The sequence below is a fragment of the Paenibacillus sp. J22P90 genome, from assembly GCF_059692195.1.
This window is the reverse complement of sequence record NZ_JCAUAY010000003.1, coordinates 692,056-912,361: the sequence shown is the minus strand read 5'-3', so window position 1 is coordinate 912,361 and position 220,306 is coordinate 692,056. Positions and strand designations below refer to the sequence as shown.

183 protein-coding genes, 12 tRNA genes, 2 rRNA genes and 2 riboswitches (1 of these 199 cut by a window edge) are annotated in these 220,306 nt (G+C 47.2%); of the genes, 145 read left to right on the top strand and 52 right to left on the bottom strand.

The features are described from left to right. The 22 genes from AC58UX_RS14225 to glmS form a co-directional block, all read left to right on the top strand. Window positions 1–102 (top strand): 23S ribosomal RNA (locus tag AC58UX_RS14225); the annotation flags it as partial. A gap of 67 nt (window positions 103–169) precedes the next feature. Beyond that, window positions 170–286: ribosomal RNA gene (gene rrf / locus AC58UX_RS14220) — 5S ribosomal RNA — on the top strand. Between the two features lie 5 nt (window positions 287–291). Beyond that, window positions 292–367, top strand: a tRNA-Asn gene (locus tag AC58UX_RS14215). A gap of 2 nt (window positions 368–369) precedes the next feature. Continuing rightward, a tRNA-Thr gene (locus tag AC58UX_RS14210) sits at window positions 370–445 on the top strand. Window positions 446–458: 13 nt separating this feature from the next. Next, window positions 459–533 (top strand) — tRNA-Glu (locus AC58UX_RS14205). 14 nt (window positions 534–547) lie between these two features. Continuing rightward, window positions 548–623, top strand: a tRNA-Val gene (locus AC58UX_RS14200). Between the two features lie 12 nt (window positions 624–635). Further along, a tRNA-Thr gene (locus AC58UX_RS14195) sits at window positions 636–708 on the top strand. A gap of 9 nt (window positions 709–717) precedes the next feature. Then, window positions 718–792, top strand: a tRNA-Gln gene (locus AC58UX_RS14190). A 10-nt stretch (window positions 793–802) separates the two neighbouring features. Further along, window positions 803–878 (top strand) — tRNA-Lys (locus AC58UX_RS14185). 19 nt (window positions 879–897) lie between these two features. Then, a tRNA-Leu gene (locus AC58UX_RS14180) sits at window positions 898–977 on the top strand. 38 nt (window positions 978–1,015) lie between these two features. Continuing rightward, window positions 1,016–1,090 (top strand) — tRNA-Gly (locus tag AC58UX_RS14175). Window positions 1,091–1,100: 10 nt separating this feature from the next. Continuing rightward, window positions 1,101–1,177 (top strand) — tRNA-Arg (locus AC58UX_RS14170). A gap of 26 nt (window positions 1,178–1,203) precedes the next feature. Beyond that, window positions 1,204–1,277: transfer RNA gene (locus tag AC58UX_RS14165), tRNA-Pro, on the top strand. Between the two features lie 21 nt (window positions 1,278–1,298). After that, window positions 1,299–1,369 (top strand) — tRNA-Gly (locus AC58UX_RS14160). A gap of 279 nt (window positions 1,370–1,648) precedes the next feature. Then, on the top strand, window positions 1,649–4,435 hold the full coding sequence (ppc, locus tag AC58UX_RS14155) for a phosphoenolpyruvate carboxylase (RefSeq protein ID WP_497253613.1): 2,787 nt from the start codon (window positions 1,649–1,651) through the stop codon (window positions 4,433–4,435). A 120-nt stretch (window positions 4,436–4,555) separates the two neighbouring features. Next, a complete protein-coding gene (locus tag AC58UX_RS14150; RefSeq protein ID WP_497253611.1) occupies window positions 4,556–5,425 on the top strand; it encodes a DMT family transporter in 870 nt (289 codons plus the stop codon). Between the two features lie 69 nt (window positions 5,426–5,494). Next, window positions 5,495–6,091, top strand: coding sequence for an RNA polymerase sigma factor SigW (gene sigW / locus AC58UX_RS14145; protein ID WP_497253609.1), 597 nt, complete (start codon window positions 5,495–5,497; stop codon window positions 6,089–6,091). Window positions 6,092–6,160: 69 nt separating this feature from the next. Further along, window positions 6,161–6,766: a zf-HC2 domain-containing protein gene (locus AC58UX_RS14140; RefSeq protein ID WP_497253607.1), complete on the top strand. Its 606-nt coding sequence runs from the start codon at window positions 6,161–6,163 to the stop codon at window positions 6,764–6,766. Between the two features lie 168 nt (window positions 6,767–6,934). Next, the gene (gene cdaA / locus AC58UX_RS14135; RefSeq protein ID WP_497253605.1) at window positions 6,935–7,756 is read left to right on the top strand and encodes a diadenylate cyclase CdaA; all 822 of its coding nucleotides are present in this window, start codon (window positions 6,935–6,937) and stop codon (window positions 7,754–7,756) included. Then, window positions 7,749–8,990 carry a CdaR family protein gene (locus tag AC58UX_RS14130; RefSeq protein ID WP_497253603.1) on the top strand — a complete coding sequence of 414 codons (1,242 nt, stop codon included), beginning with the start codon at window positions 7,749–7,751 and terminating at the stop codon, window positions 8,988–8,990. The genes cdaA and AC58UX_RS14130 overlap by 8 nt, the downstream gene beginning before the upstream one ends. A gap of 33 nt (window positions 8,991–9,023) precedes the next feature. Further along, complete coding sequence (gene glmM, locus AC58UX_RS14125) at window positions 9,024–10,364, top strand: phosphoglucosamine mutase (RefSeq protein WP_497253601.1); 1,341 nt, start codon at window positions 9,024–9,026, stop codon at window positions 10,362–10,364. Window positions 10,365–10,825: 461 nt separating this feature from the next. Beyond that, the gene (gene glmS, locus AC58UX_RS14120) at window positions 10,826–12,655 is read left to right on the top strand and encodes a glutamine--fructose-6-phosphate transaminase (isomerizing) (RefSeq protein ID WP_497253599.1); all 1,830 of its coding nucleotides are present in this window, start codon (window positions 10,826–10,828) and stop codon (window positions 12,653–12,655) included. A 110-nt stretch (window positions 12,656–12,765) separates the two neighbouring features. On the opposite strand, the gene AC58UX_RS14115 is transcribed toward glmS, so the two are convergent. The 5 genes from AC58UX_RS14115 to AC58UX_RS14095 all read right to left on the bottom strand — a co-directional run bounded on the left by AC58UX_RS14115 (window position 12,766) and on the right by AC58UX_RS14095 (window position 24,368). Further along, entirely contained in the window at window positions 12,766–15,897 is a 3,132-nt protein-coding gene (locus AC58UX_RS14115) for an Ig-like domain-containing protein (RefSeq protein ID WP_497253597.1), read from the bottom strand. Between the two features lie 413 nt (window positions 15,898–16,310). Beyond that, window positions 16,311–17,873, bottom strand: a complete 1,563-nt coding sequence (locus AC58UX_RS14110; RefSeq protein ID WP_497253595.1) for an S-layer homology domain-containing protein — start codon at window positions 17,871–17,873, stop codon at window positions 16,311–16,313. Window positions 17,874–17,969: 96 nt separating this feature from the next. Next, on the bottom strand, window positions 17,970–22,469 hold the full coding sequence (locus tag AC58UX_RS14105) for an InlB B-repeat-containing protein (protein ID WP_497253593.1): 4,500 nt from the start codon (window positions 22,467–22,469) through the stop codon (window positions 17,970–17,972). Between the two features lie 405 nt (window positions 22,470–22,874). Beyond that, window positions 22,875–23,237, bottom strand: coding sequence for a cupin domain-containing protein (locus tag AC58UX_RS14100; protein WP_497253591.1), 363 nt, complete (start codon window positions 23,235–23,237; stop codon window positions 22,875–22,877). A 36-nt stretch (window positions 23,238–23,273) separates the two neighbouring features. After that, a complete protein-coding gene (locus tag AC58UX_RS14095) occupies window positions 23,274–24,368 on the bottom strand; it encodes a Gfo/Idh/MocA family protein (protein ID WP_497253589.1) in 1,095 nt (364 codons plus the stop codon). Between the two features lie 271 nt (window positions 24,369–24,639). On the opposite strand from AC58UX_RS14095, the gene AC58UX_RS14090 reads away from it, so the two are divergent. The 17 genes from AC58UX_RS14090 to AC58UX_RS14010 all read left to right on the top strand — a co-directional run bounded on the left by AC58UX_RS14090 (window position 24,640) and on the right by AC58UX_RS14010 (window position 46,524). Beyond that, window positions 24,640–26,709 (top strand): beta-galactosidase, encoded by a 2,070-nt coding sequence (locus AC58UX_RS14090; RefSeq protein WP_497253587.1) that lies wholly within the window; start codon window positions 24,640–24,642, stop codon window positions 26,707–26,709. Between the two features lie 13 nt (window positions 26,710–26,722). Further along, a complete protein-coding gene (locus AC58UX_RS14085; RefSeq protein WP_497253585.1) occupies window positions 26,723–27,805 on the top strand; it encodes a glycoside hydrolase family 172 protein in 1,083 nt (360 codons plus the stop codon). Window positions 27,806–27,895: 90 nt separating this feature from the next. After that, on the top strand, window positions 27,896–30,385 hold the full coding sequence (locus AC58UX_RS14080; protein WP_497253583.1) for a beta-mannosidase: 2,490 nt from the start codon (window positions 27,896–27,898) through the stop codon (window positions 30,383–30,385). A 264-nt stretch (window positions 30,386–30,649) separates the two neighbouring features. Beyond that, window positions 30,650–31,759 carry a glycoside hydrolase family 172 protein gene (locus tag AC58UX_RS14075; RefSeq protein WP_497253581.1) on the top strand — a complete coding sequence of 370 codons (1,110 nt, stop codon included), beginning with the start codon at window positions 30,650–30,652 and terminating at the stop codon, window positions 31,757–31,759. Window positions 31,760–31,777: 18 nt separating this feature from the next. Continuing rightward, window positions 31,778–33,787 carry a beta-galactosidase gene (locus tag AC58UX_RS14070; protein ID WP_497253579.1) on the top strand — a complete coding sequence of 670 codons (2,010 nt, stop codon included), beginning with the start codon at window positions 31,778–31,780 and terminating at the stop codon, window positions 33,785–33,787. Between the two features lie 128 nt (window positions 33,788–33,915). Continuing rightward, complete coding sequence (locus AC58UX_RS14065) at window positions 33,916–34,884, top strand: ABC transporter permease (protein ID WP_497253577.1); 969 nt, start codon at window positions 33,916–33,918, stop codon at window positions 34,882–34,884. Window positions 34,885–34,902: 18 nt separating this feature from the next. Beyond that, window positions 34,903–35,781, top strand: a complete 879-nt coding sequence (locus tag AC58UX_RS14060; RefSeq protein WP_497253575.1) for a carbohydrate ABC transporter permease — start codon at window positions 34,903–34,905, stop codon at window positions 35,779–35,781. Between the two features lie 38 nt (window positions 35,782–35,819). Then, complete coding sequence (locus AC58UX_RS14055) at window positions 35,820–37,355, top strand: extracellular solute-binding protein (protein ID WP_497253573.1); 1,536 nt, start codon at window positions 35,820–35,822, stop codon at window positions 37,353–37,355. A 99-nt stretch (window positions 37,356–37,454) separates the two neighbouring features. Further along, entirely contained in the window at window positions 37,455–39,239 is a 1,785-nt protein-coding gene (locus tag AC58UX_RS14050) for a cache domain-containing sensor histidine kinase (RefSeq protein WP_497253571.1), read from the top strand. A gap of 17 nt (window positions 39,240–39,256) precedes the next feature. Then, the gene (locus AC58UX_RS14045) at window positions 39,257–40,345 is read left to right on the top strand and encodes a response regulator transcription factor (RefSeq protein WP_497253569.1); all 1,089 of its coding nucleotides are present in this window, start codon (window positions 39,257–39,259) and stop codon (window positions 40,343–40,345) included. A gap of 208 nt (window positions 40,346–40,553) precedes the next feature. Further along, window positions 40,554–41,567, top strand: a complete 1,014-nt coding sequence (locus tag AC58UX_RS14040; RefSeq protein WP_497253568.1) for a peptidylprolyl isomerase — start codon at window positions 40,554–40,556, stop codon at window positions 41,565–41,567. 80 nt (window positions 41,568–41,647) lie between these two features. Further along, complete coding sequence (locus tag AC58UX_RS14035; protein WP_497253566.1) at window positions 41,648–41,992, top strand: hypothetical protein; 345 nt, start codon at window positions 41,648–41,650, stop codon at window positions 41,990–41,992. Beyond that, on the top strand, window positions 41,958–42,269 hold the full coding sequence (locus tag AC58UX_RS14030; RefSeq protein WP_497253564.1) for a CBM96 family carbohydrate-binding protein: 312 nt from the start codon (window positions 41,958–41,960) through the stop codon (window positions 42,267–42,269). The genes AC58UX_RS14035 and AC58UX_RS14030 overlap by 35 nt, the downstream gene beginning before the upstream one ends. Window positions 42,270–42,423: 154 nt before the next feature. Further along, a complete protein-coding gene (locus AC58UX_RS14025; protein ID WP_497253562.1) occupies window positions 42,424–44,037 on the top strand; it encodes a DHA2 family efflux MFS transporter permease subunit in 1,614 nt (537 codons plus the stop codon). Between the two features lie 6 nt (window positions 44,038–44,043). Continuing rightward, window positions 44,044–44,652 (top strand): PadR family transcriptional regulator, encoded by a 609-nt coding sequence (locus AC58UX_RS14020; RefSeq protein ID WP_497253560.1) that lies wholly within the window; start codon window positions 44,044–44,046, stop codon window positions 44,650–44,652. Window positions 44,653–44,920: 268 nt separating this feature from the next. Continuing rightward, window positions 44,921–45,646, top strand: a complete 726-nt coding sequence (locus AC58UX_RS14015; RefSeq protein WP_497253558.1) for an MgtC/SapB family protein — start codon at window positions 44,921–44,923, stop codon at window positions 45,644–45,646. 83 nt (window positions 45,647–45,729) lie between these two features. Further along, window positions 45,730–46,524 (top strand): DeoR/GlpR family DNA-binding transcription regulator, encoded by a 795-nt coding sequence (locus AC58UX_RS14010; protein WP_497253678.1) that lies wholly within the window; start codon window positions 45,730–45,732, stop codon window positions 46,522–46,524. Window positions 46,525–46,570: 46 nt separating this feature from the next. On the opposite strand, the gene AC58UX_RS14005 is transcribed toward AC58UX_RS14010, so the two are convergent. Then, a complete protein-coding gene (locus tag AC58UX_RS14005) occupies window positions 46,571–47,377 on the bottom strand; it encodes an HAD family hydrolase (protein WP_497253556.1) in 807 nt (268 codons plus the stop codon). Between the two features lie 203 nt (window positions 47,378–47,580). Here AC58UX_RS14005 and AC58UX_RS14000 point away from each other — a divergent pair, with 203 nt between their 5' ends. The 12 genes from AC58UX_RS14000 (at window position 47,581) to AC58UX_RS13945 (ending at window position 60,415) form a co-directional block, all read left to right on the top strand. Then, window positions 47,581–49,062: an ethanolamine ammonia-lyase reactivating factor EutA gene (locus AC58UX_RS14000; protein ID WP_497253554.1), complete on the top strand. Its 1,482-nt coding sequence runs from the start codon at window positions 47,581–47,583 to the stop codon at window positions 49,060–49,062. Continuing rightward, window positions 49,059–50,417, top strand: a complete 1,359-nt coding sequence (locus tag AC58UX_RS13995) for an ethanolamine ammonia-lyase subunit EutB (RefSeq protein ID WP_497253552.1) — start codon at window positions 49,059–49,061, stop codon at window positions 50,415–50,417. The genes AC58UX_RS14000 and AC58UX_RS13995 overlap by 4 nt, the downstream gene beginning before the upstream one ends. A 14-nt stretch (window positions 50,418–50,431) precedes the next feature. Then, the gene (gene eutC / locus AC58UX_RS13990; protein ID WP_497253550.1) at window positions 50,432–51,190 is read left to right on the top strand and encodes an ethanolamine ammonia-lyase subunit EutC; all 759 of its coding nucleotides are present in this window, start codon (window positions 50,432–50,434) and stop codon (window positions 51,188–51,190) included. Window positions 51,191–51,228: 38 nt separating this feature from the next. Further along, entirely contained in the window at window positions 51,229–52,170 is a 942-nt protein-coding gene (locus AC58UX_RS13985) for a metallophosphoesterase family protein (protein WP_497253548.1), read from the top strand. A gap of 172 nt (window positions 52,171–52,342) precedes the next feature. Beyond that, window positions 52,343–53,944 carry an ABC transporter substrate-binding protein gene (locus AC58UX_RS13980; RefSeq protein ID WP_497253546.1) on the top strand — a complete coding sequence of 534 codons (1,602 nt, stop codon included), beginning with the start codon at window positions 52,343–52,345 and terminating at the stop codon, window positions 53,942–53,944. Further along, the gene (locus AC58UX_RS13975; protein WP_497253544.1) at window positions 53,932–54,960 is read left to right on the top strand and encodes an ABC transporter permease; all 1,029 of its coding nucleotides are present in this window, start codon (window positions 53,932–53,934) and stop codon (window positions 54,958–54,960) included. The genes AC58UX_RS13980 and AC58UX_RS13975 overlap by 13 nt, the downstream gene beginning before the upstream one ends. Beyond that, complete coding sequence (locus AC58UX_RS13970; RefSeq protein WP_497253542.1) at window positions 54,957–55,814, top strand: ABC transporter permease; 858 nt, start codon at window positions 54,957–54,959, stop codon at window positions 55,812–55,814. The genes AC58UX_RS13975 and AC58UX_RS13970 overlap by 4 nt, the downstream gene beginning before the upstream one ends. A 20-nt stretch (window positions 55,815–55,834) precedes the next feature. Next, window positions 55,835–56,752 (top strand): ABC transporter ATP-binding protein, encoded by a 918-nt coding sequence (locus AC58UX_RS13965; protein ID WP_497253540.1) that lies wholly within the window; start codon window positions 55,835–55,837, stop codon window positions 56,750–56,752. Beyond that, a complete protein-coding gene (locus AC58UX_RS13960) occupies window positions 56,742–57,344 on the top strand; it encodes an ABC transporter ATP-binding protein (RefSeq protein ID WP_497253538.1) in 603 nt (200 codons plus the stop codon). Before AC58UX_RS13965 ends, AC58UX_RS13960 begins: the two co-directional genes overlap by 11 nt. Before the next feature lie 67 nt (window positions 57,345–57,411). Beyond that, window positions 57,412–57,735 carry a metal-sensitive transcriptional regulator gene (locus tag AC58UX_RS13955; protein ID WP_497253536.1) on the top strand — a complete coding sequence of 108 codons (324 nt, stop codon included), beginning with the start codon at window positions 57,412–57,414 and terminating at the stop codon, window positions 57,733–57,735. A 212-nt stretch (window positions 57,736–57,947) separates the two neighbouring features. Beyond that, window positions 57,948–58,145 (top strand): copper ion binding protein, encoded by a 198-nt coding sequence (locus tag AC58UX_RS13950; RefSeq protein WP_497253534.1) that lies wholly within the window; start codon window positions 57,948–57,950, stop codon window positions 58,143–58,145. A gap of 17 nt (window positions 58,146–58,162) precedes the next feature. Continuing rightward, on the top strand, window positions 58,163–60,415 hold the full coding sequence (locus AC58UX_RS13945) for a heavy metal translocating P-type ATPase (RefSeq protein ID WP_497253533.1): 2,253 nt from the start codon (window positions 58,163–58,165) through the stop codon (window positions 60,413–60,415). A 59-nt stretch (window positions 60,416–60,474) separates the two neighbouring features. Here AC58UX_RS13945 and AC58UX_RS13940 read toward each other — a convergent pair whose 3' ends face one another. Then, window positions 60,475–61,068, bottom strand: coding sequence for a TetR/AcrR family transcriptional regulator (locus AC58UX_RS13940; protein ID WP_497253531.1), 594 nt, complete (start codon window positions 61,066–61,068; stop codon window positions 60,475–60,477). 228 nt (window positions 61,069–61,296) lie between these two features. Between AC58UX_RS13940 and AC58UX_RS13935 the strand changes: the two genes are divergently transcribed. From AC58UX_RS13935 to AC58UX_RS13920, 4 genes are all read left to right on the top strand, one after another. Then, complete coding sequence (locus AC58UX_RS13935) at window positions 61,297–62,790, top strand: DHA2 family efflux MFS transporter permease subunit (protein ID WP_497253529.1); 1,494 nt, start codon at window positions 61,297–61,299, stop codon at window positions 62,788–62,790. A 171-nt stretch (window positions 62,791–62,961) separates the two neighbouring features. Then, window positions 62,962–64,404 (top strand): SulP family inorganic anion transporter, encoded by a 1,443-nt coding sequence (locus AC58UX_RS13930; protein ID WP_497253676.1) that lies wholly within the window; start codon window positions 62,962–62,964, stop codon window positions 64,402–64,404. A gap of 27 nt (window positions 64,405–64,431) precedes the next feature. Beyond that, window positions 64,432–65,679 (top strand): voltage-gated chloride channel family protein, encoded by a 1,248-nt coding sequence (locus AC58UX_RS13925; RefSeq protein WP_497253527.1) that lies wholly within the window; start codon window positions 64,432–64,434, stop codon window positions 65,677–65,679. Between the two features lie 84 nt (window positions 65,680–65,763). Continuing rightward, window positions 65,764–66,213 carry an Rrf2 family transcriptional regulator gene (locus tag AC58UX_RS13920; protein WP_497253525.1) on the top strand — a complete coding sequence of 150 codons (450 nt, stop codon included), beginning with the start codon at window positions 65,764–65,766 and terminating at the stop codon, window positions 66,211–66,213. A gap of 58 nt (window positions 66,214–66,271) precedes the next feature. Here AC58UX_RS13920 and AC58UX_RS13915 read toward each other — a convergent pair whose 3' ends face one another. After that, on the bottom strand, window positions 66,272–66,985 hold the full coding sequence (locus AC58UX_RS13915) for a response regulator transcription factor (RefSeq protein ID WP_497253523.1): 714 nt from the start codon (window positions 66,983–66,985) through the stop codon (window positions 66,272–66,274). Window positions 66,986–67,250: 265 nt separating this feature from the next. Here AC58UX_RS13915 and AC58UX_RS13910 point away from each other — a divergent pair, with 265 nt between their 5' ends. Both AC58UX_RS13910 and AC58UX_RS13905 read left to right on the top strand, forming a co-directional pair. Next, on the top strand, window positions 67,251–68,522 hold the full coding sequence (locus tag AC58UX_RS13910; protein WP_497253521.1) for an EAL domain-containing protein: 1,272 nt from the start codon (window positions 67,251–67,253) through the stop codon (window positions 68,520–68,522). Between the two features lie 127 nt (window positions 68,523–68,649). Next, on the top strand, window positions 68,650–71,892 hold the full coding sequence (locus AC58UX_RS13905; RefSeq protein ID WP_497253519.1) for a response regulator: 3,243 nt from the start codon (window positions 68,650–68,652) through the stop codon (window positions 71,890–71,892). Between the two features lie 144 nt (window positions 71,893–72,036). Here AC58UX_RS13905 and AC58UX_RS13900 read toward each other — a convergent pair whose 3' ends face one another. Together AC58UX_RS13900 and AC58UX_RS13895 are read right to left on the bottom strand one after the other, a co-directional pair. Further along, window positions 72,037–72,354, bottom strand: a complete 318-nt coding sequence (locus tag AC58UX_RS13900) for a DUF5658 family protein (RefSeq protein ID WP_497253517.1) — start codon at window positions 72,352–72,354, stop codon at window positions 72,037–72,039. Between the two features lie 225 nt (window positions 72,355–72,579). Then, the gene (locus AC58UX_RS13895) at window positions 72,580–74,136 is read right to left on the bottom strand and encodes an ABC-F family ATP-binding cassette domain-containing protein (RefSeq protein WP_497253515.1); all 1,557 of its coding nucleotides are present in this window, start codon (window positions 74,134–74,136) and stop codon (window positions 72,580–72,582) included. A 242-nt stretch (window positions 74,137–74,378) separates the two neighbouring features. On the opposite strand from AC58UX_RS13895, the gene AC58UX_RS13890 reads away from it, so the two are divergent. From AC58UX_RS13890 to AC58UX_RS13865, 6 genes are all read left to right on the top strand, one after another. After that, entirely contained in the window at window positions 74,379–75,338 is a 960-nt protein-coding gene (locus tag AC58UX_RS13890) for a carbohydrate ABC transporter permease (protein WP_497253513.1), read from the top strand. Continuing rightward, on the top strand, window positions 75,335–76,180 hold the full coding sequence (locus AC58UX_RS13885; RefSeq protein WP_497253511.1) for a carbohydrate ABC transporter permease: 846 nt from the start codon (window positions 75,335–75,337) through the stop codon (window positions 76,178–76,180). The genes AC58UX_RS13890 and AC58UX_RS13885 overlap by 4 nt, the downstream gene beginning before the upstream one ends. A gap of 80 nt (window positions 76,181–76,260) precedes the next feature. Then, entirely contained in the window at window positions 76,261–78,024 is a 1,764-nt protein-coding gene (locus AC58UX_RS13880; RefSeq protein ID WP_497253509.1) for a sensor histidine kinase, read from the top strand. After that, the gene (locus tag AC58UX_RS13875) at window positions 78,002–79,612 is read left to right on the top strand and encodes a response regulator transcription factor (RefSeq protein WP_497253507.1); all 1,611 of its coding nucleotides are present in this window, start codon (window positions 78,002–78,004) and stop codon (window positions 79,610–79,612) included. The genes AC58UX_RS13880 and AC58UX_RS13875 overlap by 23 nt, the downstream gene beginning before the upstream one ends. Window positions 79,613–79,795: 183 nt before the next feature. Then, window positions 79,796–81,103, top strand: a complete 1,308-nt coding sequence (locus AC58UX_RS13870) for an ABC transporter substrate-binding protein (protein WP_497253505.1) — start codon at window positions 79,796–79,798, stop codon at window positions 81,101–81,103. Window positions 81,104–81,197: 94 nt separating this feature from the next. After that, window positions 81,198–82,220 carry an aldo/keto reductase gene (locus AC58UX_RS13865; protein WP_497253503.1) on the top strand — a complete coding sequence of 341 codons (1,023 nt, stop codon included), beginning with the start codon at window positions 81,198–81,200 and terminating at the stop codon, window positions 82,218–82,220. 147 nt (window positions 82,221–82,367) lie between these two features. On the opposite strand, the gene AC58UX_RS13860 is transcribed toward AC58UX_RS13865, so the two are convergent. After that, a complete protein-coding gene (locus tag AC58UX_RS13860; protein ID WP_497253501.1) occupies window positions 82,368–83,258 on the bottom strand; it encodes a helix-turn-helix domain-containing protein in 891 nt (296 codons plus the stop codon). 122 nt (window positions 83,259–83,380) lie between these two features. On the opposite strand from AC58UX_RS13860, the gene AC58UX_RS13855 reads away from it, so the two are divergent. From AC58UX_RS13855 to AC58UX_RS13845, 3 genes are all read left to right on the top strand, one after another. Then, a complete protein-coding gene (locus AC58UX_RS13855; RefSeq protein WP_497253499.1) occupies window positions 83,381–84,454 on the top strand; it encodes a Gfo/Idh/MocA family protein in 1,074 nt (357 codons plus the stop codon). A 41-nt stretch (window positions 84,455–84,495) separates the two neighbouring features. Beyond that, window positions 84,496–85,332: a sugar phosphate isomerase/epimerase family protein gene (locus AC58UX_RS13850; RefSeq protein WP_497253497.1), complete on the top strand. Its 837-nt coding sequence runs from the start codon at window positions 84,496–84,498 to the stop codon at window positions 85,330–85,332. 993 nt (window positions 85,333–86,325) lie between these two features. Further along, a complete protein-coding gene (locus AC58UX_RS13845) occupies window positions 86,326–86,622 on the top strand; it encodes a hypothetical protein (RefSeq protein WP_497253495.1) in 297 nt (98 codons plus the stop codon). A 179-nt stretch (window positions 86,623–86,801) separates the two neighbouring features. Here the strand turns inward: AC58UX_RS13845 and AC58UX_RS13840 are convergent, their stop codons facing one another. Continuing rightward, window positions 86,802–89,156, bottom strand: coding sequence for a helix-turn-helix domain-containing protein (locus AC58UX_RS13840; protein WP_497253493.1), 2,355 nt, complete (start codon window positions 89,154–89,156; stop codon window positions 86,802–86,804). Window positions 89,157–89,279: 123 nt separating this feature from the next. Here AC58UX_RS13840 and AC58UX_RS13835 point away from each other — a divergent pair, with 123 nt between their 5' ends. From AC58UX_RS13835 to AC58UX_RS13780, 12 genes are all read left to right on the top strand, one after another. Then, complete coding sequence (locus tag AC58UX_RS13835) at window positions 89,280–90,797, top strand: extracellular solute-binding protein (protein ID WP_497253491.1); 1,518 nt, start codon at window positions 89,280–89,282, stop codon at window positions 90,795–90,797. 311 nt (window positions 90,798–91,108) lie between these two features. Continuing rightward, window positions 91,109–92,650 (top strand): extracellular solute-binding protein, encoded by a 1,542-nt coding sequence (locus AC58UX_RS13830; protein WP_497253489.1) that lies wholly within the window; start codon window positions 91,109–91,111, stop codon window positions 92,648–92,650. Window positions 92,651–92,736: 86 nt separating this feature from the next. After that, window positions 92,737–93,687 carry an ABC transporter permease gene (locus AC58UX_RS13825; protein ID WP_497253487.1) on the top strand — a complete coding sequence of 317 codons (951 nt, stop codon included), beginning with the start codon at window positions 92,737–92,739 and terminating at the stop codon, window positions 93,685–93,687. 35 nt (window positions 93,688–93,722) lie between these two features. Beyond that, window positions 93,723–94,598, top strand: a complete 876-nt coding sequence (locus AC58UX_RS13820; protein ID WP_497253485.1) for a carbohydrate ABC transporter permease — start codon at window positions 93,723–93,725, stop codon at window positions 94,596–94,598. Between the two features lie 23 nt (window positions 94,599–94,621). After that, on the top strand, window positions 94,622–95,743 hold the full coding sequence (locus AC58UX_RS13815) for a hypothetical protein (RefSeq protein ID WP_497253483.1): 1,122 nt from the start codon (window positions 94,622–94,624) through the stop codon (window positions 95,741–95,743). 46 nt (window positions 95,744–95,789) lie between these two features. Then, the gene (locus tag AC58UX_RS13810) at window positions 95,790–96,884 is read left to right on the top strand and encodes a glycoside hydrolase family 88/105 protein (RefSeq protein ID WP_497253481.1); all 1,095 of its coding nucleotides are present in this window, start codon (window positions 95,790–95,792) and stop codon (window positions 96,882–96,884) included. A gap of 22 nt (window positions 96,885–96,906) precedes the next feature. Continuing rightward, window positions 96,907–98,418, top strand: a complete 1,512-nt coding sequence (locus AC58UX_RS13805; RefSeq protein WP_497253479.1) for a glycoside hydrolase family 28 protein — start codon at window positions 96,907–96,909, stop codon at window positions 98,416–98,418. 134 nt (window positions 98,419–98,552) lie between these two features. Further along, window positions 98,553–103,940, top strand: coding sequence for a right-handed parallel beta-helix repeat-containing protein (locus AC58UX_RS13800; RefSeq protein ID WP_497253477.1), 5,388 nt, complete (start codon window positions 98,553–98,555; stop codon window positions 103,938–103,940). 155 nt (window positions 103,941–104,095) lie between these two features. Further along, window positions 104,096–104,806, top strand: coding sequence for a metallophosphoesterase family protein (locus tag AC58UX_RS13795; protein WP_497253475.1), 711 nt, complete (start codon window positions 104,096–104,098; stop codon window positions 104,804–104,806). 71 nt (window positions 104,807–104,877) lie between these two features. Next, window positions 104,878–105,783: a GyrI-like domain-containing protein gene (locus AC58UX_RS13790; protein ID WP_497253473.1), complete on the top strand. Its 906-nt coding sequence runs from the start codon at window positions 104,878–104,880 to the stop codon at window positions 105,781–105,783. Between the two features lie 229 nt (window positions 105,784–106,012). Then, on the top strand, window positions 106,013–106,216 hold the full coding sequence (locus AC58UX_RS13785) for a type II toxin-antitoxin system Phd/YefM family antitoxin (RefSeq protein WP_497253471.1): 204 nt from the start codon (window positions 106,013–106,015) through the stop codon (window positions 106,214–106,216). Between the two features lie 426 nt (window positions 106,217–106,642). Beyond that, the gene (locus tag AC58UX_RS13780; protein ID WP_497253469.1) at window positions 106,643–107,098 is read left to right on the top strand and encodes an SRPBCC family protein; all 456 of its coding nucleotides are present in this window, start codon (window positions 106,643–106,645) and stop codon (window positions 107,096–107,098) included. 56 nt (window positions 107,099–107,154) lie between these two features. Here AC58UX_RS13780 and AC58UX_RS13775 read toward each other — a convergent pair whose 3' ends face one another. From AC58UX_RS13775 to AC58UX_RS13755, 5 genes are all read right to left on the bottom strand, one after another. Next, window positions 107,155–107,526 (bottom strand): DoxX family protein, encoded by a 372-nt coding sequence (locus AC58UX_RS13775; RefSeq protein WP_497253467.1) that lies wholly within the window; start codon window positions 107,524–107,526, stop codon window positions 107,155–107,157. Between the two features lie 65 nt (window positions 107,527–107,591). Continuing rightward, window positions 107,592–108,359 carry a DODA-type extradiol aromatic ring-opening family dioxygenase gene (locus tag AC58UX_RS13770; protein ID WP_497253465.1) on the bottom strand — a complete coding sequence of 256 codons (768 nt, stop codon included), beginning with the start codon at window positions 108,357–108,359 and terminating at the stop codon, window positions 107,592–107,594. 424 nt (window positions 108,360–108,783) lie between these two features. Continuing rightward, entirely contained in the window at window positions 108,784–109,158 is a 375-nt protein-coding gene (locus AC58UX_RS13765) for an ArsR/SmtB family transcription factor (RefSeq protein ID WP_497253674.1), read from the bottom strand. Between the two features lies 1 nt (window position 109,159). Beyond that, window positions 109,160–109,582, bottom strand: a complete 423-nt coding sequence (locus tag AC58UX_RS13760; protein WP_497253463.1) for an SRPBCC family protein — start codon at window positions 109,580–109,582, stop codon at window positions 109,160–109,162. A gap of 31 nt (window positions 109,583–109,613) precedes the next feature. Continuing rightward, window positions 109,614–109,991 carry a hypothetical protein gene (locus AC58UX_RS13755; RefSeq protein ID WP_497253461.1) on the bottom strand — a complete coding sequence of 126 codons (378 nt, stop codon included), beginning with the start codon at window positions 109,989–109,991 and terminating at the stop codon, window positions 109,614–109,616. Between the two features lie 223 nt (window positions 109,992–110,214). On the opposite strand from AC58UX_RS13755, the gene AC58UX_RS13750 reads away from it, so the two are divergent. The 4 genes from AC58UX_RS13750 to AC58UX_RS13735 all read left to right on the top strand — a co-directional run bounded on the left by AC58UX_RS13750 (window position 110,215) and on the right by AC58UX_RS13735 (window position 115,001). After that, window positions 110,215–111,720, top strand: coding sequence for a spore germination protein (locus tag AC58UX_RS13750; RefSeq protein ID WP_497253459.1), 1,506 nt, complete (start codon window positions 110,215–110,217; stop codon window positions 111,718–111,720). A 13-nt stretch (window positions 111,721–111,733) separates the two neighbouring features. Then, on the top strand, window positions 111,734–112,813 hold the full coding sequence (locus AC58UX_RS13745) for a GerAB/ArcD/ProY family transporter (RefSeq protein ID WP_497253457.1): 1,080 nt from the start codon (window positions 111,734–111,736) through the stop codon (window positions 112,811–112,813). After that, the gene (locus AC58UX_RS13740; protein ID WP_497253455.1) at window positions 112,806–113,915 is read left to right on the top strand and encodes a Ger(x)C family spore germination protein; all 1,110 of its coding nucleotides are present in this window, start codon (window positions 112,806–112,808) and stop codon (window positions 113,913–113,915) included. The genes AC58UX_RS13745 and AC58UX_RS13740 overlap by 8 nt, the downstream gene beginning before the upstream one ends. Before the next feature lie 99 nt (window positions 113,916–114,014). Next, on the top strand, window positions 114,015–115,001 hold the full coding sequence (locus AC58UX_RS13735; protein ID WP_497253453.1) for a Gfo/Idh/MocA family protein: 987 nt from the start codon (window positions 114,015–114,017) through the stop codon (window positions 114,999–115,001). 54 nt (window positions 115,002–115,055) lie between these two features. On the opposite strand, the gene AC58UX_RS13730 is transcribed toward AC58UX_RS13735, so the two are convergent. The 5 genes from AC58UX_RS13730 to AC58UX_RS13710 all read right to left on the bottom strand — a co-directional run bounded on the left by AC58UX_RS13730 (window position 115,056) and on the right by AC58UX_RS13710 (window position 120,283). Next, the gene (locus AC58UX_RS13730; protein ID WP_497253451.1) at window positions 115,056–115,949 is read right to left on the bottom strand and encodes a metal ABC transporter permease; all 894 of its coding nucleotides are present in this window, start codon (window positions 115,947–115,949) and stop codon (window positions 115,056–115,058) included. Next, window positions 115,942–116,883, bottom strand: coding sequence for a metal ABC transporter permease (locus tag AC58UX_RS13725; protein WP_497253449.1), 942 nt, complete (start codon window positions 116,881–116,883; stop codon window positions 115,942–115,944). Before AC58UX_RS13725 ends, AC58UX_RS13730 begins: the two co-directional genes overlap by 8 nt. 13 nt (window positions 116,884–116,896) lie before the next feature. Continuing rightward, complete coding sequence (locus AC58UX_RS13720) at window positions 116,897–117,652, bottom strand: metal ABC transporter ATP-binding protein (RefSeq protein WP_497253447.1); 756 nt, start codon at window positions 117,650–117,652, stop codon at window positions 116,897–116,899. Window positions 117,653–117,702: 50 nt separating this feature from the next. Continuing rightward, complete coding sequence (locus AC58UX_RS13715) at window positions 117,703–118,656, bottom strand: metal ABC transporter solute-binding protein, Zn/Mn family (RefSeq protein WP_497253445.1); 954 nt, start codon at window positions 118,654–118,656, stop codon at window positions 117,703–117,705. 268 nt (window positions 118,657–118,924) lie between these two features. Further along, complete coding sequence (locus tag AC58UX_RS13710; RefSeq protein ID WP_497253443.1) at window positions 118,925–120,283, bottom strand: APC family permease; 1,359 nt, start codon at window positions 120,281–120,283, stop codon at window positions 118,925–118,927. An 88-nt stretch (window positions 120,284–120,371) separates the two neighbouring features. Then, a riboswitch (guanidine-I (ykkC/yxkD leader) is annotated at window positions 120,372–120,475 on the bottom strand. Window positions 120,476–120,665: 190 nt separating this feature from the next. Next, window positions 120,666–120,764, top strand: a riboswitch (guanidine-I (ykkC/yxkD leader). A 69-nt stretch (window positions 120,765–120,833) separates the two neighbouring features. On the opposite strand from AC58UX_RS13710, the gene AC58UX_RS13705 reads away from it, so the two are divergent. From AC58UX_RS13705 to atzF, 4 genes are read left to right on the top strand one after another with little or no spacing between them, the layout of a single operon-like run. After that, the gene (locus AC58UX_RS13705; RefSeq protein ID WP_497253441.1) at window positions 120,834–121,553 is read left to right on the top strand and encodes an urea amidolyase associated protein UAAP1; all 720 of its coding nucleotides are present in this window, start codon (window positions 120,834–120,836) and stop codon (window positions 121,551–121,553) included. Window positions 121,554–121,584: 31 nt separating this feature from the next. After that, window positions 121,585–122,235 (top strand): urea amidolyase associated protein UAAP2, encoded by a 651-nt coding sequence (locus tag AC58UX_RS13700; RefSeq protein ID WP_497253439.1) that lies wholly within the window; start codon window positions 121,585–121,587, stop codon window positions 122,233–122,235. 28 nt (window positions 122,236–122,263) lie between these two features. Continuing rightward, entirely contained in the window at window positions 122,264–125,887 is a 3,624-nt protein-coding gene (gene uca, locus AC58UX_RS13695; protein ID WP_497253437.1) for an urea carboxylase, read from the top strand. Between the two features lie 18 nt (window positions 125,888–125,905). After that, complete coding sequence (atzF, locus tag AC58UX_RS13690) at window positions 125,906–127,744, top strand: allophanate hydrolase (RefSeq protein ID WP_497253435.1); 1,839 nt, start codon at window positions 125,906–125,908, stop codon at window positions 127,742–127,744. A gap of 50 nt (window positions 127,745–127,794) precedes the next feature. Here the strand turns inward: atzF and AC58UX_RS13685 are convergent, their stop codons facing one another. Then, window positions 127,795–128,196, bottom strand: a complete 402-nt coding sequence (locus tag AC58UX_RS13685; RefSeq protein ID WP_497253433.1) for a MarR family winged helix-turn-helix transcriptional regulator — start codon at window positions 128,194–128,196, stop codon at window positions 127,795–127,797. Window positions 128,197–128,397: 201 nt separating this feature from the next. Here AC58UX_RS13685 and AC58UX_RS13680 point away from each other — a divergent pair, with 201 nt between their 5' ends. Genes AC58UX_RS13680 through AC58UX_RS13670 form a run of 3 tightly spaced genes read left to right on the top strand, consistent with a single transcriptional unit; the run spans window position 128,398 to window position 130,249 of the window. Then, a complete protein-coding gene (locus AC58UX_RS13680) occupies window positions 128,398–129,054 on the top strand; it encodes a hypothetical protein (RefSeq protein WP_497253431.1) in 657 nt (218 codons plus the stop codon). Continuing rightward, window positions 129,020–129,595, top strand: a complete 576-nt coding sequence (locus AC58UX_RS13675) for a cupin domain-containing protein (RefSeq protein WP_497253429.1) — start codon at window positions 129,020–129,022, stop codon at window positions 129,593–129,595. Before AC58UX_RS13680 ends, AC58UX_RS13675 begins: the two co-directional genes overlap by 35 nt. Before the next feature lie 33 nt (window positions 129,596–129,628). Further along, complete coding sequence (locus tag AC58UX_RS13670) at window positions 129,629–130,249, top strand: NADPH-dependent FMN reductase (protein WP_497253427.1); 621 nt, start codon at window positions 129,629–129,631, stop codon at window positions 130,247–130,249. 17 nt (window positions 130,250–130,266) lie between these two features. Here the strand turns inward: AC58UX_RS13670 and AC58UX_RS13665 are convergent, their stop codons facing one another. After that, window positions 130,267–131,646: an aminotransferase-like domain-containing protein gene (locus AC58UX_RS13665; protein WP_497253425.1), complete on the bottom strand. Its 1,380-nt coding sequence runs from the start codon at window positions 131,644–131,646 to the stop codon at window positions 130,267–130,269. Between the two features lie 114 nt (window positions 131,647–131,760). Here AC58UX_RS13665 and AC58UX_RS13660 point away from each other — a divergent pair, with 114 nt between their 5' ends. The 3 genes from AC58UX_RS13660 (at window position 131,761) to AC58UX_RS13650 (ending at window position 133,566) form a co-directional block, all read left to right on the top strand. Further along, window positions 131,761–132,177 carry a GNAT family N-acetyltransferase gene (locus AC58UX_RS13660; RefSeq protein WP_497253423.1) on the top strand — a complete coding sequence of 139 codons (417 nt, stop codon included), beginning with the start codon at window positions 131,761–131,763 and terminating at the stop codon, window positions 132,175–132,177. A 235-nt stretch (window positions 132,178–132,412) separates the two neighbouring features. Continuing rightward, entirely contained in the window at window positions 132,413–133,393 is a 981-nt protein-coding gene (locus tag AC58UX_RS13655; protein WP_497253421.1) for a nucleotide-binding protein, read from the top strand. Beyond that, window positions 133,390–133,566 (top strand): hypothetical protein, encoded by a 177-nt coding sequence (locus AC58UX_RS13650; RefSeq protein ID WP_497253419.1) that lies wholly within the window; start codon window positions 133,390–133,392, stop codon window positions 133,564–133,566. The genes AC58UX_RS13655 and AC58UX_RS13650 overlap by 4 nt, the downstream gene beginning before the upstream one ends. A gap of 90 nt (window positions 133,567–133,656) precedes the next feature. On the opposite strand, the gene AC58UX_RS13645 is transcribed toward AC58UX_RS13650, so the two are convergent. The 5 genes from AC58UX_RS13645 to AC58UX_RS13625 all read right to left on the bottom strand — a co-directional run bounded on the left by AC58UX_RS13645 (window position 133,657) and on the right by AC58UX_RS13625 (window position 138,042). After that, entirely contained in the window at window positions 133,657–134,100 is a 444-nt protein-coding gene (locus AC58UX_RS13645) for a VOC family protein (protein ID WP_497253417.1), read from the bottom strand. A gap of 79 nt (window positions 134,101–134,179) precedes the next feature. Next, window positions 134,180–134,344 (bottom strand): VOC family protein, encoded by a 165-nt coding sequence (locus AC58UX_RS13640; RefSeq protein ID WP_497253415.1) that lies wholly within the window; start codon window positions 134,342–134,344, stop codon window positions 134,180–134,182. A 76-nt stretch (window positions 134,345–134,420) separates the two neighbouring features. Further along, window positions 134,421–135,113, bottom strand: coding sequence for an RNA polymerase sigma factor (locus AC58UX_RS13635; RefSeq protein WP_497253413.1), 693 nt, complete (start codon window positions 135,111–135,113; stop codon window positions 134,421–134,423). A gap of 28 nt (window positions 135,114–135,141) precedes the next feature. Beyond that, window positions 135,142–135,957: a glycoside hydrolase family 16 protein gene (locus AC58UX_RS13630; RefSeq protein ID WP_497253411.1), complete on the bottom strand. Its 816-nt coding sequence runs from the start codon at window positions 135,955–135,957 to the stop codon at window positions 135,142–135,144. Between the two features lie 21 nt (window positions 135,958–135,978). Continuing rightward, on the bottom strand, window positions 135,979–138,042 hold the full coding sequence (locus tag AC58UX_RS13625) for an ATP-binding protein (protein ID WP_497253409.1): 2,064 nt from the start codon (window positions 138,040–138,042) through the stop codon (window positions 135,979–135,981). Between the two features lie 165 nt (window positions 138,043–138,207). On the opposite strand from AC58UX_RS13625, the gene AC58UX_RS13620 reads away from it, so the two are divergent. From AC58UX_RS13620 to AC58UX_RS13595, 6 genes are all read left to right on the top strand, one after another. Further along, window positions 138,208–138,393 carry a hypothetical protein gene (locus tag AC58UX_RS13620; RefSeq protein WP_497253407.1) on the top strand — a complete coding sequence of 62 codons (186 nt, stop codon included), beginning with the start codon at window positions 138,208–138,210 and terminating at the stop codon, window positions 138,391–138,393. A 294-nt stretch (window positions 138,394–138,687) separates the two neighbouring features. After that, on the top strand, window positions 138,688–139,650 hold the full coding sequence (locus tag AC58UX_RS13615; RefSeq protein WP_497253405.1) for an MBL fold metallo-hydrolase: 963 nt from the start codon (window positions 138,688–138,690) through the stop codon (window positions 139,648–139,650). Window positions 139,651–139,889: 239 nt separating this feature from the next. Continuing rightward, window positions 139,890–140,633 carry an SDR family oxidoreductase gene (locus tag AC58UX_RS13610; protein WP_497253403.1) on the top strand — a complete coding sequence of 248 codons (744 nt, stop codon included), beginning with the start codon at window positions 139,890–139,892 and terminating at the stop codon, window positions 140,631–140,633. Window position 140,634: 1 nt separating this feature from the next. Continuing rightward, window positions 140,635–141,228, top strand: coding sequence for a TetR/AcrR family transcriptional regulator (locus AC58UX_RS13605; RefSeq protein ID WP_497253401.1), 594 nt, complete (start codon window positions 140,635–140,637; stop codon window positions 141,226–141,228). Continuing rightward, window positions 141,212–141,358 (top strand): hypothetical protein, encoded by a 147-nt coding sequence (locus AC58UX_RS13600; protein WP_497253399.1) that lies wholly within the window; start codon window positions 141,212–141,214, stop codon window positions 141,356–141,358. Before AC58UX_RS13605 ends, AC58UX_RS13600 begins: the two co-directional genes overlap by 17 nt. A 53-nt stretch (window positions 141,359–141,411) precedes the next feature. Next, a complete protein-coding gene (locus AC58UX_RS13595; protein WP_497253672.1) occupies window positions 141,412–141,864 on the top strand; it encodes an NUDIX domain-containing protein in 453 nt (150 codons plus the stop codon). A 456-nt stretch (window positions 141,865–142,320) separates the two neighbouring features. On the opposite strand, the gene AC58UX_RS13590 is transcribed toward AC58UX_RS13595, so the two are convergent. Further along, a complete protein-coding gene (locus AC58UX_RS13590; protein ID WP_497253397.1) occupies window positions 142,321–143,223 on the bottom strand; it encodes a manganese catalase family protein in 903 nt (300 codons plus the stop codon). 362 nt (window positions 143,224–143,585) lie between these two features. On the opposite strand from AC58UX_RS13590, the gene AC58UX_RS13585 reads away from it, so the two are divergent. Continuing rightward, window positions 143,586–144,365 (top strand): squalene/phytoene synthase family protein, encoded by a 780-nt coding sequence (locus tag AC58UX_RS13585; protein ID WP_497253395.1) that lies wholly within the window; start codon window positions 143,586–143,588, stop codon window positions 144,363–144,365. A gap of 159 nt (window positions 144,366–144,524) precedes the next feature. After that, a complete protein-coding gene (locus AC58UX_RS13580) occupies window positions 144,525–144,740 on the top strand; it encodes a hypothetical protein (RefSeq protein WP_497253393.1) in 216 nt (71 codons plus the stop codon). 38 nt (window positions 144,741–144,778) lie between these two features. On the opposite strand, the gene AC58UX_RS13575 is transcribed toward AC58UX_RS13580, so the two are convergent. From AC58UX_RS13575 to AC58UX_RS13560, 4 genes are all read right to left on the bottom strand, one after another. Continuing rightward, the gene (locus AC58UX_RS13575; protein WP_497253391.1) at window positions 144,779–146,722 is read right to left on the bottom strand and encodes an FtsX-like permease family protein; all 1,944 of its coding nucleotides are present in this window, start codon (window positions 146,720–146,722) and stop codon (window positions 144,779–144,781) included. Beyond that, window positions 146,712–147,473 (bottom strand): ABC transporter ATP-binding protein, encoded by a 762-nt coding sequence (locus AC58UX_RS13570; protein ID WP_497253389.1) that lies wholly within the window; start codon window positions 147,471–147,473, stop codon window positions 146,712–146,714. The genes AC58UX_RS13575 and AC58UX_RS13570 overlap by 11 nt, the downstream gene beginning before the upstream one ends. A gap of 100 nt (window positions 147,474–147,573) precedes the next feature. Next, complete coding sequence (locus AC58UX_RS13565) at window positions 147,574–148,584, bottom strand: sensor histidine kinase (RefSeq protein WP_497253387.1); 1,011 nt, start codon at window positions 148,582–148,584, stop codon at window positions 147,574–147,576. After that, the gene (locus AC58UX_RS13560) at window positions 148,577–149,272 is read right to left on the bottom strand and encodes a response regulator transcription factor (RefSeq protein ID WP_497253385.1); all 696 of its coding nucleotides are present in this window, start codon (window positions 149,270–149,272) and stop codon (window positions 148,577–148,579) included. The genes AC58UX_RS13565 and AC58UX_RS13560 overlap by 8 nt, the downstream gene beginning before the upstream one ends. 158 nt (window positions 149,273–149,430) lie before the next feature. Here AC58UX_RS13560 and AC58UX_RS13555 point away from each other — a divergent pair, with 158 nt between their 5' ends. Together AC58UX_RS13555 and rpmF are read left to right on the top strand one after the other, a co-directional pair. After that, the gene (locus tag AC58UX_RS13555; RefSeq protein ID WP_497253383.1) at window positions 149,431–150,057 is read left to right on the top strand and encodes a hypothetical protein; all 627 of its coding nucleotides are present in this window, start codon (window positions 149,431–149,433) and stop codon (window positions 150,055–150,057) included. Between the two features lie 110 nt (window positions 150,058–150,167). Next, window positions 150,168–150,344, top strand: a complete 177-nt coding sequence (gene rpmF / locus AC58UX_RS13550; RefSeq protein ID WP_497253381.1) for a 50S ribosomal protein L32 — start codon at window positions 150,168–150,170, stop codon at window positions 150,342–150,344. Between the two features lie 282 nt (window positions 150,345–150,626). On the opposite strand, the gene AC58UX_RS13545 is transcribed toward rpmF, so the two are convergent. The 3 genes from AC58UX_RS13545 to AC58UX_RS13535 all read right to left on the bottom strand — a co-directional run bounded on the left by AC58UX_RS13545 (window position 150,627) and on the right by AC58UX_RS13535 (window position 152,364). Further along, the gene (locus tag AC58UX_RS13545) at window positions 150,627–151,106 is read right to left on the bottom strand and encodes a pentapeptide repeat-containing protein (RefSeq protein ID WP_497253379.1); all 480 of its coding nucleotides are present in this window, start codon (window positions 151,104–151,106) and stop codon (window positions 150,627–150,629) included. A gap of 91 nt (window positions 151,107–151,197) precedes the next feature. Beyond that, window positions 151,198–151,965 (bottom strand): DODA-type extradiol aromatic ring-opening family dioxygenase, encoded by a 768-nt coding sequence (locus tag AC58UX_RS13540; RefSeq protein WP_497253377.1) that lies wholly within the window; start codon window positions 151,963–151,965, stop codon window positions 151,198–151,200. A gap of 45 nt (window positions 151,966–152,010) precedes the next feature. Next, the gene (locus tag AC58UX_RS13535) at window positions 152,011–152,364 is read right to left on the bottom strand and encodes a DoxX family protein (protein ID WP_497253375.1); all 354 of its coding nucleotides are present in this window, start codon (window positions 152,362–152,364) and stop codon (window positions 152,011–152,013) included. 129 nt (window positions 152,365–152,493) lie between these two features. Here AC58UX_RS13535 and AC58UX_RS13530 point away from each other — a divergent pair, with 129 nt between their 5' ends. From AC58UX_RS13530 to AC58UX_RS13515, 4 genes are all read left to right on the top strand, one after another. Further along, window positions 152,494–152,880: a winged helix-turn-helix transcriptional regulator gene (locus tag AC58UX_RS13530; RefSeq protein ID WP_497253373.1), complete on the top strand. Its 387-nt coding sequence runs from the start codon at window positions 152,494–152,496 to the stop codon at window positions 152,878–152,880. A 127-nt stretch (window positions 152,881–153,007) separates the two neighbouring features. Next, complete coding sequence (locus AC58UX_RS13525; protein ID WP_497253371.1) at window positions 153,008–153,706, top strand: FHA domain-containing protein; 699 nt, start codon at window positions 153,008–153,010, stop codon at window positions 153,704–153,706. Window positions 153,707–153,725: 19 nt separating this feature from the next. Continuing rightward, a complete protein-coding gene (gene murA, locus AC58UX_RS13520; protein ID WP_497253670.1) occupies window positions 153,726–155,018 on the top strand; it encodes a UDP-N-acetylglucosamine 1-carboxyvinyltransferase in 1,293 nt (430 codons plus the stop codon). Between the two features lie 27 nt (window positions 155,019–155,045). Next, window positions 155,046–155,666 carry a zinc dependent phospholipase C family protein gene (locus AC58UX_RS13515; RefSeq protein WP_497253369.1) on the top strand — a complete coding sequence of 207 codons (621 nt, stop codon included), beginning with the start codon at window positions 155,046–155,048 and terminating at the stop codon, window positions 155,664–155,666. Window positions 155,667–155,739: 73 nt separating this feature from the next. Here AC58UX_RS13515 and AC58UX_RS13510 read toward each other — a convergent pair whose 3' ends face one another. Beyond that, window positions 155,740–157,698 (bottom strand): GW dipeptide domain-containing protein, encoded by a 1,959-nt coding sequence (locus AC58UX_RS13510; RefSeq protein WP_497253367.1) that lies wholly within the window; start codon window positions 157,696–157,698, stop codon window positions 155,740–155,742. Window positions 157,699–157,832: 134 nt separating this feature from the next. Here AC58UX_RS13510 and AC58UX_RS13505 point away from each other — a divergent pair, with 134 nt between their 5' ends. The 5 genes from AC58UX_RS13505 (at window position 157,833) to AC58UX_RS13485 (ending at window position 162,313) form a co-directional block, all read left to right on the top strand. Further along, entirely contained in the window at window positions 157,833–158,690 is an 858-nt protein-coding gene (locus AC58UX_RS13505) for a hypothetical protein (RefSeq protein ID WP_497253365.1), read from the top strand. A gap of 27 nt (window positions 158,691–158,717) precedes the next feature. After that, window positions 158,718–159,458 carry a hypothetical protein gene (locus AC58UX_RS13500; protein WP_497253363.1) on the top strand — a complete coding sequence of 247 codons (741 nt, stop codon included), beginning with the start codon at window positions 158,718–158,720 and terminating at the stop codon, window positions 159,456–159,458. Window positions 159,459–159,461: 3 nt separating this feature from the next. Further along, window positions 159,462–159,659 (top strand): hypothetical protein, encoded by a 198-nt coding sequence (locus AC58UX_RS13495; protein ID WP_497253361.1) that lies wholly within the window; start codon window positions 159,462–159,464, stop codon window positions 159,657–159,659. Window positions 159,660–160,460: 801 nt separating this feature from the next. Beyond that, complete coding sequence (locus tag AC58UX_RS13490) at window positions 160,461–161,135, top strand: phosphatase PAP2 family protein (protein WP_497253359.1); 675 nt, start codon at window positions 160,461–160,463, stop codon at window positions 161,133–161,135. Then, entirely contained in the window at window positions 161,132–162,313 is a 1,182-nt protein-coding gene (locus AC58UX_RS13485; RefSeq protein ID WP_497253357.1) for an MGDG synthase family glycosyltransferase, read from the top strand. The genes AC58UX_RS13490 and AC58UX_RS13485 overlap by 4 nt, the downstream gene beginning before the upstream one ends. Before the next feature lie 64 nt (window positions 162,314–162,377). Here the strand turns inward: AC58UX_RS13485 and AC58UX_RS13480 are convergent, their stop codons facing one another. Beyond that, a complete protein-coding gene (locus tag AC58UX_RS13480) occupies window positions 162,378–163,286 on the bottom strand; it encodes an ArsR/SmtB family transcription factor (protein ID WP_497253355.1) in 909 nt (302 codons plus the stop codon). A gap of 143 nt (window positions 163,287–163,429) precedes the next feature. Continuing rightward, window positions 163,430–164,209: a sporulation protein gene (locus AC58UX_RS13475; protein WP_497253353.1), complete on the bottom strand. Its 780-nt coding sequence runs from the start codon at window positions 164,207–164,209 to the stop codon at window positions 163,430–163,432. A 172-nt stretch (window positions 164,210–164,381) separates the two neighbouring features. Here AC58UX_RS13475 and AC58UX_RS13470 point away from each other — a divergent pair, with 172 nt between their 5' ends. Genes AC58UX_RS13470 through AC58UX_RS13460 form a run of 3 tightly spaced genes read left to right on the top strand, consistent with a single transcriptional unit; the run spans window position 164,382 to window position 166,371 of the window. Then, on the top strand, window positions 164,382–164,864 hold the full coding sequence (locus AC58UX_RS13470; protein ID WP_497253351.1) for a DUF2975 domain-containing protein: 483 nt from the start codon (window positions 164,382–164,384) through the stop codon (window positions 164,862–164,864). Between the two features lie 10 nt (window positions 164,865–164,874). Beyond that, window positions 164,875–165,096 (top strand): helix-turn-helix domain-containing protein, encoded by a 222-nt coding sequence (locus AC58UX_RS13465; RefSeq protein WP_497253349.1) that lies wholly within the window; start codon window positions 164,875–164,877, stop codon window positions 165,094–165,096. Window positions 165,097–165,123: 27 nt separating this feature from the next. Continuing rightward, window positions 165,124–166,371, top strand: coding sequence for a DUF4153 domain-containing protein (locus tag AC58UX_RS13460; protein WP_497253347.1), 1,248 nt, complete (start codon window positions 165,124–165,126; stop codon window positions 166,369–166,371). A gap of 39 nt (window positions 166,372–166,410) precedes the next feature. Here AC58UX_RS13460 and AC58UX_RS13455 read toward each other — a convergent pair whose 3' ends face one another. Beyond that, window positions 166,411–166,866: a hypothetical protein gene (locus AC58UX_RS13455; RefSeq protein WP_497253345.1), complete on the bottom strand. Its 456-nt coding sequence runs from the start codon at window positions 166,864–166,866 to the stop codon at window positions 166,411–166,413. A gap of 102 nt (window positions 166,867–166,968) precedes the next feature. On the opposite strand from AC58UX_RS13455, the gene AC58UX_RS13450 reads away from it, so the two are divergent. The 4 genes from AC58UX_RS13450 (at window position 166,969) to AC58UX_RS13435 (ending at window position 169,949) form a co-directional block, all read left to right on the top strand. Continuing rightward, window positions 166,969–167,463, top strand: a complete 495-nt coding sequence (locus AC58UX_RS13450; protein ID WP_497253343.1) for a GNAT family N-acetyltransferase — start codon at window positions 166,969–166,971, stop codon at window positions 167,461–167,463. A gap of 133 nt (window positions 167,464–167,596) precedes the next feature. Then, window positions 167,597–168,463, top strand: a complete 867-nt coding sequence (locus AC58UX_RS13445; protein ID WP_497253341.1) for an MBL fold metallo-hydrolase — start codon at window positions 167,597–167,599, stop codon at window positions 168,461–168,463. Between the two features lie 82 nt (window positions 168,464–168,545). Then, a complete protein-coding gene (locus AC58UX_RS13440) occupies window positions 168,546–168,698 on the top strand; it encodes a hypothetical protein (RefSeq protein WP_497253339.1) in 153 nt (50 codons plus the stop codon). A gap of 165 nt (window positions 168,699–168,863) precedes the next feature. After that, a complete protein-coding gene (locus tag AC58UX_RS13435; RefSeq protein ID WP_497253337.1) occupies window positions 168,864–169,949 on the top strand; it encodes an acyltransferase domain-containing protein in 1,086 nt (361 codons plus the stop codon). A 31-nt stretch (window positions 169,950–169,980) separates the two neighbouring features. On the opposite strand, the gene AC58UX_RS13430 is transcribed toward AC58UX_RS13435, so the two are convergent. Further along, a complete protein-coding gene (locus AC58UX_RS13430) occupies window positions 169,981–170,580 on the bottom strand; it encodes a P-loop nucleotide/nucleoside kinase family protein (RefSeq protein WP_497253335.1) in 600 nt (199 codons plus the stop codon). A 119-nt stretch (window positions 170,581–170,699) separates the two neighbouring features. On the opposite strand from AC58UX_RS13430, the gene AC58UX_RS13425 reads away from it, so the two are divergent. The 13 genes from AC58UX_RS13425 (at window position 170,700) to AC58UX_RS13365 (ending at window position 191,334) form a co-directional block, all read left to right on the top strand. After that, window positions 170,700–171,473, top strand: coding sequence for a 4'-phosphopantetheinyl transferase family protein (locus AC58UX_RS13425; protein ID WP_497253333.1), 774 nt, complete (start codon window positions 170,700–170,702; stop codon window positions 171,471–171,473). Between the two features lie 76 nt (window positions 171,474–171,549). Then, window positions 171,550–173,157 carry an ABC transporter substrate-binding protein gene (locus AC58UX_RS13420; protein ID WP_497253331.1) on the top strand — a complete coding sequence of 536 codons (1,608 nt, stop codon included), beginning with the start codon at window positions 171,550–171,552 and terminating at the stop codon, window positions 173,155–173,157. A gap of 100 nt (window positions 173,158–173,257) precedes the next feature. Beyond that, entirely contained in the window at window positions 173,258–174,265 is a 1,008-nt protein-coding gene (locus AC58UX_RS13415; protein WP_497253329.1) for an ABC transporter substrate-binding protein, read from the top strand. Between the two features lie 10 nt (window positions 174,266–174,275). Continuing rightward, on the top strand, window positions 174,276–175,283 hold the full coding sequence (locus tag AC58UX_RS13410) for a FecCD family ABC transporter permease (RefSeq protein ID WP_497253327.1): 1,008 nt from the start codon (window positions 174,276–174,278) through the stop codon (window positions 175,281–175,283). Further along, a complete protein-coding gene (locus AC58UX_RS13405; RefSeq protein WP_497253668.1) occupies window positions 175,276–176,304 on the top strand; it encodes a FecCD family ABC transporter permease in 1,029 nt (342 codons plus the stop codon). Before AC58UX_RS13410 ends, AC58UX_RS13405 begins: the two co-directional genes overlap by 8 nt. 648 nt (window positions 176,305–176,952) lie before the next feature. After that, the gene (locus AC58UX_RS13400) at window positions 176,953–177,825 is read left to right on the top strand and encodes an alpha/beta hydrolase (RefSeq protein WP_497253325.1); all 873 of its coding nucleotides are present in this window, start codon (window positions 176,953–176,955) and stop codon (window positions 177,823–177,825) included. An 8-nt stretch (window positions 177,826–177,833) separates the two neighbouring features. Further along, window positions 177,834–178,619, top strand: a complete 786-nt coding sequence (locus tag AC58UX_RS13395) for a 2,3-dihydro-2,3-dihydroxybenzoate dehydrogenase (protein ID WP_497253323.1) — start codon at window positions 177,834–177,836, stop codon at window positions 178,617–178,619. Window positions 178,620–178,661: 42 nt separating this feature from the next. Beyond that, the gene (gene dhbC, locus AC58UX_RS13390; protein ID WP_497253321.1) at window positions 178,662–179,867 is read left to right on the top strand and encodes an isochorismate synthase DhbC; all 1,206 of its coding nucleotides are present in this window, start codon (window positions 178,662–178,664) and stop codon (window positions 179,865–179,867) included. A gap of 17 nt (window positions 179,868–179,884) precedes the next feature. Further along, on the top strand, window positions 179,885–181,504 hold the full coding sequence (locus tag AC58UX_RS13385; RefSeq protein ID WP_497253319.1) for a (2,3-dihydroxybenzoyl)adenylate synthase: 1,620 nt from the start codon (window positions 179,885–179,887) through the stop codon (window positions 181,502–181,504). Between the two features lie 18 nt (window positions 181,505–181,522). Next, window positions 181,523–182,443: an isochorismatase family protein gene (locus AC58UX_RS13380; RefSeq protein WP_497253317.1), complete on the top strand. Its 921-nt coding sequence runs from the start codon at window positions 181,523–181,525 to the stop codon at window positions 182,441–182,443. 12 nt (window positions 182,444–182,455) lie between these two features. Further along, a complete protein-coding gene (locus tag AC58UX_RS13375) occupies window positions 182,456–189,631 on the top strand; it encodes an amino acid adenylation domain-containing protein (RefSeq protein WP_497253315.1) in 7,176 nt (2,391 codons plus the stop codon). A gap of 39 nt (window positions 189,632–189,670) precedes the next feature. After that, complete coding sequence (locus AC58UX_RS13370) at window positions 189,671–189,877, top strand: MbtH family protein (protein ID WP_497253313.1); 207 nt, start codon at window positions 189,671–189,673, stop codon at window positions 189,875–189,877. Beyond that, window positions 189,874–191,334, top strand: a complete 1,461-nt coding sequence (locus tag AC58UX_RS13365; protein ID WP_497253311.1) for a DHA2 family efflux MFS transporter permease subunit — start codon at window positions 189,874–189,876, stop codon at window positions 191,332–191,334. Before AC58UX_RS13370 ends, AC58UX_RS13365 begins: the two co-directional genes overlap by 4 nt. A gap of 156 nt (window positions 191,335–191,490) precedes the next feature. Here AC58UX_RS13365 and AC58UX_RS13360 read toward each other — a convergent pair whose 3' ends face one another. Beyond that, entirely contained in the window at window positions 191,491–192,363 is an 873-nt protein-coding gene (locus tag AC58UX_RS13360) for an AraC family transcriptional regulator (RefSeq protein ID WP_497253309.1), read from the bottom strand. A 172-nt stretch (window positions 192,364–192,535) separates the two neighbouring features. Here AC58UX_RS13360 and AC58UX_RS13355 point away from each other — a divergent pair, with 172 nt between their 5' ends. Genes AC58UX_RS13355 through AC58UX_RS13345 form a run of 3 tightly spaced genes read left to right on the top strand, consistent with a single transcriptional unit; the run spans window position 192,536 to window position 194,718 of the window. Then, complete coding sequence (locus AC58UX_RS13355) at window positions 192,536–193,003, top strand: GNAT family N-acetyltransferase (protein ID WP_497253307.1); 468 nt, start codon at window positions 192,536–192,538, stop codon at window positions 193,001–193,003. A 51-nt stretch (window positions 193,004–193,054) separates the two neighbouring features. Further along, window positions 193,055–193,729 carry a response regulator transcription factor gene (locus AC58UX_RS13350; protein ID WP_497253305.1) on the top strand — a complete coding sequence of 225 codons (675 nt, stop codon included), beginning with the start codon at window positions 193,055–193,057 and terminating at the stop codon, window positions 193,727–193,729. Then, on the top strand, window positions 193,726–194,718 hold the full coding sequence (locus AC58UX_RS13345; RefSeq protein ID WP_497253303.1) for a sensor histidine kinase: 993 nt from the start codon (window positions 193,726–193,728) through the stop codon (window positions 194,716–194,718). Before AC58UX_RS13350 ends, AC58UX_RS13345 begins: the two co-directional genes overlap by 4 nt. Here the strand turns inward: AC58UX_RS13345 and AC58UX_RS13340 are convergent, their stop codons facing one another. Beyond that, window positions 194,719–196,695, bottom strand: a complete 1,977-nt coding sequence (locus AC58UX_RS13340) for an ABC transporter permease (protein WP_497253301.1) — start codon at window positions 196,693–196,695, stop codon at window positions 194,719–194,721. Beyond that, window positions 196,692–197,438 (bottom strand): ABC transporter ATP-binding protein, encoded by a 747-nt coding sequence (locus tag AC58UX_RS13335; RefSeq protein ID WP_497253299.1) that lies wholly within the window; start codon window positions 197,436–197,438, stop codon window positions 196,692–196,694. The genes AC58UX_RS13340 and AC58UX_RS13335 overlap by 4 nt, the downstream gene beginning before the upstream one ends. A gap of 192 nt (window positions 197,439–197,630) precedes the next feature. Here AC58UX_RS13335 and AC58UX_RS13330 point away from each other — a divergent pair, with 192 nt between their 5' ends. From AC58UX_RS13330 to AC58UX_RS13305, 6 genes are all read left to right on the top strand, one after another. After that, window positions 197,631–199,082, top strand: coding sequence for a DEAD/DEAH box helicase (locus AC58UX_RS13330; RefSeq protein ID WP_497253297.1), 1,452 nt, complete (start codon window positions 197,631–197,633; stop codon window positions 199,080–199,082). A 252-nt stretch (window positions 199,083–199,334) separates the two neighbouring features. Beyond that, entirely contained in the window at window positions 199,335–200,279 is a 945-nt protein-coding gene (locus tag AC58UX_RS13325; protein WP_497253295.1) for a carbohydrate ABC transporter permease, read from the top strand. Between the two features lie 17 nt (window positions 200,280–200,296). After that, entirely contained in the window at window positions 200,297–201,127 is an 831-nt protein-coding gene (locus tag AC58UX_RS13320) for a carbohydrate ABC transporter permease (RefSeq protein ID WP_497253293.1), read from the top strand. A 145-nt stretch (window positions 201,128–201,272) separates the two neighbouring features. After that, entirely contained in the window at window positions 201,273–202,619 is a 1,347-nt protein-coding gene (locus AC58UX_RS13315; protein ID WP_497253291.1) for an ABC transporter substrate-binding protein, read from the top strand. 134 nt (window positions 202,620–202,753) lie between these two features. Continuing rightward, entirely contained in the window at window positions 202,754–204,517 is a 1,764-nt protein-coding gene (locus AC58UX_RS13310; RefSeq protein ID WP_497253289.1) for a cache domain-containing sensor histidine kinase, read from the top strand. Window positions 204,518–204,520: 3 nt separating this feature from the next. After that, window positions 204,521–206,143, top strand: a complete 1,623-nt coding sequence (locus tag AC58UX_RS13305) for a response regulator transcription factor (protein ID WP_497253287.1) — start codon at window positions 204,521–204,523, stop codon at window positions 206,141–206,143. Window positions 206,144–206,372: 229 nt separating this feature from the next. Here AC58UX_RS13305 and AC58UX_RS13300 read toward each other — a convergent pair whose 3' ends face one another. Further along, window positions 206,373–206,981 carry a hypothetical protein gene (locus AC58UX_RS13300; protein WP_497253285.1) on the bottom strand — a complete coding sequence of 203 codons (609 nt, stop codon included), beginning with the start codon at window positions 206,979–206,981 and terminating at the stop codon, window positions 206,373–206,375. A 264-nt stretch (window positions 206,982–207,245) separates the two neighbouring features. Then, window positions 207,246–207,575 (bottom strand): ArsR/SmtB family transcription factor, encoded by a 330-nt coding sequence (locus AC58UX_RS13295; protein WP_497253283.1) that lies wholly within the window; start codon window positions 207,573–207,575, stop codon window positions 207,246–207,248. Between the two features lie 125 nt (window positions 207,576–207,700). Between AC58UX_RS13295 and AC58UX_RS13290 the strand changes: the two genes are divergently transcribed. Beyond that, window positions 207,701–208,828 (top strand): NADH:flavin oxidoreductase, encoded by a 1,128-nt coding sequence (locus AC58UX_RS13290; RefSeq protein WP_497253281.1) that lies wholly within the window; start codon window positions 207,701–207,703, stop codon window positions 208,826–208,828. Window positions 208,829–208,884: 56 nt separating this feature from the next. On the opposite strand, the gene AC58UX_RS13285 is transcribed toward AC58UX_RS13290, so the two are convergent. Further along, a complete protein-coding gene (locus tag AC58UX_RS13285; protein WP_497253666.1) occupies window positions 208,885–210,726 on the bottom strand; it encodes an AbfB domain-containing protein in 1,842 nt (613 codons plus the stop codon). A 234-nt stretch (window positions 210,727–210,960) separates the two neighbouring features. Between AC58UX_RS13285 and AC58UX_RS13280 the strand changes: the two genes are divergently transcribed. After that, complete coding sequence (locus tag AC58UX_RS13280) at window positions 210,961–211,812, top strand: SPL family radical SAM protein (RefSeq protein WP_497253279.1); 852 nt, start codon at window positions 210,961–210,963, stop codon at window positions 211,810–211,812. A gap of 4 nt (window positions 211,813–211,816) precedes the next feature. Here the strand turns inward: AC58UX_RS13280 and AC58UX_RS13275 are convergent, their stop codons facing one another. Continuing rightward, window positions 211,817–212,731 carry a helix-turn-helix domain-containing protein gene (locus AC58UX_RS13275; protein WP_497253277.1) on the bottom strand — a complete coding sequence of 305 codons (915 nt, stop codon included), beginning with the start codon at window positions 212,729–212,731 and terminating at the stop codon, window positions 211,817–211,819. A 205-nt stretch (window positions 212,732–212,936) separates the two neighbouring features. Between AC58UX_RS13275 and AC58UX_RS13270 the strand changes: the two genes are divergently transcribed. Continuing rightward, complete coding sequence (locus tag AC58UX_RS13270; protein ID WP_497253275.1) at window positions 212,937–213,674, top strand: ThuA domain-containing protein; 738 nt, start codon at window positions 212,937–212,939, stop codon at window positions 213,672–213,674. A gap of 676 nt (window positions 213,675–214,350) precedes the next feature. On the opposite strand, the gene AC58UX_RS13265 is transcribed toward AC58UX_RS13270, so the two are convergent. Continuing rightward, window positions 214,351–215,097, bottom strand: a complete 747-nt coding sequence (locus AC58UX_RS13265) for an HAD family hydrolase (protein WP_497253273.1) — start codon at window positions 215,095–215,097, stop codon at window positions 214,351–214,353. A gap of 255 nt (window positions 215,098–215,352) precedes the next feature. Here AC58UX_RS13265 and AC58UX_RS13260 point away from each other — a divergent pair, with 255 nt between their 5' ends. Together AC58UX_RS13260 and AC58UX_RS13255 are read left to right on the top strand one after the other, a co-directional pair. Next, window positions 215,353–216,150 carry a DeoR/GlpR family DNA-binding transcription regulator gene (locus AC58UX_RS13260; RefSeq protein WP_497253271.1) on the top strand — a complete coding sequence of 266 codons (798 nt, stop codon included), beginning with the start codon at window positions 215,353–215,355 and terminating at the stop codon, window positions 216,148–216,150. Between the two features lie 110 nt (window positions 216,151–216,260). After that, on the top strand, window positions 216,261–216,896 hold the full coding sequence (locus AC58UX_RS13255; RefSeq protein ID WP_497253269.1) for a YdcF family protein: 636 nt from the start codon (window positions 216,261–216,263) through the stop codon (window positions 216,894–216,896). Window positions 216,897–216,973: 77 nt separating this feature from the next. Here AC58UX_RS13255 and AC58UX_RS13250 read toward each other — a convergent pair whose 3' ends face one another. Together AC58UX_RS13250 and AC58UX_RS13245 are read right to left on the bottom strand one after the other, a co-directional pair. Then, window positions 216,974–219,064 (bottom strand): ComEC/Rec2 family competence protein, encoded by a 2,091-nt coding sequence (locus tag AC58UX_RS13250; RefSeq protein WP_497253267.1) that lies wholly within the window; start codon window positions 219,062–219,064, stop codon window positions 216,974–216,976. Between the two features lie 176 nt (window positions 219,065–219,240). Continuing rightward, a protein-coding gene (locus tag AC58UX_RS13245) for an extracellular solute-binding protein (RefSeq protein ID WP_497253265.1) crosses the window boundary here: on the bottom strand, window positions 219,241–220,306 show its 3' portion. 551 nt of this gene lie beyond the right edge of the window; the window shows 1,066 of its 1,617 coding nt (coding positions 552–1,617); its start codon lies beyond the right edge, outside the window; it ends in the stop codon at window positions 219,241–219,243.

The window sequence follows — 220,306 nt, the reverse complement described above, 5'->3', positions numbered from 1 at the left end:
AGTATGTAAGACCCCTTGTAGACGACGAGGTTGATAGGTTCGAGGTGGAAGTGCGGTAACGTATGCAGCTGACGAATACTAATCGGTCGAGGGCTTAACCAAATTCCTAAGAAATACTTACGTTGAGTTTCGTATCTAGTTTTCAAGGCGCAAACAAACGCTTTGACTGTTTGGTGATGATGGCGGAGGGGACCCACGCGTTCCCATCTCGAACACGACCGTTAAGCCCTCCAGCGTCGATGGTACTTGAACCGCAGGGTTCTGGGAGAGTAGAACGTTGCCAAGCATTGTTCCCTGATAGCTCAGTTGGTAGAGCACTCGACTGTTAATCGAGTTGTCACAGGTTCGAGTCCTGTTCGGGGAGCCATTGCTTCCATAGCTCAGTCGGTAGAGTGCATCCATGGTAAGGATGAGGTCACCGGTTCGATTCCGGTTGGAAGCTCCAGTAATTTCATTAAGGCCCGTTGGTCAAGTGGTTAAGACACCTCCCTTTCACGGAGGTAACAGGGGTTCGAGTCCCCTACGGGTCACCATTTTTTATTCCCATGGAGGCTTAGCTCAGCTGGGAGAGCATCTGCCTTACAAGCAGAGGGTCGGCGGTTCGATCCCGTCAGCCTCCACCATTAATTTTATATGCCGTTGTAGCTCAACTGGTAGAGCAACTGACTTGTAATCAGTAGGTTGGGGGTTCAAGTCCTCTCGACGGCATGTTTTTATTGGGGATTAGCCAAGCGGTAAGGCAACGGACTTTGACTCCGTCATGCCAAGGTTCAAATCCTTGATCCCCAGCCATTTTTAACATGAGTCATTAGCTCAGTTGGTAGAGCACCTGACTTTTAATCAGGGTGTCGTAGGTTCGAATCCTACATGACTCACCATTTGCCTTATTTATAGCATGCGCGTATGGCGGAATTGGCAGACGCACTAGACTTAGGATCTAGCGGGCGACCGTGGGGGTTCAAGTCCCTCTACGCGCATTAAATCCTCAAGTATATTCATATACCTGAGGTACCCTGCGGAAGTGGCTCAGCGGTAGAGCATCGCCTTGCCAAGGCGAGGGTCGCGGGTTCGATCCCCGTCTTCCGCTCCAATTTTATAATGCGCCCTTAGCTCAGCTGGATAGAGTATTTGACTACGAATCAAAAGGTCGGGAGTTCGAATCTCTCAGGGCGCGCCATTCTTCATTATAGGTTATAAACGTATCGGGACGTAGCTCAGCTTGGTAGAGCACCTGCTTTGGGAGCAGGGGGTCGCATGTTCAAATCGTGTCGTCCCGATCATCATTTTTTCTAAAGTACGCGGGCGTAGTTTAATGGTAGAACTTCAGCCTTCCAAGCTGATCGCGCGGGTTCGATTCCCGCCGCCCGCTTAAAAGAATGAGCCACCTTCGGGTGGTTTTTTCTTTTGTATAGGGAATTGAATCAAAGGTCGCCGTCCGTGCATTTCGGGTGGCTTTTTCTTTTATCTAGAGAAGCTAGAAACTTACCAATACATTAATTACCACAGTGAAATGTACGGATTTTTTTAATTTAATACTATGTGTTGCGGATAGATTGTGGTAAAATATTCTGAAATGAGTTTTTATAGCGACTAGCTTTTGCAGAGAGAAGCATTAATGCATCATAGTGAATAGATGAGGTGGAGAGTCATGGTAGAGAGTGAGATCGTCTTACAAAAACAAAGTACGAATAACCTGCTGCGCAGAGATGTTCGGTTTCTTGGGCACATACTGGGCGAAGTTCTTGTACATCAGGGCGGAAATGATCTGCTGGATGTTGTTGAGAAAATTCGTGAAATGAGCAAGTCGTTAAGAGCACACTATGTCATTGAGATCTATGATGAATTTAAGAAAACGATATCTTCACTAGATCCAGAAATTCGCCATCAAGTGATACGCGCTTTCGCTATATATTTCCAACTAGTTAATATTGCTGAGCAAAATCACCGTATTCGCCGTAAGCGTGACTATGAGCGTTCCTCTGGTGAATCTGTACAACCAGGTTCGATCGAGAGCATCGTACAAGAGCTGAAGAATACGAACATTCCTTACTCCGAGGTGCAAGAAATTCTTAAAGCGATCTCTCTAGAGCTCGTGATGACTGCACATCCAACGGAAGCTATGCGCCGTGCTGTACTTGATATAAACCTTCGTATCTCTGAAGATATGATGACGCTAGATAACCCTAACCTGACGTACCGTGAGCGCGAGCAATTACGTGAAAAGTTGTTGGGTGAAGTGCTTAATTTGTGGCAAACGGATGAGCTGCGTGATCGTAAACCTACGGTTATCGACGAAGTGCGTAACGGTCTTTACTATTTTGATGAGACCTTGTTCGATGTTCTTCCAGAGGTTTATCATGAGCTTGAGCGTTGTTTAAATAAATACTATCCAGAAGACAAATGGCATGTGCCTTCCTTCTTGAAATTCGGTTCTTGGATTGGTGGAGACCGTGACGGTAATCCATCGGTTAGAGCGAATGTAACGTGGGAAACGCTAGGTTTGCACCGTCAATTGGCTTTGCAAAAATATGAGGAAATTCTGAAAGAATCCCTGGCTCATATGAGCTTCAGCAAGAACATTGTGAATGTGAGCGATGAATTGATCGCTTCGATCCAATGTGATCGTGAGGCGCTAGGGAATGTTCAGGATGTTTGGCGTAATGAGAAAGAGCCATACCGAATCAAAACGACTTATATGATCGAGAAGATTCATAATACGGGCAACGCTAGTGTACCTGTTGCACAGAAGTACAATAGTCCTGAAGAGTTTATTCAAGATTTGCAAGTAATGGAGACTAGTTTGCGTGCGCACTTTGCAGATTATGTTGCTGATAAATATATTAAGAAGCTGATTCGTCAGGTTGAGCTTTTTGGCTTCCATTTAGCTGCTCTGGACATCAGACAGCATAGTAAAGAGCATGAGAATGCGATGACGGAAATTTTGTCTAAAATGGGCATTACACCGGATTATAGCAAGCTATCGGAAGATGAGAAGATTTCATTGCTTACCAACGTGCTGAATGATCCACGTCCGATCACATCAACATATTTGGACTATACAGATAGTACGAAAGAATGTTTGGATGTTTACCGTACTGTAGGTAAAGCACAGAAAGAATTCGGACGTAACTGTATCAACAGTTACCTGATTTCGATGACGCAAGGCGCAAGTGACATGCTTGAGGTTGTTGTATTTGCCAAAGAGGCGGGCCTATACCGCAGAGAGAGCGACGGTACGATAACAAGTACGGTTCAGTCTGTTCCGCTTTTTGAAACGATTGACGACTTGCATGCGGCGCCTGGTATCATGAGTACGTTATTAGCGATTCCTGCTTACAGAGATAGCCTTGATCCTGAAACACAGCTGCACGAAATTATGTTGGGCTACTCCGACAGTAATAAAGACGGCGGTGTGATTACAGCGAACTGGGAGCTTCGTATGGCCCTTCAAGATATCACAGAAGCTGCTAAGAAATTCGGCGTGAAGTTGAAGTTCTTCCATGGACGCGGCGGTGCGTTGGGACGTGGCGGTATGCCACTGAACCGAAGCATTCTAGCACAACCAGTGGAGACGCTGGGTGGCGGCATTAAGATTACGGAGCAAGGTGAAGTCTTGTCTTCCCGTTACTCCCTACAAGGGATTGCTTACCGCAGCTTGGAGCAAGCAACGTTTGCGTTGATCACAGCTTCGAAGCTGTCCCGTTCCCCGCAAAGACACCCGCTGGAAGACAAGTGGGAGAACATTATGCGTGGTATTTCGGAGCAAGCGCAGACGAAGTATCAAGATCTTATTTTCAGAGATGAGGACTTCTTAACGTTCTTCAAAGAATCCACACCGCTTCCGGAGATTGGTGAGCTGAATATCGGTTCCCGTCCATCCAAGCGTAAAAATAGCGATAAGTTCGAAGATTTACGTGCGATTCCATGGGTATTCTCTTGGACGCAAACAAGATACTTGCTGCCGGCATGGTATGCGGCGGGCACGGGCTTGCAAAGCTTCGCACAAGGTAATGAGAATAACCTAGCAGTACTAAAAGAAATGTATGAGGACTGGTCATTCTTCCGCACAATGATTGATAATCTGCAAATGGCTTTAGCGAAAGCAGATCTTCTCATTGCGAAGGAATATGGCAGCTTGGTAAAAGAATCTAAGATTGCTGATCGAATCTTTAACCTCATTAAAGATGAGTATGAATTAACGTCATCAATTATTTTACAGATTACGGGTCAGCAAGAGATTCTGGATAATGTTCCTGTTATTCAAGAGTCCATCAAATTGCGTAACCCATACGTGGATCCGCTAAGCTACATGCAGGTTGAATTGCTTACTGAACTGCGTGCCCTTAGAGAAAATAATGAAGATGATGCGATTCTGCTTCGTGAAGTACTCCTTACAATCAATGGGATTGCCGCGGGACTTCGGAATACGGGCTGATCCTTTACGACAACATAAGAATACCAACAGGATGACAAAGTCGGGGGCTTGCAGCAATGCAGGCAGCTCGGCTTTTCCTGTAAGTACGGGAATTGCCCAAGTCAGGAGGTGCGCGGCAGCATGGGGCGATGGTTGGCTATAATTCTTGTTCTAGTTGGAGCTTCAAGCTACGGCTTGCTCTCCTCGTATATTAAAATGGCCTATGATCAGGGCTTCACGGACGGACAAATTACACCTGCTCAAATAACGATGGGCGCTTTATTCGTGTGGCTATTGATACTTTTTCACAAAAAATCATGGGTCAATCCCTTTAAAGGGCCGTGGATTAAGCTTGGGTTGATCGGGATTTTTGGCCTATCGTTAACGACGGTCGTTTACAATATTGCGCTGCAAGAGCTTGATGCCTCCCTTTGTATTATTCTCCTCTTTCAATTCACGTGGATGACGATTGCCATGGATTGTATCGTGAAACGCAGATGGCCTAAACGAAATGAAGGGCTTGCGATTGCACTTATATTGGCTGGGACGATACTTGCCGTGAATGTGCTGGAGACAGACTGGGGAGAGCTCAGTATTCTGGGCATACTATATGGACTTCTATCCGCGTTAGCCTATAGTATTTTTCTGTTTTTTACGGGACAGGTGGTAAGCACACTCCCTCCGCTCATGAACTCTGCCATTATGCTTACGGCTGCGTTGCCGGTGATGTATGTTTTGTATCCGCCGACGGTTTTTGTTGGTGAAAATGGGGGTACGCTGATCCTATGGGGATTGCTTTTAGGCTTCTTAGGACAGGCCGTACCAACCGTTTCATTCAACATGGGCATACCCAAGATTGGTAGTGCACTTGCGGCAATGCTGGGCTCTGTAGAGCTTCCTGTCGCTATTCTCGCCGCGTATCTGCTGATTGGTGAACCGATTAGCGGGTTACAGTGGGCTGGGATGGCCCTAATTCTTGGTGGCATTATAATTTCTGAAAACAAATCGTAATTTCTGCGTATATATTTAGTGAGGAACATGTTTTGAGTTTGAACTGTCGAGAAGCCGGAGGAAAAACAATTGAACTTTGTTGAAGCACGACTGGCTAAGCTGGCCAGTAATGGGGATCGCAATGCTTTTGCGGAGCTCGTGGAGCTCTATAAAGACAAGATCTTTCATTTGGCTTACCGCATGCTGAATAACAAGCAAGAAGCCGAGGATGCTGTGCAGGAAACGTTCCTGCGCGTGTATACGAATTTGCATCGCTATGATGAGAATCAGAAGTTTTCTACGTGGATTTTTAGGATTGGGACAAACTTATGCATTGATAAGCTGCGTCGAAGAAAGCCAACGTACTCGCTGGATGCTGAAATGTCAGATGGCGAAGGAAATGACTATTATGCGATGCTCCCTAGTGATGAGGACACACCAGAGAAGCAGTTGATTGTCTCGGAAACACAGGCGCAGATTCACCGAGCCATTGAGACGCTGCCAGCGAAATATAAATCGGTTGTCATTCTTAGGTATATGCATGATATGTCCCTGCAGGAGATCAGCGATGTGCTCGACATGCCTGTGACGACGATCAAGACGCGTGTACACAGAGGTCGGGAGTACTTAAGAAAAATTTTAGAGCAGGAGGAACAAGTTGTTAGTACAAATCCTGTTCAAATTTGAAACATCTTTGAAATTGAAACGTATGGTATATCACAACATGCATAAGTCCAAGAAAGGGGTGGCGATAACGTGAATTGTAAAGAAGCCCTCCCGCTCATACACGAATATCTCGACGGTGATTTACCAAAGTCTGAAGCTCTACCTTTGAAAGAGCACTTGATAGCCTGTCAGGCGTGTCATAACACTTTCAAGCAATTAGAGAAAACGGATGCTTTGGTTAGAATGCTGCCCTCCATCAAAGTACCTGATTCCTTAACTGCACAAATCATGAGCGGATTACCACCAGTGAAAAAGAAGAATACATGGACAGATTGGATTCGTAGACATCCAGCTGTATCGGTAGCTGTTGTTTTCGGAACGGTCATGTTCGGAAGCTTCGTATCGATGTGGGACGACGATCAGAATCTCATGGTACAGGGAAGTAATCTACAGGATGTCGTTATTCAAGGGGATACGGTCATTGTGCCGCAAGGTCATACTGTAAATGGTGATCTTGTGGTGAAACGCGGTGAACTGAAGGTGGAAGGCGATGTAACGGGGAATGTCGTCGTCATCGATGGTTCGGTCAACCTGGCCTCAACGGCGCATATTTCTGGAGAAGTCAAACAAGTCGATGAAGCATTGAGCTGGGTCTGGTATAAATTAGGTGAATTCGTAGGTAAAATAACGCCTTAAGTGCACGCCTCCTAATAGCTGAGACTATGGGGGGCTTTTTTCATTTAATATATAGGAAAATTGAACCAATTTCCGCGCGGCGAGTCTAGATAAATAGAAGTATACCTAGGTTTATGTTATGATTCCTATATAGAGAGAACTTTGTTTAGTCGCCTGGGGGAGAATACAATGGATTTGCTCACGAGCATTTCGGCTAAGGATATTGTCGATATACTCATCGTTAGCTACGTGATTTATAAATTGATTCTAGTAGTGCGTGGGACAAGGGCCATTCAATTGATGAAGGGTATCCTCGTGGTTGTCATTACCTGGGTCATTAGTATTTGGTTTCAGTTAAGTACGCTTCAATGGATGGTGAATCAAGCGTTCACGTTCGGGGTGCTTGGGGTTATCATTATTTTCCAACCGGAGCTAAGACGAGCCTTGGAGCAATTAGGTCGAGGGAAGCTGTTCGGCAGCCGATCTTCGTCTGAAGAAGATCAAGATGTGAACAAACGGATCAGCGAAGTGATCAGGGCTGCTAATTATTTGGCCAAACGTAAAATAGGGGCTTTGATTGTTTTTGAGAAGGATACTGGACTTACCGACTATGTCGAGTCTGGCATTGCGATAGAGAGCAAGATCAGCGGAGAGCTGTTAATTAATATTTTTATCCCTAATACGCCTCTTCACGATGGTGCTGTCATTATTCGGCAGGGTCAACTGATGGCGGCGGGTTGCTATCTGCCTCTTTCTGAAAATCCTTTCATTTCGAAGGAGCTTGGAACTCGGCATCGAGCCGCGATTGGTATGAGTGAGGTTTCGGATGCGATGTGTGTCATTGTCTCGGAGGAGACAGGGCAAATTTCATTGACGATGAACGGGCATATTGTGCGGGATATTAAAGAGGAATCGTTGATATCTAAGCTTTTTGAAGAGCTGAAGCCTAAAGCGAAAACAAATGAGAAGAACCCTTTCTTGAAATGGTGGGGAGGGCGCTCGAATGGATAAATGGTTACGCAATACGAATGTGGTACGGATCGTTGCTCTTGTAGTCGGGATTCTGTTATGGGTAGTCGTACATATGGAAGAAACGAACTTATCCGGGAATACACCGCTGCGCGAGCGCGTAGAAACGATTAATAACGTCTCGATCACGACGAAATATGATGAAACGCATTACTACATCTCGTCGATGAATCCTGCGAACGTTCAAGTGATTCTGAAAGGGAAGGAATCTTCCGTTAAAAAAGTGACGGCAAGCAATTCGTATCAGATTCAGCTCGATTTGACGCAGGTCGGTAAAGGCGACCATCAGGTTACCCTTACACCCGTAGGCATACCGTCTGATGTGGATGTGGAGATTGTTCCTAGAACAGTTCACGTTATGATTGAAGAGCTGCAGATGAAAGAAGTACCTGTCGTTATTAATGTCAAAGGCACTCCTGCAGCAGGTCTCAAAGCGGGACAACCTATCGTGAAGCCAGGCAAGGTGTATATTACGGCGCAAACGAGTAAGCTCGATCAAATTGAGAACGTCCGCGGCGAGGTTTCCGTGGATAAAGCACAATCGGCAGTGACGAAGCAGGTTCGATTGCAGGCTTTTGATAAGGAAGGCAAAGAAGTTACCCTGAACATTAACCCTTCGGTTGTAGATGTTGAGGTGCCAATTACAAGTCCGTTCCAAACGATCCCGTTGCAGCTGAAAATAAGCGGTGAGCCGCCGAAAGGCTATGCCATCGCCATGGTTACGCAAACCCCAGATAAGGTGACGGTATACGGAGCACAAGATGTCGTCGATCGTCTAGAATTCTATCAAGGGCCGCAGCTGAGTCTGCAGGATTTGAAGGAAACGAAAGACTTTGCACTGGACATTCCTCTGAGGAATAAAGTAACTCAATTGGATCCTGCGAAGGTAACTGTCCATGTTGAGGTTGTCCCTTCGATTACGAAAGCTGTAGAAAATGTACCGATTACGATTATTGGTCAAAATGAGAACTATATAACGAAGGTTACACAACCTGCGTCGGCTAGTTTGAATATTACGGTGGAAGGCGCTCCTGCCATCATTGACCAATTGAAAGTTCAAGATATTCAAGCGATACTAGATGTTAGTAATTTACCTCCCGGCAAGCATGAATTGAGTATTGTTTTAAATATGCCTACCTTTGTGAAGCTAGGGCTTCCGCAAGAAGTGAAGGCGCTCGTTGAAATCAGTGAGAAAACCGTAAAAGCCACAAATTAATATTGGGGAATAGAAAAAGAGGAGAATACAAAAATGGGGAAATATTTTGGTACAGATGGTGTGCGCGGCGTCGCGAATGGCGAGCTTACGCCAGAATTAGCTTATAAGGTTGGCCGTTGCGGCGGGTATGTGCTAACAAGACAGGCAAAGCATCCGAAAGTCGTGATCGGGAGAGATACACGTATTTCGGGGCCGATGCTGGAAGCATCCCTTGTAGCCGGATTGTTATCGATTGGTGTAGAGGTTATCCGTATTGGTGTGGTGAGCACGCCTGCGGTTGCTTATTTGACGAAAAAGCTAGGCGCTGACGCGGGTGTTATGATCTCCGCTTCACATAATCCAGTTGAGGATAACGGGATTAAGTTCTTTGGAGGCGACGGGTTCAAGCTATTGGATGAGACGGAGCTTGAGATTGAACAGCTGCTGGACGCAGCTGTGGATGAACTGCCTCGCCCAGTTGGCGGCGAGATTGGTACGGTTTCGGATCAGCCGGATGCGAAGCACTTATATCTGGCGTTCCTGAAGGAGACGGTGTCGAAGTCCTTCGACGGCGTGAAGGTTGTTCTTGATTGTGCGCATGGCTCAGCCTATGAGCTGGCGCCTTTGATCTTCCGCGAGCTAGGAGCGGAAGTGATCACCATCGGCGCAGAGCCGAATGGGCGCAACATCAACGATGACTGCGGGTCAACCCATCCAGAGAAGCTTCGCGCCGAGGTGGTTAAGCATGGCGCAGCCATCGGGCTTGCTTTTGACGGTGACGCGGATCGTCTGATCGCGATCGATGAGAAAGGCGATGAAGTCGACGGCGACTTCATCTTGAGCATTCTTGGCGATGCGTTGAATCGCCAAGGCAAGCTGAACCACGGCACCATTGTGACGACGGTGATGGCGAATATTGGCTTTTTCAAAGGGATCGAAAAAGCGGGCTTGAAGGCTCTGCAAACAGCTGTAGGCGATCGCTACGTGATGGAAGAGATGCGTAAAGGCGGCTACAACCTAGGCGGGGAGCAGTCGGGTCATGTTATTTTCCTAGATTACATCTCAACTGGAGATGGGATTCTAACAGCTCTGCAATTGGTGAATACGCTAGTTGAATCCGGGCGTAAGCTGAGTGATTTGAAAGGCATTATGCGCAAATTCCCACAATTGCTCGTTAACATTCGTGTTGCTGATAAGAGCAAGCTGAAGGATAACCCTGCGATCGAAGAAGCGATCCGCAAGGTAGAGAGTGAACTAGGCGATAACGGCCGCGTGCTGGTTCGTCCATCGGGTACGGAGTCTTTGATTCGTGTTATGGCCGAAGGTCCAGATAAGGAACAAGTGGAAGCGTACGTGCACGATATTGCAAAAGTCATTCAAGAACAACTAGTATAGCAGTGAAGTTGGCGGGTTTGTCCCTCATTTTGCTAGTAAAAGCGGGTGGGGGATGAGTCATGCTAAAAATAAGTTGCATGGCTCCAAGAAAATGCATATGATGTAGTTACTCAAGAAGGAAAGGCAGGGCAGAGGTTATTCGCAATAAATAGCGCCAGAACTCGCAAGCGGGACGGAAATGTAAGCTTTTATAGGCTTACTACTACGCGGTGAGTTGACGAGGTGAAGGTGTTCGAAACATTCGGCGGGGACCTTCCGGCACGAGGAGTGCCGTTAAGTTGGAGAGCAAAATCGTTCGGGCGACCGAGCAGACAAGGATCCAACATCTATTAGTTTTTTTGACATGTACACGTAATGAACGCCCTTATAGATGGTTTATTTAGTTATGTTTGAAAGTGAATTTAGATCCTTGACAAACAGCCCTTGTAGAAGAGGCTTATACAAATTTGGAGGTTGTAACTATGTGCGGTATTGTTGGTTATATTGGAAAGCGTAATTCTCAGGAGATTTTATTGGAGGGGCTTAAAAAGCTCGAGTACAGAGGCTATGATTCTGCTGGAGTTGCTGTGTATACGGCGGATGGATTGCAAATTAAGAAGGCCAAAGGCCGTATTGCGAACCTGGAGTCGAAGCTTGATGAAACGCCTTTGAACGGCAGCGTAGGCATTGGGCATACACGTTGGGCGACACATGGTAAGCCATCTGATGTGAATTCACATCCTCACACCGATAATTCTCTGAAATTTTCCGTTGTGCATAACGGCATTATTGAGAATTATATCGCACTGAAAGAAGAGTTGATTGCGAAGGGCCATGTTTTCGTATCGGAGACGGATACAGAGGTCATTTCGCATTTGATCGCGAGCTTGTACGAGGGAGACATCCTCAAGGCTGTTCAAAAAGCTGTTAAGCATATGACGGGTGCGTTTGCGCTTGGTGTTTTGACAGAGTTTGAACCAGACCGTCTCGTTGCTGTGCGTCAAGCTAGCCCGTTGATTATCGGTATTGGCGAAGGCGAGAACTTCATTGGTTCAGATATTCCAGCGATTCTAGAGTATACACGCAATGTGTTCATTCTGAATGATGGCGAAATGGCGCTATTGACGCGGGATGCTGTCGAATTAATGACTCTAGAGGGGAATTTTATTTCCAGGGAAATGTTCCATGTCGATTGGGACATTGTTACGGCGGAAAAAGCCGGATTTGATCACTTTATGTTGAAAGAAATCTATGACCAACCGAAGGCGTACCGCGATACGATGGGAAGTCGTATTTCACCAGATGGTAAGAGCGTTACGCTAAATGAGCTAACGATTACGCCAGAGGCGATTCGCAACATTAGCCGTGTGCATATCGTGGCTTGCGGGACGGCGTTCCATGCCGGTATGGTTGGGAAGTATGTCATTGAGAAAATGGCGCGTATTCCGGTTGAGACGGATGTAGCGTCTGAATATCGTTATCGTTCCCCGATTATCACAAAGGATACGCTTGTGATTGTTGTGAGCCAATCCGGTGAAACTGCGGATACGTTGGCAGCACTGCGTGAGGCGAAACGTTGTGGAGCTCACGTGTTGGCGATAACGAATGTTGTAGGAAGCTCTGTTGCGCGTGAAGCGAACGATATTATTACAACATGGGCTGGACCGGAAATTGCGGTAGCTTCGACGAAAGCGTACACTTCGCAATTGATCGGGTTTTATCTTTTGGGCTTGCACCTGGCGCAAACACTCGGCACGCAAACGCCTGAGGAAATCGCGGAAGTGATTACAGCGATGAAGGAGTTGCCTGGGCAGGTTAGCGAGATTTTGGAGCAAGCGGAAGCATTGAAGGTTGTTGCTGAAGAGATGGCGAAGCATGATAATCTCTTCTTTATCGGAAGAGGCTTGGATTATGCGGTAGCGTTGGAAGGCTCTTTGAAGTTGAAAGAGATCTCTTATATTCACTCCGAAGCTTATGCTGCGGGTGAGTTGAAGCACGGCACGCTTGCGTTAATCGAGGATGATATTCCGGTGATCGCGCTAGCGACACAGCATGAGTTGCTCGAGAAAACCGTGAGCAACATTAAAGAAGTGAAGGCGCGCGGCGCGAACGTTTTGGGTATTGCCGTGGAAGGCGAGACAGAGCTGCAGAAGTCTGTTGACAGCACGTTCATTATTCCGAAAACGTTGGATGTGTTGACGCCTGCGTTGTCTGTGATTCCTTTGCAGTTGTTGTCTTACTACGCGTCGTTGGCGCGTGGGAATGACGTGGATAAGCCAAGGAATTTGGCGAAGAGTGTGACGGTGGAGTAGAATAAAATCTGAGAGGCGCCAATTAATGGCGCCTCTTTATTTATGTCTTAATTCATTGCGCAATTTTGTTATTTTTTACAGATAATGTTTAATTCATGGATTATACTCGTCTATTTATCCAGAAGACCCATGGTCTGATACGGAGATGAGGAGTGTAGCCTAAAATCATCTGTCATCGGTGTTTGTAGTTGCCAAGTACTTGGTGACGTTGATGGGTTTATTCCAGTATGTGTTCCTGCTTGGATGCATTTATACAGATTACCGTTCTGATAGACATAATCACCGTATTGATAATAGATAGCGATGTTCCACCATTGTGAATAATCATCCCACAATTCAACCGTACTCCAGTCAAAATTAGCTGGGAAATTCGAATCTTTAAATTGGACAGGAGAAATATTGGCGACAGTGGTATTGCCTGATGCGCTTATATGGCTGTTTGTACCATTGTTTCCTCCAAGTACATCAATGAATGCCTGGCTGCCGTCCCTAGTATTATTGTTGAAGATAAGAGGATTAGCCGTGTTGTAGCTGGTATAAAATAAGATGTTTCGGTCTACTTCAGAGGGATGTACTTCATTCCAGGTGAAAACAATGGATCTGACAACATTGTTTTCAAATTTCAGTTTGGTAACCTGATTTGAAGCATCCTCATTAATAAATCCAAAATAACTTCTTCCGTGTGCAAAATAGTTATTATACACATACACTTGGTCATTCGCATTAAGAACATCTGTGGGAGCTGCGTAAGTTTTATAGTTGAACATCACTTCGCCGCCGCCGATAAAGATGTTGTCATGTATCGAAGCACTACCGTCTCTTTGGTAATATTGCAAGTTCCCCTCTTGATTCGTACCAAAAGGATCTTTCCAATCAATCGCTGTCATTACAACAACATTATGATGAATATTGACGCCATTACCCATATTGACGAATTGTAAACCCTCAGCACCTGTACGTAAAACTCTGTTATTGTACACTTCGAGGTTAGTAAACTTATGCTGGGTCGCAACTCCCTGCGTATTGCCGACATACATGCCTTCCGCATCCGTGTCATGGATATACAAATCATGAACTTTTACTCCATCCATGATAGCAGTTGGTGTATTATCTGTTTTTAGGACAAGACCTGCAAATCCGGTAAAAGAAATCTCCATGAATGAAAGTTCAAACTTCGTTGCCCCGCCTTCAACAGAAATTCCATTATTAGGGGCATTTTTGATATCAAAACCGTAGTCGTCAGAAGAGTTTGTATAATTTCCATTCAAATGACCGGGATAGTTCACGTTTCCTGTCTGAAGTAAAGGATCATATTTTCCTGTAAAAATCCAATTCGAACCGCCCTGAAGTTTTACTGTATAATTGCCTGAACCTCCAACCTGTACTTGGCCTCCATAATTTGTAATGATTAAAGGATCACTGGCACTTCTTTGCGGCAGATTTCCAAGCTGTAGTTGTTGATAATTACCTGCAGGTATATAAAGACGGTCAACGTTCTGCCAGTCTACCTGAGGAAAAGACGCTTGAACATCCGCATAATAAATTAAACTAGCGCCTTGGACAGGCAGTATGAATTGGGTGTAACTTGAAATATTGACCACCAATGATCCTATGACGCCTGATCCATCCTGGGCTGTTGCCCTGACTGTTACAAGACCGTCAGATACGGCAGTTAAAAGACCGCTTGCATTTATCGTTGCACTGCCTGTTCCATTTACAACAGACCATGTAACTGATTTATTCGTTGCGACATAAGGCACAACGGCAGCAGACATTTGCAGTGTGTTGCCTGTTAATACAAAGGATGCGCCGCCTGCGCCTGTTACGGTAATGCCTGATACAGGTTTGTAGGACCCATTCTGAACACCGTTGCCGTTTTCATCGATCCATCCTAGTATTGCATATTCTTTGGCTCTGGTCGTCATTGTAGCTGGAGCACGTAAAATCATATATCTCGCACTTGGTGTAACCGGACTACTCATAACATCATTGTCTCGTATCCAAGGTTCAATAGTTCCTGTTGAAGCCAGATTCTGGGCACTATTGAAGTTAATACGTGTTTCGTTCAATCCGCTATCATTTACTGTGTCTGTATCATCGTCCCACCAAATTTGTGCATAAGGGGTCTGGTTTCCGCTCGTATATTGCTTATATTTGGTCCATGTTGAAGTTATTTTTACTTTATTCCAATTGGCTCCAAAATCAATATAACCATAATTATTTGCATAATAAGGCGCATCATTCGTGCCAGTGCCTCCGGTAGGAGCTCCGGTCATCTCATCCAGTACCGGTGCGGGAGTTTCAAAAGCATTTTGCAGTGGAAACCATGCAGTACCTGCCTGGCCTGCTGCAGTAGGATTAATTACCTTCAAATCCTCATTCCCTAGAGCGACTTGACCACTGATTGTAACTGTCTGAGAACCTATCACACCAGAACCATCTTGAGCTGTTGCCCTTGCAGTAACAGTTCCGTTGGAAACGGCTGTGAGTAGTCCGCCTGGACTTATTGTTGCACTTCCAGTCCCGTTGATAACAGACCATGTGACTGCATTATTAGAAGCGTTTGCAGGTGTTACATTTGCATTCATTTGCAAAGTGCCACCCAGTGTACTTATCGTTGTAGCACCACCTGCCCCAGTAACTGCTATTCCTGTCACGGGTACGTTAATCCATCCAACCATGGTATATTCCTTTGCCTGTCTTGTCATCGTTGCCGGAGCATGGAGAAGCAGATACCTTCCCAGAGGAATAACAGGGGTACTGCTAACATCGTTATCCTTAATCCAAGGCTCTGTGGTTCCTACTGATGCAAGATTCTGAGCACTGTTGAAGTTGATACGGGTTTCGTTCAAACCGCTATCATTAACAGTGTCAATATCATCGTCCCACCAAAGCTCAGCATAAGGAGTCTGGTTACCACTGGTATATTGCCTGTATCGCGTCCATGTTGATGTTATTCTTGTATTAGCCCAATTAGGTCCAAAATCAATATAACCATAGCCGTTTACATAATAGGGGGCATCCGTCGTGCTTGTGCCACCTACAGGATTTCCACCTCCATCCAAAGTAGGTTGACCTTCAAAAGCGTTTTGCATAGGAAACCATGAAGTGCCTGCCTGACCTGATGCATTAGGAGTAATGATCTGCATGGTAACAGTTGCCGATGCTGTAAAGGTAAATCCCTGTGTCAAAGCTAAAAATGTCATTACGAGACAGAGTAGTGTACGATTGATTCTTCTCATTATTTACCTCCCTAAAATAATTTTCTTTCCATTTGAATCAGTTTCATAAATGGATCTCTTAGTAACCAGAATCACTAGATGTTAACGCTTTCATTTTGAAGACCTACAAATCAATATGATATTGACAGTGCTAGAGCGACAATACCTCCTTATTACTTACATCGCAATTCACCCCCTTTCTCGTTGATCTCTGAAATGGCAGGATTTCATTCCTAGACGGCAGGGTCCCAATGGGTCAATTCCTTTTCGAACTATACGCCTCCATCATAGCAAGTTGCTTAGTAGCTACCAATATGGAGATCGAACGATTTGCATTGTTATCGTCAGGTTAAACGAATCAATAGTCAATAATTAAAAAAAAGAAGAACGCTTGAACTCGAAGCGTCCTTCTTTCTGGTTATTTTGTTAGCATTTTATCTTTGCTTCTGCATCTGCAACAAGCGATTAATCACCGTAATCGCCTCTGCACGGGTTACCGTATGCAGCGGACCGAATCGGTTCGCTTCGTACCCTTTCATCAACCCTGCTTTCGCCACGATGCCTATAGCATCCAAAGCCCAAGCAGGAATGTCGTAAGCATCAGCGAATGCCGATGAACTGCTTGATTTTACCGCCGCAGCGCCAAGCGCATTAGCTAGCACAACGGCCAGTTGTGCACGCGTTAATTGCTCAGCAGGACGGAAGCTGCCATCCTCGTAGCCTTGCACAAGGTTTCCTTTAGCGGCTAGCGCAATCGCTTGTTTCGCCCAATCGCCGATTGCGGCGGCATCCGTGTAATTCGGCAGTTTCTCTGGCCCTGCGTTCGGGTGCAGTGCGTTCGTTAACATGACAACGAATTCCGCACGGGACACGAACTGGTTGGGCCTAAATATACCATCCTCATAGCCATGCACAATGCCTGATTTTAGCGTAGCTCGGATATCAACTTCTGCCCAATGCCCCGTAATGTCACTAAGATTCGATATGGTATCTACGAGTGGCTTATCAGGTACTACTGCGTTTGGATTTACTGCAAATACCGCATACTTGGTAAAATGGTTCACTTCTACGGTGATTTGATCCCCGTTCACCTTACCGCCAGGGACCTCCACCCAAACCTTTTTCACTTCGTCAAAGTAGAAAACTGCTGCTTTCTGGTCAGCTTTCAAACTAGTTTTGTCAAAAGCAAATGTTAATGTAATGGGTTTACTGAAGTTTTCTGAGAAACTTTTCAAAATCTCAAAAATCGGACTCGCTAGGACCTCACTACCTGTTATCAACTTTTGAGTATCTAACACTTTGTCGATCGTGACCTTAACATCCTTGGCTGAAGCATCCGCCGGAATTGCAATCGTCACCTCATTATTTAAACTAACCTCGCCCGCTTTACCTAACGGCAATGTCAAATCACCATTTTTAGAGATGATAGGGAGGCTCACTGCAGGTGGCGCTGATGCTGGTGCTGGTGCAGGTGTTGGCGTTGGCGTTGGTGTTGGTGTTGGCTCGCTACCCCCATTGCCCACTGTGACCACTACCTGTGTTCCTTCACTCCATTTGTTCATAACACCTTCAACAGCGGAATTCATCATAGAGACTTCATTCAGCTTCACATTTGCCTGACCGTTGGCCCGCGCTTTAAACGTAATTCGGTGAAGTACGGCATCCCCATTCGACCCAGGCTTATTGCCAACAAACGTGTTCGCGACAATGACTTCTCCGCTCTTGAGAATGGGCGCGCCCGACAGCCCTTGTCTTAGACTGGCTTCGCTCACATATTCAAGCTTATCCGCATCGAATTCCACTTTTGCTTCATAGGCGTACAAATCTGTCAGTTGTCGACCCTGGATATCGATAGAGATCACGTCACCAATCTTGATATCTGGATTGGAGACGGATAGTAGAAACCGCGTGCCAGATGCACTTTCCGCTGTCTGGACAAGCCATCCCCCAGAAATCAGCAGTAGAGTTGCCAGTGAAAGGAACATGATTTTGCTCATAAGCTGTCTCATTGTATCTTTCCTTTCTAATAATGCCAGAGAAGGGAGCCTCTCATGCGCCTCTTCTCTGACAGAGAATCACTTACTAATTTGATTCTACTCTAGAACCTTACGTGCAACGGTCGCTAAATCAAAAAGACCGATTGTATCGTCGCCATTCATATCTGCGTTCTTAACTAAATTCCAGTTCGCATGACCTTTGGATATGCCATAGTTAGCTGCTACTAAGCCAAGATCCCCGATACTGATTTTTCCGTCACCGTTTGCGTCGCCTTTAATAAAGGTAACCACACCTGCTAAGAACGTTTGATGTGCGCTGCTAAGTGCTGTGGTTGTAGCATCTACTACTTGCTGGGTTGCTGCTCCGTTTGCTGCAACTAACTCAGCCGCCTGAATGGCGGTCAGTAGAGTAGCTCTGCTTCCGCTCGGATATTGTCCGAGCCCTGCACCTTCCACTGCATTATTGTAAGACGTGCGTGCCTGACTGATTATTGCATTCAGCGAGGTCTTATTCACAACTACAATGGATGGGGAGAAGAATGATAATGTCGCTTCAGATTCACGACCCAGACCGTCTGACATTGTAGCTCTCGTTAAGGCAATCGTTGTGGATTGAGTTGCGGCGATTGTCTTCGCTCTCCAATTTAGCTCGAACAACGCTCCATCATTCGTAATCGCAACACCAGGGGAACTTGCGACAAGCTTAACTAGCCCAGGTGTGTCCGTATTTGTGACCAGCGATAATCCCGATTTGATCGGAGTGGCAGAGACGAACTCAACCAAATTCGGATCGAAAGTTAACGCAACCTGCTGCGCATACACATTGCCATATACGCTGCCTGCTACATTGGACAAGCTGTAAGTCGTTGTAAACTCTTGGGTGGCAAGTACACTAACTGGACCACTCAATGATGTGTTAATTTGCGCAGCTTCTTGACCAGCGAAAAGTCCCATGCTCTGATACGGAGATGAAGGGTCAAGCCTGAAATCATCTGTCATCGGTGTTTGTAGTTGCCAAGTACTTGGTGATGTTAATGGGTCTTTTCCAGTATGCGATCCTGCTTGGATGTTTTTATACAGATTACCGTTCCGATAGACATAATCTCCGTATTGAAAATACATAGCAATATTAGGCCACGGCGATTTCGGGTCATCCGTAATATTCCCCCACCGTTCAACCAAGAGCCAGTCAAAGTCAGCCGGGAAATTCGGATCTCTAAATTGGACAGGAGCAATATTGGCGACAGTGTTATTTCCTGAAGCGCTTACGTGGCTGGTCGCACCATTATTTCCTGTAAGTACATCGATGAATTTCTGACTGCCATCCCTGGTATTATTGTTGAAGATAAGAGGATTAGCCGTGTTGGCGCTGGTATAAAATAAGATGTTTCGGTCTGTTACATTGGGATGTATTTCTTCATTCCAGGTAAAAGAAATCTTTCTGATCACATTGTTTTCAAATCTCAGTTTTGTAGATTTATTCGAGGCATCCTCGTTAATAAATCCAAAATAACTTCTTGCATGTGCGAAATAGTTATTATACACATGCACTTCGTCATTCGGATTAAGCACATCTGTGGTAGCTGCGTATGTTTTATAGTTGAACATAATTTCGCCGCCGCCGATAAATATGTTGTCATGTATGGAAGCGCTACCATCTCTTTGGTAATATTGCAAGTTCCCTTCTTGATTCGCTTGAAAAGGATTTTTCCAATCAGTCGCGGTCATGACAACTACATTGTGATGAACATTGACGCCATTACCCATATTGGATAATTGTATGCCCTCAGCACCTGTACGTAAAACTCTGTTGTTGTAAATTTCGAGGTTGGTAAACTTATTCTGGCCAGTAGTTGCCAACGTATAACCAATATACATGCCTTCCGCTTCCGTATCATGGATATACATATCATGAACTTTGACGCCATCCACGATATTAGACGCACTATCTGTTTTAAGGGCAAGTCCAGCAAATCCGACCCAACCAATATCAATGTATGAAATCTCATAATTCGTTACATTATTTTGAACTGCGTACATTGGGGTTGCAGCATTAATAACTTCGATTCCATTACCACCGGCATTTTTAATTTCAATACCGTAATCGCCTGAAGAGTTTGTATAATTTCCGTTCAAATGACCAGGATAGTTAACGTCTCCTGTCCGAAGGACTGGATCATATTTCCCTGTGAAAATCCAATTCGAACCGCCCCGAATTTTTACTCCATAAGGAGAGGCTGTATTACCTCCAATCTTTACTTGTCCGCCATAATTTGTAATGATCAAAGGCTCACTCGCACTTTTTTGCGGCAGATTTCCAACCTGGAATTGTGTATAATTGCCTGCAGGTATATAAAGGCGGTCAAGGGTCTGCCAGTTTACCAGAGGAAAAGAGGTTTGAACATCCAGATAAACTAAAATCGTGGTGCCTGGGGCAGGCACAGGCAGTGTAAATGTTTCTAAGGCTGCAATCGTAACGGCCAATGATCCTACGACGCCTGATCCATCCTGAGCCGTTGCCCTGACGGTTACAGAACCTACAGAACCTCCAGTTAAAAGACCGTTTGCATCTATCGTTGCGCTGCCTGTTCCATTTACAACAGACCATGTAACTGATTTATTCGTTGCAGCATTTGGCACAATTGCAGATGACATTTGCAGTGTATTTCCTGTTTTAACAGAGGATTTGCCGCCTGCACCTGATACAGTAATGCCTGTTACAGGTTCCTTCTGACCTCGATAGAGGAAGAAGTTATCATAGTACGCTTTGCCACCTGCAACGCTTCTGGTACCGGTCTTTAGCATCACGGACTGGTTCCCAAGAGATGTAACGGAATAGACAGCACCATTTGCTCTAAGGACGTTGTCGATGTAGATATTGAAGTACCATTTCACGCCATCGTGCTTAAACTGCAATTTGAAACGGTGCCACTCGTTTTGGGTATAAGTCCTTTTGGTCCAAGTGTTATACGGATAGAGAGTCATGCTGCCTGCCGCAGAACTATAGTCATCGAAAACCATTTGGCTGTCGTTAAAATATAAACTGTTTCCACTGATACTGCTGTCACCCCTGAAGTCATATTCAAAGGTATAGTCGACACCCGCCTCATAGGAAATCTGAGGTAATTGAAATAAATTTTTGCCTGTGCCGTAAGTAATTTCAACGACATTGTTGCCTACAGTTCCCCCTGGACGTGCAACAATTGAGGCTCTGTCGCCGGCCCAAGCACCTCCACCAACATTGGTACTGGCGTCGAAGTTTTCATCATAAAAGACTTGATAGATGATCTCAAACACAGCTGTTATGTTGACATTTCCGGCGGGCATTTTAAATGTAAATTGGTTACTGCCAGCAGGCGTTAATGCAACCTTCATGCTTTGTCCGTTCAGCGAGACTGTGAGTGTTTTAAGTTTGTAGTTAGTTGCCGAGTAGACTGTCAGGGTAACCGTGTCGTCGGTCTGGGCCGTGGTTTTGTTCGTTACGACACTGCCGTTTGCAAAAGGACCGGCCACGTTCACAGTGTACTGGACTGAAGAACTGGCGGGCTCAAACGCAGCTGCCACAGTAACATTCTCGGCGGGCATTACAAACGTGAAAACATTGTTGCCGATGGATTTCAGCTCAATAGCGCCGCCGCCCACCTTAAGCGAAGGGAGATTCAGCTTGTAGCCGTTCGAAGGGCTGACCGTGAGGGTAATTGTTTCCCCGGCGATACTGCTGTAAGTATTTGCCGTAACTGTTCCATAAACCGACGACGTAGTCGTGGTGACATTGTATGTCGGTTTTGACTGCGCGAACAACCAATCTACTAAGTTTTTACCATCGTTTGGATCCGTATACGCATAGGCGTTAACCCAGCTGCTATGCCCGACACCTGGAAACTCGGTGTACTTGACTTTCGTGTTCCCGACTGCTGACAGCTCGGCGTACACGTTCCTCGAGTGGGCTGGTACGACTGTGGTGTCAGTGCTTCCGTGGAATATCCAAATGGGTATGTCTTTATTGACGGAAGCCTGTGTCTTGGGATCATTGCTCCAGCCAGCGAACGTTGCTGCAGCAGCTATTTTATCGGGATAGTGCTCAAGCATCCCCCAAGTTCCCCAACCTCCCATAGACAGACCCATAACATACAGCCTGCTCAAATCCGTGTGGAATTCCTGCTGTACGCTATCGATCAGGGCCCACAGGGATTTGGTCATCTGATCAGTTCCCCATCCTAAGGTGCCGGCAGTGGGAGACTGCGGCGCTATGATGATAGCGGGGTGGTCTTGATAATAGGTGTCGGTCAGTCGATACAGGAATTCAGCATTCGAATTGACTTGACTTTCGTTATTCGTGCCAGTTTCTGTGGTACCGTGCAGGAACACAACGACGGGAAGGGGGCCCATGCTCGCTGCTCCCTCCGGGACATACAGTCTGTATGGCAGATTAGTCAGCCCTGGTTCCGTTTGTGTGAAGGTTCTCTTCACTGCTTTCTCCAGGAAATTAGAAGGACCACTAGTTGGTGGTTGATCAGCTAAAACGCTTGGGGAGAAAGATGAAAGCAGGATAAAAATTGTGAGAATAATGGATAGAACTCTTGAAAATTTTCTCATTAAGCAATCCTCCATATACATTTTCCATTGGCTATTTGAGAGACAAGGTGCTCCTTTTTCAGCCTCACTGAGTGTACAGCGTGGTCAAACGTCTATTTTGTTGAACACATCTTTCTTACTTACTTTGGAATTCACCTCTATTCTCTTTGATCTCTAAAATGGAAAGATCTTCAATCGTATGCGCTTACATCATAGCAAGTTGCTCCGTATCTACCTATATGGAGATCGAACGATTTGCATTGTTATGGTCTGGGTTTAGCACAAACCATCTGTCTGACAGGAAGATAATTAGTCCGTTTCCTGAGTCTGATTCTTCAAAATAAAAAAACGAAGCACATACGAAAAAATGTGCTTCGTTATTAATTCCGGGCAAATTTTCAATTGTAATGCACGGGAAATTGGTCGTCATTCCCCAATCGTCTGACGATTCGGTGCGGAATAAGTGATGATCATACGGCATGGTTCCCAACTTGTCGTCGTTGCATTGTGAGGCACATTACGCGGAATACGCAGCAGCATACCTGGTTCCAGGTGAATCACTTCATCGCCTAAGCTATGATCACATTCACCAGACAGCACGAAGATATACTCCTCGCAATTCGGGTGAATGTGCCGAGGGTTCGATTGACCTGCGTGAATGTAGACCATACCGAATGTCATTTCGCATTCTGGGTCAATTTCTTGACCGCAAAGCCACTGGATTTTTCCCCAGTTTTCATTGATTAAGCGCTCAGGGTCTTGTTTTCGTAAGTCGATCACGGTTGCCATTCGATCCATCTCCTTAAAATGAGTTTATCCAATAAATTATGATTCATTAATTGTTGCAACAGTGTCCTCCGGTGTTGAACAGTAAGCTTCAAATAGCTTCGCAATTTCCAGGGAATCTTCCAATGTTCCTTTCTGAGGCGGCTGTCCAGATAGAATGCTTTCACAAAAATGGAGCACTTCCGGAACATAACCAAGCATGAATATGTTCTTGTTATATAATTGCCCTAATGAAAATTCAGGCTCCCAATAAAGCGGTGCCTCATTGTCCTCAACCAGGTAGGAAGCGGTTCTTCCATACGGTCTAGCGCTTTTCGTTTTGCGATAATAGGTCAATTTTATGCCATTCTCCAGAACCACGTTGGCTCCTTGGCCGATGACCTCAAGCCGTTCGAGCGGACTGCTGCGAGCAATGCCGGGATCCATATGCAACGTGCCGATCGCACCAGATAAGAAGCGCAGATTCGTCACTGAGCTGCCATTTACAGGCTCCCATTGATAAGATAGTGTTCCAATTTTGCCCATTAAATAATGAAGGATAGAACCGGGATGATAGATGTGATCCAGGAAACTAGTTACGTTTTTGAGGTCGGAGCGCATGGAAAAAGGCGGCATCGATTGCGGATATTTGACGGAAATCGATGTCGGTGTACCGAATTCAGGAGAGCTGATGATTTGTTTAACTTTCTCGACGCCTGGGAAAAACTGTTTCTTTAGTCCCGTCATCACGAAATATCCACTATCCCGGCTTGCTCGGATCAGCTGATGCACTTCGTCACTACTAGCAGCTGTAGGCTTTTCCATCCACACGTGAATGCCTGCGCGCAAGGCGTCCATTGCAATATCGGTCGCTTGCACACGTCCATCTGGCGTATAGCTTGTAACGATAAAGACGGCGTCCGGTTTCTCCTTTGCGAACATTAGCTTATAGTCCGTGTAAGTAGCATTCGCACCAAACTGACGCGCATAAGCCATTGCCCGATCCCCTTTAGTGTCACAAATAGCGACCAGATCCACCGGAGCGTATTGCAGCGTAGGGTAAATGTTCCGGAACGAGTGTCCTCCTGCCCCAATAAAACAAATGCGCAGTTTTTGCTCGAATTCGAAGTTATATTGCACGGGTGAAAAATTCATTGCATTCTCTCCAATCCTTCAATTCATATTTGTACGCTATATCATCATTGTAAATGAAGCGTTTTCGTCGGGAAATGAGGCCAGCCACTGAAAAGCATAGGAATCGTCTGCTCTTCATGCTTGGTGGGGATTGCATAACTCTCGATTAGCAATGGTGACGAATTGTGTCGTGCTAAACCTGACGATAACAATGCAAATCGTTCGATCTCCATATTGGTAGCTCCTGAGCAACTTGTTATGATTGAAGAGAATAGTTCGATAAGTTAAGACTATGACCAAGCTGATTGACTGGGAAGGAGCTTTACCGATGACGTGGAGAAGAGAGAAGCTAGGACAAATTTTGTACGGCGCGGATTATTATCCCGAACAATGGCCAGAAGAGGTATGGCTTGAAGATATGAAGCTAATGAAAGAAGCGGGGGTAAACATCGTACGACTCGGCATATTTGCTTGGGCGTCGATTCAGCCAGAAGAACACCGTTTTGAGTTCGGATGGCTGGATCGGATCATGGATCTGCTCGCAGAGAACGGAATCGCCGTGCATTTGGCTACGGCTACTGCATCGCCTCCGGCCTGGTTGACCCACCGCTATCCTGAGACCATGAACGTGGATGCCAACGGCCATCCGTTTCGTCACGGTTCGAGGCAGCATTACAGTCCGGCTAGTAAGGTGTTCAGACAGTACTGCGCCGATCTTGTACGCAGGATCGCCGAACGGTACAAGAACCACCCGGCGCTGTTTATGTGGCATATCAATAATGAGCACGGCGGCCATTTGCAGAAAGACTACACACCGGATGCAATCGAAGGTTTTCGCGAGTGGCTGCAGCAGCGTTACGTTACGCTGGATGAATTGAACGATCGTTGGGGAACGGCGTTCTGGAGCCAGAAGTATTCCGAGTGGGAGGAGATCGGGCCGCCAAGCACGACGCCTATCGCCTTCTGCAATCCTGGCCAGGAGCTGGACTTTACGCGTTACATGAACGATTGCCTGCTGGAGCTGTACTTGAATGAATACCGAATACTCCGCGAAGTGACGCCAGACGTGCCGATTCTCGCCAGCTTCATGATGGAGTTCAAATGGTTGAACTATTATGAGTGGGCCAAGTATATGGACGTCGTAGGCCTGGATACGTACCCCGATCCGAGACTTGGTATTCCGATTAGCCAGGCGATGGATTTCGACATGCTGCGCAGCATGAAGGACGGTCAGCCGTACCTGCTGATGGAACAGGTGACGACCCAAGTGAACTGGAGGCGGAACAACGCCCAGAAAAAACCGGGGCAGATGCGTCTGTGGAGCTATCAGTCCATCGCCCGGGGCGGCGACGGAATTCTGTTTTTTCAGTGGAGGCAGTCAAAAGCTGGCGCAGAAAAATTCCACGGTGCGCTGGTTCCCCATTCCAGCGATGTCAACAGCCGCGTTTACCGCGAGGTGAGGCAGCTAGGGGAAGAATTAAAACGTCTTGAAGTGGTCGTCGGCTCCCGAATTAAGGCCCGAACGGCAATCCTGTTCGATTATGAGAACTGGTGGGCGGTGGAAATGGCAGGCAAACCGAGCGCCGACATCCGCTACCGCGAGCAGGTCATGAAGTATTATACGGCGCTGCACGAATTGAACGTTGCCGTAGACATCGTGCAGCCGCAGTCGGATTTAAGTGGATATGACCTGGTGCTTGCGCCGGCGCTCTATATGATCGATTCTGAAGCGGCGGATCGGTTGGAGCGTTTCGTCGACGGCGGCGGGACGCTGCTGACGACCTTCTGGAGCGGTATTGTTGACCGGAACGATCGGGTTCATCTCGGCGGATATCCAGCTCCTCTTCGCAAGCTGCTTGGCATCCACGTGGAAGAGTTCGATCCATTCACACCGGAGCAAACTTCAAGTCTTCAAATGGTGGATCCCGACTGTTCGGGAGATTATTCGTGCAGCTTGTGGGCTGATATCATCCGGTTGGAAGGTGCGAAAGCGCTCGGCGTGTTTACCACGGATTATTACAACGGATATCCTGCGGTCACTGAAAACGCTTACGGTAAGGGAAGCGCGCTCTATGTCGGCATGTTTCCGGAGCAGAAGCTCGCGGATCAGTTGATTCGCGTTCTTGCTGAGAGGCTGAATTTGCTCCCGGACATCCAGGTGCCTTCCGGCGTGGAGACCACGGTCCGCGAGCATGACGGCCAATCTTTTCGTTTTTTGCTCAATCACCTCGAGCACCCGGTCGTAATTGATTTGAAAGGCAGATCTTGCGTCGATCTCGTCACCGGACGTTCTTTTGAGGAACGGATCGAGTTGGAATCGAATGGTGTTGCAGTTTTGGAGTGGAAAATAGATTACATCTAAGGAGCTAGAAGACATGAACTCATTTAACGGATTGGATATGGGATTGGGCAATCTGTCGCGCTTGTCGAACGCTGTGACGAGATCGATCAGCCCCGAGAACTTCACGGGAGCCAAAGGCCAAGGAGCCATGGCGACGGAAGGGACCGGAGCTGCTGGCGCGCGCGATCTCGGTATTGGTTGGAAGGTTTCCCCTTCCGTGGAAATCGAACCAGGTGTGGAATTCACGATGGGAGAAATCCAAGGTCCCGGTTCCATTCAGCATATTTGGCTGACCAGTCATCCCAATGGATGGCGGAACCTGATTTTCCGGTTTTACTGGGATGGCGAGGAGCACCCTTCGGTTGAAGTGCCCGTGTGTGACTTCTTCTGCAACGGCTGGGTGGAGAGGGCGAACGTGAATTCCCTTCCGATAGCCGTCAATCCGGCTGGCGGCTTTAACAGCTATTGGCAAATGCCTTTCCGTAAGAGCGCCAGGATCACAATGGAAAACAAGAACGACAACAAAGCGGTCTTGTATTACCAAATCGATTATACGCTGACGGACGTGCCAGAGGATGCGGCATACTTTCATGCACAATGGCGCCGAAGCCACCCGGTGGCATACAAGGACGTACACACGATTATTGACGGCATCCAAGGCAAAGGTCATTACGTGGGCACCTATCTAGCTTGGCAGGTCAACAACTGTGGATGGTGGGGAGAAGGAGAAATCAAGTTTTACATGGACGGCGATCAAGAATTTCCAACGATCTGCGGAACGGGGACGGAAGATTATTTCGGCGGTGCTTGGAACTGGGAGCAACCAGCTGGGACATACTGTACGTATTCGACGGCATATCTGGGCATGCATCAAGCGATTAAGCCAGACGGCTTGTATCGCAGTCAACAGCGATTTGGGATGTATCGTTGGCATGTTTTGGACCCGATTCGCTTTGAAAAAGACCTGAAAGTGACGATCCAAGATCTCGGCTGGCGTGCGGACCGCCGGTATCTGCCGCAGCAAAGCGACATTGCGTCGACAGCATTCTGGTATCAAGCCGAGCCGCATGCTCCGTTCCCTACTCTTCCGGACAATGATGAGCGAGAAGTCAAGTAATAGGATAATTTTCCAAGAGAGGGCGTCAATTTCATGACGCTCCCTTTTTTTGGTGTAAATATGCAACTGAAGCGAGGAGTGTAACAAAACATGCAGATCTTTAACTTAAACGGTACTTGGCAAATGCGGAATAGTTCCTCGGATACGATGGAAAAATCGTACTCGGCTGCGATCCCGGGATCGGTGCTTCGTACTCTTTTGGATAATGGGGCCATAGAAGATCCTTATTACCGAGACAACGTGGATCCTACTTTGGAGCTATTGAGACATGATTATGAGTTCTCTCGCTTCTTCTCGGCAAATCAGGAATTATTAAACGCTAACATGGTGGAGTTAGTCTGCGAAGGGCTGGACACCTTGGCTGAAATTTACATAAACGGCTGTCGATTAGCTGAGACGGATAATATGCATCGAACTTATATGTTCGACGTTAAGTCTTTGCTGAGAGAAGGCGAAAACGAGCTGAGAATTATTTTTCGATCTTCCATTGAATACGCGGAGCGCCGTGCCGTGGAAAATCCCGTCTGGGCGACGACGACAGGACCAGCGCCAGGATTCAATCAGATTCGTAAAGCCCATTACATGTTCGGTTGGGACTGGGGACCGATTCTGCCGGATTCGGGGATTTGGAGGTCCATCTATCTTCGAAGCTATGAAGTGGGCTTCGTTCAGGACATTTACGTAACGCAGAAACACGATCCCGGTATTGTAAGGTTGGAAATAGACGTTACAAGCCAAATACAATCCACCGTTACAGAGGATCTGGGCATCGAAGTGGAAGTCATCGGACCGAACGGAGAAGTCGTTGCACGGAAAACCAGCGATGGGATTTCGGAAACGAAGGTATTCATCGAAATCCAAAAGCCGGAGTTATGGTGGCCAAACGGCTATGGAGCGCAACCTTTGTATACCGTATCGGCAAAGCTGACCCGAAAGGCTGTTGTCATCCATGAAAAACGACAGACTTTAGGGCTTCGCACAATCACTTGGCGTGTAGAACCCGACGCGTACGGTAAATCTTTTGAAGTCGTCGTCAACGGGGAAGCCTTATTTGCCATGGGTGCCAATTATATCCCTGAACATAACATATTGAGCCTTCGTAACCGTCATCGTTCAGAAAAGTTGATACAAGATTGCGTAGAAGCAAATTTCAATATGCTCCGTGTTTGGGGCGGCGGATTTTTTGAGGATGATTACTTCTACGATTTATGCGATGAAAAAGGGATTTTGATTTGGCAAGACCTGCTGTTCGCTTGCGCTGCCTACGAGATGACAGAGGCGTTCGAAACCAATATCGTTCTTGAAACGATTGATAACGTTAAGAGATTGCGACACCATGCTTCATTAGCAATGTGGTGCGGAAATAACGAGATGGAATGGGCATGGGCGGAATGGAATATTCCAAGCACAGATGCCTTGCGAGCAGATTATGTGAAACAGTTTGAGGTCGTTTTACCTGGGGTGGTGCGCGAGCATGATCCGAATACGTTCTACTGGCTTGCGTCTCCGTCGTCGGGAGGCGGATTCGATAAGCCGAACGAACCGACGCAAGGAGACGTCCATTATTGGGACGTATGGCACGGCACAAAGCCGTTTACAGATTATCGCAAATATGATTTTAGATTTTGCTCGGAGTTTGGATTCCAATCCCTTCCGAGTATGAAAACAATCGAGTCCTTTACTTTGTCGGAAGATCGCAACATGCTGAGTTACGTCATGGAGAAACATCAGAACCATTTTGAAGCGAATGGAAAAATTTTAAATTATTTGGCTCAAATGTTTCAATATCCGTCGACGTTGGACGGACTCGTGTATTTGTCTCAGCTTGTGCAAGCGGACGCTATTCGCTATGGGGTAGAATTTTGGCGTCAAAACCGTGGAATTAGCATGGGGTCGCTCTACTGGCAGCTTAACGATAGTTGGCCAGTGACATCGTGGTCTAGCATCGATTTCTTCGGAAGATGGAAGGCGCTGCATTATTATGCGAAGCGGTTTCATGCCCCTGTTTTGCTTTCCGCGCGAGAGGAAGGCACGTCCGTTAAGCTATACTTGACGAATGATTCGAGGGAAGAAATACAAGGCACCGTTACTTGGGACTTAAGGGATCACCGGGAGGGCATCGTGAAATCGGGTCAATTAACCGCAGCGATACCCGCGCTATCGGCAAGTTGTTTGGAAGAGCTCGATTTTGCGGAAGAGTTAAACACAGTATGGAAAAAGCGAACGCACTACTTATCGTATTCGTTTTTACGACACGATGGTTCCGAGGGCGAAGCGGTGAGCAGAGGAGTCGTGTTGTTCGTTAGGCCGAAGCATTTCGTATTTGAGGATCCTCAGCTCGAATGGACGGTTAAAGAGACGGATCGAGAGTTCATCGTTGAAATAAAAGCATCTGCATTCACCAAGGCGGTTGAATTAATACTGGCAGACTCGGATAGCCGCCCGAATGACAACTATTTCGATTTGTCGTCCGGCGAGAATAGACGCATCATTTTCTCAAAAGAGTTGATATCGGAAAAGATGGACTTAACGACGTTTCATTCTCAACTAACCATTCGAAGCCTGTTCGATATTCAGTAATGCTTTAAGGAGCCAAGGCGTGATTACCCATCGTCCCGATGGATAATCACGCCTATATAAACTTCGTGCTGATGCGGCCCCAACATATTAAACCTGACCATAACAATGCAAATCGTTCGATCTCCGTATTGGTAGATACTAAGCAACTTGTTATGATAAAAGAGTATAGTTCGAAAAGTTGAGACTATGACCAAGGGAGAGAAGCTGACGAATTCCGTTCCTTATTCCCTATTTTTCCAACCTAAATAAGAGAAGAGATGTCAAATGGGTTTGTTAGATCAGCTGTATCAATTTCGCGATTGCAAAACATTAAGAGTTTCGAGCTATGACAGGTCTGGCGGAAATAACGACATGATCTCCATACAACCGGGTGAAACAGCTGTCATAGCTGAGCTGCACCATCCGGGGATCATAAAGCATATCTGGATAACGATCAATTCCAATGATCCGATGCATAATCGCAATTTGATTCTTCGCATGTATTGGGATGGGGAGACTGAGCCGAGTGTTCAAAGCCCGATTGGAGACTTCTTCGGACAAGGCTGGGGGGAGCACTATTCATTCGCATCACTTCCAATAGCAGCGGGTCCAGCTGGAGGAAAAGCGCTTAACTGCTATTTCCCGATGCCTTTTGGTAAAAGCGCTAAAATTACCGTAGAAAACGATTCGGAGGTCGAGGTAAAAGCGTTCTACTTCTATATTGATTACGAGAAGCATGCTTCGATCCCAGCGGATGCAGGCCGTTTCCATGCTTGGTGGAATAGGGAACTGACCACCCCTGCGGAAGAACAAGAAAACGAGTGGATGCTCTTCGGTCAAACCTCTACAAATAAGTCTGATGCTGAAAATTACTTGTTTGCAGATATTGAAGGGCGAGGTCATTTTGTCGGTGTCCATTATTACGTAGATAATCCTGGCCCCATGTGGTATGGCGAGGGCGATGATATGTGGATGATCGATGGGGAGGCATGGCCAGGCTCGCTGCATGGAACGGGAACGGAGGACTTCTTCAACTCGGCTTGGTGTCCGAATGAGCTCTATGCTCATCCTTACTTCGGGTATGCCAAAATACCGAATAAGCTCGGCTTTATGGGACGCACGCATTGCTATCGCTTCTTACTAGAAGATAGCATTCACTTTCAAAAATCGCTACGATCCAGCATTGAGCATGGACATGCTAATGTGCTGACATTGGATATTGCAAGCGTAGCCTACTGGTATCAGAGCGAGCCGCATAAACCATTTCCTGTTATTCCCGACCGGGCGTCCAGACAAAATATGCCTGAGATTAGAGCGACGAATGTACACCGCTGGCGGGATGCATGGAGAAGAGAAAAGGGCGCAGGTAAGCTATGGGGACACGAAATCGACTAAGAGTTGGAGGATGAGAAGATGTATTTTGGCGCTTGTTATTATCCAGAGCATTGGCCAGAGGAAAGATGGGAAAAGGATGCTCGGCTCATGCAGGAGGCAAAATTTAATGTAGTTCGGATGGCTGAATTTGCGTGGGGTAAATTTGAGCCGTCTGAAGGGGAGTTCGATTTCTCGTGGCTCGACCGCGCGATGAGTGTGATGCGCCAATATGGGATGAAATTTATACTCGGCACGCCGACGGCAGGTCCACCAAAGTGGCTGATGGATCGCTATGATGCGTATCAGCGAGATGTATACGGGCAAGTTAGAGGCTTCGGGACAAGAAAGCATTATTGCATGAACCATCCAGATTTCCTCCGCTGTACAGAGCGCATTGTTACACAGATGGCCCAGCACTATGGCTCGTTAACGGACGTAATCGGCTGGCAGATCGACAATGAATACGGCGTATGCGATACGGCACGCTGTTACTGTGATCATTGCCTTCAGGCTTTCAAAGTTTGGCTTCAGAAAAAATATGGTACGATTGATGCGGTCAATGAAGCATGGGGGACGGTGTTCTCCAGCCAAATGTATCGCTCTTGGGATGAGTTGCATCTGCCTAAATATGCCGTGCATCAGCACCACAGCCCGGGTCTGGCGATCGACTATCGCCGTTTTGCTTCAGATTCTATTGTTGATTTCCAGCGGCTGCAACTCCAAACCATCCGGCAATACGCGCCTGCTCATCTTATAACAACGAACTTGATGGGCAAGTTTAATCAATTTGATCACTATGAGGTATCCAAAGAACTGGATTTGTGCGCGCTGGATGTGTACCCGAATATGAAATCGGACCCCAAGGCTCGTCCTTCCTATATGGCAGAGCAGCTTGATATAACTAGAGGCTTCAAAGGAAGACAGAACTTTTGGATAACAGAGCACCAAAGCGGTTCGCCAGGAGCGATTGTGTTGTATCCGACACCCGTGCCGGGTGAGATTCGTAGATGGACGTATCAATCTATAGCCCATGGTGCGGATGCGATCGTGTATTTCCGCTTTCGAACGCTTCCGTATTCCATCGAAAATCTATGGCATGGCATTTTGCAGCATCATGGCGAGCCTGGGCGGAAGTTCAACGAGGTGAAGCAGATCGGGCAGGAGCTGGAGCAATTAGCACCTCATCTTGCTGGTACTTCCCCTCAGGCTAAAGTAGCAATGATTCGCTGCTATGACAATGAGTGGTCCTTAGAGCTGCAGCCTCATATGGAAGGCTATGAATATATCAAGCATTTCGAGACGTACTATAACTACTTCTACAATCGCGGCATTACAGTGGATATCGTGTCACCAGAAGCGAGCTTTGCTAATTATGAGCTCATTGTCGCTCCTAATCTAATGATGGCTAAGGACGAAACAGTTCAAGCGCTGTACAGCTACGTGGAAGAAGGCGGCTACTTGATCATGGACTTCCGCACAGGTGCGAAGGAATTGAGCAACCAGATTATACAACAGCGTTTACCGGGCGCATTTCGAGATTTACTTGGCATCGGCATTGAGGACTATGGGATCATCGAAGCTAGTCAGCAGATCGGCATGCGGGATTTGAAAAGTGGAGAAGTAAGCGCTGCGAAGAAGTGGTATGAAGTGATTGACATCCTGGAGCTGGAGCCTGCTGCTGAGCCTATGGCGGTTTTTACCGATGGCTATTATGCTAACTCCCCTGCAGTTACTCGACGAGCACACGGTAAGGGCTGTAGTGTCTATATCGGAACGGCCCCTGATCAGGAAGGCTTATACAGGATACTCGATCAGCTTGCCCACGAGCTGCAAGTTAAACCGCTAATAGGCGAGCTGCCGGAAGGTGTCGAAGCTGTTATTCGAAAGGAAGCTGGACATGAAGGACGCGAGCTGCTCTTTGTGATCAATCACCTGTTTACAGAGGTAACAGTTACACTAAACAATACTTACCGAGATGCATGGACGAATGAGCAGGTTGGTGGATCCATCGCATTAGCAGCACAAGATGTGCGGGTTTTACTCAAGTAAAAGAGGGTGAGGGAAACATCCGACGATTCCTATGCTTTTCGGTGGATGCCCTCATTTCCCAATGGAAACGCTTCATTTACAATGATGTTATAAAGTAAACATGCATCTTAGACAAGGAGGTGAACGTCATGCGCTCAGCATCGGCCAGTAAAGGAGTAGTAGTATCTCAAACCAAATTGAATCCCAAGGCCAAGGGTGCGGGCTATCGATATGTGAAACGGTTTTGGCCCTTATACGTCATGTTGGTTCCGGGAGTTCTTTATTTTTTAGTCTTTAAGTACGTGCCTCTTTTGGGAAGTGTGATCGCATTTCAGGACTACAACGTATATGGCGGCTTCTTCAAAAGCGAATGGGTAGGCTTCAAATGGTTCCAACAGTTTTTCGAGTTTGTTAATTTCCGACGATTGTTATGGAACACCGTTGTAATCAGCTTTTATCAATTGATATTTGCCTTTCCGGCACCCATAATCCTAGCCATTCTATTGAATGAGATTGCCAGGATGGCGTTACGTCGTACGATTCAAACCATCGTATACTTGCCGCACTTTCTGTCGTGGGTCATTATTGCCGGTTTCGGCTACATGCTGCTGTCTCCTCAGATCGGGCTGATCAATCATGTGGTAAAATCCTTCGGCTATGAACCGATTTTCTTCCTGCAAGAATCGAGCTGGTTCCGCTTCATCGTGGTGGGATCAGGTATATGGAAGGAAATGGGTTGGAGCGCCATCGTATTTCTAGCCGCAATTGCGGGGATTAGCCCCGCGCTTTATGAAGCAGCACGTATTGACGGCGCAGGCCGATGGAAGCAGCTCCTGCACATTACGCTGCCTGGTATGCTGCCGACCATCATGCTCCTGCTGCTCCTGAAGATCGGACACATTCTAGATCTTGGCTTTGAGCAAATTTACGTCTTCCTTAATCCGATAACTTACGATGTTGGGGATGTCATCGATACGTATGCTTATCGCGAAGGGATCATGAAGACAAAGTATAGCTTAACAACGGCAATCGGATTGTTCAAATCAGTCGTGGGCTTCGTATTATTGATTGTCGCGAATCGGATCAGCCGAAGCACAACGGGAGAGCGGCTATTCTAGCAGAGGAGGTCCAATAAAATGCGTTACCGTACTACCATCGGAGAAAAAGTGTTCGATACGTTAAACTACACCGTTCTGCTGATAGCCTGCGCCGCCGTTTTGCTGCCTTTTCTCTATATGGCAGCAAGCTCGCTTAGTGCACCAGAGGCGATCATTCGCGGTGAAGTCACCCTATGGCCGATCGGCTTTAATACGAACAATTATGAAGTCGTCTTTAAGAACGCGGTATTCTGGCGATCCTTCGGCATTACCATGTTCGTCGTCATCGTCGGTACAGCAATCAATATGTTCTTGACGTTAATAACCGCTTACCCCTTATCTAAGCATGGATTAAAAGGTAAAAATTTAATCCTGATACTGATCGTCTTCACCATGATTTTCCAAGCACCGATGATTCCTACCTACTTAGTTGTGAAGAGCTTACACCTATTAAACAGCGTATGGGCGCTAATCATTCCGAGCGCGCTCGTTGCATTCAATATGTTCATCTGCCTGACTTTCTTTCGATCCCTACCCGAGGAGCTGTTCGAATCCGCTCGCATTGATGGCATGAAGGAATTCTCTATCCTTTGGAAAATTGCTGTACCGTTGTCGAAACCGATTATGGTGACCCTCATTTTGTTTTACGCCGTCAGCAATTGGAACAATTATTACTCAGCGTTACTGTACATCAATAAATTCGAACTTCGACCGCTGCAGCTCTATTTGTATAATTTGATTTCACAGTTCAACATGAATGAGGAGCTGGCTGCTGCTGTTGAGTCGAATGTCGTCCTTTCTCCACAAGGTCTGCAAATGGCAACCATAATCGTAGCTACTGTACCCATACTCCTGGTTTATCCATTCATTCAAAAGCACTTCATTAAGGGTGCGCTTATTGGCTCAATCAAAGAGTAACCATCTTTGATATATATTAAATGGGAAGAAGGGTTTATATGAAAAAAGGGATCAAGCAAACCGCATTACTTTTAGCTTCGAGTTCACTGCTTGTCGCAGGCTGTGGAAATGGTGACCCGAGCCCAAGTCCAAGTGCAAGTACAAGCGCGAGCGCAACTGCAAGTGCAGCCGCAGCCGCAACACCATCGGTACCCACGAAAATTCGCATGTTTGCTTCCGACAATGCGCAACCACCACTTGCAGCTAATGATCCTAATCTTCTTTATTTGGAAAAGAAAACGAACACAGATTTGGACTTAGTCTTATTGCCGCATGCACAGTACGCCGAACAGCTTACGGTTAAGTTTGCCTCTGGTGATTTTCCTGATGTATACCAGTCCTGGTCTGCACCTGACGCTGATTTGATCGCATCCGGAAAAGTACTGGAGTTAAACGCATTAATTGACAAATACGGACCGAATTTGAAGAAATATATTCCGCAGAGCTCATGGGATGCGGTAACAGTTAACGGTAAAATTTTATCAATTCCTCAACCAATTGCTTATTCAGGTGCTATAACGTATGTGCGTAAAGACTGGCTCGATAAGTTGGGATTGCAAATCCCAAAAACCTCGGATGAATTGATGACTGTTCTGAAGGCTTTCCGGGATAAAGACCCGAATGGTAATGGAAAGCCGGATGAGATTCCGTACTCCATGCGCGAGAAATTAACTTGGGGGGAAAATCTGTTCGGTATGTGGGGCGTGAACCAACAGTGGACGGAAGTGCTCTACAATAATGAAGTCATCCTCCAAAACATTCATCCGAATATGAAGACGGCGCTCTCTTATATTAAAACGATGGTCGATGAAAAAGTGATGGATTCCGAGTTCTTGACGAACTCCAGAACGGTTTGGGAGCAGAAAATTAAATCCGGCCTCGTAGGTATGTGGACACATTCCATTGGCCTAGCTTGGCAGTGGCAGGCGGACCTCGATAAGGCGCTTCCTAATGAGAAGCCGAATGTCGTTGCGATTGCGACTCCGCGCGGTACAGGGTATACGGGTCCACTCGGAACGCGCTGGAGCCCAGTAGGTAAAACCTATACCATCATGAAAAATGCGAAAAATCCAGAAGAGATTGTTAAATATTTCAACTGGCTTATGAGTGAAGAAGGGCAAACGCTTACAGATTTGGGTCAAGAAGGTGACTCCTTTAAGAAGGACGGCGGCAAAATCGTTGTAGATGCTGCAAAAATCGATAAACTACTTCCGTTCAACCTTATATTTAAAATTCATGATGTCAACGAAGCGGTCGAAGAAGCTAAGCTGAATAATCCGGTAGCTTATGGCAAATTAAAATCGGCGCGTGAGATTGCTTCCAAGGAAGGCTTCCCTACCGAAACTGTTGGTATGCCGCCTGCGAAGGAAAGCTACAACATCGCTACGATGTACCTTGAAGCAGCCAGCAAAATTTTACTGAAAAAAGAGCCGATTGACTCCTTCGACGAATTCGTCAAAACTTGGCGCAAGCAAGGTGGAGACCAGATGGTCAAGGAACGTACGGACTGGTACAATAAAAACAGAAAGAAATAATTTTAATAACTAGAAAGTATAACCTCGCCCAAGTTTGGTACTGGGCGAGGATTATGCTTTTTACGCTATATGCGAAGATAGAGAGCAAGGGGGGCTTCTATGTTCAAGAAAATAAAAACGTCCTTGAAATGGAAGCTGATTAGCTTGCTAATCGCGATTCTAGTATCGGTCGTAGCGATGATCGGATTTTTCAGCTATTACGAAACGTCGAAAACTATTCGACATGATGTCATTCACTTTAGTCAGCAAATATTGCGACAGGCCAATCTGAACCTAGACCGACAATACATGGAGTATGAGCGAGGCCTACTCGTACTTGGTACTAGTACCGAGTTTATTAAGTGGCTTCAGATTGATCCTAAGGATCAGTATGAGCTTATTTCTGGTTATCATTCTTTAGAAAGTAATTTTCTACACTACTTGCTTGTACGTCATCCTGAGATTTTGTCCGTATCGATGCGGTCGGATAAAGGCGGGGAATTCCATTACACCTCGACGGTGGGGTTATCTAAAAATTACTCGCTCAAGGATGAAGGCTGGTTAAGTGACGTTAGAAGTTGGGAGAAGGTACAGCATCGCGTGGGGCTAACTACGAACTACCTGGATGTTAAAAGCAATCCTAAGCCGCAAATTTTACTTTCATTGGCAAGTCAGTTCGGAAGGCCGGATGCAAAAGGCTTCCTCAAGATGGACATTACCCTGGAACCCGCTCAAGCGATTCTGAACCAGATGGAGCTAGGAAAACAAGGGATCAGCCTAATAGCGAAGCCGGATGGTACCATTTTAGTCCACCAATCCTCGGAGAAAGTTGGAAGTGTCCTTGAACCGGACATCATCGAACAATTCGCTGAGTCGAGCGGCAGCTTCATTCGCAATAATACGAATCAGCTTGTTATATTTGATACAATACCTTATACGGGTTGGAAGACCGTCGTCATTCTATCCATGGATGATATTACGAATAGTATTAATCGCGTTCGCAATGTAACGATTGTGGTCGCCTCTCTTGGAATGCTCATGGGGATTATTTTTGTGGCTCTCGTCGCTACGTCAGTCACTCGTCGTTTGTCTAATCTTCGTTCGAATATGAAACAAGCTCAATTCGGAAACTTCAAAAGCCGCCTTCAAATTGAAGGTGCGGATGAAGTATCGGATCTCAGCCATTCCTTTAACCGAATGCTGGAGGAGTTAGATACGTCAATCCAACAGCTGACCGATACGAAGCTCATGCAGCAGCGGGCCGCCTTCTCAGCGATGCAATCACAGATCCACTCCCATTTTTTATACAATGCGTTAGAATCTATTAATTCAATGGCCCATTTGGCCGGACACGATCGCATCGAAAGAGCTTCCATTTCACTATCTCGCATGCTCCGTTATACTTCTAATTTCAGAGATACCTATGTGAGGGTTGAGGATGAAATATCCCATGTGATTCACTACATGAATATTAGTCAGATTCGTTATGGTGAAGGGGTAAACTTTCATATCGATTTACCTGAGGACTGTCGGAACGCTTTATGCCCTAAGGTAGTGCTACAGCCGATTGCAGAAAATGCGATCAAGCATGGGATTGAATCCACGGGGGAGCCCACTCGACTAGAGGTAACCGTCCGTCGGGAGGGGAGTCTGGTCTGTGTCGTTTTCGAGGATAACGGAAAAGCGTATGATCCAGAGCGACTAGAGGCATTCCGATCACATCTGCTCGAACCTATGCGAAATCAAGAAGAATATACGACCTTAACCAACGTCGGTCTGCTGAATGTCCATTACCGGATTCGTGCCTTCTACCAAATGAACGGGATCGGTGTTGACATTCATTCAGATAGCCGTTTAGGGGGAGTAAAAGTAACTGTACGTTTCCCTTTCAATTATAACATCTAGAAGGAGCGATAACCTGTATGCTGCGTGTGCTGATTGTCGATGATGAGCCGCTAATTCGAGAAAGCCTCTCTAGTAAAGTAGAGCAATATAGCGAAGAGACGGTCGTCGCTGGAACAGCCGTTAATGGTGTAAGTGCGCTGAATTGGCTTGACGCTCATTATGCAGATATATGCTTGACCGATGTGAAGATGCCGGTTATGGGCGGGCTGGAATTGATCGGAAAAGTTAACGAACGTTATCCTTGGATGACCACGTTAGTTGTATCCAGCTACGATGAGTTTGATTTTGCTAAATCCAGCATGCGGCTAGGTGCTCTCGATTATATTATTAAGCCGGTCGATCAGCAGCAGTTGGATGGCGCACTAGAGAGGGCAGCCCAAGAAGTATCCTCCCGTAGGAGGGCAGAAGCAAGCATTCTGCTCATGCGATCCCTCCCTCACCATCAGAGCATGGTACATCGTTGGCTTAATCAGATGCAGACCGTTCAGTTTGAAACGCTGCCCTTGCTAGTCGTCGACACGCTCGATATGCTCGAGAGTTTGGCTGGTGAACGATTCTATCTGCTCAATCCTTTATCGATGGCATGGCTCGAAATGATCGTCGAGGAGCTCAAGAAGGAAAAAGTCCGGATTGAGCTGCATGAGGGTAAGGATCTTGGGCTGTGGGAAAAAACGATTCCGCAGGAGAAGGTGCGCAGTTATTTTCGCTTATGTGCGGTTCGGCGATTGGAGGAAGGGGCTTATCGCATATTTGCGGTATCGAAGGCGATGAAGGACCATCCGACACGTCGTGCTGTTGAGGAAGTGAAGGATTTCGTCGGCAAGCATTATGCGGAAAAGCTGAACCTGCAAGAAATTGCGGATCAGGTGGCCATTAGTCGTAATCACTTTGCTCAAATCTTCAAACAAGAAACTGGCACAACAGTATGGAGTTATTTGATTCAAATTCGTATGGGCAAGGCAAGGGAAATGCTGCTCGGAACCGATAAGAAAGTTTACGAGATTGCCCATGCTGTAGGCTATGACAATAGTGTTCACTTTTCTCAAGTCTTTAAGGAGCAATTCGGATTGACACCTGCCGAGTTCAAGAAACGGATGGAACGTTAGTGAAGTCGTGATCTCTTAGTTAGTCCCGTTGAGCTATTACAGTCATCGGGACTATTTTTTGTGTAAACGCAATTGGACTATGAAAGGGTAAAGATCATACACGAATTGAGTAAAAATTATAAACTTGGAATACGTGTAAATGTACTATCGTTAAACATGTATCATGGTCTTTTTTTAGCAAGTGGAGCAAGGAGGCAGAGGTACAAATTTGAAAAGCAGAAATAGTTCAATTATTATTGCTATTATTATACTATCCGTGTCTATAGGAGCAGGCCTCACTTTAGCTTGGCATCACTGGGGAGGCGACAAGCATCGTACAGTGGCCTATATCAATGAGGTTGCCATCGATGAGCGTGAATTTAGGCTGCTTTTAAACCGCGAAGCAGCGAATGTAACTGATTATTTCAAGAAGAAATACGATGTAAATGATTCTTCATCGTTCTGGACTACTGATTTTAAAGGAGAAGTGCCCATCGAAATAGCTAGGAAAGCAACATTGGAGCGAGTTAAGGAGTCGAAAGTACAGGAATTACTTGCCCAGCAGTATGGACTTCTGGATGATCTCAGTTATCAAGCATTCTTGGACAAGTTTAATAAGGAAAATGAACGGAGACTGCAGGCATCGCAGAATGGCCAGGTCATCTACGGTCCAAAGCAATACGATGAGTTGGGATATCGTACTTATTTGTTATCCAATATGATCATTCAGCTAAAGAGGACGTTAGGCGAGAAAGTGTGGCTATTGTCGGAACAGGAACTCAAAGATGAGTATGCGAAACAGAAAGAGACTCGATATAAAAAGGCTGATGAGATCAAAGTGCAGAAGATCATTGTGTCCTTTTCAAATTCTCAGGGAGAAATAGATAAGGCGGAATCCAAAGCGAAATTGGAGCAAATTAAATCGCGCCTGGATCAAGGGGAGCTTTTTGAAAATGTAAGTCAAAGCCTTCAGCAAGATCATTCGTTTAGATGGGAAATGGGTGAGCTGTTGTTTAACGAAACGAATAACCGTCAAGAACGGAATCTTCGTTATGCGAACTTGTTAGATGGAGCGGTGAAGTTGCAAGTGGGTCAAATAAGCGGTGTAATAGAAATGGATGCTACGAGTTATGGCTTAATCAAGATCATAGAGCGGAAGGCGGGGAGTTATGCCCCTTTCAGCGAAGTTATAGACAATGTAAGGCTAAATTATACACAAAGAAAGTCAAAATTTTACCCGTAGGGGATCAACGAAGGTTTTATAATCATATTTGTTGCGGTACCAATTGAGGGCTGAAATTGAATGATAAAGGGGCATGATTTATGAAAATGTTTAAAGGAATTCGCTTATCCTTGTCAATTGGATTGATTTTTTCTCTTCTAATGGCGATGGTCTGGTCGGTACCAGCTTGGACATCAACTAGCTTCGCCAATAACACGACGTACTACGTAGATGCTGCAGGTGGCAGCGATAGTAATAATGGACTAAGTACGGGTGCCGCTTGGCAAACACTAGCCAAAGTGAATAGTACAACTTTCCAGCCTGGAGACCGTATTCTATTTAAATCTGGTTCCGTCTGGACAGGACAATTACAACCGCTTGGCTCTGGAAATGCAGGATCTCCGATCATTATTGATAAGTACGGTAGCGGCAATAAACCAGAATGAAGTGGCCTTGGTTAGCGATAACACTTGGACGGAAGGTGCGATTACGTGGAATACTAAACCGGCCTCTAGTACCGTTCTTGGCACGTACACCATAACAGCGGGAACGCCAATTACGATAAATGTGACCTCACAAGTACAAGCGGCTATGTCTTCAGGCAAGAAGCTTTCCATTCGGGTGTACAGTACATCCCCTGTTAGTTCAGGCGGCAATTTATCCTATGCCTCGAGTGAGAATACGACTTCGTCGTTACGGCCTGTAATCAGTATTACGCAGTAAGCATTCAAAAAGACGACTCATTCCCATTTGGAATAGAGCCGTCTTTCCCTATATTAGAGGAGAAAAACCATCTTGCTATTACCTCAAATTTGAGTATAATTACAAATGGGTAATCAAATTTGAGTAATATTTTGAGATGAAAGGATTGAAATCTGTGGACGCTAATCGCAGTAATGTAAAACTTGTCATTGCAGGTTTGCTTCTCGGCTTGTTTATCGCCGCACTCGATCAGACGATTGTATCGACGGCTATGGGCACGATAATTAAACAACTTGGAGGGTTGGATAAATTTATATGGGTGTATTCCGCCTATATGATCGCTATGGTTGTCTCCACACCGATTTTCGGTAAGCTCTCGGATATGTTTGGGCGCAAGTCGTTCTTTATGATCGGGCTTGTTCTATTTATGCTTGGATCCATCCTTTGTGGAACCGCGCAAAATATGGAGCAGCTCATCATTTATCGTGCCATCCAAGGGATTGGCGGCGGGGCGCTGATGCCAATTGTATTTACGATCATTTTCGACTTGTTCCCAGCTGAGAAACGCGGCAAGATGATGGGGCTTTTCGGTGCTGTATTCGGTATTTCAAGTGTGTTTGGCCCTATTCTAGGCGGATTAATCACGGATAATATCAGCTGGCGCTGGATTTTTTACATCAACGTGCCACTAGGTATTCTTTCTCTGCTTTTCATAGCTAATGCGTACCACGAGAATAAAAATACACGCAAACAATTGATTGACTGGATCGGTGCGATTACGCTTACGGGCTTTGTGCTTTTCCTTATGTTCGGTCTTGAGCTTGGCGGAACAGACGGATGGGCGTGGAATTCCGTGAAAACGATATCTCTATTCATCGCTTGCGGCATATTCCTGATTGCTTTCTTACTTGCTGAACGAGTAGCGAAAGATCCTATTATTAAGCTGAGTCTTTTCAAAAATAAGGTGTTCACGAGCAGCATGGGCATCTCGGTGCTTTATGGCGGCGTGATGATCGCGGCAGCTTCCTATATTCCGCTTTTCATTCAAGGCGTATTCCACAAAACGGCTACACAAACGAGCACGGTCATGATTCCGATGATGCTTGGTGTTGTGGCGAGCAGTCAAATCGGTGGACGTGTGGTTACGAAGTTCCGTTATCGTGACGTTATGCTAGTATCCGCGCTGACACTGATTATCGGTATTTCACTTCTCGGTTTTGTGATGGATACGGCATCAAGCCGTCTTGTCATTTCTTTCTTTATGATCATCGTAGGGCTTGGAATCGGGGTTTCCTTCTCCCTGTTGAACATTTCCACACTGAACGCTGTGCCTCCGCAATATAAAGGGACATCATCGTCGCTGATTACGTTCTTCCGCACAATCGGCTCTGCACTTGGTATTACCGTATTTGGTGCCATTCAAAAATCCGTGTTCCAATCGGATATTAAACTGCTGCCGAATCTGAATCCTCAGTTGGCTGAACAGATTAAAGGCGGTCAAGCGCTTCTGGATCCTACCGTGCAAAAACAAATGGGACTTAGCGCGGATGTTGTGCAAGTGATGCTGCAACAATTTGCAAATTCGGTCATTGCTATTTTTCAATGGTCGCTCCTTCTTCCGCTGGTTGCGTTGATTTTCGTATTCATGATGGGACGCGCTCGTTTAGAGTTGAATAAAGCCGGAGCTCCTGGCGGTCCTGGTGCACAAGGTGGCCCTGGTGGTCCAGGCAAACCGGGTGCTCCCGGTGGTGGTGGCGGCAAGCCCGAGCCTTCTTATAACAAGGGGTAAGGCATCATGTCAATCAGGCTTTTAATTCTTGGCTTGCTGATGGAGTGGGATATGCATCCCTATGAGATTCGGCAAATAATCAAACAACGTAATTGGAGCGAAAGCTTCAAACTCAGAGATGGGTCACTTTATTATGCCGTGGATCAACTTCGCGAGGATGGCCAGATTGAAGCCGTCGAAGTTGTCGCGATGCAAGGAAATAACAGGCCAGATAAAACAATTTACCGAATTACGACTCGTGGACGTGAAGCCTTCTCGAAGCTGCTCGAGGAGCAGTTTAAGCTAACATCCTATCCACAGCATCCGCTCTTCCTTGCCATGCCGTTTGTTCGCCACGGTGACCCGGGAATGATTGAGGATCTTATCCTGAAGCAGTTGGATGTGTGTGAAACACGATTAGCACGCATGCAAGCGGTGTTGGAGCTGAAGGGAGATTTTCTCCCTCGCGGAAGTTCGTTAATGATCCAAGGCTTCATTCAATTTGGTGAAACGGAGAAGTTGTGGTTGTTGAGCGTGCTAAAGGAAGCGCGTTCGGGAAAATTGTTTGAGGTGCATAAATTAACAAACGAACAAAAGGAGATCCTGGAGTCCAGAGTAAAGGATTTCAAAAAGTAGGGAACGGAGAAGCCACTGAGGCTTCTCTTTTTTTTGCAAATATAAGACTTTATATGTTTCACATCATAATTTGGCTATATTTCTCCATAAACGCACCCGTCCTTGAAGGACGGCGTAGCCGGTTATTTTGGTTGGGCAGCCAATAACTATAACAATCTTATTGACATTCCCTCCATTGTTGAATATGATTTGAAATAAACAAAAAGTCACAAAAACAAATAACAATACAGAACAAACAAAGTATTCGGTTGAAAGGACGTGTTAACCAGTGTCTCTTTTTTCCAATCCAGATGTATGGCATATCAATCATTTTGAGTTGACGCTCCGATTGGTTCTTGCCCTCATTTTAGGAGGCTTGATCGGTTTTGAACGTGAGATGGGTGGGCATTCGGCAGGCTTTCGCACCCATATCCTAGTGTGCATCGGTTCAGCAGCTATTGTTCTTTTATCTATTTATGGGTTTGCGGAGTTTGCAAGTGAGCCAAGTGTGAGATTGGACCCCGCACGTTTGGCGGCTCAAGTTATTAGCGGAATTGGCTTTTTAGGTGCTGGAACGATTATGAGAACTGGATTCTCCGTGTCAGGTTTGACGACAGCCGCGTCACTCTGGGTGGTCGCCGCGATAGGGTTATCCGTTGGAGCGGGATTTTATTTTAGTGCAGCTGTGGCTACAGCACTTGTTGTCATTTGTTTATTTTTCTTAAATAAGCTTGAGACTGTTTTTTCAAAGACGAAGGCGAGTCGTGAGATTTTGTTGAAAATTGAGCAAGAATCAACCAAATTACATGCGATTATCGATCGCATGAACGGATACGGAATACGTATCCAAAAGATCATTATCGAAACCGAAGAGAACACCTCTGAGCAGCTTCATTCTGTTAAGATTCGCATGCAAATTAAAATCAAACAGCCCAAACGTTTTGAGGAAGCGCTTGTAAGTCTTGCTTCGTTTGAGGGTGTTCTAGGATTGGAAACAGTAGCAGCTGCCTCCTAACAAAGGCGGGATACAAACATCCCCTTTTTAACGGTATAATCATTGTAACGAGCGTTTAAAGAACTTTAATTTATGATGTGGTGGTGTTCGGTTTGTCGCTTTTGGCACAGGAAAGAAAAGAAATGATCCTCCAGGTCATGTATCGCGATGGTAAGGTAAAAGTGCTTCCGATGGCTGAGCAGTTAGGTGTATCCTCAGAGACGATTCGTCGTGATTTGGACGTGCTGGAATCAGAGGGTAAATTGACACGGGTGTATGGTGGTGCTGTGCGTTCGGGGTATGAGCATGGTGAACCTCCATATCATCAAAGAGCGCAAATGCATACCGATGTCAAAATGAAGATTGGGCAACGTGCTGCTGAACTGATCGAAGATGGGGATACGATTGCTTTAGACGTCGGGACGACCATTTTAGAGCTGGCCAAGGCGATTGTTGGAAAACGCAACTTAACGATCGTCACAAATTCGCTGCCCATTGCGTCTTGTTTGTCCGATTCCTTAAACAGTAAACTGTTCACGGGGAAAGTATTTTTGCTGGGAGGCGAGCTAAATCCTGAACAGCAATCGCTTACTGGCCCATTGAGTGAGGAACTGATGGCTAAATTCTTTTTAAATAAAGCTTTCTTATCCGTCGGAGGGGTATCATTGACAAGTGGGCTAACAGACTACGATCTCGATGAGGTCGTGGTTTCTAGAAAGTTTGCTATGTCCGCACAACAAGTGATTGTCCTTGCTGATCAATCCAAAATTGGTGTACAGGCATTTGCACAGATTGCGGAATTGGAACAAGTGGATATTATCGTCTCTGATCAGTCCCACCCTAAGGATTGGAAAGAACCACTCGAACAAAAAGGCGTATATTGGTTAGTCGGCGAATAAAAAAAAGGTTCAGCTAGAGGATTTTCTCCGGCTGAACCTTTTTATGCTATTTGTTCATAATCCCTTGTAAGAGAGGAATAAGTTCAGATAAGGTTGAAATTTCGAAGGTAGCGGGACTATCTGTAAGGATTTTTTTGTTGTGATGATTGATCCAGACACTAGGCATTCCGACGCCATAGGCACCTTTAATATCCGTATTGAGATTATCGCCTATCATAAGCGCTTCCAGGGCAGAGACATTGAGCAGATTCAAAGCATGTTCAAATATGGATGGCGCTGGTTTCCCCACACCGAACGTACCCGAAATGATAACATGATCAAAATAATCTTCGAGTCCTGGAATACTATCGATTTTCTCCTGCTGCAGATCTGGGGCGCCGTTCGTCATGAGGAGTAAGTGATACTGTCCTTTTAATTGATTTAACACGGATCGTGTATCTTGATACACGTAGGCGCGCTGTCTTCTTTCTTTTGCAAATTTGTCAGCTAGTTGCGCTCCGAGATCAGCATTGACGATGCCGCGCTGAAGTAAGCTTTGGGACCAAGCCTCTCTTTGGTAAATGGGAGCTAGCTCCTCTAGTTTACGTAAGGCTGGATGCTCTCCTCCTCCTATGAACTTCCCCCACAATGCTTCAAGAAAAGTAACCTCAATATTATGAGCCCATTCATAAATCTCCATCTGTTTAAATAAGTTTTCCGCTGTCTCACGAACCGTTTGTTCCAGAAGAGTAGGATTCACACCACATAATTGTTCCGCGAAGCGGCATGTTTCCACAAAAGCCTCATCGATCCCTCGTTCATCCCAAAGCAATGTATTGTCTAAATCGAAAATAATAGCATTTAAAGCGCACATATTGGTCGTCCTTTCTATGTTTGTTTCTTAAAAGATACAACAATTATAAACATTAATCAACAACATTAAAGAAAAATTAATAAAATGACAGATTAATATTGGCGAAATCATTGACATATAGCGTGTGTATCCCCTAATATAAAACCACAAAGTATAAAAAGAACGGTCAAGAAACAACAACACTTCAAGTGAGGTGACAGCTCATGATAGACGAATGGATCCTTAGCACAGGCATTGATATCGGGACGAGTACAACAAAGCTCATTGTTAGTAAATTACACGTTTGCCAGGTTTCAAAGGCTGGTGCACTCCCACGATTTGAGATAGGGAACAAGGAGCTTATCTACACAAGTCCACTTTATGAAACACCGTTACTTTCTGAGGATGAAATCGACGCGCCATCGATTCTATCGATCATACATACAGAATATGCGAAAGCAGGATTTCAAGCGGCTGACGTACAGACTGGAGCGGTGATTGTGACTGGCGAGACGGCAACGAAGCGAAATGCCTCCCAAATCATTCATTTGCTTGCCGAGCAGTCGGGCAACTTTGTAGTCGCAACAGCTGGAGCGGAATTGGAAGGTGTTTTGGCTGGGAAAGGCTCTGGGGCCGAGGAGAGGTCAAAGTCTTTACAAGGTATAGTAGCTAATATTGATATTGGTGGCGGGACAGCGAATGTTGCTTTATTTCAACTAGGAAAACTGCTCCAAACGATCACTTTTCATGTCGGTGGACGAGTAATTCTACTGGATCAGAGTGGGAACGTGAAAAGAATTTCGCCCTTTATTGTACCTTGGCTGGAAGCTAATCAATTTAAGATTGTCCCTAGCATAATGATAGATTATGAGATGCTGCAAAGGTTATGTACGCAATTAAGCTGGGATATGCTGACCTACTTGTCAGGCAAGGAAGTGCCGCTGAATGCCCATCAACTGCTCCTGGGTCATGGCATGCCAAGTGCGATGACCATCGACTATTGGATGTTTTCCGGTGGTGTAGGGGAGCTCATGGATAAGCCGTTTAAAGAAACGCTGGAAGACACCACGCGATATGGTGATTTTGGTCCGCTGCTGGCGCGATCTTTGGTTGAAGTTAGTGAACAACTAGGGCTGACACGCTTACATGCTGATCAAACCACTCGAGCCACTGTGATCGGAGCAGGCATGCAAAGCACAGAACTGAGCGGAGCTACAGTATATGTGGATAAGTCTATCCTTCCATTACGTAACTTGCCTGTCATTCATCTTGATTTATATGCAAGTGAATTGCTTTCTCCGACTTTGTTAAAAGAAAAAATCGCGTCTACGCTGCGCCAATGCAAACAATATTATGGTTTACCTGAAGAGGATGAGATCCTCTTTGCAATTGCCATTAAAAGCAATGACATCTTCTCATATCGGAATATCCAAAAAATAGCACAATTATTGTTGCAGGCGTACACGGATATATTACCTGCAGTACGTTGTGTCATCCTTATCTGTGATCAGGATATGGCCAAGGCTTTGGGGCAGAGTTTGCACCTACAGAGTGACAAGGGATGGCATTTCGTGTGTATTGATCAAATTCAAGTTCAGCATGGCGACTATATCGATATTGGTTGTTCTACGACAGGGACATGGGTGCCAGTAACCGTAAAGACATTGGCTTTTCATTCAATTGACAAAAGGCGGGGGTCCATTTGAGAAAAACCAAGCTGCTGGGTACCATATATACGTTTACAAACTTAAAAGAGGTGCTGGCTAAGGCTAACGAGGAAAAATCGGGAGATCAACTGGCGGGCATCGCCGCTGCAGATGCGAAGGAGCGGATGGCTGCAAAGCTCGTCTTGGCGGATATGACACTGTCCGAAATACGAAATGAGCCGTTGCTTTCTCCAGAAAAGGATATCGTATCCAAAATCATTGAAGAGGCCGTCGATGAATCTGTCTACGCGAAGATTAAGAACTGGTCCGTTGCTGAATTGAGAGAGTATATTCTTCAACAAGGCACCAAGAACCAGCACCTTCACCATCTCTCACGGGGATTAACGAGTGAAATGATCGCAGCTGTTACCAAGCTAATGAGCAATTTAGATCTTATACAAGCTGCTTCTAAAATACAGGTGTTAACAACTTGTCATACCACAATTGGTCAAAGGAACGTGCTGGCAAGCCGAGCACAGCCTAATCATCCGTCAGATTCCGTCGAAGGCATGTTGGCATCCCTTTATGAAGCATTAAGTTATGGAATCGGGGACGCAGTCCTTGGCATTAATCCCGTCATTGACTCTCCTGAAAGTGTGAAGCGATTGCTGAATGCAACGAAGGAAGTGATTACGAAATGGCAAATACCTACACAGAACTGCGTGCTAGCGCATATTCAAACGCAAATGCAAGCCATTCGACAAGGTGCACCTGCGGATATGGTGTTTCAGAGTTTAGCAGGAACGGAAGCTGGTAATCAGGCTTTTGGGATCAGCTTAGACATGCTGGATGAAGCGGATGAACTTATCCGATCGAAAGGATCAGCGAAAGGTCCCAATCGATGGTATTTTGAAACCGGACAGGGTTCCGAGCTATCTTCCGAATCGCACAGCGGGATTGATCAATTAACGCTGGAATCACGGTGCTATGCGTTGGCGAGAAAATATAATCCTTTTATCGTGAATACCGTTGTTGGATTCATTGGACCCGAGTATTTATACGATAGCAAACAGGTGATTCGAGCGGGTCTGGAAGATCATTTCATGGGCAAAATGCATCTACTGCCAATGGGTTGCGATGTCTGCTACACCAATCATATGAAAGCAGATCAGAATGATATGGATAATCTGGGGCTGCTTCTAAGTATGGCTGGGCTGAATTTTTTGATTGGTGTACCGATGGCGGATGATTGCATGTTAAATTACCAATCCACCAGCTTTCATGATATTGCTACACTGCGTGATATTACAGGCCGCAGGCCGGCTCCTGATTTTGCCCTGTGGCTTGAAAAGATGGGGATTATGGACAAAGACGGACTGACGTCGATAGCGGGAGATGCGACCTTGTTTTTTTAAGGAGGTAAGGGGAGATGGCGGATATGAATGAGAAGCTTAAGTTGCCGACCTTATGGCAGCCGAAATCAGCCGAAATGCTTCAGCTGCAACAATCCAGCACGCCGGCACGAATTGGGGTATGGAGAGCGGGTACGCGTCCGACCACGAGTCAAATGCTGAAATTTCGTTGTGATCACGCCGCTGCCGTAGATGCGGTTTACAGTACAGTTAGTGAAGAAATCTTGCAAGAACATGGGCTATTTACGGTAGAGACGCAGTTTGAGCATAAAGAAGAGTATTTGAAGCGGCCAGATAAAGGTAGAAAATTGACGGATAAGGCAGTTGAATTGCTCAAGCTGAACTGTATCGTAAATCCTCAAGTTCAAATTGTCGTGTCCGACGGCTTAAGCGGAACTGCCATTAATACGAATCTGACGGATTGCTATCTATCCCTTCTCGATTCACTGGCCGTGTATAACATGTCGATCGGAACCCCCTTTTTCGTAAAAGGAGGCAGAGTCGCTTGTATGGATCAAATCGGGGAAGTTTTGAAAGCAGAGGTTTTGGTGCTGTTTATTGGAGAAAGGCCAGGACTTGTTTCTTCTAGTTCCATGAGTGCCTATATGTGCTATCGGCCGAGGTTAGGTACAGTGGAAAGCGATCGAACCGTCATCTCCAACATTCATCCTCAAGGTACGCCTCCCGCGGAAGCAGGTGCTTATATTGGTGAATTGCTGCATACGATGTATGCGAATAAGGCAAGCGGAGTGAAATTGGATAGCAGACGCACTTAAATCATTCAAACATTCTAACAAACAGAAGGAGAATTATGATGCAGAATCAACTTCGATTTCGTGAAAATCAAACATTTACAATTGCGCAATTTACAGATATTCATTGGAAAAATGGTGAAGAGGAGGATCTGCAGTCGAGGAGGCTAATGGAAGAAGTGCTCGATGCTGAACGTCCTGATCTTGTTGTGCTCACTGGCGATGTCATCTACACAGGTCCAGTATCAGCTGGGACGTTAAAATGTCAGGATCCTGCGCAAGCATTCAGGGACGCTGTTCATGCCGTGGAATCCCGTGGTATTCCATGGGCTGTCGTCTTCGGTAATCATGATACGGAGGAAGATATCACAAGGGAAGAATTAATGCGTGTCGTGCTGGAACATCCACATAGCGTTGCGCAATCTGGACCTGCCGAGATTCAAGGCGTAGGCAATTATTCGGTACAAGTAACGAACAGCGATGGGCAGATGGGAGCTGTGTTGTACTTTTTGGATTCCGGGAGCAAGTCGACGCTGGAAAATGTAGATGGTTACGATTGGATTAAGCAAGATCAGATCGAATGGTATGTGAATGAATCTAAAAATTTGATTCCACAAAATAGTGTTGATGACGTTCCGGCGCTTGCCTTCTTCCACATTCCACTTCCTGAGTACATGGAGGTCTGGGAAAAAGGGAACTGCTATGGCAATAAATTTGAGGATGTATGCTGCGCTAAAATAAATTCGGGATTGTTTGCCGCCATGCTGGAAAGAGGCGATGTTGTCGGTACCTTCGTTGGACACGATCATATCAACGATTACTGTGGAAATTTGCATGGTATTGGGCTTTGCTATGGTCGAGCTTCGGGTTACAACACGTATGGCAAAGAGGGGTTTGAAAGAGGTGCTAGACTCATTCGCTTGACGCAAGGAAAGCGTGAATTCGAAACTTGGCTGCGATTAGCCGACGGGTCTGTGATCGAGCAGTTGCCTCAGCAACGCTAACGAAAAAAGCGCGTATCAAAGACTTTCGGGTCTTGATCGCGCTTTTTTTATTAGTACCCACAATGTTAGTTGTCGCCCCTCTAAGTTTGGAAAAATAAGTTCATTTCCCATCCATTTTGTGTTACTATTTTAACGAATCGTGTTACTGCACACGTGAACATTGAAGGATGTGATGGATTTGAAGCATCGTTTATCTTTGATTTTGATTGTATTGATAGTCGTAACTACTATAACAGCATGTCAGGCAGAGAAGCCGCAGCCAGTTGCTGAATCGTCTAAAAAAGAGATCATTCTAGCCATTGGCGGTGAACCAGAAGCGGGCTTTGATCCGACAACGGGCTGGGGGCGTTACGGTTCACCCTTATTTCAAAGCACACTGCTCAAACGAGATAAAGATTTGAATATTGTTAATGATTTGGCTACAGGATATGAGGTCAGTCAAGATGGAACGACTTGGACCGTTAAAATACGCAAAGACGCCAAGTTCAGCGATGGAAAACTAGTAACTGCGGCAGACGTGCAATATACCTATCAAGCTGCTTCAGCGAGCGGCTCGTCGATCGATCTGAGCAATTTGAAAAGTGTGGAAATCTCAGATGACACGACGATCAAGTTTACACTGAAGGAACCGCAATCAACGTTTGCGCAGATGCTGGTGTCAACTGGCATTGTTCCCAAGCATGCTCATGGCAAGGATTATGCACTGAAACCGATTGGCTCAGGACCGTTCAAATTAGTTCAATGGGACAAAGGGCAGCAATTGATCGTTGAGGCGAATCAGGATTACTACGGAAGTAAGCCATTTTTTCAAAAAATCACGTTCCTTTTCCTAGGTGAGGATGCTGCATTTGCGGCGGCTAAGGCGGGAACGGTTGACATGGCTGCGATTCCTGCCGCATTTAGCAAGCAGGCTGTGAACGGGATGGAATTGACGGCCGCTAGGACAGTCGATAATCGTGGCATTATGTTTCCTTACGTGAAATCAGGAGAGAAAACGAAGGAAGGATATCCGATCGGTAACGATGTAACAGCCGATGCAGCGATTCGTAAGGCAATAAATGTCGCGCTAGATAGAAAGGCATTGGTGCAAGGTGTTCTAGAAGGTCATGGTACACCTGCTTATACCTTGAATGACGGTCTTCCTTGGTTTAACTCAGAGGCCGTTATTGCGGATGCGGACTTGAATGCAGCGAAGAAACTGCTTGCAGATAACGGATGGAAAGATACAGATAACGATGGCAGTGTTGAAAAAGGGGCTTTAAAAGCAGAGTTTAATCTCCTCTACCCATCTAGTGATGTTACACGTCAATCGCTTGCCATTGCGGCTGCGGATATGTTGAAGCCTTTAGGGATGAAGGTGAAAGCTGAGGGGAAAAGCTGGGACGAGATTGAGAAGCAAATGCATGCTACTCCTGTGCTTTTTGGCTGGGGAAGTCATGATCCGCTTGAAATGTACAATGTATACAGCAATCAATTTGGTGGAGTGGAATACTACAATCCTGGATACTACAACAATCCGAAGGTTGAAAGCTATATGACGCAAGCCTTACGGGCGACAAACGAAAAGGATGCTTGGGCATTTTGGAAAAAGGCACAATGGGATGGAGAAACAGGGCTAAGCGCGAAGGGGGATGCCCCATGGGCGTGGTTGGTCAATCTAGATCACCTCTATTTGGTGAAATCTGGTCTGGATATCGGTAAGCAAAAGATTCATCCGCATGGTCATGGTTGGCCAGTCACCGATAACATTGAGGAATGGCGATGGAAATCATAAAACGGGAATCCACTTTCCTAGGAAGCCTGCGCGGGATTCTTCTCCCTTTTATCCTTCGCAAAGGACTAGGGTTAGCTCTGCTGCTGCTGGCCGTGAGCGCTATTTCATTTATGCTCGTTCATTTCTCTCCGATTGATCCCATTCAGGCTTATGTCGGTGCAGATATGATGAGAGTTAGTGCGGAACAGCGTGAGGCTATCGTGCAATATTGGGGGTTAAATGACCCGCCACTGTTACGGTACTGGCATTGGTTGAGCGCGCTGGCGAGCGGCGATTTAGGAACATCCATGATATACCGCCGACCTGTGTTAGAGGTGATCGGTGAGCGTTTCGCTGCCTCTCTGACTCTTATGGGAGCCGCCTGGCTGTTGTCCGGTCTGATCGGATTCGTTGCTGGCGTGTTGGCTGCGATGAATCGGAATCGATGGGTCGATAAATTAGTCCGTTGGTATTGCTATACTCTCTCCTCCACACCGACGTTTTGGGTTGGTTTGCTTTTCATGCTTGTTTTTGCAGTGTGGATGGGCATTCTGCCAGTTGGGCTTGCCGTTCCTGCGGGCATTACATCAGATCAAGTTCAATGGATAGATCGTATTCGGCATATGGTGCTGCCTGTGCTAACGCTGAGTGTGACGGGGATCGCAGCGATCGCTCTGCATACGAGAGAAAAGCTGATCGATGTGACGAATAGGGACTACTGGTTGTTTGCAAGAGCTCGCGGCGAGGGAGGGTTCATCCTTTTTTGGCGACATGGGCTGCGGAATGTGGCTTTGCCAGCGATTACACTGCAATTCGCGTCATTCAGCGAGCTGTTCGGCGGAGCGGTATTGGCGGAACAAGTATTTTCATATCCAGGATTGGGGCAGGCGGCTGTAGAAGCGGGACTTCGCGGTGACGTTCCCTTGTTAATGGGCGTTGTGTTGTTTAGTGCTGTATTTGTGTATTCAGGGAATGCGATGGCTGATCTCAGTTATCGTCTTATCGATCCGAGAATGAAAGAGGGCAGGCGGTCATGAAGCAACTTTTGCGCGTCAGAGTGACGCTTCCCAAGCTTCATTATCGACAGCGATTATGGATGTCATCTATGGTCGCTTTATTTCTATTACTAACTATTATCGTGATGTCCATTGGGCTGGACACCTCGGGGTTAGCCACGAACTTGGCCCAGCGTAATTTGGGACCTTCCGCTCAGCATCTCTTCGGGACAGACTGGCTAGGCAGAGATATGTTGACCCGTACGATAAAAGGACTCATTCTCAGCCTTCAAGTCGGGCTAACCGCGGGGGTTTCCAGTGTCGTGATCGCCAGTATAATGGGACTTACAGCTGCCGTCTCAGGTACTGTAGTGAATCGTTTCATTAGCTGGCTGACGGATTTATTTCTAAGTGTGCCTCATTTGGTGACACTGCTTTTAATTGCCTTTGTGCTGGGCGGAGGGGCCAAAGGGATTATCATTGGCGTCGCGCTGACACATTGGCCAAGCTTATCGAGGGTTATTCGCGCAGAGGTTATGCAAATTCAAACGGCACCGTATGTCGTGATCTCCCGCAATTTCGGTAAATCCAGTTGGTGGATCGCGACTAGGCACATCATTCCTCATCTGATTCCACAACTAGTGGTGGGACTTATTCTCATCGTGCCGCATGCAATCTTGCATGAAGCCTCGATTACTTTCATCGGCATGGGGCTATCGCCACATGAGCCTGCGATTGGTATCATTTTATCCGAATCGATGCGGTATTTGTCTTCAGGGCTGTGGTGGTTAGCATTGTTTCCTGGCTTTTGCTTGTTATTATTGGTACGGACCTTTGCGCTATTAGGCGAAAACTTAAAACAATGGGTTGATCCACGAGATGCTCATGATAAATAAGGATGGGGAGGGGCTCGCTTATGCTGGAAATTAGCAAGCTTTCTATCCGGTTTAATCGATATGACCGCCGCATGCGACAGGTGCAGACAGATACGATTCATAACCTTCATCTGTCTATCGCGGAAGAAGAGATTGTAGCGGTTGTAGGCTCCAGCGGTTCAGGCAAAAGTCTGCTCGCGCATGCCATTCTAGGCATTCTCCCAAGTAACGCGGAGGTCAGCGGTCGCATCGACTTTAAAGGGGAAGCATTAACCCCTGCGAGGCAGAAACGGATACGTGGCAAAGAAATCGCGCTTATCCCGCAATCTGTGCAGTATTTGGACCCATTGATGCGGGTCGGCGAGCAAGTGCAGCAGTCTGTTCGTCAGGGTGATCCGGTGGAGCTTCAGCGGAAAGCTTTTAAGAAGTATAACCTTGCTGATTATGTGGCAAAATGGTTCCCATTTCAGTTATCCGGCGGCATGGCCCGTAAAATTCTTGTCTCAACCGCAACGGTTAGCGGTGCTAGGTTGTTAATCGCGGATGAGCCAACGCCTGGCTTGGATAGCGAAGCCATGACCGAAACGTTGACGCGCTTCCGAGAGCTGGCGGAGGGAGGCTGCGCGGTGATGCTGATCACGCATGATATCGAGGCAGCTTTAACGGTCGCAGACAGAATTGCTGTCCTCTACGCGGGAACCGTTGTGGAAATTGCGCAGCGCAGCGACTTTACGGATGACGGGGAGAGGCTGAGACACCCCTACACGAAGGCGTTGTGGAGGGCGCTTCCAGGTCAACAATTCACGGCGATTCAAGGCACGCAGCCTTTGCCGGATGCGTTGCCCAAGGGCTGCGTGTTTGCTCCACGTTGTTCGTTGGCGACAGCGGAATGTGAAGAGATGCCGCCGGAGCCGCGCAAACTGAGAAACGGCGAAGTGAGGTGCTGGCATGCCACTTGAGGGGAAGTCGCTAGGATTTCGATATCCTAAAGGAGAATGGATTTTTCAACATATAAATATTGGCCTTGAAGCCGGAGAGGTCGTCGGACTTGTTGGACCTAGCGGTTGCGGCAAATCTACGCTAGGAAAATTGCTCGCAGGTCATTTAAAACCGCTTGAGGGAGAAGTGATTCAAGATGGTCGTTCGCAAGCCGTCTCGGGTGAGCGCAATCCGGTACAGTTAGTGCTTCAACACCCTGAACAAGCGGTGAACCCGAAATGGAAGCTGCGGCGTACGCTTGCGGAGGCTGGGAGCATAGACAGCAAGCTGCTAACGGAGCTCGCCATTGAGGATGAGTGGTTAAACCGTTATCCGAGCGAACTCTCGGGGGGAGAATTGCAGAGAATCTGCCTAGCTAGGGCGCTGGGAGCTGGCACGCGTTATTTGATTGCAGATGAAATGACCACCATGCTCGACGCCATTACGCAAGCACAGATTTGGCAGACGGTGCTGAAATGGGTGGAACGCCATCACGCCGGTATACTGGTCATCAGTCATGAGCATCAGCTGGTGAACAGAGTATGCAGCAGGGTAGTGGAGTGGCGGAAGTAAGGACGCCATTCTCCTTTGCATAGGGTGGGGGGCTATGATATGATGCAATCATGAAGGAGTGATTGTGATGACAGAAGAGAGCAGCGCACACGACACGTGTGCAACTTCAAGTGAACGCAAGAGCCACCATTCCGACAAAGCCAAGAGCAACCTGATCACTCGTCTTAACCGCATCGAGGGACAGATACGAGGGGTTAAAGGGCTCATTGAAAAGGATACGTATTGTGACGATGTGCTGAATCAGATATCATCCATCCAGTCTGCGCTGAATGGGGTGAGCAAGCAATTGCTTGAGCATCATATGAAGAGCTGCGTCATCGATCGCATTCAAGAAGGCGATGAAGAAGTGATTACAGAATTATTAACAACGATAAATAAGCTTATGAAATGACGAATCTGGAGGGCGATAAGAGCTCCGGATTCTTGTTCGTTTTAAATAGGTCATGCGTGTGGAGTCTTGAAGTATCCCTTGACTTTATATAGGGTAGGGGGGTATACTAAAAACGAGAAGCCGAGGTTGTTGAACACAGTCAAGATGGGAATACTGAAGCTATCGAATTACTTAGGATCATTTAAAATTAATCATATAAAGGAGAATGAACGATGCAAAATGTAACGCTAAAAGTAGCAGGCATGTCATGTAATCACTGTGTGAATTCCGTTGAAGGAGCTTTGAAAACGTTAGGTGCGGCAGGGAAGGTTGATTTAGCGAGTGGCACGGTGACTGTAGAATTTGATGAAAGCAAACTAACGATTGAAGCGATTAAAGATGCGATTGAAGAGCAAGGGTACGACGTGTAAGAAATGAGGTGTAGCTGATGGATATTGCGAATGTGAATGAGGTAACTGAAACAAAGCAAACATCCCTGCAGATAACCGGAATGACATGCGCCGCTTGTGCTAATCGAATTGAAAAGGGCTTAAACAAGCTTGAAGGTATCACAGAAGCCAATGTCAACTTCGCGATGGAACGGGCAACGGTAACGTATGATCCCCGCCATATTGATGTGGCGAAGATGGAAGAGCGTATTCAGAAGCTGGGCTATGATACGGTGAAGGAAGCTCTCCTTCTACAGGAGGAAGGTGACTCCGCGGAACTTCGCCAACAAGAGGCTACACATCAAAAACGTAAACTGCTGGTATCTGCCCTGTTATCACTGCCTTTGTTATGGGCGATGGTTGGCCACTTTTCGTTTACATCTTGGATATGGAGCCCTGAATTGTTCATGAATCCGTGGTTTCAATTCATATTGGCCACGCCGGTACAATTTTATATGGGAAAACAGTTCTATGAAGGTGCTTATAAAGCGCTGCGAAATGGCTCGGCGAACATGGATGTATTGGTTGCACTGGGGACCTCGGCGGCTTACTTCTATAGTGTGTACTTGATGATCGATTGGTCGCTGGATGGCGCCAACATGCATCATGCACCGTCTATGTATTATGAAACAAGTGCGGTACTTATTACCCTCGTTATTATGGGGAAATGGCTGGAAACTCTCGCTAAGGGTCGGACATCGGAAGCGATTAAGTCGTTGATGGGGCTGCAGGCGAAGACGGCTTTCGTTATCCGGGAAGGCATCGAGGTAAGTATACCTGTTGATGAAGTAATCGTAGGAGATCTTGTGCTGGTCCGCCCGGGAGATAAAGTGCCCGTTGATGGGGAAGTGCTCGAAGGATTATCCGCGGTGGATGAATCGATGCTAACGGGAGAGAGCCTTCCTGTAGAGAAGAAGCCCGGTGATACTGTCATAGGTGCAACCATCAACAAAAACGGCATGCTTCGCATTCAAGCGAAGAAGGTTGGGAAAGAAACCGCGTTGGCCCAAATTATTAAAGTAGTCGAAGACGCGCAGGGCTCTAAAGCACCGATCCAACGGGTGGCCGACGTCATTTCAGGAATTTTCGTTCCCATCGTCGTGGGCATCGCGCTAATCGCGTTCCTTGTCTGGTACTTCTTTGTGACACCAGGCGATTTTGCTGGGGCGTTGGAGAAAGCTATCGCGATTTTGGTCATTGCCTGCCCTTGTGCGTTGGGTCTAGCGACACCAACTTCAATTATGGCAGGATCAGGGCGTGCAGCCGAGCTGGGGATTTTGTTCAAAGGCGGCGAGCACTTGGAGCAAACCCATCATATTGATGTGATCCTTTTAGATAAGACAGGTACGGTGACTAAAGGGAAGCCCGAGCTTACGGATGTCTATGCAGCAGGAGACGAAGTGGAATTCCTGAGACTTGTAGGCGCCGCGGAGAAAAGTTCGGAGCATCCGCTTGCGGAAGCGATCGTTGCAGGTATTATAGCGAGAAACATTGTATTGCCAGAAATAGAAGCGTTTGAAGCGATCCCGGGCTATGGCATTCGAGCTGTCGTAGAAGGGAAAGAGATAGTCATCGGTACGCGTCGTCTCATGGAGAGATTCGAAGTCGATGCGCATGACGCTTATGATACGATGTCGAAGCTGGAGGAGTCCGGTAAAACAGCTATGCTTGTCGCCATCGATAAAGGGTACGGGGGTATCGTAGCAGTTGCGGACACGATTAAAGAATCCTCACAAGCCGCGGTTAGCCGACTGAAGGATATGGGCATACAGGTCATGATGATCACGGGCGATAACGAACGGACAGCAAAGGCGATCGCTGCTCAAGCGGGGATCGACCATGTGCGTGCCGAGGTTTTGCCAGAAGGCAAAGCAGACGAAGTAAAGAAGCTGCAAGCACAAGGTAAAAAAGTAGCGATGGTTGGCGATGGCATTAACGATGCCCCAGCGCTTGCGATGGCCGATATCGGGATGGCGATTGGCACGGGGACGGACGTGGCGATGGAAGCCGCTGATGTGACGTTGATGCGGGGGGACCTATCGAGTATTCCGGATGCGATCTACATGAGCCGTAAAACGATGAGCAACATCAGACAAAACTTGGTCTGGGCACTCGGATATAACACGCTAGGAATCCCGATTGCTGCCATTGGCTTATTAGCCCCTTGGGTAGCAGGCGCGGCCATGGCGCTAAGCTCGGTCTCCGTCGTTCTTAATGCACTTCGTCTGCAACGTGTGAAAATGAAGCGCTGAATTTATATAGGAAGCCCTTGATACCTCCGAGAAGAGGATCGAGGGCTTTTTCCTATTCATTATGACTTGGGGTTTGCCGCAGCTTCTGGTCTTGGAAGACGATGTAACTCGCCAAGCTGGGAGGCCAGATACGCAGGTGTGTAAGGTAAATCGTTGCGAAGCCAGCAGACAATTGTACCGATGATGGCGGAGGAGCCGTACCAGATCGCGATGTCTTTTTGTATACCCTTCGTTGAGGAAGAACCGAGCTGCTCCATTCGAGTAGTGATGTAGTCGGAGATCAGCTGCATGAGTCGTTCTGTAAATACAGGTATCCGCTTAGAAGCGAGCAGAACCTTGTAAAAATCTGAATTCGCTGCGATATGCTCAAGGACATGAAGCAGGACCTGCTTTTTATCACTTGGAAGTTCGGAAGCTTTATGTAAAATGGCATGGATTTCGTTAATCATGTCCTCGGCCAATTTATCGAGCATATCCGGGATATCTTGATAATGAAGATAAAAGGTAACCCGATTAATCGTCGCTCGCTCTGCAATGCGATTCACCGTTATTTTCTCTAACTCAAGCTCCTGAAGTAACTCGATAAAGGCATCTCGAATCAATTGACGTGTCCGGAGTACACGCGGGTCTACACGTTGTGGTTTTGTTGACATGAGCGATCCTTCCTTCCCCCTTATAGGATATACGACAATTTCTGCAATCTGTGTAGATAATGTAATAGATAAACGACGAATCTACTGGAAGTGTAAACTAATAAACATTTATAAAAAAGCTGTTGCTTGTGAACTTTAGGAGAGATGACTATAATACTATTTACATCAAGTTTATTATACAACACATTGTCAATTAGTTAGAAGTCGAATTTGAAAGGAATATGTGAGATGAGTAAACCTACTGCTTTTGATCCTAGTTCTATTAAGAAAGGTCCACTTCTGTTTGTTATGATTCTTGGGGCGTTCATTGCCGTTCTGAATCAGACGATTATGAGTGTTGCCTTGCCGCCGCTTATGACCGAATTCAGCATTGCCGCTTCAACTGCCCAGTGGCTGACTACTGGTTACATGTTGGTTAACGGCGTTTTAATTCCGATAACAGCGTTCCTGATGCAACGCTTTACGACGCGTGAGCTTTTCCAAGCTTCGATGATTATTTTCCTCATCGGTACCGTTGTATCGGCCGTAGCACCTGGCTTTGAGGTATTGCTCACGGGTCGCTTGATTCAAGCAGCTGGGGCTGGTATTATCATGCCGCTTCTTATGAATGTTATTTTGACGATCTTCCCGCCAGATAAGCGCGGTGCAGCGATGGGGATGGTTGGTCTGTCTATCATTTTCGCGCCTGCTGTCGGTCCTGCAATTGCTGGTTATATCTTAGAGCATTATTCATGGCGTGTACTTTTCTATGGCATTATCCCATTTGTTGTTATCGTGATCGGTGTCGCATTTATGTATTTGAAAAATGTATCTGAACGTCAGTATCCTAAAATTGATACATGGGGAGCTATTCTTTCAACGATCGGATTCGGTTTCCTTCTTTACGGCTTCAGTAGTGCTGGCGGCAAAGGCTGGTCAAGCGCAGAAGTTATCGTATCGATTATCGTCGGTGTAGTTGCACTAATCCTATTCACATGGCGCCAACTGGTTATCAAAGATCCACTCTTAGATCTTAGAGCTTTCAAGCACAACATGTTTACATTAACGACGTTAATTAACATTGCAGTTACGATGGTCATGTATGCGGATATGATGCTGCTTCCGTTGTATTTGCAAAATGCTCGCGGCTATACCGCGTTAGAGTCTGGTATTCTAATGCTTCCTGGGGCGCTGCTCATGGGTGTCATGATGCCAGTGGCCGGTAAGTTGTTTGATAAGTTCGGAGCAAAATGGTTGTCCATTATCGGTATGATCATTACGATCGTAACCACACTTGGATTCATTAATTTAACGGATTCTACAAGTTATACGTATTTAGTTCTCATGTCCACAGGACGACGCTTAGGGATGGCGCTATTCTTAATGCCAATCACTACGGCGGGCCTCAACCAATTGCCAGCAAGACTGAATGCGCATGGTACAGCGATTTCCAATACCATCAAGCAAGTGGCGGGCGGCGTTGGTACGGCTCTGCTGGTCACAGTTATGACGACAAGAACCAAATCGCATGTTATCGAGTTAATGACTGCAGGTAAAACAGCAACTGCTACGAAGGAAATGATTAAAGAGGCATCGATTCAGGGTATTAACGATTCTTACCTCGTTATTATTGGAATTGCAGTTGTTGGCTTGGTGCTTTCCTTCTTTATTAAACGTGTAGGTCAAGCAGAGGAAGAAGTAACAGAAGTTGTTACCAACCGCAAGTCTGTAAGTGCAACTTAAGAATGCAAACAATATGAGTACAGTATGCTCCTTAATTTGGAGTGTGCTGTACTTTTCTTTTTGGTCTAGAGGGTTGCCGACGATTTGTGTATAATGAGACAAGTTGACGAGCGGACGTGACTTTTCAGAGACTTGAAAGGTAATAAAGCAGTAAGGAGTGGGGTTAAGGTGTTGTTTCAAAAGTTTAAAATGGCGTGGTTCTCGAACGTCCGTAAGGATGTTCTAGCGGGGATAACAGTGGCATTGGCACTCATTCCTGAGGCAATCGCCTTTTCCATCTTAGCGGGCGTAGATCCGATGGTGGGGTTATATGCGTCATTTTGTATCGCGGTGACAATATCTATCGTAGGTGGGCGCAGAGGGATGATTTCGGCCGCTACTGGGGCTATGGCTTCCTTGATGGGGCCGATCGTTGCGAAATACGGGATCGAATATTTATTCGCCGCGACGATCCTGACAGGCGTTCTCCAGTATGTGATGGGGGCTTTGAAGTTCGGCAGGTTCATTACCTTTATCCCGCATTCGGTGATGACGGGATTCGTGAATGCTCTGGCGATTATCATTTTTATGGCGCAGTTCCCAAGCTTTAAGGGAGCGAATTGGCAGATGCTGCTGATGATTGCGGGAACGCTCGTTATCATCTATGTGCTACCGAGGTTTACGCAGGCGGTACCTTCACCGCTGGTAGCTATTATTGTGATGACGGTCCTCTCCATGAGCTTGCATCTGGATCTTCGGACGGTAGGGGATATGGGCAAAATCACGCAAGAGCTGCCTTTTTTCCATATTCCACAAATGGATTGGTCATTCGAACTGATTTGGCGCATGCTGCCGTTCTCCTTAGCACTTGCGGTTGTCGGTATGACGGAATCACTGATGACAGCCACGATCGTCGATGAGATGACAGAGACCAAAAGCGATAAAAATAAAGAGGTAAAAGGCCAAGGGATCGCGAATGTGGTCTCAGGGTTATTCGGCGGAATGGCAGGCTGTGCCATGATCGGACAAACCGTCATCAATGTGAAATCCGGAGGGAGAGCTCGGTTGTCGACGTTCGTTTCCGGTGTGTTTTTGCTCTTCCTTATTCTTGTTCTCGGCGATGTTGTAAAGCAAATTCCCATGGGCGCGCTGGTTGGCGTAATGTTCATGGTGTCGATCGGGACCTTCGATTGGAACTCGATACGAACGTTGGCTAGAATTCCACGGAGCGATGCGTTAGTGATGATCGTGACCGTTGCCATCGTATTGGCTACATCTGATTTGGCGATAGGTGTGGTAGCTGGTGTTGCGTTAAGCACATTGGTGTATGGCTGGCGATCAGCTAGAATCAAGGCGCATGCAACGATAGAGAAGAATGGGACGAAAGTGTATCGGATAACGGGACAGCTGTTTTTTGGGACGATGGCGCATTTCGTAGAGCTTTTTGATTATAAAAATGACCCAGACAACATCGCAATCGATTTCAGCGCTTCCCACGTATGGGATCATTCGGCCGTTACGGCGATTGCCAAAACCATGCAAAAATACGAACAAATCAACAAATCCGTCACGATCATTGGCTTGAACGCGGAAAGCAAGCATCTGATGGATCGCGTCGGTCCTCTGCAGAGCTAAGCCTTTCCATGAGGGGTGAGATGTACGATGAAATTTCGTAAGGCATTCGAGCATGCCGCTACATTCATGCATGTTGCACTTATTGGTTCATTTCTAAAATGGATTTTCTACGGGAGCCTCGTAGGCATCATAACGGGGTCAGCTTCCGCACTGTTTCTAGCCAGCTTAGATATTGTTACGGAGAAGCGAATGAGCCATCCGTGGTTGTTGTTTCTTTTACCCTTAGGCGGGGCGCTGATGGCTTATGTCTATCTGAAAATCGGTAAAAACGCGGGCAGGGGCAATAACCTGATCCTCGAACAGCTGCATGAAGGCAAGGAGACGATTCCGTTACGTATGGCGCCGCTGGTGCTCATCGGTACTTTAGTCACGCATCTATTTGGGGGATCAGCGGGCCGCGAAGGAACGGCTGTTCAAATGGGGGGAAGCTTTGCCGAATGGATTGGACGATTATTTAAGGTAGACGAAAATGATCGAAAAATCCTGCTCATGTGCGGCATCAGCAGCGGGTTTGGCTCAGTGTTTGGCACGCCGCTTGCCGGTACCATCTTCGGCTTGGAAGTGGCTGCGATGGGGATGATGCGGTATCAAGCGCTTATTCCTTGCTTTATCGCTAGTTTCGTAGCAAATCTGGTCACCACTGCGTGGGGGATTCAGCATATTCACTATGCCATGGGGGCTGTGCCTGGGTTATCCACAGGGGTCGTGCTTAAGGTGGTGTTGGCCTCCATCCTATTTGGTCTAGCCAGCATCCTGTTTAGCGAGCTGACCCATGGGATGAAAAAGCTATACACGCGGCTTATCACCAATCCTGTGTGGAGAGCCTTCGTCGGCGGTCTCGTTATCATTGCATTGGTCGCGGTGTTCAGAACGAGGGATTACCTTGGGCTAGGCATACCGCTATTACAGCAATCGTTTGAAGGGCCAGTGGCCCATTTGGCTTTCTTATGGAAAACCATCTTTACCGCGTTAACTCTCGGAGCTGGTTTTCTCGGCGGGGAAGTGACCCCTTTGTTCGTTGTTGGCGCCACAATGGGCAATTCGCTTGCCGATCTGTTGGGGTTATCCGCGCCATTCTTGGCTGCGCTTGGGCTTATCGCGGTATTCAGCGGGGCTACGAATACGCCTCTTGCTTGCTTCATCATGGGCATCGAGCTGTTCGGCTCGGAAGGTATCATCTATATGTTCATGGCCTGTATATTGAGTTATCTGTTCTCCGGGCATTCAGGGATTTACACGTTACAGCGAATTGGCTTGTCTAAGTCGAACAAGTGACTTTATCGCGCTTTATGGTGATGCTATAATGGGGGTATTAAACGGGGCATTGACGAGTGCTGCTGATCAATAGGAGTGTGTTGTGTGAGTACTGCCAATCGCGGAGTGAACATTGGTCCTCCACGTTTTAAAATTGCCGTTCATGCTATTGTCTGGTTAGCCAATAGTGGTTGCCTTCTTTCTAGTGCGAATATCGCGAGTATGGTGGATTCACACGCTACCTTCATGCGCAGAGTGATGCAGTCACTCGCTGATGCAGGGATTGTTGAATCCAAAGGCGGGCGTGAAGGCGGATATAAGCTGCGAAAGCGGGCCGAAGACATTACGCTCGGCGACGTATACTCGTCAGTTAGTATTTGTTGTGTTGAGACTGAGGGAGACTCTGAATGCGGTGAAGCAGGCGTACAGCTGGACGCAGAGCTGGAGAAAATATTAGTGGAAGCCGAACAGCGAACCATTGATTACCTTGGGCAGTTTACCATTGCTCAGGTGATGGATCGTGTGGAGTTCTTTAAGAAACCGTGCAGTGAATAAAAGCGTATAGCAAAAAAAAGACCCTTCCATCATTGGATTGGGTCTATATGAAGTTGGGTTAGATTACAAATTTGTAGCCTACGCCCCATACGGTTTTTATGTATTTGGGTTCTTTGGGATTGACTTCAATTTTTCGGCGCAAATTGGTGATGTGAACATCAATCGCACGTTCATTTATGTAGGAATCGAATCCGCGTAAAGCATTGATCAGGTCTTCGCGACGGTATACCCGTTCAGGGTGCTCAACTAGCAATCGAATGAGTTCGAACTCAGAGAAGGTCATTTCGATCGATTCACCTCGTACGTGCAAGGTGCGTTTTTCTAAATTAATTTGGAGCTCCATAGCGGGAACGGTAATCCGTTGGCGAATCGGGGTAGATTGAACAGGCTGCTGCTCGGCGGGTAGTTCCTTCTTGAAGCGACGTAATAAGACTTGGATGCGGGCCTTCATTTCATGCATACTGAATGGTTTGCATAAATAATCATCGGCACCAACGGTAAAAGCTTCGATTTTTTCACTGACTTTGGAATTTGAAGAGATGATAATAATCGGAACGGATGTCAGTCCTCGCAGGGAGTTACATAGCTCTGTACCTTCGAAGTCTGGAAGAATTAAATCTAGTAAAATCAGATCTGGCTGGAATTCGTGCAGGGCTGCTAGGCCCTCCTGTCCATTGTGGCACCTGAGAACTAAGAAGTCTTCCTCTTTAAGATACATGCAGATCATCTCACCGATAATATCATCGTCCTCAATTAATAGAACTCTGTCCATTAGAAGTCCCCCCTAACGCATAGTTTCTAATTGAAATTCGTAAAAAGTGAAGAGGTGAGTGATGTTGCTAATATTTAGCTAATAATTCTATTATACGCTGTCGAATTTTAAGAGTAAACCGTTTTCAATTAAGAAAACATAAAAATTATTAGTAAATTATTAGCAAAATATAGTTAATAAATTCATAGAGGATAAGCAATTAACCTAATAAGTGGAAAGTAAAATGAGCCTATAAGTATGATAGGTTTAAAGAGGTGGTGAGACAATGGGTCTTACAGGCAGGTGCGGAGTACTGTTGGTGAGTATATCCGAGCACACTCAGGAGGTCATTAAGACTATATTGGAGCAGGATGAACAGCTTGAACTGGTAGGAGTTGTAGCCCATAGCAGTGCTGCATTGGCATCTATGTTGCGTGTGAAGCCAGATCTGGTTCTTATTGATATGGACTTACCTGATTTAATGGGACTTACGACACTCCAACTCATCATGGACCATAGTCCTATTCCAGTGATGATGCTGAGTAGACATACATCAGAAGGTTCAATTCAAACGATCCAAGCGATGCGTTTTGGTGCAGTCGATTATTTTCATAAAGAGATGTTAGTTAAAGATTTGGAGGGTGAGGGAGTTACCGACTATTTCCTGGAGCGGTGTAAAGTAGCCGTTCAGAATGGTATCAAAGGCGTGTATCCCGCCGCAGAACATTCAGAAGAACATACCGACAACTCGCAGGTTAGCATTCCAGTAACGAATGGAGCTATGCTGCAGCGACGGATGGATATTGAGTTTCATTTACGCAAAGCGATCGTTAAGCAGGAGTTTAAACTTGTCTATCAGCCTGTTGTTGATATCGATACGAACTGTGTTGTTGGATTGGAGTGTCTGCTTCGTTGGGACAATCCTTATCTAGGCAATGTACCGCCAGCTGAGTTTATTGCGATTGCAGAAGAAAGTGGACTCATTCACAAGGTCGGCGAGTGGGTACTGCGAGAAGCTTGTACTCAAAATCAGAAATGGCAGTTGGCAGGTCTTCCTCCCATGTTCGTAGCCGTTAATTTATCTAGAAAACAGTTCAATGACTGCCATCTGAGCAAGACCGTTGCAGGGATTCTAAAAGAAACCGGCTTGGATCCGAAGTATTTGGAACTCGAAATTACGGAGAGCTTAAGTGTAGATGCTAGACTTGCCGCGGATTCGCTTGGGAAGCTGAAGCAGCTGGGTCTCCGCATTGCTATGGACGATTTTGGTACAGGCTACAGCTCACTAGGCTATCTACGTGATTTTCCAGTAGATAAAATGAAAATTGATAAATCTTTTATTAAAGGGTTACAGCACGGAGAAGTGAATGCGGTTATCGTGAATACCATTCTGACAATGGCCAAGCATCTGGAACTCGTCGTTGTTGCGGAAGGTGTCGAAACGGAAGAAGAGCTGCAAGTGTTACGCGAGTACGGCTGCCGCTTCGTTCAAGGGTATTATTATAGTAAACCAGTAGAAGTTGGATATATTGAAGAAATGTTGTTTCAACTAGCCTAGATAAAATGGTAGAATAATGAAGTGTTTACTAAAACACATCGAATCGAGGTTCTTATACTTGGATGGCCTCGATAGAGATTCTCTCAATAGAGTCAGAAACGGGTTGGTGATTCCTCTGTTACGTGATTTGATTATCAATTTTGCGTTAATAACCGTCTTTGTCGTATTTGTAGAACACTTCTTTCTTCTTATGAAGCTAGATCAGCGGCCAACCTGGATGAATAAAATGTATATAGGTGTGGCGCATGGAGCGCTTGTTGTCCTTCTGATGAATTTCAGTATTCAGATGGCTCCGCAGGTCAGTCTTAACTTTCGCGGTGTCGGGTTGTTGTTAGCTGCCTATATGGGGGGCATGGTCTCTTTATTCATTACCTTTATTTGTTTATGGGTAGGGAGATTCATTGTTGAAGGTACGATTGATGTACCGCTGCTCTTGATTGGTTTCGCAGCCGTTACAGGGACTGGCCTCATATTCGCTAAACTAAGGTCTTATTGGATGAAATGGTTGTGTGGATCGACATTCTTTTTTACTTTTTATTATGCGCTGATTTGGTTTGTATATGGGACGTCGCTGAGCGTCATTTGGAAATATATTAGCTACCAATTAATCTGCGTTTTTGTCATTGCTTGCTTCATGCGGTATATGGTTCGCAGTCGGGAATATAAGCAGCAGATTCGACAAGTGGAGGAAGAGCTGATCGATATGATGCGCTCTCAGCCCGGATTTACGTTTAAGGTCCATAAGCATCGAGATGAATACGTTTACATCGTAATCGAAGGTCAACTGTTGCACATGCTAGGTTTACGTCCCAGTCAATTTGTTGGCAAAAAACTTGAAGAGGTCACTATTTTTAAAGAACCCTTCTTGGCTCGAATCAAGCAATACTACGAGAAAGCATGGCAGGGGGAACGCGTTAACTACGAGTATGAACATAATGGGTTTACGATTCTAGTGAGCCTCCAGCCAATTTATAAATTCGGGTATGTGACAGAGTTAATTGGATCTGCTTGTGATGTTACAGAGCACCGTGCCGCTTTAATTAAAGCAAAGGCCAGGGATGAGCAGTATCGGACTTTGGTCGAGAATTCTGAGGATTTCATTTTCCGGTTTCGTCTGGATGGTACAATAGCTTCGTCCAATAGTAAAATGTATGTTACGTACGACATGGATGCCGAGCAGGTGAAAGGGAAGCTGTTAACGGATTTGGTCCAAATGGACGAGCCTGAGAAGTGGGAGACGAGTTTCGAACAAGCGATTGTGGAGCGGAAAACGCAGCAGTTCGGTATTCACCTCCAGCATCCGGATGGATCGGAGCATGCATATAATGTCACGTTGTCCCCCCTGTTCACAGATGGGGAAACGGAAGTCGATGGTGTAACGGGAACGGTTCACGATATTACGGATTTGAAGAAGCGGGAAGAAGCGGATCAATCCAATAGAGCCAAGAGTCAATTCTTAGCTAGGATGAGTCATGAAATACGCACGCCGCTGAACGGGATCATCGGGTTGTCACTGCTTTTACAACGCACAGAGCTATCGACGATCCAACAGGATTATTTGAGCAAAATAGATGCCTCTTCGAATGTTCTACTCGCTACGATTAACGACATTCTCGATTTCTCGAAGCTAGAAGCAGGCAAAATGTCGCTAGAAACCGTAGATTTTTCTCTAACGTCATCGCTCCAAAAGGTAGCGGATCTAGCGAGTGTTTCGCTCGGAAAAAAACGAATTGAGATTATGCTTGATACGTCAGAGAAACTCCCTGATTTGGTCAATGGCGATCCATTCCGATTAGAACAAGTGCTCATCAATTTGACGAATAATGCGATTAAGTTCACGAAGAGAGGTTATTTGAGGCTGCAGGTCTCTCTGGAGGAAACGTCCGAGGAGGGTTACTTGCTCTCATTTGCCATGGAGGATACGGGCATTGGGATCTCCAAGGAGCAGCTCTCGAAGCTGTTCGTCCCTTTCTCACAAGCAGATACGTCGATGAGTCGGCGATATGGCGGGACAGGATTAGGGCTTGTGATTTGCCAACATTTGGTGCAGTCCATGGGTGGTGTTTTGCAGGTAGACTCGGTTCTCGGTCAAGGCAGCCGATTCTACTTCAGCTTGATGCTAGGCAAGGGAATTGCAATAGAGGAAACGCAGCCAGCTAATTTGCACAAGAATGGTACGACTATTCAGGGTCAACGAATTCGAATTGCGGAGGATCATCCCCTTGTGGCGGGACATATCGCTGAATTGTTGGGAGATCTGCACTTGCAGACAGATATTGTGACGACAGCGACAGATTTAGTTACTGCTTTGGAACGGGATGCTTGGAACGCGGTGCCAGTTGACTATGTGCTTCTGGATATGCAGATGGAGGAGCTCCAATATCAAGATGGCTTAGAGCGAGTTATGGCGCCGATTGACCGCTCACACACGAGGATAATTGCCTATACGACACTCGACGGCAGGGAACAAATGTCGGAGCTGCCACAAGCGCTGCAGGCTGATGCCGTACTTGTGAAGCCAGTGAGCAGAGCTAATCTGAAGCTGGTTATCGAAGGATTAGCGCGGAGGGAGACACGCTCTATGGCAAGGGAGTCTATGTCGATGAATGACCGGGTGGAGAGCGAGGTCGCTGCATCCAAAGGGAGCATACTCGTCGTAGAGGATAATGAAATCAATCAACTTGTCATTTCGGAGCAATTAAAGCAATTAGGCTATCACGCGGTAATGGCGCACAATGGCCTAGAAGCATTAGAAATGGCTGATAAGCAAGCGTGGAAGCTGATTCTCATGGATATTCATATGCCTGAGATGGATGGTTACGAAGCTACACAGAAGTTGAGACAGCGTAAGAGCTTGAACCTTGTGCCGATCGTAGCGCTCACCGCGAATATGCTCATGCAGGATCGTATGCAGCTGCTCAAGCTGGGCATGAATGATCTGCTCATTAAGCCTATCACGGAGCGTCAGCTGACCGACATGCTGGAGAAATGGGTGCAGACGAGCTGGTTACATCAGTATCAAGGTGTTGGTACGGAGCAATTGATGAGGAATATTGATCATAAGCTGCATATCTTCCAGTATATGATGGAGAAATTCAAGCAAGATTACAGCGGCTTCAGTGTGCAGCTCGCACCGTTTATTGTCGGCGGGGAGCTGACCGCAGTGAAAAGGAAGATCCATACGCTGAAAGGGATTGCCGTGAATTTCTATGCGGAAGCGCTAGTGAATGAGGTGCTCGCCATGGAGAAAGAACTGGAGAATGGCCTAGAATCGCAGGAGATCTTCCCTATTTTGAAACGGATACAGCATGAGATCGACGGCATTGTGGGGAAGTGCAGCGAGGTTGAGGCGTTAAGCGAGATCCATTGAGATTGATGTAGCGAGAGTTGCTGGATGCTAAGCAGACTGAGAGGCCTGATGTTGACGTTAAACCGAGAGAGTCGGTTGGCGGACATCAGGCCTCTATGTTTTTGTTGCGATTTGTATCAATGCGGGTGAGATGTTGCTGGTGAGTTAAGTTAGTCGATAGGATAGCCAAACGATATGATACAGATTAACAGCGGCATAAACCATGACGGCAAGGGTTAAACAGGGGTGTACCCAGAGCTTCTGACGGATATAGGGATACATGAACATTAAAACAACGGGGAGAATGAGCTTCACGAGATAGTAAGCGATGACATGCCATTCGTAGAGCTTGCGGATAAACGGATTAGCTTCTTTTATGAAAGCTAGCTGCAGGCCGATATCGGTAAATAGCGCATCAAAAAAGCAGAGAATGAGCAATGATACCAGCAGTTTACTCTGAAATAAGGTTCGCAAAACAAGCATACAGTTCCTCGCTTTCCGTGGTCGATTCGGATGCGTACTGCTTTAGGGCAGGGGATATGTTGAGTTTTTTAGTTTTGATACATAATGTATCATTTTTGGAGAAGTTTGTCCAGTTTGGAGGCGACAGGTGGTCCCTGCGCAGTGTAACTTGCCGCTAATGAAAAATCCCCCTGCGATCCTAGGAGATCGAGGGGGATTTAAGATTCAAGATTCTCGCTTAATAGCCTAGAATACTTTCGTCGTCCAATTCTCACAGTTCCAAGTATCTGTCACGACATCGCGATAGAAATCCGGTTCATGGGAGATGAGCAGGATACTGCCTTTGTACGCTTGAAGCGCACGTTTCAGTTCATCCTTCGCGTCGACATCCAAATGGTTCGTCGGCTCGTCGAGTACGAGCAGGTTTGTTTCACGGTTGATCAGCTTGCACAGGCGGACCTTGGCTTTCTCGCCACCGCTGAGTACGACGATCTTGCTCTCGATATGCTTGGTTGTTAGTCCACAACGAGCAAGCGCCGCGCGTACTTCAAATTGATTCAACGAAGGGAACTCATTCCACACCTCGTCGATACATGTGTTGTTATTGGACTCTTTAATTTCTTGTTGGAAATAACCAACCTGTTGGTTTTCACCCTTCTGCACGGAGCCAGACAACGCAGGGATTTCGCCTAAAATGCTGCGCAGCAACGTCGTTTTACCGATCCCGTTGGCACCGACAAGCGCGATCTTCTGGCCGCGCTCCATGCGGAGGTTCAACGGACGGGATAGCGGTGAGTCATAACCGATGACGAGGTCAGTCGTTTCGAAAATGAGCTTACCAGACGTGCGGCCTTCCTTGAAGTTGAACTGCGGTTTTGGCTTTTCCTTCGCAAGCTCGATAACGTCCATCTTGTCGAGCTTCTTCTGTCTGGACATCGCCATGTTACGCGTGGCAACACTCGCTTTGTTACGTGCGACGAAGTCCTTCAGCTCGGAAATTTCCTGCTGCTGGCGCTTATACGCGGACTCCAGCTGCGATTTTCTCATTTCGTGAACTTCTAGGAAATGATCGTAGTCGCCGACGTAGCGGTTCAACGCTTGATTTTCCATGTGGTAAATCAAGTTGATTACGCTGTTCAGGAACGGAATGTCATGGGAAATGAGGATGAACGCATTCTCATAGTCATTCAGATAGCGCTTCAACCACTCGATATGCTGCTCATCCAAATAGTTCGTCGGCTCATCGAGGAGCAGAATGTCTGGCTTTTCCAAAAGCAGCTTCGCAAGCAATACCTTCGTACGCTGCCCACCGCTCAAATCATTCACGTCTTTATCTAAGCCGATATCTGTCAGACCCAGACCGCGGGCCGTTTCTTCGATTTTGGCATCGATCATGTAAAAATCTTGATTGGTTAATGTATCCTGAATCGTTCCTACATCCTCAAGCAGGCGTTCGAGCTCTTCAGGAGAAACGTCGCCCATGCGACCGTACATATCGTTCATTTCCTGCTCCATATCGAACAGGTATTGGAATGCTCCCTTGAGAACATCGCGCATCGTCATTCCTTTGCTTAGCACCGCGTGCTGATCCAGGTAACCAACGCGCATGCGCTTGGACCATTCGACTTTCCCGTCGTCCGGCTGAAGCTTCCCGGTGATGATGTTCATGAAGGTGGATTTTCCTTCACCATTTGCGCCAATGAGTCCGATGTGCTCGCCTTTCAACAGGCGGAAGGATACATCGTTGAAGATCGCGCGATCTCCAAAGCCGTGACTAAGTCGTTCTACATTTAATATGCTCATGAATGACACCTTTTCTATTGAACTTTTTTTGTTGATATGAATTTGGCTTCTTACATTTTATTATAAACGATAGGAAGCAAACAACTCCCCAAGGTGAATAAAAAAAGGAAATTAAGCTGTACGTGAACGGTGATTGTGTTCGATTGTGTTGAAGTTGTGTTCAATCCTCTCATTTTCGCGGCGGATAGGCTCTTTTATACTGAAGGTAGACGAAATTACTTTTAGAAAAGGGTGAGCCCGATATGCGTACACAACCTAAGACACATTCCAGTAAACAGGCTCAACAGCGGGTCTCTGCCTTCCGATGGAAGGGTCGCTGGGAATCGCCTTTTGCAGGTTATTTATTTATTTCCCCATGGCTGCTTGGTTTTTTACTCTTAACCTTATGGCCGATGATCCGCTCACTCTACTATTCCTTTACGAAGTTTACATTATTGGACGCTCCAGATTGGGTGGGCATGCGCAACTACGAGCGTATCTTTACGGATGATGAAACGTTCAGACAGTCCCTCTATGTCACGTTAATGTTCGTTGTCATCTCGGTGCCGCTAAAGCTGATAAGCGCCTTGTTGGTTGCGATGCTGCTTAACAAAAACATTAAGGGTATCTCTGTCTATCGTACATTGATTTACTTGCCATCTCTGATCGGAAGCAGTATTGCTGTCGCTGTACTATGGAAAAACATTTTCGGAATCGATGGCTTTATCAATAAGTTTCTGAGTATTTTTGGCGTGGAAGGGATCAGTTGGATCAGCAGTCCTGGTACGGCTCTCGGTACTTTAATTATTTTGGTGGCGTGGCAGTTCGGCTCCTCCATGGTCATCTTTCTTGCAGGACTGAAGCAAATTCCAGCGGAGCTATATGAGGCCTCATCGGTCGATGGCGCGTCGAAGCTCAGACAATTTTTCAACATTACGCTGCCAATGCTGTCTCCAGTGTTGCTGTTCAATCTAGTGCTGCAGACGATTGGTTCGTTCCAAATGTTCACGCAGGCCTTCATCATTACAAAAGGCGGACCAATCAACTCTACGTACATGTATGCCCTGTATTTGTATGAAAGAGCCTTCGCTCGCTACGATATGGGTTACGCCTCTGCATTAGCTTGGATTTTGCTTGTTATTATCGGCATCGCGACAGCCCTAATTTTCGCATCTTCCCGTTATTGGGTATTTTACGAGACAGAAGGAGGCCGTAAGAAATGACTACATTGCAACGACGGACATTCGGCTCTCATCTCTTTTTGGCGATATTCAGTATTCTTATGGTCTATCCAATCCTGTGGTGGGTGGGCGCTGCATTCAAATCCAATGACGAGATGAGCTCGCCAACCCTATTTCCGAAAGAGTGGCTGTGGAGCAACTTCACGGAAGGCTGGGTCGCTCTCCCGAAATACACGTTCACGCACTTCTACATCAACACCTTCGAGCTTATCATTGGCGTGCTAATTACATCCGTGCTTTCTTGCAGTATCGTTGCTTTCGGTTTTGCCCGTCTAGACTTTCCGCTTAAAAATTTTTGGTTCTCCATCCTCATGGTCACGTTAATGCTGCCTAGTCAGGTGACGTTGGTGCCGCAGTACATTATGTTTAATACGTTCGGTTGGATTAATACGTACCTGCCGTTCTATGTCCCCCACGCATTAGCGGGAGGCATTGGCGGACCGTTCTTTATTTTCCTGCTGATTCAGTTCATTCGAGGCCTTCCGAAGGACCTAGATGAATCGGCCAAAATAGATGGCTGCAGCTGGTTCGGCATTTATTGGCGCATCGTGCTGCCGCTAACCAAGCCTGCACTTGTCACGGTGGCGATCTACTGCTTCCTGTGGAATTGGGACGATTTCTTCGGTCACCTGTTGTATATCAACTCCGTGGACAAATACACAGTTGGCCTTGCGCTCAAATTGTTTGTAGATAGTCAGTCTGCATTGCCTTGGGGTCAACTGCTGGCGATGTCACTCGTATCGGTTATTCCTTCGTTAATTATCTTCTTTATGGCTCAACGCCATTTCGTAGACGGCATTGCTTCCGGTGCAGTGAAGGGTTAAAATTTGTGAAGTAAGCTAAGAAGCTGCGGTGTTGTGCAGCTTTTTTGCTATATGCATGGCCGTCTGAAGGGAGAGCCTTAATGAACTTATTCAAACGCGTGCGGATTGACCGCTTGTTTTTCGGGAGCTTCGCTTCTTTTATATCGATTCTATTGCTTATCTTTACATGGATTAGTTACAGCATGACGTCCCGCGAGCTGGCGGACACGTCGTCTTACTACCAGCAGGATATCCTTAATGAGCTAAATAAACAGATTGATATTCAGCTGAAATCGATTGAGCAAATGTCACTTGCGGCATCCCGCAATCTGAATACGATCGGCTATGATCCATTGGAAAAGGATTTATTCGAGCGGTTTCGTCGAAGGGACGATATGCTGCGGATGCTGGCTAGTATTACCTACAGCACGACCATGGTGCAGTCCATCTATTTATATATGGACAATCCGACCATGACGGATCCCCAGGCTCCTGTGCAAATTCTCGATATGGCGCATGTACGAGATGAGCCTTGGTATTCGGAGATTGAAAAATCCGACTTCACCTGGATTGGCGAGCGAATGCTCCCGACCAACAAGGGGCAGGAACGATTCATCAGCTTCGTTCGCAAGCTATATAATAATTCCGATAAGTACTATGGGCTATTGATGCTAAATGTGAAAGCGACTGCGATTGAAGGACTAGTTCGTGGAGAAGCCAACGGCAAAGAGAAGAACCGATTGCTGTTAGGTGCCGGCAACAGGATGATCGCGACGATTGGCAAGCCGACATTAAGTGAAGAGGAACTGCAACTGGTCGGCAGTAAGGAGAGCACGTCGAATTACATCCATTTGCCAGACAATCAAGGTGAAGGGGCGCTGCTCGTATGGAGCAAGGTACGCTCGGACTGGATGCTGATTGAAATCACGCCATGGAAAGATATCGTGCACGGTAGTATCCGTTTGGCCTATATATTAGTATCCGTCGGTCTAACAGCCATATGCATCACTGCCTTCTTCACGCTGTTTCTATCCAAACAATTTACGAAGCCGATTCGTCTATTACTTGCGCGAATGGGACGTGTGCCTGCGACAGGGGCGGCAATGGATTTGCCTACCGACTATATGAACGAGTTCGGGAGCTTATTTAACGGCTACCGCCGACAGATGGAGCGAATCGATGAACTGCTGCAATCGCTGCAATCGCAGCATAAGCGTCAGCGGGAAGCGGAAATCTTGGCGCTGCAGGCGATGATTAATCCCCATTTTTTATATAATACGTTGGATCAGTTGAACTGGATTGCGATCGATTCCGGACAAGAGAAAATCAGTACAATCGTCTCGCTCATGGGCAAAATGTTTCGTATCGGCCTCTCCAATGGAGAGACGGTCATTCCGATTCGGGATGAGCTGACGCATGTGGACTGCTACCTGCAAATTCAACAAATTCGCTGGGGAGAACGTCTCCATTACACCATAGATGTAGAAGAAGAGCTGAAGGATTTATATATTCCGCGTTTAACGATACAGCCTTTTGTGGAGAATGCGTTCATTCATGGGTTTCATGGCAGGAGGACTGGCGAAGTTCACATCGCCCTTAGACGTAAGGAAAATGATGTGGAAATTATCATTGCCGATAATGGCGTAGGGCTGCAGTCAGGCTGGGATGTGCCAAAGCCGCGCAAAACCGGAGGCTATGGCGTCAGAAATGTCATGGAGCGGATCGCCGCCTACTTCGGACAGCCTTACGGTGTCACAATGCGAGACAGGCTGGAGGGTGGAACAGAAGTAGTTCTGCTGCTGCCGGTTCTGCGTAATAAATCAGAGGTGGAGGAGACATTTCATGTGGAGAGTACTCATCATTGACGATGATTTTCAAGTGCTGGAAGGGATGAAGAAATCCATTCCATGGGAGCGCCTAGAGGCAGAATGGGCTGGAGAGGCGATGGATGGCCAAGAGGGGCTCCTCAAGGTCAAGGAAACGAGCCCTGATATTATTATTACGGATATTTACATGCCGGTGATGAACGGACTTGAGATGATCGAGCAGCTGAAGCAGGATGGGTTCTCGGGGGAAATCATCATTCTCAGCGGATATTCCGATTTTCAATACGCGCGTCAGGCGCTGCGATTGCAAGTAAGTGATTATTTGTCGAAGCCGGTCACGATGGATGAGCTTGGCGGTGTGCTGGAGCGGGTCATCCGTGAGCTGGAGAACAAGGAACTGGAGAAGCTGGAGCAGGAAGAGACGCGGCGCAGGTTACTAATGTACGAGCCCTTCGTGCAGAAGGAGTGGCTGAAGTCGGTCGTCACAGGCACGTTGGGGCGGTCTATAGGTGAGGAAAGCATGGAGTCGATGGACGAGAAAGTGTGGCTCAGGCAGAAGCACCTGATTATGGGCATCGAACTGATGGGAACGAACCGTGTTTCGAATTTGACGTTAACGGACTGGAGCCTGTTCCGATTTGCCCTAGCGAACATCATCTGTGAAGTGCTGGAGCGGGATTGGCCGCAATCCGAGTTCATCGAGCTGCATAGTCATCATGCTGCCATCGTTTTTCACATCCCTTTAGATCAATCGGACGCTGAGGCGCGAGAGCGTATAAGGCAAATTGGAGCGTACATCACGGAGTGTACTCAGACCTATTTGAAGCTGAGCATCCGTATCGGAATAGGCAGTGTCCAGGCGGACTGGAGGCAACTCTCCGACTCCACGGAGGAGGCCTTTCTGGATCTGCTGCAGCAAACGTTGACCGAAGGGCAGGGCACTCCGCCTTCCGATTTCGATACAGATGAGCCCGATGTTAAGATACGGCCTATTAAATTTTACCAGGAGCTGGCTGAGGCGATCGTATACGCCAAAGAGGAGGAGACGCTTGCAATCGCCCATGCCTACTTAGAGCAGCTACGCCAAATGCCTTTGGTTACGCCAGCATATCTGCAATACTTATGCTCGGAATTGTGGACTATTTTAGCCTATTCATTATATAGCACGGGAGTAGTACTTGACGATCTGTTCCCAGGTCTGCCAGCCAGCCAGGAAATTGCGAAGATTCTCACGATCGAGGAGCTCCGCACATGGCTTGAGAACAAAATCTCCGGCATCTCTTCACAACGCGGGTGGAGCGAGCATTCCAAGCATAAGGAAGCTATCGACTTCATGATTCAATTTGCACATGAGCATTATGCCGAGGAAATCGCGCTGGAGGATTTATCCAAGCAGCTATATTTATCACGCAATTATTTAAACCGTATGTTCAAGAAAGCAACGGGAGAAACGTTCACCAATTATTTGATCCGCTTAAGGCTGGAGAAAGCCAAGGTATTGCTGGCGGAAGGCAAATATATGATTTACGAGATCTCAGAAAAAGTAGGATACAAAAATGTGGCATATTTCAGTTCCATTTTCAAAAAGCATTACGGTATGAATCCTAGCGAGCTCGGCAAGAAATGAGAGATAAGTTGTGCTCGATTGTGATAGAAATGTGTTCATTACTCTTATTTTGATTGTGCCCTTCGGTTTATATAATGAAGCTATAAGCGCTGCTGATGAATGGAGTTGTTCGTTACCTTCGTTCCTATCGTCGGAAAGGCTTTGACCACATGGACCTGAATACAGGAAGGGGTTAACAGAATGATGAACAAGCAGATAAAAAGATGGGGTTTACTCACAATTACAGCTCTTACTGCTGTAAGCTTGGCCGCTTGCGGCAGCACTACTAATTCTAGCGAATCTGCAAAACCTAGCAGCGGTGCTGCAGCAGTTAGCGATAAGCCAGTAAAGCTGCGTATTGTATGGTGGGGCTCACAAGCCAGACACGATGCTACCTTGAAGGCTCTTGAGGCTTATACGAAGAAACATCCGAACGTCACCTTTGAACCGGAATTCTCTGGGTTTGATGGCTATGCAGATAAGCTGGCTACGCAAGCTGCGGCGAAGAATGCGCCTGATATCATCCAGATGGACCCGGCTTGGTTAGCTGAATATAGCGGCAGAAACCAGCTCGTGGATTTAGCCTCAGGCATCAATACGGCGGATATCGATAAGTCGTTGGTTGACTCCGGTAAATATAAAGACAAGCTGTATGCGATTCCGCTAGGAAATAATGCTACGGGCATGCTATTTAACAAGAATGCAGTAGATAAGCTTGGCATCACAGCTCCGGCCAATGGTTGGACATGGGATCAATACTTCCAATTCGGCAGGGATGCAAAAGCGAAGCTGGAGAAAGATAAATATGCGTTAATGGATGCGTCGAATGATTACACAGTCTATGCTTCCTACCAGACAAGCCAAGGCAAGGGCTACCCGGTGACTGTAGATGGCAAGTTCAACTTGGACAAAGATACGTACATTTCGTACCTGAAAAAATATGCTGACCTTCGCAAAGAAGGCGTTGTGCCTCCTCCAGATGTTGCAACAACGGATAAAGAATCCGATGCGAAGATGGATTTGATGAACAACGATACGGTTTTGATGAAGCGCAGCTTCGCAGCTCTGTTGCCTGGCTTTGATGGCGTGAAACCAGGCGCATATAAATTTGTTACACAGCCTAAAGGTGCTCAGGCAAGTGGCTTTCTGAAGCCTTCCATGTTCTGGTCCATCAGTGCGGATTCCAAGAATATCGAGGCGTCCAAGGCGTTTATCAACTGGTTTGTGAACGATACGGAAGCAGCGGATATTTTGACGACAACGCGTGGTGTGCCCGTTTCCAAAAAGGTTCTCGACTATTTGACACCGAAGCTAACGCCTGCGGATAAACAGCAAATCGAGCTGATCAAGAGTGTAGCTCCGGATGCGCAGCCATTTAATCCTGGTGCTAAGGGATGGAGCAACTACACGGCTAAGGACTTTAAAGATATTGGTGAGAAAGTGATGTTTGGTAAAATTACACCGGAAGCGGCGTATGATGAATTAGTGAAAAAAGCGAAGGATTACCAATAGGATGATAAAGCTCAGGCTGTCGAGATGTTTTCGATAGCCTGAGTTTTTTTAGGTTTGTAAGGAAGGTGATTACCCGTAATATTGTGTATAATCAATGCAAGACTTACAAGCTATCAAGGAATGGGTGAAAAGTATGGTGGGGGAAGCATTACGCAGGCAGCTAGGCAGCTCAACGCTGGCCTTGTCGCCACTTGGCCTAGGCTGCTGGCAATTCAGCAATGGTCAAGGCATGGTTGGGAAGTTCTGGCCGGTGCTGAAGAAAGAAGATGTGCGCAGCATCGTTCAGACGAGTCTCAAAGGCGGGATCAACTGGTTTGATACAGCGGAAGTTTACGGAAAAGGGCAATCGGAGCAAATGCTAGCGGAAGCGCTGCGCGAAGCGGGGCCTTTAGCTGACGGCGCGCACATTGCTACCAAGTGGTGGCCTTTGCTTCGCACAGCGAGCAGCATCACAAACACGATTGACGAGCGTATTCGCTTGCTGGAGAATCGCACGATTGAGCTGCATCAGGTGCATCAGCCTTTTTCATTCTCGTCTGTTCGCGAGGAAATGAACGCAATGGCGGAACTGGTGAAGCGGGGGAAAATCAAGAACGTAGGTGTCAGTAATTTTTCAGCGGACAAAATGCGTGAAGCTGACCGCGTCCTGCGGGAGCACGGACTTCGTCTCGTATCCAACCAAGTGAAATATAGCTTGCTGGACCGCCGCATCGAGCACAATGGCATCATGGCAACCGCGCAGGAGCTGGGAATCGCCATCATTGCGTATTCGCCGCTTGAGCAAGGTATTCTGAGCGGAAAATTCCACAAGAATCCGGCGCTCGTGAAAGCGATCAAGGGTCCGCGTAAATTCACTGCGGCATTCCGTACCTCGGGGCTGCAGAAATCGAAGCCGCTGATCGACAAGCTGGACGAGCTTGCTCAACTATATGATGCGTCTCCAACACAGATTGCACTGAATTGGTTGATCCATGCACATGGGGAGACGGTTTTTGCGATCCCTGGAGCGTCGAAGACGCACCATGCGGAGGAGAATGTGAAGGCCATGCAGTTCAAGCTGACGGATGGGGAATTAAAGCAGATTAGCGATGTTTCGAGCCGTGTGCTGAAGTCCTAATCGATCGGCAATATGCCGTCATGTAAATGTAATACGGCTGCAATCTGAATTTCAGGTAGATTTAAGGTTACAAGCCTATACTAAATCTCGACCCCCTTTTAATATATAAACCTTAGACCCGCAGCCCGTTGCTGTGGGTCACTTTTTTTACCTCACCGCACGCCCATGCTCGACCTTCCGATATTCCTTCGGCACGATGCCCTTACTTTCCCTGAAAATCCGCGAAAACGTCTTGTACGAGCCATACCCAACCTCCAGCGCGATCTCCGTGACACTCATGTCAGTGGAGACCAGCAGACTGCAAGCGTGGCGTAAGCGCAGATCATGCAAAAAATGGACAAAGGTTTGTCCTGTCGTTTGCTTAATCACCTCGCTAATGCGGGAGACGCTCATCTTGAAGCGTACAGCAAGATCGGACAAGGCAAGATCCTCTTGATAATTCCGATGGATATAATGAATGATCGGCCACACGGCTTGGCTGGCTTTGGAGGAAGCTTTGGCTGAAGTGCTCACAGCCTCTTCTTGTCCAATGTGCTGGAATCGGTGCCGATCGAAGCGGATCAGAATCTCCTTCAATTTGGCCTTCAGCAGGGTCTGCCTGTAACGCTCGTCGCCGTGATACTCCTTAAACATATCTTCGATGAGAGCCGTCATCTTCGTCTGCTCGGCCTCTTCAAATTGTACATAAGCTGGTAAATCATTAGCGTCATTAAATAAATCAGATAAGCCCTGATCATTCCCCGGCTCCATGAGCAGATCCATACTGAACATGCCGTTAAAGAGAACTAGCTTTTGACCCGGATCCGTAAAAATCTCATGCACTTGATAGGGCAGCACAAAGGTAAACGTGCCAGGTGCCATGATGTGTTTCACATCATTAATCATCTCTGCGCCTCGGCCTTCCACCACATAAGAGAACTCAAGGTAATCATGGCGATGTGCACGAAAACCATGCTCTAATGTATTTCGACTGAGATGAAACGGGAATGGCGAGTGCATGTTGGGGTATGTTTTTAAGTAATCTGGAAAATACGTCATGGTCAGTCAAGGCTCCTTCGAAAAAATGGGACGTTTTCCGAATATACGGTACGACTTCTTCATGAACTTATTTTATCATAAAAACAGGTTCAACAGCGTTTACTAATGAGGAGGAACGAATCGTGGAAAGCGTTAACAAAATTAGAATTGGCATTATCGGTGCAGGAAATATTGGCGGCGTTCATATTCGGGAGTTTTCGAAGCTGGCGGGACTCTGTGAAATTACAGCGATTACGGATGCCTACTTGCCTTTAGCTGAAGCGAAAGCGCAAGAGCATGGCATTGCTTATGTGGCAGCCACACCGGAGGAGCTTATCCAAAACGCAAATGTCGACGCAGTCATTATTGGCGTGCCGAATCAATACCATGCTTCCCTTGCTGTGCAAGCGATTGAAGCAGGCAAACATGTACTGATCGAGAAGCCAATGGGCATTAATGCTGCAGCGGCCAAACAAATATATGAAGCAAGCAAAGCGTCAAATAAGATTGTCATGATCGGTCACCAAATGCGCTGGGAGTCCGTTCCTATGCAAATTAAGGAGCAGGTCGAAGCGGGTGAGCTAGGCAAGATTTACACGGCTAAAACGGGCTGGTTCCGCCGCAAAGGAATCCCAGGCTGGGGAACTTGGTTCACGAAAATGGACGAGTCCGGCGGTGGTCCTTTGATCGATATCGGTGTTCATATGTTGGATCTTGCCCTCTACTTGATGGGGAATCCGAAGCCTGTATCGGTCGTTGGGGCAACGTATGCAGAATTTGGGCCGCGCCGCAAAGGGATTGGTACATGGGGCAAGCCGAACTGGAATGGTTACTATGATGTTGAGGATTTGGCGACAGCGCTTATTCGCATGGAAGATGGCAGCACGTTGACGCTGGAAGTAAGCTGGGCGGTTCACATGGATACGGATAACACACCTTTCGTACACCTCATGGGCTCAGATGGCGGAGCTAGCTACAAGGGACCTTCGGGTAAACTGCTGACAGAGAAGTTCAACCGTGCCATCGAAACCGAGCTGAAAAAGCCTGAAAATGATGAAGGTGAGCGCCTGCGTCTCAGCCAGCATTTCCTAGACTGTATTCGTGAAGGGAAGCAGCCGATCACTTCCGCGCTTTCTGGTTATACGAACAATTTGATTCTTGATGCGATCTACGAGTCTTCGCGGACTGGCAGTGAAGTGAAGTTGAACTGGGATTAAAAGAACAGGCGAATAACAGAAACTATTTGGAGGATGATTCGATGCTTAGAGGATTAACGAGAGCAGGGCTTGGCAAGATTGAGAGCAACGAGCAATTCATTGATTTAGCTGCAAAATATGGTTTCCAAGCGGTCGATATCGACGTTGTGAGCCTCGTAGAAACGCACACCGTCGCGGGTGCGCGGGAATTGTTAGAGAGCCGTGGCCTCGTGGTCGGCTCGATCGGTCTGCCCGTGGAATGGCGTTCCACGGAAGAGGTGTTCCGCGAGGGGCTGCCGAAGCTAGCCCAAGCGGCGGAAGCGGCAGCAGCGCTCGGCTGCACGAGCTGCTGCACGTATGTGCTGCCCTCCACGGACTTGGGGGCAGCGCACTTCATGGCGCTCGCGACGCGCAGATTGCGCACGTGCGCCCAAATCCTAGGCGCCTACGGCATCCGCCTAGGGCTGGAGTTCGTCGGTCCGCATCATTTGCGGACGCGGTGGAAGCATCCGTTCATCTGGACGATGGATGAAACGTTAGATTGGATCGATGCGATCGGTGAGCCGGGCGTGGGCTTGTTGTTCGACGCGTACCACTGGTACACGACGGGGGGCACTGTCGCGGATATCGAGAGGCTTCGCGTCGATCAGATCGTGCACGTCCACATCAACGATGCGCCGGACGTGCCGGTAGAGGCAGTGCTCGACAACGGGCGCGTCTACCCGGGGGAAGGCGTCATCGACCTGGCCGGCTTCCTGCAAGGCCTTAAGCGCATTGGCTACACCGGCGCTGTGGCGCAGGAGATCCTGACGGCGGAAGCGCCGACGGATTCGCCAGAGCTCTTGGCGGAGCGGTCTAAGGCTGGCTTCGACAAGGTTTATGCGGCGGCGGGATTGTAGTAGTTTGTGGAGTGGGCGAATTCCTTTGGGGATTCGCTCTTTTTGCTGCTTGCGGTGTCGCGGTGGGAGTGGTTCCTCGGGGGATTTAGAAGTTCTGAGATATATACAAGAAATGAAATTTGAAGTGGTGCCAGCACTTTGGCACCTTGTATGATTAACATTCCAAATAGACAGCACCCTGCTTCTAAAGAACTATTCTACTCAACACCCAGCCGCTACTCCCAATTGAACTAATCTACACTCTACTCACCAACAAGCTACTTTCAATTGAACCAAATCTACACTCCACGCACCAACAAGCTACTTTCAATTGAACTAAATCTACACTCCACGCACCAACAAGCTACTTTCAATTGAACTAAATCTACACTCCACGCACCAACAAGCTACTTCAATTGAACTAATCTACACTCCACTCGCCAACATGCCGCTCCCCCTGAACTATCCCTATCCCCCTCTAGCACACCGCTCCATTGGACAATTCCAATGGATGAGTCATTAAACTAACCAAATACCCAATTTGAGTGGACAAATCCACTCAAATCAGTCAAATGGGGCCTTTTTGGCCCGATTTGGGGCAGCTCCAGTGGACAAATCCAATATAGAAGGATATTTTGGTCTACAATTATGAAAAGCACTGTATTAATCCAATGGACAGACATCCTTCAACACAGCTGTACAACTAACTGGATTTTCTCCATCTAATTTCCAGAAAATCTACGGTATGAGAGGAATAACTGGATTTCCTCCAGCTATTTTCCGTGGTTTTCAGCGTTTTGGCCAAATCGGCAGGAAATAACTACAGGAAATCCATCTAATCGGCGATTTCAGCTCAAACCGCCGATATTAGGTGTAGTTTTTCCATCTAAATGCTGGCTCCCCCGCCAAGCCCAGCGCCTTCGACAAAAATTCCTACATTTCGTCCCTAAAGTGTGACAAACTTCTCATGAAATCTCGGGTACGCTTTAAAAAAAGCGAAAAGGAGATAAGATCATGCAAATTAAGAATAAACAGGACATCAGCTTGATTTTGGACAACTTTTCAAACTTCGCAGAGTGGGATGCAGCAGGGAAGAAGCTTTACCTCGTATTTGCCGATAAAAAACGTGGAGGTCAATGGACCTTAATGAACTACGAAGACGAGCGCTTTAGTGTTCATGGCGTGGGGAAAGATTACGAAGATGTAGGCGAGTCGTTTTTCGAGGAGCGCAATCTGCTTCTATCCTTCTTGTGGGACAACCGTGCTGCGCTGAAAGCAGCGGTTGAAGCCAGCCAAGTCGTTTCCGCATAGGGCAGTCCGGTATAACGGAACAACAGCCTGCGAAACCACCAACATTCAAGTGGTGGCTTCGCAGGCTGTTTGCTTTTCCGCTAGCAGGTGGTGGGCTGCATCGGCTGTTTGCTTTTCCGCTAGCAGGTGGTGGCTGCATCGACCGATTGCTTTTCGGCCTTGCACGTGGTGGCCTCGTCCTACGGACTAGGCGTCGTACCCTCTTTCTGTTTATCCCGGTACTGACCGGGCGTAAGCCCTTCCTGTTTGCGGAAGGAGCGGATGAAATTCTGCGAGTTGTTGTAGCGCAGCTTCGAGGAGATATCCTTGATCGGCATATCGGTCTCGGAGAGCCACTTTTTTGCCATATTGAAGCGGTAGTTCGATAAATAGTCACTGAAGGAGCAGTTCGTCTCTTTGCGGAAAATACTGCTTAAATAATTCGCATTGTAATGCAGACGAGAAGCGCATTCCTCGAGTGTTAGATCTGTGTCGTAATAATGCTGCACGAGATCGATGATTTTCTCGGAAATGTTGTGGTACTGCGCATCCTGACGATCTCGGTAAATCCGGATCAGCGGATGGATGACCTCGGTCCAGAACCAGTCCTCGATCTCCGCTGTCGTATGCAGGCTGAGCACCTCTTCGAACAAAGAGCCTTTGTTCGGATGAATCTGATTTAAGGCGATGCCGGATTCCTGCATCATCATCAGCAGGTTGTTCAGCAACCGCGCCAGCGGGATCTGATACTCCTGTGGCGACAGGGGAGCCGCAAATACTGCCTGAAGCAGCTGCTTCAGCAGCTCGCGGGATTTATCTTTTTCGGCTAGCTTAATGCTGTCGATCAGATCGTTTTCCAGCGGCTTCGGATAGTTCAAATTCAAGTAATGCTTCCCGGAGTTGATATTCTCATATTGAATAATGATGCCCTCTCCGAGCTTAATCCGGTGCTTCAACGCCTCAAGTCCCTCTTTGTACGCCAGCGCCATCTGTGTAAAAGCATGGATCGGCAGCGAAATCCCGATGGAAATGTGCAGCCTCAAGAAGTTGTAAATATGCTGCTGAACCTGCTCTGTTAAGCTGTACACCATGGTGCGGAAGTCGCTGTCCACCGTGTCTGCGCTGCCAATCAGCGTAACGATGGTTTGATCAATTAGGATCGGCGCTAAGCGCTGTTCCGAAGGGATGAGCTCTTCCAGCATATTGTGCACAGCAAAAAGCAGCAGCTCCATATCCTTTTTCTCATAACGGGTATGGTCGATAGCATCAATCTGGATCGTGATGACAGACATCGTCTTCCAAGAGGCAATATGTTCGGTGTAACCGAATTGTGCGAGCTTTTCGAGCAATTCCGCCGATTTAATATGTCCCTGAAAAGCCTTGATGAGGAAGAAAGTCCGCACTTGGCCGATGTGTTGGTGAACTTCTTTTTCGAGCTGCGACTTCGATTGGAACAAAGTATGCACATGCTCGCTGATCATCTGAAATTCGTTGGCCTTGCGCTGCTGATTACCACTCACCAAACCTCCGATTTGATTCAAGAGCAGCTGGATCGGTGAGTACATTTTACGCGAAACGAGCCATGCGAGCAGCAAAGCAAGCAACAGCATCAAAACGCAGATGTAGATTGTGTAGGTTCCGATTTTGCTGGATTCCTTGGTCAAGCTGTCGATTGATGTGAAGGATAAGTAAGTCCAGTTGTTCAGATTCGAACGCAAGAAAGTAACGGAATAAGGTTTATCGTGAATGCTGGCGCGGAATTGTCCGCTTCCATCTTCAAGTGGTTTAAGGTCAGTCAGACCGGCCGCAGTAATGGATTTTCCGATCAGACCCGGATCACGATTCATCACAATCCGCTGCTGTTCATCGATGATGACAATGTCATCAGGGTGTTCGGAGTCACTTTGAATCATATCCTGCAAGGAGCAGGCGGGAATATTCGCTAAGGCTAAGCCGTATTTGTCGAGGCCGGTAGTCGGCAGCTTTTTGACAAGCGAAATACTGTAGTCACAGCTCACGCTGCGAGCGTTTTCCTCGGTGTAGAACCACTCCGAAGGATTCAAGGTCCATGTGCTGTTATCTTGCGCGTTCATCAGCGAAATCAGTTTATCGGCGAACGGATAGTTGTCAAAACGGTACAGCCCTGAATTTTTGATCATCCAATTCTGCTTCGCGTTAATCAAGAGCACATCTTCGAGCCTCGTGTCAAAAGATTGCATATACCGAATCTCACTGCGCAGGTCATCATACATCATGAAATCGGTTACAGTTAGCGGCATTTCCATCGCCTTTTTGAGTACAGTGGAATTGATGACCTGATTTAGTGTATGGTTGACAGTGGTTAATTTCTGCTCTACATTGGAATTGATTTGGGTGATTAACTGCATTTTACCTTCGTTGACATTTTTTTGGATCTCACTTGAGGATGTCACAAAGGCAAAAGCACCGATAAAAATCACAGGCAGCGTGCTGAGCAGGAAGCTGAATATCGTCATTTTGCTAAGAAAACTTAAAGAGCGCATCGCATCCAACACCTTATCTATTCGAAGAATCATACGTCAGACTATCTATGTATTGTAGTCAAGAGTCCAGTTCAGATCAATAATCATCTGCAATGGGGATAATCATTATCTCATATTTACTGTTAAAAAACACTTGTATTGCAAGGAGGAGTTAGTGTGAGAAGTAGTTTGTTTGGCGGGCGACTCAAATGGACAGGACGAATAATCATAGCTGTAATCATCCTTATGTTAATAAGCGCTTGTCAGAAGGAGAGCACACCAAAAGCAAAAGAAGAGAAGAATGATCGGCCAGTGATTTCGATTATGGCACCTCTTCATTTTCCGCATCCGCCAATACCAGAGCTTATACAAGCGATTGAGGATAAGACGCAAACTAAGCTGGATTTGAACTGGGTACCAGATGGGATTTATACAGACAAAATGAATACAGCCCTGACGACGAACTCATTGAAGAAAGCGACCTACGTGAAATATACGGACTATATGCTGATGAAAAATTCGATCCGTTCCGGTGCATTCTGGGATATTGGACCTTATTTGGCTGCGTATCCGAATTTGAAAAAGCTGAATAAAGAGATTTTGGGTCAAGCGGCCGTTGACGGCAAAATTTATGGCTTATACACCGAGCGTCCGTCCTCTCGGCAGGGAATTATTATTCGCGAAGATTGGTTGAATAATCTTAAATTGAAGAAGCCAACGAATCTCAATGAATTGTATGAAGTGCTCAAAGCATTCACATATGGGGACCCTGATCGTGATGGGAATGATGATACGATTGGGTTAACGGATCGTAATGATTTGGTATTCGGCTCATTTAAGACACTCAGCTCCTACTTTGGAACACCGAATACTTGGGGAGTTTCCGCTGGAAAGCTCGTACCAGAATTCGAAACACAAGCGTATATAGACACGATGAATTTTATGAAAAAGCTGTATGACGAGAAGTTGATTAATTCGGATTTCGCCGTGACCAGCAAAGAAGTACAGCGGGATAAGTTGATTCGCGGCACGGCGGGCGTGTACATCGGCAGTATGCAGGATGTACAACGTCTTTCGGATGAGGCACAGTTGGTGAATCCAGAGGCAAGGTTCACGCTCGTGAATCATATTGAAGGACCGCAGGGATTTCATATTTGGTCTATCCCTAATTATAGTGCCTTATATCTGTTCTCCAAAAAGGCGATTAGAACGGAAGCGGAACTGAAGCAAGTGCTGCAGTTTTTTGATCGGACGATGGATAAAGATATCGCTAATCTGATGAAGTACGGCTTAGAGGGACGGCATTACACGGCCAAGAATGGACAAATTCAGCTCTCCGAAGAGACATCGAAAATCCGTGTTAATGAGGTCAACGCACTATATGCGCTGATGATCGCGGATTTGAACAATCCGAATATCATTCCTGTTGTAGAAAGCGAATCATTGTCACAAATGGCGGATACGCTTAGCTTGGATAATGAGAACTATGCGATCAAGGATCCGACATTGGGTATAGAATCGAAGACCTATGACGAGCGCGGTGTCGAATTGTACAAAATTATCTCGGATGCGACATATAACTACATTTTAGGCAAGTTAGATAAATCGGCTTTCCAGCAAGAGATCGAGCGTTGGAAGCGCGGCGGCGGGAATCAAATGATCCAGGAGTATAATGAGGCGTATGCGAAGAAGTAGTGGTTGAAGGTGTAACCCACTAATTAGGCCTTCAACCTGAGTGGGTTACTTTCGTTTTTCGATATATGTCAGAAGAAGTTCAGAAGGAGTCTACCAACTGGTAGGCTCTTTCTTTTGTCTTTTTAGGCCCAAAGCCTCAGCCCCGTCACTAAAAGCTTCCCCACTAATAATCATCTGCACACCCGATAATCATCATCTCACATCCCGCGCCAGACGCAGCCGATATGAGTAAATGATTGTTTCGGTACCCTTTCCAAGCCGTGTAATGTATGAGTTGTAGCACACAACATTTTCACGGAGGTCAACCCGATATGAAGAGAAAATTAGTCACGATTCCAATGAGCGTACTACTCGTTTCCAGCTTTGCTTTGGCAGCATGCGGAGATAAAGAAACGCCTGCATCAACAACAGCAGCAACGACAACAACAGCACCTGCAGCGGCAACACCGAAACCGACAGACAATACACCTACAGCGATTACAATCATGGCACCACTTAATACGGCGCAAACCCCACCAGATACCATTATTAAAGAACTTGAGAAGCTGACGAACACGAAGCTGACGTATCAATTCTTCCCGGCAGACACGTATGAAGAGAAGTTGAATACGACTTTCGCAACTGGCGCTCTTCCGCAAGCGACGTACTTGAAAAACCAAGCGACGTTCATCCAAATGAAATCAGCGATCCGTGACGGACAGTTCTGGGAGATCGGGCCTTTACTGAAAGACTTCCCGAACCTGAGCAAGCTGAAATCCACAACAAATGATAATACAAAAGTGGATGGCAAATTGTACTCCCTGTACCGTGGTGTCGACATTGCCCGTCAAGGTCTTATCTATCGTAAGGATTGGGCAGATAAGTTGGGTCTGAAGCCTCCAGCTAATCTAGATGAATTGTTTGCAATGGCAAAAGCGTTTACGGAAAACGATCCTGATGGCAATGGTAAAAAAGATACAATCGGTCTTACTGACCGTAATGATCTTATTTACGGGGCATTCAAAACTATCGCAGCTTGGCAAGGCACACCGAATAACTGGGGCGTGAAAGACGGTAAGCTAGCTCCTGAATTCATGTTCCCGCAATATGTAGCGACCATGGATTATTTCAAAAAAATGCGAGATGGCGGCTACATCAACAAGGATTTCGCAGCGACAAGTAAAACGGATCAACAAAAGTTGTTCACCGCGGGTACAGCAGGTATGTACATCGGAGCGATGACGGACGTTTCCACGTTGAACAAAGACTTGGTTAAGAACGTACCGTCCGCTGTAGTTGATGTGCACAGCATGGTTGCTGGACCTGATGGCAAATTCGCACATTGGGCATTGCCTGGATTCGCTAACGTAGTTCTGTTCCCGAAATCTGCGAATAAAACAGAAGCTGATCTTCGTAAAGTATTAGCTTACTTCGACAAAATGATGACACCAGAAGTAGCAAACATGGCTAACTGGGGCATTAAAGATGTGAACTACAGCGTAACAGATAACAAAGCGAAGAAGCTGGATGAAGAAAAATGGACACGCGAAGTGAAACCATTCACAGATGCAGCAATTGGTGATGAAGATACGTCCGGCAGATATTTGGGTATTCCTACGATCCCAGCACAAGGTAAAGCAGATGAGTTGAAAATTGCGAACCTGAAGTTCGCTGTTCAAGACCCAGTAGCTGCACTTGATTCCAAAACAAACCTTGAAAAAGGTGTTCAAGCGCAAGCCGTTATCATTGATGCAACGAACAAATACATTTACGGAACAATCGATAAAGCAGGCTTTGATAAAGCGATTGAAGATTGGAAAGCTCGTGGCGGCAGCAAAATCATCGAAGAATACAACGCTGTTTACAAAAAGTAATTCTGCAACAAGTGTCTGACAAGTCAAGGTGAGAGGGCTGCTGAAACCGCGGCGGCCTTCTCCTTTTAAGGAAAGGAAGAAGTCCTATGCAAGAAGTGAAGGTTGCACAAAACATAGTAGCTAGGAAGTCAAGCAGCGAGCTGAGCAGACGTCTTTGGAAAAACAAATGGATTTATGTCATGTTGCTGCCGGGTATTTTGTACTTTATCGTTTTCAAATACATTCCGATGTACGGACTAATCATCTCCTTCCAGAACTACAAGCCTTTCAAAGGTGTTACTGGAAGTGAATGGGTCGGATTGGAGCATTTTAAGCGTTTGTTTACAGAGCCGGATTTTCTGAATATTTTGAGCAATACGTTAATCTTGTTCGTCATGAATCTCTTGTTCTACTTCCCAATTCCGATCATCTTGGCACTCATGCTGAATGAAGTCAGAGGGGATCTGTTTAAGAAAGTGTTTCAAACGATTGTGTATCTGCCTCACTTTATGTCTTGGGTAATTATCGTCTCTATCAGCTTCGTTATGTTGACTATGGATGGCGGGATTATTAATGAACTCATATCGTATTTCGGCCTTGAAAAGATTAACTTTTTACTAGCTCCAGAATGGTTCAGACCGATTTATATTCTGCAAGTCATTTGGCGTGAAGCAGGTTGGGGAACGATCATTTATTTGGCAGCGATTGCTTCTATCGATCCTGGTTTATATGAAGCTGCTCGTATGGATGGGGCGGGACGTCTTAGACAAGTGTGGCACATTACGCTGCCCGCGATCCGAAGTGTCATTATTGTTTTATTAATTTTGAAAATTGGTGCGGTTCTCGAGCTCGGTTTTGAACATGTGTATTTGCTTCTTAACTCCATGAACCGAGAAGTTGCTGAGATCATTGATACTTATGTATATACAGCAGGTTTGAAACAAGGGCAATTCAGCTACAGCGCAGCGATTGGTTTGTTCAAATCATTCATTGGACTTGTTCTGGTGATGATCGTGAATCGAATCGCGAAGAAATTGGGCGAAGAAGGCGTTTACTAGGCTTGGTAAGCGGAAGCAGCTAGGAGGTTGAAATCATGGTAGAAGATAAAACAATTGCCGGCCGAATGTTCGGTATCATCAACTATTTGTTATTAACGATCATTGGATTAATTACGATCATCCCCTTCGTACACGTGGTAGCAGGTTCCTTCACGACAAGTGCGGAAATGGCAACTAAGAAATTCGTCCTCATTCCGACGGATTGGAGTATCGAGGCCTATCGCTTTATTTTTTCAACGAATACCATATTTAAAGCCATGGCGGTCTCGATTGGGTCGACGGCTGTCGGCACGGTGATCAGTATGTTCATCACAGCGTTGATGGCATACGGCTTGGCACGCAGAGATGTGGATGGACGTAAAGTGATCATGTTCCTCGTTGTTTTTACAATGTTGTTTCATGGCGGCTTGATCCCGACGTTTCTCGTAGTAAAAGAGCTTGGTATGATCGACACCTACGCGGCATTGATTCTTCCAACAGCAGTCAGTGCATTTAACTTAATTATTTTGAAAAACTTCTTCCAAAACATCCCGGAAGGGCTTGAAGAGTCAGCGAAAATCGACGGCTGCAGCGACTTCGGTATCTTATTCCGTATCGTTCTGCCATTATCGATGCCTGCGATTGCAACGATCTCGTTGTTCTACGCGGTAACCTATTGGAACACGTACTTGAGTGCAATTCTTTACATCAATGAAAGTGCCAAATGGCCGATTCAAGTCTTGCTGCGCCAAATTGTCGTACTTGCCAGCGGTTTGGACGTGAGCTCTGACTTGGACAGTGCGACACCGCCGCCAGCGCAGTCAATCAAAATGGCTGTTATCGTCGTAGCTACGATTCCGATTCTAATTGTGTATCCGTTCTTGCAAAAGCATTTTGCTAAGGGCGCGATGATTGGATCTATTAAGGGTTAATCTGTAAAGGGACAAGACAACTTATGACACAAGATCAAAGTGTAGAGATCAGCAAGCTGCTTGGCGAAATGGATCAATTGTTTGATGGTTTTGGAACGTGGCTTGGTAGGCAAAAGGATGCGGAAAGCGGCGGGTTTTATTACGCCGCAAGCTCCAGACGATTGCTGGGCGGCGCTCCAGACATTGAATCTACGGCGCAAGCACTGAACATTCTGGAACGCTGCGATTGGCTAGATGCGCTGTCGATGGACATGAGGCGCGGGTGTATCCGATTCTTTCAAAGCAAGCAAGAGGCATCGTCAGGTTACTTCTATGACGAGAACCCGCTGATGCGTGAAGATGAAGTGATGGTTGCCCGCGCCATTTCTTATAGCTTGAATGCGTTGCGCAAGCTTGGCGGGCAGCCGCTTCATGCACTGCCTTACGAAGCACAGCAAGCGCCGTCATATATGTCGTCACCGGATGACTATCTCACCTGGCTGAAGTCGGTTGAGCTAACGAATAGTTGGCGAGGCTGTGATCGCCTTTCGACCTCCAGCGTGTATGTGAAACAAGTAGAGCCAGAGAGCCGTAGAGCCGAGTTTGCACAAACAGCATTCGACTTCTTTGCCAATAAACAGGATTCTTGTACCGGTTTATGGGGGGAAGGATCTTATTATGTGCGGATTTCAGGGACGTTTAAGCTGCACATTTTCTATGACCACTTCAACGTTCCGCTGCCGGAAGAAGAACGAATTTATGAAAGCATCCTGTATGCCTTACGGCATGAGGAAGCGGTTGATATGTGCTATATTCGCAATCCGATTCACTTATTGTCCTATATGAAGTTATCCATTCCGCCTGAAGATTTGCGAGAAATCATCGCCATTACATTGGCCAATATGAAGCGTCTGCTTCGTGCAGACGGGGGCTTCTCCAGAGAGCTTGCCCATTCGCCAACAGCGCCTAACGTGGCGCAGGTGAAGGAAGGCGAATACTACCCTGGCATGCCGAAGGCTGTCCAGATCGGGGGAGGCGACGTGGAGGGCGATATGAACGCCGGCACACAGGCTTTGTTAATCCGTTCGGTTTGTTATCAGTTAGCAGGCAAGAAGGCACCTCCCCTAACCAAAGGGCCAATTTTTACCGAGCTGGAAAGAAATTGAAACGTTTAAATCCAATATTTTCTTTATAGGAAAGGGGAACCTCAACATGGCTCCTGTTCAAACGAAGACACCATTGGAGTGGGCACAAGCTGCCTGCGACTCGATCATGGACACGCATACACCGATGGAGCTGCCGCCCGCAGGACGCTGGCATTACCACCAAGGCGTATTCCTTTGCGGCATGGAAATGCTCGCGGAAGTGCAACAGGATGAACGCTACGACGCGTACATCCAAGGCTATGTCGATGGCTTAGTCGACGACAACGGCAGTCTCTATTTCGCCCGCGACGAGCTCGACGCGATGCAGGCAGGTCTGTTGCTGTTCCGCTTGGAGCAGCGCACAGGCAAGCCCAAATACCGCGTTGCGGCGGATAAGCTGCGCAACCTGCTCAAGACGCTGAACCTCACCTCCGAAGGCGGGTTCTGGCACAAAGATAAATACGCCAACCAAATGTGGTTGGACGGTCTGTACATGGCTGGCGTATTCTCGCTGAAATACGCGAACGCCTTCGGCGAGACGAGCTTGCGCCAAACCGTGCTGCACCAAGAGCAGCTCATGCGCAAGTACATGAAAGACGAGCGCACGGGTCTGCTGTACCATGCGTGGGACGAAAGCCGCCGCATGCCGTGGGCGAACCCCGAAACCGGCTGCTCGCCGGAATTCTGGGGACGTTCGCTCGGCTGGTACGGGCTAGCCGTTTCGCAATTCCTCGACGAATTGCCGGCTGACGAGCCAGGGCGCGAGGCGCTGGTGAAGTCGCTGTGCGATTTCGTATATACGATCATCCACTATCAGGATGCGGAAAGCGGTCTCTGGTATCAGGTAGTCGACAAAGGAGATCAGCCAGATAACTGGCTCGAGAGCTCCTGTACAAGTCTTTTTGTCTACACAATTGCTAAAGCCGTGAATCTCGGTGTCGTTGGCCGCGAATGCGCGAAAGCAGCCTTGAAAGGGTATGAAGGTTTGCTGCGCACGTTGAAATTCGACGAGCAGGGGAGAGTTATTTTGCCGCTGATCTGTATTGGAACGTCTGCTGGTGATTATGAGAACTACGTAACGCGTCCAACGAGTGAGAATGATCTGCATGGTGTAGGGGCTTTTGTCATGGCGTGCGTGGAAGTTCAGGCTTTGAATAAGTAAGGATCCGAAGGAGCGAGCAGCTATGGCGATCATTAACATAACAACATTCGGCGCTGTCGGAGACGGTGTAACGGATAACACACAGGCTATCGCGGCAGCGATTGAGGCCTGCTCTCTGCAAGGCGGCGGAACGGTATTCGTTCCAGCTGGTACGTATCTCACGGGCCGGATTGAGCTGCGCAGTTACATGACGTTGGAACTTGAGACGGGCTCCAAGCTGATGTTTATCAGCGAGTTCGACCAATATCCGCTCGTACAGACGCGCTGGTCGGGCTACGAGTGTTATGGCTACTCCCCGCTCATTTATGGGAGAGGCTTGAAGAAGGTGTCTATCAAGGGTGACGGGATCATCGATGGACAAGGCAGCGCTTGGTGGCAAGCGTATCGGGAGATTCGCAAAGGCGGCACATTGGACTCGGCACAGATGCGAGAGCTCAAGGTAAAGAATCAAGCCTTACGGGAAACCGTGAAGAGCAATATCGTGGAATGGCCCTCGCAATTTCTCAGACCGACTTTATTGCAGTTAATCGATTGTGAAGGTGTCAGACTCGAAGGCATCACGTTGCAGAACTCGCCATTCTGGAATACGCATCTCGTGTATTGCGATGATGTTCAGCTTCACGGCGTTTCGATTAAAAACCCGAATGATACACCGAATGGCGATGGACTGGATGTCGACTCTTGCCGGAATGTCCGTATCTCGGATTGCTTCTTCGATGTTGGGGATGATTGCTTGTGCATCAAATCCGGTATCGATGCAGATGGCCGCAGGGTAGGCAAACCTTCAGAGAATATCGTGATTACCAACTGTACGATGCTAAGAGGACATGGCGGTGTCGTGCTCGGCAGCGAGATGGCAGGCGGCATTCGCAATGTGGTCATTTCAAATTGTATTTTTACAGGGACCGATCGCGGCATACGGATGAAAACGAATCGCGCTCGCGGCGGGTATATTAAAAATGTTTTAGTAAGCAATATCTACATGGAAGATGTGTTCTGTCCGTTGACCATCAACTCGTTCTACCGGCACGGGGTTGACGAAAGTGATCCGTTGATCAGCAGCCCGGATGCGGTTCCTATTACCGAATGCACGCCGGTCATTGAACATATACGGATTCATCAAGTGACATCGAAACGGACACGCGCCGCTGCAGGTTTTCTCTACGGATTGCCGGAAATGCCGATTCGTGATGTTCAACTTGCACACGTTAACATTGAGATGACGTTAGATCCATCCGAGATGGGGGATGAACCCGACATGGTGCGCGAGAAGCTCATCATGGCTGGCGATGGCATGCTTTGTAAGCATGTGGAAGGCGTGGAATTCCATCATGTTCGGATTGAGACGCGACAAGGTCCTGCGCTGCGGCTAGAAGATGCGAGGGATGTTGACGTGAACGATTTGAAAATGAAGCAGAAGCACCCCGCAACCCCAGTTGTAACTATAACACGCGGAAACGATGTTTTCGTCACAGGTAGGCAGTCTATGGAGTCTGGTTATTTGGAAGAAGAGAAAGCAACAATTCGCTCGTAGGAGTGACTTTGGGTGAAGAAGGGCGCCGGTGGCGTCCTTCTATCCGAGTTGCTGTGGGGAGCAGTGACAAGCCAGCAATAATGTAAGCGCATTCAGTTTGATTTGATTCTTTTGATAATAAGGAGGGACGTCACTTGAAACAACAAAAACGATTGTTTGCTACCGTTTTGTCGCTTATTTTACTATTTTCAATGATTCCATTTAGTGGATCTGCTGCAGCTCTTGGGGATTGGCAATATAGCGTGTTTGGAGGGAATACGAGTTCTTCAAAAAATACCTCTATCACCAATGCCGATGGGTCAATTACTCTGAAAGCTGTTAACGGAGGGAAAATTGCGAGTTCAGATGAGGGGCTATCTTTTTACTACAAACAGTTAAGCTTACCTGCTGATGCTAACTTTGAAATGCGTGCGAAAGCAAAAGTAACTAGTTTTACTAATCCGGCAAATACCCCTAACCAAGCTTCTTTTGGGTTGATGGTCAGAGGAAACATCGGTTCAGGAACAACAGCTACCACATCCAATTATGTGGCGGTTGGTGGGGTAGGTGTTGCTGCAGTCCCAGCTACGGGTACCCCTGCTTCTACCGTTACCCAAGTCGTTTATAAAACGGGAGCTACTTCATTTACATCGGGGCAGGGTACGCAAGCGAAATCGAATGTGTTTAGTAATGTGAATGACCCCATTGAAGGTGAAGAATATGATATTTCGATTAAAAAAACAGGAAATGCCTATCAACTAACGATGAATGGGCAAAGTCAGACCGTATTCCTTGATTTATTTTCCCATTCCGTATATGCCAATAAGGCTTATGCAGGTTTTTATGTAGCGAGAGATGCGGAAGTCACGTTTAGTAATTTTGACATTAGCGTAGATGCTCATGTACCTACGAGTATTACACTAGATAAAACGGCAATGAAAACCACGTATTTGAAGGATCAAAGTTTTGATGCAACTGGATTGATCGTACAATCAGTAACTGGTTCTGTTTATGAGGTATTATCACCTAATGATTATATCATTACAGGGTTTGACAGCAGTAAGGTTGGAACCAATACGATTACAGTCAACTATAACGGTGCCGTCAAAACGATTGACCTCACGATTTCTCCTTTGACCGTTACCACATTGAATACGACATTAGTTCCTGCCAAAACGGTGTATTACACAAGTGATCAATTTGATCCAGAAGGTCTAGTCGTTACAGCAGGATATGATTCAGGCAGCAGATCGGATCTTACTAGCGATAAATACACTGTCTCGATTTCGAATGCTACAGTTACTGGAGCTACGTACACGTTCGACACCCCAGGATTGAAAACCGTTACGATCAGATCGACGGAGACTCCTGCACAAACGACAACGTTTAACGTGACGGTGAAAGATGCTTTGCTCACTGGTTTAGAAATCGCACAACCACCGCAAAAAACGCTTTATTATCTCGGTGATGCTTTCAAACCTAACGGAATGGTTGTCTATGCGAAATACAGTGATAATTCGAAAATGAGATTAATGTCTAGCGAATATGCTTCTGTACTTGATACGAGTACTGCAGGGGCAAAGCAGGTTGTAATCTCTTATAGAGGACAACAAGCTTCCTCCAATGTTACGGTTAAACAAAAAGCACTAACAGGGATCAAAGTCATCCAATATCCTAAAACGACTTATCTAATCGGTGAAGATCTAGTCACGACTGGATTAAGCGTATCCAAAGTATATGATAATTTGGTTACAGAGACTCTAACGGGCTTCTCCATCGATGCTTCCGCTTATAATAAAAATAGCGCAGGAACGTATGAGATTCGAGTTGTTCCTACAGATACAAGTATTACGCCAATTACATATAAAGTGGTCGTAAGAGCGCCTGTGCAAGCGCAATGGAACTCTATAAGATTCGGACAATCTACAACGGCTGCCAGCAATACCATAACGCCTAACGCAAATGGAACTGTAAACCTTGTAGCCTTAGAGGGTGGCGGTAAAGTTACCGGTGATCATGATGGGATCTCCTTCTACTATACGGAACTTGATGCCGTTCAAGATAACTTTGAATTATCAGCAGATGTGAAAGTTACCCTTTTTGCTAAAAACCCTTATGATGGCCAAGAATCCTTTGGAATTATGGCTAGAGATGCAATTGGAACACCTGGTGATTCCAGTGTATTCGCTTCTAATATTGCAGCGATTGGTGGGTACAGCGGAGGAACAACCAAGCCGATTGGAACTCAATTGTTTGTTAGAACCGGTGTGGAAGCTAAGGATGGCACAGGCAGTAAAGGGATTCAAAGTACTATGCTGAAAAATGAAAGACCAGCGACAGCTACTACTAGCCCTGCTGTTGCATACAAACTTACGCTCGCAAAAACAAATAGTGGTTTTACAGGGAAATTGAATACAGGTACAGAAGAGCAGTTCTTTGTTCCTGACATCATGAACGTCCAAGATTCCAAGATGTACGTTGGGTTTTATGCAGCTCGACTTGCGACGATTGATGTAAGCAACATCCAATTGAAAGTAACAGCAGCAGAAGCGGATGCACCTAAGGTGGAAGGACCCAAAACATCCGTTACACCTGATCTACAAATCTTATCCTTGGATAAAACTTCAAAGACAGACTATGATTTAACGATTAAGCCTAATGTGAACGGTACGGTTACGATTAAAAAAGGTGAAGACGTGATTGCGCTGGATAGAACTGTTGAAGCTGGCAAAACGATTACGTTGAAAACTTCAGTTGCGGTGGACGCAACTACGAATTTTAGCGCTACTTTTTTACCTGATGATACACAGCTTCTAACCTCATATGGCAGACTGGTGAAAACCTTCTCTGTCACGATGAAAACATTTGCTCAGGGCGGAGATATTTATGTCTCTCCAACGGGTACAAGTGCAGGAACAGGTACCATCTCCAGCCCGTTAGACCTTGACACAGCTATCGCTTATGTCAGTGCGGGTCAGAAGATCATTGTGCAAGATGGCAGATATGTTCGCAAGTCCAAACTAGACATTAAGAAGGGCAACGATGGTACAGCCAGTGCCAAGAAATCGCTTATTGCTGCTCTAGGCGCAAAACCTGTCATTGACTTTGCTAGAAAATCCGAGGGTGTTGTATTAAGCGGGGATTACTGGCACGTGAAAGGGATTGATTTTAAACGCTCGGCTGGCAATACGAAAGGCTTTACGGTTGGCGGGAATTATAACCTCGTTGAGAACAGCCGATTCTATTCGAATGGTGACACGGGACTACAGATCAGCAGCACAGATGGATCCACGGATAAATCGACATGGCCGTCGTACAATCTGATTTTGAACAATGAATCCTTCGATAATATAGATCCATCAAATAACAATGCCGATGGCTTTGCGGCAAAACTGACAGCGGGCGTAGGCAATGTTTTCAGAGGTGATATTGCTCACAATAACATCGATGACGGTTGGGATCTTTATACCAAAGTGGGTTCAGGTGCGATAGGCGCTGTTACGATTGAGGATAGCATCGCTTATAATAACGGTACTCTAACGAATGGCAGTAGAGGTGAAGGCGACAAGAATGGTTTCAAGCTTGGTGGAGAAGGCATTCACGTACCTCATCTCATTCGAAATAGCATCGCTTTTGGCAATGGTGCCAATGGTTTTACAAGCAATAGTAACCCAGGTGTCAGAGCTGAAAATAATATTGGCTTTAACAATGCCAAAGGCAACTTAAGCTTTACAACGTATGCAGGCATACCTACGGATTTCACGATTAATGGTTTTGTATCCTATCAAAAAACGGTATCAGTCAAAGATAGTTATCCAGCGGAATTAAAAGCTGACAATAATTTCATGTTTGACGGTTCTAAATCCGTTAACAAATCGGGTGTTCAACTGACAGATGCCAACTTTACAAGTTTAGTACCTGTTGATTCGTACACGAGAGAAGATGACGGCAGCATCATCTTGGGGACTTTCCTGCAATATATCTCACCGCTTTCTGCACCGACAAGCTTGATTGCTAGAGCAGGTGACACAAGAGCGATTCTAAGTTGGAATACCGTCACGGGTGCTGCGTATTATAACGTGTATCGTGGGATGGCTGCCGATGGCTCCTATGAAAAAATTGCAACAGACGTTACGAACGTAACGTATACCAATGGCGAATTAACGAACGGCACCACTTATTATTACAAGGTAAACGCAGCGAACGCTGTAGGAGAGGGTCAATATTCGAATGCAGTAGGTGTAGTGCCTGGCAAAGCTAGTGATAACACACCTGGATACTCCACGGCCCCTGCAGCTCCAACCAGCACCGATGATGGTGTGCAAGTGTCAATCCCACCGGTGATGCAAACGATCAACGGGAAAACCGTGGCGGTAGTTACGGTGGATAGAAGTACGCTCAGCAAAGCTTTTGATGTACTTCAAACAAAAGAATCCAAAGATCAAAAAATTATGATCGAAGTAAAAAGCAGTGAAGGAGCAGCTAAGGTTCAGATTGAGGCTGACGCGTTGTCGGCAGGTCTGGAAAACGCGCCAGATACGGTATTATCCATAAAAAGCAATGAAGTAACGTACAGTCTACCTGCCAAGTCGTTGGATCTTGCAGAGATAGCTGAAACGCTTGGTACCGACGTAAGCAAGGTGAAAATCAATATCTCGATTGAAAAAGTAACTGGCGGGGCAGCGGATCTGATAAACGCTAAAGCCAAACAAGCAGGGTTATCCCTTCTTTCCGGTGCAGTTGATTTTACCATTACCGCAGAAGGCAATGGTCAGACGACAACAGTGAACGATTTTGGAAATACATACGTGCCAAGATCGATTACGCTTGTTCAAACTACAGATTCCAATCAGCTAACAGCGGTGTTGTACGACCCGGAAACGGGGGAGATGACTTTCGTTCCTGCGATTTTTACAATCGTGAATGGCAAAACAGAAGTCACGATTAAACGTCAAGGTAATAGTATCTATGCTGTTGTTCAATCTTCCAAAACGTTCGATGACGTGAAAGGGCATTGGGCAAAAGCGGATGTGGAATTACTTGCTTCCAAATTGGTCATTCAAGGAGTAAGTGACACTCAGTTCGCACCGAATTCCAACATCACTCGCGCCGAATTCGCAACACTTCTAGTCAGAGCGCTTGGCTTAAACGAAGAGGCATCAACGCGTTTCACGGATGTACCTGCAAACAGTTGGTTTGCGGGGGCAGCAGGCGCATCGGCTAAAGCTGGTTTGATTGAGGGCTTTGAAGATGGCTCTTTCCGACCAAATGAGCGCATTACGAGAGAGCAGATGGCGGTAATGATAACGCGGGCGATAAAATTTGCTGGCAAATCAGCTGTAGTTGATCTCAAGCAATTAGAGAAATTTACGGACAGCAAGGGATTGAGCGTATGGTCTAGAGAAGCTGTTGCAGGAGCGGTAAGCACTGGGATTGTGAATGGTGTTACCGATACGACGTTTGTTCCGGCAGCATCAGCAACCCGAGCGGAAGCCGCGGTCATGCTGAAAAGATTCTTGCAATATGTTCAGTTTATCAATTAATTCATGTTTGAAGGGCGCCCGCTAAGGGCGTCCTTTTTGCTGCCTCCACGTTCATTCCCATAATTAAGGAAGCTCGAAAGTGACGATATATGCTAAAATAAGCTACATACATGGGTATTGGGAGCTAGACAAGAGAACATCAGGGGGAACTGTCTATGAAACGAGTATTAGCGGTAAGCGATATACACGGCTGTGTGCATGAATTTAAGGAATTACTAGATAAAGCAAAGTTCAATGCGGAAGAGGATCAGTTGATTTTGCTAGGGGATTATGTGGACCGAGGGCCAGCGAGTCGGGAGACCGTGGAACTGGTGATGCGTTTGGTGCGTGACAAAGGTGCGATTGCGCTTAAAGGGAACCATGATCAACGGTTTTTAGAAGTGCTGGGCGAGACGGACGCCTTGACGGAAATGAAGTTTTTTGAGCATGGCGGCATTCAGACTTTTCAAAGCTTCTGCGGCGTTAGGGATTTTGATTTGAAAACAGCCAAAGAACGCATTCGGATTACATGCGGCGAGCATATAGCCTTTTTACGGGGGTTGCCGCTGTATCACGAGACGGACACGCATATTTTTGTACATGCTGGGCTCAATCCTGCTTATGCAGACTGGAAAACACAGCCGGAGCGGGATTTTCTCTGGATTCGCGCGCCATTCGTACAGCAGAAAACGGTTGTTAAGAAGCCTGTTGTTTTCGGGCATACGACGACGAAGGAGATTCATAGCAAAGCGGAAGTGTGGTTTGATACGGATAAAATTGGGATCGATGGCGGATGTGCTTACGGTTTGCAGCTGAATCTTCTGGAGATTAAGGGGAAGAATCAGTACAAGACTTACTCCGTTGCTTCCAAAGGAAGTTGGAAATAGGAGCAAGAAATATCAAGAAGCGTAGTTCTAAATGGCGTAAACTGAGGTTACCAAGCTGAAGGGGGCAAAGGATGGACACCAATTATGAGTCGCGGATTCAGATGACGCTGGATCATATTGAGGAACATCTTTCGGGACCGCTGTCCGTAGAGTGTTTAGCCGAGGTAGCTTGCTTCTCTGCCTTTCATTTCCATCGTGTCTTTCAAACCATGGTGGGGGATGCTGTGATGGAGTATGTTCGCAAAAGAAGGTTAGCGAGAGCGGCTTATCAAATCGCACATACGGAGCAGAAATTGATCGATATTGCCTTCGATAATGGCTTTGGATCCCCAGAGAATTTCACACGGGCATTTAAAAAGGTGTTTGAACTGACGCCGCTTGCCTACCGCAAGCAAGGTATCAGGCCACCTAACTATTCCAAAGTGAATGTGCTGGATCGGAAGTTTAATCCCTATTTAGGAGGAATACGTATGAACTACGCGTTAAAAACAAAGCCGGCTTTTAAGCTCATTGGATATGAACTGAAGACCTCGTGCAAAGAGGGGCAAAATCACCGCGATATCCCGGCTTTTTGGCAGAAGTATATGCAGGAAGGGCTGGGACAACACATCCCGAACCGCGTTCACACAGGTCTGCCAGTTGAGCTTGGGATCTGTGCAGATTTTGATCTGGAGAGCGGGGAGTTGACCTACATCATTGGGATGGAGGCAACGAGCTTCGAGAATGTGCCGGCGAATCTGGTGTGCCGTGAGTTTCCAGAAGCGAATTATGCTGTATTTACAACACCGAAGGTGCCACAGGATCAGTTTGTTGCTTCAATTCAGACTACGTGGCATACGATTTTCACGGAATGGTTCCCTCATTCAGGTTATGAGCATGCGGGAGGCGCCGAGTTTGAGTACTATGATGAGCGCTGCCATGCTAACTTGCATGAGCTTCTGGAGATGGATATTTATATCCCGATCAAGGCGAAGTAGGCAGGCGAAAAGAATAAGTGCAAGCTGTAATATTGGAGGAATCATTTGTCACGGAAATGACATCTGAATTTCATCTCCCTTTAAGGTTCGGAACCTATAATGAAATTCGACCCCCTTTTAAATATATATACCTTTAGACCTGCGGCCCGTTGCTGTGGGTCTCTTTTTTTGTGAATAATGATATTTAAATATTGATAGAATAATGATGTATTGAAGGAGATTGTATGGAATGAATATTAAGCCTTCCACTTCAATTAATCAGGATTACAATGGGTTTTCAAAATACTGTCATGAACTTGATGAGCCAGTCTTAATAACACTTAACGGGGAAGCCGATTTAGTTGTTATGAGTCATGAGACATATCGACGAATGGAAGCTCGTATTAAACTGCAATCGAAACTATTGATAGCTGAGGATACAGAGGAAGATTAATCCCGCAAAAGAATAAGGAAAGTGACGATACTGTAATAATCCACCTCATTTTGCATGGGCGTAGAGATTACCTGCGCGAATTGTTGGCTCATTTGAATAGATTAAGCTGTTTGGATTCAAAAAGTCACCTAAATGGTGACTTTTTGAATTTTTAGAGAACCTACCTTTAGCCAACCCGCATCGATTGCGAATCAAAGCCTCTTTGCAAGCGGAACGTAAATATTCCAGCGAGCTAGCTAGAGAGGTTGGGTTGAGTCGGCCCTTGAATTCCACAAAAAGCAGGTACCAGTAAAGGCGATCCATTTTGAAGAATTTTCTTTTAGATGAACAGTAACCGCTATTGACCCTGTGGTGCACCCAACGGTTTATTATTTTGGTGGGAGGGAAAGATGAGTTTCTAGCATCATCGGGAAAGGAGGAACAAGTATGTTGGAATGGAAAGAAGATATCGTAATTAATACAGGACTTGAGAAGGTTTGGGCCTTATTTTCGGACAACCAGATTAAGAGAGTAATGCCGAAAGTTGAAGAGCATACGCTGATTGAGAAGAGTGAGAGAGAAGCGGGCGCTAAGCATCGGCAGTCATATCGTGAAGGGAAACGTGTGGAAACGTATATCGTCGAAACACTTGCGTATGAAGATCAGGCGAACGAGAAACGGAAGACAATTAGCTTTGTATTGGGAAAAGCGTTCGAGATCAAGCTTACTTTCAGGTTAATTAAGATTGATGATACGCATACGAAGTTTATTTATGAGGGTCATAATAAAGGCGTGAATTTTGTTGGAAGAGCGATGTTGAAGCTCGGCACCCAGAAAAGCAATAATAAAGTCGTGCGTGAGTTTATGCAAAGGGTTGAAAATGAGGCGATGAAGCCCGAGTAGGGTTCGTTCGTTTCAATGTTAAAAAAGCGTACGGGCCATTGGCTCGCACGCTTTTCTTATATCCATTCTCGCTCCCGGCCAGGCGAACTCCTCACAACGATGAATATCGCCATCGCTAGGAAGATCATCGGCAATACCGCGGTGCGCATCCCCTCATGGGAGCGGATGTGGGTCAACATGGCGCTTGCCATGATCATGGCGATAACGCCAGCGGATAAGAGCGCAATCCGCGGGTGCCACAGGCCGATGATCAGGCCGATGCCGGCGACGAGTTCGACGGCGCCGACGATGTACATAAAGCCTACACTATACCCGTAGGTCGAAGTGAAGATTTTCATCTGCAGGTCATGGGTAGACAGCTTCAAAATCCCGAACATGACATACGCTGCTGCCAATAAGATTTGAATGATGCGAGTCGTCCATGTCAAGGCCAGAGCACCTCATCTTGTTGAAAGTGGTTCTGTTAGCATGTGCAGCCAAGCCATTTTCATACTTAAAATGAAACGGCCAGATAGCTCAGGTTGCCAACCTCATAGCTGCGATGAATGATCTCGACAGGCCGCTTAGGGTCGCCGCTGCCCATCGTGATGAAAAGCGGGATGAAATGCTCAGGGCGCGGCACCGCCATCTTCGCATTGGGTGCTTCTGCGGCGTAGTTGAACAGCGCCTCTAGGTTCTGAGCTTGCATGTTCGCGGCAAGCCAATCGTCAAAAGCAACCGCCCATGCATCCGGTTCCGTGGCATTCCAGTTCAACGCGCGCAGGTTGTGCACGGTGGCACCGCTGCCGACGATCAGGATATCTTGCTGATCTAGTCCGCGCAGCGCCTCACCGATTCGGTACTGCTCCGCAGGCGGCAGATAAGGATTCACGGACACCTGGATGACAGGGCATTCAGGTGTAGGGAACATCCGCAGCAACGGCACCCATGAGCCGTGATCTAGGCCGCGCGTGCGATCGAGCTGAACCGGGATGCCTTTGGCTTGAAAACGCTCCGCGATGGATTGGGCAAGAGCGACATCACCTTTGGCTGGATATTTGATTTGAAATAGCTCATCGGGAAAGCCGCGGAAATCGTAGATCGTTTCGTATACATCATTCGTAGAAGAAATGGTGAGCACTTCTGTTTCCCAGTGTGCGGTGAAGATGACAATTGCTTTAGGGGACAGCTTTGAACCGTAATCAAGTAAAAATTGCGTACAAGCGGTATCCTGAAGAGCCATCATCGGTGAACCGTGACCTACAAAAATCGGTGAAATCATGCTACACATCTCCTTTGTTTATCACGTATATATTTATTTACTTTAATATATTTAATTACTTTATGTAACTAATAATACGCTTGGCGAGAAGTTTAGTCAAGTAAGTTAATTACTTTTTGTAAGTTTAATGAGGTTGATAAAACTAACTGGATTTTCTCCATCTAATTTCGTGAGAAATAGCCCCCATCAGACTACTACCTGCATTTCCTCCAGTTAATTTCTTCAATTCTAGCTCAAATTGCCGAATTCACCTAAATTAACTCCAGATTTTCCATCTAGTTGGCAATATAAGCCGAATTCGCCGAGATTAGCTGGAGGTTTTCCAGTTAATTCTCTTGCGCCGCGCTACGTCTTTCCACTCCCTCACCGTGCACCGCTGCGGCCATCGCGACACAAAAAAGAGCCCCTTGAGGGACTCTTCTGCCTATTTCTCCGGATCCACAATCTCTAAACCACCATACGTGAGTCCGTCTGTATCATCATCCTGCTCAACGAAACGTTTAAGCACGTTAAGTTTATTTTCCCAGTAGCGCTCATAAAAGGAGAGCCAACGCTTGAGCTCCATCAGCGGCTCGGCTTCCAAGCGGTACCGCGTTTCGCGGCCCACTTTGCGTTCTTTCACGAGGCCTGCCTCAGCCAGAATGCGAAGGTGCTTGGAAACGGCCGTGCGGCTCATAGGAAAATGACTGGAGATGACGGTGACAGGCATTTCCTCCTCGCCGAGCAGTTGAAGCACTTGGCGACGCGTAGGATCGGCGATTGCCTGGAAGACGTCGTGCTTCTGCGCAGGAATAGCCATCTTAAGCCTCGATGAAAGCAGTAAGCCTTTGGACGATGCCTGCCCAGCCTTGCGCCATAGTTTCACGAACCGTATCATGCGGTTGACCGAATTCTGTGACCTTGTCGATATCCCAGCCGCCGTGGGTGAGGGTGAATTCGGTTTTGCCTTCGAGATCGGTCAATTCAAAGGTCAGGAACCAGTCTTTCCCCCAAGAAAAAGTTAACCGGTTCGGGGGATCCAGCTCAGTGACCTTACAAGGTGATTTGCCGAAAGGTCCAGCTTCCAAGTGGAATTCATAGCCGAGCTCCGGCATGAAATTATTCGGCATGAACCATACGGCGATGCCTTCAGAAGTCGCTACTGCATTCCAAACCTTTTGAATAGGCGCATTAAAAATAAGTGTTTGTTTAATATCAGGCAGTGTTTGCATTTGATTTTCCATCGTAATAGGCCTCCAGTAATCGTGTAGTTATTTATTTGCTTTTTACCTTGCTCTTATGACGAAACCGCAACGCCGACCATTTGTCATCCACTGCGACATTGCTGACCGCTCGATAATCCGTCAGACCGCTAACCAATTCGAATAAGCTGTCTCGGTTAATATCCGTTTTGATCTTCGAGCTTTGTTTCGGATACGTGATCCAGAACAAGGCGTCCTCGTTCAAATAGGTAATTGCTTTATGGACCCAAGTTTCCACTTCACCAGCATTGCTAACAAAAAGCTGAACAAAATCATAAGGGCCACTTGGCTCCCCAATCTCCTCAATCCCCAGTGCATAGCCTTCGGGCGATTGCAGGACGAGAGCGCGTCCATTTTTGTAACGTAGTTTTTTCAGCAGTTCTTCCTGCATGAGTCAATCTCCCTTCGGCTTGAAGTACATCTACTTAGTTTTCCCGCAAAATCACCTTTCCATCGCCTCAGAATAACGCGAAACCATTTGGTTATTTGTCCATTATATGAAACCATTTGGTTTCATGTCAAGGTAGAAGCCGAAGAGCAACTTTTGGGCAAAATGGAATATTTTAAGCGGAACTGCTCAGAATAAAAGAAAGCTTTAGGTGGGGGGGCGTCGTATGGCCTTATGGGATCGTTTATTATTTTCTTTTTCGCGGAAAATGGACAAAGAGCCAACACGGTTTGAGATACCTGCCACAGATGAACCTACAGATACGAAGGAATCGTTATCACTCGCTCATATTTTGGATCAATTTAAAGATTGTGTCGATATATTTCATCGAAACATACCTAGTATTCAAGTGGACATTGTCTATATTCCTCATTTGATTGATCTCATGCTATTTTCACGGGAAATTATAGACCCTTTATCCAACGTGCAGATAGAGGATCTAAGTCGCATTTTGGAACAATCTCAATTTGAAGAAACGAATGATCCAAAAAAAATTGTCATTGCGATATTGTCTGGGCAAGCGGCTATTTTTCATCAGGAGAAGGTATATCTATTTTTTGCCTATGGTCCTGAAGCAAGGAGCGTGCAGCAGTCTGAAACGGAGACGGTTATCACAGGGCCGCATGATTCGTTTACAGAGACAGCGGGGACGAACCTTTCTTTAGTACGAAGAAGGGTGAAAAGCTCCCATTTAAAGGTGATCAAGCTGGAAGTCGGTGAAGTCACCAAAACCATCGTATTCGTCTTATATATCAAAGATATTGTAAATATGGAGCTTGTCGACGAATTCGTTCGTCGGATTCGAGGTATCGAGATTGATGCTGTCTATGACGGCAATATGTTTTCACAGTATATCGATGATTTTCCGAACTCGTTATTTCCGCAATTTTTAATCACAGAGCGTCCGGATACGGCTGTTTCCAAATTAGTCGCGGGTCGCTTGCTAGCTATCGTAGACGGCAGTCCAGCAGTGGTTATCGCTCCGACGGCTTTCTTTGATTTCTTTTCCTCCGCAGATGACTATTATCAGAGATGGTTGATCGGGACCGCTACAAGGATGCTTCGGTTTATCGCCTTTGTGATCACGATTACATTTACAGCTATTTATGTGTCGGTGACGACCTATCATTATGAGATGATTCCCGAGGCTTTGATTTTAACGTTGAGAGAATCACGCAGCAGGGTGCCCTTTCCTCCGGTTATTGAAGCCATGTTGATGGAGATTACGATAGAACTATTAAGAGAAGCTGGGGCGCGTTTGCCAACCAAAATTGGACAAACCATCGGTATCGTTGGCGGTATTGTTATCGGTCAAGCAGCTGTACAAGCGGGGCTGACCAGTAACATTCTCATCATTGCCGTGGCTTCATCAGCAATCTCGTCTTTTGTTATACCAAGTTATGTGATGAGTGCATCGATTCGACTAATTCGCTTTGGTTTAATATTGCTGGCAGGCATATGGGGGAATTTCGGTCTGATGTTGGGAATCGCCTTTATTGTAATCCATTTATGCGGGTTGACAAGCTTAGGGACATCCTATCTATCCCCGTTTGCTCCAACGAAATGGGGCGATTGGAAAGATGTTTTCATTCGTGGTCCTTTCTCTATGTTGTCAGTACGGCCGGATCAAGTGAAAACTGCCAATGCCAAGAAGAATAAAATGAGAAAATAAGGATGATCTGGGCGTGAATGAGAAGCTGAACGGTTTCCATATCTTCATTTTGATCCATATGATCCAGGTTGGTGTGGGGATCTTTGCTTTACCGCGTATTGCCGCCGAATATTTTGGCTATAACGGTTGGCTCATGCTTGTGATTATTGCGGCCATCGTCGCCTTCAATATTTATCTGATTTGGATCGTGTGGAAGATGGGAAAAGGAGCAAGTATTTTTGCCATTTTTGAAAGCTGCCTGCCCAAATGGGTTGTTTATCCCATATATGTCATTTTGGCAGTTACGTGGTCATTTACAGCCAGTCTGGTTGCTAAACAGTATGTGCTTATATTTCAAGTGACCGCATTTCCGACAGCCAACCCGATGATTTTCATGTTCTTTATCTCGCTGCTTGCGTATTTATTGATAAACAAAGGCATTTACGCGATTGGTAAGGCGGGTACCGTGTTTTTCTTTATAGTGATGTGGATGATGCCTTTGGAAGTTACGTTTTATAATGATTTGCCACTGTCACGATACACGCACTATGTGTTTAAAGAGGGCAAGGAGTACTGGCTTGGGGCTTTCAATCTATTTGGTTCTTTCTTGGGATTTGAGCTGTGTATCATGTTGTTCCCGTATGTTCAGCATAAAACGCGCTTTTTCACAAGTGTACAGCTAGCGAATGTGTTTAGCTTTCTGATTTATTTGGGTGTGACTCTGATTTGCTTTGGCTTCTATAGCTTGCAGCAGTTGAAGTTAATCATGTTTCCTTTCATTGACTTACTTGCCTATATAAAATTTCCTTTCATCGAGCGAGCGGAGAATATCCTCTTTAGCTTTCTACTTCTCAGGGTTCTTATTACGATTGTGATGTATCATTGGTCAGCAAGCTTGTGTTTGCAGCAAATATTCAAAAAAAGGAAGACGGAACGAATCACGCTATATATGATGGGGATTACGTATCTCATCTCGTTCATTCCAAGTGTGTTGGATGAGGTTGGTAGATGGTTGTTTATTGCTACTTATTTTAATACGGCTTATACCTTTGTTCTACCGCTTAGCTTAATTGGCATTCTCTCCATTCAAAGGTGGCGAAAACGTCTTGCGTAACATTCGGTTTCAATGGCTGATGATTTGTGTACTACTGATGACGATGACGGGCTGTGGAAGTGACCAGCGGATCTTAGAGAAGATCGGTTTAACCCATACGACAAGTTTTGATTTAATGCCCGGCGGGATGCTTCGGGTGACGAATAGCATTCCTCTCGCTGTAGGTGAAGGTTTAAAGCCGAGGGAAGTGTTGACGACCGTTACAGATAGCAGCAAAGGGGCTAAGGTAGATCTTGCTAGGCAGAGTCAGTTGGTTTTAGTCAGCGGCCAGATGCGCAATATTTTGTTCGGTTTGTCCCTTGCAAAGCGAGGGTTTTGGGATGATATTGATACGCTAGTGAGAGATCCTTCCGTTTCACCGCGGGTCAAAGTGACCGTTGTGGATGGCAATGCCAATGACTTATTAGTCAAAACGTACAGCAATTACCTGCGAACAGCGCAGTATATTGATCGAATGATGGAGTCAGAATCGAAATTTCAGAGCATTCCGAAGGTCAGTTTATATGAGTTCACGAGAGATTATTATGACGATGGTATTGATCCTGTTGCTCCTATCATTAAAGATATTGGCGAACATGTGAAGATAGATGGGATTGCCTTATTTCGCGATGATCGTTATCAGATGAAGATAGCGGCGAAAGATGCACTTTATTTTGCTATGCTGAGTAAAAATTTCAAATTAGGCTCTTTGCCGATGACGCTAAGTGAAGAGAATGAAAATAAAGAGCTTGTGCTGTTCGATTCGGTGATAAGTAAACGAAAGGTTCGCGTGGCACGTGAGGACTCGGGTGCGTTTAAAGTGAGTTTTCAGATTGCAGCAAGCGGTACTATTTTGGAATATAGGGGGGATTTGAAAATCAGCAAGGAAGAGGATCGGCGTAAACTTGAAGCTAAAATTGCACAGAAAATTACCGGTCGCATGGAAGCGATGGTGAAGGATATGCAGAAGCATAATGTGGATAGCCTTGGGGTGGGCAATGCTGTAAAGAATTCGATTGCTTATAAGGAATGGAAAGCGATGGACTGGCGCGAGGTGTACCCTCATGTTGAGATTCAATGTCAAGCGAAAGTGAAAATCAAGCATTATGGGAAGTTTCAGTGATTGTAGTGATTGCGGAAAAGACAAGACAATTTGAATTCGGAGGTTGAATTTGATAGGGTAAGTCATAGAATAAAGCAAGATAAAGGAGTCATGGGGAAAATGATACGATTTGCAGTTATTGGTACAAACTGGATCACAGAGGAATTCATACATGCGGCGCTCGAAACGGGAGAGTTCGCATTGACAGCGGTATACTCCCGCACGGAGGAAAAAGCTGCCGAATTCGCGGCGAAATTCGATGTAGCGCATCGATATACAGATTTGACTGAGTTTGCGCAAAGTGATGCGTTCGATGCAGTGTATATCGCGAGTCCGAACTCGCTGCATGCGGAGTATGCTGTTCACTGTATGAAGCATGGCAAGCATGTCATTTGCGAAAAGCCTGCGGCTTCCAACAGCGCTGAGCTGGCGGCAATGATTGATACCGCGCGCAGCCATCAGGTTGTGTTCATGGAGGCGTTGAAATCAACGCTGATGCCGAATTTTAAAGTCGTTCAAGAGAATTTACATAAGCTTGGTACAGTTAGACGTTATTTTGCAAGCTACTGCCAGTACTCGTCCAGATATGATGCGTACAAGCAAGGGACTGTGTTGAATGCGTTCAACCCTATCTTCTCAAATGGCTCCATGATGGATTTAGGGGTTTATTGCATCTATCCGCTGGTTGTGTTGTTCGGGGCACCGAAGAACGTGAAGGCGAATGCCGTGATGCTGGAGTCTGGCGTTGATGGCGAAGGCAGCTTGCTGCTGAGCTACGAGGGGATGGATGCGGTCATCCAGCATTCCAAAATCGCCAGCTCTTACCTGCCTGCTGAAATTCAAGGCGAGCTAGCGACCATGGTGATTGATAAAATCAATCAGCCAGAGAAGGTTCAGATCCGTTACCGTGACGGCTCTGTCGAGGATTTGACGCAGGAGCAGAGTGCTAGAACGATGCGCTACGAGGCGGAGGAATTCAGCCGACTGATTAAGGCGGGCGAGCTGGAGTCTCCGACGAACTCGCATGCGAATTCCAGCGCGGCGATGGCGATCATGGATGAGGCGCGGAAGCAAATCGGGCTGGTGTTCCCGGCGGATCGGAAGTAGGAAATAAAAGAATAAACCACTCCTAATACGACTTTGGGAGTGGTTTATTTGTTGTTATACGGATTCTGGCGTCATGCCAGATAAACCGCGTTTTTGACGGATTTTACGGATAATTAATCCGTTGGTTGGTGATAAGAGGAAAGCGAGGGCGAACATAGCGCCTGCCACACTAATCATACAGCCTGCAATGGAGGCGTCCAGTAAGTAGGCAACATAATAGCCAATTACGGAGGAAATAACCCCTACAGTCATACTCAGCATGATCATAACACTGAGTTTTTCAGTTAACAGATAGGCGGTAGCTGCAGGTACGATCAACATACCGACAACGAGAATGGCGCCAACACTTTCAAAAGAAGCCACAGTCGTGATCGAAACTAAGCCCATCAACAGATAGTGGAATAGTAAGACCGGAATGCCCACTGCCGCAGCAAGAGCCGGATCGAACGAGCAGAGTTTAAACTGTTTATAAAAGAGGCCAATGACAAGACTGCTCAGGATAAGTGCAAAGCCAACTGCCCAAACCGCTTTGGGTCCGATGCTAATACCCCCAACTTCAATCGTGTTCCACGGCACATAGGCGATTTCGCCATAGAGCACACAATCCAAATCTAGATCGATTTGTCTTGTATACAAACTGACGAGCACAACGCCAATGGAGAACATGGCCGTGAACACAACTCCGATAGAAGCATCCGACTGCACACCGCTTTGTTGGAAAAGTTGAATTAAGAACACCGTAATGAGACCGATTACCGCAGCGCCGATCAGCATGAAGATGGAACCCCTAGAACCGCTAATTAGAAAAGCGATAACGATGCCCGGAAGCACGGAATGGCTGATCGCATCACCAATCATGGCCATTTTACGCAGTACAAGGAAGCAGCCAACTAAGGAACAAGCGGCTGCGACAAGTGCAGCTGTGAGGATAATCCACAGATCATTCAACAGGACTCACCTCTTTTGCTTTGACGAAGTGCTCTGGTCCGTTCTGGATCTTTTGTTTCATGGACGATTGTCTAATCAGTTTAATGAGAAGCCCTCGTTTAGGAGCGAAAAAGAGAGAGATGACGAATACCAGCGTAGCCGCGAGCACACTGAGTGGCCCTGTAGGCAAGTTGCTGCCCATCGTACTTAAATAAGTCCCTACAAAGCCGCTAAATGCTCCGAATAAGCCAGATAGGATGACCATTAAGCCCAATTTTTCCGTCCAATATCTTGCCGCTACAGCTGGTGTAATCAACAATGCCGCCATTAAGACGACGCCTACGGCTTGAATGCCGACAACGACTGCAACAACAATGAGGAACATCATGAAATGATCCAGGATCGCTACAGGGAATCCTAAACCTCTCGCATAGCCGGGGTCAAAGCTCAATAATTTAAATTCTTTAAAAAATAATGTACACACACCAACTAATAAGAAAGAAATAATGGCCATTGTCATAACATCGGAGTGAACCATGGATGCCGCTTGACCGAATAGAAATTTATCTAATCCGCTTTGATTGCCGCTTGAACTATGCTGAATCTGCGTCAACAATACGATGCCTACCCCGAAAAAAACGGACAATACAATACCTAACGCCGAGTCATTCTTGATTTTAGAATATCGCGTAATCCATCCGATGCTTAGGGTTGCAAGTAAACCAGCTATAGCTGCTCCGATCAAGAAGAAAAGGATCGATTTGGAGCCGGTAATCATAAAGGCTACGCACACACCTGGCAGGGCCGCGTGCGATAATGCATCGCCCATTAACGATTGTTTGCGTAAATAAGCAAAACTGCCTAACACTCCGCTGCTTAGTCCCAGTAATGAGCATCCGAGTAATATCCATCGCGCATTCGGATCTAACCATAAGTGAAGCAATGAATCCAACATGTAGCTCACCTCGCTATCCTATTTGCATTCCGGTATCTTCTCGATCCCAAATCGCTAGTTTACCGCCATACGTTAATTGCAATTTATCCTTCGTAAATACTTCATTCGTCGGCCCGATATCCACAAGACCTACATTCAGCAGGATAACCCAATCGAAATACTCTTTGACAGTCGATAAATCATGATGAACAACAAGTACGGTCTTCCCTTGTTTCTTCAGCTCACCGAGCAGAGTGATGATCGCCTTTTCGGTAGCGGCATCAACACCTACGAAGGGTTCATCCATGAAATATAAGCTGGCATCCTGTGCTAGTGCTCTCGCTAAGAAAATACGCTGCTGCTGTCCGCCGGACAGCTGACTGATTTGTCGGTCTGCGAAGTCAGCCATCCCAACTTTCTCCAGACAAGACATGGCGATTTGTTTTTCTTTATTTCCCGGTCTGCGGAACCAGCCTAAGTGTCCATATCGGCCCATGGTTACGACATCAAGCGCATTCGTGGGGAAATCCCAGTCAACGGACTCTCTTTGCGGCACATAACCAACTAGCTTGCGCTGTTCCTTGTAAGGTTTACCATATATCTTCACTTCACCTGAGAGGCTCGGAATTAAACCGAGGGCTGCTTTAATTAAGGTCGACTTTCCTGCGCCATTCGGACCCACAATGCCAATTAATTTACCTTCAGGGATCGTTAAGGAGACTTGTTCCAAAACAGGTTTCTTATGATAAGCGACAGTCATGTTGTGTATCGATAGCGGAGCATGTTTCATGTGTTTTCCTCCAATACGATTCTATTTCAAACCGTTCTTTGCCTGTGTGGCTATTTTAGCGCCTTGACGATGATATCCACATTGTGACGAACCATCCCCACATAAGTGCCTTCCGGTGTTCCTGCTGCGCCCATCGCATCAGAGAATAATTCTCCTCCAATTTGAATCTGGTGCCCTTTTTCTTTCGCACCTTGGATAACCGCTTCAATGGATTTCTTAGGCACACTGGATTCAACGAATACAGCTTTAATTTTTTTCTCGACTAAGAAATCTCTTAACTGACTTACATCCTTAGATCCGTATTCCGACGCTGTACTAATCCCTTGCAGCCCCTTCACTTGAATGTGGTAAGCATCCCCGAAGTAACCGAAAGCATCATGAGCCGTTACGAGAACGCGGGATGCCTCAGGAATTAAAGCAATTTGCTCAGTCGCATAGCGATCTATTTCTTCAAGCTTCACTAAATAAGCGGCAGCATTTTTGGTGTAATCTTCTTTATGAGCAGGGTCTAACGCGATGAGGGAATCTCGGACTTGCTCGGTTGCTTTCATCCACAGCTTCACATTAAACCAGATGTGCGGATCGTACTCCGTTGCCATCTCGGCACCGGAGCGCAAAACTTTACGATCGATTTTTTCCGATACCGCAACGGTCGGTTTTTCTTTACCCATTTTCTCTAAAATCTCAACCATTTTACCTTCAAGGTGCAGACCGTTATAGAAAATAATCTGAGCATCATCTAACTTTTTAATATCGCCCTGTGAAGCTTTATACAAATGGGGATCGACACCAGCATTCATAAGTCCGGTTACTTTCACATGCGTTGAACCAACATTCTGGACGATGTCAGTAATCATACCTATCGTTGTAGTGACTTTAATCTCCTTCTCCGTCGAGGTTGATGTTTTTCCAGCGTCTCCACATGCCGATACGGTTAATAACACGCCTAATAAGGCAACAGCAGCACTCTTTTTCCAAAAACCTCTTAAAGTCATCACGTTCATTTCGTTATGTCCTCCCCGATCTTTCGCTTTTTTCTAATGCGCAATTTCAAATTTGTGCAAGCCCACAATTGTTGACTTCGGGAAACATTTATTTCTTATATTATTATCCAAATATGAAAAAGTTGCAATAGGGAAACAAATTTATGTTGATACATTTTTTTTAGTCCAAACCAAATTTCATAAACGAAGTGTTATCACAAATAAAAAAACAGTTGGAGTCATATCACTCCAACTGTTTTGCGTTGTACTGTGCAGCTGCGATAACCAACTATTTCAACGTGCCAACGTGCTGTGCACTTCCGGGCAAGCGCTCGGTCGCAACAGCGGGGCTCTTCATCAGAGCGGCACGCTTTTGAATCAGGTGATACACGATTCCCATCAGCAGCCACGTGCCGCCCATCCACAAGGCATCCTTATCCAGCAGGGACAGCAGATAGCTGATGAATCCAGCGCCAAGCAGGGGAAGCACGAGATACAGAAGCGTTTGCTTCGGCGAACGTTGGCGTTCTTTCAAATACTTCTGCGCGATGACGGACACGTTGACGAAGAAGAAGGCGGTAAGCGCGCCGAAATTCACGAATTTCACAGCATTATCTAGGGAGATCACGAGAGCGAGCAGAGAGACGGCGCTAACGATCACAATGTTGATGACGGGTGTATTGAACTTCGGATGAAGGAACGCGAATACCCGTTTAGGCAGTACGTTGTCTCGCCCTAACACGAAGAGGAGGCGCGACACGCTGGTAACCGACGATAACCCTTGTGTGAAAATCGCCAGAATCAAAACAGTGAGGAACACGGCACTCAATGCGGCTCCGCCAACCATTTTAACAAGTTCAAAGCCTGCGGCATCGATATTTACGAATGTTAGATGTGGATACACCAGTTGAGTTAGGAATGACGGTACTAAGTAGAGAACACTGGCTGTGATGATGATGATCATGATCGCTCGCGGAATGGTTTTCTCCGAGTTGACCGTTTCCTCAGCCATCGTTGTCACGGTATCAAAGCCTAAGAAAGAGAAACAGATAATCGAAGCGCCAGCGAGAATGGTAGAGAACGGTACATCCGTTTGCAGAAAAGGCTGAAGCGGGTGAATCTCACCAGCGCCAGAAAGGTTTCGGAATAGAAAGAAGCAGAATACGGCAATAAACACAATTTGAATCCAAACGAACAATTTGCTGATATTTGCAGAGAATTTGATGCCAATGATATTAATGAGGCCGAGGACGATGTTAAGCCCGATGATCCACACGTAAGCGGGAATGGACGGGAACTGAGCATGCAGGTAAATGCCGAAGGTTAGGCACGCGATGATGGGGGAAAAGAAGTAATCAAGGAGCAAAGCCCATCCGACTAGGAAGCCTAGGTAGGGATGGATGCTTTTTTTGGTATAGGTGTACGCGGAGCCGGAGGTCGGAAACACCTTGGACATCACACCATAGCTATATGCGGTGAAAAAGATGGCGATGAAAGCGAGTAGATAGGCTTGCGTTAGCATCCCATGTGCATTTTCGTACGCAATACCATAGATGGAGAAATAAATCATCGGGGTCATCCAAGCAAGCCCCATATAGACGACTTGGTATAAGCTTAGCGACTTGCGTAGTGTAACTTCTTGAGTCATAGCGGTAACACTCCCTCATCAGTGGTTGGCCGTGAACACGGGAGCAGCATATATGCAAAAAAGCCAAGGGGATATCTAACGTGCAGATATCTCCCGGGCTTTTATCCCTCCGTGAACACAGTCTTTAGCTGTGCGTCCTCTCTTGGTCCAGACCGAAACGAGGTGCTTCGCGGAACCCTAGAAGACTTTCTATGTAATGTTTCATTACTTATGAATATGATGAACAACCATTTCATTAAGGATGTTAGCTATTTCTTATTTATGTAAGTTAATATAACACATTGTATGAAACATGAGAAGTATTTTATGTTAAACAGGTAAAATTATTAGAAGTTATTGACACATATCATCGTCGATGTTATGTTTAGTAACACAAACGAATACGATTGTTTACTAGGGTTCCGCCGGTACGAATCGGGCTGGTCCGAGAGTAAACCACTCTTGAGAGAGAGTGACACGGAAGGATAAAAACCTGGGAGATATCACCAAGACAATGGGTCTTGTGATGTCTCCCTTTTTGTTTAAGCAAAAAGCGAAGGAGAGCGATAGCATGGGGAACATTTGGAGCAAGGACATAGGGCCGGGAGGCAAATGGTCAGGGGTAATTGGCAAGGGGAAATTGATTCGTTTGACTGCGCTGGAAGCGGGCGCGAATGTGTCGATCCAGTTGTACCACGCGAAGGATCTGACGGAGCGCTACAATATGCCAGATACATTGAAGGCGCAGCACACCGCTCATTTGACCCGAGGCAATGTGCTGATGAGCGATAACGGCCGGGCGATGGTAAGCATCGTGGAAGACAGCTTAGGCTGGCATGATCCACTTAGTGGATACACAAGCCGTGCGGCAACAGATGCCAAGTACGGGGCGACGAACTATCAGGAGCTGCGCAATGATTGGCTGCGGAGCGGCCAAGAGAACTTTGCCGTGGAGCTCGTTCGCAATGGTCTAAGCATGCGGGATATGATGCCGGTCGTGAATATATTTTCCAAAGTCGTCGTGGATGACAACGGGGATATGCGGCTCAGCTTAGATCACTGTCCAGCAGGGGCAACAGTCACGCTAAGGACGGAGCTAGATACATTGGTAGTCCTGTCCAACACGCCGAACCCGCTTGATCCGAGAGAGAGTTATCCTTCCGTGCCTGTCAAAATCGAAGTGCTCGCATCAGCACCTGTTAATGAAGATGATTTTTGCTTGAATTATCGCCCGGAGAATCGCCGAGCTTTTGAAAATACATGGGAATACCACATACTGTTAGGTTCTTAATAGAAAAGACAATGCGGAGGAGGCAGGAAGTATGGCTGTATTTAATCGAGTAGAAAGCCCTCGTCAAGTGGAGGATGCCATATATAGTGAAGTGATTCAGGCGGGAGATGGCTGGATGCGTGTCCTGAAGCCAGGACAAGTGATGCGGATCGTGGATTTGGAAGGCAATCAGGCGGCAGACACGTTGTTCTTTGATGCGGAGAATCCAGAGGATCACTACAGTGCAGTGGCGACAATCACGGGTCAAAGCAACATTTACTTGAGCACTGGATCCATCCTGAGAGCTGAGTCAGGCAAGGAGCTACTGAAAATCGTCGCTGACACCTGCGGGCGTCATGATACGGTCGGCGGTTCGTGCTCAGCGCAAAGCAACACAGTACGTTACTCGCACGACAAGTTGTCGATGCACAACTGTCGCGATACGTTCATGCTGCAGTTGGCTGGGCAGGACGGTGTGTATACGAAGCGGGATTTGGCGCCGAACATCAACTTTTTCATGAATGTACCCGTGACGCCGGATGGTGGTTTGAAATTCGATGATGGCGTATCCGCGCCAGGATGTTATGTCGAAATGCAGTCCATTGGCAGCACGATGGCACTGATCAGCAACTGTCCGCAGCTTAATAACCCATGTAATGCCTATAACCCGACGCCGATTCAGGTGCTCATCTGGGATAAATAAAGAACATACACATGAAGGAGTGGTTACGATGTTTACAAAAGTGCTAATTGCCAACCGTGGCGCGATTGCCGTACGTATTGAGCGTACATTACGCAAACTGGGAGTTCAATCCGTAGCTGTGTATACAGCTGCTGATCAAGATAGCTTACATGTGGATGGAGCCGATGAAGCGGTTCTGATCGGTGAGGGGCCAGCGAAGTCGAGTTATTTAAATACCGAGCTGATTCTGCAAACAGCGCTCGAAACCGGTGCCCAAGCGATCCATCCCGGTTATGGCTTCTTGAGTGAAAATGCGGATTTCGCCCGCGCTTGTCGCGAGCATGGCATTGTATTCATCGGACCGACTCCAGAGCAAATGGAGATGTTCGGACTCAAGCATTCTGCGCGTGAGATTGCCGAAAGAGCAGGCGTTCCGATGCTGCCAGGCACTCCGCTAATCACGGAGCTTGAGGAAGCTTTAACGGAAGCGAAGCGTATCGGCTATCCTGTTATTCTGAAAAGCACCGCCGGCGGCGGTGGTATCGGGATGCGCGTGTGTGCCGACGAAGCGACGCTGCGAGCGGCATATGACGGTGTACGTCATTTGGCCGAAACGAATTTCAAAAACGGGGGCATGTTCCTCGAGAAATACATTGCTCGTGCGCGTCACGTAGAGGTGCAAATTTTCGGTAACTCCTTAGGTGAGGTAGTAACGCTAGGTGAGCGCGATTGCTCCATCCAACGCCGTAATCAGAAGGTCATTGAAGAGAGCCCAGCTCCGAACCTGTCGGACGAAGTACGTGAGGCGATGTTTGCTTCGGCGAAACGTTTGGCTGCTGAGGTAGGCTACCGCAGTGCGGGTACGGTCGAGTATCTTTACGATCCAGATACGTGTGAGTTTTACTTCTTGGAAGTGAACACGCGTCTTCAAGTGGAGCATGGCGTGACGGAGGAAGTGCTGGGTGTTGACCTCGTGGAGTGGATGGTGCGTGAAGCAGCACTCGAGCTGAATGATCTGCAATCGCTGATCCGCAAGCCGCAAGGCCACAGTATCCAAGCGCGGATTTACGCAGAGGATTGCCTTCAACAGTTCCGTCCGAGTGCGGGTCAGGTGGATCGCGCTGTGTTCTCTAGCGAAGCTCGTAATGAGACGTGGGTTCGTGATGGTTTGACTGTAACGACACTCTATGACCCGATGCTGGCTAAAATCATTGTTCACGGCAAGGACCGCTTAGACGCGATCCATAAATTAGTAGAAGCGTTGGCTGAAACGCGCATGTATGGGTTAACGACGAATCTGCAGTATGTACGTGCACTTCTGCAAGAAGAGGCATGTCTGAGCGGCAATGTCTACACGCAATTGCTGAATACATTCGAGCCTACAGAGCGCGCACTTGAAGTTGTTGATGGCGGTATTCAAACGACGGTGCAGGACTTCCCAGGCCGTATTCGCCATTGGGATGTCGGTGTACCACCGTGCGGACCGATGGATCCGTTATCGTTCCGCATCGGGAATAAGCTGCTAGGCAACGCCGACGATGCGCCTGGTCTTGAAATGACGCTGCGTGGCGGCTCCTACAAGTTCCGCAGCGACATGTGGTTCTGCGTAACCGGTGCGGATATGCAAGCAGAGCTAGATGGGGAGACGGTTGCTACGTACCGTCCGGTGTTGGCTTCGAAAGGGCAAGTGCTGAGCTTCGGCGAAGCTCAAGCGGGCATGCGTACGTATTTGCTCATCGGCGGCGGACTCGATATGCCGAAGCTGCTAGGCAGCTCATCCACGTTTACGTTGGGTGGCTTCGGGGGGCATGGCGGCCGTGCGCTGCGCACGGGCGATGTATTGGGTGTCAACGAAGGCGGCGAGAACCGTGTTCAGGATGTGTTTGAATTAGCGCCAGATCATCGCCCAGGAATGACACGCGAATGGACGATTGGGGTCGTGCCTGGACCACATTGTACAGGTGAGTTTTTGCGCACAGAGTATCTAGATCAATTGACAGAAACGAGCTGGGAAGTGCATTTTAACTCCTCCAGAACTGGCGTTCGTTTGAAAGGGCCTGCTCCACTATGGACGCGCGAAGACGGTGGGGAAGCGGGACTTCACCCGTCCAACATTCACGATAATGCCTACGCGATTGGTACGCTGGATTTGACAGGCGATATGCCGATTTTGCTAGGGCCAGATGGACCGAGTCTCGGTGGGTTCGTATGTCCAGTGACGACGGCATCGGCTGAGTTCTGGAAGCTAGGTCAATTACACCCTGGTGACTCCATCCGTTTCCACCTTCTGACGCTTCCTGAAGCAGAAGCACTGCGTGATCTGCAAGAGAGCAACCTGCGCGCGATTGGCGATGGGCATTTTGACCAATTGGTACACGTGCAGTTGCCTGCTGTAAATGAGGAGATTACGCCAGAGTATCCGCGACTTTTCCATGAAGTAGAGAACCGCCGATTCCCGATCACGATTCGTTGCTGTGGGGATCAAAACTTGCTCGTCGAATACGGTGAGCTAGAGCTGGATCTGCTGCTTCGCTTCCAAGTGCAGGCTTTGATGCAGGCCATCGTGGAAAGTGGTTCCATTCCAGTACTTGATCTGACTCCGGGGATCCGCTCTTTGCAAATTCATATTGATCCGTCCCAAATTACGGTAACAGAAGCATGCCAAAAGGTAGTCGAGATCGACGCTGCTCTCCCTCCTTTGGAACAGTTCCGTGTACCATCGCGTATTGTGCGCTTGCCACTGTCATGGGATGATCCTTCAACGCAGCTTGCAATCGAGCGCTACCAACAAGGCGTGCGTCCAGATGCACCTTGGTGTCCAAGTAATATTGAGTTTATTCAACGGATTAATGGCCTAGACACCATAGATGAAGTGAAAAAAATCGTATATGAAGCGAACTACCTCGTACTAGGGTTAGGGGATGTGTATCTGGGGGCTCCAGTGGCAACGCCGGTTGATCCTCGTCATCGTCTAGTCACAACGAAATACAATCCAGCTCGTACGTGGACACCAGAAAATGCCGTCGGTATCGGCGGAGCTTACATGTGTGTGTATGGGATGGAAGGTCCTGGCGGATATCAATTCGTAGGACGCACCATTCAAATGTGGAATCGTCTGCGCTCAACGGAGAGCTTTCAGACGGGTAAGCCTTGGTTATTGAGATTTTTTGACCAAATCCAATTCTATGAAGTGAGTGCGGAAGAGCTGCTGCAGCTGCGCGAGGATTTCCCTCGTGGCCGCTATGAGGCTGACATTCAAGAGACGACTTTTGATCTAGGTGAATATCTCCAATTCCTAAGTTCTATAGAAGAAACAACGGATACGTTCCGTACCCAACAACGTGAAGCGTTCAGAGAAGAGCGCGAGAGTTGGAAAGCCAAAGGACTTGCCGAATATGTCTCCGAGCAGGAGACAGGGGATGCTGCGCCGGAAGATGAATTGCCTGTAGGGACTGTGGCTGTACGCGGTATTATGCCAGGAAGCGTGTGGAAAGTACTCGTGTCCCCAGGTGAACAAGTGAAGAAGGGTGACCAACTGGCAATTCTCGAAAGTATGAAAATGGAATTCCCGCAGCACGCGCCTTGTGATGGTTATGTGTCAATGGTTGGTGTGAAGCCAGGGGATCAGGTGCATGCCGGACAACTAATTCTTGGTATTGCACAATCTGCGTAAGGGAGAGGTGAAGAGGTCATGGGCATTACAGTGGCAAAAGAGTTAACGTTATCTTACTTGCGAGAAAAATATGAAGCGGGCACATTATCTCCACAGGAGGTCATGGCTACTATAGTAGAGCGTTCCATCGCGGATGCTGACATGAACATTTGGATTACACCACCGTCGATGGATGCGATTCAGCCGTACTTGGATCGTTTGCCATTTCTCTCGAAAGCAGATGCGCCTCTCTGGGGGATTCCGTTTGCGATCAAAGATAACATTGATCTAGCTGGTGTTGCGACGACCGCGGCCTGCGCGGAATATGCGTTTACGCCGGATAAGCATGCGGGTGTCGTAGAGAGATTAATTGCTGCAGGTGCCATTCCTGTAGGCAAAACGAACCTCGATCAGTTCGCGACGGGCTTAGTCGGCGCTCGCAGCCCTTACGGCGACGCGCATAACGCGCTGCGTCCTGAACTGATCAGCGGCGGCTCGAGCTCAGGCTCAGCCGTCAGCGTAGCCCGTGGCCAAGTGGTATTCTCACTTGGCACGGATACAGCTGGCTCCGGCCGTGTGCCGGCAGCTCTGAATCGCCTAGTCGGCTATAAGCCGAGTCTCGGCGCATGGCCGACCAAGGGGGTCGTGCCAGCCTGTGCGAGCCTCGACTGCGTCACGGTCTTCGCGCATACCTTGGCGGATGCGCTTGTCGTAGACAGCGTGGCGCGGGGCGTCCACGCGGAAGACCCTTGGTCGCGCAGCGTGGTGCGCAAGCCTGCGGGACTGCCTGCGAAGATTTGCCTGCCGAGCGGTGAGCTAGGCTTCTATGGACCTTACGCTGCGGAGTATCGTGCAGCATGGTTGCAGGCTGTTGAGCAGGTGCGTGAGGTTAGTCGGCGTGAGGGTATTGTAATTGAAGAGATAGATGTTGAGTTATTCTCGCAGGCTGCGGCGATTTTATATGAAGGTCCATGGGTGGCTGAACGTTGGGCCGATATTGGACCGTTTATCGAAGCGAATCCAGGTGTAGCTTATCCGGTGACGGAAAAGATTTTGCGTTCTGGCGCAGCTAGCGAGTACGATGCAGCATCGGTGTTTGTTGCGATGCATAAGCTGCAGCGCTATAAGTTGGAAGCTAGGAAGCTATTGCAGGATGCGGTGCTTGTGATGCCGACCTGCGGAGGCACTTGGACACGCGAGCAGGTGCTTGCGGACCCTATCAGCACGAATCGCGATATGGGTCGTTACACGAACCATTGCAACCTGCTGGATTTGTGCGCGGTTGCTGTGCCTGCGGGCGATGCGGCGCCGGAGACGCCTTTTGGGATTACACTCTTCGCGGTAGCGGAAGAGGAAGGGTTGATTTGTGGGGCTGCGGAGTTGCTGGTTGCTGGCGCTAGTGGTGGCGTGAAGGCGGAGGTTGCTGCGGCGAGTGCGGGTGTGATTGTGAGTAGCGGCGTGAATGCTAAGGCAAGTGCAAGGGCGGATAGCGCCGGTGCTGCGCAAACGACGCTGGTGGCGGTTTGCGGGCTGCACATGCGTGGCTACCCGCTGGAGAAACAGATGCAAGGCTGTGGAGCGCGGTTCATCCGGGAGGATGAATCCGCGGCGAAGTACAGCCTTGTGAAGCTGCCGACATCCCCTGCGAAGCCGGGGATGATCAAGCAACAGCAGGGTGGCGCGGCCATCCAGCTGGAAATTTGGGAGATGCCGCTCGAGGCATTCGGCGGCTTTGCAGCAGCGATCCCGGCTCCGCTCGGGATCGGCAAGGTTGAGCTCCGGGACGGCACGGAAGTCCCGGGCTTCGTTTGTGAAGCTTACGCGGCCGAAGGCGCGGAAGATATTACGGCGTTGCGCAGCTGGCGCAACGTGGTTTAACCAAAAAGAGAAGCGCATGGCGGTATCGCCTGCGCTTCTCTTTTTCTTATTTACTGTTGGCCTAAAGGGAACAACATTTTAGAAGCAAGAGCACTGAATTGTGAGCTCTCCTTTTCATTAAGGGTATCCGTTATGGCTTTAATTTGACGCCCGATCTTACTGCTTACGACCTGAATCAGTTTATGTCCCTCGGCTGTCACCTTTACATGAATGACACGACCATCGTGGGGGGAAGGACTGCGTTCAACTAACCCCCGGCGCTCCGCGCGATTGATCAATCCGGTAATGCTGGATTTGTCGAGGTCGAGGTATTGGGCTAGCTGTAACATACTTAATTCTCGATCACGTAAAATGCCGAACAACCGAATCTGAATGATGGAAACATCGTATTCAGCTCCGACTCGGGTAAGGATTCCTTGAACAAGGAAGGATAATTGTATCAAACTATCCATAATTGAGAGGTTTTCTTGAAAATTAGTGTTTTTTTCGTTCACCATGATTCACTCCAGATAAGCTCAGATATTCGTATACAGCCTATATGTATATTTCAATTTTTATTTTATCATAAAAGTCATTGACATTGTACGTGGCACAAACTATATTGTTTGTATCACGTACTAATTTGCATCTTAGGAGGTTATGACGAAATATCGATGAGTAAAAGTAAACGAGTTTGGATTCCTTCAATTATAGCTGTCGGCATTGCTGTGCTCTTTTTGGGCTATTTTTGCTACTATATTTCCCTGCACGGGAACGGAGATACTGATCTCAAACGTTTGGCAACGGAACAAATGGAAAGAGGTGTGGTCGAGCTTCCCGTTCGAATAGGGATACTTTTTAACGATTTTGGTACGTATGCGGTTTATCTTGGAGCGGTGTGTATTTCCTTGTTGTGGTTTAAGCGAGGATTGAAATCTCAATCTAAGATCGTCCGTGTCATTGGAAAGTGGATTCTTAAACTTCACGAAATTTCGGGCTGGGCAGCATTAGTCCTCGTGTTTGCGCATGGTATTTATTTTTTAATCAAAGAAATTCATGTTCAACATATTTACTCCGGCGCTGCCAGCTTTATCTTCCTGCTGACCATCGTGGGATACGGCTTTTTGATTAGGAAAGTACGGAATAAGTGGATGAGAGCCATTCATCGTTACCTGGCAATTGCCTGGATCCCCGTACTTTGGATTCATGCGGGTAAGGATGTCATATTCGTGGCGGTTGCAACCTTTGCAGTAGTGCTTTTGGTTAACATGCTCGAGAAAGCGAGTGTTCGTTCGAATGACGAAGCTCAAAAGACTGCTAAAAGTAGGTGACCAAAGGGTGCTAGAAGGAAAAGATGCAAATCAGCTTCGGTTTCCTGATGGGAAGACCGTCACTTTATTGGAACAAGGGAAGGATGAGCGGGGGGACTTTTTACGGATTGAGCATCAAATACCCAAGCAAGGAGCAATGAATTCCCCTCATTGGCATCCGATCCTTACAGAATCCTTCGAGGTGAAGCAAGGTTTAGTCAAAGGGATCGTAGATGGCGTAGAAAAAGTGCTCGGCCCTGGCGAGCGTTTAACCATTCATCCGAAACAGGTGCATCAATTTTTTAACGTTGGCCTAGAGATATTGATCGGGATCCATGAGGTTCGCCCTCCCGGATGTCATTGGGACATGTTTAAGCTGCATCACAAGCTGGAGTGCGAAGGAAAGTTGAGTAAAAGGGGAGTTCCTTATAATCCGCTTTGGCTCGGGATGTTATGGAAATATGGCGAGGGATATGATGCAGGTGCTCCAGCCGTTGTGCAAAAGGTGCTACTTGGTGGATTGGCTCGTCTCGCCAAGGCTCTCGGATATCGTGTCGATTAATGAAAACCTATTACAAGAAATGAAGGTGTAGCAATGGATCAGAAGAAGACGGTTCTCCTGGTCATGGGGAGTATACGAGCAGGCAGAAATTGCCCAAAAATCACAGCATGGGTCGAGTATATCGGTCGAGCGAATTCAAATTACGAATATGAGATCATCGATCTGGCGAAATGGCCGTTGCCGATGGACGATGAGCCGGGAATCCCCGCCTTGGGAAGCTACAGTCAGCAGCACACGCACGCGTGGAGCGAAAAGATCAAGAGTGCAAGTGGCGTGATTTTCGTCACACCGCAGTTTAACTGGGGTTATCCGGCGGCACTCAAAAACGCTATTGATCATCTTTACCACGAGTGGCGGGATAAGCCGGTCATGATCGTGACCTACGGCGGTCATGGCGGCCGCCGATGCGCCAAGCAGCTAAGGCGGGTAGCGGTTCGGCTGAGGATGCGCATCGTGCCGACGTCTCCTGCACTCCGATTATCGGATGCGGTTATTCGTGAGGGAGCCGAGCTAATACCAGATCGTGATTTTCGCGATTTCGCGCCGCGTGTTCAACGAGCATTGTCGGAATTAGCTGACCAACTCGAAGGCCAAGAAAGCGTCCTGGCACGAATACGTCGGAATTGGAAGGTAGCGTTAGCTGTGTTTTCTTGAATAAGAAATGCAGCCTTCTAAATCCAAGTAATGGCTGATCGGCTGAGTTTGTTTGTACTTCTTTGGCCGATGAGCTCGTCAGCCGTTTGGCGGATGATCTGAATGCCGTCCTCGATCTCTTTTTCATTTGTGCGAATAATGCTGAGGCGCAAGCTGTTCGCGCTTTCCACGCTTGGAAGGTAGCATTGCATCGTAGGAAAAACATGCACGTCCTTCTGACGAAGGGCCGGGACTAGCTCCTCTGCCGCCAGATGATGGGGTAGCTCAAGCCCGGCAAATATACCGCCAGTTGGTTGGCTTAGACGGAAACCCTCGTTTAAATATCTGCTGCAAGCCTTCTGCAGAGCCTTCATTCGGACGCCATAGCGTTCCCTCATCAAGGCGGCATGGCGTTGAAACAATCCGCTGCCCAGATGAATCTCCAAAGCGGCTTGTGAAAGGGCAGATGTGCTTAAATCGCTCGAAGATTTGTACATTCGGAACATAGTCATTAATGCTGCGGGAAGTACAGCGGCGCCAAGTCGCAGGCCGGGCAGCATGATTTTGGAAAAGCTTCGAATGTAGATGACGCGCCCCGAATTATCATAGCTGCAGATTGGATCGGATTTGCTGTCTGTTTCCAAGTCTGCGAGATAATCATCCTCCACGATATACACATCATATTTCTCCGCCATGGCTGCGATGGCTTCTTTCTCTCCGCGTGACAAGCTGGTTCCGAGCGGGTTGTGGTAACGGGGGACCGTATAGAAAAATTTAATGGCATTGTTCCGAAAATGCCGCTCTAGTTCATCTAAATCAAGGCCTGATTCCGTTCGAGTAATGCCGATTACAGTTACCCCGAGGAGGCTCAATAATCGCAACATTCCCGCATAGCAGGGCTGCTCGACTAAGATCGCCGATTTTCCATTTGGGAACGGCATGGAGGCAAGCAAGTGAAGCGCTTGTTGGGCGCCGGAGACGACGCAGATCCGTTCAGGTCCAGCAAAAATCTGTGAGGCTGCGAAGTGTCGGGATAAAGCTTCGCGCAGCGATGGAAATCCGAGCGGATCACCGTATGTAAAAAGCCGATCCCCGTATAGCTGTATCGCCCGGTTCAACCCGTGCTGAATTTCTTCATACGGGATAATGCCAGGATCCGGTGCAGCCACGGCGAAATCAATACGCCCTTCCGGCCGATCCTCAGACTTGGAGGAACGATCAATTACGTAGTAGCCACTCTTCGGTACCGAGTAGATGAGGTGTTCTTTTTCCATTTCCTCGATAGCTCGAATTACGGTGTTTTTGCTGCACGCCCAATGCAGACTAAGCTCTCGGATAGACGGCAATTTACCGCCAGGCTTGATCACCCCGCTGTTAATCTGTTGTTTCAGATAATCCTTCACATTTTCGTATTTCATGATCTTTACACCCCAATCTGTATGGGTATAGTTAATGGATAATTCATTTTTCACTTCTAACTGTTACCATTATACTAAACATATTACGTATCGTGAACTATGGGAGGTATACAGATGGAATGGATTCATGATTGCTTGCCTTACAGAATCAGTGACAGTGTAGAAGAACTGCAGCCGGATGTGGTTTTTGCTTTATTGAAGAGCAGCTACTGGGCGGCTGAACGGTCGGAGGAAACCATCAGGAACAGCTGGAAGGAATCACTTTGTTTTGGAGTCTATAGTGCGGACGGGCTTCAAGTAGGTTTCATGCGGGTTGTAACGGATGGCGCAACTTTTTCCTGGCTGTGTGACGTGATCGTCGATACGGAACATCGTGGCAAAGGACTCGGCAAATGGATGATGGCCGTTATGGTCGACCATCCTCGTATTCGCCAAACGAATATTTATCTGGGTACACGAGACGCTCATGGATTATATGAGAAATACGGCTTCGCGCGACGGGAAATGATGATCCGCAGAGTAGCTCAATAACTAGTGAGTAACGATGGATGAAAAAAAGTGAGAGAGAAAGAGCCATCCGTAAAGGATGGCTCTTAAATTTGCAGCTTTAGCTAACGCGGAGAAGTTCTAGTGTTTCTCCTTAAAAGGTAGAATATGTAGATTTCGTATTGTATAATTCTAGCATTACAGAGTCTTTATAGTAATCAACGAGGGACTCATAGAGTTGTCATCGGAAAAACAGATTCTTTTAAAAAGGAGTTATGGGATGGCAGATTCAAAGCCGAGGTTATTTATTGGATCATCTTCAGAAGCAAAACCTTATGCTACGGCCGTAATGCGCGAGTTACAACGCTATGCAGAGATAACTCCTTGGTTTGCTGGCGTTTTTAAAGTGAATAGTGCAACTATGGATGATTTAGAAACACAAGTGGACCATAACGATTTTGCTGTTTTTGTATTCGGACCGGATGATATCGTTGACTTTCGAGGAAAAACGGTATTAGCCCCAAGAGACAATACCATCTTTGAGATGGGCTTGTTTTGGGGACATTTACGGAGAGATCGTGTATTTTACATTGTCCCAATTCAATCGAGAAAAACGTATCAAGGTACGGAAATTACCGAATTTCATATTCCTTCTGACCTACACGGATTAACATTCATTACATATGATGCAAGTATGAGTAATAAAGATGCTGCAGTAGTAACTGCATGTGATTCTATCCGTCAAAAAATAGATGAACTAGGCTCATTTGTAAATCCAGCACATCAATCGTTAATTAGTTTTTTGACACAATTTAGTAAGGACCTTCTAACTGATCCGGGACGTAAATATGATTACGTATATGAAGCCATCAGAACTGCCTACGATACTAATACTTTTGCTAGTGCCAAAGTGTCCGGAGCTGCGGTTTGGGCAGTAGAGGGGACAGATGGCATTAGACAGGTCGCTGGAAATGTGGGACGAGGGAAGTTTTATCATTTTAAGGATTATCAATCCAAGAGTGCCACAAAACCATTAGTGATTGACGTACATTTAACTGGGACAGAGCAAGCTCTCCTGTACAATAAAACGGGCGTTGCGAGTGTATATTTACTGTGTTATCCTGTTGGTAAGGAGTTAGTCGTTACTATTCATCTCACGATCAACGGAGGGGTGGCGACTACGCGACTGGAAAGTATGATGGATGAGAATCAGGAGCTAATGAGTTCAATCCACTATATTTTTGGAGGTGAAGTAATATGAACAGAAGAAACATCCGCAAAGCATTCCAAAAGGGTGCTGTTCAAGGAACAGGTACCTCGGGTAAGGTGGTTGAAAGGGTATTAGCGCCTACGTTAGGCCTTGGGGAAGATACTGCAGGTATCGTTGTTTTAAAACGAAAAGCGGAGTATAAACGTCCTGCGATGTTAAGTTGAAATTGCACTCATAGACAACACGATTGTATTCGTGGTGGTTACGATAAAACAAGACAAGAGTCAGGAGCGATCCTGACTCTTGTCTTTGTTTTATACGGATGCAGGGTCTTGCCATACATTAAACTTGTTTCCGTCAGGATCCTTAAATTTAAATTGCAGACCACAGCCGTCATGGTCAACTAGTGGCTCAACATGGACGCTATTGTCGCGAAGTTTCTTGCGAAGCTCGACAATATTGTCAACCTCAAACGTTAATGAAAACATTTCGTACTCTTCGCCATCCCATTGTGCAGTGACAAAATTCGCTGGTTTCATATCCAAAGTTTCCAGTAAGAATAACCATTGTCCGTCTCCTAGGATTAAGATGGCTCCGTCCGGTTCACGTTTCCTAACCTCTAAACCAAACATCTCCGCATACCATTTTGCAGCAAACTCCAGATTAGATACGGGTAAGTAGTTGCAGAGAACTTTCTTTAACATAGGTTTTTGGCCGATCTGTTGGTTCTGTAATTGTGGTATTTCTTTTTCTAACATGGATGATCTCACCTCTTGTTTTTAGTTTCAACATATAGACGATTCAAACCAGTCAAATCCGTCGCGTGAGATCATATATTTATTTATTTTCTACAGCATTAAATTTGTTTCCGTCAGGGTCATAAAATACGAATAACTTTCCGAATAATTCGTTCTCTTCCAGGGGTTCGGTATGGACACCCCTGTTTGTTAGTTGTAACCATAAATCATCTGCGCTATCTACTGAAAAAGTTAAAAGTGGCATCTTGTTCGGAGAATGATTGTGGCATTCGAGCAAATACAATTCATGACCTGATTCCAGATTCAGATTGCCATGGATACTAGTTCTTAAATGAAAGTGAAGGTAGAACCAGTCTGTTGTTTTTTTTTTTATTGGTGACTGGAATGTAGAAGTGTCCTGCTCTTCTCAACACTTGTTCACAAACCGCTTGCTCAAAATCACGATCCAGTCGGAAAGGGCGGAAATAAGATTCGAAATCGTCCACAAGGTGGAGCTTAAGCGTCTCTCTAGCGCGACGAATGCGACTTTCCACTGCCGCTACGGATAGATCTAGAAATAGACTGATTTCCTTCATTGACCAATCGCTTAAATAATGCAGAACAACAGCGGATTTGCTCTTTTCCTCCAATGTGTGCAGGGCACGCCAAATGGATTCTTGAAGGACATGCTGTTCAAGCCATGAACCGACGTTGTCCGACTTTTCGGGGATAGATTCGATATACGTGAGAGTCGCCTTTTTCTTCTTTAGAAAATCAAGACTTGTTCGGTAAGCAATCGAGTAAAGCCAACTGCCAAGCCGAGTTGGTTCTTTTAATGTATGTAGATTGTTGTAACATTTTACAAAAGCCTCTTGTGCAACATCCTGAGCTTCATGAAAGTCCCCAATTACGCTATACGCAACAGAAAGAAGGGCATTAGAATAGCGGATTACGATAATGCGAAATGCCTCGAAGTCGCCGCTTTTAGCATTGATTATCAATTGATGATCAGACGTAAGATTATCTCTAGTCACTGTTTGTCACCTTCCAGTGCATATGTATTCAATCACCTACGCGCTGATAACACCGCACATAATCGATAGCGAACTCGCTCGGATACACAGGCTGTTCAACGTTCCCGCTCTCTTGCGGCGGGATTTCATAAATGTTTAGCATCAATTGCATGGGATAATCTGGCGATTGTGGCGAGCGATGGATCCGTACATTGTCGATATAGAAGTCGACGCCTTCGGGAGTCCAATCGACCGCATAGACGTGGTAGAGCGTCGGGTCCAACGCAAACTCGCGTTCGAAAAACTCTTCTTCTATAGTAGGGTCGCCGAATGAATGAATACCATAGCCGAGCGTGCACGCCCCATCCCTCACGTTCCAGCCTTTTAGCTCAAATGGGCAAATTTCTGCCGAACGTTCGGGCACATCCTCGAAGCCGATCATCCAGAACGCGCAGACGTTATATGGTGTGCCAAGCCCTTTTGCTCGAATTTCAAAATAGCCATATTGTGAGACAAACAACCGTTCCTCAGGCTGTTCCTCGCGAACGAGGCAATCCCGCGAGAACCGATGCTGCCCAATCGGGCTGTCGAGCGGTCCGGCGAACACCCCCGTTTGCAGGTTGCTCACTTTCACATCCCCATTAAATTCCGGGCTCCACGGCTGTTGTTCTTCAGTTATGCGCAAGAGAAGCTGACTGTCTTCGAACCGGTAATTCGCCGTGGTGTTCTGACGGCTGCTCCATTGCGGTAAGTAATAAGGCAGCCATTTCGCACGATCCAACTCGCTCGTCTCGAAGTCGTCGTGGAATACGAGGGTGTACCCGGCTTTTTCTAAAGGATTCCTAGGGAAATCTAGCATACTCATTGTCGCGTTCACTCCTTTTTCCTATACGTCTCTACTGTCCAACCAACCACCACTTAAAAGAACGTCCTTCATAACTCTCAAAGCGTCTCGGCGAATTCGAAAATAAGTAGCTCTACTTACGTGCAATCGGTTAGCCGCGATTTCGGCAGTCAGATGAGTCTGCTCGCTCATTTGTCGCAGTACTTGCTGCATGCGTTGATCAAGCGGATACACAGGATCGCCCCAAAGCAATTGATGAAGCGAGTGCTGCAACTCAGTACCGGATAACCCAAGGAGGGTAGCCAGATCGGTTTGCGCCAGCCGCTTAAGATCTGTTACAAGCGGGAGAGCAGCGAGTATGGATTTTTCGGTGATGTCTTCCGAGGAAGGGGATTTGGCCGCCTCCAGCTCAATGCCAAGCAGCACAAGAATCCGGTCTCCGATATCTGAAGTGTGCCAGTCCAGCTCGCGGACGGTTGCGTGTTGGAACGGGTGACCGTCGGGAAGGCCAGTCAGGGGCCTCATTTTGTACCCTAGCCGTAAAAGAATGGCCGTAATTCCTTCATACGTATTGATCATGACGAACCGCAAACCTGCGGAACGAACGACAAGCCAATCCGCTAAAATAATGCCGATGAGCTGCTGAAAACTGTACTCAGCATGCTGTTCGGAAGCGGCGGCAAGCAAATGGTAAAAGGTATCCGCTTGCTCCATCCCTTGCGTACGAAACGCGTCGATTTCATTAGGGAAAGCTTTCTCCAGCACTTCTGGAAAATGCTTCTCGTGAAATCGGGTCGTTTCCCCGTAGAGGAAGAAGCCTGCTACAAACGCCAGAGGCGTGCCGTCTTTGGCTCGAAACACACGGATGCAATCAGGGAAGCATGCAGCCATCTCTCGCAGTACGGCGAGATCCTTACTAATCGATACTGCATAGGAGGCTTGTTCTTGCATGATTCGCATCAACTCAGGTAAATCTCGCTGGTGAAAAGACTCCATGCGCATCTGCTCAGGATCATGGGCGAATACAGACACGGAATCGAGTTGAAATACGTCCCGGCAAGTAGTGAGAAGGATGGCAATCCGTTTACTCCAGTCGCTGACAGTTTCTGACTTCATTTCTCGCACCAGCTCGCGAACAATCGTCGTACGCAAGCTGCGTACCCGTTTCGGCTCACGCCGAATGAAGTCTTCCATCAAGTAATGACGCGCTACATCATGTAAGGCAAAGCCATAAGCGGTAGGGCGTACAAAGGATATGCGGCTTAACTGAAGCAGTTTGTCCGCATGTAGTGGCGAACGAACCAATCGACCAATCTGCGCCAGCGTGGCTTGCGGCAGAATGCAAAGCACATCCAGCGTCTCTTGTAAGTCTGGAGAAGCAACTTCGCGCAAAAGCTCTGCTGATATACGCAGCGAAATTGGCCAGGTTTCTTTGCCGATGAGATGAAGCTTTTCGGAGTTGAGCGCCAAGGCAAGCGGCAATCCCTGCGATTCGTTATGAAGACGTTCGATATCTACAGATTTTTTGATTCCGGTGCGGAAGGCGTATTGGGTAACTTCCTGTCTATTTAAAGGCTGTAGCTCTAGGTAAGAGACGCTGTTCCGCCAAGCGAGGTCATGCTGCCAAGATTCGGATAAATTTTGACGAGAAACTAACAGAACCAACAGCCCCTTCGAGGGCAGTCGGGGAAGAAACACTTCTCGCAACCATCCGTCTATTTTTTGAATGGCGTCATAATTGTCTATACATAGTACTGTTCGACCTCTGGACATCTCATGAATGAGATTGTGCAGAGAAGGTTCGAGTGGAGATGGTAGTTCGTCAAAGGTTTTCATATGATCAAACAAAGCTTCCATGAAGCCTGTAGGTGTTTCTACACAAATTCGACCATCGATCCACAGGGTACGATTGTTCGCTTGCATAGCTAAGTCGAGCGCCCGCATCATGAACGAGGTTTTCCCGATTCCGCCAATGCCAGATACAAACAGAAGCTGCGTCGTCGCAGGCACACTTCGGAGCCATTGATGAACCATTTCCAACTCCGCACTTCGCCCAACGAATAGTCGATTGCGCTCGATGGCGAGCTTTTCGATAAGATTCTCCATAATTCGTCCTCCCCCAGCTAATACGTTTCGGCATCACTCACGGCGTATCCTTCATCTTAGCAACATGCGCGTATGAAAAGATGAGACGATAATGAGACGTTATCCTTTTAAAATAGGGGTATAATCGAAAGTACAATCGGCTATCAATTTGGGGGAATTCATGTCGTGAAAATCGACCTGATTATCGCCCATCCGCTGCAGGTCTATTACGCGTGCACCTTGTCGGAGAGGCTAAACAAGCCGCTGATCATTGCGAACCTGTTTCCGATCTCACCTGCAACAAGCGCGTTTCCTTCATTCCTGGCGCGAGCAAAATCCATTTCCAAGTCTGACAAAGGAAAAGTTACTTGAAGCGATTCGCAAGCTTCAAACTCCTCATGTACGCTTGAGAGCGGCTGAGATCTCAAAGCAAATCAAGGCGGAAGCGGGACTGCAAACGGCTTTGGACTTTCTTGAACGCCAGATTCCAGTTGCTCCTGTCTATAAAAACTGATTGGTGATAGGATTCTTGAATAACGAAGGGTGTGCCGCGAGGCACACCTTCTTTACATTTCAATACCATGATTTCATTTGTTATACTAATGAGCAGGTATACTTAACGGGATTAACCATCAGATGAGGTTACAAAAGAACGGGGATGAGTGAATGGCTCGACAGCGGTACAGCAATATGGATCCAAACGCAACGACGAAAACGTGGAAAGAGGTAAGACGCTGGCAAAAGGAGCGGAAGGGTAAAATCAAAGATTTGAGCTTCCGAATTGGCCAAGCTGAGCAAAAGCAGCAGGAACTGCTGAAGAATAATCAGAATGAAGTGACGATTACTTGGATCGGGCATGCCACCTTCGTGCTGCAATTCGCAGGTTTGACGATTGTGACCGACCCAGTCTGGGCCACCCGGATGGGCTTCACTCAGAGATTGGAAGCGCCTGGGCTTTCTATTGAAGAGCTTCCGCCAGTAGATGTTATTTTGCTCTCACACGCGCATTACGATCACTTGCATGTGGGTTCATTGAAAAAGCTGAGAGGCACGCCGTACGTGCTTGTACCAGAGGGACTTGGCTCGAAGCTGCGGAAGCTGGGGTTCAGCACGGTTTATGAATTGCCATGGTGGGGGAGTCAAACCGTGGGTCAGGTGGAGTTTCATTTTGTTCCTGCGCAGCATTGGACAAGGCGTACGCTAACCGATACGAATACCTCGCTTTGGGGCGGATGGGTAATGAAGCGGACTGCGTCGTCTTTGCCAGAGGGCGAGCAACAGGATCCTCAATCGATATACTTTGCTGGCGATAGCGGGTATTTTGAAGGGTTCGGCGAGATTGGTGCCAAATATCCGGGCATTCACTACGCCTTAATGCCGATCGGCGCCTACGAGCCAGAGTGGTTCATGGGGATGCAGCATGTGACGCCCGAGGAAGCGATTCAGGCTTTCCTGGATGTCGGTGCCAAACAGTTCATTCCGATGCACTATGGAGCCTTTCGTCTTGCTGATGATACACCCAAGGAAGCATTGGATCGGCTGCTGGCGGATTGGCAGCGGAGAGGGCTAGACCCAAGCGCGCTGCGCTTGTTAAAGCATGGCGAAACCTTGGTGGCAGAGCCGAACTAGACGTAAAATATCATAAAGAGGTGCTTGCTTCGAAGGTGGAGATCTTGGGAATCAAGCACCTCTTTGCGTTGATGCCAAGGCTCTCACGAGGGCGCTATATATTGTTTCAAAATAAACAGGAATGACAAAATTGGAAAAATGTCATTTGATATTTGTCATTTTCGTATTTATAATAAAGTTACATGTTAGGCGGAAAAGACGGCTGCTTACTTCATTTCAATGAAAGGCGGGATTAGGAAATGGAACGTAAAATAGTAGGAAAAGTAGCGATAGTAACGGGTGCATCCAGAGGAATCGGTCAGAAAATCGCAGAAGAGCTGGCACTTCACGGGGCTAAAGTTGTTGTGAATTACGCTAGCAGTCCAGGTAAAGCGGAGGAAGTCGTTAACGGCATTAAACAACAAGGCGGTGAAGCGATCGCGATTCAAGCGGATATCAGCGAAGTGGCACAGGTTGAGCTTTTGTTCCGGAGGACGCTGGAGGCGTACGGGCAGGTTGATATTTTAGTCAATAATGCAGGGATCATGATTACGAAACCGATACTCTCCATTACCGAGGAGGATTTTGATAAGCAGTTTAATATTAATGTGAAAGGGACGTTCTTTGCGATTCAGCAAGCGGCGCTGCATATGAAGGAGAATGGTCGAATTATCAACTTTTCTACTTCAGTTAATGGGCAAATGTTCCCTGGGTACAGCTCGTATGCGGGCACGAAGGGGGCTGTTGAGCAGTTTACTCGTCAGTTAGCGAAAGAATTAGGACCCAAAGGCATCACGATTAACGCCGTTGCACCTGGGCCAGTCAATACTGAGCTATTCACCGTAGGAAAATCGGAGGAACAAATCAAAGCGGTAGCTAACATGAATTCGTTCGGACGTTTGGGGGAAGCGGAGGATATTTCACGGGTTGTACTTTTCTTAGCAAGTGAGGAATCTCAGTGGGTAACAGGACAAACACTTCGTGTGAATGGCGGGTTTATCTAAGATGACGAAGAATGAGTTGCCATTATCAAAAGATGAGATTTTAGATGCAGCCGAGCAAGTGCTCCGGCGGTATGGTCCAGACAAAACGTCCGTTGTGGACATTGCGAAGGTGCTGCAAGTGAGTCATGGAACGGTGTATCGGCATTTTGAAAGCAAAGCTGCGCTGCGGGAAGCCGTGACATCCCGGTGGTTGCATACGAGTGTCGCAGTTCCTTTGGAGGCAATTGCGAGAGATGAAACTAGCGGCAGCGCCGTTGAGCGTTTGCGTATGTGGTTAGAGACGTTGATTCAGACCAAGCGGAAATTCGCTGCCGAGGATCCGGAAATGTTCACCATGTATGCCAATGTAACGCTCATTGAAATTGAAATGATTAGCACGCATGTGTATCGCTTGATTGGGCAGCTTGCACAGATTCTCGAGCAGGGAATGGCGAGCAACGCATTCAAGCAGGGAGATTCGGCGTCGATCGCTAGAGCGATCTTTTTGGCCACCTCGCGCTTCCATCATCCATCGCATGCTGGGGAGTGGGGATTTGGGGACAGCGATGAGGATTTTGAAAATGTCTGGCAGTTGATACTTGGAGGGATCGTATGATCAAACCCAAAAGATTAAAGCCTGGCTCCATGAGCATACAGATCCGAAATTGATTATGCATCTCGGCGGGCGAGTGGCGTTGAATCCTGAGGCGAATGAGGTTGTTTTGTTGGAGAGTCCGTTTGAATGATTGAAGTAGGAGGATCTACATAAGTGAGTAAAGTTGAATGTGGCATTTATACCATGTGCTTAGTCCAAGATGGGAACAAGGTGCTTCTAATAAACCGTCCCGAAGCCAAAGGGTTTCCCGGATTTCTAGGCCCTGGCGGTAAGTTGGATTTAGCAGAAAGTTTTTCGGAGGGAACCGTCCGAGAATTGTGGGAGGAAACGGGACTCGTGGTGAACCCGGAAGATCTCATATACAAGGGCGTGGATGAATATTTAGTGCCCGAAAAGAACTATCGATATATGGTGTTTAATTACCTCGCTCGGACCTATTCTGGAGAGCTGCTTCCCAATCCACCTGAAGGTGAATTAGTCTGGGTAGATGTAAGCGAGGCTTTGCAGTTGCCCATGCAAGACTGGTTTAAACGAAGGTTTCCTTTGTTCTTTGAGTCGGGAACTTTTGAGATTTCTGTTGTGTGGGATGAAAGTAATCAATGTATAATCGAGGAAAAGGTTAGAAAATTGGGATGAAAGAATGATTCGAATAACAACATGAGAGGGTAGCAGATCACTATGAGCGAAACCGTAAGTTTAAGTCTTGGAGGTTCCTACGTTGTGGCCCCAGACAACCCTAGAAAGACGAAAAATCGTGGTCGGAAATGTATGATTCTAGCATTCGAGCTTAATGATGAGGAACTAGATATTAGAGTGATTTACCTCGATACGAGTAGGGAGGTCCTGCTAAAGTTTAGTGATTTGAAACAAATTACCGAGTGATGTCGCTAAAAAAGTTTAAGATTTCCCATTTACTCGGTTGTCCTATTTGAAGGTAAGGAACAAAAGCTTGTATTTACTCCTGTGGGATTGCGGGGAATTATTATTTGCACTCGGAGGAATTGGTAAAGCGGATTAACGAGCTTTTTCAACCCAAGTAGATTTGAACAAAAAAAGATCCCTATAGGATAAGGATCATTAGTGTGAATCGAGCTATGTGTTGATGTTTCCAGCCATTTTAAGTCTCGCCGCGATTTGTTTGAAATCTTCAGGTGAAATGCCAGGAGCAAATTCCTCTTCGACAGCCGGCGCTTCAGCAATGGGATATCCTTGAGGCGTACCATGGATGACTTCTAACGCAGAGCCGTCTTCAGGATGGGTGCCTTTCCATATCTGGCCGATGGTTGTGAAATCCTTGTCGCTCCACGTGTAAAGCTTGGTATGCACGCCTTTCTCTTCAAATTTCCTTGTTTCATTAAACGCTTTGTTGCTTAGGGAAGGAATAGGGACTAATTTAGTGACATTTACACCTGTGGCAACTTCCAACGCTTTGGCGTAAGCAACAACATGAACGCCTCCACGAACGAGAAGGTAACCGATCACAGCACGTGCTGCAGGATGGTCGGTCATTTCATAAACTTTCATTTTATGGGTGCGAGCACCGCATTCTAAGAAAAAATTATGCAGCAAATCCTCTACCAAATTACCGCTGTTAAAAACATGTGCGCCTGTCCATGGGTTACCCATGGAATCAACCGGCATGGCCCCTTGCGCACCTGCAAGAAAGTGATACGAGAGACGAGCATCTTTGACAATTTCCAAGGGGTTCTGATCGGGCTCCTTATAGCTCGTTGAACCTCGTAAGCATTTATTGATCGCATGGGAAACCAATTCTACGTGGCCGAGCTCTTCGGCCGTAATACTCATAATTAAATCGTAAAAAGGTCTCAACTTTTCCTTCGAACGGAAATTAAAGGATTGATAGAGATAATTGTTCAAAGTGGACATTTCCCCGAATTTACCGCCTAACAATTCCTGTACAGCTGCCGCGGCATTCGGGTCAGGCTTCTCAATGTCAGGAATCTCAATTGAAATTTCATCCATTCGTTTAAACATGGCTTCAACTCCTCTAGATTTTTCACTCCTGTACATTGTTTACCTTAAGCCTTATATCTAATCATGTACTTTTAAAGTGGTTTTTTTTGCTTTTGAATTTTTATTTCCTTTTCAAATTGGACATAATATCCAGAAAAGGGTGTCAATATGGACTCCCTGAAAAGTAAGCTGCATATGACAATTAAGCATCTAAAAGTTTGACACTTTTGTGTAATGAAGCGTAGTTTGAGCAACTATTGGTGGTTTGCTTTGGCTTAACTTTCATAAAGTATGTTATCATGAGAGTACATGATTACTAGAACGCAAAGGGAAGTTTATACTTGGAGGTAATTACCATTAATACCGATATGCTGAATGATGCAATGAAGATGTTGAAAGAAACGAGCCGAACCTTTTATATACCGATCAGCAACTTGGACTTCGGGTTAAAAGAGGCTGTAACATCTGCCTATTTATGTATGCGGGCCATCGATGAGATCGAGGATCATGAGGAACTGGCGGACCCGTTGAAAATAGAGCTTTTATATGGCGTATATCAAGCGTTCCAATCCTCCGATATTATGGGCTCGATTCAGAGCTTGCTGGCGCCTCATCAGCAGGAACTGCCGGAAGTTTCGATGCGACTGGATGAATGGCTGGCGCTCTGTCCACCTACGGCAATGCCAATCGTTGAGAAGTATATTGCTAAAATGTCATTGGAAATGTCGGAATGGGTTCAAAATGGCTGGAACATCCATACGGAAGAGGATTTGGACCGCTATACATATAGCGTTGCTGGTATGGTTGGCGAGATGTTGTCCGAGCTATGGCTGTGGCATGATGGCACACAATCCGATCGTGACAAAGCAATTGCCTTTGGAAGAGGACTGCAGGCGGTTAATATTCTCCGCAATAAATTGGAGGATGCGAATCGCGGCGTGAACTTTTTCCCGGATGGTTGGGGCTTCAAGGAAATGCAGCAATACACGCGTCGCAATCTGCAACTGGCAGATGCGTATATCGCTGATCTGAAGCAGGGGCCAGCGTTGAAGTTTTGCAAGGTCCCTTTAGCTCTAGCGCATGCTACGGTTAATTTACTAGCTGCTGGCGGCAACAAGCTGACACGAGATATGGTTTTGAAAATTGTGAGTAAAGTAACGTAAGTATGGGATTTACATAGGAATTTTGAGGGGAAGCCTGCAGCGGTTTGTAGGCTTCTTTTCTTTTTACGAAATTAGGTGAAATTATAGGAAAAAAAAGGTATTCGCTCGAAAGAAGTCGAAATGAAAATTCTGCAAGTACTCGTCATAAGAAGGTGAGAAATGTTGTTACTTTCGTTATCACTTGACCTTATTTTATTTTTCCTATTGTTTGCTCTATTTGTGTATGTCATTGCAACGGTTACGATTAATAATCTGCATAAAATTTACTTGCCACGGTGGATGGAGCCTTGTATCAAGCCAAAGAAGCAGGGCGCAATCGGATTGTTAGCACAAAGGCAGCCTGATCCCCAAAGTAAAGGGGTGCCCTACAAGTAGATGTATCTACTGTAGGGCACCCAGTATGGAAAGAACCCCTATAAAGCCTTCCCTATAACCTTCTTATAATGCTGTACAGACAGCACGCCGAACACCGAGTAGAGCAGCGTGTACAGCCCCATTACGATTAACATCGGAGTCCACAGCTCCGTTCCAAACAAGAACCAGCCGGATTGAACGGCGAAGTAGCTGTGAAGCAGCCCCACAACTAAGGGAATGCCAAAATTAAATAGTTGTTTAACCTTGATTCCTTTTAATAAATCCCCTTGGGTAAATCCAAGCTTGCGTAGAATGGTATACGATGACTTTTCTTCTTCACTCTCATCCATTTGCTTGAAGTAAAGAATGCAGCCCGACGTGATCAGGAAAGTGAGTCCTAGGAAGCCGACGATGAACATAATTAATCCCATTCGGTTTTTCGCTTCACTGGCCGTATCCATGCGGGAATCAAGCGAAGCCTGCTTATCAAATCCAACGTCATGGAAAAGTTGATTGGCATTCTCAAGCTCCTTGTCATCCACGATATCAATCCCAATATACAACGATGTCTTTCTTTGAATTTGAGGGTCGAGATCTTGCTTTAAGCGCTGAAAGACCGAATCGTCAACGACGGCAACAGGCAGGTTCCCCATGGAAAAGCGTCTCGAAATGTAAGAGCGTTCCTCGATGCCGATGAGCGTTAACGGGATGGTGATATTTTGGCTGCTTAGCCCAAGCGGGCTGTTCGTTTTGAACTGAAGAAATTTTTGCATCTCATCGTTCGCCCCGGTAAACAGGGTTTGGTCTGCAGTCACATCGATTGATCCGACAGCGCTGTCGCTAATAACGGCCATCTGGTTGGCGTCTGGACTCATGTACAGATCACCTTTCGCTCCCACCACTTGGCGAAGATCAGCGTTCATTTGAATAACCTCAATCGTTGTCTCGCGGTGTTGAATGCCCCCCTCATCTAAGGCCTTCGTAAATATTTCAGCATTGTGACGCTCCGTCACGGCAAAGTGGGCAGGAATGTTCCTTTCGGCCGTTATTTCAGCAGAATAGTACGTGATATAGCTCAAGGAGAGCAAGCCAATTGCTAAGGCAGACACCGTTGTTATCACCATCAAAAGCAATGCATTGGATTTCATCCGATGCATGATGGAACCGAGGGAAAGCACCTCTTGCACGTTCAGATAGCCGTTTTTCTTTTTACGGATAAGATTCAAAATCAAGCGCACAGAGCCTTTATAGAAGAGATAAGTACCGATAATTACCGAGGCAAGAATTAACAGCATGCTGCTCAATAATCCCGCTAATGACGTAATGCTGCCTGAAAACAATATGGAAGATACATAGTAGCCGATTAAAACGAGACATATGCCCAGGAATCCAAGGATAGCTTCCGTGTTCGACATTTGCTTCACTTTGGCTTCGGTGGAGGTGGCCACATGGAACAACGAAAGAATCGTCTGCTTTTTAATAAATAAATAATTGACCAGTAGAATAAATAAGTAAACCGCACTGAAAACAACAATCGTTTGGATGAACGCTTGTACCGAAAAGTGGAGCGTTGCGTCAGCCTTAACCCCTGTAATTCGGAATAGGATCATCAGAAAGAGCTTCGATACGGAGAATCCGATGAACGATCCAATGAATATGGAACCGAAGTAGAGGATGAAATTTTCGGTGCTAAGGATACGAAAGATTTTCCCCTTCGTCATGCCGATAAGCTGCAAAAGGCCGATTTCTTTACTGCGTCTTTTGACGAAAATGTTATTGGCATATAAGTTAAAGATCGTCACAATGGCGATGAGCAAAATAGAAGCAGCGCGCATCGATGCCGCACCTTTCACCGTCCCTTTGGCCGCATCTAGCGCAGGGTCGTATTGCAATGTGACAAAGGCGAAATAAAGCGCCACGCTAAAAATCAAAGCGAACACATACAAGTAATAGTGCTTAATATTGGACTTCAGGTTCTGGAGGATGAGCTGATTAATACTCATATTGCACACCTCCAAGGACGCCTTGCGTCTTCATAATATCTTGAAAGAAAGCTTGTCTCGATTCTTGTCCTTTGTAGATTTGCGAATAAATCTGCCCATCTTTAATGAAGATGACTCTGCTGCTGTAGCTGGCGGCAACGGGATCATGTGTCACCATCACGATGCTCGCTTGTCGAGCTTGATTCATGGCGCTCAACTTGTTCAGCATATCGGAAGCAGATTTCGAATCTAAGGCACCAGTAGGCTCATCTGCGAAAATAATATCGGGATCATGAATAAACGCTCGAGCTGCGGAGGTTCGCTGTTTTTGCCCGCCCGAAATTTCGTTCGGGTACTTATCCTTCAACTCATAAATGCCAAGCTCTGTCGCGATGTCCTGGAATCGCTGATGCGCTTCTTGCTTGGATATCTTCGTAATCGACAGCGGCAATAGGATATTTTCCTTCACGGTTAGCGTATCCAGCAAATTATAATCTTGAAAAATAAACCCCAGATGATGCTTCCGAAACTCGGCCAATTGCTTTTCCTTCATGCTCGTTGTTTCAGTCTTGTTAATCTGAATAGAGCCATTGCTCACCTTATCGATGGAGGAAAGCACGTTGAGCAACGTCGTTTTGCCGGATCCCGAAGGGCCCATGATGCTGACGAACTCTCCTTTTTCGATCGAGATGTCGAGGCCGCGAAGCACCTCTTGTTGGTTATGTTTATTGCCAAAGCTTTTATGGATTTTAACGGCTTGTAAGATAGACATGAAGATCACACTCCTTTATACGATAGCTTTATTATAAAAAGCTGGACCGCATTTATCCTTCGATTGGACGAACAAAGTAGAAAAGCATGTGACATTATTGTCACATGCCTGTAATCCGCACGAGTTCATTCGGCTGTGGGAAAGCGAGGGTGAACGTACTTCCTGCGCCAACCTCGGACTGCACCGTGACCTGGATGTGCAGCGTGTCAGCTGCTTTGCGGGCTAGATATAAGCCCATGCCTGTCGCAGCGCTGTCCTGATGCCAGATCGTGGAGGTGAAGCCCTTATCGAAAATACGGGGAAGATCCTTGGCATCGATGCCGCGTCCGAAGTCCGTTACTTCCAGGATGGTGCGTTCCTGCGCCAAAAAGCTTTTCACGATAATATCGGGCGAGAAGCTGTCGCTATACTTCACGGCATTCGTCAAGATCTGACGAAGGATAAAAGCGAGCCATTTGGCATCACTCAGCGTCTCGGTGACGTCTAGTTGGACGTCAAAACCGATCCCTTTTTGAATGCACCAAGATTGCAGCGATTTAAGCTCCATATAGAGGAGGGCTTCGATGTCTACCTTTTCAATGTAGAGATCATTCTCAATCGAGGGGAGTCGCTGTTGGTGAAGCTGTTGGTCCAGGAGATGGTGAATGCGCAGCCATTCAAAGGTCAAAGATGCCTTCATCGGCTCGTTCTCCAAGCGGCCAATCATCAAATGCATGGCGGTGAGCGGCGTCTTCACTTCATGAATCCAAGACAAGAGCTCGTCCTTCTCCTGTTCCAGCGCGATTTGCTGCCGCGAGGCCGTCTGGTGGAGCCGCTCGGTTTGATTGATCAAGGCGGATTCCATGATCTTCTCAAATGGACTTGCCGCATCGGGGACACTGGATATATCCAAGCTCGTTTCCCAGTCATTTAAGCGTTTGAAAAAAGCCGTTTCTTTGTGATACCGAACGATCAAGAAGATCACGAACAACATTGTAGATAGGAAAACAATATATAGAACCGATTGGAATGGAATCGAATGGTCGAGATAAGCGATGAGCAGCAGCAGCACGTGACCGGCGAGGAACATGAGGATCCAGCTTTTTCGCTCTAGAAGATACGCTTTAATCATAATGAGGGGCCTCTTCCGTTGCGATATAACCTTGCCCGACCTTGGTTTCAATAAAACGGCCTAAATCAAGCTCATCCAGCTTTTTTCTGAGCCGATTCACGTTCACCGTCAACGTATTATCGCTGACAAAACGCTGGTCATTCCATAAGCTGTTAATGATGTCCTCTCGACTGACAATCGTGTTCTTATGCTCGATCAGGAGCTTCAATATGTAGATTTCATTCTTGGTTAGTTCAATAGATCCCGAAGCATGATTCACCATATTCTTTTCAAAATCAATCGTAGCCCCGCACCACGTTTTTAACTTCGACTGCTCCGTATTGTAGTTGTAGACGCGGCGGAGAATGGCATGGATTTTTGCGATCAGCACGTCAAAATGAAAAGGCTTTTGGATAAAGTCATCCGCGCCAAGCTGCATAGACATCACCATATCTGTAGGATGGTCACGCGAAGAGAGGAATACAATCGGCACATTGGAATGCGTCCGAATCATCCGGCACCAATGAAAGCCATCGAATTTGGGCAGTTGAATATCAATAATGACTAAATCAGGCTTTAGAACAATAAAGGACTCCATGACTTTATTAAAATCACCGATGCCATGGACCTCATAGGACCACTGGGCCAAACGCTCTTTGATCTCTGCGAATAAGGTGGCATCATCTTCAATAAGTAAAATCTTAAACAAGTGAAATCACCCCTTTCGGTCATGTTCGTCCATTTTAGCCCATCATAACATAAATATAAATGAGGAGTCATGGAGGTGTAGAGCGGCCAATAGTGAAACAATATCTGGAAATTAACGTCAAATAGTTAGGTGATTTTACAATGAAAGGCTGACGTTTAATGAAAAAAATCGTGATGGCTCTATCGTTTATCCTACTGTTTAGTTGTATGAGCTTCATCATGCCAAGTACAAGCTATGCTTGTACTTGTATGATTCAACCCGATCCCATCAAGGCTGTTGAACAAGCTAAGGCGGTATTTTCGGGCAAGGTACTAGCCATCAAACCTCAGGTTTTAGATATCAATGGCATTCTCGATTATAAAATTGCTGTTCATTTGGATGTAGCGGAAACTTGGAAAGGGGTTAATCAGACGCAAGTCATTGTCCTTACCACCTTGGGTGAAGACTCATGCGGGTACAATTTTATAGTAGGTGAATCTTATCTTGTTTTTGCTTATGACTATGACCATAAGGAGAATATGCTGCAAGCAAGCTCGTGTTCCTTAACCAAAAAACTTTCAATTGCTACCGCGGAGCTAAGTAAAATAGGGCCAGGTGTTAAGCCAACGAAGATAGAGAGCTTGCAAGGAACGATGGATAGAATGGCTTTTACGAATAAACTCGCTTATCTCACAGCCGTTAATCATCGGGTGGCCAACCATCATCTGAGAGAGGTTGTTGTGGTAGTGTTACTTTTAGGCGTGGGGGTAGGGTTGTTGGTGATCAGGAGGAAAAGAAAAGCATAATTTGGCTTGTATCGAATAAGTGAACGATAGGTTTCATTGTTGACAAACGGCTTCCAGAACGCTATGATATCTCTTGTTGATTTAGAATAGTAACTGGAGGTGTTTTGACAATGGCAGTTCCTCAACGGAGAACGTCCAAAACACGTCGCGATAAGCGCCGTACTCACTTTAAACTGGCTGTGCCAGGAATGGTGAAGTGTGAACAATGTGCTGAACTTAAAAAAGCGCATCATGTTTGCAAAAACTGCGGTTCATATAAGGGTAGAGATATCGTTTCAGCTCAATAATCATATGAATCTAGCAATGAAAAAGACACTCCTTAGGGAGTGTCTTTTTTTTTGCCGGTGCCTAGGTGTCAAAGATGCAAAAGAGCATCCTTTACACGAGTATTTAGTTCGACGTTCCGAATAATTGCAAAAAGGCATCTTTTTGGGGCGGAAAATGCTTAAAAGAGCTGAAAATTCAAAAATTGATGCCTTTTTGCATCAATTTTAGCTGAAATCGTGGTTTTGATAAAGAAAGGTTGCACTTCTGCAATTTTGAACCGATGGAGCGTGTATGGGTTGCCGTTAAAACGTATGTCTCTTCAGCAAATCCTCGATTAAGATACCGTTAATTTTCAATCCAGTGATATTGCAGTTAGAGATGTCGACATTGGATAAATCACAATTCGTTATCACGCTGTTACTTAGTACACAATGATCGAACTGAATGGGCTCATAGTCTTGGTTAGCCTTATATTTGGAGTCGCCTTCCATGGGCAACATGACGTTGCGAAATTGAGTACCGTATAAAAGGACGTTCTCAATGACAGCTTCGCTCAAGTTGGCATTCGTAATTTTGACACTGCTTAAATTCGCATCGTTGATTTGGGAGCCAGATAAATTCACATCATTAAACAATAATCCGCTCAAATTCGCATTATTAAACTTCGTCCCTGCTAGACTCACATTATCGAAATCTAACTTTTCTGCTCGAACCTCTTGAAATTTGGAACCAGAAATATTTGTTTTCTGTAAATCTAGAGTTTCTGTTGTCCAGCCAGCCATCTAAATCCCTCCCATGATTGATTGCCTCCTAAATTTACCATAAAAACCCCAATCAGCAACAGCCGATCGGGGTTTTCCTCATTTTATATGATCAAAATTTAAAACAAAGCGTACTTAACGAACCATGTTCGATCGTATCGTGCAATACCTGGATATCTCGACCAGGGCTTCCGCTTCCAAGGGCAATGAGCAAAGGCACGAAGTGCTCTGCACGTGGTACTCCGATTGCTGCATGCGGGGCCAGCGTTTCGTACTGGCTTAGGGATTCGATATCTCTGGCGAGCACCTTATCTCGTATCCAATCTCTGAACTCCACAGCCCATTTACGAGGCAGAGCATTTTTATCACGGTCAATTTCATTAAAATTATGTGTCAAAAAGCCGCTCCCGATGACGAGAATGCCATCTTGCTCAAGTCCCTGTAACGCTTCACCAATGGCAATTTGCTGCCTTGCCGGCAAGAACGGATTGACCGATACAGGGACGATTGGAATATCGGCTTCCGGGTAAGCGTGCATCATGATAGGGAAAACCCCATGATCTAAGCCGCGATACGCAAGCCTAACTGGAATGTTATTTCGGCGCAGACGATCCTCTACCAGGGAAGCAACAATGGTTGAGCCTCTTGCAGGATACTGAACCTGATAGTAGGAAGGAGGGAATCCATAGTAATCATAAACCATCTCATGTACATCGTCCGTCGCGGCTATTGTGGTTATTTCGCTTTCAAAATGCGCTGAAAAAATGACAATGGCTTTTGGGCGGTTTTCCTTGCCGAAACGATTCAGGAACTCGGTGAATTCGGACTTTTCGAAGATGGTATAGGGTGATCCATGGGGCAAAAAGACGGGTGAAAGCATACGATGACCTCCTATCTTTGTACATACTGTTAATGCGCTAGCAGCTTACCAACGTCCTATTGCTACAAATAGTAATATGGCCAAGAATAGGATGTTCATCACGATCGCCGGATTTTCCTTCCTTTTCACGTGTAATACTGCAGCTAAAATCATGATTAAACCAAGCGCATATGCGGCAATTGGTGTCAGAATAGGCGCAATGCCTGTGGCATGAGGCACAACGAGGCCTAGTCCTCCTAGCAGCTCGGAGATACCGATAAATGTAACTAAGCCTTTGGAAGTATCCTTGACCCAAGGCATCCCGGCTTTGGCTTTCTCATACTGAAAAGCTTTCATGATGCCAGCCATAATAAAAGCTAATGCCAACACACCTTGTGCAATCCACAATGCGATGTTCATAAAATAAATTACCTCCTTGAAATAAGTAAGTGTATAGCCGTATAATAATCCCTAGGATTGATATTGAGAAGTAGTTACTATAAATATACCTAGTATCTAAAAAGATACCTTAATAAGGAGTGGGCCATATTGTCCTCACCGCACTGTAAATTTGAAACTGTGTTAGAAATTCTAGTTGGCAAATGGAAGCCTGTTGTGTTGTTTCATCTTTTTTCAAATGGCACGATGAGATTCAGTGAACTCCAAAAAGCGATTCCAGATATAACGAAGAAAATGCTTACGCAACAATTAAGGGAATTAGAGTACCATGATATTGTTCATCGAGAGATCTATCACCAAATCCCTCCGAAAGTCGAATATTCCATTACCGAATACGGCAAAGGCATGGCTACAGTTTTACAGGCGATGAATGATTGGGGAATGGCCCATGTCGAGCATTTGAATGAGAAATATGGGGAAGACAGATCTGTGGAATCGTTCGAAAGTAGATTGGATGAAGTCACTGAAAGTCACTGACGTTATTGAAATGTGAGTGAGTCGTCAGCGTCATGCGGTTTTATTCATCCTCACTTTGAGATACGATAATACAGGGGGGAATTTTCTTAGACCAATGGCAGTTTACCATAGCAGACAGAGGTGTAAAATGGAAGACTTCGCGTGCCTGTACATTGTTCGCGGCGAACCCTACCGATCAGGAACCTGCGTAAATTTGAACACCTACGAAACACATGTAGGCAGGGTATCCAATCAGATGACGCCGGATTTGGCCTTTACGAACGCTTTTATTTCCCGGCAGCATTTTGTTATACGCAAGGAGCAGGACAAGGCGGTGCTCTATGATCTGGGAAGCCGCCACGGAACGGAAATCAACGGTGTACGGTTAACACCTCACACCCCATATCCCCTGAACAGTTTTGATATCATTAAGCTCGCCAAAGGTATGACGGTTCTCCACTTTTCGTATATGTTTGCCGATCAAACCCTTGAAATCGAACCGCTCAGCATCACTAGGCAGCTAGAAGTCGTGAAATTGCCACTTACCATCCATTGGGAGAAAAGGGAATGCGTCGTGGATGGAGAGCGGATCCCGATGTCCGAGAAAGAATATTTGCTCATTCGCGTTCTTCATGAACATGTGAACCGACTCGTTCCACTCGAGTTAATCAAATCAAGAGTATGGCTAGAACGCTCACCTGGCGTGGATGGTGTCCCCGATGTATCGCATGATGAAATGAACGCCCTGATTTACCGCGTCCGGAAAAAATACGGCAAAGACACCTTTCATATTAGCGCAGTGCGAGGCAGCGGTTATGTGCTTGAATCGGAATTGATATCGTTATAACGAAAGTGGGAAACCCTTGATGAAGTATATACAGACGGAATATTCAGGCCCGTTGCACGGACATGTACATATACCGGGAGCGAAGAACAGCTCGCTTGCCTTGCTTGTCGCCGCTTGTTTGGCGGACGATATCGTAACGTTGGAAGGCATCCCACATATAGAGGATGTCAATAGTATTGCGGGGATCGGCCGGGACATCGGCATGGAGCTAAGAAGGGAAGGCGGACACGTCGTCATCGACCCGCGTGGCATTCACAGCGCCGTGATCGACCCAGGCAAAGCTTCGAGCTATCGGGCGTCTTATTATTTTGCAGGAGCACTGCTGTCCAAATTCGGCAGAGTCACGATCGGGTTCCCGGGCGGTGACGATTTCGTCTCAAGACCGATCGATCAGCATATCAAAGTGTTTCAGGCACTCGGAGCGCAGGTTCATCTCTTAAAAGACCACTATATCGTCGAGGCTGCCGAGCTAACAGGCGCGGATATTTATTTCGACATGATCACCTCCGGAGCAACGATCAATGCGCTGTTGACCGCTGTGCGGGCTAAAGGTCGGACACAATTGTACAACGCGGCTGTGGATCCGGAAGTGGTGGATACCGCCAACTTCCTAAACCAGCTCGGCGCACGGATTTACGGAGCGGGAACAGCATGTATCCGCATCGAAGGCGTCTCTTATTTAAACGGGGGCATGCACACCGTCATTCCGGACAGGCTGATTGCCGGTGCCTTTCTCATGGCGGCTGGGGTTCGCGGAGGACAGGTTACTGTCCATGACGTCATTCCGGAGCATCTTGGTGCCACTCTCGCGAAGCTCGAGGAAATAGGCATGCATATAGAATGCGGCGAGAGCCACATCACAGCTTACGGTTCAGGCTCGCTCAAGGCAACGAGGATTCGTACAGGCATGTATCCGGGCTTCGCCACCGATTTACAGCAGCCGATGACTGCGCTTCTGCTACAGGCAAAAGGTAAAAGCATTGTGACCGAACGCGTCTATCCGAAGCGATTCGCTCACGTGCCGCAACTAAGGCGGCTTGGCGCAGAGATCGAGCTGCGGCAAGAGAGCGCCTTTATCCGCGGTGGACTTCCGCTGCGGGGCGGTTGGGTGCATGCCTCGGATGTGCGTGCAGGCATCTGCTTGCTGATGGCTGGTTTAGCTGCCGAGGGCAGCACCTATATTACAGGCGTCGAGCACATCGAACGAGGTTATGAGGACGTTATCAACAGCTTCCGATCCATTGGAGCTAAACTCTCCATGCGCGAAATGGATGCGCAGGAGCTATCAGGCCAGATTCATATACAACGGTAATGTGAAGTGAAAGGTGGTGGGGGAGCAATGGGTTCAAGAATTATGCACTATTGTATTGCCAAGTTAATTAGCGATCAAATTGAAATGGATAATATCAATGATTTTATGCTTGGTAGCATTAGCCCAGACGTTCATTATTACATGAACACACCCAAAGACCTTACACATTTTGTGGATAGAGATGAAAATGGCAAGGGGCAAATCAATTACCTTCGGTTTTACGAAAAGTATAAGACCACCATATCGAAGCCCTTTTATTTGGGGTATCTTTGTCATCTCATTTCTGATTATATTTGGTCAAAAGATACATATTTCAAAATTGTTGAATTTCTTTCTAAAGAAGAAAGGAAAGAAAAAGCCAACTCTAGCTATCGTGATTTCTGGCGACTAAATGGACGGATTATTACAGCGAACAACTTGATTTTAATGGAACATGATCTACCTGTTGATTTGGAAATGGAAGAAATCAATGTGAACGCCTTGCCTTTTCTCCTGGATTGGATGAGCAAGGATTTCTCATTTGAGGAGCAAGTAGCCAACGAGCGTTTAGAGCTTTTTAGTAATGATAATAGTCAGATCGTCGACTATATGGCGAAGTCAGTTAAGATGAGCGTGCAATTTATTCAAGACAATAGGATATTGAGCTAGCGTACAGCTATTCTCATAAAAAAGAAGAAGCCTCTCCGAGGCTTCTTCTTTTTTGCCTAATTCCGTATAACATCTACTTCATCACCACATGCCAAGGCTGCATCCACACGATTCGCTCCCCTACGCGAAGCACGATCTGCAAGTCATGAGGGCCTGCGGTGAGAGTTCTTGATGTGCTCAAACGGTACAAGGGAGTAACCGTGTCAGCGGTAACGATTTTATTGGAAGGAGCAACTGCAATCGAAGAGACGGAATCTTTGCCGCCAAGATCATTACTTTCTTCCACAGTTAGGCATGGCTGTATGGCGTCTTTGAGATTTTTCTGCGTCCATTGCACCTGTGTATCATACAGGAAAGCATTCAGTGCAGCAGTTGTACCTGCTATTTGGTCAGGAAGCTTACCCAACTCAACCTTATAGGATCCTTCATAAAAAGCATGCCCCTCATACCATGGAATTGGCGAAAGGCCGAATAATTGCTGCGCATCGGGCTGCTGCAAGTACCACTCGCCATTTTGCTGCAGTGGGGTGCTGCTCAGGGTGACAGACTTCATCAATTTATCCTTCCAGTAAATCTCAGCGCGCAGTTCCTCTTGGTACAAAACGAATGCGTAGTCGCCTTTTGCGTAACGAACAGCGCTCCCATCGACATCCGACTGCGTATACTTTAACTGCTCAGCTAGGAGCTTCAGCATCAGGAAGTCAACGCCGTTTTGAATAAAGCCTGCGTCTACATCCTCGTTCCACTTCAGTTTTCCTTCGCTATCAAGTCTGAGAATAAGCTGCTGCGGATATATGGTTTCAATCTGCAATTCAGTGCCCGTATCCAGATCCCAGAAACGGTCTTGGTTCCATGGCTGCAAAGGGATCCAACCCGTATGTCCATCTACGCTCACCTTGAGCCATGTGACACCATTTGTTTGGCTCCATACCGCGATCACGTCTACTTCCTCATTTCGCAGCACCAAGGATGATGTGGAAAAGGGGATATCCGGATAGCGCATGAGCGCATGATCCCCCCGAATAGATACTTTCCAATGAATGTTCACCGCGTCGGCAGGCTCCCCGTACAAGAGATTGATCCATCCCGTACCTTTTGAGGTTCGTACATGGTACCAAGTAGAGAAATGCCAAATATCATAAGGACCTCTGCCAGACCATAACGGCTGGGTGATTTTTTCAAAGACTGTGACCTTCTCGCCAGCGAGGAGCGCAATTTCTTTGTTGGCAGGTTCATTAAAGAGCGGAAACTCAGTCGTCAGGTTCAACGTTTCATCGGACTGAACGATCGGAACGCCTGCTGACCATGTCCATAAAGGCCCGGCATCCGTTTCAACTAAGAAATGACGATCATAAATCGTTGTATATTCTTTAATAATGCGTGTTTGGCCTGCAGTTGCAGACTCCATTGAAGCCTGTTCCGGGTGGAAAACGGACAAAAGATCCTTATATCCGCTTATGTAGTGATAATACACAGGCTCGTTGACCTCCAGTATGGTGCCGATCTGGTTCACCGGGATATGCGCCCACAAATCTCCCATCCATGAAGTGTGGATTTGAATCCATGCTTTTTTGGACGGATCGTTCGTGTAGAACCATTGCTTCTCCGCGCTGACGACCGTCACTTCCTGAGGTGCGAGAGCTGCTACCGAGCCGCCTCGTTCGCTCATTTTGCTATAAAGCGGGGTATCTGTGGTTAAAAAAATGCGCTCCGGCGGAGCGATATCAATCTCCCAAGGGTTTGGGCGAATCCAGCGAGGGCCGAACATCGTCTCGATTTTCCAAGTTGCAGCGCCGATCGACCAAGCGCCATTCGTCTCGATGACATTGACGTTTTGTGGAGAAAACCATCCCTCGGGTTGATCCTCAGGCGTATCTGACGCAGGATAGTAAGCTGTATCGGACAGTAATTGTATTGAACTTGGAATACGTAAACCATGCTGAGAATAGGGCCCTTGAGCCATAAATTCGGCTGAGGTTCCAGAAGGTTTACCTAGAAGAACCGCTAAGGTTATCACTAACAAAGCTATCATCGAACGTGCTCGCCACTTCATTTTCAAACCACTTCCCATCATAAATTGTGGTAAATATTTCAAATATTAGACGTAATATGTGAGCAAAAGTTTCTAAAATAGGAGTAACATAGTTGGAAAGAGGAGGCGAATCCATGAAACTTATTCGATTGATTCCGCTTTTTATAGGTGCAGTGCTCTTGCTGCTCTCAGCAAATCCTTTGTACAAAATGGGACAGGAGATGTGGATCGGAAGTCGTGTGAATCACGATTTTAAATGGGATCATATTTATGTCAACTTCATGCAGTTAGGCAAAGTGGAGATACTTGGGAGAGGTGCGCCGATACCAGTTGATCGTATTACGGTGGAAAACGAACTATCGGACGGCAGCGTCAATAAAGCCATTCATACGATGGCAGAGTACGTGGACATGAATCAAAAAGCCGACTCGCATCCACTTACGTACACGAGAACGTATACATGGGCAGGTCAGACGATTGAAATTGCAGATCAATTCCAATCAGGTGTTTTCCATGAAGCTAGCCGTGAGGCTGCCAACTTAAAAGTGACGATCAATCACAAGGATTGGTCCGTGGAGGGACCTGTTCTGGTAAGGCCAAATTTCTTGGATGATAATCGGTACCATGGATATGTTGGGATTTTGACAATGGAGGAAAAAGGGGAAGAAAAGTTCGTCTTCATTCAGCGAATCTCTGGAACTGCGTTTACCCCGGATAAATACCTGTCATGGCGCATACTAAGTATCGATAGCCGTGGACAGGTGCAGGATGATCGCTTCACATATGAGGAGCTGGGCGAGGTGCCGCAAAGGGTAAATATGATCAATATAACGTCAACTTCACCAAGTTCCGTAGGCTATCGCAGCGATATTTTGCTTGGCTGGCCATCCCTTATTTTTCCGATAGGCTACCCGTTCGGCACAGCCCTAGTAGGACTCCTATTGGTTGTCATTGGGGGAGTAAAAGTAATTTTGAGGCATCGAAAGGAGTAAATACATTTGAAGTTCTTGTATTATTTCATGGTATTAACAATCATGCTAGGTTTGTCCGCGTGTAAAGGAGCAGCGCCCACAACGGTTGAACCGAGTACGATGCCAGAAGAGACAGCGGCGGCGCCTATCCTTGTGGAAAAGCTTTTGCCCCCGAAGATTAATGATGTTAAGGATGTCACTTCTCTTATTCCAAAAGGGTGGCAGCTGCTCGTTCGGCAGAGTGGCCCTGACAAGGTAATAGGTGACTTGAACCATGATGGAATTCCAGACGTCGCCGTTGTCATTGAGAAGCTAGAACCCAAGCAGGGGGAAGCACCTGAGCGGGCATTGTTGATTGCTTTTGGGAATAAGGATGGCACCAATACGCTCTCGGTTATCGCAGATAAGGCGATTCTAAAAGCTGACGAAGGCGGAATATGGGGCGATCCACTGGCCGGAATTGCGATCGATAGGGGCTCTGTTGTGGTGAGTTTTTATGGTGGGAGCAACTTCAGATGGTACGGGAATTATCGCTTTCGATTTCAAAATGACGACTGGTACCTGATCGGTGCCACAGTGGGCTCCTTCTTTTCGGGGACGACGACAGAAACGACGGGTGATGAAGAGGACTATAACCTGCTCACAGGGGATTATGTTAAACGAATCGTAGACGATCCGAAGGCCGAGAAGCCTACTTCACATACGGTGAAAGGCAACATGGGGAAGAAGAAGCTTTTGAAGCTTAGCGATTTTGTGGCGACGGGGTCGACGGATCAGTTTCTGAAATAAAGAGTGCGTGGCCGCGGGTGGCATGGGATGACTGCAGCTGGAGGCTGTGACGGTAGACAGAGAGAACTGATGAAGGGCAACAGGCTAGATGGATTTCCTCCATCTATTTTCACCGGAATTGGCCGAAATTCTAGTTTAGATGTATCTCATACAGCTAATTTGAAGCAATTTAGCCATTTGGCGGAAAATGGGCACATGTAACTGGAGGTTTTCCATCTATTGCTTCATTTCATTAGAAATAAGCAAAATTAGCTGGAGGAAATCCAGTTATTGTGCCGGGTGATTTGCTAGCGGGCTATCTATCTCAATTCCGCCACTGCGCCATCCCAACTATCATTAATCACCTCTTTTCTGCCGTCCGTCCACCAACCTCGTATACTCCACGATCCATCCATTCTCTTCCTACCTCCAGTCCCCAATCAACTCTGCACTCCGCCAACCATCGCGTTTCCCACCATCTATCCATCTCACTCTCTACCTCACCAACTAGTCTCCATCCCTCATCTCGTCGTCCACCTACTCCACCTACGCTCTCTCCCTCTTTTTGCCCCCAAAATCGCCCCAAATCCAAGTTATCCCCAAACTTACCCACACTATCAACATGTCCACAAATCAAGCTGTGCATAAGATTTCTTTATCTTTATACACATATCCACAGACGAACTTATCCACAAGTGGAGAGTAGGCTCCTGTTAAGTCACGAGCTTAAAGCAGGCTCCTTGCCAAGCTGCCGTAGGATGTGCTTTTCCACGTGCAATTTGGTAAACTGTATTGTGTTGTAACATTTTTGTAATACTATTGTAATAATCGTATGAAGCACTCAATGGTACGGAGCACGCAGTTCTGCTTCACTTATATGCACCTAAGAAGGTGGACAACTCCGCCTTTAGTCTAGTTTATTTTCACGACCTTTGGCTAACGAAAGACAGTACCTTGGTGCGTTCAGCAAATGGCCTTACTCCTATATGATAGAGTTAACGTAGAGGAGAGCGAGGATTTGGCATGAGAACAAAAGCTTGGATGTCCTATCTGCTAGCATGCAGCGGCTTACTTTTGATCCCGTTGGTAGGGCTCATTTATATACATTTAAATCAAGACACCGGAACGGCGTACAACTTAATGACGGATCTCGATCAACAGATTCCTTTTATCAAAGGCTTCGTAGTCCCGTATTTATCCTGGTATGTTTATCTTGCCGTAGGATTCCTGTATATCGCGTACCGGGACCGCTCGAATTATTTCCAAACACTCGTAGAATTTATCATAGGTTTGCTTTTGTGCTATGGCGTCTATGCTATATATCAGACGACTGTGCCGCGACCGGACATTGTAGGCAGTGATTGGCTGCTGCAGACGGTCCAGTGGGTGTATAACACGGATCAACCGTTTAACTGTTTTCCAAGTACACACGTGTTAACCGCCTATCTCATGATGAGGGCCTATCTCCGATCCACACGGATTGTGATGCCTTACAAAATCCTTTCAACGAGCATGGCGATTCTCATTATCATTTCGACACAGTTCGTGAAGCAGCATGTGCTTTTGGACATTGTGGGTGCAGTGTTTGTGGCTGAGGGTGTCGTCTATGTAGTTGAGAAATGTAGAAAAGGTTGGTTAACAGGATCGATGACTGCTGGTGCGCGGCAGGATAAGCTCGAAAGGGGACTAAAGCAATGAGAAGAAAAGGAAAGCTTTTGATACTGACGGGCAGTCTTGGCGATGGGCACAATAAAGCAGCACAAGCGATACTGGAAGCTATGCGTGTGTATAGGCCGGATATGGAAGTGAAAGTGGTCGATTATTTGGCGTGGACGCATCCGTATCTGCATGGGTTTGGCAAGTACTGTTATATGCAATGGGTGAAAAGCTTGCCCTCCGTATACGGCTTCCTGTACAACAAGACCAGACATGATACCGCGCTATCCCATATGTTTAAAAAGATGAAATCGTTCAGCACCGAACGGATGCTGGATTTATTAGAAGAGGAAGCGCCCACGGAAGTCGTGTGTACGTTCCCAGGAGCTGCGGCAGCCATGTCGTATCTAAAATGTAACGGCCTAACAATCGTGCCGACCGTGACGGTCATCACCGATTACACCGATCACAGCTACTGGATTCATCCGGGGACGGATAAGTATCTGGTGGGGGCAGAGCATGTGAAGCAGGCGCTCCTGCGGTACGCGATCCCTGAGCAGCGTATCGTCGTGACGGGGATTCCGATTCGAATGACCTTCACACAAACGTACAACCGTGCCGAGCTGCGTGATAAATATGGCTTGCGCCGCGACATGCCAACCGTCCTTGTCATGGGTGGGGGGCACGGCCTGATCGGGAAGTCATTCAAATCCGTATTGCAGTCGGATGACTTGGCGGAGCCTGTGCAATTTGTTTTCGTTTGCGGTCGCAACGAGAAGCTGAAGCAGCACTTGGAAGAGGAGCTGGGTGGCTCGAATACACATCACCATGTCATGGTGACGGGGTTCGTCGATCATGTGCATGAGCTGATGGCGCTGTCCGATCTGATCGTGACGAAGCCAGGTGGACTTACTGTATCCGAAGCGCTTGCGCTGGAGCTGCCGATGATGCTGTACAAGCCGATTCCAGGCCAAGAGCAGGCTAACGCCGCATATCTCGTCGGGATTGGCGCAGCCGTGGAAGTGAAGAACGCAGCTGAGATGAAAAGCCAACTGCTAGAGGTCATCGCGAACCAATCCGTTTTGCTCAAATTGAAAAAGAACGCTCAAATGAGCCATCGCCAGCCCGACGTGCTTCGCACGTTGGATGCGATTTTGGAAACAGAACATCATTACCTTCCTGTTCAGGATGGTTTGCAATTTTCATATGCCAATGTGTAGTGGCGAATATAGAAAAGACCCTTCTACCTCCTTTTCGGGGGATAGAAAGGGTCTCCTTTTTTGCTTACTTATCCTCCTGCATCGTCACGATGATATCCTGCGCGTAGTTGCCGAATTGCTTGCCAAACAGCGTAACCCCGCCACAATTCGTTGCTGTCTCTAAGGACGCAATGCGGAAATGAATATCTTGTGAAAAGGAGATGGCCAGGTCATGAATCGTAGTCATCGATATTTGGGTGCCATCCAGAAAAGAACCCAGCGGATTCACCGTAATAATTTTCATAAGGCCATGCTGCGTGTTTTCATTGCCCCACCAATCGGGGGTGTGCACGCCTCTGTGCTTACCGAAGTCACCAGGGCAGGTCCATTGACCGAGCGGTTTGTTGTTGATGGAAAAGGAAATATCCGAAGGCCAGTTCTCGTTATAGCCAGGAGCCTCCGAGCAAATTTCAAATGAAATTTCCAAGGAGCGGAGCTTCTGATTGCTATGGAAAAAATTCGGGATGCGGTACTCGACATAGCCGCTACCGAACCAGAGAATGCCAGCTTGTACATGCTGCGGATCCGCAAAATACCGCGGATCATCCAGCACCCCAATCAGCTGTGTAGCGGAAGCCAAGCCGCACGTTGGTTTCACGTCGAAGGCGGAGTATTGGCCAATGGGGATCGCCACCGTCGTCGTCGGATGCTCGTACGGCTTCTTCGACTTAAACTGTAGCGTGGCTTGTTCTAGCTGCAGGTAGCAGATCTTCTGGGTGCCGCGCACGCCGACCACGTTCTCCGAGCGCACGATGCCAGCTTGCTCCAGCTTCTGAATATGCTTCGTCACGATCGCTGACGATATCTCCAGTCGCTGGGACAGCTGTTTAATATTTAACGGTGCTTCGCTAAGCAGCTCAATCATCTTCACACGAGTCTCGGAGGAGAAGCATTCTAGGAAAGACATATTTTTAGTTGAAACTTCAATTTGCATAGGGGAACCTCGACTTTACAGGCATAGTTTCCTCCATTGTATAACCTGTGGGTTATTTAAACAACTTAAATGTGCGAAAAAACAAAAAACGTCCCCCAGCCAACCTGGCCCAAAGGACGTTCTTCGTCTATTAATCTTTTATGTTATACATAATCCCGAATCAAATCGGCCAATGTGCCAGCAATGTCAGTGGTATCGGCATTTAGTTCATCAAGATTGAACCGTACCCGTATAAAACTTTCATCCATACCAGCCGCTTCAGCGAATAGGCCAGCTAGCCCGCGAGCTTTGCGATCGATCTGCATTAATAAGTCGACGCCATTCTCCGTCGGGAAGAACATAATTTCCAATTCATCCAGCTGCCCACGGAATTGAGAGGTGGGAACGAACTCGAATTCTTGCACGAAAGGTACGCCGTAATGTCTGCCATATGATGGTGCGTATTGGCAGGTCACCTCGCGAAGTCGGAAGCCAAGTTCATTGACTGCCTCTAGAATAATGGCGGCATGCGGGTGTGGACTTACTTGAAGCTGATCCTGATCCTTCGGATCCACCGCTTCTTTAATATCGAGTCCGGTTTGTATCCAAACAGGGGTTCTGCCCATTGTTGTTGGCGTTATTGCAGGAAGCTGGAACGAAACAGGGAACTCATATACCTGTTCTGCTTCAACTGTAAATTTTCCGGTAAGCTGGAATTTGGCAACGGCAGCTTCCTCTTGTATTTTTGTATCGTTCTGCTCTTTCCAGTAACGCGTCATGACGTAAGCGTATACGTCATCGATCTGCTGATCCACGCGCCCCCCTTGAATTCGGACGACTCCGTCGATCATATCCCCCGCATTCACCGCGTCTTCATGAAGCATAAGGTCTACTTGGGCAGCGCCGATGCCGACGCTTGCGAGCATTCGTTTGAACATGGACATGTGTAAAAATCCTCCTCATCATTTATATATACTGATACGATATAAAGCTTAAGTGGTTTCATGTTGGATAGTTAACAACAATAATATATTTATTTTTAGTATTTATTTATTGCAGAACGATAAAACATGTGATAAATTCAAGTTAAATTTTAAACCTAAGTGAGGGATTTATATGAAACGAGGAACAACGCTCTTTTTAAAGTTGACTGTCATTCTAATGGGTATACCCGTTCTTGCTATGTGCATATTTGCAGTGCCTGAGATCGCGGATTATGTCGTAGAATTATACCCAGATCATACTTATTTAAAATATCTGTTTATCATGGATTTATATGCAACGGCGGTGCCTTTTTACATTGCGCTATATCAAGCGTTTAAGCTTTTAAAGTACATTGACAATAATAAAGCGTTCTCGGAATTATCTGTAGAAGCCTTAAAGAAAATCAAGTACTGTGCCATCACAATCAGTGGTCTGTATGTGTTAGGGATGCCGCTTTTCTATCTTCTTGGTGAGAGAGACGACGCCCCAGGTGTCATAGTCATTGGAATGGTCATGATTTTTGCCCCCATGGTGATTGCTGTTTTTGCTGCTGTTCTCCAAAAGCTTCTAAAAGAGGCTATTGATATAAAATCTGAAAATGATTTGACGGTCTGAGGTGACGAATATGGCGATAATAATTAATGTTGACGTGATGTTGGCTAAGAGGAAAATGAGCGTAACGGAACTGTCGGAGAGAGTTGGGATCACAATGGCTAACCTATCTATATTGAAAAATGGAAAGGCTAAAGCGATTCGATTTGCCACTTTAGAAGCGATTTGTAAGGCATTAGATTGTCAGCCGGGCGATATTTTAGAATACAGAAGTGACGAGATCGTTCAAGCCTAATACAGTTTGGTAAGAGGAGGTGTAACCTTGGAGAGTAACAATGTAATTATTGAACATCTTGCCAACCCCCATGAATTGGAGCGAATATTTAGAAAAGATCCTGAAGCTTTTAAAAGGTCATTCTCAACCGCTTGGGAAAAAAATCCTGATTCTCAGGTGCTTGCCGTTTGGCATGAAAGATTGCATTTCAAGGAGACGGCCCATTCAGAAAAAGCATCCTTATTTCAGAAATCTTTCGTATTCATGGGCATTTTGGCCATCTTGTCGGGGATCACGACAAGGATCTTATTTCATTTTGTCGAACAGGAGTCAATCGCTCCTATTAATCTTGCGTTTGGCGTTCTTCCCTTCATTGCCATCTATTTTGTACTCCATCATATCCCGAATAAAAAGGTTCTCTACACCCTAGCATCGTCATTTGTGCTCTCCGGGTTATTTCTGAATTTACTGCCGCTAGAGCAAACGGATAGTATTATCTTGGCTTATATTCATCTTCCCATCTTCTTATGGGTAGTCGTAGGGCTTGCTTTTACAGGGAATGACTTTGGCAGAGGGAGTACAAGATTAGCGTATCTTAAATTTAATGGGGAATTGGCGATCCTCTATGCCAGCATGGCGATTAGCGGTATGTTGTTAACAGGATTAACGATGCAGTTATTTCGATTTGTCGGCATGGATATATCCCAATTTTATTTTAAAAATGTCGTGTTATTTGGTGCCGCGGGCCTCGCTATTGTGGCTACATACCTAGTATCGAAGAATCTTAAACTAGCTAAAAACATTGCTCCCTATATAGCTAAAATTTTTAGCCCCCTTGTACTGGTTACCTTGTTTGTCTACCTCATAACAGTTATTGTAGTCGGGAAAAATCCATTCTTGGACCGCGATTTTCTCTTGTCTTTCAACGGAATACTGCTATGTGTATTGGCCGTCACCATTTTCTCCATTACGGAAAGCGGTACAGACGAGAAAAAGTCTATTTCCGACTATATCAATTTTGCCCTAATCGTTCTCGCGCTTATCATTGATAGTGTGGCTTTATCAGCCATCGTGTTCAGGCTATCTTCTTATGGAATTACGCCCAACAGACTTGCTGTTCTAGGCGTGAACATTCTGATCTGGGCTAACCTCATCTGGATTATGCTTTCCTACCTGCGGTTTCTACGTAACCGAACCGGACCATCGGCCATCCAAGATGCCGTTACGAAGTATTTGCCGATCTACGGGATCTGGGCAGCTATCGTTACATTGACGTTTCCTTATATTTTTAAATAATAGAAAGAGACCCTCAGCTAGCTGGGGGTTTCTTTTGTGCTATTCAAACTCAGCTTTCACTGACTTAGCAATATCCGGTGAGGAAACGTAGTAATATACATTAATTTTGGAGGCATCATCAACTCGCCAATAATTGTTTCGATTTATCCAATTGGCATTATCGTTACGTTGAACGGATAGAACGTTGCCATATTCCGATACATCAACCGAACGGCCAGAGACTAAATTAAACCTAACCCCCCAAAGTGGTGTAGTACCATTGCCTTCGTCGTTATCCTTTAAAAAGGTTGACTTGTTGAATGCGTTAATCCATGTACTCATTTTTTGCGGATTTGTAATCTCGATTGTATGTACACCTTGATATAAGCGGATACTTTGAACCTCTTGCACGACAAGGTGTTGATGATAAATGGCAACTTTGCCGTAGCACCGCCAATAAAGAAAAGAACCGCCTAGAATGACGAAAATTAAAGTGATGATGATGCTCTTCTTCATTTCGGAACCTCCAGTGATGTCATGTTCAAAATATAAGTGCAACGTATCATTATAAGATTCTTACCTCGTTATTTGTCTCATAAACTAAATGGGGTGATGAATATGGAAAATAACTGGATAATAAAAATACTTTCTCCTTCGAACGAAGAAGATACGGAATGGCTAAAAAACTTGTGGTTAAGCGAGTGGGGCAGCGACGACATGATAACGAAAGGCAATAAGTATCATGTTCAGGACATGGATGCACTCATCGCATGGGCAGATGATGTGCGTGTCGGAGCAGCTACTTATCGCATTGGTATCGATGAATGTGAGGTAATGAGTTTTAATGCAAGTGTAAAAGGAGCAGGCATTGGAAGTGCATTAATTGCTGAGCTGGAGAGCAGGATGAAGCAGTCGGGAATTCATCGGATATTTATGATAACGACAAATGATAATTTGGATGCTTTGCGGTTTTATCAACGGCGCGGCTATAGCATAGCAGCCCTATATCCCAATGCAATTGATGAGGCTAGGAAACTAAAGCCAACAATCCCCCAAGTGGGATATTACGTTATTCCGATTCGTGATGAAATTGAGTTGGAGAAAATTTTGTGAGATCGGCTAAAAAGCACCCTGCAGACAATTGCAGGGTGTTTTGCTATGCGTTACCGCGGGGTGGAAGGAATTTCAAACAGATGAAAGAATCTATTAGTTAAGGAACAATAGGAACGAAAAGGAGTGTAGCCAAGTGGGAAAGAATCATTTAAGACCAATTTATAATGCGGGTGAATCACTGCTGAAGGATATACAAAGGACGACTGTGCCTGAAGGCGGGGTAGCGATCTGGAGTTTGGGGCAAGCCAGTGTGCTGATAAAAGGCGGCAGTTCTGATGACATCATTTGTATAGACCCGTATTTAACTTTTTCGATTGAAACGGACTATCCAGATACAGAATTTAAGCGGGAAATTCCGCCTCCACTTATGCCAGAAGAGTTGGATGTAAACAAGGTGTTAATTACACATTTTCATGGTGACCATATGGATTTGGCTACGATTAAAGGTGTTTCTCAGGCACATCCTGAGACGAAATTTGTTGCCCCGGCGTCGCATGTGCATATGATGCGTGACATCGAACTGGATCCAAGCCGTATCATACCTGCAAGGCAGGAGCAAGCGATTTCCGACAACGGAGTCACGATTATCCCTGTAGCGGGAGCGCACACGGCGTATGAGGCGGATGAGGAAGGCAATCAGTTTTACTTGGGCTTTTTCATAGAAATTAACGGGGTACGCATTTTCCATGCAGGAGATACTTTGGTCACGACGGAGTTAGTTGAGAGGGCCAAGCAATTCCAGCCTCATGTAACGCTGCTGCCGATTAATGGGGGAGATTATGCAAGAACCTCAAGAGGTATTGTAGCCAATATGAACTTCCGCGAAGCGGCGGATTTCGGCGTTGAGATTGGGACGGATTTAATTATTCCTATCCATTTTGATATGTTCTCCAACAATCGCGATAACCCGTCCTACTTTGTGGATTATTTGTTTCACACATATCCCGCACAAAAATTCCATATGATGTCGGCGGGAGAACGATTCATCTATTTTAAATAATTCGCAATAGGAATAAACCTTGCCTTCATCACCAATAATAGGGCTAAAACTTAGAGGTATTTGAAGGAAGGAATTACAGGCTATGGATATTGATGCTTTTTTAGCTGAAGTCCTCAGCTCCAATGAGGATTGGCATGTAACAGCGAAGGATGGAATATCGGTGATAGATCCGAATGGGGAGAAAGAGATCCCTGTTTTTGATCAGCATGACGATTATTTAGAATCAGGATTTTAAGTGCCAGGAATGGCATATGACATCCGAAAACCCAGCAAACTTAAATTTGCTGGGTTTTTGTTTGCATAGGAAACTTTAATTTTCGGCTTTTGTAACCAAGTGTTGTAGAATGTAAGGGTAGAATGCCCCATTCATAAATGTAACCTAAATTAGGAGGATTCACGCATGGATCGAATGTATATCTTAAAAATCAACGAATATTTGCAAATTGATGAATATAACATGAATTTGATTCTACAGTGCTTTGATGAGATTCAAAGCTCAAATTTTTTGAAAGAGCAATTGGAAATCGCGCGTAATCAAATCTTTGTAGAGAACCAACATGATATATCCGAAGAGGTCAAAGCCAATGTGGCAAACCATCTACAGGGTGCAAACTTTTTCCCGCTCATTGTGCTGTTGGCGAAATTCGATGACGTACTAACGTTTTATGAAAAACACAAGTTGCCCAAGGAAATTCTGCTTCACACCTTTCTCGATGTGAATTTATGGATACGAGGCTATAAAGATAGACATCAGAAAGATGGATTTGAAGAGCTTCGTTGGTTGAAAATCCATTTTAAAAATGAAATTTTCAGAGTAGGGCGTCTGCAATTTATTTATAAGAAAAATTATTTAAAGGCGAGAGTCTATAGAAATAAAGTGACCAGCGAACTAGTCATTATCCCACATGATCAGATGGAGTTTGATGATAAAGGGCTTACGCCCTCGCTCCCAGGCACAGACCTGACCAGGAACGGCTTCAAGTCTGAGGTGATGGAAACCGATGAGGCTATTATCTCGAATTGCATCCTCGTGAATGGGATCATGATTAAGAAAAATGTGTCTCTTGCCAAGGAAGATTTCGAGCTTGTGTTGGGTGAGAACGATAACGTCCTGGACGTACATATACCTGGTTACGAGCCGCTAAACGCAGAGAGTTGCAGGGAATCCTTCAAACAAGCTTTGGAATTCTATAAAACGTATTTTAACGATTATACCTATAAGGCATTCATTTGTGACTCCTGGCTTCTTACACCGCAATTCAAGGAAATATTGCCTGCTGACAGCAACATAAATAAATTCGGTTCCATGTTTGAGCTTGTAAATGGTGTTGTGAGAAACTCGTCATTCTTGTTCTTTGTATTTAGAACCACGGATCCTGATCTAGAGAAACTGCCGAGACAAAGCAGCCTACAGCAAGCTGTATACAACCATCTCAAGAGTAATAAAGATTTGTGTGTCATGAATGGGTTTATTTTGATCGATTGATCGAGGACAAAAAAACGAATTAATTAATGGTTCAGAACGCGGAGTGGCCGGATAAAATAAATCTCGCTAACTCCGCTTCCCTTATTTCCGATAGCGGCTCCGAATTATCCCAATATAGCAGAGACGATGCGTCCATCTGCCAAACTACCTCTTTGCGCTGTAGCGATGTGCGAAATTGCTGCCAATTGTCCAGCTTCCACACATCCAAAGCCGACCCTCTCTCCCGAATGCGTTGTTCATAAGCTTCCTCACTCGGTAAAAACGCATAAACCACCTTCACGCTTACATCATGAATCGTAGCGCCAATTCGCGCCAACTCCCCTTCAAGCCACAGCGGATCACTCTGCTCCTTCGTGAAAGGCCCGATCACGATGGCGTCCTGACCAACCGATAGCTGCTCGAGCGCCGCATCCATCGTGATGCGATATCCCAGATCGCGGCAATGCGCCTTGTAAAAAGGGGAATCCCGATCACTCGGATCTTGCCCGGCCAGTGTCATGATCGCTTCTGCGGCTGGACGCAGCAAGGTGTCCATATCCAAGAAGGCACCGCCGTGTCGGCGCACCCATGCCTTCGCTAGCGTTGTTTTGCCTGCACCTGCAGGACCTAGGAAAAAGATTAATTTGCGCATCACGATACCTCCGAAAAATCCAGTTACGGTTAAATAGTATGTTCCAATGATTGTATCATAGGAGCTAAGATAGCAGGAATTCTTTCCAATGAACCGAAATGAATTACAGATTTCCATTTATGTACAATGAGGTGATCGCCATCGCGCGTTTATACGTACTACCCATTACGTCGATTCCCTCGGAAGCCGTTGCCGAAGGACTCACTTATATATCCGAAGAGAAGCGGGCACGCTTGCATCGCTTTCGCCACCGAGAGGACCTGATTCGGGGCTTATGGGCGGACCTGCTTTTGCGCAGCAGGATCGTCGCGGATCTACGTCTACAAAATTCGCAAATCCAATTCGAGCTCAATGCCTACGGTAAACCGCGGCTTAGCGGTGTGGATAACTACCATTTTAACGTGTCACATGCAGGGAATTGGGTGGTTTGTTTGGTGGACAGCGAAGCCGTAGGCGTCGATGTGGAACGCATGCAAGCCTTCGATGAAGGGATTGCTGGATCCTTTTTTGCGGAGGAGGAGTACGGCTATATCATGGAAGCCACCCAGATTAGGGAGCATCAGCTGCGATTTTATCAGATTTGGACAGCCAAGGAGAGCTATATCAAAGCCGTTGGCAAAGGGTTATCGCTGCAGCTAACCGACTTCTCGGTCATGACCGCAGAAGGGGTGGAGGGTGTGAAGTGGATAAGTGGCGAATCGTGGCAGATTAAATCTTTCTACTTAGATTTGCCCACAGCCCTGAATGTGCCTGCAGACTTATCCACAGATACTCCATCGGACGCAAATGCCTACTTATTAACAACCTGCTGCAGACCTTCTGCTTCATCAATAGAACTGGAGCGAGTAGAGCCGCGAGATATTTTAACAGCGTTACAACCTGTAAATCGTTGACAGGTCTTCTCTTTTTGTGCTAAATTTTATACTGATAATGATTCTCATTTTCATAAAACGAAAGGAGCCTGCTGACTTGTCTGAAGTACTTGCTAAAGATGAAGACACGTTCCTTTACCTTGATCATACATGGCTTAAATTCCGCACTGCGCAGCTCATTCAAGAGTGGAAATTAGCGCAGCAGTTTATTTCTTCCTATTGCATGCTCGTTGTCAAGCAAGGTGAAGGACAGTTGAGAATAGATTTGAAAACCTACCGCATGCAGCCTGATACGGTTCATGTTGTGGCGCCCGGCCAAACGGTTGGGTTTTGTGAGGAAACGGGAGAGAAGCCGGAGCTGTATATGATTGCTTTTGATATGCAGGGGGGGACGTCTGACGGTGAGGTGAATTTTCCTTTCTTGGGCGAATTACCTGTTCATGTCGAGAGTACGTTGACCCAACACTGTGAGCAGCTCATCTTGTGCAGCCGTAATGAAAGTGCCTTGGAACGTTTTCGTGGACAGTCGGTATTTCTGGAACTCATTTACTGGGTCATGACACACATTCGCCAGCATCCTAAATCCGATTCACGCGCTGCGATGGACCGCACCAAGAGCTATATGGAAGCTCATTATCGGGAGAGCATGACGATTGAGCAGCTCGCACGCATGGCTGAAATTAGCCCCAAGTATTACGTAAGCTTATTCAAAAAAACGTACGGCAAAACGGCCATCGACTATTTGACGGAAGTAAGGGTCAATATGGCGAAGCAGCTGATGCTGCAAACCGATGTGCGTTTGAAGGATGTAGCCTACCAAGTGGGCTATAATGATGAGTTTTATTTTAGCCGCATGTTTAAGAAAGAGGTTGGCGTCTCGCCGACTGTGTATCTGAAAAACCGCCGGCAACGCATCGTCGCTTACTCTTCCACGGTGCTTGGCCAGCTGCTTGCGCTCAAAATCATGCCCTACGCTGCCCCTCTACACCCGAAATGGAGCACCTACTACTACAACAACTATCGCACGGATATTCCGTTGCACTTGAGTGGGTACCGTTTCAACGAGGATTGGGAGACGAACGTGGAAGCCTTAGCGCATAGTCAGGTGGATTACATCATTAGTACAGATCAGCTGGAAAGCAAGGAGAAGGAGCGTTTGGCGCAAATTGCCCCTGTGCATATTGTCCCTCTCTATGATAAAAGCTGGCAGGAGCAGCTGCACGCTACGGCACAGATTGTGGGTGCTTTAGATGAAGCTGTTGTCTGGATCGAAAGCTACAACCGCAAAGTAAAGCTCGTGCGCGAGCGGCTGCAGGAAGAACTGAAGAATGACAAAGTACTGATTGTCAGCCTGTTAGGCGATAGCTTTTGCCTATTTCCGACGCGCGGGATGAGAGATGTGTTTCAAGATCTAGGTTTGCAGCCGCCGCAGGGGACAGAGCAATATGCCGCTAATCAAAGCTTGACGCTGGAGGAGCTGGCCCAACTCGACACGGATCACTTGCTGCTGAATATACGGCAGGAATCCGAGACCTTGCAGCATTGGGAGCGAATTCGAACGTCTACGATATGGCAGGATTTGAAAATCGTACGCAGAAATCGCGTTCATCTCATTTCCTCCGACCCGTGGAGAGAGTACTCGGCGTATGCCATGGAGCGCATGGTTCATGATATTCATGAGCTGCTTTCTGACAATCGTACATGACAACTTCCGTATATTGTCCATGTTCGCCATGGGCATCTTCTTTTATAATTTAATGAGAATGATTATCATTCGTAACGGATAGAGAGGGGATTTAAGAAAAATGAAAAAGTTAGCAACAATCGGTATTACGACATTGGTTCTATTAGGCTTGACGGCATGTGGCGGAGGGAAAACAGAAACAGTACCTGCAGCAGCAGGTACAACAGCGCCAGCTGCATCCGTTGCTCCTACGGTTGCTCCAACAGCAACGCCGTCTGGACCAAGAGTCATCAAATACGTTGGCAAAGAGTACACGGTACCTGCCAAAGCGGATAAACTCGTTATTACGGGTGCACTTGAGTCTTTGGAAGATGCCTTGCTTCTAGATGTGAAGCCAGTTGGTGCGTTAACGGTTGGTGGCAAATTCCCAGCAGTATTCGCGCCAATTACAGATAAAGCGGAGGGCGTAGGCGAGAAAGCACAGCCGAACCTTGAGACGATTTTGAAGCTGAAGCCGGATGTTATTCTTATGAGCACGAAGTTCCCAGCAGAGACCATTGAGAAAATTTCAAAAATCGGACCAACTATTCCAGTATCCCACATCGCGACAGATTGGGAGAATAACTTGACGTTGCTTGGTGAGTTGACTGGTAAACAAGATAAAGCGAAACAAGTGCTGGATAAGTACAAAACGGATTCAGCTGCTTTGAAAACGAAAATCGGTCCTATTTTCAAAGATAAAAAAGTATTGGCACTTCGCGTTCGTTCAGGCAGCTTGTTCATCTATCCGGAGGATGTATTCTTTAATCCATCCATCTATGCCGAGCTTGGCGCAACCGTTCCAGCGGAAGTAAAAGCAGCGAAAGCACAAGCGAACATTACACTTGAGAAGCTTTCCGAGATGAATCCGGATTACTTAATCGTTGAATTCTCTGAAGAAGAGAATAAGGATACACCGAAGGTGTTTGAGGATCTGAAAAACAATCCTATTTTCAAAAACATTAATGCCGTTAAGAATGGCCAATTGTATACAAATCTTGTAGATCCACTATTACAAGGTGGTACAGCTTACAGCAAAATTAAATTCCTAGAAGCGATTAATGGCTCTAAAATTGTTCAAGCAAAGTGAGAGTAGAGCTATGAAATGGAGAGTTTCCGCACCAACCATTATCTTACTGGCCGCACCGTTCGCCGTGCTTTTTACGATCGTGCTGTCCATAACGTATGGGGCAAAAAGCATTGATATTAGCCGTATCATGGAGGCTTTTGTACATTTTGATCCGGACAATGTCGATCATCAAATTATTATGCATGCTAGACTACCCAGGGTGATTGGGGCGCTGCTCGTCGGCGCTTTCCTGGCGGTGTCGGGCGCTCTCATGCAGGGGATGACCAGGAATTACCTGGCATCCCCTTCAATCATGGGCATATCCGATGGCTCGGCATTCGCAGTAACTGTGTGTATGGTCATCGCACCTTACTCCTCAATGATGGCGATGATTATGGCGTCCTTTGCAGGCTCGGCGCTCAGCATTGTCATTGTATTTGGGCTGGCTTCGCTGTTGCCGGGGGGAATGACCCCCGTACGATTGGCGATTCTAGGCACGTTGATCGGAACGTTTCTGAGCAGTGTGTCAGCGGCGATAGCGATGTATTTTCAAGTTTCTCAAAATATTAGCTTCTGGTATAACGCCCGTCTGCATCAATTGGACCCGCAGCTCATTATGCTGGCGGTTCCTTTTGCCGTTGTAGGCTTGGGGCTTGCCATGTGGATGTCCAAGTCGGTGACGATCTTCTCTTTGGGGGACGAAATTGCCGTTTCGCTGGGGCAGAAAACAACGCAAGTAAAGCTGTTAACGACATTAAGTGTCGTGTTGTTAACGGGGATATCTGTTGCTATTGCAGGTAAAATAGGGTTCGTAGGTTTGCTGGTGCCCCATATTACACGGTTTCTAACAGGACTCGACTACAAATGGATTATCCCTTGTTCGGCTGTTATTGGGGCCGTCTTCTTGGGGCTGTGCGATGTGCTAAGTCGATACCTCAACTATCCGTTTGAGATGCCAATCGGGGTCGTCACTGCAATACTCGGCGTTCCGTTCTTCCTCTATCTCATCCGCACGCGAGGAGGGGAGTCTCATCGATAAAAGAAGTGAGAGCTACTTCGCGTTACAGGTTGTGTTGGGGATTGGGCTGCTGCTTTTGACAGCCTATGTCTCGCTAACAAATGGTGCCTTCGACATTACGTTGAAGGATGTGGTTAAAACCTTGTTGCGGATTGATCCGCAGCATGATTATGATCTGGTGATTTTGGAGTTCCGGCTCCCGAGGATCGTCATTGCCCTGCTGGTGGGCATGGGATTAGGGATGGCGGGAACGGTCGTGCAGAGCTTGACTCGGAACAACTTGGCCGATCCCGGGATTTTGGGTATCAACGCGGGCGCAGGGATGGCGATGGTCATCTTCCTCTTTTTCTTCCAAGGGAAAATGAAAGGAACGGGCTTGGCGGCAATTCTGGCGATGCCTGTCGTCGGCTTGATTGGAGGGCTTGGCGCAGCGCTGCTGATCTATATCTTTTCCCAAAAGGACGGGAGATTAGATTCGCAACGGCTTCTGCTCACCGGTATCGCGATTGCTTCGGGCTTATCCGCAGTGACTGTGTTCATTACGCTTAAAATGAATGCCAAAGATTTCGAGATGGCCGCCGTCTGGGTATCCGGCAGTATTTATAGTGCGAACTGGAAGTACATCCTCTCCATGCTGCCATGGTTGGTGCTGTTGACGCCAGTTATCGTTTGGCGATCCCTCGTGCTGGATGTGTTCCAGCTCAAGGAAGACAGCGTCCGCGGGCTCGGCGCAGCCGTGGACAAAGAGAAAGCGATCCTGCTGCTGAGCAGCATCGGTATTGTCAGTGCCTGCGTGTCCGTCTCCGGCGGCATCGGCTTTATTGGACTCATGGCGCCGCATATCGCTCGCCGACTCGTCGGTGTGACGCATCGCCGGCTGCTGCCAATCAGCGCGATTGTCGGCGCGCTCTTGGTGATGATCTCCGATTTCATCGCCAAAATGGCGTTTGCGCCGGTGGAGATGCCGGTCGGCGTCGTCATTGCGATCATTGGCGTGCCGTATTTTGTTTGGTTGTTGTATCGGAATAAGCATCGGCGATAGCGATGCTGGTTGGGTCGCCCCCTGGGGGGCGGCCCTTTTTGCTTTTAAGCTAGCTACTTAAACCCCTAAACCCATCAACGGTACCTTTTATAGCACACATCACATAGCACAGCACATAGCACACCGCACACCGCACACTGAGAAAACACACCATCTTTAAACTAGCTACTGAACCCAGTCCTATCACCACAGCGTCCCACCACACACACTCCCACACTCCCACACTCCCACACTCCCTACACTCCCACAGCCCCACGCCCCAAAGTCCCACGCCCTACACTCCCACAGCCCCCAAGTAGAATAACTGGATTTCCTCCAGCTAACTTAGCGTAAAATCCCGGTTTTGAGCGAATAGATGGATTTCCTGCAGCTAATTTTTGCCGGAAGCGCTGATTCCACTGAAATTGGCAGAAATAGATGGAGGAAATCCAGTTAAACATGAAAAACGAGGGATTTCCCACCAAGTAACTGGAGTTTTTACAGGAAGATTCGCAAAAGCGAGGGAGATAAGTAGGGGAGTTCGAAGCAGCCATCCTAATCTGTACATTCTCCATTTCATTATGTGGATATTGTTCATGGTCGGGGCGTTTACCTTCCCCTATAATTAATAATGAGAATCATTATCAGTTTAAAAAGAAAGGAAATCAAATGACCCATTTACCCCATCCACCCACTGAGACCGCCGTGCCGTCGGGGGAAGTTGTCCGTCAGGCTTTTACATTACCGAATGCAGAGCAGTATCTCCTTCATAGCGCAGGTAGGCAGCAGCCCTATCAAATTTACGTTTACAAGCCTTTGCAGGAGGCGCCGCCAGAAGGCTTTCCAGTCATTTATTTGCTGGATGCGAATGCGCTTTTTGCGACGATGGTTGAAGCACTGCGCGTACAATCACGCGTACCCGAGAAGACGGGCGTTTATCCGGCAGTCGTAGTCGGCATCGGTTATCCGACAGAGGCACCGTTTGATTCTTCACGGTTTTATGACTTTACGATGCCGACGCCACAAGAAGTGCTTGATGCTTTACCGGTACGTAACAAGGAAGCTGTTAGACCACAGGTTGGAGGCGCAGATGCTTTTCGGGCGTTCATCGAAGAAAAGCTCAAACCGCACATCGAGCGCGATTATCCGATTAACAAGCAGCAGCAAGCGATTTTCGGGCATTCGTTAGGCGGACTTTTCGTGCTGCAAACGTTGTTCACACAACCCCATACGTTTCAAACCTATATCGCGGGCAGCCCATCCGTACATTGGAACAAAGCGATGCTTCGCGAGCAGGAAGATCAGTATGTGTCTGGACTCCAGATGGCACAAAGCACGCACAAGCTACTGATGACCATCGGTGAGCAGGAGAATGGGCATCCGAGCAATATGGGTGAGAATGCGAGAGAGTTGTTCGGTCGTCTAGCCCTTTTGCCAAGTGAGAAGCTTCATACGGAGTTTATTGAATTCGAAGGCGAGGGGCATGTTTCCGTACTTCCAGCACTGGTCAGTCGTGCCGTTCGCTTCCTGCGAAGAGGATGAATGCGCCTATGATCCCCAACGAATTTACAAACAAAATCGTGCTCGTTACCGGAGCCGCACAAGGCATTGGGGCGGCAATCGCCCGATCCTTTGCCGAGCAAGGTGCGAGAGTCGCAGCCGTCGATATGCAAAAGGCGGCCATCGAAGGCTTTGCCTCCAAGCTTACGAGTCACGGCTACGACGTGACGGCTTTTCCGTTGGACGTCACCAACAGCAAAGCTGTACAGACGACCATTTTTAACATCGAGCAGCTGCTCGGCCCCATCGATATCCTTGTCCATGCGGCTGGCGTGCTTCGAATGGGACCGATTGTGTCTTACTCCGACGCCGATTGGACGCATACACTAGCCGTTAATCTTAGCGGTGTCTTCCATGTTTCTCGCGCTGTGAGCGAGCGCATGATTCCTCGCCGCAGAGGGACGATCATCACCGTCAGCTCGAATGCTGCCGCCATTCCCCGCATGGACATGGCGGCTTATGCGACCTCGAAGGCAGCGGTGACGATGTTCACCAAATGCTTGGGACTTGAACTCGCCGAGCATGGCATTCGCTGCAATATTGTCTCGCCAGGGTCGACGGACACACCTATGCTGCGCGGAATGTGGACAGATGACAATGGCGCACAGCGAACCATCGAAGGCTCGCCGCAAGCATACCGAACAGGAATCCCGCTCGGAAAATTGGCGACACCAACAGATATTGTGAATAGCGTGCTGTTCTTGGCGTCAGAGCGTGCGGGTCATTTGACGATGCATGATTTACGAGTGGATGGCGGCGCCACACTTGGCGTCTGAACCAACTGAACCAACTGAACCAAATGAAGGAGGATGAGTAACATGAATGCTAATGTTCACATGTACACGAAACTTACGGCGGCGGATCTGCTGGCAGATTATCGTCCGGGGAATTCGTTTTTCTTCGCTTCGCCTAACGCAACTTTGCTTGCACAAGGAACACTTGCAGTGCTGCCCCGATCAGAAGGGGCGAATGAGCTTCAAACGCTGCCGGATCGCGCAGCACGCCTCTTGGCACAGCTCCGACAACCAGGGCAGAGCCTGCCGATGCTCGTCGGGGCGGTACCCTTTGACCCGATGCAGCCTGCACAGCTCGTCGTACCTTTAAGAGCACAGAAGCTGGAATCGCTTAGCTTTGCGCAGCAGGATCGTCAGCGGCGTCCGATTGGCAGCCTTTTTAACATTGAGGCGGTGCCTGCCCCGGAAGCCTACGTAGCTGGAGTTAATAAAGCCTTAGGACGCTTACGAGCAGGTGAACTCGACAAAATCGTGCTTGCACGCACTCTAAGACTAACTTCTCCGCAGCCGATTAATCTGCAGCAGCTGCTTCATAATTTGGCCATCCACAATACGCATGGTTATACGTTTGCGGTTGATCTGCCGAATGGTACAACGAGCAAAGGAAGCAGCACCTTAATCGGCGCAAGCCCAGAGCTGCTTGTCGCCCGTACAGGTCGGGAAGTCGTTGTTAATCCGCTGGCAGGCTCAACACCTCGAAGTGCTGATCCAGTTGAGGATGCAAGACGAGCTGAAGCGCTGCTCCAATCTCCGAAAGATCTGCGTGAACATGCGTTAGTCATTGAAGCCGTGGCGGAAGCGCTTCGTCCTTTCTGTGACCCCCTGCATGTTCCTGCATCACCTTCACTTGTGCAAACCTCAACTATGTGGCATTTGTCCACCGAAATAAGGGGGGAATTAATAGATCCGTCCATCTCATCACTGGCTCTTGCTGTTGCGCTGCATCCGACACCGGCTGTTTGCGGCTCACCAACAAAGCTTGCCAGAGAAGCGATTAAAGACATTGAGCCGTTCGATCGAGGCTTTTATACAGGCTTAGTCGGCTGGTGTGATGCGAGTGGGGACGGAGAGTGGATCGTGACCATCCGCTGCGCTGTAGCGGACAACCAAACGCTTCATTTATACGCTGGAGCAGGCGTTGTAGCCGAGTCTAGCGCGGAGGCAGAGCTTCAAGAAACGTCGGCGAAGTTCCGAACGATGCTCTATGCCATGGGTTTAAATCAAGAGTGATGAACAGGAGAGATCATATGTTAAAAAATTGTCCAACATGGCCTGAGGCATTGGCGGCACAATATCGGGCACAAGGGTTATGGCAGGGACAGACGCTTGGCGACATGCTGGCGGAACGGGCGGCGCAGCACGGCGACCGTATCGCTGTTGTAAGTGGAGAAGATCGCCTCAGCTACGCCGAACTCGACCAACAGGCTAGTAGGCTCGCGACAGGCTTTCTACGACTAGGTCTTAAGCAAGTAGATCGCGTAGTTGTACAGCTTCCGAATCGATATGAGTTTTTCACCGTCATATTTGCCTTGTTTCGCATCGGGGCCATCCCTGTTTTCGCGTTGCCGCTTCATCGCCAGAGTGAAATTCAGTATTTGTGTGAATGGAGCGAAGCTGTGGCTTATGTCATTCCTGACCAAGAAGCAGGCTTCGATTACCGTGTTCTCGCTCAGGACGTGCAGGCGAAGGTGCCGAGCTTGCAGCAAGTTTTTGTTGCTGGTGATGCCAACTCGGATGCCTTTCATGCACTGCATGCCATTGCCGAGCATACCCATGAGCAACACGCAGCTTGGCCACATGTAAAAGCCAGTGACGTCGCGTTCCTCCAGCTTTCTGGCGGAAGCACGGGATTACCCAAGCTCATCCCCCGTACACATGATGACTATATGTACAGCTTTCGCCGCAGCAATGAAATCTGCGGAATGACTGAAAACAGCGTATACCTCGCAGCCCTGCCGGTTGCGCATAACTTCCCGTTGAGCTCGCCTGGCGTGCTTGGAACGTTGCACGCTGGCGGAAAAATTGTGCTGGCCGCAAGACCAAGTCCGGACGATGCATTCCCGCTGATCGCCAAGGAAGGCGTGACGATAACGGCGCTCGTGCCGCCACTCGCCTTGATCTGGATGGAGGCCGCCTCGGCACGCGCAGACGATCTATCCAGCCTTCAGGTCCTTCAAGTAGGCGGGGCCAAATTCAGCGAGGAAGCGGCGCGTCGCGTCGAGCCAGTCCTGGGCTGCAAGCTCCAGCAGGTGTACGGCATGGCGGAAGGGCTTGTGAACTATACACGGCTGGATGACCCTGAAGCCACGATAGTTACTACGCAAGGCCGCCCCATGTCCGAATGGGATGAAATCCGCATTGTCGACGAGGAAGATAACGAAGTGCCCGTAGGAGAGGTTGGTGAACTGTTGACGCGAGGTCCCTACACGATTCGTGGCTACTATCGAGCCGAGGCGCATAACGCGAAGGCCTTCACCGCGGATGGCTTTTATCGGACGGGTGATTTGGTCAAGGTCAATAAGGCAGGCTACATCGTCGTAGATGGCCGTGCAAAAGATCAGATTAATCGCGGTGGCGACAAAATCGCTGCCGAAGAAGTAGAGAACCACCTTTTGTCACACCCCAGTGTTTTCGATGCTGCTTTAGTTTCCATGCCGGATGCCTATCTCGGGGAACGCTCCTGTGCGTTCATCATCCCACGCGGTCAGCAGACGCCATCTGCAGCAGAACTCAAAAGCTATCTCCGCACACGCGGGATTGCACCTTACAAAATTCCTGATCGCATCCAATTTGTAGAGGCTTTTCCACAAACGAACGTGGGCAAAGTGAGCAAGAAGGCGCTGCGCGAAGTATTTTCAACTATATAAAGAAAGAAGTGGACCCCGATGGCTCTTCCTAAAATCCAACCTTACCGCATGCCAGTGGCAGCTGATTTACCGAAAAATCGCGTATCATGGACGCCTGATCCGAAGCGGGCCGTACTGCTCATTCATGATATGCAGCAATATTTTTTGAACGCTTTTACGCCCAGCGAATCGCCTGTGAATGAGCTTCTGGCTCATATTCATGCTCTGCGCGAGCAGTGCAAAAAGCTCGGTATCCCCGTTGTGTATACGGCTCAGCCGGATGCTCAGACGCCAGAACAGCGCGGCCTGCTCATGGATTTTTGGGGTACAGGGATTAACGACCACCCAGAGCTAAAGCATGTCGTACCTGAGCTGGCACCAGCGGAAGACGATATTGTTCTCACGAAATGGCGCTACAGCGGCTTCCGCAAAACGAATCTGCTTGAAATCATGCAGGACAGCGGCAGGGATCAGCTCATCGTCAGCGGCATTTATGCACATATCGGCTGCTTGATGACGGCTTGTGAGGCGTTTATGCAGGACATTCAGCCGTTTTTTGTGGCGGACGCTGTGGCCGATTTTTCCTTGGAAAATCACCATATGGCGTTGAATTATGCGGCGCAACGCTGTGCCGTGACATTGACAACAGAGGATGTGCTCCGGCATTTAGCGCCAGCTTCATCCCATTTTTCCGAGGTTAGTATAGAGACCGTTCGTCAACAAGTAGCTGAACTGCTGAACGAATCACCGGAAAGCTTCACAGATGAGGAGGATCTCATTAACGAGAGAGGCTTAGACTCCATCCGCATAATGAGTATCGTAGAACACTGGCGCAGGCTGGGTGCCGAAGTTACGTTTGCGCAACTTGCTGAGCAGCCAACATTGACGAACTGGTGGCAGTTGCTTGCTTCTAGGTTGCAAATTCCTATGCCAAATCTCGACTATTTTGTTAGAAGCTAAGGAGGTGCTTACATGCTAGTCGCTTCAAAGCTGCGTCTTCCCTTATCGGGGGCGCAATCAGGCATCTGGTATGCCCAACAGCTAGATCCCAGCAACCCCATGTACAATACGGGGGAATATGTGGACATTGAAGGGCTGGTTGATCCGGTAGCCTTTGAAAAGGCGCTCCGCCAAGTCCTTCAAGAAGCAGAGACGCTTCATGTGTTATTTGAAGAAGATGGGGAAGGTCCGTGGCAAGTTACGAACGTAGCCGCATCTGCTTGGCCTTTTACCTATCTCGATGTTAGCCAGAAGGCAGCGCCAGCTCAAGCAGCACGGGCATGGATGAACGAAGATCTTGCGAAGCCGTGTGACTTAACGCAAGGTCCTTTATTTACTGAGGCGCTGTTTAAAATAAAAGAAAACCGCTACATCTGGTACCAACGCATTCATCATATTGTGATGGATGGTTATGGGTTTTCGTTGTTGTCGAAGCGAGTAGCACAAGTCTATACGGCGATGATGAATCATTTACCACAGGCGGAAGGGAGCTTCGGCGCTTGGCAGCTTGTGCTGGATGAAGATGCAGCGTATCGCCGTTCGGAAAAAGCGCAGAAGGATCGTACGTTCTGGCTGGATCGTTTTGCCGATGAACCGGATGCTGTCAGTCTCGTGGATCGCTCGCCCCGACCTTCCGATCACTTCCTGCGGTGTTCCACGGAGCTTTCCTCGTCTGAGGCGAAAAGCCTGCGCAACTCAGCCCAGCAGCATTCAGCAGCCTGGTCTGAGCTTGTGCTAGCTGCGGTTGCTTCGTATTTACACCGGCTCACGGGAGCATCAGACGTTATTCTAGGCCTGCCTATGATGGGGCGTCTAGGCTCTGTATCCCTCAATACACCAGCCATGGTGATGAATATCGTTCCTCTTCGGGTAACGGTGAAGCCTGCGATGCCTGTCTCGGAGCTTGTGCAGCAGATTGCGCGCGAAATTCGCGAGATCCGCAAGCATCAGGGCTATCGCCATGAGGAGCTGCGGCGTGATCTGAAGCGCGTGGCAGATAACCGCCGATTGTTTGGACCGCTCGTCAATATCATGCCTTTTGATATTAACTTGAATTTCAACGGAAACGCAGGCATCAAAACCAATTTATCCGCAGGGCCTGTCGACGATTTGGCGATTAATGTGTATCTGAAGGCGGATGGCAGTGGTTTGCAGATTGATATGGATGGCAATCCAGAGCTGTACACCCATGCGGAATTGCAGGCGCATCATCAGCGGTTTGTGCAATACCTAGGCAAGCTGACGGCAGCGCCTGCAACAGAGCCTATTGGGCGAATTGAGCTGCTTGCTGTGAATGAACGGGCAGAAGGGCTGACACGTTGGAATAACACGGAGCGCTCTGTACCTGCGAGTAGATCTACAGATTTATTCGAGGTTCAGGCAGCGTTAAGTCCGTTAAGCACGGCAATTATTCATGAAAATGTCACTGTGAACTACGCTGACTTGAATGCGTGTGCGAACCGACTCGCTCGTTTGCTTATCGCTCAGGGGGCAGGACCCCAACGTATCGTGGCACTTGCCTTGCCCCGTTCCATTGATCTGATTGTCAGCATGCTGGCTGTACATAAAACAGGTGCTGCGTACTTGCCGCTCGATATCGATTATCCTGCGGATCGGATTGGCTACATGCTGGAGGATGCGCATGCGCTGGTTACGATTACGAATGCTGCAACGTCGACAGGCTTGCCTCAAACAGGTGCCAATCAAGAGCAGTTGGTGCTGGATGATTCGGCCACCATGGCGCAGCTAGTGTCATTTGGCGATGCCAACATATGCGATGAGGATCGCCTCGGTAAGCCGGTTGCATCCGATCCTGCGTACATTCTGTATACCTCTGGCTCGACAGGCAAGCCGAAGGGCGTGGCGATTTCCTATGGAAATCTCACGAATTTCCTGTTTGCGATGCAGGAGCAATTTCAGCTTGGGGCAGATGATCGCCTTCTAGGTGTCACCACCGTTGCTTTTGATATTTCCGTACTCGAAATTTTCCTGCCGTTGCTGCATGGCGCACAGTTTCATGTCGTCAGTAAACGAACGATTCAAGATCCGACGGCTTTATCTAAAATCATTCAATCTTCCGGTGCCACGCTGATGCAGGCGACGCCGTCGCTTTGGCATGCGCTTGTGGAGCAGGCACCAGAATCATTGCGAGGCCTGCGCATTCTAGTTGGCGGCGAGGCTTTAGCTAGCGGGTTGCTGCGCGATCTTCAAGCGCTCGACTGCAAAGTGACCAATCTCTACGGGCCGACGGAAACGACGATTTGGTCGACGCTCATTGCGCTTACTGAACAGGACACTTATAGTAAGCCTCCGATCGGGAAGCCCATCTGGAATACGCAGATGTATGTTCTGGATAGCGGCTTGCAGCCTGTTCCCGCTGGTGTTACTGGCGATTTATACATCGCAGGTGACGGTTTGGCGATTGGCTATCTGCGCCGACCTTCGCTGACAGCGGAGCGCTTCGTGGCAAATCCGTACGGCCCGCCAGGATCGCGTATGTACCGTACCGGTGATCTTGCTCGTTGGCTGCCAGATGGCAACCTGGATTACTGCGGACGCGCCGATCACCAAATTAAAATCCGAGGATTCCGCATTGAAATCTCGGAAATTGAAACAGTCTTGGCTGATTACCCAGACATACTTAAGGTAGCTGTTGTTGTCCGTGAAGAGCAGCCAGGTGATAAACGAATCGTCGCTTACTTTGTAGCAGCTAGCGATGCTGCGGTTGATGCGGTTGCTTTGCGTGAGTTTTTGGCTGCGGGACTACCGGATTACATGGTGCCGTCTGCGTTCGTCTTCCTTGAAGAATTACCGCTCACGCCGAATGGCAAGCTAGATCGCAAAGCGTTGCCAGCACCTCATTATCAGGCGAATACGGCTGGCCGAGCGGCACGTACGCCACAGGAGGATATCCTTCGCGAACTGTTCAGCGAAGTGCTGGGCGTTCCGCGAGTGGGCATTGATGATAACTTTTTTGATCTCGGCGGGCACTCTCTATTAGCGGGCCGACTGATGAGCCGAATACGTGAAGTCATGGGCGTTGAGCTTGGTATTGCGAGTCTGTTCGAAACGCCAACCGTAGCTGGGATAGCGAAGCGAATAGATTCGGCAGCTGCCGCCAGACCTCCCATTCGTCCTGCTGTTCGGACGGCGGAAGTTCCGCTTTCTTTTGCCCAACGTCGATTATGGTTCCTGAATTGTCTGGAAGGGCCGAGCCCGACCTATAACATTCCGCTCGTTGCGCGCTTGTCAGGTCCGTTGGACGGGGAAGTGCTAAGAGCTGCCCTGCAGGATGTGGTTCAGCGACATGAGACATTGCGTACGATTTTTCCTGAAAAGAATGGGGAAGCTTCGCAGCTTGTTTTGGATGGGGGAGACTGTCCTGTTCATTTGCAAATCGCAACGATTACGGAATCTGAGTTAGCAGGGGAGCTTGCGCTCGCGGTTCGTTACGGATTTGACCTGGCCACTGAGCCATCGTTCCGTGTCCATCTGTACCACCTCGGTGCCAATGAACATGTCTTGTTGTTGCTCTTGCATCATATTGTTGGGGATGGCTGGTCGCTCGATCCTTTAACACGAGATCTATCAGCCGCTTACGAGGCTCGAGTGCGTGGTGAGGCACCGCTCTGGTCACCGATGCCGCTGCAATATGCCGATTATGCCCTTTGGCAGGAGCAATTGCTGGGGAACGAAAGTGATCCAGATAGCTTGATTGCTCGCCAAGTGGATTACTGGCGTCATGCGCTTGCTGATCTCCCTGATCAACTGGAGCTGCCGACGGATTATCCGCGTCCTGCGGAGGCGACACATTGTGGAGATACGATTGCGATGCGGATTGATGCTGATTTGCATACCCGTTTGTTGGCCTTAGCACGGGAAAGCCGCACCAGTCTGTTCATGGTTATTCAGTCGGGATTATCGGCGTTATTTACAAGATTAGGTGCAGGAACAGATATCCCGCTCGGAAGTCCGATTGCAGGACGTAACGATGATGCGCTCAGTGATCTAGTTGGCTTATTCATAAATACGATTGTGCTGCGCACGGATACTTCGGGTGATCCAAGCTTCCGCGAGTTGTTGGAGCGGGTAAGAGCTGTGAATTTGGCGGCCTATGATCATCAGGATGTGCCTTTTGAGCGGTTGGTTGAGATTCTGAACCCTGTTAGGTCGAGAGCCAGACATCCGCTGTTTCAAATCATGCTCGCCTTCCAAAACACCCCCGAGCCTGCGCTTACCCTCCCAGGTATTCAGGCGGAGCATAAGCTGGATACGGTGGGACGTGCCAAATTCGATCTCACGATCGAATTCCGTGAACGGCGAGGGGAAGATGGTACCCCTGCTGGTATTGATGGCTGGTTTGAGTATACGAGTGACTTGTACGAACGCGACACTGTCGAGAAGCTCGCTGCTCGCTTAGTGCTTCTGCTAGAGCAAGCTTGGGCAGAGCCGGATAAGGCGATAGGGTTGTTGGATATTTTGACACCGGAAGAGCGTTGGAGCCGAGTTGTGAACAGGTCTCTGCACGATAATGAGCAGACCGTGTCAGCTAGCTTGGTGGAGTTGTTCGAGGCACAGGTTCAGCTGTATCCAGATGCAGTAGCTGTAGCTTATGAAGGGGAAACGCTGACATATGCAGAGCTGAATGTACAAGCGAATCAGCTGGCTCATTACTTGATTGGCAAGGGTGTCGGGCCTGAGCAAATCGTTGGACTGATCCTTCCGCGATCGACGCGGATGCTAGTCGGCGTGCTTGCCGTTCTGAAGGCAGGCGCGGGGTATTTACCGCTGGATCCGGATTATCCGCTCGATCGGTTGACGTTCATGCTGGAGGACACACAGCCTGCTTGTGTGATCGGCTGTTTGGAAACTGCCACTATTCTTAGCGGCGAGGAAGTTCTCATTGTCGATGAACCGCAAACGAGTGAAATCCTTAGTCGGTACATCGAGTTTAATCCAACGAATGAGGATCGGGTTGCGCCGTTATCGCCGGATAACGTAGCGTATATCATTTATACCTCTGGCTCGACAGGTAAGCCAAAAGGGGTCGTCATCCCGCACAGCAATGTCGTGAGATTGTTCTCAGCGACAGAGGATTGGTTCCATTTTGATGCGCAGGATACATGGACTTTGTTTCATTCTTATGCGTTCGATTTCTCCGTTTGGGAAATGTGGGGAGCCTTGCTTTATGGGGGACGTCTTGTCGTTGTGCCGCATCGCATTACGCGCTCGCCGGATGAGTTCTTGAAGCTTCTGTGTGACGAAAAGGTTACCGTACTTAATCAAACGCCGTCGGCGTTCTACCAGCTCATGCAGGCGGATAAAGAAAATCCGCAGCAAGGTCAGGCTTTGGCGCTTCGGTATGTCATTTTTGGCGGAGAAGCCTTGGATCTGGGTCATCTCAAAGATTGGTACGACCGGCATGAGGATCATGCACCAACGTTAATCAATATGTACGGCATTACGGAGACGACGGTTCATGTCAGCTACAATCCGATAACGCGCGCAATGACCGAAAGTAAGGCGAATAGCCTCATCGGCGGGGCGATTCCTGATCTTGGCGTCTATGTGCTGGATGCTTATCTGCAGCATGTGCCGCCGGGTGTAACGGGCGAAATGTATGTAGCTGGCGCTGGACTAGCGCGTGGTTACTGGAACCGTCCAGGCTTGACGGCAGATCGCTTCCTAGCTGACCCTTATGGCGTGCCGGGTTCGCGGATGTATCGGACGGGGGATTTGGCCCGCTGGCGTCCGGATGGAACGCTTGATTATATCGGACGCATCGATCATCAGGTCAAAATCCGCGGATTCCGTATCGAACTCGGCGAAATTGAAGCGGTTATCGCCCAGGTGAGCGGTGTTGCGCAAGCGGTTGTCATCGCCCGTGAGGATACGCCTGGGGACAAAAGACTGGTCGCTTACGTCATCCCAGACTCGCTGAGTGAATTGGATATGATGGCGCTGCGTCATCACGTGAGCATGGCTTTGCCGAGCTACATGGTGCCGTCGGCGTTCGTAGAGCTGGCTGAGCTTCCGCTCACGGTGAACGGCAAGCTCGATCGCAAGGCGCTGCCTGCGCCGGATTTCTCTTTATCGGCTGCTGGCCGAGGGCCACGCACGCCGCAAGAGGAAATTCTCTGCGATCTGTACGCAGAGAAGCTGGGGCTGCCGAGAGTCGGCATCGACGATGGCTTCTTTGATCTCGGAGGCCACTCGCTGCTGGCCGTTAAGCTCATGAGCGGCATCCGCGAAGCGCTGGGCGTCTCCTTGAGCATCGGCACGTTGTTCGAGTCACCTACCGTTGCTGGCTTGGCCATGCGATTGGAGGGAGGTGGCAGCGAAGGAGCGCTGGAGGTGCTGCTGCCGTTGCGAACGAGCGGCAAGCGCTCGCCGCTGTTCTGTATCCACCCAGCAGGCGGGCTTAGCTGGTGCTATGCCGGTTTGATGAAATCCCTCGGGCCGGATTACCCGATCTATGGGCTGCAAGCCAGAGGGATTGCTCGACGCGAGCCGCTTCCTGGCGATTTGATGGAAATGGCGGCTGACTACATTTCACATATCCGCTCCGTGCAGCCGCATGGCCCGTACTATTTGCTCGGCTGGTCGCTGGGCGGCAACGTAGCCCATGCTGTTGCTTCGCTGCTGCAGGCGGATGGCGAGGAAATCGCTATGCTGGTGATGCTCGACGCGTTCCCGAGCCACTTCCTGCCGCTTCGCGAAGGTCCGAATGAGGAGGAAGCGCTCATCGCTTTGCTGGCGCTCGGCGGGTACGACCCCGACAGCCTAGGGGATAAGCCGCTGGATATGGCGGCGGCTGTGGAGATTTTGCGCAGTGATGGCAGTGCGTTAGCGAGCTTGGAGCCGTCCGTGATTATGAGCTTGAAGGACACGTATGTGAATTCGGTGCGGATTTTGGCGACGTATCGACCTGGCAAGTTCGAAGGCAATCTGTTGTTCGTGCACTCCACGGTGATTCCAGATTGGTTCGCACCGATCTCGCCAGATACGTGGAAGGATTATATTGACGGAGAAATCGAGCAGTATGATCTGGCGTGCCGGCATAAGGATTTGTGTCAGCCAGGTCCGTTGGCGGAGATTGGCCGTATTTTATCTGGGAAATTAGAGGCAAGGTATCGGGAGATGGAGTAGGTAGCAAAAGTGAGATGAAATTTAAGGAGAGATGAGCCCGTGAGTAACCCTTTTGAGGAGAAAGACGACGCGTATGTCGTGCTGATAAATGAATTAGGCCAGTATTCACTCTGGCCGGCTTTTGCCCTTGTGCCTGCTGGGTGGACACAAGTGTTTGCACAATCAAGGGAAGCCTGCTTGGCTTATATTGAGGAACACTGGACCGACATGCGTCCACAGGAAATGGCAGCTGGAGTACGAGGATGACAGTGTTGAACCCACGCTTAGTGATCCGAATGGTTTATGTGGCAGCGATGTTCTTGGTCGCCATGGACGCGACGATTGTGAATGTGGCGTTGCTGTCGATCTGCGAGGAGCTTAACGTTTCTCCCGCAGCTGCTGGAACGGTGAATATCGGTTATTTGGTGTCGGTGGCCTTAGTTCTACCGATGGCAGGGTGGCTGGGTGATCGTTTTGGGGGCAAACGGATGCTGATGATTGCGATAACGCTGTTTACGGTTGCTTCCGTATGCTGCGGCTTCGCGTCAAGCTTAGGTGAGCTGATCCTCTACCGCATTCTGCAAGGGATCGGCGGGGGGCTGATTGCTCCCGTTGGGATGGCGATGCTGTTTAGAGCGTTCCCTCCGCAGGAAAGAGCGAACATCTCGCGTTCCTTGATCCTTCCTATCGCGGTTGCCCCGGCGGTCGGACCGATTGTCAGCGGATTTTTCGTGGAACAGTTATCCTGGCGCTGGTGCTTCTATATTAATATTCCGATCGGCATTATCGCCATTGTGCTAGGGATGATTTGGCTAAAAAAAAGCGAGAAGATAGCAGTCGGCAAGCTCGATCTGCCAGGGTTTCTACTTAGCGCGCCGGGCTTCGCTATGCTGATTTACGCGCTGAGTCAAGGGACGGCGCGCGGCTGGAGTTCGCCTGAGATCGTCCTCACAGGACTGATCGGCCTGATCTTCCTCGCAGCTTTGGTCTTCGTGGAGCTGCGCACGCCGCAACCGATGCTTCAGCTGCGTTTGTTTACAGATCGCCTGTATCGGACGACAGGCTTGATCGCGCTCTGTAACGCAGCGGGGCTGCTCGGCATGCTTTATATTTTCCCGCTGATGTATCAGGATGTGTTCAAAGCGTCAGCGCTGCACACTGGCTTGACGACATTTCCCGAGGCGCTGGGCCTCATGGCCGCGTCTCAGCTCATGCCGTGGTCGGCGAAAAAGCTCGGCCCACGCAGAATTATCCATATCGCGCTGCTATGCGCGATGGTGGTATTCGGTCTGCTCTGCCTAGTGAGCGCCGACACGAACCCGTGGCTGGTCCGCGGGCTGCTGCTCAGCGGCGGCCTGACGTTGGGGCATGCGGTCGGAGCGATTCAGCTCCTGGCCTTTGCCCGTATCGAGCCGGCCCAGATGGGGCAGGCGGCGACGCTTTTACAGGTGCAGAACCGACTAGGTTCTGCACTGGGGGTGGCCTTGCTCGGCAGCCTGCTGGCGGCCGTGTCAGCAGCTACGGCGGATGCCGCTGCTGTCGGTGCCGCCAGCGAGGCGACCAGCCGAGTGGCGTATCAGGTCGCGCTGCTAGGCGCGGCCGGGTTTCTTGCAGTAGCGTGCGGGTTCTCCCTCACGCTACGGGAGCGGGACACCGCGGGCGTGCAGTACAAAAAGCCCACGGTGCCTAGCGCTGGCAAAGAGAATGCGACGGCCAGCGTCTAGCTGTTGGTTTATCCCAAAAAAGCTCCGAATTCCTGCGAACATGCAGGGATTCAGGAGCTTTTTTAAGTCATTCGGTAGTGTTCAGTCCCTAAGCCACGAGATGAGGAACCACATTCCGAATCTAGGAGAGCGAGGGAGAGTTGCGGTTGGAGGTACTTACTTCCGCACCACCGGAATCCAAATCTCACTTCGGAACGTAGGCGACGTCGTATCCTTATCCGCATTCCACAGCATCTCGGGACCCGCGACTTGTTCGTAGCCGGAGGAGGGGAACCACTCGGAGTAGATGCGTCCCCATACGTTTTGCAATGTTTCGGGGAAAGGTCCAATCGCCTCGAACACCGCCCACGTTGAGGCAGCGACGTCGAGTTGTGTTAGATTTTCAGGACACGGATGCGTCGTGGCGACGCCAATATAGTGATCGAGCTCTCCTTTTTCCTCCATACGGCCTTCTGAGAAGTTGGTGGAGGCACTTAGCAGTCCAACGGGCTCAACGTTAGAGAGTTGTTTAAGGGTGTTAATTAAGTCCATATTTAAGCTTTGCCACATTGCAGCGATTTCAGGGTTAACGCCGTTAAAGATAATCGGAACTCGTTTGTAAAGGCCGACAATGGTAAATGCTTCTTTTTCCTCAATGCGATAATTCATTTCATTTCCCCCTTGAATGGTAATTTGGAAGGTCATAGGCGGATAGGCTTTCAAGGATTGTCCATTAATCCTCGCCTCTGACGGTGTAACGCCATGCAAATTTTGAAAAGACCTTGTAAATGAATCGGGCGAGTTGTATCCGTATTTGATAGCAATATCGATGACTTTTACGTTGCTGTCCCTCAGCTCAAAAGCGGCAAGGCTTAACCGCCTGCGGCGAATGTATTCCGAAAGTGGTATGCCTGCGAGAAAGGAAAACATGCGTTTAAAATGAAATTCCGAGCATAAAGCCAGCCGAGCTACTTCTTTCGTGTCAATCGTGTTCGTCAGGTTATCTTCAATATACTTGATCGCACCGTTCATGTTTTTAAGCAAATCCATCGTTCTGACCTCCTATATCCATAGAATAGCAGTAAAAACGCATAGCTACCCGACTTTTCGTGCACAAGTTTGCAGGACATTCAGCAATGAGATAAAGGAATACTGGTATTCCTTGGATTGTAGTATTATTGGAAATAAACCCTTCACTCCATCCAAAAAGGAGCTAATCCACATGACGCTGCCAATCCGAGAAGCAACTATCGATGAATCCGATCTCATTTTCCAGGTCATGGTCGAATCCTTCATGGAATACAGCGGCAAGTTGACACCAACTTCGGGGGCGCTAATGGAAACGGTAGACCAGACAGTCCAAGTGTTCCAGGGCGGCGGAGGAGCAGCAGTCGCATACGAAGGTGAAAGGCTTGTTGGGTCTGCAAGGTATGAGCGCAGAGTCGATTATATGTATATTGGTCGAGTATCCGTACTCCCTGAATATAGAGGGAAGGGCTTGGGCAAAGCACTATTAACTTTCGTAGAAAATAAGGCGCGTGCACAAGGATTGAAGGAAACAAGAGTCGGAGTACGGCTATCCATTCCAGAAAATATTAAGCTGTATGAGCGGTTGCATTACGAAGTCATTGAGCACAAATTTTATCCAGAGCAGACAGATAGCTGGTATGTGATGAGCAAAAAGCTGTAAGGGTTACGCTATTAGCAAGGTAGAACTCTTTTATAGATAATGAGGGATTGTATGTATCGAATTATGATCATTGAGGACGATGAAAAGATAAGGCGGATCGTCGCGGATACGTTGACCAAGTGGCAATATGCCGTAACGGAAGTAACCCAGTTTGACAGGGTTCTAACGGATTTTGAGCAAACGGCGCCGCACCTCGTACTGCTGGATATTAATCTTCCGGTTTATGATGGATACTATTGGTGCCAGCAAATACGCGCGGTTTCCAAGGTGCCGATTATATTCTTATCATCTAGGAATCAAAATATGGACATCATTATGGCGATTAATATGGGTGGGGATGATTTTATTCAAAAGCCATTTGATTTGGACATCCTTGTGGCTAAAATCAATGCGCTGTTCCGCCGGAAATATACGTATCAAGAAGAGGAGAATCCCGCGTTCATTCATCGGGGCTTGAAATTGCATGTCACCAATTCCACGATGGAATATAAGGGTCAAAGCACGGAGTTAAGCCGGAATGATTTTATCGTTTTGCAATTGATCATGCGGAATATCGGGAAAATTGTTTCACGCGAAGACTTGATGCAGGTCTTATGGAACGAAGAGCAATTCGTTGATGATAACACACTGACTGTGAACGTGAACCGGCTGCGAAGAAAGATCGCTGCGCTTGGTCTGGAGGACTTTATTGCCACCCGCAAAGGAATGGGGTATATGATCGAATGACCTTTCTGCGCTATCTTGCCTATGAAAAGTCGTACATCTATCTCTATCTGGCTGGTTTCTTGATTTCGGGTGCGGTGTTTTTGGCGGATCGCAATGAGGATAAGGCATGGGGGACTTTCTTCTATGCTTTCGCGTTGTGTGCGATCGTGCTGCTCGGGTTTTTATTTTTTCGTTACCAGCAGCATGTACGTGTGATCCGACAGATAAAAAGCGGGGAATACGACAGCTTGTCACTGGAAGGCGAATTTGCCCAGCAGTATATTGAGGAGCTGAAAAAGCAGCATATCCATGAAATGAATCAAGTTCAGGAGAGGCAGCATGAGCATTATGATTTTATCGTCTCTTGGTTTCATGAGATCAAAACACCGATTGCGGTGATTCGCTTGCTTCAGCAAACCGATATGGACGCGAATAGTTTAAGGGAAGAGATTGCGAAGATTGAGAATTACGTCGATCAAGCGCTCTATTACGCCAAACTTGATAGTTTTAATCAGGATTATGCGATTCAAAATTGTGATGTCATCCAGATTTCGAAAGAGCTCGTGAAGTCACATTCGAAAACTTTTTTCTCCAAAAAAATTCGCATCAGTCTGCAAGCCGAAACGCTTGTCGTTCAAAGTGATCCGAAATGGTTGCAGTTTATCGTGAATCAGCTTCTGACGAATAGTTTGAAGTACACGGAGCAAGGCGGCGAGATTACGATTTCCGTATTGGAAAATCCGCAAGAAAAAAAGCTGCTCATTCGGGACAGCGGGATTGGCATCAGTCAAAAAGATCTTCCGCGCATCTTCAATCGCGGGTTTACGGGAGAAACGGGACGAACGCATCCGAAGTCGACCGGAATTGGTTTATATTTGGCGCAGCAGCTATCGAACAAGCTCGGTCATTATATTAGTTGCACGTCCGAGATTGGCGTGTATACGCAGTTTATTGTTCATTTTCCGAAAGACGACGATCCGTACTTATCGCTGCAGCAAAAAACGCAATGATTAGCTCATTGCGTTCTTTGGGCTGACTATTTTGTAGTAGATGCTCGTTGAGGAGACATAAAAAAATGTGTAAATGACAAAGTAGAGGATCAGAACCGCTGCAATAATCGAGGTGATTTGCGGCATATCTTTGACTTCCGCCATGCTTGGATACACAAGAAGGAACCAGCTGTGCAGCATACCTAGGAGGACCGGAGGCAAGAACACGAATAGCAGCTGTTTGCGAATGATGCTTTTAATTTCACTTTCCTCAACACCCAGTTTTCGCAAAATGGCATACTGCCGTTGTTCTTCCGTCGCTTCTCGTAATTGCTTGAAATAGATGATGCTTCCTAAAGCGAATAAGGCGATCACCGCAAGAAAGGCAATTGAAAATAGCAGTAAAGACGAACTTTCAATATCAATTGAATACATCACGACAAAGGCTGCGTAGTAGGAGCCAGGCGTTTGTGAAACAAGGGCATAAATGTTATCGGATAAAGCAATTGAATTTCTGGCATCTTTGATTTCATAGATGTCGAACGAGGTAAGGACTTCCCCTGGCTTCAGCTTGGCGAAGGCTTCATCGGAAATAATCAGTATCGCAGGTTTTTTGCCTACATCGCTGTCTGCGGTGGTAGCCTTGCTTAGCAGCGCATAGTTTTTGATTTCAACGAGATTGAATGTCGATTCATCCTTGAGCTTTACGGTAAATTTAGGTCGGTCACCTTCGCTAAACTTGATCGGATTAGGTGCGCCTTGTGAAAGGACAACTGCTTCTTGAGCCTGTACATTCACTTGGCTATTATCGCCGCGGAGGCTGACGATCTCATTATATTGGGACTCCGAGAACAGAAGGAATTGTTCGGTGAAATTATTCAAATATCTGCGATCTAGAGCGATTCCCCTGTCTGAAACCGGTAGGGCAGACAGCCCTTCGATCCGTGTATGATGGATGATAGGATGAGATTCCGCGATAAGTTGCTCGATCTGCTTCTGGGTTTGTTCATTCTGCGACGTATAAGCAATGTGGTTCGGAAATTCTCGCTCCGCCGAGTAAAAATGAGCGGTATAGTTGATCGAGACGAACCCGACCAAGAAGATGAGTAGTGCGCTGAACAGTGATATGAAAGTAAGATTCAGTGTGTTTCCACGAATTGAAAAGCGCAGCGAGGAAATCCACAGCATCTTGTTGCCTTCCACATAGGTTTTCCCGCGGCTAATCTTCTCCAGTACCCAACCGAAAAATTGTCGGAAAAATAAGTACGTCCCCCCGATCAAACCGACGGTTACGGCAAGCATGCTTGCCAAGGTGTAATCCATCCAGAAGACGGAATCTCCCTTCCGTGTGATGAGAAAGAAGGCTGTTACTAACAACAGGATAGATAGTAGGGCAAGCCATGCGGAAAATTTGAGCGGCTTCTCCATTTTTGCTTTGGCATGAAATAGTTCGACCAGTTGGACTCGACGTACACTTACGTAGCTTTGCACACTAATAATGCCAATGAGCACGACGAATAAAAGAATGATCGAACCTACGGCTTCAAGCGGAAAAGCAAAGGAAATGACCTCATCGTATTGCATCAGATTCATCAGCAGCATGCCGAAGAATTTGGACAGCAATCCCCCGATCAAAATCCCGCTGACAAGGGAAATCACGCTTAGAAATAACGTCTCTAGAAAGACCATCAAAGCAATTTGCCGTTCACTCATGCCGTAAAGCAAATACATCCCAAATTCCTTTTTGCGTTGTTTCATAAAAAACGAGTTCGCATACAAGATAAAAAAAATGATGAACAGGAAGACGAGAACAGATGCGATGGACGCACCAAGTTGGAAATTTTGTTTATGTTTAATGGCGTTAAGAATATCATCGTTGAACATTAAGGATGAGAACGTAAAGTGAATGATAACCCCGATCAGCATGGAAATGAAATAGATCGCATACAACCGGAAATCACGTTTAATATTACGCCATGATAAATCTAGCAAACTCATCGCTGGTCGCCTCCTATGGCGCTTTGAATCGTCAGGATTTTGTCGAAAAATTCTTTTTCCGATTGTTCTCCTTTGAACATTTCATTGACGATTTTGCCATCTCGGAGAAATATGACGCGCCGGCAGTAGCTGGCTGCATACGGATCGTGCGTAATCATCAGCACTGTGGTTTCAAAGGCTTGATTGAGCAATTGGATTTGTTCCAGCAACTGAGTGGCTGATCGAGAATCAAGTGCACCTGTCGGTTCATCGGCAAACACAATCGCTGGATTCGTAATGATGGCTCGTGCGGCCGCGGTGCGCTGCTTTTGTCCACCGGATATTTCCGAAGGATAGTGATGCAGGATCGTTTCAATATTTAACGCAGCAATTAACTTCTTTAATCGCTGCTCCATTTCTGCAACAGGCGTCTTTTGTAACGAGAGCGGCAGCAAAATATTTTCTTTCACCGTCAGCGTATCCAGCAGGTTGTAGTCTTGGAATAGAAAGCCCATTCGTTTTTGGCGGAACTGGCGCAGTTCTTTCTTTTTCAAAGCTAACAGCGATTTGCCTTCGACCCAAACTTCGCCACCGTTAAAAGCGTCTATCGTGGACAGCATGTTCATTAATGTCGTTTTTCCAGAGCCAGATGGCCCCATGACCGCCGTAAATTCCCCTTGTTCAATGGTCAAATCAATATTTTTCAGCACTTGTGTTTTTCCGTAAGATTTCGATAAGTTCTTTGTATGAATAATTGTAGTCATCGATTCGGCCTCCCTCACAACCTTACTATACCGATTATTGTGTATGCTAACCATCGATATACCAACATCTAAAGTGACATTTTTGTCATAAACAACTATTTCCTAAAGTTTGGTATTTCACTCATGCTTTTTCTTTTCCGCTTCTAGATGTAGTAGAATAGAACGACAGGAATAAGAAGGGGAGTCAATAGTGTGACGACAGCGACAAGAAGCTTTACGGATTATCAATTAAGTGAGGATATTACGCGGGCATTGAGCACGCTTGGCTATACGCAGCCAACGGATGTACAACATAAGGTGATTCCGATCGCGCTGCAGGAGCGGGACTTGACAGTGAAGTCCCGTACGGGAAGCGGGAAAACGGCAGCCTTCGGCATCCCGATCTGCGAGCTTGTGGAATGGGAAGAGAACAGGCCGCAGGCACTCATTCTGACGCCAACGCGGGAGCTCGCGGATCAAGTGAAGCAGGATATGACGAACATCGGTCGTTTTAAGCGGGTTAAGGCGGTGGCTTTGTATGGGAAGCAGCCATTTGCTAGGCAGAAGCTGGAGCTGCATCAGAAATGCCACGTGGTCGTTGGCACACCGGGCCGCGTTCTGGATCACATTCAAAAAGGGACGCTGGACGTCGAGCGGTTACGGTATTTGGTTATTGATGAAGCAGATGAAATGCTGCGGATGGGCTTCATCGAGCAGGTGGGGGCGATCATCGACGAGCTGCCGACAGATCGGATGACGATGCTGTTCTCAGCCACCTTGCCTAAGGATGTCGAGCAGTTGTGCCATCAGTACCTGCGGGATCCGATTGATATCGAGATCGAAACGCCGGAAGCTGCGAAGGTGCAAATCGAGCATTCCCTTATTACGGTGCGGGAGAATGAGAAGTGGCCATTGCTGCAAAATGTCCTCGTGGTGGAGAATCCGGATAACTGTATCATCTTCTGCCGGACCCAAGAGCATGTGGACAAGCTGTATACACTGCTGGATGAGTTAGACTTTCCGTGTGATAAGATTCACGGCGGCATGGTGCAGGATGATCGCTTCCTCGTCATGAATGCCTTCAAACGCGGAGAGTTCCGCTTCTTGGTCGCTACGGATGTCGCGGCGCGCGGGATTGATGTCGAGGACATCACGCATGTCATCAACTATGACCTCCCGATGGAGAAGGAGAGCTACGTTCACCGAATCGGTCGCACAGGGCGTGCGGGCAAGACCGGCAAAGCGATTACGTTCGTAACGCCGCAGGAGGACAAGTTCCTGGCGGACATCGAGGGCTATCTGGGCTTCGAGATTCCGCGGAAGGATGCGCCTGATTTGGACGAGGTTGCCGCGAAGCAAGCGGCTTTTGATCGGAGGATGCAGGCCACGCCTGTCATCAAGCGGGATCGCAGCGACCAGTTGAACAAGGGTATCATGAAGCTCTATTTTAACGGGGGCAAAAAGAAGAAGATTCGCGCCGTCGACTTTGTCGGCACCATCGCCAAAATCGAAGGTGTCACCGCCGAGGATATCGGCATCATCACAATTCAGGATACGGTATCGTACGTCGACATTTTGAACGGCAAAGGGCCGATGGTCTTGAAGATTATGAAGAACACGACCATCAAGGGCAAGCTGCTGAAGGTGCATGAGGCGAATAAGTAGGGGATGGACGACCAGAGTGTGGATGACTGAGTGTGGATGACCAGAGAGCCTGTGGCTTTCTGGTTTTTTGATTTATCGACTAACTCGCCAACAGAAGTGGCATCTTTGGCTCTTTCTAAGCCGCATCCGTCCCTTTTTCTAATACAAAACAGCCCCCGAGGTTAAAATATTACTCGAATGGGTCAATTCTGTGACTTATCCATGAAACGCTCACAAGGTAGACTATAGAAAACACGACATGGGGTGAATTTCATGGCTAACCATATACAATCACAGGCTGGCACGATCTCAACAACGAAAGTGAAGCCGAAACGGTCGAAGCGGCAAATTCGAGAGGATTTGGCCGGATACGCATTTGCAAGTCCCATGTTACTTGGCTTATTGGTATTTACGCTATTTCCGATTATCGCATCGTTCATCCTAAGCTTCACGAATTGGAACTTCGTTGCTGGGTTTTCCAAGGTGAAATTTCTCGGGTTGGACAACTTTATCAAGCTCTTTCATGATAGCGTCTTTCTACTTTCCCTTAAAAATAACATGATCCTGATGATCGTTGTTCCGTTAACGCTCATTATTTCCTTAGTATTAGCCGTACTAATTGATAAGCAAGTTTATTTTAAAGGTTTTTTCAAAATCGTCTATTTCATTCCTTACATTTCAAGTGTAGTTGCGGTAGCCATCGTATTCCAAGTGTTGTTCCACCCAACGTACGGGCCAATTAACCAGATATTGATGGACTGGGGCTTTGCGAATCCGCCGAAATGGCTGGCTGATCCTGACGTCGCGTTGTATTGCGTGATGGGACTCATGGTTTGGATCAGTATTGGGTATAACATGATTATTTTTATGGCGGGTCTGCAATCCATTCCGAAGGATCTATATGAAGCGGCGGATATTGATGGCGCGTCCAAATTCAAGCAATTCTACAGTCTTACAATACCTTTATTGTCACCAACAACGTTCTTCCTTCTCGTATCCGGGATTATTGGAACATTTAAAGCGTTTGATGTCATTTCTGTTCTTACCAATGGTGGCCCTGCGAATTCAACGAGTGTCGTGGTGTATCACCTATACGAAGCAGCCTTTATCAATCTGCAATCCGGTTATGCTTCGGCGATGGCGATTGTGCTGCTAATTCTAGTTCTCTTGATTACGCTAATTCAATGGTTTGGCCAACGTAGATGGGTCAACTACTAAGAATGGAGGAATAACCCATGGACAAGAATAAAAGTTTGAAAAAAATAATAGTAACGATCGTGATGTTCGCTTTCGGCATCCTGTTCATGTCGCCATTCCTATGGATGATCTCAGCCTCCATGAAGCCTGAAGCAGATGTGTTTATTTTCCCGATTCAGTGGATACCGAAGCATTGGAATCTTGTTGAAAATTTTAATACCGTTTGGACAAAGTCGAAATTCCCTTTATACTACTGGAACTCCATTAAAGTATCCGTGATTACGACGGCATTATCCGTTCTCTTTTCATCAATGGCAGCTTACGCTTTTTCTAAAATCAAGTTCCGGGGCTCCAGCGTTATCTTCGTTATCGTTCTTATCATTTATATGGTCCCTAGTCAGGCAATTCTTGTGCCGCAATTCCTTTTACTTCGCTGGATGCACCTGTACGACACGCATATGGGACTTGTCCTTCTGGGCTCTTTCAGCGTACTAGGTACGTTCATGCTGCGTCAGTTCTATCTAGGTATTCATGATGAGTACATGGAATCAGCACGGATTGATGGTGCAGGTCATGCGCGTATCTTCTGGACCATCTGTACACCGCTTGTTCGTCCCGCGATTGCAACGTATGCGATCCTGCGCTTTATCTGGACGTGGAATGATTACCAGAACCCGCTTATTTTCTTAAGAGACAAGACGTTATTCACGCTTCCGCTTGGCATTCACTCATTTGCCGATCTTAACGGCGAATTTTACTCCCTCATCATGGCAGCATCCGTGTCTGCGATCTTGCCTTTGTTGATCATTTTCATCCTTGGTCAGAAGCAAGTTATCGAAGGTATTTCCGCAGGCGGTGTGAAGGGTTAATCGAACTAGGCAGGCAAAATGTCAAAATAAGAGTGCATGAGGTTAAAATATTGCCTCGTGTGCTCCCAGCAAGTTTGTTACGATTCGTCATGTAAAGGTTTTCAGTTAACGCACATCATACAAATATATTCTTGGAGGGGTTCATATGAAAAAGAGTTTACTCGTATTAAGTGGTGTTCTAGCAATTAGTACTGCACTTGCAGGTTGCGGAAGTAAAAGTGAAGATAACGCAGCATCAACAACGCCAGGCAGCACAGCATCAACGAAAGCGCCTGTAACGATTAAAGTACAAGCATGGTACACAGAAGCGCAAGGTAACTGGAACAAAACAGTTGAAGCTTACAACGCTACTCACCCGAACGTAAAAGTTGTTTACGAGAGCATGTCCGAGAAAGGCGATTCCCAAGAAGGGATGAAAAAGCTTGATCTACTAGCTGCTTCCGGCGAGCAAATGGACGTAGTTATGTACTCCAGCGCTTCTGACTTTGCACAACGTGTAGGTGCAGGCATTCTTGAGCCGCTTGATGCATACTTGAAAAAAGACAATATCGTTGTTAAAGACGAGTACAAACTTGATCCAGTTGTTAACGGGAAATACTACGCTTTGCCTGGTAAAATGATCGAGTGGTTCGTTCTTTTGAACAAAGACAAATTAGATGCTGCTAAGCTTCCTGTTCCAACAGAATGGACTTGGAATGACTATGCGGAATATGCAAAAAAATTGACTTCTGGTGAAGGTGCAGCGAAACAATACGGTTCCTACTTCCACAACTGGAAAGACTACGCGCTTCTTGGTTTGAACAACAACATGGATAACCCGTACCTAGTTAAATCCGATGGTACTGAGAACATCGACAACCCGCAGGTTCGTTTCTCCTTGAACCTACGTAACCAAATGGAAAACGTCGATAAATCATCGGTTCCTTACTTCGAAGTTGTTTCGCAAAAAATGGCTTACCGTGACGTATTCTACGCAGGTAAAACAGCTATGCTAGCAACAGGTAACTGGATGGTTGGCGAGCTTTCCCAAAACGCGAAGTTCAACACGGTATTTGCGCCATATCCGAAATATGATGCAAAAGATGCAAACGGTCTAACAGAAGTTGGAGCTGACTTCATGGGCGTTGCTGCAAACTCCAAGAACAAGCAAGCTGCTTATGACTTCGTGAAATGGTACACGACAGAAGGTATTCAAACGCAAGGTCTGTTCTTCTCCGGTTGGAAGAAAGCGGACATTAATAAAAACGTAGACGCGATCCTAGCAAGCGGCAAGCCAGAAGTTGTAGCTAAAATCGACAAAGCTTCCTTGCTATCTACTTTGAAAGTTAACAAAGCTACGAAATTGGTTGTTCCTCCAACATACGCATTGCAACAAGAGAAAGAATACTTGACGCAAGTTGAGTTGTTCTTGACTGGCAAGCAAGATCTGGAGAAAACGATCTCAACAGCTAAAGCTAAAATTGAAGACATCAGAAAGAGCAACGCGAAGTAATCGGTAACGATTTCCATGCTTTGCTGTTATAATGAGTTGAGGAAGCAAGAGGAGGCCCTGGTGGCCCCTCTTTTTCCCATTTTCAACGGGAAGGGAAGGGCCCCTCTTTGCTAAATTGGTTTCGAGCTTTATCATTGCGTAATAAATTAGTACTCACGATTTTAATATGTCTGGTCTTGCCATCGATAGTGTCGATGAATGTGTCGAGTTTGTTTACTAGGGATGCGGTTCGATCGCAGGTGGCGGATAATGCGCGACAATCGATGCGTATTGCAAATCAGATAGTAACTGGACAATTGAAGAATATGTTGAATATGATAAATTTCGTTCAATTTGATGTGGATCTGCGGGAACCCATATTGAACTTAAGTCATGCGGATGAAACAACCTCCATTGGAGATCTATATATCAGTAAGATAACGATAGAAAATCGAATCGATACTTTCATTCGTCCGTTGGAGAATTTAGTAGTAACGTTACTTCTTCCGAACGGGCAGTATTACGCGACCTACATGACGACTAATTTTGAGCCGAAATCCTTTTTTGAGAAAGCGTGGATGCGTGATGTCATGCAGTCTAATGGCTACAGTGTGAATTGGATTGGAGCTGAGCTTAATTATAGTCAGCAGTCCTCAAAATCCTATCTGTTAGAAGCTGTTAAGCCACTTCGTCTCAATGGTGCAACGTATGGGTATGTCATTGTGGGTCTCGAAACGAGTGTTCTCCAGAAATTATTTGCACAGTATGAAGATAAAGAATCGATGGTTATCATAGATGCACACGGTAAAATTTTGGTAGACAAGGATTCAAGTCAGATCGGAAAGCCTTTCGCCTATTATGATCAACTTCCTGCAGAAGAGGGTTCTTCCTTCGTGAAGGTAGCCGGTGAAGAATATATATTGCAGAGTGCGCAAGTCACGCCGGAGTGGAGGCTTGTGAACATGACACCATATAAGGCAGCAGCCCAGCAAATTGAATCGTTTCGTAAGACAGATTTCGCGATTCAATTGGTATTTCTGATGCTGTTTGCAGTTGTGCTTCTTTATGTCGTAGGATCGCTAACAAAGCCTATCGCAAGGCTTGTACAAACGGTAGTCCGCATTGAATCCGGTCAGTTGAGTGAACGTTCTAATATTAGCGGCGGGGATGAAGTCGGACGACTGGGGTATGTTTTTGACCGCATGATTGATCGCATCGAGCTGACGCTCTTTGAGAATAAGCGAGAGCAGGAGCTCAAGCGCAAGGCAGAGCTGGCGATGCTGCAGGCGCAGATTAATCCGCATTTTCTTTTTAACGTGTTGAACTCGATTCGGTTGAAAATCATGATGAAGGGCGACGAGGAAAATGCGGAGCTGATCTCCTCATTGTCCGCTTTGCTACGGATGACCATCAATCGAAATAACGCGTATATCACGCTCCATGAAGAGATCGGCATTAACGAGCATTACGTACGTCTTTTGAACTCGAGGCATGGAGATCGGGTTGTCCTTCGGGTATTCGCGGCTTCGGACACCTTGCTTATTCAAATCCCGCGGTTCCTATTACAACCTCTCATTGAGAACGCGTATATTCATGGGCTTAAAAGTAAAGCAGGTGAAATTACGATCAGTTCCCGAATTGCAGAGGATGATCGGCTGCAAGTGGAGATCCAGGATTCCGGTGTTGGGATGACGCCAGAGCGACTGTTAGAGCTTCGCCATCACTTGGAGGCTGCGCCAACGATGGTTGTTGAGGAAGAAGCAAGCAGTCCAACCTTATCAGGTATTGGTTTGCATAATGTTTTTGAGCGCCTACGCATGATCTATGGACATCGATTTGATTACGACATTGAAAGCACGCTTGGTCATGGAACTCAGATCATTCTACGTTTTCCACAGCAACCTGAGAAGGAGGTGTGACCTATGTACACCGTCATGATTGTAGATGATGATATCCCTGTTCTTGAATTTTTGAAAACGACGATCAAATGGGAGGATCTCGGCTATCATTTGACTGGCGTTTATGCGAATCCGGTGGAAGCCTTGAAGGCCGGGCAGCAAGCCAAGACAGATGTGCTGATCAGCGATATCGGGATGCCGGAGATCAATGGGCTGGAGCTGATCAAGTCCCTCCGTCAGGAGGATCCGAACTTGAAGGCTGTCATTCTTTCCTGCCACGACGAATTCCACTACGCTCAGGCTGCGGTTAAGCTTTCGGTGAGTGAATATATATTGAAGGAAACGATGAATGTCAGTAATATTACCGAGGTGCTGGTCAGGCTCAAGGAACAGTTGGATGCGGAGGATCGGCAGCAGTCGAAGAGCCGTAAGCTCGAGAAAGAAGTTTCTCAGCAGCGCGGAGCGTCGAAACGCCAATTTATACGCAGCACAGTGAATGAGCCCTTGTTCGATGCCGTGGAGTGGAGTGCCAAAGCGGAGGACTTCGGGATCCAGCTTACGAAGCATGCGGTGCTGCCTGTATTCGGCTACGCCAATCGGGTGAAAGAAGCGAACAGTCGATTTCAATCGACAGATTTGTTCGAGTACACGATTCAGAATATTGTCGAAGAGCTTCTCGTTGATCAAAAAGAAGTGATCCTATTCACGTACGATACAGGCGAAATTGTGCTGTTATTTCCTCATTTTTCTGAGCTGCATGTGAATAATAGCCAGAAGATGGAGCAGACACTGCGACAGCTGCAGACGTGCCTGCAGAAGTATGCAAAAATATCGTTTTCATTCATCACCGGTACGCCTGTGAAGGATGTTCGGGCATTGAAGGATCAGTTAATTCGCATGGTGGAAGCGAAGCCGATTCGATTCTATATGCCAGAATCCTCGATCACAAAGCTTGAGCATATGCGCTATGGCTTCGGTGATGGCGGGGAGCTGCTGGCGCAGTACGCGCAGGCGCTGGACGAGTTCCGCAACGTGGTTTTCGATGAGCGCGCGGAGGGGATTGAGTCGTTCGTCTCGAAATGGGTCGATTTCATCCAGTACAATCGATTCCGCCCTTTGGAGGTCAAGGATTGGCTGCTGAAAATGATCCTCGACGTGCGGATGCGCCTCAAGTCGCTGCAACATTATCAATCGACGTTTTCCTCGGAGCTGCTGCACCACGATGTGCACGAACTGTCTTCCATCCGCGAATTGGAGCTATGGCTCAAGGACTATTTGCACCAAGCCATTCAATGGGCGGGACAAGTGTACAGAGAGTCGCATAATCGTGAAATTCTGGAGTGTCAGCGATTCGTGTACAGCCATTTGGATACGAAAATATCACTCGAGGACGCCGCGGCACATCTGCATCTGCATCCGAGCTATTTGAGCCGCTTGTTCAAGCGGGAAACTGGTGAGAATTTCATCGAGTACGTCACGCGGATGAAGATGGAGAAAGCGAAGGAGCTGCTGGAAATCACCGACAAAAGCGTGGAACAAATCTCCGACATGCTCGGCTACGAGAATAAGAACTACTTCGGCAAGCTGTTCAAGGCGCATACGGGCTTTGTGCCGAATGCGTATCGGGGGCAGACGAAGGGGAATTAGGCCGGGGAGCGTTATCAACACTGAAAACTGCAAAAGTGCAGTTTTTTTGTTTTTTTTCGCCCTTTGGAGGGGCAAAGATGCAAATAGGCAGTTATTTTGGCTAAAATGGGGGCTAATCCTCATTTGAGGCTAAAATAGTTGCCTTTTCGCATCAATTTCCCATTTTTGCTCGTTATAGGATGAAAAAGGTTGCACTTTCGCATTTCTGACGGCGGGAATTGAACATGCGTTACTTCCTTGGTTTCATCCACCGAATCTCCGCTCCAGATAACTTATCGGCAATTAAGTTGCCGTCCCTATCAAAGGCACGGATCGTCCAATTAGCCTCTGTGTATTCATCAACTACGAAAAAAGCATAATTGTTGCTAACCGCAGCCATGTGGTAATGATCAGGGTTTGCTTTCACATCATCCAAAGTCAATTTGTATGGAACTAATGGGGTTAATCCTTGCATGTGATTCCCCAGCACGACATAGCTAATCGCGGATTCGGGTGCAGTTCTCACCCCTACGAGAAAGCTGTCTTCCGATTTTGCCCCCTTTGCTATTCCCGTCGCTAGAAAGGGTTTGCCTTCTTCCATGAAATGACTACTCGAACCTCCATCAAATCGATAAAAGACCCCCAAACATCGCTCTACTTGAGCAACACCAAATGTATGAGTAGCCACATCTTCATATAGCACTGCTTTTCCATATACCGTATCGTTGGACATGACGATTTGAACTTTTCCTGGCAGCGTGCTAGTTGGGGTTAAGTGATAACCGTTAAATAAACAAAACAGGGTAATCAGCGTTACAAAAACAGCGCCTACAACGAATAGCCTCTTTAGCTTCTTCATTTTCTCCCTCGCTATCTTTGATTTAATCTACATTTTATGGAAGTACTCTCATTAAAACGATAAAAATTGGAAAAAGTTGCGGTTCATCAGTCTGGGGGCGGAGCAGCCTTTCATTCTGACGTTCCTTACTGGGAACGGAATCGTTTAGTAATATGTGAAACCCTCCGTAAGGAAGCTGTGAGTCAGTAGTTATAGGTAAAATAACTTGCAAAAAGAGATGGCCCGTTGTGGCCATCTCTTTTAATGATTAGGATTGATTGTTGGTCATTCCGACACCTTATGCCCCTCAGACCCCTCGTAAGCACTCAAAATCGCAGTCAACAAACCCGGGAACCGCTCCTCCAAATCAGCCTTCCGCAAGGACAAAAAGCGCTGGGTCCCCTGTACGCGGACGTGCACTACTCCTGCTTCACGCATCGTGCGCACATGGTGGGACATCGTTGATTTCACGATGGGGACCTCAATGCCACCGCAGGTGCATTCCCCTAATTTACAGATTTCAGAGATGATAGATAACCGAACAGGATCGCTTAACGCATAGAGGACGGACGAGAGGTGCATATCTTTTTTGTCCGGGTGAAATAGTACTTTCATGATGTTTCCTCCTCGTTAAAAGCGTAGTGATTGCATTTTAACATACTCCATGTTATATTTCTATTGTTCGATAATAATCGAACTTACAAACTAGATATATAAAACCATGGAGTGGAGGAACAACCATGACAAATTCCCATACAAATCAAGAAACAAACGCTGCTGAGGCGTTGTTCAAGCCTTTTACACTAGGAAATCTTAACTTAGCCAATCGAGTCGTGATGGCACCGATGACGCGAGCTTTCTCGCCAAATGGTGTCCCTGGGCAAGACGTGGTGGACTACTACCGCCGCCGCGCGGAGAATGGTGTTGGTCTTATTATTACCGAAGGTACGCTGATCAATCACCCAGCGGCAACGGATACTCCCAGCGTCCCTAACTTCCATGGCGAAGAGGCGCTCGCAGGCTGGAAACGCGTGGTCGATGCGGTGCATGAAGCGGGAGGAAAGATCATGCCGCAGCTTTGGCATATCGGGATGACCCGCAAAAACGGATCGCTTCCGCACCCAGAAGCGCCATCCATTGGACCGTCAGGCCTCACGTTAACGGGCGAAAAAGTGAACGAGCCGATGACGCAGGCCGACATCGATCAAGTTGTGCAAGCTTTCGCGCAAGCGGCAGGGGATGCGAAACGGATCGGCTTTGACGGCATCGAGCTGCATGGCGCCCACGGTTACTTAATCGATCAGTTCCTATGGGAGAAAACGAATCAACGCACGGATAAATACGGTGGCAGTTTGCTGGCTCGCACGCGTTTTGCCGTGGAGATTATTGAAGCTTGCCGCGCAGCAGTAGGGCCTGATTTTCCGATTATGATTAGGCTGTCGCAATGGAAATCTGCCGAGTATACAGCGAAACTTGCCGCAACGCCTGAGCTGCTGGAACAACTGCTCACTCCGCTCGTTGAAGCTGGTGTGGATATTTTCCACTGCTCGACCCGCAGGTTCTGGGAACCCGAGTTCGAAGGATCTACCCTTAATTTTGCAGGCTGGGTGAAAAAATTAACAGGCAAGCCGACGATTACTGTAGGATCGGTCAGTCTAGATGATGAGTTCATGGGCTCCTTCCGTGGAAAAAGCGCAGGGACAGCCGACATCAACGAGCTGCTCGTTCGCCTAGAGCAAAATGAATTCGACCTCGTCGCCGTAGGACGCGCACTATTAGTTGACCCTGCTTGGGCTGACAAGGTCCGCAATGGACGTTTCAATGAATTACTGCCGTTTACTCCTGATGCGCTAGGACGGTTGTACTAATCCCATAATACAAAAGAAGCTGCCCATTAGAAGGCAGCTTCTTCTTGTACCACAACTCAGTAATTCGTACGCGCAAACGTCGCATCACTCTTCACAGTTGCCGTGCTAGAAGCATTAATAACCTCGACCCTCAGCACATAATTATAATGGCGGATGTAGTAGGTAGGCGCGCTGTAGGATTGGAACGAAACTTTGCTGCTGTCCGCCCATCCGGCAACGAGGTTGAAGGTCGCATCTTGATTAAAAGCTGTCGTCCCATCAAATTGGGCAAGGACGATCTGGTTGCTGGCGTTTTTCCGGATAAAATAGCCTGGGAAATTGATCGACTCCAGCGACACACTTGAGGCATTCGCTAAACCTGGCACCACGCGGAATTGAGAGTCCAGAGCAGGCGACACGTTAGGATCGATCCGCAGTGTGTAGTTAGAGTGGCGTACGAAGTACGTTGGGAAGTTGTGCGACGCAAATTTACTGTAGCCTGTGGCATCGGCCGTCGATGGTCCGAAGAGACGAACCTCGTATAAGGTTGGCGTATACCAGTTAGAAGGATTGTTGAAAAGCACAGCATTTACAAGATTAATCCGTACATACCTTGCCGTAAAGTGTACCTTATCGGTTGTAAAACCATAAGCCGTATTCGTCGTGCGATCGATCGTGGCGTAGTTGACGCCGTCGTTGCTGATCTCGATTTTATATTTGTGATAGCCTTCCGAGCCTTTATATAAAAACCAAGAGATATCGACCTCGGTAATCGTCTTCGGTGCTCCGAAATCGACCTGCCACCACGCAGGCCATGTAGCGCTGGAAGCAGCCCACGAGCTTTGGGCATTGCCGTCAAGCGCATTAGCAGCGGAAGAGCTGGCTGCGGTTGAGCTTGCAGTGGCGGTTTTGCCTGTGGCGTGATTCACGTGCGTTGGTAGTGTGACAGTGCCAGTTACGGCGTCAATGCTCCAAGAGCTGTACCAGTTCAACGTAGCGGAAGCGCTCGTATCATTCAGGGTCAGCGGCAGCCAAATGTATTTGTGGTCGCTCAAGTTAAGCGGATTCCAACGGTCAGCCATATAGATGTAGCTAGTCGTCGAGCTGCCAGTGACCGTCATAATATTCTCGATTTGCGTGGCGTAAGCTGCAGGATCCCCGAATGGCGAAAGCGCAGACCATGTTCCAGTCATTGAAGTAGCCGTCGCGTAAGCTCCTTGATTCGGATACCAGCCAGAGGCTTGTGAGGTGAATAGGTAGTAGGTGTTGTTCTTTTTCACAACAGCAGGTGCTTCGCGATAGCCGTTCTCGAAAATCCAGCCAACAAAAGTTGAAACGTTAGTATAGCTGGAATTCAGTTGGAAAATCGCCATCGTGTCGTTGGCGCCGCCGTTTTTGCGGGAAGCCGTCACGAGGTAGGCGGAACCATTGGAGTCAGCGAACACCGTCATATCACGGGATTCATAGTTCAGCGGGCGGAAGCTGCCTTGGTAGGTGAAGTTTCCGTTCGGTGTAGAGCTTGTAGCAACAGCCACGCGTCCCAAGCTATAATCGGTGCCATTTTCGTAATGTGCCCATAGGACATACATGCCTGTAGTGGCATTATAAATGACTTTCGGACGCTCGATTTTACTCGAGTTTAACTCGGTGGCTGAATTTTTCGTGAGGATGGCGTTGCTGAAGGTCCAGTTTTTGAGATCGGTTGAGGTATACACATTTACACTATCAAACGTTCCGCTCACCGCATGCTCGCCATACCAGTAATACGTCGATCCTACTTTTAAAATATTGCCGCTTCTCGCCTGAATCTCATTGCCCGCCGTATCGGTCCAGTCAGAGCCATTCGAGATGGTGACACTTGCCGCACTTGCTTGATGCGGGACAAGAGCCAAAAACAAGGCAGCCAACAAAGCATACATCAGAGCGGTGAGCGTACGTCTTGTGTAGATATTCATTCGTTAATTTCCTCCTTCAATGAGTGGGATGACCGTTATTCAGCTTTCGCTGAGCTCGGGTCTACACTACATCGTATGGCCATTTGTAAGCGTTTACAACTGAACGAAAATGATATTCATGAACAATGTTGCGGAGCGGTGTATGAAGTTTGTGCAGGTACCTATAAATAACTGATATGATGAGGGGGAGATCGGTTAATGATCGTAGTAGAGCAAAAGGAGGGGCTGTCCATGGTCACTGTGCAGCGCAAGCAATCGAAGCAGTTGTTGACGAAAGCGAGTGGCTTTCTTGAAGGATATACACATACGCTAAACCCGTACACGGGCTGTGCATTCGCTTGCTCGTATTGCTACGTGCGGCAGATGCCAGTAGCTTTGTTCCGCAGCGAAGCCTGGGGCAGCTGGGTTGACGTGAAAGAGAACGCGCCAGCGCTTCTCGCCAAAGAGCTGGCACGGGCCAAAAGCAAAGGGCCCGTCACGATCTTCTTCTCTTCGGCGACGGACCCGTATCAGCCGATCGAATACAAGGAGCGGCTCACCCGCGCGCTCCTTGAGGTGATGTCCGTGCTGCAGCCGGACTTCCTGTTCGTGCAAACCCGCAGCCCGCTCGTGACGCGGGATGCGGACCTGCTGCAGCTGCTCGGCGAGCGCGTGCGAGTCAGCATGACGGTGGAGACGGACCGCGAGGATGTCCGTCGCGCGTTCACACCAGCCGCGCCACCGATTGCGGCGCGGCTAGAAGCACTTCGCGAGCTCGCCACTCGCGGGATTCCCGTGCAGGCCACGATAGCGCCAGTGCTGCCAAGCTCGGATGGCTTCGCCGAGCGGCTGGCTGGCATCGTGGATCGGGTGTGCATCGACGATTATTTCATGGGCGATGGGGCTGGAGGCAGGCGCACGGAGCGTATCGGCGTGCGTAAGATCTACGACGCGCTGGGGCTGACCGACTGGTACAGTCGGGATGCGTATCGGCGCGTGCACGAACAGCTCCTGCGGCATTTTCAGCAGGAGCGTGTTTTCATCAGCCAGGAGGGATTTCTTCCTGGCTAGCCCTTCAGACCGTCTTTTCGCGCAGCCGCTGCTTAAACTCCTTCGGAGAGCACTGGTTATAACGCTTGAATAGCTTGTAGAATTGAGCCATGTTTTGAATGCCGGCTTCATAACTGATTTCCATCATGCTGAGATCCCCTGTGAGCAGGAGGCGCTCGGCTTTTTTGATACGTTTGTAATTAACATAATCAATGAAGGATAACCCCATCACTTTTTTAAAATACTTAATAAAGTAATGATAGCTCAAATTCAAAATACGGCACACATCTTCGACGGTAATTCGCTCTGTTAAGTGCTCGTCGATATAGTTCAGTGCTGGCCGCAGGCGTGAGATACCGGAATCCTCCGTCAGCCCTGCCAGATCACGGGTGTCGTTTCGCAGCAAAAGCAGCAGCAGGTGCTTGATGGCAGCGACTATGGCAAGCTCATAGCCAAGCTTCCGAGATTGTGATTCCTCATAAATTTGCAGAATGAGCTGGTAAGCACTTGCTCTGACGGCAGGCTTCGATCGGAAAAGTGCATTAAAAGGCTCAAGCGAATGCGTCAGCTCTGAAAATAAATGCAAATAAGCGAGCGTACTCAGGTCAAAATGCTGCGTAAGATCAATTTGAAATACAATTTGATGCAGCGGCTCTTCCGAGTATTTATGTGTGCGATGAGGCTGGGAGGAGCCGAGCAGCATGACATCTCCAGCCTCCATGATCGTATAGGCATCCATGGTTTGGATGGCGAGTTGCCCTTGGGTCACGACGAGAAACTCCACCTGCTTATGCCAATGCCAAGTCCAAGGATCAGGCAAATCGCATTGGGGGTAGTCATGTTTGATTTCCCATATTTTTAAGAAAAGAAGCGGGTTCTGGTACACGACTTCTTCATTTCGAATTTCATTTAAGTTGGCGGGACTAAGAGCAGGGTTCATAGGTAAGAATACCTCACTAGGGCTGGACATTTTTCAATAGGAAAAAGATTAAGGATTGTAAGTGTTTATCCCCTTCAGTATAACATTGCAAGGCATGGGATGACACTATTGCATAGGAACTTGGCACAATTCTGCCTTTCCTTGGCGCTTAGGAAAACCTATACTCAGAAGTAAGAATGAATACGCTATCTTGGAGGCACGAATAATGAGCAGAACATTAAATGTAACCGTTTGGAACGAGCATCGTCATGAAAAAGAAAATGAAAAAGTTCGCGCGGCCTACCCGCAAGGTATCCACACGGCAATTGGCGAGGGCTTGAGCGGTTCCGTCCAAGTCACTTATGCAACATTAGATGATCCCGAGCATGGTTTGTCGGAAGAGGTTTTGAACAATACGGACGTCCTGATTTGGTGGGGACACAAAGCGCATGGTGAGGTTCAAGACGAAATCGTAGCACGCGTTCAAAAACGTGTTTGGGCAGGCATGGGCCTCATCGTACTTCACTCCGGGCACTTCTCGAAAGTGTTCAAAACGCTCATGGGCACATCCTGTGATCTTAAATGGCGCGAAGCAGATGAGAAAGAACGTCTGTGGGTTGTTGCACCAGGCCACCCGATCGTGGAAGGCATTGGCGAGTACATTGATCTTGAGGCAGAGGAAATGTACGGCGAGCATTTTGATATCCCGCAACCAGACGAGCTGATTATGGTTTCCTGGTTCGAAGGCGGCGAAGTATTCCGCAGCGGTTGCACGTTCCACCGTGGGAATGGGAAAATTTTCTACTTCCGTCCAGGTCACGAAACGTACCGCACGTACTACAATGAACAAATCCGCCGCGTGATCTCCAATGCTGTTCAGTGGGCTGCACCATCGACGCGTGAGTACCCGAAATACGGCAACCACAAGCCGTTGGAAGAGATTAAAGCGAAGGTAAAAGCGTAAAATACGTAGTGCAGAGCATACTCCGGGGTTATGGGGGTATGCTTTTCGTTTTTTGTAGTCTAACGACATAAAAGTCCCTATTAAGAACCTTGATAAATCAAGGTTCTTTTCTGTTTGAGGGATATTCTTGTCGTTTTTTTTTCGACAAGAATATCCCTCAATAACAAATTGGCGACAAGAAAGTCCCCTGAATGTGAACAATTAGGTACTACCCGCGGTCGTTCTTTAATAGGTAATTGGAAATGGAATATAAAAAGGAGGATGAAGCCCAAGCGAAGGCGCGGGAGCGCTCTTTTTATTAAACTAAACGTCCAGGATAGTTTAAGATTATGCGCAGAGAGCCGTATCATAAATGACAGCTAGATTTTGAAACTAAATGGAACCGTGAGGCGAGCAATCTATGCAATTTTGCATTTCACTTATATAAATCTAATCAAAAATGTAGGTAGCTTTGGAGAAGGAACAGCAGCAGAGGATTTTGGAATTTCTCAAAAAGTCCTTTGATCCTGAGGGTGAGATCTACTTTTTAGCAGTAGCAGCTTTGCAGAACGCCGTATGTAGCTACAAGCAGCTGGCCAATCCATTTGGTGATGGGAGAGTTTTAATTGAACGGTTACCTATGTGACAGAATAAGCATCAGCATTGGTTTACGCCAATTTTGCCACTCGGTCGAGTTCTACTGCTGGAATACGTACTGTTGAATCACCTTCGCTACGGCATGATCTCCATTCGTGTAAGGAAGGGTAATATCGGCAGCCAACTTGACCTCTTCCATTGCATTGCCGACAGCGATCCCTAGCCCCGCGGCTTGGAGCATATAAATATCGTTCGGGCCGTCGCCGACCGCGATAACTTCATCCATGCTTATTTGCAGCAGAGCGCATACTTCTTTAAGGCGCACTGCTTTGCTGATTCCTTTCGGGGTGATCTCAATATTTTTTACCGAGGAGCTGCTGACCTCCACCTCTGACCAGTCGGTCATGATACCGCGGATTTCATCCAGCTTCCCGAGCTCGTCGCTGTGGAATAAAAACTTCATCCACATCTCGTTGTCTTCCTCACTGGAAGGCTCGAAATTACGGCACAGTCCGCGTGACAGCTCATAGCCTAAATACGTGACACCATACTGCCTGGCTAAATCTATGCACTGATTCATACAGGTTCGCGGTACGAACTGCCGGTCGAGCAGCTCGCCGGGCTGCCGCCATACTTCGCTCCCATTCATCGCAATGAACGGGTGCTGCAGCTTCAGCCGATCCAGATGGGGCTGCGCTGTTTGTCTGCCACGACCCGTGGCGATTATGACGATGACACCGGCCTCATCGGCTTTTTGAATCCAATGGATGTTCTCATCCGATAGTATCCCCTCTTCATTCAGCGTAGTTCCATCCAAGTCCAATGCGATCAGTTTGTAGCCACCCATACGCCATCACTCCTTTAGTTTTGATCATTATTATGATTAATTATATCAAATGAATTTGTTATTTCAATTAAATTGTTGAAAATGATCAAACATAATCATTAAATAATGAATATATTGATTGATTTTATTGATAAAATGACAAAATTTTAAAAAAATGATCATCAATCATTTTGTATTCCAAATTTCGATCATTCACGGTATACTATTCAGGAGAATATACCATAAGTTTGATAAAGAGGACGGAAATTAGACGAGATGGATAAAAGAGATAAGCGTCTTGCGCAAATATTGGATTTAATTGATCAACATAGCGATCAGGTAACGATCGAGCATTTCTGCACAGAGCTAGGAGTGTCTCCAGCAACAGTGCGGAGGGATCTAACTCATTTGCAGGAAACCGGCATGATTATGCGGGTGAGCGGAGGAGCGGTCCGCATCGAGCCCGTTAGCGCCACAACCTCCGTTTCCGATTCCCACGGCGCTCCTACCGAACAAGACTCCGATATTCTGCTCGAGGAAAAGCGGCGAATCGCGCAGGCGGCTGTTGCCTTAATCGAACCGGGGGATACGGTGTTTATTGACGGAGGCACCACGAATCTCGAAATCGCCCGTAAAATAACGGAGCTTTCATACGTGTCCGTCATCACGACGAGTATACAAGCGGCATACATTCTTAGCGCCAATCCGGAAATAACGGTTATTGTATGCGGGGGGCATATGAAGGAGATCGAAGCTGCAGAGAGCACGATTGCTCCGCTTGCCGAGAAGGTTATCGCACATTTTCGCGCTAAGATGTGTTTCTTGAGCACGCTCGGCATTCATACGAAGAATGGAATAACAACGCCATACCTATACACCGCACAACTCAAAAGATTAATGATGCAAAACTCCGCCAAATCCGTCCTGGTCATGGACCATACGAAATTCGGCAAGACGTATTCGGCTTTTGTTTGTCCGGTCGAGCAATTCGACTATATTATTACAGGAACATCCTCCCCTGAAGATGATGTCGCCGCGCTCCAAGCGAAAGGTGTTTCCGTCGTACTCGTTTAGGATATGAGGCAATACACATGTCAAATTGGATAAACGGCTACGCTTCCTCTCGGATGCAGTCTGAAGAAAGTTTATTCCTGTAAAAATACCGCTAAAGGAGGTTGACGACGGTGCTTCAATGGCTCATTGCGGCAGCGTTTACCGTGATAGGTCTCATGGTAATCGCTCCGCTTGCTTATTTTGTATGGATGCATACCGCCAGGCTGAGAGGCCGCGATGCGGATGCACTGATCGTGCTTGGCTACCGGTGCGACGACAATCAGATTCACCCGCTGCTGAAGGAAAGGCTGGATACGACGCTTATGCTGTTCCGGACATACAAGTTCCGGTACATTATGCTGTCCGGTGGCGCGGTCAAATCGTCGACGACGGAAGCGGAAATTATGCGCGATTACCTGCTCGGCCAAGGGGTACCGGAAGATCGCATGATCTTGGAGTCGCGCTCCCGCAACACGGTGCATAATCTCGTCAACTGCAAGCTGATAATGCAGCAGCTTGGCATAATCACCTGTGTGCTGGTGTCCAATTCGTTCCATATTCGCCGGATGAACTACATCATGAAGGCGCTGCAGATTCCGGCTGATCTGTATGCGAAGCGCAATTGGCCGCAGTTCATTCCGGACCAATGGAAGTTGACGTTCAGAGAAATTCATAATTATAAAATGACATTGCCGTGGATTAAGGAAGCTTTAAGTATGGACACACCTAGCATGATGGGGAAAGAAAACGGCAGAATGTCACAGTGATCATACAGCTTTAAACAACAATCGGTTTCGAACGGCAGGCGAAATGGTCTGCAGTCCGAAACCGATTGTTTTTTCTTTTAATCAGCAACGTCCCGAATATCGACATTATCAATAAAGCCGGCATACGTCCCAATTCCGTTAGCTCTGAATCGTAGCTTAAAGTTCGCGTTGTTGCTCGCTCCAGCAGGCAGGTAGTGTGTCTCGAACTTGTATTCGTCTACCGTCTTGTCGATCGTCGAGATTTGATGCCATGCCGACCCGTCATACCATTCGGCGATAATCAGATCGTCCGCCGCCATGTTAGGGCTCGCTCTCCAGGCATAATCAACTGCGATGGTGTTCGTCTTGTTGGCCGTGCTTTGCGACTTCGTGATGGAGTCGCTGTCCGTAAGCCTGACGGCTGCAGCGCTGCCTAGGAACGTATACAACGTGGCAAAATCAGCTCCGCTGTTAGTCCAGCCAGTGAAATTTTGATCATCGAAATCGTCTTCAAATAGGTAGTTTTCCAGATAGACCCGAACATCGTCTACGTACATATGAATTTTGCCGTCCGTAGCAGAGAAAGCAATGCCATAGAAGTTGGCGTCATCCAGGACGTCCAGCAAATTCAGGTCGTAATTGACGAAACTTTCGGCGCTGTTTCCGAAATCAATCAGGGTGTTATTATAGTACGTCCGAAACGTGCCTTTCCGTGTGTTGACGTCGAACTTAACCGTGAACCAGGTGCCTGGGGTAAAATCGACGACCTTAGTGCCTTCATAATTGGAATTGCCAAGATTGCGCAAATACATGTGAGTGGAATCGAAGGAAGCATATACAAGCCTTGTTCCGTCCTTCTGCATAATGACCATCTCACCTGCAAGAGCATCGGGGTTGTCCGCCATGGCTGATATATACAGACTGGCTACCACTCGTACAATGCCTATAAACGGTTTATCGTGACTAAGCTTCATTTGAATTTTGGCGCTGTCGCCTGATGCATTGTATTCGGTTCCGTTCCGGTCTATCTTGGCATAATGGGAGGTCGAACTGTTCGTATACAGCGTTACACTGCCGCCTTCCTTGGACCCGTCGGTTAGCTGTGTGCCGTCGAACAAGCCTTCTTCGATCGTCCAGCTGGATAACGGATTGGCGCTTTCAAACGTGGCGTTGAATATCCGCGTATAGTCCGTTGAAGGGAATACCGAATCTTCTGTGCCCAAAGCTTTGTTCTCATCAAGCTGACTGCCATAGCTGTACGTGCTGTTTAGCGGCACATCGGACTTGTTGAAAGACAATGTCGTACCGTTGGTCGTCATCACAATCGTGCCCTGCTCTCCGACCCGGAATACTTTTGTATCGTTCCCGTACAGCAGGTCCAATACGGTCTTGGAAGGCGCTCTAGCACTTCCGTCGTTACGTGCCACATCGGAAGGGAATACGGCGAACTCAGGATCGACTTCACTTACTAATGCCGTAGAGGTCGATGTATTGGAGCCGTGGTGGCCAACTTTCAGTACATCCGATTTCAACACTGAAGTGCTGTAAGCATTCGTCATCTCCTTCTCGGACGTCAAGCTTTGATCACCGGTAAAAAGGATTGATTTATTCTTGTACGTAAGCTTCATCACTAGAGAGAAATCGTTAATATCTTCATAATAACTGCCTGGATTGCTGCTGACAGGGTTCGTTCTAGCTGGTCCAAGTACTGTCAGAATCAATTCATTATCCACATTAAATATATTCGAATTCAATACAGGATGGGTGATCGACTTTCCTTTGGCCGCCAGCGCGTTCTTGACCTCGGTTGTCGTCGATGCTTCAACGAGCTCCTTTGGCTGGTAATACACCCCTACATTATAGGAGTTGATGATATCCTCCATACCGCCTATATGATCGGCATGGCTGTGGGTGCCGAATACGTAGTCGATCGTTGAGCCGGTCGAAAAGCCTAAGCTTGTTAAATACGACTTAACCCGATCGACATCATCCGTATGTCCACCATCTATGAGCATCTTCTTGCCGTTTGGCAGCTCAACGAATATCGCATCCGCCGAGCAGTCCACATCGATAAAATGTACCTTCAAGTCCCCGGTAACCGAAGCGCTGGATGGCGTACTGCCGAATAATCCCAAACTCATGAGTAATAAAGCCGACATTACTATCATTTTTAAAGCTAGTTGTCTCATAACTTAACCTCCTGAAACAATTTTTTATTGTATAGTCAGTCTGTAATGATGGGAGTGGAACACCTGCCTGATGAAGGAATAGTATGTGGTGCTGATAGGGTGTAACCCTTCCGTCCCGGCAAGGCCAGGACGGAAGGAAGAATACGGTACAGTGGAGTAAGAAGGGGTGTGATGGGTTATTTTTTGTAGCGTTCGTATGAGGCTTGGTTGACTTCCATTAATTTATCGAGACCGATTTGCTTCAACTTCGCCAGGTACTCATCCCACTGGGTGAAAGGAACCTTGCCGGATACGAACTGGTCTCTCATTTCGGCGACGTACGTATTGATGTCGTTCCGGACACCCTGAACCTTGGCGTTTTCCTCGGGGGTGTACACAAAAGGAGGCCATACTTCCTTCGGCTTAAACTTGTCGACAGCCTGAGCCACTTCCATCGACATTGGCGTGATGAACTTGAAATATTTCTCGGTGATGATCGTCGGATTATCGCCGCCGTTCCAAGCCATGTACTGGCTGCTTGCATCTTGAGGGGTCAAGCCGTTCGGGTTTTTCATAATTTCGTTGATATACTCGTAATTGCCGTTTACAACATTGTAGGTTTTGCCCTCAAGTCCCATGAAGAACAAGCGGATGCCTTCTTCACTGTATAAATGATCGACCCAACGGATCGTAGCTTCCGGGTTCTTATTGGCTTTGGTGATGGCGAACGATCCGATATTGCGGATGGACGACCCGGCGACACTGAGTACTTGATGGCCAGCGGGACCTTTCAGTACGGTTTTGAGACCGGCAAAGTCGGCCAAGTTTTTCGTGCCGAAAATTGTTTCCGAAGGGCCATTGCCTCCACCGACAATGCCTTGGTCGACTTTGGCTATAATTTGTGGCGCTTTGACGGTAAATAGCTCTTTGTCAACTAGCTCTTCCTTATACAACTTGTTCAGGAACATAAGCAGCTCTTTATATTCCGGCTGTGCAGGGATAAATCTGACTTTATTGGTCTTCTCGTCGAAATCGAGGTCCGCATTGCCGTTCCCGCGGTTGAGCAGGCCGAAGGAGCCGGCAAACATGACAGACAAGCCTTTTGTGCCGTATGGAGTCGTATATGGAACTTCATCTGCCTTGCCATTTCCGTTAGGGTCTTTCTCCTTAAATGCCTTCAGCACCTGGTAAAATTCGTCCGTCGTCGTCGGCATTTTCATATTGAGCGCCGTCAGCCACTTCTGATTCAAATAAATCTTAGCG

Excerpts from the sequence above, each read along its gene's own strand:
- ppc (WP_497253613.1), top strand. The coding sequence starts at position 1,649 with ATGGTAGAGAGTGAGATCGTCTTACAAAAACAAAGTACGAATAACCTG.
- AC58UX_RS14150 (WP_497253611.1), top strand. The coding sequence starts at position 4,556 with ATGGGGCGATGGTTGGCTATAATTCTTGTTCTAGTTGGAGCTTCAAGC.
- cdaA (WP_497253605.1), top strand. The coding sequence starts at position 6,935 with ATGGATTTGCTCACGAGCATTTCGGCTAAGGATATTGTCGATATACTC.
- AC58UX_RS14130 (WP_497253603.1), top strand. The coding sequence starts at position 7,749 with ATGGATAAATGGTTACGCAATACGAATGTGGTACGGATCGTTGCTCTT.
- glmM (WP_497253601.1), top strand. The coding sequence starts at position 9,024 with ATGGGGAAATATTTTGGTACAGATGGTGTGCGCGGCGTCGCGAATGGC.
- glmS (WP_497253599.1), top strand. The coding sequence starts at position 10,826 with ATGTGCGGTATTGTTGGTTATATTGGAAAGCGTAATTCTCAGGAGATT.
- AC58UX_RS14115 (WP_497253597.1), bottom strand. The coding sequence starts at position 15,897 with ATGAGAAGAATCAATCGTACACTACTCTGTCTCGTAATGACATTTTTA.
- AC58UX_RS14110 (WP_497253595.1), bottom strand. The coding sequence starts at position 17,873 with ATGAGCAAAATCATGTTCCTTTCACTGGCAACTCTACTGCTGATTTCT.
- AC58UX_RS14105 (WP_497253593.1), bottom strand. The coding sequence starts at position 22,469 with ATGAGAAAATTTTCAAGAGTTCTATCCATTATTCTCACAATTTTTATC.
- AC58UX_RS14100 (WP_497253591.1), bottom strand. The coding sequence starts at position 23,237 with ATGGCAACCGTGATCGACTTACGAAAACAAGACCCTGAGCGCTTAATC.
- AC58UX_RS14095 (WP_497253589.1), bottom strand. The coding sequence starts at position 24,368 with ATGAATTTTTCACCCGTGCAATATAACTTCGAATTCGAGCAAAAACTG.
- AC58UX_RS14090 (WP_497253587.1), top strand. The coding sequence starts at position 24,640 with ATGACCAAGCTGATTGACTGGGAAGGAGCTTTACCGATGACGTGGAGA.
- AC58UX_RS14085 (WP_497253585.1), top strand. The coding sequence starts at position 26,723 with ATGAACTCATTTAACGGATTGGATATGGGATTGGGCAATCTGTCGCGC.
- AC58UX_RS14080 (WP_497253583.1), top strand. The coding sequence starts at position 27,896 with ATGCAGATCTTTAACTTAAACGGTACTTGGCAAATGCGGAATAGTTCC.
- AC58UX_RS14075 (WP_497253581.1), top strand. The coding sequence starts at position 30,650 with ATGGGTTTGTTAGATCAGCTGTATCAATTTCGCGATTGCAAAACATTA.
- AC58UX_RS14070 (WP_497253579.1), top strand. The coding sequence starts at position 31,778 with ATGTATTTTGGCGCTTGTTATTATCCAGAGCATTGGCCAGAGGAAAGA.
- AC58UX_RS14065 (WP_497253577.1), top strand. The coding sequence starts at position 33,916 with ATGCGCTCAGCATCGGCCAGTAAAGGAGTAGTAGTATCTCAAACCAAA.
- AC58UX_RS14060 (WP_497253575.1), top strand. The coding sequence starts at position 34,903 with ATGCGTTACCGTACTACCATCGGAGAAAAAGTGTTCGATACGTTAAAC.
- AC58UX_RS14055 (WP_497253573.1), top strand. The coding sequence starts at position 35,820 with ATGAAAAAAGGGATCAAGCAAACCGCATTACTTTTAGCTTCGAGTTCA.
- AC58UX_RS14050 (WP_497253571.1), top strand. The coding sequence starts at position 37,455 with ATGTTCAAGAAAATAAAAACGTCCTTGAAATGGAAGCTGATTAGCTTG.
- AC58UX_RS14045 (WP_497253569.1), top strand. The coding sequence starts at position 39,257 with ATGCTGCGTGTGCTGATTGTCGATGATGAGCCGCTAATTCGAGAAAGC.
- AC58UX_RS14035 (WP_497253566.1), top strand. The coding sequence starts at position 41,648 with ATGAAAATGTTTAAAGGAATTCGCTTATCCTTGTCAATTGGATTGATT.
- AC58UX_RS14020 (WP_497253560.1), top strand. The coding sequence starts at position 44,044 with ATGTCAATCAGGCTTTTAATTCTTGGCTTGCTGATGGAGTGGGATATG.
- AC58UX_RS14005 (WP_497253556.1), bottom strand. The coding sequence starts at position 47,377 with ATGTGCGCTTTAAATGCTATTATTTTCGATTTAGACAATACATTGCTT.
- AC58UX_RS14000 (WP_497253554.1), top strand. The coding sequence starts at position 47,581 with ATGATAGACGAATGGATCCTTAGCACAGGCATTGATATCGGGACGAGT.
- eutC (WP_497253550.1), top strand. The coding sequence starts at position 50,432 with ATGGCGGATATGAATGAGAAGCTTAAGTTGCCGACCTTATGGCAGCCG.
- AC58UX_RS13985 (WP_497253548.1), top strand. The coding sequence starts at position 51,229 with ATGCAGAATCAACTTCGATTTCGTGAAAATCAAACATTTACAATTGCG.
- AC58UX_RS13980 (WP_497253546.1), top strand. The coding sequence starts at position 52,343 with ATGGATTTGAAGCATCGTTTATCTTTGATTTTGATTGTATTGATAGTC.
- AC58UX_RS13975 (WP_497253544.1), top strand. The coding sequence starts at position 53,932 with ATGGAAATCATAAAACGGGAATCCACTTTCCTAGGAAGCCTGCGCGGG.
- AC58UX_RS13970 (WP_497253542.1), top strand. The coding sequence starts at position 54,957 with ATGAAGCAACTTTTGCGCGTCAGAGTGACGCTTCCCAAGCTTCATTAT.
- AC58UX_RS13965 (WP_497253540.1), top strand. The coding sequence starts at position 55,835 with ATGCTGGAAATTAGCAAGCTTTCTATCCGGTTTAATCGATATGACCGC.
- AC58UX_RS13960 (WP_497253538.1), top strand. The coding sequence starts at position 56,742 with ATGCCACTTGAGGGGAAGTCGCTAGGATTTCGATATCCTAAAGGAGAA.
- AC58UX_RS13955 (WP_497253536.1), top strand. The coding sequence starts at position 57,412 with ATGACAGAAGAGAGCAGCGCACACGACACGTGTGCAACTTCAAGTGAA.
- AC58UX_RS13950 (WP_497253534.1), top strand. The coding sequence starts at position 57,948 with ATGCAAAATGTAACGCTAAAAGTAGCAGGCATGTCATGTAATCACTGT.
- AC58UX_RS13945 (WP_497253533.1), top strand. The coding sequence starts at position 58,163 with ATGGATATTGCGAATGTGAATGAGGTAACTGAAACAAAGCAAACATCC.
- AC58UX_RS13940 (WP_497253531.1), bottom strand. The coding sequence starts at position 61,068 with ATGTCAACAAAACCACAACGTGTAGACCCGCGTGTACTCCGGACACGT.
- AC58UX_RS13935 (WP_497253529.1), top strand. The coding sequence starts at position 61,297 with ATGAGTAAACCTACTGCTTTTGATCCTAGTTCTATTAAGAAAGGTCCA.
- AC58UX_RS13925 (WP_497253527.1), top strand. The coding sequence starts at position 64,432 with ATGAAATTTCGTAAGGCATTCGAGCATGCCGCTACATTCATGCATGTT.
- AC58UX_RS13915 (WP_497253523.1), bottom strand. The coding sequence starts at position 66,985 with ATGGACAGAGTTCTATTAATTGAGGACGATGATATTATCGGTGAGATG.
- AC58UX_RS13910 (WP_497253521.1), top strand. The coding sequence starts at position 67,251 with ATGGGTCTTACAGGCAGGTGCGGAGTACTGTTGGTGAGTATATCCGAG.
- AC58UX_RS13900 (WP_497253517.1), bottom strand. The coding sequence starts at position 72,354 with ATGCTTGTTTTGCGAACCTTATTTCAGAGTAAACTGCTGGTATCATTG.
- AC58UX_RS13895 (WP_497253515.1), bottom strand. The coding sequence starts at position 74,136 with ATGAGCATATTAAATGTAGAACGACTTAGTCACGGCTTTGGAGATCGC.
- AC58UX_RS13890 (WP_497253513.1), top strand. The coding sequence starts at position 74,379 with ATGCGTACACAACCTAAGACACATTCCAGTAAACAGGCTCAACAGCGG.
- AC58UX_RS13885 (WP_497253511.1), top strand. The coding sequence starts at position 75,335 with ATGACTACATTGCAACGACGGACATTCGGCTCTCATCTCTTTTTGGCG.
- AC58UX_RS13880 (WP_497253509.1), top strand. The coding sequence starts at position 76,261 with ATGAACTTATTCAAACGCGTGCGGATTGACCGCTTGTTTTTCGGGAGC.
- AC58UX_RS13875 (WP_497253507.1), top strand. The coding sequence starts at position 78,002 with ATGTGGAGAGTACTCATCATTGACGATGATTTTCAAGTGCTGGAAGGG.
- AC58UX_RS13870 (WP_497253505.1), top strand. The coding sequence starts at position 79,796 with ATGAACAAGCAGATAAAAAGATGGGGTTTACTCACAATTACAGCTCTT.
- AC58UX_RS13865 (WP_497253503.1), top strand. The coding sequence starts at position 81,198 with ATGCAAGACTTACAAGCTATCAAGGAATGGGTGAAAAGTATGGTGGGG.
- AC58UX_RS13860 (WP_497253501.1), bottom strand. The coding sequence starts at position 83,258 with ATGACGTATTTTCCAGATTACTTAAAAACATACCCCAACATGCACTCG.
- AC58UX_RS13850 (WP_497253497.1), top strand. The coding sequence starts at position 84,496 with ATGCTTAGAGGATTAACGAGAGCAGGGCTTGGCAAGATTGAGAGCAAC.
- AC58UX_RS13845 (WP_497253495.1), top strand. The coding sequence starts at position 86,326 with ATGCAAATTAAGAATAAACAGGACATCAGCTTGATTTTGGACAACTTT.
- AC58UX_RS13840 (WP_497253493.1), bottom strand. The coding sequence starts at position 89,156 with ATGATTCTTCGAATAGATAAGGTGTTGGATGCGATGCGCTCTTTAAGT.
- AC58UX_RS13830 (WP_497253489.1), top strand. The coding sequence starts at position 91,109 with ATGAAGAGAAAATTAGTCACGATTCCAATGAGCGTACTACTCGTTTCC.
- AC58UX_RS13825 (WP_497253487.1), top strand. The coding sequence starts at position 92,737 with ATGCAAGAAGTGAAGGTTGCACAAAACATAGTAGCTAGGAAGTCAAGC.
- AC58UX_RS13820 (WP_497253485.1), top strand. The coding sequence starts at position 93,723 with ATGGTAGAAGATAAAACAATTGCCGGCCGAATGTTCGGTATCATCAAC.
- AC58UX_RS13815 (WP_497253483.1), top strand. The coding sequence starts at position 94,622 with ATGACACAAGATCAAAGTGTAGAGATCAGCAAGCTGCTTGGCGAAATG.
- AC58UX_RS13810 (WP_497253481.1), top strand. The coding sequence starts at position 95,790 with ATGGCTCCTGTTCAAACGAAGACACCATTGGAGTGGGCACAAGCTGCC.
- AC58UX_RS13805 (WP_497253479.1), top strand. The coding sequence starts at position 96,907 with ATGGCGATCATTAACATAACAACATTCGGCGCTGTCGGAGACGGTGTA.
- AC58UX_RS13795 (WP_497253475.1), top strand. The coding sequence starts at position 104,096 with ATGAAACGAGTATTAGCGGTAAGCGATATACACGGCTGTGTGCATGAA.
- AC58UX_RS13790 (WP_497253473.1), top strand. The coding sequence starts at position 104,878 with ATGGACACCAATTATGAGTCGCGGATTCAGATGACGCTGGATCATATT.
- AC58UX_RS13785 (WP_497253471.1), top strand. The coding sequence starts at position 106,013 with ATGAATATTAAGCCTTCCACTTCAATTAATCAGGATTACAATGGGTTT.
- AC58UX_RS13780 (WP_497253469.1), top strand. The coding sequence starts at position 106,643 with ATGTTGGAATGGAAAGAAGATATCGTAATTAATACAGGACTTGAGAAG.
- AC58UX_RS13770 (WP_497253465.1), bottom strand. The coding sequence starts at position 108,359 with ATGATTTCACCGATTTTTGTAGGTCACGGTTCACCGATGATGGCTCTT.
- AC58UX_RS13765 (WP_497253674.1), bottom strand. The coding sequence starts at position 109,158 with ATGGCTATTCCTGCGCAGAAGCACGACGTCTTCCAGGCAATCGCCGAT.
- AC58UX_RS13760 (WP_497253463.1), bottom strand. The coding sequence starts at position 109,582 with ATGGAAAATCAAATGCAAACACTGCCTGATATTAAACAAACACTTATT.
- AC58UX_RS13755 (WP_497253461.1), bottom strand. The coding sequence starts at position 109,991 with ATGCAGGAAGAACTGCTGAAAAAACTACGTTACAAAAATGGACGCGCT.
- AC58UX_RS13750 (WP_497253459.1), top strand. The coding sequence starts at position 110,215 with ATGGCCTTATGGGATCGTTTATTATTTTCTTTTTCGCGGAAAATGGAC.
- AC58UX_RS13735 (WP_497253453.1), top strand. The coding sequence starts at position 114,015 with ATGATACGATTTGCAGTTATTGGTACAAACTGGATCACAGAGGAATTC.
- AC58UX_RS13725 (WP_497253449.1), bottom strand. The coding sequence starts at position 116,883 with ATGTTGGATTCATTGCTTCACTTATGGTTAGATCCGAATGCGCGATGG.
- AC58UX_RS13720 (WP_497253447.1), bottom strand. The coding sequence starts at position 117,652 with ATGAAACATGCTCCGCTATCGATACACAACATGACTGTCGCTTATCAT.
- AC58UX_RS13715 (WP_497253445.1), bottom strand. The coding sequence starts at position 118,656 with ATGAACGTGATGACTTTAAGAGGTTTTTGGAAAAAGAGTGCTGCTGTT.
- AC58UX_RS13710 (WP_497253443.1), bottom strand. The coding sequence starts at position 120,283 with ATGACTCAAGAAGTTACACTACGCAAGTCGCTAAGCTTATACCAAGTC.
- AC58UX_RS13705 (WP_497253441.1), top strand. The coding sequence starts at position 120,834 with ATGGGGAACATTTGGAGCAAGGACATAGGGCCGGGAGGCAAATGGTCA.
- AC58UX_RS13700 (WP_497253439.1), top strand. The coding sequence starts at position 121,585 with ATGGCTGTATTTAATCGAGTAGAAAGCCCTCGTCAAGTGGAGGATGCC.
- uca (WP_497253437.1), top strand. The coding sequence starts at position 122,264 with ATGTTTACAAAAGTGCTAATTGCCAACCGTGGCGCGATTGCCGTACGT.
- atzF (WP_497253435.1), top strand. The coding sequence starts at position 125,906 with ATGGGCATTACAGTGGCAAAAGAGTTAACGTTATCTTACTTGCGAGAA.
- AC58UX_RS13685 (WP_497253433.1), bottom strand. The coding sequence starts at position 128,196 with ATGGATAGTTTGATACAATTATCCTTCCTTGTTCAAGGAATCCTTACC.
- AC58UX_RS13680 (WP_497253431.1), top strand. The coding sequence starts at position 128,398 with ATGAGTAAAAGTAAACGAGTTTGGATTCCTTCAATTATAGCTGTCGGC.
- AC58UX_RS13675 (WP_497253429.1), top strand. The coding sequence starts at position 129,020 with ATGACGAAGCTCAAAAGACTGCTAAAAGTAGGTGACCAAAGGGTGCTA.
- AC58UX_RS13670 (WP_497253427.1), top strand. The coding sequence starts at position 129,629 with ATGGATCAGAAGAAGACGGTTCTCCTGGTCATGGGGAGTATACGAGCA.
- AC58UX_RS13665 (WP_497253425.1), bottom strand. The coding sequence starts at position 131,646 with ATGAAATACGAAAATGTGAAGGATTATCTGAAACAACAGATTAACAGC.
- AC58UX_RS13660 (WP_497253423.1), top strand. The coding sequence starts at position 131,761 with ATGGAATGGATTCATGATTGCTTGCCTTACAGAATCAGTGACAGTGTA.
- AC58UX_RS13655 (WP_497253421.1), top strand. The coding sequence starts at position 132,413 with ATGGCAGATTCAAAGCCGAGGTTATTTATTGGATCATCTTCAGAAGCA.
- AC58UX_RS13650 (WP_497253419.1), top strand. The coding sequence starts at position 133,390 with ATGAACAGAAGAAACATCCGCAAAGCATTCCAAAAGGGTGCTGTTCAA.
- AC58UX_RS13645 (WP_497253417.1), bottom strand. The coding sequence starts at position 134,100 with ATGTTAGAAAAAGAAATACCACAATTACAGAACCAACAGATCGGCCAA.
- AC58UX_RS13640 (WP_497253415.1), bottom strand. The coding sequence starts at position 134,344 with ATGCCACTTTTAACTTTTTCAGTAGATAGCGCAGATGATTTATGGTTA.
- AC58UX_RS13630 (WP_497253411.1), bottom strand. The coding sequence starts at position 135,957 with ATGAGTATGCTAGATTTCCCTAGGAATCCTTTAGAAAAAGCCGGGTAC.
- AC58UX_RS13625 (WP_497253409.1), bottom strand. The coding sequence starts at position 138,042 with ATGGAGAATCTTATCGAAAAGCTCGCCATCGAGCGCAATCGACTATTC.
- AC58UX_RS13615 (WP_497253405.1), top strand. The coding sequence starts at position 138,688 with ATGGCTCGACAGCGGTACAGCAATATGGATCCAAACGCAACGACGAAA.
- AC58UX_RS13610 (WP_497253403.1), top strand. The coding sequence starts at position 139,890 with ATGGAACGTAAAATAGTAGGAAAAGTAGCGATAGTAACGGGTGCATCC.
- AC58UX_RS13605 (WP_497253401.1), top strand. The coding sequence starts at position 140,635 with ATGACGAAGAATGAGTTGCCATTATCAAAAGATGAGATTTTAGATGCA.
- AC58UX_RS13595 (WP_497253672.1), top strand. The coding sequence starts at position 141,412 with ATGTGCTTAGTCCAAGATGGGAACAAGGTGCTTCTAATAAACCGTCCC.
- AC58UX_RS13590 (WP_497253397.1), bottom strand. The coding sequence starts at position 143,223 with ATGTTTAAACGAATGGATGAAATTTCAATTGAGATTCCTGACATTGAG.
- AC58UX_RS13585 (WP_497253395.1), top strand. The coding sequence starts at position 143,586 with ATGAAGATGTTGAAAGAAACGAGCCGAACCTTTTATATACCGATCAGC.
- AC58UX_RS13580 (WP_497253393.1), top strand. The coding sequence starts at position 144,525 with ATGTTGTTACTTTCGTTATCACTTGACCTTATTTTATTTTTCCTATTG.
- AC58UX_RS13575 (WP_497253391.1), bottom strand. The coding sequence starts at position 146,722 with ATGAGTATTAATCAGCTCATCCTCCAGAACCTGAAGTCCAATATTAAG.
- AC58UX_RS13570 (WP_497253389.1), bottom strand. The coding sequence starts at position 147,473 with ATGTCTATCTTACAAGCCGTTAAAATCCATAAAAGCTTTGGCAATAAA.
- AC58UX_RS13565 (WP_497253387.1), bottom strand. The coding sequence starts at position 148,584 with ATGATTAAAGCGTATCTTCTAGAGCGAAAAAGCTGGATCCTCATGTTC.
- AC58UX_RS13555 (WP_497253383.1), top strand. The coding sequence starts at position 149,431 with ATGAAAAAAATCGTGATGGCTCTATCGTTTATCCTACTGTTTAGTTGT.
- rpmF (WP_497253381.1), top strand. The coding sequence starts at position 150,168 with ATGGCAGTTCCTCAACGGAGAACGTCCAAAACACGTCGCGATAAGCGC.
- AC58UX_RS13545 (WP_497253379.1), bottom strand. The coding sequence starts at position 151,106 with ATGGCTGGCTGGACAACAGAAACTCTAGATTTACAGAAAACAAATATT.
- AC58UX_RS13540 (WP_497253377.1), bottom strand. The coding sequence starts at position 151,965 with ATGCTTTCACCCGTCTTTTTGCCCCATGGATCACCCTATACCATCTTC.
- AC58UX_RS13535 (WP_497253375.1), bottom strand. The coding sequence starts at position 152,364 with ATGAACATCGCATTGTGGATTGCACAAGGTGTGTTGGCATTAGCTTTT.
- AC58UX_RS13525 (WP_497253371.1), top strand. The coding sequence starts at position 153,008 with ATGGAAGACTTCGCGTGCCTGTACATTGTTCGCGGCGAACCCTACCGA.
- murA (WP_497253670.1), top strand. The coding sequence starts at position 153,726 with ATGAAGTATATACAGACGGAATATTCAGGCCCGTTGCACGGACATGTA.
- AC58UX_RS13515 (WP_497253369.1), top strand. The coding sequence starts at position 155,046 with ATGGGTTCAAGAATTATGCACTATTGTATTGCCAAGTTAATTAGCGAT.
- AC58UX_RS13510 (WP_497253367.1), bottom strand. The coding sequence starts at position 157,698 with ATGATAGCTTTGTTAGTGATAACCTTAGCGGTTCTTCTAGGTAAACCT.
- AC58UX_RS13505 (WP_497253365.1), top strand. The coding sequence starts at position 157,833 with ATGAAACTTATTCGATTGATTCCGCTTTTTATAGGTGCAGTGCTCTTG.
- AC58UX_RS13500 (WP_497253363.1), top strand. The coding sequence starts at position 158,718 with ATGGTATTAACAATCATGCTAGGTTTGTCCGCGTGTAAAGGAGCAGCG.
- AC58UX_RS13490 (WP_497253359.1), top strand. The coding sequence starts at position 160,461 with ATGAGAACAAAAGCTTGGATGTCCTATCTGCTAGCATGCAGCGGCTTA.
- AC58UX_RS13485 (WP_497253357.1), top strand. The coding sequence starts at position 161,132 with ATGAGAAGAAAAGGAAAGCTTTTGATACTGACGGGCAGTCTTGGCGAT.
- AC58UX_RS13480 (WP_497253355.1), bottom strand. The coding sequence starts at position 163,286 with ATGCAAATTGAAGTTTCAACTAAAAATATGTCTTTCCTAGAATGCTTC.
- AC58UX_RS13475 (WP_497253353.1), bottom strand. The coding sequence starts at position 164,209 with ATGTCCATGTTCAAACGAATGCTCGCAAGCGTCGGCATCGGCGCTGCC.
- AC58UX_RS13470 (WP_497253351.1), top strand. The coding sequence starts at position 164,382 with ATGAAACGAGGAACAACGCTCTTTTTAAAGTTGACTGTCATTCTAATG.
- AC58UX_RS13465 (WP_497253349.1), top strand. The coding sequence starts at position 164,875 with ATGGCGATAATAATTAATGTTGACGTGATGTTGGCTAAGAGGAAAATG.
- AC58UX_RS13455 (WP_497253345.1), bottom strand. The coding sequence starts at position 166,866 with ATGAAGAAGAGCATCATCATCACTTTAATTTTCGTCATTCTAGGCGGT.
- AC58UX_RS13450 (WP_497253343.1), top strand. The coding sequence starts at position 166,969 with ATGGAAAATAACTGGATAATAAAAATACTTTCTCCTTCGAACGAAGAA.
- AC58UX_RS13440 (WP_497253339.1), top strand. The coding sequence starts at position 168,546 with ATGGATATTGATGCTTTTTTAGCTGAAGTCCTCAGCTCCAATGAGGAT.
- AC58UX_RS13435 (WP_497253337.1), top strand. The coding sequence starts at position 168,864 with ATGGATCGAATGTATATCTTAAAAATCAACGAATATTTGCAAATTGAT.
- AC58UX_RS13430 (WP_497253335.1), bottom strand. The coding sequence starts at position 170,580 with ATGCGCAAATTAATCTTTTTCCTAGGTCCTGCAGGTGCAGGCAAAACA.
- AC58UX_RS13425 (WP_497253333.1), top strand. The coding sequence starts at position 170,700 with ATGTACAATGAGGTGATCGCCATCGCGCGTTTATACGTACTACCCATT.
- AC58UX_RS13415 (WP_497253329.1), top strand. The coding sequence starts at position 173,258 with ATGAAAAAGTTAGCAACAATCGGTATTACGACATTGGTTCTATTAGGC.
- AC58UX_RS13410 (WP_497253327.1), top strand. The coding sequence starts at position 174,276 with ATGAAATGGAGAGTTTCCGCACCAACCATTATCTTACTGGCCGCACCG.
- AC58UX_RS13400 (WP_497253325.1), top strand. The coding sequence starts at position 176,953 with ATGACCCATTTACCCCATCCACCCACTGAGACCGCCGTGCCGTCGGGG.
- AC58UX_RS13395 (WP_497253323.1), top strand. The coding sequence starts at position 177,834 with ATGATCCCCAACGAATTTACAAACAAAATCGTGCTCGTTACCGGAGCC.
- dhbC (WP_497253321.1), top strand. The coding sequence starts at position 178,662 with ATGAATGCTAATGTTCACATGTACACGAAACTTACGGCGGCGGATCTG.
- AC58UX_RS13385 (WP_497253319.1), top strand. The coding sequence starts at position 179,885 with ATGTTAAAAAATTGTCCAACATGGCCTGAGGCATTGGCGGCACAATAT.
- AC58UX_RS13380 (WP_497253317.1), top strand. The coding sequence starts at position 181,523 with ATGGCTCTTCCTAAAATCCAACCTTACCGCATGCCAGTGGCAGCTGAT.
- AC58UX_RS13375 (WP_497253315.1), top strand. The coding sequence starts at position 182,456 with ATGCTAGTCGCTTCAAAGCTGCGTCTTCCCTTATCGGGGGCGCAATCA.
- AC58UX_RS13365 (WP_497253311.1), top strand. The coding sequence starts at position 189,874 with ATGACAGTGTTGAACCCACGCTTAGTGATCCGAATGGTTTATGTGGCA.
- AC58UX_RS13360 (WP_497253309.1), bottom strand. The coding sequence starts at position 192,363 with ATGGATTTGCTTAAAAACATGAACGGTGCGATCAAGTATATTGAAGAT.
- AC58UX_RS13355 (WP_497253307.1), top strand. The coding sequence starts at position 192,536 with ATGACGCTGCCAATCCGAGAAGCAACTATCGATGAATCCGATCTCATT.
- AC58UX_RS13350 (WP_497253305.1), top strand. The coding sequence starts at position 193,055 with ATGTATCGAATTATGATCATTGAGGACGATGAAAAGATAAGGCGGATC.
- AC58UX_RS13345 (WP_497253303.1), top strand. The coding sequence starts at position 193,726 with ATGACCTTTCTGCGCTATCTTGCCTATGAAAAGTCGTACATCTATCTC.
- AC58UX_RS13340 (WP_497253301.1), bottom strand. The coding sequence starts at position 196,695 with ATGAGTTTGCTAGATTTATCATGGCGTAATATTAAACGTGATTTCCGG.
- AC58UX_RS13335 (WP_497253299.1), bottom strand. The coding sequence starts at position 197,438 with ATGACTACAATTATTCATACAAAGAACTTATCGAAATCTTACGGAAAA.
- AC58UX_RS13325 (WP_497253295.1), top strand. The coding sequence starts at position 199,335 with ATGGCTAACCATATACAATCACAGGCTGGCACGATCTCAACAACGAAA.
- AC58UX_RS13320 (WP_497253293.1), top strand. The coding sequence starts at position 200,297 with ATGGACAAGAATAAAAGTTTGAAAAAAATAATAGTAACGATCGTGATG.
- AC58UX_RS13315 (WP_497253291.1), top strand. The coding sequence starts at position 201,273 with ATGAAAAAGAGTTTACTCGTATTAAGTGGTGTTCTAGCAATTAGTACT.
- AC58UX_RS13305 (WP_497253287.1), top strand. The coding sequence starts at position 204,521 with ATGTACACCGTCATGATTGTAGATGATGATATCCCTGTTCTTGAATTT.
- AC58UX_RS13300 (WP_497253285.1), bottom strand. The coding sequence starts at position 206,981 with ATGAAGAAGCTAAAGAGGCTATTCGTTGTAGGCGCTGTTTTTGTAACG.
- AC58UX_RS13295 (WP_497253283.1), bottom strand. The coding sequence starts at position 207,575 with ATGAAAGTACTATTTCACCCGGACAAAAAAGATATGCACCTCTCGTCC.
- AC58UX_RS13290 (WP_497253281.1), top strand. The coding sequence starts at position 207,701 with ATGACAAATTCCCATACAAATCAAGAAACAAACGCTGCTGAGGCGTTG.
- AC58UX_RS13285 (WP_497253666.1), bottom strand. The coding sequence starts at position 210,726 with ATGTATGCTTTGTTGGCTGCCTTGTTTTTGGCTCTTGTCCCGCATCAA.
- AC58UX_RS13280 (WP_497253279.1), top strand. The coding sequence starts at position 210,961 with ATGATCGTAGTAGAGCAAAAGGAGGGGCTGTCCATGGTCACTGTGCAG.
- AC58UX_RS13275 (WP_497253277.1), bottom strand. The coding sequence starts at position 212,731 with ATGAACCCTGCTCTTAGTCCCGCCAACTTAAATGAAATTCGAAATGAA.
- AC58UX_RS13270 (WP_497253275.1), top strand. The coding sequence starts at position 212,937 with ATGAGCAGAACATTAAATGTAACCGTTTGGAACGAGCATCGTCATGAA.
- AC58UX_RS13265 (WP_497253273.1), bottom strand. The coding sequence starts at position 215,097 with ATGGGTGGCTACAAACTGATCGCATTGGACTTGGATGGAACTACGCTG.
- AC58UX_RS13260 (WP_497253271.1), top strand. The coding sequence starts at position 215,353 with ATGGATAAAAGAGATAAGCGTCTTGCGCAAATATTGGATTTAATTGAT.
- AC58UX_RS13250 (WP_497253267.1), bottom strand. The coding sequence starts at position 219,064 with ATGAGACAACTAGCTTTAAAAATGATAGTAATGTCGGCTTTATTACTC.